The organism is Pyxidicoccus trucidator (genome assembly GCF_010894435.1).
Taxonomy (GTDB): Bacteria; Myxococcota; Myxococcia; order Myxococcales; family Myxococcaceae; genus Myxococcus; species Myxococcus trucidator.
Map to the genome: position 1 here is coordinate 115,344 of NZ_JAAIXZ010000016.1, position 175,654 is coordinate 290,997.

The 175,654-nt window shown below is 69.1% G+C and carries 148 protein-coding genes and 1 other RNA gene (1 of these 149 running past the window's edge); 67 read left to right on the forward strand and 82 right to left on the reverse strand.

Features of this window, described 5'->3' with window-relative positions; translation table 11 throughout:
• Both G4D85_RS35475 and G4D85_RS35480 read left to right on the forward strand, forming a co-directional pair.
• Positions 1–1,096 carry the 3' portion of a right-handed parallel beta-helix repeat-containing protein gene (locus tag G4D85_RS35475; protein WP_240359690.1) on the forward strand. The gene continues 782 nt to the left of window position 1, outside the view, so 1,096 of the gene's 1,878 nt are visible here — the last part of the coding sequence; its start codon lies off the left edge, out of view; its stop codon occupies positions 1,094–1,096.
• 27 nt (positions 1,097–1,123) lie between these two features.
• Positions 1,124–1,276 (forward strand): hypothetical protein, encoded by a 153-nt coding sequence (locus G4D85_RS35480; protein ID WP_164018459.1) that lies wholly within the window; start codon positions 1,124–1,126, stop codon positions 1,274–1,276.
• A gap of 163 nt (positions 1,277–1,439) precedes the next feature.
• Here the strand turns inward: G4D85_RS35480 and G4D85_RS35485 are convergent, their stop codons facing one another.
• Entirely contained in the window at positions 1,440–1,625 is a 186-nt protein-coding gene (locus G4D85_RS35485; protein WP_164018527.1) for a hypothetical protein, read from the reverse strand.
• A gap of 290 nt (positions 1,626–1,915) precedes the next feature.
• The gene (locus G4D85_RS35490; RefSeq protein WP_205525844.1) at positions 1,916–2,062 is read right to left on the reverse strand and encodes a hypothetical protein; all 147 of its coding nucleotides are present in this window, start codon (positions 2,060–2,062) and stop codon (positions 1,916–1,918) included.
• Positions 2,063–2,101: 39 nt separating this feature from the next.
• Between G4D85_RS35490 and G4D85_RS35495 the strand changes: the two genes are divergently transcribed.
• From G4D85_RS35495 to G4D85_RS35505, 3 genes are all read left to right on the forward strand, one after another.
• On the forward strand, positions 2,102–2,845 hold the full coding sequence (locus tag G4D85_RS35495) for a class I SAM-dependent methyltransferase (protein WP_240359691.1): 744 nt from the start codon (positions 2,102–2,104) through the stop codon (positions 2,843–2,845).
• Positions 2,846–3,009: 164 nt separating this feature from the next.
• Positions 3,010–3,360 (forward strand): DUF6152 family protein, encoded by a 351-nt coding sequence (locus tag G4D85_RS35500; RefSeq protein ID WP_164018530.1) that lies wholly within the window; start codon positions 3,010–3,012, stop codon positions 3,358–3,360.
• Complete coding sequence (locus G4D85_RS35505; protein WP_164018531.1) at positions 3,360–3,854, forward strand: DUF6644 family protein; 495 nt, start codon at positions 3,360–3,362, stop codon at positions 3,852–3,854. The genes G4D85_RS35500 and G4D85_RS35505 overlap by 1 nt, the downstream gene beginning before the upstream one ends.
• 18 nt (positions 3,855–3,872) lie before the next feature.
• Here the strand turns inward: G4D85_RS35505 and G4D85_RS35510 are convergent, their stop codons facing one another.
• Together G4D85_RS35510 and G4D85_RS35515 are read right to left on the reverse strand one after the other, a co-directional pair.
• Positions 3,873–4,130, reverse strand: coding sequence for a MoaD/ThiS family protein (locus G4D85_RS35510; RefSeq protein WP_164018532.1), 258 nt, complete (start codon positions 4,128–4,130; stop codon positions 3,873–3,875).
• Between the two features lie 22 nt (positions 4,131–4,152).
• Positions 4,153–5,448, reverse strand: coding sequence for a beta propeller repeat protein (locus G4D85_RS35515; protein WP_205525845.1), 1,296 nt, complete (start codon positions 5,446–5,448; stop codon positions 4,153–4,155).
• Between the two features lie 14 nt (positions 5,449–5,462).
• Between G4D85_RS35515 and G4D85_RS35520 the strand changes: the two genes are divergently transcribed.
• Positions 5,463–5,750 carry a hypothetical protein gene (locus G4D85_RS35520; protein WP_164018533.1) on the forward strand — a complete coding sequence of 96 codons (288 nt, stop codon included), beginning with the start codon at positions 5,463–5,465 and terminating at the stop codon, positions 5,748–5,750.
• A 33-nt stretch (positions 5,751–5,783) separates the two neighbouring features.
• Here the strand turns inward: G4D85_RS35520 and G4D85_RS35525 are convergent, their stop codons facing one another.
• Positions 5,784–6,101 carry a hypothetical protein gene (locus G4D85_RS35525; RefSeq protein WP_164018534.1) on the reverse strand — a complete coding sequence of 106 codons (318 nt, stop codon included), beginning with the start codon at positions 6,099–6,101 and terminating at the stop codon, positions 5,784–5,786.
• 686 nt (positions 6,102–6,787) lie between these two features.
• Here G4D85_RS35525 and G4D85_RS35530 point away from each other — a divergent pair.
• The 5 genes from G4D85_RS35530 to G4D85_RS35550 are packed head-to-tail and all read left to right on the forward strand — an operon-like array spanning position 6,788 to position 11,131.
• A complete protein-coding gene (locus G4D85_RS35530) occupies positions 6,788–6,988 on the forward strand; it encodes a hypothetical protein (RefSeq protein WP_164018535.1) in 201 nt (66 codons plus the stop codon).
• A gap of 45 nt (positions 6,989–7,033) precedes the next feature.
• The gene (locus G4D85_RS35535; RefSeq protein ID WP_164018536.1) at positions 7,034–7,807 is read left to right on the forward strand and encodes a TadE/TadG family type IV pilus assembly protein; all 774 of its coding nucleotides are present in this window, start codon (positions 7,034–7,036) and stop codon (positions 7,805–7,807) included.
• A gap of 38 nt (positions 7,808–7,845) precedes the next feature.
• Entirely contained in the window at positions 7,846–9,426 is a 1,581-nt protein-coding gene (locus tag G4D85_RS35540; RefSeq protein ID WP_164018661.1) for a Tad domain-containing protein, read from the forward strand.
• The gene (locus G4D85_RS35545) at positions 9,420–10,469 is read left to right on the forward strand and encodes a hypothetical protein (RefSeq protein ID WP_164018537.1); all 1,050 of its coding nucleotides are present in this window, start codon (positions 9,420–9,422) and stop codon (positions 10,467–10,469) included. The genes G4D85_RS35540 and G4D85_RS35545 overlap by 7 nt, the downstream gene beginning before the upstream one ends.
• Positions 10,460–11,131, forward strand: a complete 672-nt coding sequence (locus G4D85_RS35550) for a hypothetical protein (RefSeq protein WP_164018538.1) — start codon at positions 10,460–10,462, stop codon at positions 11,129–11,131. The genes G4D85_RS35545 and G4D85_RS35550 overlap by 10 nt, the downstream gene beginning before the upstream one ends.
• A gap of 118 nt (positions 11,132–11,249) precedes the next feature.
• On the opposite strand, the gene G4D85_RS35555 is transcribed toward G4D85_RS35550, so the two are convergent.
• The 4 genes from G4D85_RS35555 to G4D85_RS35570 form a co-directional block, all read right to left on the reverse strand.
• Positions 11,250–12,431 carry a hypothetical protein gene (locus G4D85_RS35555; RefSeq protein ID WP_164018539.1) on the reverse strand — a complete coding sequence of 394 codons (1,182 nt, stop codon included), beginning with the start codon at positions 12,429–12,431 and terminating at the stop codon, positions 11,250–11,252.
• 316 nt (positions 12,432–12,747) lie between these two features.
• Positions 12,748–14,124: a di-heme oxidoreductase family protein gene (locus G4D85_RS35560; protein ID WP_240359692.1), complete on the reverse strand. Its 1,377-nt coding sequence runs from the start codon at positions 14,122–14,124 to the stop codon at positions 12,748–12,750.
• 95 nt (positions 14,125–14,219) lie between these two features.
• Positions 14,220–16,025 carry an RCC1 domain-containing protein gene (locus G4D85_RS35565; protein WP_240359693.1) on the reverse strand — a complete coding sequence of 602 codons (1,806 nt, stop codon included), beginning with the start codon at positions 16,023–16,025 and terminating at the stop codon, positions 14,220–14,222.
• A gap of 115 nt (positions 16,026–16,140) precedes the next feature.
• Positions 16,141–16,914 (reverse strand): haloacid dehalogenase type II, encoded by a 774-nt coding sequence (locus G4D85_RS35570; RefSeq protein WP_164018540.1) that lies wholly within the window; start codon positions 16,912–16,914, stop codon positions 16,141–16,143.
• A gap of 262 nt (positions 16,915–17,176) precedes the next feature.
• On the opposite strand from G4D85_RS35570, the gene G4D85_RS35575 reads away from it, so the two are divergent.
• The 5 genes from G4D85_RS35575 (at position 17,177) to G4D85_RS35595 (ending at position 24,253) form a co-directional block, all read left to right on the forward strand.
• Positions 17,177–18,661, forward strand: coding sequence for an aspartate ammonia-lyase (locus G4D85_RS35575; RefSeq protein ID WP_164018541.1), 1,485 nt, complete (start codon positions 17,177–17,179; stop codon positions 18,659–18,661).
• A complete protein-coding gene (locus G4D85_RS35580) occupies positions 18,661–20,019 on the forward strand; it encodes a DUF2254 family protein (protein WP_164018542.1) in 1,359 nt (452 codons plus the stop codon). Before G4D85_RS35575 ends, G4D85_RS35580 begins: the two co-directional genes overlap by 1 nt.
• Before the next feature lie 101 nt (positions 20,020–20,120).
• Entirely contained in the window at positions 20,121–21,962 is a 1,842-nt protein-coding gene (gene glsA / locus G4D85_RS35585) for a glutaminase A (protein ID WP_164018543.1), read from the forward strand.
• A 56-nt stretch (positions 21,963–22,018) separates the two neighbouring features.
• Positions 22,019–23,578, forward strand: coding sequence for an SLC13 family permease (locus G4D85_RS35590; RefSeq protein ID WP_240359705.1), 1,560 nt, complete (start codon positions 22,019–22,021; stop codon positions 23,576–23,578).
• A 99-nt stretch (positions 23,579–23,677) separates the two neighbouring features.
• Positions 23,678–24,253: a hypothetical protein gene (locus G4D85_RS35595; protein ID WP_164018545.1), complete on the forward strand. Its 576-nt coding sequence runs from the start codon at positions 23,678–23,680 to the stop codon at positions 24,251–24,253.
• A gap of 21 nt (positions 24,254–24,274) precedes the next feature.
• Here the strand turns inward: G4D85_RS35595 and G4D85_RS35600 are convergent, their stop codons facing one another.
• From G4D85_RS35600 to G4D85_RS35620, 5 genes are all read right to left on the reverse strand, one after another.
• On the reverse strand, positions 24,275–25,261 hold the full coding sequence (locus G4D85_RS35600; RefSeq protein ID WP_164018546.1) for a type II asparaginase: 987 nt from the start codon (positions 25,259–25,261) through the stop codon (positions 24,275–24,277).
• Between the two features lie 15 nt (positions 25,262–25,276).
• Positions 25,277–26,869 carry an AbgT family transporter gene (locus G4D85_RS35605; RefSeq protein ID WP_164018547.1) on the reverse strand — a complete coding sequence of 531 codons (1,593 nt, stop codon included), beginning with the start codon at positions 26,867–26,869 and terminating at the stop codon, positions 25,277–25,279.
• A 23-nt stretch (positions 26,870–26,892) separates the two neighbouring features.
• A complete protein-coding gene (locus tag G4D85_RS35610) occupies positions 26,893–27,705 on the reverse strand; it encodes a DUF481 domain-containing protein (RefSeq protein WP_164018548.1) in 813 nt (270 codons plus the stop codon).
• A gap of 160 nt (positions 27,706–27,865) precedes the next feature.
• The gene (locus tag G4D85_RS35615) at positions 27,866–29,506 is read right to left on the reverse strand and encodes an alpha/beta hydrolase (protein ID WP_240359694.1); all 1,641 of its coding nucleotides are present in this window, start codon (positions 29,504–29,506) and stop codon (positions 27,866–27,868) included.
• Entirely contained in the window at positions 29,503–30,105 is a 603-nt protein-coding gene (locus tag G4D85_RS35620) for an HdeD family acid-resistance protein (protein WP_164018550.1), read from the reverse strand. The genes G4D85_RS35615 and G4D85_RS35620 overlap by 4 nt, the downstream gene beginning before the upstream one ends.
• 527 nt (positions 30,106–30,632) lie before the next feature.
• Here G4D85_RS35620 and G4D85_RS35625 point away from each other — a divergent pair.
• From G4D85_RS35625 to G4D85_RS35640, 4 genes are all read left to right on the forward strand, one after another.
• Positions 30,633–34,319 (forward strand): translocation/assembly module TamB domain-containing protein, encoded by a 3,687-nt coding sequence (locus tag G4D85_RS35625; RefSeq protein WP_164018551.1) that lies wholly within the window; start codon positions 30,633–30,635, stop codon positions 34,317–34,319.
• Positions 34,316–34,855, forward strand: a complete 540-nt coding sequence (locus tag G4D85_RS35630) for a DUF1318 domain-containing protein (RefSeq protein WP_164018552.1) — start codon at positions 34,316–34,318, stop codon at positions 34,853–34,855. Before G4D85_RS35625 ends, G4D85_RS35630 begins: the two co-directional genes overlap by 4 nt.
• Positions 34,849–38,316: a TolB-like translocation protein gene (locus G4D85_RS35635; RefSeq protein WP_164018553.1), complete on the forward strand. Its 3,468-nt coding sequence runs from the start codon at positions 34,849–34,851 to the stop codon at positions 38,314–38,316. The genes G4D85_RS35630 and G4D85_RS35635 overlap by 7 nt, the downstream gene beginning before the upstream one ends.
• Before the next feature lie 133 nt (positions 38,317–38,449).
• Positions 38,450–39,220 carry a zinc-dependent metalloprotease gene (locus G4D85_RS35640; RefSeq protein WP_164018554.1) on the forward strand — a complete coding sequence of 257 codons (771 nt, stop codon included), beginning with the start codon at positions 38,450–38,452 and terminating at the stop codon, positions 39,218–39,220.
• An 84-nt stretch (positions 39,221–39,304) separates the two neighbouring features.
• Here G4D85_RS35640 and G4D85_RS35645 read toward each other — a convergent pair whose 3' ends face one another.
• A complete protein-coding gene (locus G4D85_RS35645) occupies positions 39,305–39,634 on the reverse strand; it encodes an ArsR/SmtB family transcription factor (RefSeq protein WP_164018555.1) in 330 nt (109 codons plus the stop codon).
• Positions 39,634–40,260, reverse strand: a complete 627-nt coding sequence (locus G4D85_RS35650) for an SRPBCC family protein (protein WP_164018556.1) — start codon at positions 40,258–40,260, stop codon at positions 39,634–39,636. Before G4D85_RS35650 ends, G4D85_RS35645 begins: the two co-directional genes overlap by 1 nt.
• A gap of 339 nt (positions 40,261–40,599) precedes the next feature.
• Between G4D85_RS35650 and G4D85_RS35655 the strand changes: the two genes are divergently transcribed.
• Entirely contained in the window at positions 40,600–41,172 is a 573-nt protein-coding gene (locus tag G4D85_RS35655; RefSeq protein ID WP_164018557.1) for a carboxypeptidase-like regulatory domain-containing protein, read from the forward strand.
• A gap of 7 nt (positions 41,173–41,179) precedes the next feature.
• On the opposite strand, the gene G4D85_RS35660 is transcribed toward G4D85_RS35655, so the two are convergent.
• Positions 41,180–42,472: an ATP-binding protein gene (locus G4D85_RS35660; protein WP_164018558.1), complete on the reverse strand. Its 1,293-nt coding sequence runs from the start codon at positions 42,470–42,472 to the stop codon at positions 41,180–41,182.
• A gap of 3 nt (positions 42,473–42,475) precedes the next feature.
• Complete coding sequence (locus G4D85_RS35665; protein ID WP_164018559.1) at positions 42,476–43,189, reverse strand: response regulator; 714 nt, start codon at positions 43,187–43,189, stop codon at positions 42,476–42,478.
• A 139-nt stretch (positions 43,190–43,328) separates the two neighbouring features.
• Here G4D85_RS35665 and G4D85_RS35670 point away from each other — a divergent pair, with 139 nt between their 5' ends.
• On the forward strand, positions 43,329–44,450 hold the full coding sequence (locus G4D85_RS35670) for a hypothetical protein (RefSeq protein ID WP_164018560.1): 1,122 nt from the start codon (positions 43,329–43,331) through the stop codon (positions 44,448–44,450).
• A gap of 82 nt (positions 44,451–44,532) precedes the next feature.
• Here G4D85_RS35670 and G4D85_RS35675 read toward each other — a convergent pair whose 3' ends face one another.
• Entirely contained in the window at positions 44,533–45,705 is a 1,173-nt protein-coding gene (locus tag G4D85_RS35675) for an MFS transporter (protein ID WP_275900342.1), read from the reverse strand.
• Between the two features lie 310 nt (positions 45,706–46,015).
• Between G4D85_RS35675 and G4D85_RS35680 the strand changes: the two genes are divergently transcribed.
• Positions 46,016–46,912 carry a LysR family transcriptional regulator gene (locus tag G4D85_RS35680; RefSeq protein WP_205525846.1) on the forward strand — a complete coding sequence of 299 codons (897 nt, stop codon included), beginning with the start codon at positions 46,016–46,018 and terminating at the stop codon, positions 46,910–46,912.
• A 154-nt stretch (positions 46,913–47,066) separates the two neighbouring features.
• On the opposite strand, the gene G4D85_RS35685 is transcribed toward G4D85_RS35680, so the two are convergent.
• A complete protein-coding gene (locus tag G4D85_RS35685; protein WP_205525847.1) occupies positions 47,067–47,432 on the reverse strand; it encodes a hypothetical protein in 366 nt (121 codons plus the stop codon).
• Positions 47,433–47,760: 328 nt separating this feature from the next.
• On the opposite strand from G4D85_RS35685, the gene G4D85_RS35690 reads away from it, so the two are divergent.
• Positions 47,761–47,913 (forward strand): hypothetical protein, encoded by a 153-nt coding sequence (locus G4D85_RS35690; protein ID WP_164018564.1) that lies wholly within the window; start codon positions 47,761–47,763, stop codon positions 47,911–47,913.
• Positions 47,914–48,110: 197 nt separating this feature from the next.
• Here G4D85_RS35690 and G4D85_RS35695 read toward each other — a convergent pair whose 3' ends face one another.
• Entirely contained in the window at positions 48,111–50,006 is a 1,896-nt protein-coding gene (locus tag G4D85_RS35695; protein ID WP_164018565.1) for a Hint domain-containing protein, read from the reverse strand.
• Between the two features lie 345 nt (positions 50,007–50,351).
• Between G4D85_RS35695 and G4D85_RS35700 the strand changes: the two genes are divergently transcribed.
• Entirely contained in the window at positions 50,352–50,720 is a 369-nt protein-coding gene (locus G4D85_RS35700) for a hypothetical protein (RefSeq protein WP_164018566.1), read from the forward strand.
• 111 nt (positions 50,721–50,831) lie between these two features.
• Complete coding sequence (locus G4D85_RS35705) at positions 50,832–52,649, forward strand: DEAD/DEAH box helicase (RefSeq protein WP_205525848.1); 1,818 nt, start codon at positions 50,832–50,834, stop codon at positions 52,647–52,649.
• Between the two features lie 43 nt (positions 52,650–52,692).
• Here G4D85_RS35705 and G4D85_RS35710 read toward each other — a convergent pair whose 3' ends face one another.
• From G4D85_RS35710 to G4D85_RS35725, 4 genes are all read right to left on the reverse strand, one after another.
• Positions 52,693–53,817 carry an ABC transporter permease gene (locus G4D85_RS35710; RefSeq protein WP_164018567.1) on the reverse strand — a complete coding sequence of 375 codons (1,125 nt, stop codon included), beginning with the start codon at positions 53,815–53,817 and terminating at the stop codon, positions 52,693–52,695.
• Between the two features lie 2 nt (positions 53,818–53,819).
• Positions 53,820–56,570 carry a ribosome-associated ATPase/putative transporter RbbA gene (gene rbbA, locus G4D85_RS35715; RefSeq protein WP_275900343.1) on the reverse strand — a complete coding sequence of 917 codons (2,751 nt, stop codon included), beginning with the start codon at positions 56,568–56,570 and terminating at the stop codon, positions 53,820–53,822.
• Positions 56,571–56,647: 77 nt separating this feature from the next.
• A complete protein-coding gene (locus G4D85_RS35720) occupies positions 56,648–57,658 on the reverse strand; it encodes an HlyD family secretion protein (RefSeq protein WP_164018569.1) in 1,011 nt (336 codons plus the stop codon).
• Positions 57,659–57,668: 10 nt separating this feature from the next.
• The gene (locus G4D85_RS35725; RefSeq protein WP_164018570.1) at positions 57,669–59,270 is read right to left on the reverse strand and encodes an efflux transporter outer membrane subunit; all 1,602 of its coding nucleotides are present in this window, start codon (positions 59,268–59,270) and stop codon (positions 57,669–57,671) included.
• 241 nt (positions 59,271–59,511) lie between these two features.
• Here G4D85_RS35725 and ppk2 point away from each other — a divergent pair, with 241 nt between their 5' ends.
• Positions 59,512–60,312, forward strand: coding sequence for a polyphosphate kinase 2 (gene ppk2, locus G4D85_RS35730; RefSeq protein ID WP_164018571.1), 801 nt, complete (start codon positions 59,512–59,514; stop codon positions 60,310–60,312).
• Between the two features lie 31 nt (positions 60,313–60,343).
• Here ppk2 and G4D85_RS49005 read toward each other — a convergent pair whose 3' ends face one another.
• Complete coding sequence (locus G4D85_RS49005) at positions 60,344–61,882, reverse strand: Cof-type HAD-IIB family hydrolase (protein ID WP_240359695.1); 1,539 nt, start codon at positions 61,880–61,882, stop codon at positions 60,344–60,346.
• Between the two features lie 116 nt (positions 61,883–61,998).
• On the opposite strand from G4D85_RS49005, the gene G4D85_RS35740 reads away from it, so the two are divergent.
• The 3 genes from G4D85_RS35740 to G4D85_RS35750 are packed head-to-tail and all read left to right on the forward strand — an operon-like array spanning position 61,999 to position 66,924.
• Positions 61,999–63,156 (forward strand): class I fructose-bisphosphate aldolase, encoded by a 1,158-nt coding sequence (locus G4D85_RS35740; protein ID WP_240359696.1) that lies wholly within the window; start codon positions 61,999–62,001, stop codon positions 63,154–63,156.
• 36 nt (positions 63,157–63,192) lie between these two features.
• Positions 63,193–65,661, forward strand: a complete 2,469-nt coding sequence (locus tag G4D85_RS35745; protein WP_164018572.1) for a phosphoketolase family protein — start codon at positions 63,193–63,195, stop codon at positions 65,659–65,661.
• 15 nt (positions 65,662–65,676) lie between these two features.
• Positions 65,677–66,924 (forward strand): acetate/propionate family kinase, encoded by a 1,248-nt coding sequence (locus G4D85_RS35750; RefSeq protein WP_205525850.1) that lies wholly within the window; start codon positions 65,677–65,679, stop codon positions 66,922–66,924.
• A 47-nt stretch (positions 66,925–66,971) separates the two neighbouring features.
• Here G4D85_RS35750 and G4D85_RS35755 read toward each other — a convergent pair whose 3' ends face one another.
• From G4D85_RS35755 to G4D85_RS35770, 4 genes are all read right to left on the reverse strand, one after another.
• A complete protein-coding gene (locus G4D85_RS35755) occupies positions 66,972–67,304 on the reverse strand; it encodes a hypothetical protein (RefSeq protein ID WP_164018573.1) in 333 nt (110 codons plus the stop codon).
• Positions 67,301–68,065 (reverse strand): DUF2092 domain-containing protein, encoded by a 765-nt coding sequence (locus G4D85_RS35760; RefSeq protein WP_164018574.1) that lies wholly within the window; start codon positions 68,063–68,065, stop codon positions 67,301–67,303. Before G4D85_RS35760 ends, G4D85_RS35755 begins: the two co-directional genes overlap by 4 nt.
• Positions 68,066–68,310: 245 nt before the next feature.
• The gene (locus tag G4D85_RS35765) at positions 68,311–70,290 is read right to left on the reverse strand and encodes a glycoside hydrolase family 15 protein (RefSeq protein WP_164018575.1); all 1,980 of its coding nucleotides are present in this window, start codon (positions 70,288–70,290) and stop codon (positions 68,311–68,313) included.
• A 241-nt stretch (positions 70,291–70,531) separates the two neighbouring features.
• The gene (locus G4D85_RS35770; protein ID WP_164018576.1) at positions 70,532–71,977 is read right to left on the reverse strand and encodes an ROK family protein; all 1,446 of its coding nucleotides are present in this window, start codon (positions 71,975–71,977) and stop codon (positions 70,532–70,534) included.
• A gap of 200 nt (positions 71,978–72,177) precedes the next feature.
• Between G4D85_RS35770 and G4D85_RS35775 the strand changes: the two genes are divergently transcribed.
• From G4D85_RS35775 to G4D85_RS35795, 5 genes are all read left to right on the forward strand, one after another.
• Positions 72,178–72,762 carry a DUF4136 domain-containing protein gene (locus G4D85_RS35775; protein ID WP_164018577.1) on the forward strand — a complete coding sequence of 195 codons (585 nt, stop codon included), beginning with the start codon at positions 72,178–72,180 and terminating at the stop codon, positions 72,760–72,762.
• 218 nt (positions 72,763–72,980) lie between these two features.
• Complete coding sequence (locus tag G4D85_RS35780) at positions 72,981–73,703, forward strand: outer membrane beta-barrel protein (RefSeq protein WP_164018578.1); 723 nt, start codon at positions 72,981–72,983, stop codon at positions 73,701–73,703.
• A 335-nt stretch (positions 73,704–74,038) separates the two neighbouring features.
• Positions 74,039–74,989: a VOC family protein gene (locus G4D85_RS50430; protein WP_164018579.1), complete on the forward strand. Its 951-nt coding sequence runs from the start codon at positions 74,039–74,041 to the stop codon at positions 74,987–74,989.
• Between the two features lie 23 nt (positions 74,990–75,012).
• On the forward strand, positions 75,013–75,198 hold the full coding sequence (locus G4D85_RS35790; RefSeq protein WP_164018580.1) for a hypothetical protein: 186 nt from the start codon (positions 75,013–75,015) through the stop codon (positions 75,196–75,198).
• A gap of 152 nt (positions 75,199–75,350) precedes the next feature.
• Positions 75,351–76,895, forward strand: coding sequence for an aldehyde dehydrogenase family protein (locus G4D85_RS35795; RefSeq protein WP_164018581.1), 1,545 nt, complete (start codon positions 75,351–75,353; stop codon positions 76,893–76,895).
• A gap of 36 nt (positions 76,896–76,931) precedes the next feature.
• Here G4D85_RS35795 and G4D85_RS35800 read toward each other — a convergent pair whose 3' ends face one another.
• On the reverse strand, positions 76,932–78,821 hold the full coding sequence (locus G4D85_RS35800; protein WP_164018582.1) for a pyruvate kinase: 1,890 nt from the start codon (positions 78,819–78,821) through the stop codon (positions 76,932–76,934).
• Between the two features lie 325 nt (positions 78,822–79,146).
• On the opposite strand from G4D85_RS35800, the gene G4D85_RS35805 reads away from it, so the two are divergent.
• The gene (locus G4D85_RS35805; protein WP_164018583.1) at positions 79,147–80,130 is read left to right on the forward strand and encodes a M91 family zinc metallopeptidase; all 984 of its coding nucleotides are present in this window, start codon (positions 79,147–79,149) and stop codon (positions 80,128–80,130) included.
• A gap of 43 nt (positions 80,131–80,173) precedes the next feature.
• Here the strand turns inward: G4D85_RS35805 and G4D85_RS35810 are convergent, their stop codons facing one another.
• Positions 80,174–82,420 (reverse strand): ATP-binding cassette domain-containing protein, encoded by a 2,247-nt coding sequence (locus tag G4D85_RS35810; RefSeq protein ID WP_164018584.1) that lies wholly within the window; start codon positions 82,418–82,420, stop codon positions 80,174–80,176.
• Between the two features lie 116 nt (positions 82,421–82,536).
• Here G4D85_RS35810 and G4D85_RS35815 point away from each other — a divergent pair, with 116 nt between their 5' ends.
• From G4D85_RS35815 to G4D85_RS35830, 4 genes are all read left to right on the forward strand, one after another.
• On the forward strand, positions 82,537–83,313 hold the full coding sequence (locus G4D85_RS35815) for a TetR/AcrR family transcriptional regulator (RefSeq protein ID WP_164018585.1): 777 nt from the start codon (positions 82,537–82,539) through the stop codon (positions 83,311–83,313).
• A 79-nt stretch (positions 83,314–83,392) separates the two neighbouring features.
• Positions 83,393–85,876 (forward strand): GH25 family lysozyme, encoded by a 2,484-nt coding sequence (locus tag G4D85_RS35820; protein WP_164018586.1) that lies wholly within the window; start codon positions 83,393–83,395, stop codon positions 85,874–85,876.
• Positions 85,877–86,284: 408 nt separating this feature from the next.
• Positions 86,285–86,650 carry a hypothetical protein gene (locus tag G4D85_RS35825; RefSeq protein ID WP_164018587.1) on the forward strand — a complete coding sequence of 122 codons (366 nt, stop codon included), beginning with the start codon at positions 86,285–86,287 and terminating at the stop codon, positions 86,648–86,650.
• Positions 86,651–86,764: 114 nt separating this feature from the next.
• Positions 86,765–87,283 (forward strand): galactose-binding domain-containing protein, encoded by a 519-nt coding sequence (locus G4D85_RS35830; RefSeq protein ID WP_240359697.1) that lies wholly within the window; start codon positions 86,765–86,767, stop codon positions 87,281–87,283.
• Between the two features lie 79 nt (positions 87,284–87,362).
• Here the strand turns inward: G4D85_RS35830 and G4D85_RS35835 are convergent, their stop codons facing one another.
• Both G4D85_RS35835 and G4D85_RS35840 read right to left on the reverse strand, forming a co-directional pair.
• Positions 87,363–88,181: an SDR family NAD(P)-dependent oxidoreductase gene (locus G4D85_RS35835; protein ID WP_164018588.1), complete on the reverse strand. Its 819-nt coding sequence runs from the start codon at positions 88,179–88,181 to the stop codon at positions 87,363–87,365.
• 238 nt (positions 88,182–88,419) lie between these two features.
• On the reverse strand, positions 88,420–89,043 hold the full coding sequence (locus G4D85_RS35840) for a TetR/AcrR family transcriptional regulator (RefSeq protein WP_164018589.1): 624 nt from the start codon (positions 89,041–89,043) through the stop codon (positions 88,420–88,422).
• Between the two features lie 472 nt (positions 89,044–89,515).
• Here G4D85_RS35840 and G4D85_RS35845 point away from each other — a divergent pair, with 472 nt between their 5' ends.
• The 3 genes from G4D85_RS35845 (at position 89,516) to G4D85_RS35855 (ending at position 92,953) form a co-directional block, all read left to right on the forward strand.
• Positions 89,516–91,087, forward strand: coding sequence for a CocE/NonD family hydrolase (locus G4D85_RS35845; RefSeq protein WP_164018590.1), 1,572 nt, complete (start codon positions 89,516–89,518; stop codon positions 91,085–91,087).
• A gap of 322 nt (positions 91,088–91,409) precedes the next feature.
• Positions 91,410–91,937 carry a hypothetical protein gene (locus G4D85_RS35850; RefSeq protein WP_164018591.1) on the forward strand — a complete coding sequence of 176 codons (528 nt, stop codon included), beginning with the start codon at positions 91,410–91,412 and terminating at the stop codon, positions 91,935–91,937.
• Complete coding sequence (locus G4D85_RS35855; protein WP_164018592.1) at positions 91,934–92,953, forward strand: hypothetical protein; 1,020 nt, start codon at positions 91,934–91,936, stop codon at positions 92,951–92,953. The genes G4D85_RS35850 and G4D85_RS35855 overlap by 4 nt, the downstream gene beginning before the upstream one ends.
• A gap of 3 nt (positions 92,954–92,956) precedes the next feature.
• On the opposite strand, the gene G4D85_RS35860 is transcribed toward G4D85_RS35855, so the two are convergent.
• From G4D85_RS35860 to G4D85_RS35875, 4 genes are all read right to left on the reverse strand, one after another.
• On the reverse strand, positions 92,957–94,828 hold the full coding sequence (locus tag G4D85_RS35860; RefSeq protein WP_164018593.1) for a D-arabinono-1,4-lactone oxidase: 1,872 nt from the start codon (positions 94,826–94,828) through the stop codon (positions 92,957–92,959).
• 158 nt (positions 94,829–94,986) lie between these two features.
• Positions 94,987–99,156 (reverse strand): protein kinase domain-containing protein, encoded by a 4,170-nt coding sequence (locus tag G4D85_RS35865; protein ID WP_338052926.1) that lies wholly within the window; start codon positions 99,154–99,156, stop codon positions 94,987–94,989.
• Between the two features lie 113 nt (positions 99,157–99,269).
• Positions 99,270–100,904, reverse strand: a complete 1,635-nt coding sequence (locus tag G4D85_RS35870) for a metallophosphoesterase (RefSeq protein ID WP_164018595.1) — start codon at positions 100,902–100,904, stop codon at positions 99,270–99,272.
• A 152-nt stretch (positions 100,905–101,056) separates the two neighbouring features.
• On the reverse strand, positions 101,057–102,643 hold the full coding sequence (locus tag G4D85_RS35875; protein WP_164018596.1) for a hypothetical protein: 1,587 nt from the start codon (positions 102,641–102,643) through the stop codon (positions 101,057–101,059).
• A gap of 280 nt (positions 102,644–102,923) precedes the next feature.
• On the opposite strand from G4D85_RS35875, the gene G4D85_RS35880 reads away from it, so the two are divergent.
• Entirely contained in the window at positions 102,924–103,340 is a 417-nt protein-coding gene (locus G4D85_RS35880) for a hypothetical protein (protein WP_164018597.1), read from the forward strand.
• Positions 103,341–103,634: 294 nt separating this feature from the next.
• Here the strand turns inward: G4D85_RS35880 and G4D85_RS35885 are convergent, their stop codons facing one another.
• Entirely contained in the window at positions 103,635–104,741 is a 1,107-nt protein-coding gene (locus G4D85_RS35885; RefSeq protein WP_164018598.1) for a hypothetical protein, read from the reverse strand.
• Positions 104,742–104,774: 33 nt separating this feature from the next.
• Here G4D85_RS35885 and G4D85_RS35890 point away from each other — a divergent pair, with 33 nt between their 5' ends.
• Entirely contained in the window at positions 104,775–104,948 is a 174-nt protein-coding gene (locus tag G4D85_RS35890) for a hypothetical protein (RefSeq protein WP_164018599.1), read from the forward strand.
• Here the strand turns inward: G4D85_RS35890 and G4D85_RS35895 are convergent.
• Positions 104,900–105,640, reverse strand: coding sequence for a 3-oxoacyl-ACP reductase family protein (locus tag G4D85_RS35895; protein ID WP_164018600.1), 741 nt, complete (start codon positions 105,638–105,640; stop codon positions 104,900–104,902). The two genes, G4D85_RS35890 and G4D85_RS35895, sit on opposite strands and share 49 nt — an antisense overlap.
• Positions 105,641–105,739: 99 nt before the next feature.
• On the opposite strand from G4D85_RS35895, the gene G4D85_RS35900 reads away from it, so the two are divergent.
• Positions 105,740–106,357 (forward strand): TetR/AcrR family transcriptional regulator, encoded by a 618-nt coding sequence (locus G4D85_RS35900; RefSeq protein ID WP_164018601.1) that lies wholly within the window; start codon positions 105,740–105,742, stop codon positions 106,355–106,357.
• Between the two features lie 94 nt (positions 106,358–106,451).
• On the opposite strand, the gene G4D85_RS35905 is transcribed toward G4D85_RS35900, so the two are convergent.
• On the reverse strand, positions 106,452–107,903 hold the full coding sequence (locus G4D85_RS35905; protein ID WP_164018602.1) for a glucose/sorbosone family PQQ-dependent dehydrogenase: 1,452 nt from the start codon (positions 107,901–107,903) through the stop codon (positions 106,452–106,454).
• A gap of 127 nt (positions 107,904–108,030) precedes the next feature.
• Here G4D85_RS35905 and G4D85_RS50895 point away from each other — a divergent pair, with 127 nt between their 5' ends.
• Positions 108,031–108,327, forward strand: coding sequence for a GNAT family N-acetyltransferase (locus G4D85_RS50895; RefSeq protein ID WP_164018603.1), 297 nt, complete (start codon positions 108,031–108,033; stop codon positions 108,325–108,327).
• Here G4D85_RS50895 and G4D85_RS35915 read toward each other — a convergent pair.
• Positions 108,254–108,754: a VOC family protein gene (locus G4D85_RS35915; RefSeq protein WP_240359698.1), complete on the reverse strand. Its 501-nt coding sequence runs from the start codon at positions 108,752–108,754 to the stop codon at positions 108,254–108,256. The two genes, G4D85_RS50895 and G4D85_RS35915, sit on opposite strands and share 74 nt — an antisense overlap.
• 276 nt (positions 108,755–109,030) lie before the next feature.
• Here G4D85_RS35915 and G4D85_RS35920 point away from each other — a divergent pair, with 276 nt between their 5' ends.
• Entirely contained in the window at positions 109,031–110,500 is a 1,470-nt protein-coding gene (locus tag G4D85_RS35920) for a DUF4397 domain-containing protein (RefSeq protein ID WP_164018604.1), read from the forward strand.
• A 144-nt stretch (positions 110,501–110,644) separates the two neighbouring features.
• Here the strand turns inward: G4D85_RS35920 and G4D85_RS35925 are convergent, their stop codons facing one another.
• The 8 genes from G4D85_RS35925 to G4D85_RS35960 form a co-directional block, all read right to left on the reverse strand.
• Positions 110,645–111,190 (reverse strand): antibiotic biosynthesis monooxygenase family protein, encoded by a 546-nt coding sequence (locus G4D85_RS35925; RefSeq protein WP_164018605.1) that lies wholly within the window; start codon positions 111,188–111,190, stop codon positions 110,645–110,647.
• The gene (locus G4D85_RS35930) at positions 111,187–111,594 is read right to left on the reverse strand and encodes a hypothetical protein (RefSeq protein WP_164018606.1); all 408 of its coding nucleotides are present in this window, start codon (positions 111,592–111,594) and stop codon (positions 111,187–111,189) included. The genes G4D85_RS35925 and G4D85_RS35930 overlap by 4 nt, the downstream gene beginning before the upstream one ends.
• A gap of 107 nt (positions 111,595–111,701) precedes the next feature.
• The gene (locus G4D85_RS35935; RefSeq protein ID WP_164018607.1) at positions 111,702–112,433 is read right to left on the reverse strand and encodes a LytR/AlgR family response regulator transcription factor; all 732 of its coding nucleotides are present in this window, start codon (positions 112,431–112,433) and stop codon (positions 111,702–111,704) included.
• Positions 112,430–113,482, reverse strand: coding sequence for a sensor histidine kinase (locus G4D85_RS35940; RefSeq protein WP_164018608.1), 1,053 nt, complete (start codon positions 113,480–113,482; stop codon positions 112,430–112,432). Before G4D85_RS35940 ends, G4D85_RS35935 begins: the two co-directional genes overlap by 4 nt.
• 130 nt (positions 113,483–113,612) lie before the next feature.
• Complete coding sequence (locus G4D85_RS35945; RefSeq protein ID WP_164018609.1) at positions 113,613–114,371, reverse strand: iron ABC transporter ATP-binding protein; 759 nt, start codon at positions 114,369–114,371, stop codon at positions 113,613–113,615.
• Positions 114,368–115,336 carry an iron chelate uptake ABC transporter family permease subunit gene (locus tag G4D85_RS35950; RefSeq protein ID WP_240359699.1) on the reverse strand — a complete coding sequence of 323 codons (969 nt, stop codon included), beginning with the start codon at positions 115,334–115,336 and terminating at the stop codon, positions 114,368–114,370. The genes G4D85_RS35945 and G4D85_RS35950 overlap by 4 nt, the downstream gene beginning before the upstream one ends.
• Positions 115,326–116,288, reverse strand: coding sequence for an ABC transporter permease (locus G4D85_RS35955; RefSeq protein ID WP_164018610.1), 963 nt, complete (start codon positions 116,286–116,288; stop codon positions 115,326–115,328). Before G4D85_RS35955 ends, G4D85_RS35950 begins: the two co-directional genes overlap by 11 nt.
• A 14-nt stretch (positions 116,289–116,302) precedes the next feature.
• Positions 116,303–117,292: a siderophore ABC transporter substrate-binding protein gene (locus G4D85_RS35960; protein ID WP_164018611.1), complete on the reverse strand. Its 990-nt coding sequence runs from the start codon at positions 117,290–117,292 to the stop codon at positions 116,303–116,305.
• 178 nt (positions 117,293–117,470) lie between these two features.
• On the opposite strand from G4D85_RS35960, the gene G4D85_RS35965 reads away from it, so the two are divergent.
• Positions 117,471–119,180 carry a phosphatidylinositol-specific phospholipase C gene (locus tag G4D85_RS35965; protein WP_164018612.1) on the forward strand — a complete coding sequence of 570 codons (1,710 nt, stop codon included), beginning with the start codon at positions 117,471–117,473 and terminating at the stop codon, positions 119,178–119,180.
• A gap of 7 nt (positions 119,181–119,187) precedes the next feature.
• On the opposite strand, the gene G4D85_RS35970 is transcribed toward G4D85_RS35965, so the two are convergent.
• The 3 genes from G4D85_RS35970 to G4D85_RS35980 all read right to left on the reverse strand — a co-directional run bounded on the left by G4D85_RS35970 (position 119,188) and on the right by G4D85_RS35980 (position 122,651).
• Positions 119,188–120,474 (reverse strand): hypothetical protein, encoded by a 1,287-nt coding sequence (locus G4D85_RS35970; protein WP_164018613.1) that lies wholly within the window; start codon positions 120,472–120,474, stop codon positions 119,188–119,190.
• Between the two features lie 138 nt (positions 120,475–120,612).
• Entirely contained in the window at positions 120,613–121,614 is a 1,002-nt protein-coding gene (locus G4D85_RS35975) for a metallophosphoesterase (protein ID WP_420821743.1), read from the reverse strand.
• A 263-nt stretch (positions 121,615–121,877) separates the two neighbouring features.
• A complete protein-coding gene (locus G4D85_RS35980) occupies positions 121,878–122,651 on the reverse strand; it encodes a M57 family metalloprotease (RefSeq protein ID WP_164018614.1) in 774 nt (257 codons plus the stop codon).
• A gap of 483 nt (positions 122,652–123,134) precedes the next feature.
• Here G4D85_RS35980 and G4D85_RS35985 point away from each other — a divergent pair, with 483 nt between their 5' ends.
• A complete protein-coding gene (locus tag G4D85_RS35985; protein WP_164018615.1) occupies positions 123,135–123,404 on the forward strand; it encodes a GlsB/YeaQ/YmgE family stress response membrane protein in 270 nt (89 codons plus the stop codon).
• A 322-nt stretch (positions 123,405–123,726) separates the two neighbouring features.
• Complete coding sequence (locus G4D85_RS35990) at positions 123,727–124,998, forward strand: SBBP repeat-containing protein (RefSeq protein WP_240359700.1); 1,272 nt, start codon at positions 123,727–123,729, stop codon at positions 124,996–124,998.
• A 126-nt stretch (positions 124,999–125,124) separates the two neighbouring features.
• Here the strand turns inward: G4D85_RS35990 and G4D85_RS35995 are convergent, their stop codons facing one another.
• Both G4D85_RS35995 and ssrA read right to left on the reverse strand, forming a co-directional pair.
• Positions 125,125–127,737, reverse strand: coding sequence for an HYR domain-containing protein (locus G4D85_RS35995; protein ID WP_164018616.1), 2,613 nt, complete (start codon positions 127,735–127,737; stop codon positions 125,125–125,127).
• Between the two features lie 143 nt (positions 127,738–127,880).
• Positions 127,881–128,244, reverse strand: a transfer-messenger RNA (tmRNA) gene (ssrA, locus tag G4D85_RS36000).
• Positions 128,245–128,467: 223 nt separating this feature from the next.
• On the opposite strand from ssrA, the gene G4D85_RS36005 reads away from it, so the two are divergent.
• From G4D85_RS36005 to G4D85_RS36015, 3 genes are all read left to right on the forward strand, one after another.
• Positions 128,468–129,826, forward strand: a complete 1,359-nt coding sequence (locus tag G4D85_RS36005) for a M16 family metallopeptidase (protein WP_164018617.1) — start codon at positions 128,468–128,470, stop codon at positions 129,824–129,826.
• Complete coding sequence (locus tag G4D85_RS36010) at positions 129,826–131,451, forward strand: insulinase family protein (protein WP_164018618.1); 1,626 nt, start codon at positions 129,826–129,828, stop codon at positions 131,449–131,451. Before G4D85_RS36005 ends, G4D85_RS36010 begins: the two co-directional genes overlap by 1 nt.
• Positions 131,452–131,538: 87 nt before the next feature.
• On the forward strand, positions 131,539–133,350 hold the full coding sequence (locus tag G4D85_RS36015; protein WP_240359701.1) for an OmpA family protein: 1,812 nt from the start codon (positions 131,539–131,541) through the stop codon (positions 133,348–133,350).
• Positions 133,351–133,383: 33 nt separating this feature from the next.
• Here the strand turns inward: G4D85_RS36015 and G4D85_RS36020 are convergent, their stop codons facing one another.
• Positions 133,384–133,908 (reverse strand): TlpA family protein disulfide reductase, encoded by a 525-nt coding sequence (locus tag G4D85_RS36020; protein ID WP_164018672.1) that lies wholly within the window; start codon positions 133,906–133,908, stop codon positions 133,384–133,386.
• A gap of 47 nt (positions 133,909–133,955) precedes the next feature.
• Positions 133,956–135,032, reverse strand: coding sequence for a CFI-box-CTERM domain-containing protein (locus G4D85_RS36025; RefSeq protein WP_164018620.1), 1,077 nt, complete (start codon positions 135,030–135,032; stop codon positions 133,956–133,958).
• 102 nt (positions 135,033–135,134) lie between these two features.
• Between G4D85_RS36025 and G4D85_RS36030 the strand changes: the two genes are divergently transcribed.
• The 3 genes from G4D85_RS36030 to G4D85_RS36040 all read left to right on the forward strand — a co-directional run bounded on the left by G4D85_RS36030 (position 135,135) and on the right by G4D85_RS36040 (position 137,171).
• A complete protein-coding gene (locus G4D85_RS36030) occupies positions 135,135–135,416 on the forward strand; it encodes a hypothetical protein (RefSeq protein WP_164018621.1) in 282 nt (93 codons plus the stop codon).
• A gap of 80 nt (positions 135,417–135,496) precedes the next feature.
• Positions 135,497–136,753, forward strand: a complete 1,257-nt coding sequence (locus tag G4D85_RS36035) for a S1C family serine protease (protein ID WP_164018622.1) — start codon at positions 135,497–135,499, stop codon at positions 136,751–136,753.
• Positions 136,754–136,904: 151 nt separating this feature from the next.
• Complete coding sequence (locus tag G4D85_RS36040; RefSeq protein ID WP_164018623.1) at positions 136,905–137,171, forward strand: vegetative protein; 267 nt, start codon at positions 136,905–136,907, stop codon at positions 137,169–137,171.
• A 40-nt stretch (positions 137,172–137,211) separates the two neighbouring features.
• Here the strand turns inward: G4D85_RS36040 and G4D85_RS36045 are convergent, their stop codons facing one another.
• Entirely contained in the window at positions 137,212–137,955 is a 744-nt protein-coding gene (locus G4D85_RS36045) for an RNA methyltransferase (RefSeq protein WP_164018624.1), read from the reverse strand.
• Between the two features lie 53 nt (positions 137,956–138,008).
• Between G4D85_RS36045 and G4D85_RS36050 the strand changes: the two genes are divergently transcribed.
• Positions 138,009–138,599, forward strand: coding sequence for a hypothetical protein (locus G4D85_RS36050; RefSeq protein WP_164018625.1), 591 nt, complete (start codon positions 138,009–138,011; stop codon positions 138,597–138,599).
• Positions 138,600–138,672: 73 nt separating this feature from the next.
• Complete coding sequence (locus G4D85_RS36055) at positions 138,673–139,632, forward strand: phosphoribosylaminoimidazolesuccinocarboxamide synthase (protein WP_164018626.1); 960 nt, start codon at positions 138,673–138,675, stop codon at positions 139,630–139,632.
• A gap of 32 nt (positions 139,633–139,664) precedes the next feature.
• Here G4D85_RS36055 and purB read toward each other — a convergent pair whose 3' ends face one another.
• The 15 genes from purB to G4D85_RS36130 form a co-directional block, all read right to left on the reverse strand.
• Positions 139,665–140,978, reverse strand: coding sequence for an adenylosuccinate lyase (purB, locus tag G4D85_RS36060; protein ID WP_164018627.1), 1,314 nt, complete (start codon positions 140,976–140,978; stop codon positions 139,665–139,667).
• Positions 140,979–141,270: 292 nt separating this feature from the next.
• Positions 141,271–143,763, reverse strand: a complete 2,493-nt coding sequence (locus G4D85_RS36065) for a bifunctional serine/threonine-protein kinase/formylglycine-generating enzyme family protein (protein WP_164018673.1) — start codon at positions 143,761–143,763, stop codon at positions 141,271–141,273.
• Positions 143,764–143,871: 108 nt separating this feature from the next.
• Positions 143,872–144,327, reverse strand: coding sequence for a dUTP diphosphatase (gene dut / locus G4D85_RS36070; protein ID WP_164018674.1), 456 nt, complete (start codon positions 144,325–144,327; stop codon positions 143,872–143,874).
• Between the two features lie 123 nt (positions 144,328–144,450).
• Positions 144,451–145,461 carry a M23 family metallopeptidase gene (locus G4D85_RS36075; protein WP_164018628.1) on the reverse strand — a complete coding sequence of 337 codons (1,011 nt, stop codon included), beginning with the start codon at positions 145,459–145,461 and terminating at the stop codon, positions 144,451–144,453.
• Between the two features lie 8 nt (positions 145,462–145,469).
• Positions 145,470–146,267, reverse strand: coding sequence for a hypothetical protein (locus G4D85_RS36080; protein ID WP_164018629.1), 798 nt, complete (start codon positions 146,265–146,267; stop codon positions 145,470–145,472).
• 163 nt (positions 146,268–146,430) lie between these two features.
• Positions 146,431–148,599, reverse strand: coding sequence for a polyribonucleotide nucleotidyltransferase (pnp, locus tag G4D85_RS36085; RefSeq protein ID WP_164018630.1), 2,169 nt, complete (start codon positions 148,597–148,599; stop codon positions 146,431–146,433).
• A gap of 385 nt (positions 148,600–148,984) precedes the next feature.
• Positions 148,985–149,257, reverse strand: coding sequence for a 30S ribosomal protein S15 (gene rpsO, locus G4D85_RS36090; protein ID WP_163995723.1), 273 nt, complete (start codon positions 149,255–149,257; stop codon positions 148,985–148,987).
• Between the two features lie 124 nt (positions 149,258–149,381).
• Positions 149,382–149,705: a hypothetical protein gene (locus G4D85_RS36095; protein WP_164018631.1), complete on the reverse strand. Its 324-nt coding sequence runs from the start codon at positions 149,703–149,705 to the stop codon at positions 149,382–149,384.
• Between the two features lie 23 nt (positions 149,706–149,728).
• Positions 149,729–150,598, reverse strand: coding sequence for a tRNA pseudouridine(55) synthase TruB (gene truB / locus G4D85_RS36100; protein WP_164018632.1), 870 nt, complete (start codon positions 150,596–150,598; stop codon positions 149,729–149,731).
• Positions 150,599–150,630: 32 nt separating this feature from the next.
• On the reverse strand, positions 150,631–150,990 hold the full coding sequence (gene rbfA / locus G4D85_RS36105; protein ID WP_163995726.1) for a 30S ribosome-binding factor RbfA: 360 nt from the start codon (positions 150,988–150,990) through the stop codon (positions 150,631–150,633).
• The gene (locus G4D85_RS36110) at positions 150,987–151,625 is read right to left on the reverse strand and encodes a DUF503 domain-containing protein (RefSeq protein ID WP_164018633.1); all 639 of its coding nucleotides are present in this window, start codon (positions 151,623–151,625) and stop codon (positions 150,987–150,989) included. The genes rbfA and G4D85_RS36110 overlap by 4 nt, the downstream gene beginning before the upstream one ends.
• Positions 151,626–151,738: 113 nt before the next feature.
• Entirely contained in the window at positions 151,739–154,951 is a 3,213-nt protein-coding gene (gene infB / locus G4D85_RS36115) for a translation initiation factor IF-2 (RefSeq protein WP_164018634.1), read from the reverse strand.
• 109 nt (positions 154,952–155,060) lie between these two features.
• Positions 155,061–155,306 (reverse strand): YlxR family protein, encoded by a 246-nt coding sequence (locus G4D85_RS36120; protein WP_240359707.1) that lies wholly within the window; start codon positions 155,304–155,306, stop codon positions 155,061–155,063.
• Positions 155,307–155,389: 83 nt separating this feature from the next.
• Positions 155,390–157,090, reverse strand: a complete 1,701-nt coding sequence (gene nusA / locus G4D85_RS36125) for a transcription termination factor NusA (RefSeq protein WP_164018636.1) — start codon at positions 157,088–157,090, stop codon at positions 155,390–155,392.
• A 62-nt stretch (positions 157,091–157,152) separates the two neighbouring features.
• The gene (locus G4D85_RS36130) at positions 157,153–157,638 is read right to left on the reverse strand and encodes a ribosome maturation factor RimP (protein WP_164018637.1); all 486 of its coding nucleotides are present in this window, start codon (positions 157,636–157,638) and stop codon (positions 157,153–157,155) included.
• Between the two features lie 207 nt (positions 157,639–157,845).
• On the opposite strand from G4D85_RS36130, the gene G4D85_RS36135 reads away from it, so the two are divergent.
• The 6 genes from G4D85_RS36135 to G4D85_RS36160 all read left to right on the forward strand — a co-directional run bounded on the left by G4D85_RS36135 (position 157,846) and on the right by G4D85_RS36160 (position 164,091).
• A complete protein-coding gene (locus G4D85_RS36135; protein ID WP_164018638.1) occupies positions 157,846–158,649 on the forward strand; it encodes a carbon-nitrogen hydrolase family protein in 804 nt (267 codons plus the stop codon).
• A gap of 93 nt (positions 158,650–158,742) precedes the next feature.
• Positions 158,743–159,192, forward strand: coding sequence for a FecR domain-containing protein (locus G4D85_RS36140; protein WP_205525851.1), 450 nt, complete (start codon positions 158,743–158,745; stop codon positions 159,190–159,192).
• Positions 159,189–160,082, forward strand: a complete 894-nt coding sequence (locus G4D85_RS36145; protein WP_164018640.1) for a peptidoglycan-binding protein LysM — start codon at positions 159,189–159,191, stop codon at positions 160,080–160,082. The genes G4D85_RS36140 and G4D85_RS36145 overlap by 4 nt, the downstream gene beginning before the upstream one ends.
• 19 nt (positions 160,083–160,101) lie before the next feature.
• On the forward strand, positions 160,102–161,808 hold the full coding sequence (locus G4D85_RS36150) for an HD domain-containing phosphohydrolase (RefSeq protein ID WP_164018641.1): 1,707 nt from the start codon (positions 160,102–160,104) through the stop codon (positions 161,806–161,808).
• An 85-nt stretch (positions 161,809–161,893) separates the two neighbouring features.
• Positions 161,894–162,232: a DUF971 domain-containing protein gene (locus tag G4D85_RS36155; protein ID WP_164018642.1), complete on the forward strand. Its 339-nt coding sequence runs from the start codon at positions 161,894–161,896 to the stop codon at positions 162,230–162,232.
• Positions 162,233–162,261: 29 nt separating this feature from the next.
• Positions 162,262–164,091: a protein kinase domain-containing protein gene (locus G4D85_RS36160; protein ID WP_164018643.1), complete on the forward strand. Its 1,830-nt coding sequence runs from the start codon at positions 162,262–162,264 to the stop codon at positions 164,089–164,091.
• 21 nt (positions 164,092–164,112) lie between these two features.
• Here G4D85_RS36160 and G4D85_RS36165 read toward each other — a convergent pair whose 3' ends face one another.
• The 5 genes from G4D85_RS36165 to G4D85_RS36185 all read right to left on the reverse strand — a co-directional run bounded on the left by G4D85_RS36165 (position 164,113) and on the right by G4D85_RS36185 (position 167,764).
• Positions 164,113–164,631 (reverse strand): ClpXP protease specificity-enhancing factor SspB, encoded by a 519-nt coding sequence (locus tag G4D85_RS36165; protein WP_164018644.1) that lies wholly within the window; start codon positions 164,629–164,631, stop codon positions 164,113–164,115.
• Positions 164,632–164,664: 33 nt separating this feature from the next.
• Positions 164,665–165,153, reverse strand: coding sequence for an SsrA-binding protein SmpB (gene smpB, locus G4D85_RS36170; RefSeq protein WP_164018645.1), 489 nt, complete (start codon positions 165,151–165,153; stop codon positions 164,665–164,667).
• 16 nt (positions 165,154–165,169) lie between these two features.
• Positions 165,170–166,027 (reverse strand): pantoate--beta-alanine ligase, encoded by an 858-nt coding sequence (gene panC, locus G4D85_RS36175; protein WP_164018646.1) that lies wholly within the window; start codon positions 166,025–166,027, stop codon positions 165,170–165,172.
• Between the two features lie 2 nt (positions 166,028–166,029).
• Positions 166,030–166,956, reverse strand: coding sequence for a 3-methyl-2-oxobutanoate hydroxymethyltransferase (panB, locus tag G4D85_RS36180; RefSeq protein WP_164018647.1), 927 nt, complete (start codon positions 166,954–166,956; stop codon positions 166,030–166,032).
• Between the two features lie 163 nt (positions 166,957–167,119).
• Positions 167,120–167,764, reverse strand: a complete 645-nt coding sequence (locus G4D85_RS36185) for a deoxynucleoside kinase (protein WP_164018648.1) — start codon at positions 167,762–167,764, stop codon at positions 167,120–167,122.
• 227 nt (positions 167,765–167,991) lie between these two features.
• On the opposite strand from G4D85_RS36185, the gene G4D85_RS36190 reads away from it, so the two are divergent.
• Positions 167,992–168,273, forward strand: coding sequence for a hypothetical protein (locus tag G4D85_RS36190; protein ID WP_205525852.1), 282 nt, complete (start codon positions 167,992–167,994; stop codon positions 168,271–168,273).
• 9 nt (positions 168,274–168,282) lie between these two features.
• Here G4D85_RS36190 and rsmA read toward each other — a convergent pair whose 3' ends face one another.
• The 4 genes from rsmA to G4D85_RS36210 all read right to left on the reverse strand — a co-directional run bounded on the left by rsmA (position 168,283) and on the right by G4D85_RS36210 (position 174,888).
• Positions 168,283–169,140, reverse strand: coding sequence for a 16S rRNA (adenine(1518)-N(6)/adenine(1519)-N(6))-dimethyltransferase RsmA (rsmA, locus tag G4D85_RS36195; RefSeq protein WP_164018650.1), 858 nt, complete (start codon positions 169,138–169,140; stop codon positions 168,283–168,285).
• Between the two features lie 15 nt (positions 169,141–169,155).
• On the reverse strand, positions 169,156–170,151 hold the full coding sequence (gene tsaD / locus G4D85_RS36200; protein ID WP_164018651.1) for a tRNA (adenosine(37)-N6)-threonylcarbamoyltransferase complex transferase subunit TsaD: 996 nt from the start codon (positions 170,149–170,151) through the stop codon (positions 169,156–169,158).
• 44 nt (positions 170,152–170,195) lie between these two features.
• Complete coding sequence (locus tag G4D85_RS36205) at positions 170,196–172,928, reverse strand: response regulator (protein WP_164018652.1); 2,733 nt, start codon at positions 172,926–172,928, stop codon at positions 170,196–170,198.
• A gap of 211 nt (positions 172,929–173,139) precedes the next feature.
• Positions 173,140–174,888, reverse strand: a complete 1,749-nt coding sequence (locus G4D85_RS36210) for a DnaJ domain-containing protein (protein ID WP_164018653.1) — start codon at positions 174,886–174,888, stop codon at positions 173,140–173,142.
• A 3-nt stretch (positions 174,889–174,891) separates the two neighbouring features.
• Here G4D85_RS36210 and G4D85_RS50600 point away from each other — a divergent pair, with 3 nt between their 5' ends.
• Positions 174,892–175,527, forward strand: coding sequence for a hypothetical protein (locus G4D85_RS50600; RefSeq protein ID WP_164018654.1), 636 nt, complete (start codon positions 174,892–174,894; stop codon positions 175,525–175,527).
• Positions 175,528–175,654 lie beyond the last annotated feature (127 nt).

The window sequence follows — 175,654 nt, forward strand, 5'->3', positions numbered from 1 at the left end:
CGGGCAGCTCAACATCTTCAACCAGAGCTACGTGCACCTCGAGGGGCTCACGGTCAACGGGCGCATCCGCTTCAATGGCTCGAACCACCTCGCCATCACCCGCTGCACGCTCAACGCCAGCAGCAGCTTCGGGGGCGACGGCATCGTCACGTACCTCCGGGCTGAGAATGCCTATATCGCCGACAACGTGGTGACGGGCCTCACCGCGTGGGCCGAGTCGTCGCTGGGCGTCAACGGCAACAACCAGGGTGAGGGAATCGCGGTCACCGGCCCGGGGCACGTCATCCTGCACAACCGGGTCACCGGCTTCCGCGATGGCATCTCCCTGCTGGAAGACGACGAGGCGAAGGACCAGTTCAGCATCGACATCCTGAACAATGACCTCCGTGAGAATGCAGACGACGGCATCGAGGCGGACTTCTGCTTCCACAACTGCCGCATCCTGCGCAATCGCCTGACCAACAACTTCATCGCGCTGTCATCGCAGCCAGGGCTCGGCGGACCCACCTGGTTCGTGCGCAACGTCGTCTACAACCCGGTCCACCTGGCCTTCAAGCTCTACCGCGGCAGTGCCGGTGACGTGCTCCTTCACAACACGGTGGTGAAGAACGGCGATGCCCTGGGAATCTATGCGGGCCGGCCGGTGCTGCGCCTCTACTCGCGCAACAACCTGTTCCTTGGCGGGCCGGGCGGCAGCTTCAATGGCTACAGCAGCGGCTCCGGGCGCGCGCTGCACCTCCCCGACCTGGTGACCGCCGGCTCCAGCCTCGATTACGATGGCTTTGGTTCCACCACGGGCGAGCTCACTGGCAGTTGGGGCAGTACCCGCTTCACCAACCTCGGTTCGCTGCGCAGTGTCACCAGCGAGAAGAACGCCGTGCAGGTGGACCTCGGCGTCTTCGCGGCGACCATCGCGTACCCGGCCGCGCCGATGACGACGTATGCGGCGCCCGACTTGCGCCTCCGCGCGGGCTCGACCGCGGAGAACGCGGGCCAGGCGCTTCCTGGCATCACGGATGGCTTCAGCGGCGCCGCGCCGGACCTGGGTGCATATGAAGTGGGCGCGGCACTGCCGGTGTACGGCCCACGCCCCTGAGGCTCACGGCGCGGCCCCATCGAACCCGTGGAGGGAGGCACGAGCGCCTGCGAGCCCTTCGGGCGCTACGGAGCGCCGGGGAACACCATCACGCTCCCCGCCCCCACCGCCAACGGCGAGCTCTACATCCCTGACGTGTGGGCCCAGCGCGGCGTCGGCCTGCTCGACGCCGCGCCATGACGGGTCGGATTCCTGGTCCCACCTCGCGCGACTCCTTCGCTCTACAGGAGGTCATGCTGGGGCCAGTGCGCGGAAATGCCTCCGGGCCTGCCTGGTAGTTCGAGTAGTTCGAGCCGCTCGACAGGCGGAGGTAGGTACAGGAGCCGCTGACGTTCCAGCTCACTTAGAAGTAGCCGCGGGCGCTCAGGGCCTGGCTCCAGAGGGACGACACCGTGGCGTCCGGAATGCAGGTGCTGGGCACGGTGGCACCTGCCACCGTGAACCGGGCGTAGAAGCTGCGCACGCCGTCCTCGTACTCGCGGAAGGACGCGTAGGAGGCCGTCGTCGCATCCTCACGGAAGCCGAGCATGTTGCCGTAGCAATAGCCCGAGCCATCCGCGTTCTGGTAGCAGGCAGCGCTCTTCGACTCGAGGCCGGAGGAATGCCTGCCGCGCTGCCGCCAGCAGGCATGACGGGAGCCGGCGGTGGCCGCGCCTGGACCGCTCGGCGCAGCAACGCGACCTCGTAGGACAGCTGCTGCATCCGCAGCTCCTGGGCCTGCTGTCCCTGGCTCACCGCGAGCCAGCTACCCACTCCGCTTCCCAGGGCCAGGATGAGGCCCGGGAGCCATCCACGCAGGGCATTGACAGTCATGGCGCCTCAGAAGTTGGCGTAGTGGCTGCCGTTGTTCAGGTACAGCGAAGGCATGCTTCCATGACAACTGCCGGAGCCGTCCGTGTTCTTGTAGCAATACGCCGACTCCGCCTTGTGCCGTGGCAGTATGGGGTTGAAGGTCCCCGTGGTCACCACGGGCTTGTTGAAAGGGCACTTGATATGGGAATCACGATGTCACCACAGGAGTACGCCACGGCGTTCCGCGTGCTCGCGGCCACCGCCCGGCACCCCGAGAACATCGGACAGGTCTTCGAGGAGCGAATCCTTCCCCGGCTGCCGAAGCAGCCTGCGCTGCTGGACGTGGGCGCGGGGTCGGGCAAGGTGGCCGAGCGGCTTGCTCCGCACTTCGACCTGCTCACCTTGCTCGAACCCAATCGAGAACAGATTGCCGGGTTCAGCCACGGTAAGGCGAAGGTCCTCATTGAGCCCTTCGAGCGCTTCCACGCGCCGGAGCAGTACGAGCTCGTCCTGTGCTCGCACGTCCTGTACCACGTGCCCCTCTCCGACTGGGGAGGGTTCATCGACAGACTGCTCACGTTCGTGCGCCCGGGGGGCTACTGCCTGATCGTCATGGCCGCCGCACGAGGGCCGACCTACCAGCTGTGTCGCGACTTCACGGAGACCCAACTCTTCAGCGAGCAATTGATTGCCACGGTGCAGCAGAAGCGGCTGCCGCACGAGGTGATTCCGACGATGAGCGGGTTCTTCACGAAGACCTTCGAGGAGATGTACACGCTCTGCCGCTTCTTCGTGCTCGAAGGCTGTTACACGGCAGCGCAGCTCGCGGCCATGAGTGAGGACGAGGTGCGCGAGCTTGATGAAAAGCTTCGCGCGCACACCGAGCGCAGCCGGGGCGCTGACGGGATGTATCGCCTGGAGCAGGATGAGGACCTGCTCATCATCCCCAAGCCATAGCTTCGCGCCCGCGGCTCGCTGAGCATCGAACGCCCTGCACCACGCGCGCCCCGAGGGGACGCCGGCTCCTCGCACCGGGCCCGGCATCCGCCCGCCCGCCTGCTCGCCGCGCCAGGAGTCCGCACGCCCCGGACGGCGGTTCACAGGAGAGAGGAGGCACGACGATGAGAACCTCGACCTGGGCCGGCGCGCTCGCGGCGCTGTGCCTGTCCGGTGGCGCGCTGGCGCACCATGGCTGGAGCAGCTACGACAGCTCACGCACCCTGACGCTCACGGGCGTCATCCGCGCATCGGGCTACGAGAACCCGCATGGCTTCGTGGACCTGGATGCAAAGGAGGGCCAGTGGCACGTCGTCCTCGCGCCGCCCTCGCGGATGGAGAGCCGCGGGCTGCCAAAGGCCGCGCTGAAGGAGGGAGCGAAGGTCACCGTGGAGGGCTACCCCCACCGCACCACCCAGGATGAGCTGCGCGCGGAGCGCATCACCGTGGAGGGCAAGACGGTGGAGCTGCGCTGATGTCGACTCCGGGCGACCCCGGGTGGCTCGGCTGGCTGGAGACGACGTGGCTCGCGGAGGCACTGCGCCGCGAACCCCTGCTCTATCCGCTGCTGGAGGTGGTCCACATCCTCGGCTTCGTCGTCCTGGTGGGCTCGGCGGCGATGTTCGACCTGCGCCTGCTGGGCCTCTCCCGCCGGCTGTCCGTGGTGGAGCTCGCGCGGCACCTCCTGCCCTGGGCCCGGCGTGGCCTCGCGGTGGCGGCACCGTCAGGCGTGCTGCTCTTCCTGACGCAGGCGACGCAGCTTGGAAGGAGCCCCGTTTTCGGCCTCAAGCTCACGCTGCTCGCGCTCGCCGGGCTCAACGCCGCGCTGTTCCACCGGAGGGTCTTCCGCTCGGCGCGGGACTGGGACACGGAGGTGACAGCACCTCGCTCCGCGAGGGTGGCCGCCATTCTGTCCCTCCTCTTGTGGACGGGCGTCATCACCTGCGGCCGCCTGCTGGCCTATCTCTGAAGCCGCCTGCCCCCAACTTCACCCGCCGCTGAGGGCCTGGACGAGGTGCACGGCATCCGTCGGGCGCAGCGCGCGCCGCAGGTCGAACACCTGCTCGCCGTTCACGAAGAAGCGCATGTGCGGGCGCATCTGGTCCTGCTCGTTGACGACGCGGAAGCGCAGGCCCGGGTAGCGACGGTCGAGGTCGGCGAGCAGCTCCGAGAGCGTGCCGCCTTCGGCCTCGACCTCGCGCGTCCGCGTGTACGAGAGGAGCGGACTGGGAATCAGTACCTTCATGAATGACGCACCCACCCGTGGCTCAGGCCAGCTCGGTGGCCTCCACCGCGTAGATTTCAGGAAGGTTCCGCGCGAGGCACGCCCACCGCTCGCCTTCATCGCGGCTGCCCCACAGCTCACCGCTCGTGGTGCCGAAGTACAGGCCGACCGGGTCCAGCGTGTCCACGCACATCGCCTGGCGCTTCACCGTCCACCAGGCCTGGCCTTCCGGAAACCCCGAGTCCAGGCGCTGCCAGCGCTTGCCTCCGTTGCGCGTGACGTACACGGAGGGCATGCCGTCCGGGCTGGTGCGCGGCCACACCGTCGTGCCGTCCATGGGGAACACCCACGCCGTGTCCGCGTCGCGCGGGTGCACCACCATCGGAAAGCCGATGTCCCCGACGCGCCGGGGCATGTTCCTCCCGATGCGCGTCCACTCATTCGACGGCCGGTCGAGGCGGTAGATGCCGCAGTGATTCTGCTGGTAGAGCCTGTCGGGGTTGCTCGGACACAGGCGCACGCAGTGCGGGTCGTGGAAGCCCACGTCCGCCGGGTCGAAGCCTTCGACGACCTCGAGGCCGCGCACGAGCGGCGCCCAGGTCCTGCCCGCGTCCGTCGACTCGTGCACGCCGCCACTCGACATGGCCATGTAGAGGTGCGCAGCGTCTCGCGGGTCGACGATGACCGAGTGCAGCTTCGGCCCATCCGGCGTGCCGTCCTGCTCGCCGCCCATCCACGCCCGGTACTGAGGGTGGTCGTTGAGCCCGGAGACAGGCTCCCAGCTGACGCCGCCGTCCTCGGAGCGGAAGAGCCCCTGCGGCGACGTCCCCGCGTACCAGGCGTTGGGCTCGCTCACGTGGCCGGGCGTCAGCCAGAAGGTGTGGTCGACGGCGCGCCCCTTCTCGCCCTCCGGCGCCTTCGCGAAGGCCGGCGGACGCGCCGCCTCCTTCCACGTGCGCCCGAAGTCCGTGGAGCGAAAGACGGTGGGTCCGAGGTGCCCCGTCTTCGCCGCCGCGAGGAGCGTGCGTCCATCGCGCGGGTCGAGCACGAGGTGGCTGATGATGTGGCCGAGGAAGTGCGGCCCATCCACGCGCCAGGTCCGCCGCCGGGCATCGCCATGGTACAGCCAGGCGCCCTTGCGCGTCGCGACGAGCACCAGCACGCGGCCCTGGGCGCCGCGCCGTGGGGCGCGCTCGGGCGCCGCCTTCGGATTCTTCAGACGCGCTGCGGGCTTCCGGGTGACTCCCATGAGGTGCGGCCCTCCGTGAGGGTGGTTCGGGCGGAAGCGCTCGCCACCGCGGCACGCAATGTAGAGGAACGGCACGGCATTCAGAAGCACGAGCGCCTCCAGGGATGGTGGGTCGAAGCTCAAGGCTGGGGTTCAAACGACACACGGCCGGTGCCGAGCGCTCGCGCGTCGGGAGCGTCGAGCTGCGGGTGACGGACCTGGCACTGGGCATCCCATTGAGCGAGCGAATCGCGCAGACGTGTGGCCGGGAGGCGCGGCGCTGCGCGCTCTGGCTCGAGGGACGGTACGGCGAGACGCCGCCGCTCCCCGACAACCTCCCTCAATACGAGGTGCTCAAGGTCGGCGAGCTCGTTGACGAGCAGGTGGAGCTGAAGGCCGAACGCGCGAAGTAACGCGCCGAAGGGCCTCCGTGACGGCCCCGGGCGTCACCACTCCCGCGGCCATTGATACGTCTCGAGCCTCTCTGCGAGCGCGTCGCGCGTTGGCGCCTCGAGGAACACGCGGCCCGTCGGCTTGCCGAGTGCGTAGTACTGCTCCGGCATCCAACAACCACGTTCGGCCATGGCGGCCTTCGCGGCCGCTTCGGCTTCAGCGGGCTCGACAATCAGCTCCCTCACCCGGAAGACGCCGTCCTGCTCGAGGACGGCGACGAACGGGTGCGGCGAGCCAAAGGAGAACGGCAGCGCTCCCGCGCGCAGCAGCGCGAGCACGCGGTTCTTGCCAAGCGGGGCGACGGGGGCCATGCGCCCCTTCATATCACCCGCCGGAGTGGCGCTGACGTGCGGCCCCGGGGGACAGCGCTCTTTCCTGCAACACCCAAGCGCCTGCCCTCCAGGGCAATGCACGAAGGAGTTACCCATGTAAATCCTATCCGCCGCCGCGCCCCCTCCCCTACTCCCCAACCGCTCCGCCTCACGCAACAGGAGGAAGCACTGTCATGTCTTCCCCCAGCCGTCTTCCCTCAGCCGCCCTGCTGGTGGTGACGCTGGCCGTCCTGAGCGGAGGCTGTCTGTCCGAGAGCCTGGGTGAGGGAGTTCTATTCGCCTGTGAGTCGGATGGAAGCTGCGGCCAGCAAGGCCATGTCTGCAATCCCGACAGGCTCTGCCGGCCCCGCGAGAGGGCTCCCCTCGCCTCGCGCTTCAGCCTCCAGAACCCGTCGAGCGACACTCCTCTCATCCCTCCATCGGAGCTCGTCGGCGGGGGGCCACACGCGCCCCAGGGACTGAACCTTGCTCCCAGGGATGCGCGCGCGGAAAACCGCTGCCCGCGGAGGTGCGCGGAGCGGCAGACGGACTGCACCGCGCGCTGCGGAGACGGCACGAAGTGCCGCCAGCACTGCGTCCGTTCCACGGACACCTGCTACGCGCAGTGCCAGCGGACCAACGATGCGCGCGAGACCGCCCGACAGCGCCGCGACGAAAAGAATTGCATGAGCGAGGACGGCAGGCCGCGAAGGTGCAGCGCGGCCGAAGCGAAGCAGTTCCGCGCGTCGATGAAACAGGCGTCGCAACTGTTCTGCCTCGACGAGAACGGCGAGCAGGTCCTCTGCCCGGAGCAACTCGAGAAGTCCAGACGGCTCGTGTCGAAGGACTGCCACGGATTCGGCTGCGCGGGTGATGAGCTGGAATAGGCGAGCACGGCCCGGGCCAATCAACCCCGTCAGGAAAGGGCGAACATGGGGCGCGAATCAGGACAGGCAGCAGTGGAAACGGCGTTGACGCTACCCCTCGTCCTGTTCGTGCTCCTGGGAAGCCTTCAGCTCTTCCTGCTCTCCCAGTCCCGCCTCCTCGCACAGTACGCGGTGTTCCAGGCGACACGCGTCGGCGCCTTGAATCACGGCGCGTGCACGCCGATGACGCATGCCGCACTCCTCTCGGTGCTGCCCGCGGTGCACTCGTTCCTCGGGGACAGGGCGCTCTCAGGCCAGACGCCGGGCGAGCGGCTCGGCGAAGCGTTCGGCCGCTTCCGTCACAATCACTACCTTGGCTACAAGGGCGCGGGCTGGAAGGACGTCGGCACCGAAAGTGAGGCACTCGTGTGGCTCGTGCGGGAGCAGCCGACGCCCACGGTCGCGGACGTGGGCGCGTTCGACCAACCACTGCCGCGCGCGAACCGCCGTGAACCGCTGCGGCTCGAGGTCCGAATGGTCTTCTGGGCGCCGCTGCGCATCCCCTTCGTGGACTGGGTATTCTCCCGAATCGCCGCGGCGCGGCTGGGGCTCGAGAGCTACACGAACCAGAACCCGCTGATGCTCACCCAGCGCGCAAACTGGGACCTCGATACCCGCCAGCCCCTCGAGTCCCGGACCGCGGCCGAGCTGCGCCGCCGTCTCGCGCGCGGTCACTACATGTTCCCCATCGAGGTCTCCTCCACCATGCGAATGATGACGCCCCCGCGCCTTTCCGAGTTTGCCGCCGCCGGGTGCCCGGCGCCGGGGTTCACGCCGTGAGCGCCAGGGTGTGGCCGGTATCGCGCGGGCAGACGCTCGTGCTGTTCGCGCTGACCATGCTGCTGCTCGTGGTGATGGTCTGCATGACGCTGGCAATGGGCTCCAAGGTGAAGGAGCGCATGGAGTTGCAGACGCTGGCGGACGCGTCCGCATACAGCTCCGCGGTGGCGACCGCTCGGGCCTTCAACGCGGTGGCGGTGATGAACCGGGTGCAGGTGGCGCACGCCGTCTCGACGCTTGGGACGCTGAGCCTCATCTCGTGGTCCACGCTGTACTGGAAACATGCGGACAACGCGGCGGCGCTCTTTCGCATGATGGTGTTGCCGTATGAGCTGAACACCATCGTCCAGTGTCTACCGCCACAAAAGGCCGGGCCACTTTGCCTCGTGTGCGCGCGCGGGCGAGATCAGACCTTCGTGCTCGCCGTGCTTTCGACACTGCATGCGAACCAGACGCGCAGCAAGCTCCGGCGCGACACCGAGCTCTTCGCGGCGGAGACACTCCCCCGCTGGAACGCGGCGCAGCGAATTCACGATGCGCAGGTGGAACTGCTGGCGCGCGCCCGGCTGCGCGCGGGGGACGGCCCCGAGGGTTTCGCGCGGCAGTATCTCTCCCGGGCGAAACTCGTCGCGCCTACCGAAATCCGGGTCCAGCGTGCCGGAACGGAGGTCACCGGGCGCGAGCTGTCGGACGCGGTGCTCGACCATGCGTCGTCCCGTCGAGGCGACGAGCCGCACGAGGTAGGGCACATCGTGATGGGCAGCCGTGGGCACCCGTTCCTGCGTAATCGGAGCGAAGGCCCGAGGTGGGACCGGCTGTTCTCGCCGGACAGCCTCTCCTTGCGCTCCCTCGTGCTCGGCGCAGGCGGCCACGTCTTCTACAGCTCCTCTCGAAACGGCAAGGGCTACTACGACAGCACCTTCACGCAGGACCCCTCGGGTCAGCCGCATGCCGCGCGCGCCCATGATGGCCAGGACGGGCGCACGCGAACCGCCTTCGTCCCGTTCGACCGGCGGATCCGCAACTGGGTGGCCTGCGCGTCTCCGCTTCCCGCCTATCCCATCGCAATGGCCATCGGTCTCGTGGGTCGCGACGTCGGCATCCACAGCGCACGGGTCTCGGCGAACCAGCACGAAGGCGTCGGCCACAACGCCCAGCACGCGGTCCAGGCTTTTCCGCCCTTCGTCGACTTCAATGGCGCACAGGTCGCGGATGAGCAGAACCTCCACGGGCAGCCGAAAGTGGTGACCGTGTTGTCGCGCGACGCCGTGCCCGGTCGAGACGTCTGGGAGCTCTCGTTCAACTTCCCCACCTCGCCCGAGGGCAGGCGCATCGACCTGGGGGCCGGGCAGCACCCTGGCGGCGCGCCGCGCCAGGTGGCCGTTGGCTCCGGCATCGTCTACTACCACCGGTTCCAGCATTCGACGGAGCCGCCCAACCTGTTCGCGCCGTACTGGCGGGCCGGACTGGCTCGGTTCTCCATCGACCGGCCGGAGCTGGGACGGCCTGAACGCTTCGCGTTCGACAACAAGACTGCTGCATTCCTGTCGGACACCGGCGCCACCGGTGCGAAAGACGCGCTCGAGAGCCTTCGGTTGAATGGGTACGTCGGATGGTGACGAGAGAGAGACACGGGGTCGCCGCGGGAGGCACGCGCGGGCAGGCGACGGTGGAGCTCATGCTCGGGCTCATGGTGTTCGTCACCGCGCTGGGCTTCGGTCTGCACTTCGCCGAGCTCGCGCATCTTTCGCTCAAGGCCCATGAGGCCGTGGCGGCGGCGGCGTGGGATGCCACCGCGTACCGCGTCGAGCGCCCGGGCGTGGACGGCGTTGACGACTGGGCCTGGTACGATGCGGACAGGTTCGCCGCGCCGCTGGCGGTGGCCGCCACCAACGCTCGCTACGGAGATTGGGACGGCCGCCAGAGCGCGGTGGGCAACAGCGGCCCCACACAGCTCTACACCCGAGCGAACGAGCTCACCACGGCCTGCATCCGCAGCGTGGACCCGCGCAACGGCTTCCGCGTCTCGGCAACCGCGAACGCCCCCGGGTACAGAGAGCCTGGCGCGCTGTCGTGCGTCACGCAGGGCGGTGTGAGCACCATCAACCTTCCGGTGCGATTCCTCCAGGATGCGGACAACGGGTTCTTCTCCGCCGAGCACCTCACGCGGAGTGCCTTCACGTTGTGCGGACTGGGCCGGCCGGTCGCGGGAACCCACTGTCGCGGCGCGCTGAACATCCTCCTCGGGGACCACGGGCTCACGTCGGGAGGGGGCGAGGAGCACGAGTGCGCCGGCCTCAGTGACGACATCCCCGGACAACGCTGTGCGAACCGGGCGTTCTACAGCCTCGCGCACGAGGGGTGGGACCGGTCGATGGGGTGGACTGGCGCGCCCGAGCGGTGGGCGGACCGGGTCACCGGGAGCTCCCCCCAAGGGCGAGTGACCGGCTTCTACCTGAGCTTCCGGGGCGAGGAGTCTGGCACCTTCGGCGAGTCCCACGAGCGCATCTGGCAGACGCAGCCCATGGACTACAACCGCGCGCAGACCCCATCGCAGGGGACGGTGAGCGGGACGTATCGCACTGCGTTCGACGCCTCGAACAAGCTCCGCGCGCGGACGGCGACCCAATTCGTCTATCTCGGGAGGTACACATGCGACTGAGCCAGAGCGTCTTCATTGCCGCCACGCTGGTGACAACACTCGCGATGAGCCCGGCCGTCTCCGCGAATCCCTTCGTGAAGGACGTCCCCGGTGCGGTCTCGAAGCCGACGCTCGCGGAGAAGACTGTCGTCGACGGCGTCACCATCGAGGCCTCGACGCTCGTCTCGAGCAAGGACGTCGCGACGCTGAAAGCCCACTTTCGCGCGAGGTTCGCGCGAAGCGGCCTGTACCTCGCGGAGGAGACGAAAGAGCTGAAGCTGAAGCTCGGCGAGCAGGTGACCGGGCTCGATACGGAGAACCTCATCTCGTACACTGTCCTCCTGCAGCCCTCGGGGAAGAACGCGACGACGGTCATCGTCAGCTCCGCGAACCTGGGCAAGCGAGAGACCCTGGCGGCCCCAGCGTTCGTGCCCATCTACCCGGGCAGCGGCCCCGTCACGAGTACCCAGATGGAATGGATGAAGTCGATGAGCTACGCGACGACGGCAACGCCGGCCGAAGTCCGCGCGTTCTATCGCGAGAAGCTCGCCATGCAGGGGTACGAGCTACGCTCGGACGACGAGTTCGTGAAGGGCGCGGAGCGCATCGCGCTGACGGTGGCGCCGGGTGTGACGGAGCGCACCGTCCTCCTCGTCCAGGATGTAGGCACCTCGGTGCCCTGACGCGACTTCCAGCGCCGACGCGCCCTCCAGGTGGAGCAGCGCCGAACGGGTGCCCGTCTCTCGCGGGACAGGCCTCACCTGCCCGGGCCAGTCGGCGCCCGGGCAGGCTCAGCGCGGGCTACAGCCCGTCGACGTAGCAGAACCCGTAGGTGCGGTCGCTCCCGCCACCAGAGAGCGGGTAGTTGACGTAGCCGAGCTCCTCGCCCGCGCCACACTCCGAGCGGGCGCGTGCATAGCGATGGCACACGCCACGGCCTGTGCGCGCCAGGTCCACGCAGACGCCACGCGCGCCCTCGACGCCGCAGAACTCGGCGAAGCCAATGGCGCACGTCTCACCGATGAGCGCGGGGTCGAAGGCGAAGCCAATGGGCTCCATGACCGCCTGCTCGATGCACAGGCCGTAGACGCCACACACGGTGCCGCTCGGGCAGCCGGGGTTCGCGGCCATGAAGTCACACGTGGCCAGGCACTGCCGCGCGTCGGTGTAGGTGCCACTGCACGCGTAGCCCTGCGCGCAGTCCGTCGACGCGAGCTCGTGCTCGCCTGCCGCCGGAGTGTACGTGCACGCCTCGCCCTGCGTCTTCGCGCCGAGCGACTTCTCCAGCGTCCCGTCGTCGGCCGCGTAGTTGTCGGCGACGCAGGTGTGGTTCGGCAGGTTCGCCGTCAGTGAGCCCTCGCGCGGGTCACATCCGCCGGCACGGACCGTGCTCCACGTCTCGAAGCGGATCCACCGGCACTCGCCGCCCGCCACCGGCGCGGTTCCGGTGTACGGCCCGAAGAGCGGCGCCGCCGCCACGGACTCGCGCAGGACCACGTTCGAGAGCGCGCCAATCGTCTGGTCGGGGGAGACCTTCAGGGCGAGCAGGAGCGCTCCCGACTCGGCGACGAACATCTTCTGCCCCGCCGCACCCGCGTCCTGGTAGCCCCACACGCACTGCTCGCACGAGAAGAGGTTGGTGCCACCAGCAGCCAGGTCATGGAGTCCCGGAGCCGTATTCACATCCAGCCGGATGCGAGCGGTGTCCGCGACCGCGGGGTCTCCGAGGTTCGAGAACTCGCCGCGATACGTCGGCTGCTGGTAGTACATCACGGGCGCCATCTGGATGCCGTTCTGGAGCTCGCCCATCGTGATTTCCGTACACCCGGCGGGCGGCGACAGCCACGAGGCCTGCTGCTCCACGGCTCGCAGCGCCTCCTGCCCCGCCTGAGGCGTCGGCGCTTCCGTTTCCTGACCACAGCCCACCAGCGCCGCCAGCAGGACTCCACCAATCCGCCACCTACCTACAGATGCAACTGTCATGTGATGAGAAGTCACGATGTCGTCTCCCAGAGGTCGATACGTTTGGGTTGGTGCTCCCCAGAAATTCGGGGAAGTCCACAGTTACGCGGACTGAAGTGTCGGTTTCAACGGGCCGGGGTCGGGGCGTGCGGGATATTTTCCGCGTGAGGGTCATCCGCGGCCGCGGCGTGACTTTTTCGTCGGCGAACGTCCCGACCGCGCAGCCTCTACTCCGGACTGGCGCACAGTCCGGGCGGTCCCCGTCAGCGGCCCTCCCCTACCTCGCTGCACGCTCCCGCCACCTCAAAAGCGCTCCCACTCTTGCGACGGCGACGACTCAGAGCGAACCGAGAAAGGCGCTCAGCGCGTCGCGCTCTTGTCTCGACAGCTTCCGCACCGCCTCGCGCGCGGACGCGGCCTCGCCGCCGTGCCAGAGGACGGCCTCCAGTGGCGTGCGTGCTCGGCCGTCATGCAACAGGCGCGAGTGTCCACTCACCGTCTCGGCGCGGCCCAGGCCCCACAGCGGCGGCGTGCGCCACTCGCGTCCAGAGGCGAGGAAGTCCTCGCGCCCGTCGGCCAGCGCCTCGCCCAGGTCATGCAGCAGCAGGTCCGAGTATGGCCAGATGCGCTGACCGGACAGCTCCGGGTAGCCCTCCAGCGTGCCAGTGGTGATGGAGGGCCGGTGGCAGCGCGCGCAGCCCACGCGGTGGAAGACGGCCTTGCCCTGGAGGACCTGGGGTGCGTCCACGCCCTCGCGCGTCGGCACCGCCACCGTGTGCGAGTAGAAGTCGAGCGACTCGAGCTGCCGCTGGCTCACCTCGGGTGTGCCACCGTGAGGTGCCGCGCGGCAAGCCGTCTGCCCCGCCATGCAGTTCTCCTGCGTGAAGAGCGTCGTCGTGAGGCCCAGGTCGCCCAGCAGCGCCGCCGCGTTCTGTTGCTCGAGGTCTGGCTGGTTGGCCTTCCACCCGAAGCGCCCTAGCACCTCGCGGCCCTGCCGGTGGCTCCACACGCGGTTGGGCCGGCCGGAGACACCATCTCCATTGGCGTCCTCCGGGTCTGCCCACTCCAGCAGCGTCTCTTCCCCCATTGCCGCCAGGAGGCCCAGTCCCACCATGGGTTGGGCCACGCGGGCCGACGTGCGCGTATCCGGCGCCAGTGGTCCGTAGGACAACTCCGTCAGCACCAGCGACGGAGACTGGAGCGAGTAGGGCTCTCCATCCTCGAAGGTGCCCGGGACTTCCGTCCACAGCACGCGCACCTGCCCCTCGGCGCTCACGCCACCGCCTCCGCGAGGCTGGAGCTGATCTCCATAGGTAGGCTCGGGTTTCGGTTCGCCAAGCGCGTCCGTGCCGGGCACCGACAGGCGCACCAGCAGCGTGTCCGCCACCTCGCCCTCCTCGGGCGGCCTGCCGCGGCCATTGCCCAGATGGCAGGCGAGGCAGGAGACGGAGTGAAAGAGCGGACCCAGCCCATCCCGCTCCGGCTGGGTGCCGCCCGCGCCCACCCAGTTCGCCTCGAAGACGGACTCGCCCACGAAGAACTCCGCGCGCCGAGCCAGCACGAGGTTGGCCGCCGGCTTCGTGAAGGCGGCGGCACCCGTCACCACCACGCTGGTATCACCGCCGGGCTTCTCCTCACCTTCCTCCACCACGTCGAAGCGCGGCGGAGGCGGAGGCTCTTCCGGAGGGGGCTCCTCGGGAGGCGGCTCCTCCACCGGAGGCTGGGCGGAGGGGCGCGGCGCCCCAGCGCCGTCGCAAGCGACGAGGCCAAGGAGTGTCAGGAGAAGCAAAGAGCCGGCAACGGCCTGTTTCAAGGCAGCGTCACCGGGATGGGGTCGGTATAGGACCAGCGGTCGATGACGGCATCAGGGCCGAGCGAGCCGTCGAGGTTCCAGCCCCACGCGTAGACGGAGCCGTCGGCGCGCACGGCAATGACGTGGGAGGCGCCCATGCCCATGGACGACAGCGGCGCCACCTCCGGCGACGAGGGCGAGGGGTCCAGGCGTCTCTGCTCCGTCAACCCCAGCCCGAGCTGGCCATTGCCGTTCTGCCCCCACGCCATCAGCGAGCCGTCCGCCCGCCGTGCGAAGCTGTAGTTACCGTTGGCGAATACGGCGCGCGCATCCGTCACGTTCTTCACCTTCACTGGCGTCGCGCTCTCACCGCCCACGGAGAGGGTGCCAGTCCCAAGCTGCCCACTGGCGTCCAGCCCCCACGCGGACACCGTCCCGTCCGTGTGCAGGGCGAGGATGTGGTCGCGGCCGTTGGCGATGTCCACCACACCCGTCACGCCCGGCACCTGATTCGGCGCCGTGTGGGCCTCGTCGTCGTCCGTGCCCGTACCCAGGTTGCCGTAGCTGTTGCGGCCCCACACCCAGACGGTGCCGTCGCGCTTCAAGGCCACCGAGTGCATGAAGCCGCCCATCAGCTTCACCACGTCCGTCAGGCCCTGCACCACCACCGGGGCGTCCCGCGACTCGGTGGTGCCGTCGCCCAGCTGGCCGTCATCATTGTTGCCGAAGGCGCGCACCGTGCCGTCCTCCATCAGCACCAACGCGTGCCTGTACCCGGGCGCAATCGCCACCGCGCCGGTGAGGCCTGGCACGCGCGTGGCCACATAGCGCGGAGTGACATCCGGCGTGTGGGGCTCGCCCTCGACCGGCGGCGTGCCCAGGCCAAGCTGGCCGTCCAGGTTCTCACCCCACGTCCACACCGTGCCATCCGACACGAGCGCCATGGAGAAGTTCTGGTTGAAGGCGACGGAGGCCGCCGCCTCCACACCCGGCACCATCCGGGGCTGCGTCTGGTTCGCCGTCACGTCCGCGCCCAGTCCCAGCTGCCCCCGGGTGTTGCGGCCCCATGCGTAGACGCGGCCGTTGCGCAGCGTCCCGCTGTGCAGCGCCCCGGCCGTGGCCAGCCCGCCGAAGTGGAAGGCCGCAGTGGCCTCGCCCGTGTTGCCCCGCGCGTCGCGCGCCTTCACCACCACCTGGTTGGCACCGGGCCGCGGCGACACGTCGAAGGCTACGGTGCCGTCAGTCGTGATGGGCGCCTCCAGCGCCTGTTCGGCCCCGCCGTTGAGCGAGTAGCTCATCCCCACCACGCCCTTGTTGTCCGTGGCGGCGACTTCGACGCGCACGCGGCGCACGGTGATGGCCAGGCCCTCTTCCGGCGACAGCACCTGGACCTCGGGAGGAACCCTTTCCGGCACATAGCGCAGGCTCATGACCCGCGCGCTCGTCCCGCCGCTCCGGTCCTCCGCCCCCAGGCGCACCGTGTTGTCGCCCTCGGAGAGCGTCACCTCCACCGTGAAGGTGCCGGAACTGGCCGGGCCCTGCGTCCACTCGACGGGACGCGCCTCGCCGTCGTTCACCTGCACCGTCAGCCCGGTCAGCACGCCCGGCGCGTTCACCGTGCCGGACAGCCGCACCACGGGCTCCTCGGACATGGCACCCGACTCGGGCGAGAACACCATGACGTGAGGGGCTACGGGCACCCCGGGCGTGGACTCCACGTCCGACCCACAGGCGGCGAGCCACAGGGCCACGAGCGCCAGGAGACAGGCCCGGGACTTCATGAAGGCCCCTGGAGAGATATTGAGATTGATTTGCAGAGTCATAAATTGGCCCGACCTCATATCGCTCGTGCCGAGAGGCGCGCAAGCGACACCGGGCTCAATTCGACGTTTCGCGAGATGTCGAAGCTGAAGGCGTCCGTCCGGAGGCAGGCGCCCCTCACGGGCGCTTGCCGAGGACCTCCGCCAGTTCCCGGATGTCCTTGACCACCAGGTCCGGCTTCGTGGCCAGGGGGTAGAGCGCCTGGCCGGGGCGCGCCACGAAGACGGCCTGGAATCCGGCGGCCTTTGCCCCTGCGACATCCCAGCCGTGGGCCGCCACCAGGACCGCATCCTCCGGTTTGACGCCCAGTTGCTCCGCCGCCCAGCGGTAGGTCCGCAGGTCGGGCTTGTAGACCTTGATGTCCTCGATGCTCAGGTTGCGCGTGAACAGCTCCGTCAGCCCGGCGTTCTTGAGCTGCGTCTGCACGCCGAGATACGAAGAGTTGGTCAGGGAGACCAGCGTGTAGCCCTGGGCCTTGAGCGCCCGCAGTCCCTCGATGACGTCAGGATGGGCGGGCAGCTCGAGCAGCGGTGTGACAATCGAGGCTCTCGCCTGTTCCTGGCTCAGTGCGATGCCGTTGTTCTGGGCCACCATCATGAGGGCGGCCGTGCCGACCGCGCCAAAGTCGTGATAGTTCCCCGTGACTGTCTCGACCAGCGAGTAATGCAACATGGTCGAGAACCACAGCGGCAGCAGCTCCTCCCGTCCGCCCAGGGCCTCCCCCACTGACTGACGCATGGACTCGAGGTCCAGCAGCGTCTCGTTCACATCGAAGAAGATGACTTTCGGCGCTGGGGCGGCCTGCCCCTGCTGAGGCGCGGCACAGGACGACTGCAGGCCCACCCCCAGGCAGGCCAGCAGCAACGTCAGGAGTCGATGAGTCGAGCGCATCCGGCTCTCCTGTTCTGAGACATCAGCAAGGCACAACAGGGCTCTTTCGTGAGTCTTCCCGGAAAACGACGGGATGACAGCAGGGGAAGCGCGGTCCAACAGGCTGTGGTTCGCAGTGTTGGTTCGCTCTCACTTCGCACCCTGCCCGCGCCCCGTGCGCTTCTGAAGCGTCGTCCTGCACCCGGGCCGCATGGCCAGCGCCCCCGGCGGTGCGCACATAGGGCGACCACGGCATGTACCGACCTTCCGGGGAACGACGACGATGGCCGACCCACGCGCGGAGCAGACGTTCCAGAAGAGCATCCACACGCTGACTCCGAACGGCGCGCCCCCACGCACCGAGACCGACAGTCTCGGTTCCAAACAGATTCCAGCCGACGCCTATTGGGGAATCAACGTCAGCCGCGCGCTCGACAACTTCGCCATCAGTGGACGTCCCATCTCGGTGTATCCCGACTTCCTCTTCGGCTACGCCTGCGTGAAGCAAGCCGCGGCGCGCGCGAATGCCGAAATCGGTGCGCTCGATGCGGCCACGGCCGAGCTCATCGACCGTGCCTGCGAGGAAATCAAGGGCGGCAAGCTGCACGACCAGTTCATCGTGGACGTCATGCAGGGAGGCGCTGGCACCTCCACGAACATGAACTTCAACGAGGTCATCGCCAATCGCGGCCTGGAGCTGGCTGGCTACCCCAAGGGCAGCTACGAGCATCTGGACCCGAATGACCACGTGAATCGGAGCCAGAGCACGAACGACACCTATCCGACGGCGCTCAAGATCGGGTTGATGCTGTCCCTCGAGCGGTTGCTCGCGGAACTCGAGCAACTGGAACAGGCGTTTCGCGACAAGGGGCGGGAGTTCGCGGGCATCGTGAAGATTGGCCGTACGCAGCTGCAGGACGCCGTGCCCATGACGCTGCAACAGGAGCTCGAAGGCTTCGCCGTCACGCTGGCCGAGGACCACGCAAGCCTGAAGGGGGTCATCCGGCGCCTGGCGGAGGTCAACCTGGGCGCGACGGCGATTGGAACGGGCATCGCAGCGGACCCCCGCTTCGCGGAGGCCGCCCGCAAGCATCTGGCGGCAATCACCGGACACCCCATCGTCACCGCACCCGACCTGATTGAGGCGACCACCAACGTGGGCGTCTTCATGGAGGTGTCCGGCACACTCAAGCGCAGCGCGATGAAGCTCTCGAAAATCTGCAACGACCTGCGCCTGCTCAGCTCCGGACCCCAGGCAGGGCTCAACGAAATCAACCTCCCGCCGAGACAGGCGGGCTCGAGCATCATGCCGGGCAAGGTGAACCCGGTCATTCCGGAGGTCGTGAACGAGGTGGCGTTCGTGATTGCCGGGGGCGATGTGACTTTGACCATGGCCGCCGAGGCGGGTCAGCTCCAGCTCAACGCCTTCGGGCCAGTCATGGCCCACGTGCTGTTCGAGAACCTCAAGTTCATGACCGCTGCCATGGAGACGCTGCGGGTGAATTGCGTGAGGGGCATCACCGCGAACAAGGAGCGGCTCGCGCAGCAGGTCGACTCCTTCGTCGGCGTCATCACCGCCCTCATTCCACACATCGGCTATGCCGCCGCGACGAAACTCGCGAGGGAGGCCCTCGGCGCGAACGCCAGGATTGCTGACCTGGTGGCGGCCTCCGGTCTCCTGACGCGGGAGCAGCTCTCCGAGCTGCTCTCTCCGGAGCGGCTGACCCGCGGCCAGGCACTGACGCAGAGAGACGACGAGGGGGGGTAGTGAGCGGCCCGGCCATCCGCCGCCTGCGTAAGGCCATCCGTGAGCCCTACTGGCTGCTCCTGCTCGGCATGCTCGTCGTGGGAGTGGTTCTCGGAATCTGGCTCGCCCGCAAACAGACCGACACCGCTCCGGCCTACTTCGGGATGGCCTGGGAGGGTGACCCCGACGACACCCGCTCCATGCTCATGGGCCTGCTCGGACTCCAGGTCACCGTCCTCACCGTCGTCCTGTCCCTGAATGCGCCGGTCATCCAATCCGCGGCGAACCAGTACTCGCCACGGCTGGTCCCCATCTACCTGAAGAGCGCGCCGCTGCGCCGCGCCATCCCGCTCTTCGCCCTCTCCACGGGCTACATCCTCGCGGCCGTACGCGAGCTGGGCGTCATCCCAGACGCGGGAGTGCAGCCTCGGCCCGTGCTCTCGGGCGCCTTCATGCTGACCCTCGGAGCGCTCTTCTTCCTCGTCTTCTGCATGGTTCGCACCTTCCGCTTCATGCGCGTGGAGCGCGTCCTCGGGCTCGTCCAGGACCTGATTGTCTCGGCAACGGAGCGCCGCATCCAGGCTCGCCTGAAGCGGCTCCCGCTCGACCCTGCGGCGCCCCTGGCGCTCCCGGCGGATGCCACGGCGCTCGGCGCTCCAACGTCGGGCTACCTCGCCGAGGTCGACCTCCGGCGCCTCGCGCTGCGCGCCCGGAAGTGGGGCGTGCGGGCACGCATCTGCATCACCGTGGGCGAGTATGTCGACAAGGAGGAGGTCATCGGCTGGGTGGCGGCGGACGGCGGTGGGCCCGTGGATGCCCACGCGATACGAGACCTCTCCGACACCCTGCTCATCACCGCGGCACGCGAGCCCGGCAGCGACCCCGCCCTCGGGCTCCGCATCCTCGTCGATGTCGCCAATCGCGCCCTGTCTTCGTCCGCGAACGACCCCTACACGGCTCGGCAGGCGCTGCAGCAGGTTCGCTCGGTGATGCGCCGGCTGGCGGGCCTCCCGCTCGGGGACTGGAACGTGGTCGACCCGGACGGGAGGGCACGTGTCTCCGTCGCGGCCACGCGGTTGCGCGACTTCCTCTTCCTCGCTGTCGATGGCCCCCTCCACTACGGAATGGGAAACCCCGAGGTGCTCGAAGAGGTGCTCCAGATTGCGCTCACCGTGGGCCTGGCCGCGCGCGACGCGGAAGACCGCGCCGCGGCGCACGCGCTCCTTGCTCGCGTGCTCGCCGAGGCCAACGCCCACGGCGCCCAGGAGCGCGACCGCTTCCATCGCCTGCTCATCGAGGCGGACCGTGTCCAGGCGACGTTCCAGGGGGGGCGCCGCACGACAGTCGAACGAGCGCGGGCCCATTGGCTTCCTGACTGAGTGGACGCCCCGCCCCTGCCCCTCGGTGCGATTGCACGCCTCGCGGTGCGTGGTGAGTGTTGCGTGAAAGGCTGCGGACACCGTGGAAACCGGAGACGCCGATGCGTGAGGGGAAACCCACTCCTGAGGCGGTGCCCATGGAGGAGACGGCCGACCCCATCACGGCGGCCTTGAACGAGCTTCACGCCAGTCTCGCGTCCGACTCGAGCGGCACCCTGGCCAGCTACATTCCCCAGCTGGCGGAGGTGGACCCGGGGCAGTTCGGGCTGGCGCTCGCCACGCTGGACGGGCGCCGCTACCAGGCTGGCGACGCGGCTGTGCCCTTCACCCTCCAGTCCGTGTCCAAGCCGTTCGTCTACGCGCTGGCCCTGGCCGACCTGGGGCTGGAGGAGGTGCTCTCCCGGGTGGGAGCGGAACCCAGCGGCGAGGCCTTCAATGCCATCAGCCTGGAACCGGGCAGCGGCCGTCCGTCCAACCCCATGGTCAACGCCGGAGCCATCCTGACCACCTCCCTGGTCCGGGGCGATGGACCGGCCGCGAGGTTCGAGCGCATCCGGGAGCTGCTCTCGGCGTTCGCCGGCCGGCCTCTCGACATGGACGAGAAGGTGTTTGCCTCCGAGCTCGAAACGGGAGACCGCAATCGCGCGCTGGCCTATCTGATGCGCAACGCGGGCTCCCTGCGGTGCGATGTCGACGAGGCCATCGACGTCTACTTCCGCCAGTGCGCGCTCCTGGCCACCGCTGCGGACGTCGCCGTCATGGCAGCCACCCTGGCCAATGGCGGCATCAACCCCTGCACCAAGGCCACGGTCGTCTCTCAGTCGATTGCGGAGCATGTGCTCGCCGTGATGGCGAGCTGTGGAATGTATGACTACGCCGGAGAGTGGCTGCTGCGCGTGGGCCTGCCCGCGAAGAGCGGCGTCTCCGGCGGGCTGGTGGCCGTGAGTCCGGGGCAGTTCGGCATCGGCCTCTTCAGCCCGCCGCTCGATGCGCGGGGCAACAGCGTGCGAGCCGTCGCCGCGAGCCGCGTGCTCGCCGAGCGCTTCCAGTTGCACCTGATGCACCACCCCGGCCGCTCCGCCCCCGTCATCGCCCACGCCGGAAGCGCGGTGACGACCCGGTCCGGGCGGCTCCGGCGCCGCAAGGAGCGGGACGTGCTCCATGCGCATGGGGGCGACATCGACCTTCGAAGTCTCCAGGGTGACATCGAGTTCGCTGCCGCCGAGGTCATCCTCCAGTCACTGAGCGCGGTGCCCGCGGCCCGCCCCGGGAGCGCCCGCTGGCTGGTGCTCGACGTGCAAGGGATTTCCCGGCTCCATCCCGTCGCGGCGCGGATGCTGGACGCCGCCGTTCTCGAGCTCGGCACCCGCGGCATCGTCGTGGTGGTCGGGGACGGGCACCGTCGCGGCCTCCTCCCTCATGCCACCGTCGAGCTGCCCTCACCCGAGGAGGCGCTCGAATGGTGCGAGGACGCCCTGCTCGACCGTCACGGCGCGCTGCTCGCGCCCGCCGCCGAGCTACCGCTGAGGGACCATGACGTGCTCGCGGCCCTGGATGACGAGGCACGCGCCGTGCTGAGCGCGGCAGTATCGCCCTACACCTACCAACGCGAGGAGAGGGTGCTCGCCTCCGATGACGAGGTCCTGCTCCTCATCCTCTCGGGACGCCTGGCGGCGTACACCCAGGGCGCCACGGCGCGAAGGCTCGGCTCGATGGGCCCGGGCACGGCGGTCACCCGGTTGCAACCCCTGGACGACGGCCGTGCCCAGCCCATGCTCGTCGCGGAGCTGCCCGGCGAGGGCGGGTTGCTGCGCCGGGCGCAGCTGGAGCGACTGGAGCGGGAGCACCCTCGCGTCCTGGCCCGGCTGTGGAGGTTGCTCGCCTCCAGCCGCGAGGTGGGCTGCTGGCCCGTGGCCGCCCCTGCCTGGGGGTCGAGACGTTGAAGGCCACCGAGGGCTTCTGAGCCGTCGCGCACCGCAAGGAGTCGCCCGTGAGCCCCATGATGATCAGCTTCGCCGTCCTCGCCATGGTGGTGGTGCTCTTCGTCTGGAATCGCATCCCCGTGGGCATCGTGGCCATCGGCGCGAGCCTCACGCTCTACGCCACGGGGGTCCTCGAGCTCGAGCAGGTCCTCGCCGGCTTCGGTGAGCCCACCGTCATCTTCATCGCTACGTTGTTCGTGGTCAGCGAGGGCCTCGACGCGGCGGGCGTCACGACGTGGGCGGGGCAGAAGCTGATTGCCCGGGCGGGACAGAGCAGCACGCGGCTGCTCCTGCTCACCATGCTTCCCGTGGCCTTCCTCACGGCGCTCATCAGCGTCAATGGCGCGGTTGCTGCCCTCCTGCCGGTGGCGGTCGTCATGGCCACCCGGCTCGGCCGGCCACCGTCGCAGCTGCTCATGCCCCTCGTGTTCGCGGCGCATGCAGGCTCACTGCTGGCGCTGACCGGGACACCCGTGAATGTCATCGTCTCGGACGCGGCGGCGGACGTCGGGCCGCGCGGCTTCGCCTTCCTCGAGTTCGCCCTCCTCGGAGTTCCCCTCCTGCTCGGGACTCTCGCCATCGTCCTGCTGTTCGGCCATCGCCTGCTCCCGCAGCGGACCGCCCGGGCAGTTCCCGCCGACTTCAGTGAGCACGCCCGGATGCTCGTGCGCCAGTACCAGCTCGACCATGACGTCACCGGCCCGCTGCTCACCCGCGAGCTCGGCGTCGCGGAGATCGTCGTTCCCCCCCGGTCGGGCCTGGTAGGGATGCAGGTCTATCCCGGCATGGTCACCCCCAGCGGAGACCTGGTGGTCCTGGCCGTCCAGCGCAAGGGAACCGACCAGGGCCCCGGGGAAACCGTGCTGGCCGTCGGCGACGCGCTGCTGCTCCAGGGCACATGGGCCGCGCTCGACGAGAACCTCGAAGCCCCCAGCGTGCTGGTCGTCAACCCGCCGGAGCTCGTCCGCCGGCAGGCTGTCCCCATGGGTGCCCGCGCGTGGGAGGCCATCGGCGTGCTCGTCGCCATGGTGGTGCTGCTCGCCTCGGGCGCGGTGCCGGCGGTCGTCGCGGGGTTGCTCGCGGCCTGCGCCATGGTCCTGCTGAAGGTGCTCACCGTCGAGCAGGCCTACCGCAGCATCTCCTGGACGACGGTTGTCCTGGTCGGCGCCATGATTCCGCTCTCGACGGCCATGTTCGAGACTGGCGCCGCGGAGAAGGTAGCCCACGCCCTGGTGAGCGTGGTCGGTCCCGCCGGGCCGTACGCACTGCTCGTCGGGCTCTTCCTGCTCACCGCCTGCCTGGGCCAGCTCATCAGCAACATGGCGACGGCGCTCATCGTCATCCCGGTCGCGGTGCTCGCCGCCGCGGAGACCGGCGTGTCCGCGCGCCCCCTGCTGATGACCGTCACCGTGGCCGCGGCGGCCTCGTTCCTCACCCCGGTCGCCACCCCCGTGAACATGATGGTGATGGGACCCGGGGGCTACCGCTTCGGGGACTACTGGAAGCTCGGGCTGCCCCTGCTGCTGCTGTTCCTGGGGGTATCGACCCTCCTCATCCCCATCCTCTGGCCCTTCTGATCCTCCAAAGACATCACAAGGTGCCCCGAGGGCAGGTTGCTTCCCGGAAGAAGGTGTGGATGTTCCGCGACGCAATCCCGTAAGTATGAGGTGGAGTCCATGCGTACAGTCCCGTCGAAAAGGATGTCACTGCTCACCGAGAGCGAGGCGCAGCTCGTGCTGGCCAGCGCTCCGCGCAACGTGTCCGAGCTGTCGCCGCGAGAGCTGCGCAGCAAGATCCAGCGCACGCGCCGCTTGATGAAGAAATACGAGGACCAGGCGAAGCGGCAGCGGCGGGAGGCGCTTGGCAAGAAGACGCCCACCCGGTCCCGACGCGCCGAGGGCAACTTCAACACCCGCCAGAAGGCCGAGTACTTCGCGCTCACGCTGGAGCGCTTCGAGAAGCAGCTCACCCGGCTCGAACGGAAGACGTCGGCCAGGCCCCGCGCGGTGAGCGGCGCCCGCGCCAAGCAGGGAGCGCGTCGGACGCCGACGCGGACGCGCGTGGCCACGGGTGGACGCAAGCCGGCCCGGCGAACGCGCACCGCGGGGCGCACCGCGAAGGTGTCACGCGCGGCCTCCCGTCAGAAGAAGGGCGGGGCCCTCAAGCAGCAGCGCTTCCCGGCCGTCAAGCGCCAGTCCCATGCGGCCGCCCGGGGCCGGCGGACCCAGGCACGGCGTGACCAGCGGCGCTGAGCGCCCGGGAAGCGGTGGGGGCTAGTAACGGAAGAATGCCTCCTGCACGGCGCCCCGGCCCATTCCCCGGGCCAGACACAGCTGGAGCAGGACGCGGCTCTTCTGCGGGTTGAGCTGGTCGGCGGCCACCAGGCCCAGCGCATCGTCGTCCAGCTCGATGTTCCGGCCCACATCTCCGCTCAGCCCCCGGCTGCTGCGCACGACAACGACGCCCGCCCGCACCGCCTCGGCGAGCGCGCTCGCCGCATCCGTGGACACGTTGCCGTTGCCCATCCCCGCCACCACGAGGCCGCGCGCGCCCAGTGAGACGCTGGCGCGCACCAGGTCGGCGGGCATGTTGGCGTGGGCATAGAGGATGTCGACCCGGGGCAGGCGCTCGAGGCCGTCCACGGAGAACTCGGAAGCGGCCGAGTGCGGGTGCGGGGGCTGGCGGAAGTAGCGGATGCGTCCATAGCTGGCGCTGCCCAGCAGGCCCGGGCCCGGTGAGATGAACGTGTGCACGTCCGTGGTGCTCGCCTTCGTCACGTCGCGCGCGCAGTGGAGGTCGTCGTTCAGGACCACGATGGCCCCGCGGCCCCGCGCCGCGGGGTCCGCGGCGACGGCGACCGCGTTGTAGAGGTTGAGCGGCCCGTCCGCGCTCAGCGCGGTGGCCGGCCGCATGGCGCCCGTGAGGACCACCGGCCGCGGGCTCTTCACCACCAGGTGGAGGAAGTAGCCGGTCTCCTCCACCGTGTCCGTGCCATGCGTGATGACGATGCCATCGGCTTCGTTGGCGCCGAAGAGCGCATCTATCCGGGCAGCCAGCAGCAGCCAGAGGGCGTCGTTCATGTCCTGGCTGCCGACCTGGGCCACCTGCTCGCCCCTGAGCTGCGCCAGCGCACGCAGCCCGGGGACGGCATCGATGAGTCCCTCCACGGCCACCTCACCGGAGCGGTAGCCCGGGTCCACCTCGGACCCGGCCTTCCCCGCGATGGTGCCGCCCGTGGCCAGAAGATGCACTCTCGACATGGCGACCTCCGTGACTCACCCGAGTCCCCAGGGAAGCCCCAGCAGGTGCCAACCCACCAGGAGCACAATCCACACCGCGAAGACCACCACGACGTAGGGCAGCATCAGCGCCACGACCGTCCCCACGCCCGCATCCTTCTGGTACTTCTGGGCGAACGTCACTATCAGCGCGAAGTAGGCGTTCATCGGTGAGATGGCATTGAACGGCCCATCACCCACGCGGTAGGCGGCCAGCACGACTTCGGGGTCGACATTCAGCCGCATCAGCAACGGCACGAAGACCGGCGCGAAGATGGCCCATTTCGGGACGGCGCCCGTCATGATGAGGTCGAGCATGGCGACGACCACGACGAACCCGATGAGCAGTGGGACGGCGCCGAGCCCCGCATTCTCCAGGACATCGCCCACCTTCACGGCCGCGAGCGTCGCCATGTTGGAGTAGGTGAAGAAGGCGATGAACTGGCTGATGATGAACAGCAGGAAGATGAGGCCGCCCAGCCCGGCGACCGCCTTCTCCATGGCCTTGATGACATCGACGCTGCTCTTGATGGTTCGCGCGCCGATGCCGTAGGCGGCTCCCGTCACCAGGAACAGCACGGTGATGGCGACGATGAGGCCGTTCATGAACGGCGAGTCTCCGACGAGGGCGCCCGTCTCCGGATTCCGCAGGGGCGCGCCCGGCGGCAGGGCCAGCAGACCGAAGACCACGAGGACCCCGATGAGCCCCCAGAACGCGAACTTCAGTCCCCGCGACTCATCCTTGGACAGCGCCGCCCCCGTCTCGGCCGGCTTCTCTCCCTTGTATTCGCCCAGCCGGGGTTCAATCACCTTGTCGCTGATGAGCGAGACCACGACGGTCAGCATGACGACCGAGGCGACGGAGAACCAGAAGTTCGCCGTCAGGTCGATGGAGCGCTCCGGGGCGAGGATATGGATGGCGTCGTTGGTGATCTCGGTCAGGATTCCGTCGAGCGGCTTGATGAGGATGTTGACGGTGAAGACCGCCGCGACTCCGGCGAAGGAGGCCGCCAGGCCGGCCAGCGGGTGCCTGCCCACGGTGAGGTAGGCCGCCGCCGCCAGGGGAATCAGGACCAGGTAGCCGGCGTCCGCGGCGATGCTCGACAGGATGCCGACGAACACCAGGATGTACGTCAGGAGCTTGCGAGGCGCGACCGCCACCAGCTTGCGAATCAAGGCGCCCACCAGGCCCGCCGAGTCAGCGACTCCGACGCCCAGCATGGCCACGATGATGACGCCGACCGCAGTGAAGTTCATGAAGTTCTGGACGACGCCCGCGAACATGAAGCGCAGCCCCTCTCCCGTCAGCAGGCTTTGCGCGACGGTGGTCGTTTCTTCCACCGCGTGGGTCTCCGGGTTGATGGTCTCGTAGGTGACGCTGGCTCCCAGCATGTAGAAGACATGGGAGAGCACGATGACGACGCCAATCAGCGCGACGAAGATCACCGCCGGATGAGGGACCTTGTTCCCTACCCTCTCGACGGTGTCCAGCACCCGCGCCATGCCCTTCTTCTTCGGCGGTTTCGCGGGCTCCTTCTTCTTCGTCTCGCCGGGGAGGTGAACATCATCGAAATGAGCGGCCTTACTCATGGGAGTCCCGATCCTTTCCAACCTCAGAGCGACAGCTCGCCCCCCACCGAAAGCGAGGTGTCCGTACGCACCTTGCCCTCCGCGGGCGAGCTGTCGTGTTGCAGTTCGAAGAACGTGGTGAGCGAGAAGCGCTCCGTCATGTGCACGGAGAGCTTCGTGGTGGAGTCCAGGAGCACGCGCGAGTCGCCGATGACGTCCGGAAGCAGCAGGGCGTCCTCCCTGAGCTCCACGCGCTCGTTGACGTCGTAGCGGAACGTCACGCCGAGCGCGGGGGACCACAGGGTCACGTCGGGCAGGTTCTCGCGCGTGGGGACGTACTGGAACCTGCGGTCCCTGGCGTAGCTGCCACCGAGGTAGCCTCGCAGGAACAGCTCGTTTTCCTCCTCCTCGCGCTCGAGGATGGTGACGCCCATCCCCAGCTCGACCTCGGTGCGCAGCTCGAGGCTCGCTGGGTGGTCGGTCTCCGCGCCGAGGAACGTGTAGGCGCTGAGCAGGGGCGTGACGCGATATTCGCCGCGCGCCCACCCGCCGAGCGTCTTGGCCGTGAGCTCCCGCTCCGCGTCCTCGCCTTCAGCGGCGTCTCCGTAGGCACCATCCGCCTCCAGGGTGATGGCCCACTCTGGAGTGTCGTACTCCGCCATGGCGTCGCCCGTCACCGTGAACGCGCGGCTGTTGCCGCTGAAGAAGGAGATGCCGAGCCCGACGTCGCCCGTCCAGGGACCCTCCTCCTCTTCTTCTTCGACAAGCGCCGGCGGGGGTGCCTCCGCCGCCGCTTCGGCGGGAGGCTCCGTAGGAGACTGCGTCATGACCGTGAAGAGCAGGACGAGAGGACTCATGCTTGCCTCATGAGGTGGAGGGCCTGCCGGGCGCAGATCCGATTGAAGCCGGCGATTCCCAGCTTCGGGTTCCGCACAACCTTCGGCACGCCCCGCATGACTTGCAATCACGTGGCGTGAAGTCGAATGCTGGCTGCTACTCGTCAGGAGCATGGCGGCATCACTGAGCAGGCTTCAGCAGGGCACGCAGCCGAGCTGTCTTCTGTTCGGTCCACCCTTCGGGCCGTAGGAGCGCCACCCAGGCATCCACGTGCTCGCCGGTGTACACGTGGCCATAACCGGGAGGAACCGCCAGTCCCAGCGGCAGGTCGGCCGTCACCTGCCAGAACGTCACGAAGGGCAGCCACACCATCTCGCCCAGGACGTCGCTTCCCCGGGGCTCCCGCAGCCAGTCCGGTCGCCGCAGCAGGAGCGAGGGGCTCCACCAGATGATGGGGTCGGAGGGGTGGAGCAGATACAGCACCCGGGAGTCACCCCATGGGGCGGACGCCGGAGGGATGTCCACGCCTGGCCTGCGGCTGAAGCGCACGATGCGGCCACTCCTATAGACGGGCTCCACCTCGGGGCTGCCAGCGTCGCGCTGGTCGGTGAACTCGCGGTACAGGGTGTTGAAGTTGGGGGGCCCCACGAACAGCACCCCGTCCGTGCGGTTGGCCAGGTCGCGCTCGCCGCTGAACGCCGTCTCCCCTCCGTAGGAGCCCAGGCTCTCGCCGAAGACGAGCAGCTTCGGGCGCTGGCCCGCGGGAAGGCTCGACCAGCGCTCATAGACGGCATCGAAGAGCGCGCGGCCGGCTTCACGCGCCCGCTCCTGGTCGACCAGGACGGAGAGCCATGACCACAGGTGCGAGTACTGCGTGGCGACAATCGCGGAGTCACCGGCAGTCAGGTACTCGAAGGCGTTCACGGCCTCCGGCACCACCCAGCCACTGCCCGTGGTGGTCACGACCAGCAGGTGGGCGCGCTCGAAGCCCCCTGCCCGCTCGAGGTCCCGCACCGCGAGCTCGGCCCGGCTCTCCGCGTCCGGTGCGGACGCGTAGCCGGCGTACACGCGGATCGGCTCCTTCGCGGCCACCCCGCTGAAGGCGGTGAGGTCCTCCACCGAAGGGCCTCTTCCCACGAAGTTGCGCCCCTCCCGCCCCAGCGAATCCCAGCTCACCTGGGAGCCGGGGCCGCCGGAGCGCAGCGTGCTGCCGGGCGGGACGACCCCCTCCTCGGTCGTCGTGTCCCTCACGGCCAGGGTGCGGTCCGCCAGCGAGATGAGCCCGTCCCACAGCACGCCGCTGGCCACCAGCGCGGTGAGCACCACCACCGCCAGCCCGCTCGTCGCGAGGGCCGCGCGAGGACCGATGTGCCGCGAGAGCACCGTTTCCAGCCGGCGGTATACCGCCCGCAAGCCCCGTCCCGCGGAGATGAGCAGGAAGAAGACGGCCGCCCCGACGAGGAGCGCGACCAGGTAGCCAGGGCTGTCCGGGTGGGGGACGTCCATGAGCTCCCGGATGTGCCGCTGCCAGCGCCAGCCCATGAGCAACGAGCCCACCAGCACCACGCCTCCCACCCCGAAGAAGGCCTGCCACGCGCGCGGGCGTGGAGTCCTTGGAGGGCGGTGGGCGAACTCGCGCCACAGCCAGGCGCCCAGGACTCCCAGCCCATAACCGATGACCGCGCTGATGCCGCTGACGAACCCCTGGAAGGGCCCGCTGCGCGGCAGCAGGGACGGAGTGAAGGACAGGCACGCGAAGACCAGCGCGGCCCACGCCCCCGGCAGCGTGTAGTGAAGCCACCGGGGTGCGGCACGGCTCACATGCCAGGTGCCATGCGCCGGTGCGGGCCGCGCACCCCGAGTGAGAAGGCGATCCATGCGAACCCCCGGAAGAGGATTTCGATGCTCACGAAGGTGCCAATCAGCCGCATCGCCGATTCGGGGAACTGCCCCCAGACGATGGCGCTCAGCAGCAGCGAGATGGCGCCATTCGCCAGCTCCCAGCCCCAACCCTCCTGGCGGGTGGCCAGCGAGGTGACGATGCGGAAGAGCCCCGAGGCGGCCAGCCAGCCGATGATGAGCAGGGTGATGGACACCGCGCTCTGCACCGGGGCGCGCACCACCAACACGCCCACCACCACCGACAGCACCCCGGAGAGCAGGTGCAGGGTGAAGCCACGCGAGCGCCGACCGCCGAAGGCGTGGACCACCTCGGCAACCCCGCCCACCATGAGCGCCACCCCGAGCGTCATCACCGAGACGAGGCTCGTGGCCACCGAGGCCCTCATCGCGAAGCCGCCCAGCAGGACGAGCACCACCCCCAGCACCAGGAACCACACCCAGTGGCGCCGCAGCTCCTCCGCGGCCTCCATGACGCGGGGGCCGGGCTCCGGACGTGGCTCTGCCTTCACTGGCTCCATGATGGCCTCCCTGGCAACGCGCGGGTGGGACCGCCAGCCGGTATTTCCCGGCAGGCTCCCCGCGGGTCCCGCGTGCGGTACTCGCCCCGTCACCGAGGCTCAAACCGGAGGGTAGGCCCTCGGACCGCACCCGGCAGCGGGCGCTCAACACCCTCGTCAGGAAGAGCGCTCACGATTCAGGAGTCCCACCGCTACATGGCCTCGCGGTGGCCCCTCCCCCCGGGACGATGAAACAGGGCACCAGCGTCAGCATGGCCAACCTCCGCGCCGATACCCAGGGCGGCATGGTGAACCTGTACAACCCGTGAACCGACTCGGCGCTCGGCCCTCTGCCAGCCCATCAGCGGCCCTCCTCGAGTTCGCCTATGCTCCGAACTGCGCCGGAAAGGCGGTGCTCAGCGTCCCGCTCCCGGGCCCGTTTCCGGGGCACAGGCGTTGGCGGGGGCCGAGCCGGCGGGTCCGGCGATTGAGCCCCGATTCCACCGCGTGGTAGGACGATGGAGACCGCCCGCTCCCAACCCAACATCATGGAATCCCCCGGAGCTGGACGACCTCGCAGGCGGTTGGCACGAATCATCGCAGGCGTGCTCCTGCTTTTCGTTGCGACCCTCGCGCTGGTGCTGGTCACGGTGGTGGCCGCGCTGCACGACCTCGGTCGCCCCTGGCTGAAACAGCGCATCGTCTCCAGGGTGGAAGCGGCCACCGGCCTGCAGCTGGACTACCAGACAGCCCAGGTCGCCCTGCTCTCGGGTCTGCGACTGGAGGGGCTGGTGGTACGGACGCCGTCGCCGTTTCAAGGCGTCGCGCCCGAGCTGCTGCGCGTCGGCACGCTGGAGGCGCAATGGTCGCCAGGCGCGCTGCTGAGCGGGACTCCCCGGGTCGAGCGGGTGGCGGTGCGGGATGTGGCCCTTGCCCTGGTGGCCGACGAGGCAGGGCCCACGTCTCTCACGGGATTGATGGGGCCGGAAGCCCCCGAGCCGCTGACCATTGAAGAGCCTCTCGGAGCCTCTCAGCAGCTCGCCGCCCTCCTGGCCTCCGCGCCTCCCTTCGGGACAGTCGAGGTGTCGGGCGTGTCGTTGAGTTACGCCCGCGTTCGGAACGGTGAAGTGCTCGAGCGCTGGTCCTTGCGCGGGCTCGCGGCCGCTGTCGAAGCGAAGCATCAGGATGATGGCTGGAAGGTCTTCGCGAAGATGGGCCAGGCAGGTACGCCGCTTCCCCTGGAGCTGAGCCGTGAAGGCTCGGCCATTCCGTCGGCCCTGGCTCAGTTGGAGCTGGCCCTCTCGGTGGAGGCAGGGGCGTCGGCCGCTCGCGCGCGGGTGGACCTCGATGTCGCGCGGCAGACTTTTGAGCCACGGCTCACGGTCCGCACGCTGCTGCACGGCGCGGCCTCGGCGAAGTTCGATGGCGAGAAGCGACACATCGTCATCGAGCTGGACCGCACCCAGCTGACCGACAGCGCTGAAGTGCAAGCCCAGCTGGTGCTTCCGGACTCGGCGGAGGTTCCGCCCGTCGTGACGCGAGCCCTGGTGGAGCTGGACCTCGGACGGCTGCTGCAATGGGTCCCCGCGGATTGGCGGCCATTCTCCATCGAGCGCGGCAAGGTGCAGCTGGACGCCCAGGAGGTCACGCTCAGCGCCATGCCACAGCTGGGAGCCCAGGGCAGACTCGGGCTGGACGTCGACGTCACGGGCCTCCAGCTCTCTCAAGACGCGCTTCGGGTGGCACTCGGCGGTGGACGCGTCTCCCTGGTGGCGACTCCTGATGCCCAGAAGGGGCTGGCCGCTCGACTCGCCTTCGCGCTCCAGGGGCTCGACGTCGGGGGGCCCATCACGCTGCTGGCTCCGAAGGCCCACGGCGAGCTGAAGGGCGCGCAGCTGCGGACAGACCTCTCATCTCCCATCAAGGTCGCGGGGGAGGTTGCCCTGTCCGGAATGGTGGATGCATTGGACGTCCGTGCCTCCGGGCTCCGGGCGACTGCTGAACGTCTGGGGTTTCAGCTTCAAGCCCCCTTGGGGGGGGAGCCGCCCTTCGCACTGAAAGTGGACGTGCCAGTGGGCGCGCTCCGGGTGGCCACGGCGGATGGACGCGAGGTGCTGAAGGGCCCCGTGCACGTGAAGCTCCACGCGTCGGAGGCGTTCCCCCAGTGGGACGACCCGCGGCTCAGCACGGCCCGCGCCCGGCTGGAGCTCGACGTTGGCACCATGCACGCGTCGCTGGATGCCACCAAGGGGACCGACGAGGTGGCGTACACCCTGGCCGTCCAGACCCCGGACCTCGTGGCCGCTCGACCCTTCATCCCCGATTCAGTCGCCGCACGCCTTCCCTGGAAGCACCTGGCGGTGAACCTGGCCTCCTCGGGCAACCTGGCGGCGCTCTTTTCCCGCTCGCCACGGCTGGAGCACCGAACGGAGCTGCGCCTGCAGCGGCCGGGCTGGGACGACGTGTCGGCCAGCAACGTCGCCCTCGTGATGCGCTCGCAAGGAGATGCCTGGCGGCATCGGGGCGAGCTGGACCTTCGAGTCGAAGGGCTGCGCGCCGGTGAGACCGACGTGGGTCCTCAGCACCAGACCCTGACGCTGGACCTCGATCGCCGCAAGCCGTCGCTCCGGCTGGGGCTCACCAGCCATGCAGGGCTGAAGCTCGCGCTCGATGCGGCACTGGCGTTCGACCGGAAGGCCCGCGCGCTTCGCTGTGATGTGAAGGGCGACCTTGCGCCGGATGGTGCACTGTCACTGCTCCTGGCCAGGGCCCAGGTGCCCGCGGAGCTGGACACCTCGCGGCTCGCGCTGAACGTCGAGCTGCATGGCACGCTGCTCGGAGTGCTCACGGACATCGCCTCCGACGGAACCCCGAGCCTGGCCCCCTCCCCTCTGCGTACCGCCGGCTTCGAGGGAAAGGCGACGGTGGACGCGCGCGGCATCCGCTGGAGACAGGATGCCCAGTCGATAAACCTCCCCGCGCTGAACTGGCAGGTCGAATCGCACGTCGATGGGCCCCGGCGAACCGTCCACAGCAACCTGACGGTGGAAAAGCTCACCGTGGGCATGAGCGAGCGCCGGCTGTCCTTCGCCGGCCTGTCCAGCGACACCACCGCCACCTTCACCGAGAAGTGGGAAGCGGGCGAGAGCGAGCTGAAACAGCTCATGAAGGTCCGCTCCCTCGAGCAGAGGCCGGCGCTGCCCTATCCGGTTCAGGACCTGGAATGGTCGTTCTCCGCCCGCCGCAAGCCCCATGGCGTCATTCACATCCCCGACCTGCGACTGTCCAACGGGGGGACGAGTACCCTGCTGAAAGCCGAAGGCCGGCTCGACCTCAGCGACAACCAGCGCCGCCTGGCGGTCCGGGGAGAGCTGGAGCAGGACCTGTCCAAGCTCGCGCAGCCCGGCCTCATCGAGAGCAGCGGCAGGGTCGCGGTGGACTTCCGGGTGGCTTCGCCCGACCTGGTGGTCTTCCGGACCCTTTCCAACCTCCTCCTCCAGAACGTGAACGTGCGGCTGCCCGGCTCGGGCATCACGGTCCAGGCGCTCGATGGCAACGTGCCGGTGACCGAGAACGTGGAGCTCGTCCAGGGGCAGGTGCGGCTCTTGAGCGACATCGACGTGAACCCGTACTCGATGCTGCGCTACGCCGACCAACACCCCCTGCTCTCGCGGGGTGGCTTCATGTCGGTGGGCAGCATCATCACGCCGCGCATCTCCATCGCGCCCCTGGCCGGAAACCTGTCCATCAACCAGCACGTGGTTTCCATGAGCCAGCTGGAGATGGGCGTCCGCGGTGGGCGTGTCACCGGACAGTGCGTGCTGGACTGGCAGGGAGCGCACTCCACCCTGGAGGCCCACGTGCGGGCGACTGGCGTGCAGTCGTCACGGGGCGAGCCCTTTGACGGAAATGCCGCCGTGGTCATTTCCGGGAAGGAGCGCAGCGTCAACGGCCGCGCGGAGATCCTCCGCATCGGCAACCGCCACCTGCTCGACCTGCTCGACCTGGAGGACCCGCACCACGCCGACCCCGCCACCAACCGCATCCGCTACGCGTTGCGCCTGGGCTATCCGGAGCATGTGCGGGTGAGCTTCAACCACGGCTTTGGCCGCCTGCGCATCACCATGGGCGGCCTGGCCAGGCTGATCAGCATCGACGAAATCCGGGGCATCCCCATGGGCCCCATCATCGACCAGGTCATCCACTCCCTGTACCCTCCGGAGGCCACGCCATGAAACACCGCGGGTTGCTGCTGCTTGCCGCCCTCGCCTCTTCCGGGTGCCTCAGCGCCCCGGAGATTGTCATGGTCGATCGCGCGACAGCGCTCGAAGAACAGGCCTCAGGCTCGTTCAAGGACGTGGAGCTGCGGCTCGCTCGCGCGGGCATGCGCCCGACGCCGGTGCCGTTCACGCCCAACCAACTGGAGGAGATGGGCTCCCCACCCACGCCGTTGGTCGAGAACCTTGGCAAGACCCAGGCGGACCGCGTCGACGAGCTGCTGCGGCGCCACTGCGTGGGCGAGGGGCGGGACGGGCTGCTGGTGGATACCCGGCGCAGCTGCCAGGCCGGGCGCTTGACGGCCGATGACGTGGCCCTCGTGGCACGGGTGAACCGGAGCCGGCTCCAGCTGTGGCAGTGGATGCGGACGGTCCGCCCCAGCGTGTCCGAAGAAGCGCTGCGCCGGAGCTGGCAACAGGTGCACGCGGAGGGTGTGGTCTGCGGAGGCTGGGTCGAGTCCGCTGACGGCACCTGGGGAGAGAAGAAGTGCTGACGCCCCGTGGCCGGTGCTTCATCGCCCTGGCCGTGCTCATCGCGAGCGGCGCCCGGGCGCAGGACGACGAGAACGAGGGAGGACTGCGCACGCTCTCACGGCTCACCGTGGGCGCGGGAGATCACTTCCTGGGCCAGCTGGTGCCAGCCGGGAACACGCTCATCTTCGCGTCCAACCGCAACATCGCGACCGAGATCTACTCTCAGGACCTGGACGAGGGCCGCGAGCGCCGCCTCTTCGACGAAGGCGCCGACGTGACCTGGCCGCGCGTCAGTCCCGACGGCAAGCACCTGCTCTACATCTCGTTCCGAAACCAGGCCAGCGGCCAGCTCTGTGTGCGGGAGCTGCCCGGTGCGGAAGGCCGCCGCTGCCTCGAAGCAGAGACCAGCGCGCTGCAGGCGGAGTGGATTGATGCCTCGCATATCGCGCTGGTGAGCCGGGCGTCCATCCAGGGCGACCTGCACCTGTCCCGGGTCTCGGTGAAGGACGAGTTGAGCGCGAGCCCCCTGCTCGAGCGCAACCTGACCAGTCCCACCATCTCACCCGATGGGCGCTGGCTGGTGTACGTCCCCATTGAACGCTCCGTGCAGCAGGTAGGCCCCGGCTTCGCCGCGCGCGCCTCCGCCCATCTGGAGGCAGTCCGGCTGGATCGCCCCGGCGAGCCCCCCATACCGCTGGCGCTCGACCTTCCCGGGCAGACCGGCCAGCCGGTGTTCGCGCTCGATGGGCGCTCCCTGTACGTGGTGCAGTTCTTCACCGACTCCAATGGAGACGGAGTGATTGACGCCAGCGACAGCGGGGTGCTCTTCCGGGTGCCCTTCGCCGCCGAGCGCGAGGACGCTCCCCAACTGGCCGCCGCCTCCAGTCCAGACCAGCTCACCAGTGTGTCCTGGAGCTGCGAGTACCCGGCGCCCGCAGCCGAGTCACTCATCGCGACCTGTTCGCGAGACCAATCGCTGGATGTGTATCAGCTTCCGCTGGATGGCCAGGTTCCCAGCACCTGGGACGTGCCTCGTCTCAATGAAGAGCTGGGAATGGCCGGCAGGCGCGCGGACCTCCTCCTGCTCTATCGCCAGCGCCTGCTGCGCGAAGCCCGGCCCAAACCCCGCCGGCTGCTGATGATGCGCCTGAGCCAGCTCCACCTGACCTTCGAGGACTTCGGTGCGGCGGAGTTCTACGCCCGCCAGATGCGCTCGGTGGACGACCCCGCCACCGCGGGACTGGCGGAGCCGCTGCGGATCCTCATCGACCACCGGCGCGCCATGAAGGAGCGCGACCGCGGCCGCATGGTGGAGGAGCTGAGCGAGGCCGAACGGCAACGGATGGCCGCGCTGGACCCCGCCGCGGCTCCCAGCCCGCCCTCCGCCGTCTTCCAGCACGTGGTGCGCAGTGAGCTGGCGGAGGCCGCTGGCGACTTCACGCGGGCGCGTCAGGAGCTGGAGGCGGCCCAGGTGACCGACACCACGACGCGTGCGGTGCTGGAAGCCTGGTTCGAGCGAGCGGACGCGCTGTACCGCAAGCTCGACGACCGGGAGGCCCTGGTCGAAGCCGGCCGCCGGCTCTCCATGAACAAGGCCTTCCGTGACGACGACCAGCTCGACTTCGCGCGCGCCGCCGTCCGCGCCCTGTACCGGGGGCGCCCCTACGACGAGGCGGATGCCGCCATGGCCCGGGCGCTCGCCTCGGCGCCTGCCGGCTCGGCCTATGCGTTTGCCCTGGAGCTGGGCCGGCACGTCAACGCGTTGCACGACGAGCGCCCACCCCGCCCCGTCCGGGAGGCGTTGATTGCGTTCTACCATCGGCAGGAGGACCCCCTTCGCCGGCGCGCATTGGTGCAGGACGCCGTCGAGCGCGCGGCGGGCCTCGGCGCCGACGGCGTGCTGGAGGCGTTGGCGACGGTCTACGTCGACGACGCCCCGCCCGGCACCGAGGAGCGCCGCCGGGCAGAGCGGTTGTTTCGCCGCACGATGATGGGCCGCGCCTATCGCCGGTTGGGGAGGCAGCGCCTGGACGAAGCCCGCGCCGACTTCGACCTCGTGACGCAACGGACTGGCAACCTGGAGAGTGCTGTCGAATCCATGAGCCTGCGCCTGCGTGCCGACGTCAGCCCCGAGGTGGTGGAGAAGGAAGTCACCACCACCTCCGCGAGCATGGCCAGGCCGCTCGCACACTTCGTGAAGGCCTACCTCACGGCGCGCCAGCTGCCCAAGCTGGAGGACCGCGCCCATCATGCCCAGGCGGTGGCGTCGGCCGTGAAGGAGCTGCGGGCAGCGTGGAAGGAGCTCAAGAACCAGCGCGCGATGCATGCCCTCTATGGCTCCATCCAGCACGAGGACTTCCTCCGCGGCCACGAGCCCTCCGCCGCCGAGCGCGCCAACCGGCACTACCTGATTGCCCTGGACCTGGTGCGCAACAACGTCCGCTACCGGGCGATGCTCCTGGGCGCGTTGGGGCTGTTGCACACCCAGGTGGGCAACTTCCACATCGCCCTGGGCTACCTCGAGCAACGGGACAAGTTGCCCTACGTGGACAACGCAGCAGGGCTGGCGGTGTCCCTGGCCCGTGCCCGGGCGCTCCTGCACGTCGGCCGCGAGGAGGAGGCCGCGCAGGCGGCGGAGAAGGCCCTGGCCATGGTGGATGCCTCACCGAAGCTGGCCAGGTTCGCCACCCTGGCGGTGGATCGCGCGGCGCTCTACAACCTCGCCGCGGGCCGATTCGAGCGTGCGTTGGCGCTCTACGATCGCGAGCTGCCCATCCTGGAGGCGAGCCCCCAAGACTCGGAGGGGCTGCGCAACCGGCTGGTGGTACGGCTGGCCCGCTGCGCCGCGGAGCTGGGGGCGGGGAAGACGCAGCGAGCAGTGGAGGACCTGGACATCGTGGATCGCGAACTGGCGACTCCGGCGGTGCAGGCCACGCTGACCGGGCGGCACGCCACACCCGAGCACACTCAGCGCTCCTATCGCATCATCGCCGCGGGACTGCGCGCCAATGCGGAGACCCGACTCGGGCACCTGGACGCCGCCGCCCGCGCGCTCGAGCAGCGGCGGGCGCTGTTCCTGGAACAGTTCGACGAGACGGATCGCGATGAGGACATCGGCGCGGTGACGCTGGCGGAGCTGCGGCTGGCCGAGAATGCCGTGGACCGCCACGACACGGCGCAGGCGGCCCGCTGGTTGGGCAAGGCCATCGCCCACGCCGACACCCTGATGGAGCGCACCCACGCACCGGTCTATGCCGGTCAGCTGAATGCGCTCTGGTTCGCGGCGCAGCTGCACGCGGAAGGGAACACGCAGCTGCCTTTCGACGTGCCCAAGCGGCTGGCCCAGGCGCACCGCTCCCTCATCGACCAGCGCAATCCCTCCTGGCGTTCATATCTGGCGTGGTTCGAGGTCTATCTGGCGCTTGGCGCAAACCCGCAAGAAGAGGTCCGGGACGCACTGCTGCTGCCCGCCCAGCCCTGAAAAAATACCCTGTGGCCATTTACAGGTACCACGGGTCTCTCTGTTCTCAGCGGACGCGGCGGGAGTCGTCCGCCCCGACGCTCCCATGCCGGGAGCGTGGGAAGAACCGCATCAGGACCCGAGGGAAAACAACATGTTCAAGAGAGCGGCAGTCCTCGCGGTGAGCTGTGGCGCTGTGCTGTTTGGCTGCGGTAGCGAGCAGTTGCCCGAGAACGAGGAGATCGTCTCCAACCTGATCGAGGCGGGGTTCACGGCCAACGACATCATGGTCGTCGACGACGCCGTGTACGTGGGCCGCGACGCCCATGTGACGCTCGAGGCGTCCCGCGAGATGCTCCAGCCCGGCACGGAGAGCGCGGAGCAGTACAGGACGACCAACCTCGTCAGCACCAGCGTGACGAAGATCTGCATCAATCCCACCTCCCAGTTCAACAGCTACACCCGCCTCAGCCAGGGGCTCGATGCGGCCATCGAGAACTACAACAGCCAGGGGCTCTCCTTCACCATGGTGCGGGGACCGGCCACCGGCTGCAGCGCGAACATCGCCGCGAAGACCACGAGCGGCACCGGCGGCTCCGCTGGCTTCCCCAAGGGCGGCAAGCCCTACGGAACCATCAACATCGGCACCGGGCTGAACACCTACAGCGTTGACGTGAACGAGCACGTCATCACCCACGAGCTGGGCCACACCATCGGCTTCCGCCACTCGGACTACTACGACCGCTCCATCAGCTGCGGCGGCTCGGCCGCCAACGAAGGCGCCTCCAACGTGGGGGCCATCCACATCCCCGGGACGCCGACCACGGCCAATGTGGGCGGGTCGATCATGAACTCCTGCTTCCGGTCGTCCGAGAGCGGCGAGTGGAGCAGCTCTGACCGCACCGCGCTGAACGCCCTCTACTGAGAGCTGGCGCTACGGCCCCCCGAGGGCGGTCCAGGACTCCATGGGAGCCGGACTCTCGCGGGCACCGTTGCTTGGACCGCGAGTTCAGTTGCCCCGCTTCTTCTTGCCCCGCGCGACCTCGGTGGCCAGGGCATCCAGCCGCGCCGTCCAGAATGCGCGGAAACGGTCCAGCCAGGCGTCCACCTCCGCCAGGGGCGCAGCGTCCATGGCGTAGAGCCGCCGGGCCCCGTCTACCCGCACCGTGGCGAAGCCGCTCTCGCGCAGGACCTTCAGGTGCTGCGAGACCGCCGACTGGGTGATGCCGAACTCGCGCTGGACCACGGCCACTATCTCGCCCGAGGCGTGCTCGCCCTCCGCCAGTAGCTCGAGGATGCGGCGGCGAACCGGGTCGCCAAGGACGTCGAAGGCATGCATCAGCCTCCTGTATAGAACGCAGCCGTGCGCTCGGCCATCCCGCGGGCCACTTCCGGGGCCTCGCCGGCCGCCACGTGGGCCGCGGCCCAGGCCTCGGCGCTCGCACGCATGAAGCCCCTGGCCTCCTCAGAGGCCATCCAGTCGGGGTTGGCTTCCGGGGGGACGGAATCGCCGTTTTCGACGTGGCGGCCCAGGCCCAGAAAGCCCAGGTCCCAGCCCACGCCCGCGGCGCCGGGACCGAATTGGGTCCAGTGCGCATCGATGTCGGCGGCGTGCACGATGTGCTCGAGCGTCAGCCTCGTGCCCTCGCCTTCCCGTGCCAGGCGGACGTTCACCCAGCTCATGCCGCCGCCGAACTCCCAGGTCACGTCGAAGGCCGTGGGCGGGTCGCAGCGAGTGATGCTCCCGCCGGCGTTGTCCTTGAGCTGATATCGACCGCCCAGACGGAGCTCGCCCTCGACGGGCAGGAACCAGCGTGGGATGCGCTCGGCGTTGGTGAGGGCATCCCACAGGTCCTCGGCATCGGTGCGGTAGAGACGGCTGGCAACCACCACGCGGGCCGGCTTGCCCTCGTGCGCGCGCTCGACGAACTCGCGCACCTCGGCGCCAATCGCTCTGTGCAGCATGTGCGGACCTCCCTTTTCCGGGGTTATTACAGACTGGCCTTATATTAGCACACACTTAAATGACTGTGAGACCGCTGGCAGGAAGCTGCGAGGAAGGTCACCAGGCCACTGCACGAAGCCATGGCCATATCGGGCACGCCAGATAAGGAGGCCCCCGAGGCCAGGTCATGGCCGTGGGTCTTCCAGGCATGGGCGTGCTCCGGGTCCAGGAGAACGCTCGCGAGGCCGCTGACGTACCGGCCATGATGAAACCGTGATGAAGCGCGGAGCCCTCCATGCAGAACGTGGAGGGCCCGCCCTCGGATGATGGACACCTCCCGACGCACCGAGGTGGCTCTGATGAAACCTGTCGCTCGCGCCGTGCTGTGCGGTCTCCTGTTGCTGGCCGTCCCCACCGTTGCGCTGGCGGAGGCCGGCACCGGGTCGAGTGTCCTCACCGGAACGGTCATCGACAGCGAGAGCCGGCTGCCCGTCGCCGAGGTCGTCGTGGTCGCGACCTCGCCCGCTCTTCCGGATGAGCGGACGGCGGTAACGGATGCGAGGGGGAACTACCTCATTCCCAGACTGCCACCGGGTGGCTACACGCTCCGATTCGAAAGGGAGCTGTATGTGTCTCACGTCCGGGCGGACATCCAGCTGCGCGAGAAGCGCACGCTCCGCGTCACGGCGGAGCTGGTTCTCGAGGCACGCAGGGAAGAGGCCGCCTACTTGGGCCTCCAGCCCATCACCGACGTGGGCGCCACGAGCACAAGTGTCACCGTGGACGAGGAGTTCCTCCGGCGCATTGCCATGGCACGGCCCTCCCTGGAGGAGGATGCGCCATGCACACCCTGTGAGTCGAGCTTCGTCTGCGCCTGGTGTGAGGCAGGCGGCGCGCCGCGCAGGTCCCTCCAGGGTGAGCCGGGATTCTGATGCGTGGTCACACCGGGAAGGACAACGTGAACCGTGCTCCGCCGAGCTCCGAGCCGAGGGCGGCGACGCTCCCGCCGTGCACTTCCGCGATACGGCGGACAATCGCGAGGCCAAGCCCGAAGCCTGGGCTCTCCTCTGTACGCCCGTCGTCGAGGCGGTGGAACGGCTCGAAGATCCGCTCCCGCTCCGCGAGCGGAATTCCCGGCCCATCGTCGTCGACGTGGATGTGAATCGCGCGGCCCTCTCGGGTCAGGCTGATCTGGACCCGTGAACTCGCATACCTCAAGGCGTTCAGTATCAAGTTCGACGTCGCGCGCTCGACGAGCCGGGCTTCGACGCGAACGACGAGCGGCTCCGCGCAGGGCACAGGGGCGACAATTGCCGCCCTTCCAGGCACGATGGTGAGAGTCTCGCAGAGCGCGGCGAGGACCGGGCGCACGTCCACCGCAGCCCCGGCCGGTGCGCGGCGCCCCTTCAACCGCACGTAGGAGAGCAGCTCATCGATGAGCTGCTCGAGTTCCTCGAGACTGCGCTCCACCCGCTCGAACGCGTGTTCGCGCTCGTCGGGCTCGACCGCTTCGCGCGCGAGCGCAAGGCCGAAGTGCAACCGCTGGGTCGGGGCTCGGAGCTCGTGCGACGTGATGTGGAGGAGCTCTTCTCGCATGGCAATCGAGCGCTGGAGCTCTTCGCCCATGTGGTTCAGCGCCGTCGAGAGCGCACCAATGACGTCGCGTGAGCCAACCACGGCCCGCGCGTCGAGCTCCCCCTTCCCGAGCGCCTCGGCCGTTCGCCGCAAGTCCAGGAGCTGCCGGCGGACGGGGCGCAGGAGCGCGAAGACGCCGAGTGAGAGCCCTCCTACGAAGAGGAGGAAGAGCGCGGCGCCGCGCGCGCCGCCAAGCGGGAACATGAGGGGCAAGGGCCCTACCTGAAGGACGTGCCCGGTCCCTTCGATGCGCGCATAGAGTACGGACTCGAACACGGGGCCCGCCCGCACGACCTCCCCGCCATCGAGGCGTCCGAAAGCGGCGTCGCCGAGCAGTGCTTCCGCCCGGGGGATGATTGCGACGGGCACCCCGAAGCGCTTCGACGCCCGCTCGGCGGGACCTCCAAAGTCGTGGTACTGGCTGTAGCGCTCTTCGAACATCTCGGCCATCAACGCGACCGGCACCGCGAAGCTGGCTTCGATGTTCCGCGCGAGCTGCGCGTTGATACGAGGGATGACGAACGCCTGGGCGGTGAGGCCGGCGAGCAGCACACCCGCGAAGATGTGGAGATAGACGCGGAGGAAGAGCCTGTCCACGGGTCAGCTCACTGTGTAGAGGTAACCGACCCCGCGGACCGTCTTGATGGCATCCGCCTCGCCGGAGGCTTCGCGCAGCTTGTGGCGAAGCCGGGAGACCCTGAGGTCGACGGAGCGATCGATGTCGTCCTGCTCCACGCCCCGGAGCCGCTGGTACATGAGCTGCCGGCTCACGACCTGTCCCGCATGGGCCATGAGCAGGAGGAGCACGTCGAGTTCGCCAGAGGTCAGGTCGAGCTCCTTCCCACGCAGCCAGGCTGTCCGCCGTGTGGAGTCGACCGTGAGCTCGCCGACGCGAAGGGGCGTGCCATCCGGCTGGGGGGGCGTGCTCGTGCGGCGCAGGAGCGCGCGCAGCCGAGCAAGGAGCACGCGGGGACGGACCGGCTTCGGCAGGTAGTCGTCGGCGCCGCTCTCCAGACCCACGACCTCGTCCACCTCGGCGCCACGTCCGGTCAGCATGAGGATCGGGCCCGGATAGGCGCCGCGCAGCTCACGGCAGACTGCGAAGCCATCCTTGCCGGGGAGCATCACATCGAGCACCACGAGGTCGGGCCGCGTGGCGAGGATCCGCGTCACCGCGCGTTCGCCGCTGCCTTCGCTCTCGGCGCTGAAACCGTGCAGTCGCAGGTAGTCGGCAATCATTGCCGTGAGTGCCCGGTCGTCGTCCACGATGAAGACGCTCGGTGCCGACGTGGATGTCTGACTCTTCTTCTCCATGGACGCCGGTGCTCCCGGATGGAGCATAGCCGAATCGTTGCGAGCACGTCCGCGCCAGCTCCATTTGTATCGCTTCGTATCCTCCCCAAAGCCTCGTTGTTCCATGTGCCATCGTCCAGCGCACCCACAGGAGGATGCCTTGTCAAAGCAAGCCAGTCGCGAGCGCGTGATGAGCAGCCCGGCGAAGCCCCAGCCCGCCCCGGAGTGCATACCCACCACGGATGCACTCATCTATGGGGAGACGCTCTACCTCAACAAGGTACGTGGCGAAGCGCCTCTGTGGCTCTCGGGTGGGCGCAGCGATCAGCAAGCCCAGGTGTACACGCTCGACGGCGAGGGCGGCATGGAGGAGGAGAGCTATCGTTGGACCGTGATGAAAGAGCGCGACACCGTGGGCAGCGGGCCCGTGAGCTATGGCGACGCGATCTATCTCAAGGTGGGCGGCAAGGAGCAGCGGTGGCTCTCAGGCGGCCGCGGCAACGACCAGAAGCTGGTGTGCACGCGCGACGGCGAGGGAGGCTCGAAGGAGGAGAGCTACCGCTGGACCGTGATGCAGGACCTCGACACCGTGGGCAGCGGCAGCGTCAAGCGAGGGAGTGCCATCTGCCTCAAGGTGGGCGGCAAGGAGCAACGGTGGCTCTCAGGCGGTCGCGACAACGACCAAAAGCTGGTCTTCACGCTCGACGGCAGGGACGGAAAGGCCAGGGACAGCTACTTCTGGACCACGGAACCGGTGAGCTACTCCCGCTCGTTCGCGGTCTTCGCCGAGGACTCCCCCGAGACGAAGAGGATGAAAGTGGGAGGAATGCACACGCGCGTGTTCACCCGCGTGGAGGCGCGCTCGCCGGACAACGCCATCCAGCTCGACCTTGCCACAGGCATCATCACGCTTCCGCCAGGCACGTACCACATCACCGGATTCTCGACGACGGCCTATCTGTATCCGCCCGACGAGGGCGAGACGCTGGATGGGATGATACAGAACAAGAAGCTGGCGAACGGCGGGTACTGCCGGCTGCGGCTCGCCGGAGGTGTTGCGGAGGACATCCCCAACGAGGAGGCCATCGCCGTCGGCAGCATCAGCACCGCCAACACGATACCCAGTCTGATTGAGACCTATTTCACCACGAACGTCGACGCCCAGATCCTCATGGAACACCAGTCCGGCAACACGGAGCAGGTCGCGGACGTCGTGCTGCGAGCCAATCCGAACGAGTCGCCCTGGCATGTCTTCGCGCATATCTGCATCTCCCGCTTGTAGGCCCCTGCCCCGAGGCGCACGGACCCGCGAGACATGATCGGCGGCCGTGGGCCGTGAGGTGCGGAAGTCGCACCGCAGCGGCTCAGCGGGCCGTGCGTGCTCCCGGCAACAGGCGGACCAGCAAGGCCGCCAGCGCCGAGGCAGTCGCCAGCAGCGTCACCGCCACCCATCCCCACCGGGCCAGCACGAGGCTGCCGCTCGCCGCGCCGATGGACATGCCGATGAACATGCCGACGAACAACACCGCGTTGAGCCGGCTGCGCGCTGCGGGGTCGATGCCGAAGACAATCGTCTGATGCGCCACGAGCGTCATCTGGACGCCGAGGTCGAAGCCAATCGCGCTGGCGGCGAGCAGCCACAGCCGTGCGTTCGGTTCGAGCCACGGCGACGCAAACAACGTGGCGAACGAGAGGGCGGTCAGTCCGGCGCCCAGGCGCGTGACCACTTCGGGGCCGAAGCGGTCCGCGATGCGGCCCGCCACCGGCGCGCCCAACGCCCCCGCCGCACCGGCCAGGCCGAAGGCACCGGCGGCCGCGCTGCCCAGGTGAAACGGTGCACCATGCAGCATCACCGCGAGGGTGGACCAGAACGCGCTGAAGCCCACCGAGAGCAGGCCCTGCGCCAGCGCGGCCCGGCGCAGGGCGCCGTGCCTGCTCCAGAGGCGGGTGAGCGAACCGAGGAGGGCGCCATACGAGAGCGTGCTGGTCGGGCGGAAGCGCGGCAGGCCGCGCCAGGCCGCCACGCCAATCAGGGCCACGCTGGCGGAGGCCATCAGGTACATGGCGCGCCAGCCGAAGTGCTCGGCGACCACACCACTGATGACGCGGGAGAGCAGGATGCCGAGCAGCAGGCCGGTCATCACCGTGCCGACCACCTTGCCGCGCTCGCGCTCGGGGGCCAGGGTCGCGGCGGCCGGCACGATGTCCTGCGCCAGGGTCGCCGTCAGGCCGATGGCGAAGCTCACCGCCAGCAGCAGGCCGATGCCCGGAGCGACGCTGCCCAGCAGCAGCACCCCGCTCAGCAGGGCGGCCTTGATGAGGATGATGCGGCGCCGGTCGAAGCGGTCGCCGAGAGGCGTCAGCAGCAGGATGCCCAGCGCGTATCCCAGTTGGGTGAGCGTGGGCACGAAGCCCACCGCCGTGTCCGAGGCCCCGATGGTGGCCCCCATCACCCCCAGCATCGACTGGCTGTAGTAGATCGATGCCACCGACAGCCCAGCGCCCGCGGCCAGCAGCAGGCGCAGACCGCTCGACAAGGGCTCGCTGCCTCCGTGGCTGGCGGTCGCGAGCTGAGACGGACTGGCCGTAGCGGCGGAGACCGCTGCGGGCATGCTGCGGTTGCCGGCGGCTTCATGTACGGCACGAATGAAGGACATGTTGTTCACCCCTGGCGGTGCGAGACGAGAGAAGTGTGCGCCCGAGGGATGGAGGTCGGTAGTAGCGCGCTCCGCACATCGGTTATACGTCCCGCGTATGCCAAACTCCTCGAAGCCGGCTCGGCCGCGCGGTTCCCAGCAGAGGGTCCTCCCACCCGCGGCGCCAGCCACCACCGACCGGCTCGAGCTGATGCAGACCTTCATCCGCATCGTCGACGCCGGGAGCCTGTCCTCCGCCGCAGCGCAAATGGGCACCACGCAGCCGACGGTGAGCCGCCGGCTCCAGGCGCTGGAGCGCTCGCTGGGGCTGCGGCTGCTTCAGCGCTCCACCCATGCGATGAAGCTCACCGAAGACGGCGTACGCTGCTACGAGCGCGCGAAGGAGCTGCTTGCCAACTGGGAGATGTTCGAGGCCGACCTGCGTGGCGCGAGCGACGAACCGGAGGGCACGCTGCGCGTCGTGGTGCCCCATGCGTTCGGGCAGCAGTTGCTGGTGGAGCCGCTGACGGAGTACCTGAATCGCCACACGCGGGTATCGGTCGAATGGCTGCTGCACGACCGGGCGGTGGACTTCATCGCGGACGGTATCGATTGCGCAATCCACGTCGGCGAGGTGCATGACCCCAGCGTGGTGGCGATCCGCGTGGCCGAGGTGCCACGCATCGTCGTGGCCGCGCCGTCGGTGCTGGCGGGCGTACCCGTGCCGACCCATCCCGACGAGCTCGCACGGCTACCCTGGCTGTCGCTGCGCACGTTCTATCGCAACGAGCTATCGCTGACCCACGTGGCCACCGGCGAGGTCCAGCCCATCGTCTTCCAGCCGCGCCTGAGCACGGACAGCCTCTACGCTCTCCGCAGCGCCGCGGTGAAGGGCCTCGGCGTCTGCGTAGGGTCGGCCTGGGTGCTGAACGAGGACATCGTGCGTGGCCGGCTCCTGCACCTGGTGCCGCACTGGCGGGCCGCGCCCTTGCCGATGTACCTGCTCTATCCGTATGCGCGGTTCCACCCGGCGAGGCTGCGCAGGTTCGTGGAGTTGATGAAGGAGACGATTCCGTCGGCCCTGGCCGTGGCAACGCACGCGGGCTGAGCCTCCTACCTGCCCGTGCCAGCAGGACCTGGTGCTCCTCGAGCCGCTGGAGGAGGCGTCCACCTATCACCTGGAGCGCCTCATCCGTTTCGACTGGTGAGGCCCGTGTCGGCCGCGCACGCGGGGCACGGCCGACACGCGACTCAGGGCGTCATCAGCACCCGCACTTCACCCGCCGGAAGTCGGCCAGGACAAGCCACTCGGTGCACGTCTGCCCCAGGGGGTTGGAGCACACGCGGTACTTCTGGGTCGACTGGAAGGTGGCGCCCAGCGGGATGTTCTGACACGGCCCCTCGGTGCAGTCCCGGACGTAGCAGGGGCTGAGGCCGTATTCGGGATCACAGGAGGTGGGACCACAATCCGACGTGGCGGACCAGGCGCTACAGGCGCCATACCCAGCGGCCACACACTGATTGTAATTGTCCTGCTGGCAGGCATCCGCAAGCCCGAGCAGAACCTCGGCCTCCGCCTGCGAGGACGTCAGGGCTTCAGCGCCCTCTTCCGGAAGCCGCTCGTCCACGGGACCACAGCCAGCCAGCAAGGCCAGTACAACCGATCCAACCAACACTCCGAGCTTGCGCATACATGTCACCCCAAGGCTCCCGCCGCCAGGAGCCAGGCCCGCCTGCTCTCGTCAAGAGACAGGTCGTCGTTGTCGTGTCTGGGAAGGCGGCCCGCCCTGAGGGAGCAGGTCCCGGCGCCCAAACTCTCACAACTTTCGTTTGGCTGACAATGGTAATTGTCAGACGCAACTATTGCGCTTGGGCCAAGGGAGTCTGGCTGCAGCAATCCAGTGATATGGAATCAAATGGCGTGACTGTAGACTTGTTCAATGACTCCACACCTCTGTGAATAGGGTGGAGTGGGCCGCGCGGCCGTGCCCGACGGCCCCCTCCCCGAAGGTGCTCCAGTCCCTGGCGAGCCGGGGCGGCTACACGGGGCCGATTGACGGCATCCCCGGCACCAACACGTACGCGGGCCTGGCGAACCTCCTGGACTGACGCCGAAGCCCCCTGACCACGGCCCGGAGCGACACCTCCGGGCCGTGTCGGTCGGGGCAACCGCCAGGCCTCGGACGACTCCCCTGCCCCGCCGAGAGCTGAGCGGGGGCGCCACTGGGGGCTGGCGGCACAGAGCGGGCCCCTGTGCCGCCACCACCGCGGGCGGCTGCGTCATCGCCCCGCGTGAAGCCTGACGCCTACGGCCGGCGCGCCTGGCTGTTCAGGTAGTCGGCATGCCACGCCGCGGGCAGGGCGGCCAGCAGGTCCGCCGGGACGGGCAGGTGCTTCTGCCGCTCCAGGTCCGTCTGCATCCGCGCGTCACCCACCACGAAGCCGTTGGCGATGAGCGTGTGCTCCTTCGCGCCCACGTCCACGAGCTCCGCGTCCGTGCCCAGGGTCAGGTTGTAGACCTGTCCCTTGTAGGGCACGCGCTCCACCGCGGTCAGCGCCGCCTCGCCGTCGCGGGTCAGCAGCACGTCACCCGCTGCGAGCTCACCCGCCGCCACGACGCCGCGGGTGCGGCTCACCATGGGGTGGCGGTTCGTCACGAGCACGCCGCGGCCCTTGCCTGCCTTCAGGCGCACCAGGGGCTGGGACTCGGTGCCCTTCGTCACGGTGGTCACCGTGAGGGCACGGCCGCCCACGTGCGTGAGCACCTGGTCACCTACCTGCACCGACTCCACCGGGACGGACTTCCCATCCGCCCGCAGCACGCGCGTGCCCGCCGCGAGGCAGCTGTTCTTGAAGTCCAGCACCGCCAGCCGGCGGAAGCCCAGGCGCTTCACCGGGCTGAAGCCGCCACCCGCGCGGGGGCACGTCGCATTCACGGTGGTGAAGGCCTGCATCGCCACGTCCTGCTCGTGCCCGAGGCAGTCCGTGCCCAGGTCCATCAGGCCGTTGAAGGGCAGGCTGGAGGCGTCCACGCCCGCGCCCAACGGCAGGCTGCCCGTGAGCACCACCTGGCCCGGCACCGCCGCGACGTTGGCCACCTTGCAGCGGCCGCCCGCGCTCAGGAGGATGATGCTCACCTCGCTCGTCACCGACTGCACGGTGCAGGAGGACGGAAGGCCCGTCACGTAGGTGCCCTGCGCCGGCAGGTACAGCTTGCTGCTGCTGAACGTGCCCGGCGTGGGCCAGTACGCCGCCGTGTCCGGCGTCCACCGGCGCGCGGTGAGCGACGTCGGCGCATTCACCGCCGCCACGCCCGTGTAGCCGCCCGCGAAGGCGACGACGTTGCCGGCGGTGTCCTTCTTCGCCAGCGCGTAGTCGCAGTCCATCGCGCCCGTCGCCGAGCCGCGCTCCAGGCAGGTACGGATGGCGTTGCCCGCGAGGTTGCCACCGATGAGCTCCCTCGGATGGTCGAAGTTCAGGCCTGGGGGCAGCAGCAGCACCGTGGTGTCCGCGGTGGAGTAGAACGTCTCCATGCGGCCGCTGGCCTCGTCATAGGCCATGCCCATCGAGTCGTAGAACAGGACCCGGTCCGGCCCCGCGTCCAACACCACGTCCAGCGGGTCCGTCTCCAGCGTCTTGGCGAGGTAGGCCTCCGTGGCGGTGGTGGCCAGGAGCTGGAACTCCTGACGCTCGGGCGTCGTGGAGTAGGCGTTGAAGTCCACGTACGAATAGTCCGCGCCGCCCGCGCAGGTGATGTAGCCCGAGCCCTGGAAGGTCGTCGCGCTGGTGCCATGGGCGACCTCCTCCAGCGGCAACAGGTGGGCGCACCACTCGGCGGTCGTCTGGGCTGCCTGGACGGTACCGCCGGCCTTCTCCGCGAGCACGCGCTCACGCTGCTGCGCCAGGCTGGAGAACAGCCGGGGCGAGTTGGCCAGGTTGTTGCCGGCCGACTCCAGGCGCTTCAACACGAAGGCGTATTGCTTCGCGTCGCCCAGGTCGAGCGGCATCTGTGTGCCGGCGTGGTGCTGCTTCCATTCGGCGTACAGCTTCGCCATCTGCAGCGAATCCGTGGACCGTTCCTGGCGCACGGCGGCTGGCGGCGTTTCGCGCGCCGGCTCGGCCGTGCAGCCGGCCATCAAGGGAGACGTGAGCGCCATCGCCGACAGGGCGAGGCGCTTCCAGCGGGAGGTGACAGGGAGCATCGCAGGGGACTCCGGAACCGGAAGCCCCGCCCACCATGGGTCATGGCTCCGGTTCACTCACAGTGTATTGCAGCAGTATCCAGGTGTCCCCTGAAATCAGGTTTATGAAAGTCACAACCGTGTGGCTGGGATTGGCGCGCTGGCGCGAGGGATTGAGACCTTTTTCGGTTACGCCCGGGCGGAACCGTGACGCAGAAGGCCACAAACGGAGGGACGGGGGGGCCGGCCTGCTGGTGACGGTGCGCGCTCCGGGCCCTGGAGAACGCTCGACCCGACTGGTGTTAGTCTCGTACTCCCCGTGCGGCCCAGGAATGGGGCCAAGCGGTCACCGAGAGGAGTCCGAGCATGTCTTCGCGTCGCATTCATCATTCATGGGGTGTCGCCCTGTTGCTCACGCTCGCCACGGCCGTGCTGGCCGAGGCGCCCACCGAGGAGCCCGTCTCCCGCGAGGAGTCCACCCCGGAGGCCTCGCTGCTCACGTGCGAGGCAGCCCGCTGTGGCGCGGATTGGATGTGCGAGGACATGTGTCCCACCGCGGAGACCGCGGTCTGCGTCAACTTCTACTGCCAGTACACGTACCCGCCCGGGGGCGGAGGTGGAGGCGGTGGGAACCCTGGCTCGACCTGTACGGGCTACCGGTGCGGCGGCGACTGGAACTGCGTCTGCGAAGGCCTGCAGGGCTACTGCGGACCCAACTCCATGTGCGTCTTCTGAGCGGAGCCGGCCCCCGCGCTCCAACCCGCCCCCTGGCCCGGGCTCCGCGAGGGGAGCCCCGTTTCGGGTATCCTTCCCAGGCACGTCTGCGAAGAGGAGAGGATTGAGGCCTTGGCCACGTTGATTCCAGCCCTCAACCAGTGCCTGGGTCGCATGCAGGCGGGGGAAAAGCGCTTTGCTCGCCGCCTCGAGGAGAAGCTCGAGGACGACTACCTCCTCTGGTACGACGTGCCGGTTGGAGCAACGGGCCATCACCCCGACTTCATCGTCCTCCACCCGCGGCGGGGAATTCTCGTCCTCGAAGTGAAGGACTGGCGACGTGAAGCCATCCAGGCCTTCGACAAGGCCGGTGCCACGCTCCTGACCAGCAACGGGCCCAGGCGCGTGGCCAACCCCTTCGAGCAGGCGCGCGTCTATGCGCAGGACATCGAGACCCTGCTGGCGCGGGACCCGGCGCTCACGCACGTGGGCGGCGGCTTCCAAGGCAAGCTGAGCCTGCCCTGGAGCTACGGCGTCGTCCTCTCCAACATCACCCGCCGCCAGTTCGACGAAGGGAAGCTGGGCGAGGTCCTTCCCGCCCACCGCGTCCTCTGCAAGGACGAGATGACGGAGGAATTTCCTCCCGAGGCCTTCCAGCAGCGGCTCTGGGCCATGTTTCCCTGGCAGCGGGAGCGACCGCTCACCCTGCCCCAAATCGACCGCATCCGCTGGCACATCTTTCCCGAGCTGCGGCTGGGAGGCACGCAACTGGACCTCTTCGCGGAACCGGATGCCGAGGCGACACTGCCAGACCTCCTCCACATCATGGACCTGCAACAGGAGCAGCTCGCGCGCAGCCTGGGCGAGGGGCACCGGGTGATTCACGGCGTCGCGGGCTCGGGCAAGACGATGATTCTGGGATTCCGCTGCCTCCAACTGGCCAGGGTGCTGCGGCGGCCGGTGCTCGTGCTCTGCTTCAACCGGGCCCTGGCCGCCTGGCTCGAGCAGACGATGGCAGCACGTGGGCTCGAGCACCAGGTGAGGGTCCGGAACTTCCATGCCTGGTGCCGGGAGCAGCTGGTGCACTTCCAGGCGGGCCTGCCGCCCGAGGGGCTCGCTCCCGGCGACTACGCCGAACAGCTCGCTCAGCGGGTCATCCGCGCCACGGACCGGGGACTCATTCCGCGTGGACAGTATGGCGCGGTGCTGGTGGACGAAGGACATGACTTCAAGCCGGAGTGGTTGAAGCTGGTGGCGCAGATGGTCAGCCCGGAAACCAACTCCCTCCTGGTGCTGTACGACGACGCCCAGTCCATCTACCGCCGCGAGCGGTTCAGCTTCCGGAGCGTTGGAATCCAGGCCCAGGGGCGCACCACCATCCTGCGGCTCAACTATCGCAACACGGCCGAGATTCTTCGCTTCGCCGCGGCGTTCGCCAAGGACGTCCTCCAGCCAGAAGACGCGGACGAGGACGGTATTCCCCTCGTCCTCCCTCAAACAGCCGGGCGGCAGGGCCCTCCACCTCGGCTGGTGTCCCTTCCGAGTCTGCGGGAGGAGGCCGACTACGTGGCCGGCCACCTCCGTCAACTGCACACGGAGGGTTTCCGCTGGAGCGACATGGCGCTGCTGTACCGGAGCTCCGAGGTGGGCGAGGCCGCAACCCAGCGCCTCGCGCACGCGGGCGTCCCCTTCCAATGGGTGGGAAAGCACACGCGCCAGTCTCCCCTCGATGCCCGGCAAGACTCCGTGAAGGTGCTCACCGTCCACGCCAGCAAGGGACTGGAGTTCCCCGTCGTCGCCATTCCGGGCCTGGGCCGTCCGCACTCCAGGGCGGAGAGCCCCAAGGAGGAAGCCCGGTTGCTCTATGTGGCGATGACGCGAGCCATGGAGCGCCTCGTCGTCACCCAGGCGCAGGCCGCCGCGCCCCACCCCCTCGCCACCGCGAGGTGAACGCGGGACGGGCAGACACGAACCCGGGTTGCGGTGCACGCCGCTACTTGCTCACCGCGATGGACTTCCGGAAGAGCGCCAGGCTGTAGACGAAGAACCCCACGCCCACCGCGCCTACCATCAGGAACTGGCTCCAGACGGCTCCCAGTCCCCCGCCGCGGTAGATGATGATCTGCGAGAAGCTGACGAAGTGCCGGGAAGGCAGGAGGTAGGTGACGTACTGCAGCCACTTCGGCTGGCTCTCGACGGGAGTGCTCCCACCCGAAAGCAGCATCAACACCAGGATGACGAGGATGATCAGCAGCGCGAACTGCGCCATCGAACGTGAAATCGTCCCCAGGAAGATGCCGAGCGCCGTGGCGAAGAACAGGTAGAGCACGACGCCGACGAACCACAGCACCACCGAGCCGGCGAACGGCACCTCCAGCACCATGTCCACGACCAGGAGGAGCGAAGCCCCGGTCGCGACGAGAATCACGAGGCTGTTGGCCCAGACCTTCGCCATCGCGATTTCGAACGAGGTCAGCGGCATCACGAGCAGGTGCTCCAGCGTTCCGTGTTCGCGTTCGCGGATGACCGCGGCGCCCGTCAGGACGACCGTGAGCAGGGTTATCTGATTGATGATGGCCACCACGCTCTTGAACCAGGACGATACCCCGTTGGGGTTGAAGAGCTTGCGAACGACCAGGTTGACGGGTTTCGGCCCCGTCACCTCAGCGCGACTGAGAAAAGACGAGATCCGGTCGTTGATGATGTTCTTGATGTAGCCGGAGCCGATGCCCGCCTGCTGCATGGCGGTCGCGTCGATGTTCACCTGGATGTCCGGATTGCGCCCCGCGCGCAGGTCATGCTCGAAGCGGGGCGGAATCACGACGACGAACATGAACCGGCCTCTGTCCATGTCCGCCTGGACAGCATCGGGGGAGATGACTTCAGGCAGCTTGAAACGGGGTGGATAGAAGGCGTTGAGCAACTCCTTGGACAACGCGGACCCGTCCTCGTCGACGAAGGCAATCGATGCGTTGTTCACCTCGCTCGAGGTCCCCGTGGCCTGGACATAGATTGCCAGGGTGAACGCATAGATGACGAATACAACCATCACCACGTCGCTCAGCAGGCTGCGAAGCTCCTTGAGCCCGAGCCACAGAATGTTCAGCAGCGAGTTCACCCCTATTTCTCCTGCTTTCTCAAGCCGACGACACTGATGGCCAGGAGAATGGGAATACACACGGCCAGGAAGGCGACATCCCGCATGAGGAGACCCGCCCCCAGTCCCTTCGTGAACGCGCCCAGACTGGCGTGCATGTAATAGGAGGCCGGCCAGATGGAACCGACTATCAAGGCGCCGCCCTGCAGCGTGGAGACAGGCTGCAACAAGCCGGAGAACTGGATGGTCGGCACGATGGTCAGGATGGCCGTGACGAAGACGGCGGCGACCTGGCTACCGGTAAATGTCGAGGTCACCATCCCTAGGCCTGTCGTCGCCGCGACGTAGAACAGCGTGCAGAGCGTCAACATCAGGAAGCTGCCCTTGATCGGCACACCGAAGACGGTCAGCGCCAGGGCGGTCAGGATGAAGAAGTTGGCCATGCCGATGGCGATGTACGGCAGCTGCTTTCCGAGCAGGTACTCCAGCTTCCCCGTGGGCGTGACATAGAAGTTGATGATCGACCCCAGCTCCTTCTCGCGCACGATGCTGACCGTCATGAGAATCGCCGGTATCAGCAGCAGCAGCAGCGCCGGGACACTCGGCACGATGGAATAGACACTCTCGAACGTTGGATTGTACAGGAATCGCTCTTCGATATTGGCCGTGTGCTTCTGAGCACCGGCCGTCTGGAAGCCGCTCGCGGGATCCCGCAGCAACCCGTTGTGGACGCCCTGGACATATTGCTCGACGGTGTCCCCACGGAAGGTCATGGCGCCATCCACCAGCGCCAGCACCTCGGGTCCGGAGCCCCGGCGAAAATCCAGACCGAACCGGGGCGGAATCTCCAGCACCACCGAGACATCGTCTGACTGGAGCCGGCGGAGCGCCTCGTCCGCGGATTGGGCCGGCGGAGTCGAGGCGAAATAGCGTTCCACCGCGCCGAATTGTTCGAGATACGCACGACTCTCTGGCGACTGGTCGAGGTCCAGCGTGGCAAAACGGATGTTCTCGACGTCGGTCGTGATGCCGAAGCCGAAGACGAGCATCAGCACCGCCGAGCCGACAAAGGCAAACGTCAGCCGGACCTTGTCGCGGAGGATCTGGATGGTCTCATTGTGGGCGTACGCGAGCAGCCGGCCGAGCCGCAGCCGGAGGCCGGCCCGGTCCGGTCGCGCGGCCTTGGGTGGGGCGACGGGCGCTTTGGCCGCGGGCTCCGGGACGGGAGGGGGGGCCTTGCTCTCGGTGCGCGCCGCTTCGGCAATGGCGTCCTCCATGTAGGCGATGAAGGCGGTCTCCAGGCTGTCGGCGTTCCGTGCCTCGATCAGCTTCTGGGGAGCATCCGCCGCCAACACCTTGCCCGCGTTCATGAGGGAGATCCGGTCGCAGCGCATCCCCTCGTTCATGAAGTGCGTCGTCACGAAGATGGTGACGCCCTGCTTCCGCGACAGGTCGATCAGCAGCTCCCAGAAGCTGTCCCGGGCGACCGGATCGACTCCCGACGTGGGCTCGTCCAGGATGAGGATCTGCGGCCCGTGCAGCACGGCGACGGCCAGCGAGAGCCGCTGGCGCAGCCCCATCGGCAGCGCATCGGCCAACGCATCCAGATGCGCGCCCAGTCCGAATCGCTCTACCAGCTCCTCGATGCGCGCCTTCGCCTGGTCTGGCGGCAGATGGTAGAGCCGGGCATGCAGGACCAGGTTCTGATGGACGCTCAGCTCGCCGTAGAGCGAGAAGGCCTGCGTCATGTAACCCAGGTTCTTGCGTACCTCCATGCTTCCGGCCTCGACGGAGTGGCCGAAGAGCTTCGCAGACCCTTCCGTGGGGGGGAGCAGGCCGGTCAGCATCTTCATCGTCGTGGACTTGCCGCAACCGTTGGAGCCCAGGAAGCCGAAGATTTCACCGCGCTCAATCGACAAGGTGACGTGGTCGACGGCGGTGAAGGTACCGAAGCGGCAGGTCAGCCCCTCGGCCTCGATGGCCAGCTCCGCATTGCCCGGTGCACGTGGCGGGATGATGATTTCCTTATGTCCCTTGCGCTTCTCCTCGGGCAGCAGCGCGATGAAGCACCGGTCCAGGTCCTGCGTCCCCGTGCGCTCCATCAGCTCCGCGGGGGACCCTGTCGCCAGCACGCGCCCCGCGTCCATGGCCACGATCCAATCCCACTGCTGCGCTTCGTCCATGTAGGCCGTGGAGATGATGACGCTCATCCCCGGGCGCCCTACGCGAATATCGTCGATGAGCGTCCAGAACTGCCGCCGGGAGAGCGGATCGACGCCGGTCGTGGGCTCGTCGAGGATGAGCAGATCCGGGTCATGGACCAACGCGCCGCAGAGCCCCACCTTCTGCTTCATTCCCCCCGAGAGCTTGCCGGCGGGACGGGCCGCGAACTTGCCCAGTCCCGTGGCCTCGAGCAGCTCCGGGACGCGCACCTTGCGCTCCGCGGCTGACAGCCCGAAGAGCCGGGCCATGAAGTCGACGTTGTCGTAGACGCTGAGCTCCAGATAGAGGTTCTTGCCCAGCCCCTGCGGCATGTACGCGATTCGCGGGCCCACCGCGCGCCGGTGCCGGACGTCGGCGATGTCCCCGTCCAGGACAGTCACCCGTCCTTCCTGCATCTTCTTGGAGCCGGCGACCAGGGCCATCAGCGTCGACTTGCCGACGCCATCCGGCCCCACGATGCCCACCATGATGCCGCTGGGAATATCCAGCGAGATGCCGTCGAGCGCCACGACGCTGCCGTAGCGGTGGGTCACGCCCTGGATGGAGACCACGGGCCTGTTGGCGGAGCCGCCCGGCGAGTCTGGAGACGCGGATGAGACCATTGGCTGAACCCTCCCGGGTCACCGGGCTAGTTGGAATCGGGTTCAGCCTTGATGACGTTCTGCAATTGGGCAGGCCAGGGGGTGGCGGGGTCCACCTTGACGTAGCCGACCCCGCGAATGCCTGTCTTGATGCGCTCGACATAGCGGCCGGCCAGTTCCCGGGGGACCTGGAGCTTCACCCGGAACACCAGCTTCTCCCGCTCGCTCTTCGTCTCGACCTGCTTGGGGGTGAACTGCGCTTCCGGGGACACGAAGGAGACATACCCGGGGATCGATTGCTCGGGCTCGAAGTCGACGGTGAGGCGCGCTTCGGAGCCAATCTTCAATCTGGCGGCCTCGCTGGCCGGGAGGAATATCTCCATGTAGACGTCTTCCAGGTTCACGAGCGTCAGCGCCGGTCCACCGGGCGCGAGCACCTCGCCGGGCTCGGCGAGGCGATAGAGGACTCTTCCCGTCACGGGAGACTTGAGCGTCGCGTCGGCGATGCGCGTCTGAACCGTCTCAGCATTCGCTCGCGCGACCTCAATCTGCTCCTTGGAGGTCTTCAGCATCGCTTCCGCTTCCGCCAGGGTGGCCCTGGTGGTCGCCAGCTGGCTCGTTCGAACGTCCAGATCCCGCTGCGAGCCGGCGCCCTGCGCTACCAGCTTCCGGGCGCGAGCGACCTCGATGGAGGCAAGCTCGATTTCACTCTTCTGCTTGACGATCGACGCATGGGACACCGCCAGGCGTTCCTCCGCGGCCGCGACGTTCGCATGGGCTTCCGCCAGAGTGGCCTCCAGCGTGTTGGTGTCCAACTGCACCAGCACCTGGCCCGGCTTGACGAGGTCGCCCTCGTTGACAAGGATTCTTTCCACCCGCAGGGGTTCCTTGGCGGCGACATCGACCAGCTTCGCCTCGATTCGGCCGTTACCCGAGACGATTCCCTCTGGCAGCTCGGATTGCTTCCCCTTCCAGTACCGAAAGCCGATGAACGCGGCGACCGCGATGGCGATCAACCCAATGACCCACTTCGTCTTCCCTTTCGGGTTCTTGGGCATGGCAGACCCTCTATTGCTTTCCCGGTGGCGAGCTGTTCTTTGTTTCCTGCGCTCGCGGCTTGGACAACATGTCGCCCCAGTCAGTCCGCTTATCCATCTCGCGTTGCATCGGCTCCGGCACGACGGGCTGGTTCTGACGCACCTCCCAGCCGCCGCCCAGCGCCTTGTACAGGGCGACCAGATTCGTGGCGATGGAGGAGTTCGTCTGGGCAAGGTTGTTCTGCTGCTCCAGGAGCGAGCGTTGCGCTTCCAGCACGCGCTGGAAATCCACGGCGCCTTCCCGGTACTGCACCAGGGAGAGCTCCACCGACCTCTGCGCGGCCTTCACGGCGGCCTGCTCGAACGCCATGGCTTTCTGGGCATTGGCGTAGCCCGTCAGTGCGTCCGCCACCTCCTGGGCCGCCTTGAGCACCGTGTTGCGGTAGTTGACGAGCAGTTGCTGGAACCGCGCGTCTTCGATCCGCACACCATTCTTCAGGCGGCCATAGTTCAGGAAGGGAAAGACAATCCGCGGTCCAAGGGAATAGGCCAGGCTGCCGAGGGAGAAGAGATTGCCGGAGGAGCTGCCGCTGGTGCTCGCCTCGAGTCCGATCGTCCCGAAGATGGAGAAGCTCGGATAGAGCTCCGACTCGGCGATACCGATTCGGGCACACTGCGCGGCGGCATAGAGCTCGGCGCTGCGGACATCCGGGCGCCGCCGCAGAATCTCGGCCGGCATGCCGACAGCCACCGTCGCGGGCGCCATCGGAATCTGCCTGGGGCCCGCCAGCAAGGCCTCCACGTTCCCCGGGGGCTGGCCCAGGAGCGTGCTCAGGGCGTTGCGAGCCTGCTCCAGCCCACCTTCCAGCTGGGGGATGGTGGCCCGGGTGCTCTCCAGCAGGGTTGCGGCCTGCGCCACATCGAGCTCCGAGGTGGCGCCGTTGCTGAAGCGCGACTCGGCGATCCGGAAGCCTTCCTCCTGAATCTTGACGTTCGCCTGGGCCTGTTCGATGAGCACCTCGAACGTCCGGACGACGACATAGGTTCGCGCGACCTCCGCGGTGAGCGAGACGAGGGCGGACTGGTAGTCCGCCACCGACCCGAGCAGGCTGGCGGTTTGCGCCTCCACTCCCCGCCGGTACTTGCCCCAGAAATCCAGTTCCCAGATGGCGTCGAAGCCCAGCTGGTAATCCAGATAGTGGCGGTCGAGGACACCGAAATTGGCCGCATTGGCGCCGTTCTCACTGAGCCCCACCGCGGTTGCGCTGCCGGTGGCCACCTGGACCTGCGGATACTGCTGGCCGGTGACGATGCCCAACTGGGCGCGCGCCTCCACGATCCTCAGACCTGCAATCTGCAGCGGCAGGTTCTGCTGGTATGCGAGCTCGACGAGGCGATCGAGCGCCGGATCACCGAACGACTTCCACCATCGGGTGTCGACCTCGGCCTGCTTCGAGAGTCGCGGGTCGCCCTGGGTGCGCCACTCCTGGGGAACCGCGGCCTCGGGCTTCGTGAAGGTGGGGCCTACCGTGCACCCGGAGAGCGCCGATAGCACGCCGAGCAGCGGCAAGGCGCCGACGAAGGGTGCGAGCCCCGGGTGCATCCCCTGTCTGGTGCTGTCCGTCCCCCGCATTCAAGACACCTCGATGGCAGGGATGATCGACACGTCGCGGAGCGCGGGGAAGTACGAGCTATCCGAATGCCCCGCAGGGCAATCCGCGATGTCCTTTCACCATGGCCTGACACCGACCTGGGGGCGGCCTGATGTCGCCCGCCGCACAGGGTTTGCGTCTCAAGGCTGGCTCCTTCGGCTGTCTGACGCATCCCCCAAGGTGCGCATTGCGCGTGCCGGAGGGCCGCACAACCATGAGGCCATGGCACAAGTCGCTGACACGGAGCCCCTGAAGCGCAAGGACTATGAAAAGGAGCTTCGCAAGCTCCAGGCCCGGCTCTGCCTGCTTCAGGATTGGGTCAAACAGGAGGGAATGCGCGTCATCGTGGTCTTCGAAGGGCGGGACGCCGCGGGCAAGGGTGGCACGATTCGCGCCATCACCGAGCGGGTGAGTCCCCGGGTGTTTCGAGTGGTCGCCCTCCCGGCGCCTTCGAGCCGGGAGAAGACCCAGATGTACCTGCAGCGGTACGTGCCGCATTTTCCCGCGGCCGGCGAAATCGTGATCTTCGACCGCAGTTGGTACAACCGGGCCGGGGTCGAGCCGGTGATGGGCTTCTGTACTCCCGAGGAGCACAAGCGCTTCCTGATAGGCTGTCCCGTCTTCGAGAAGTACATGGTCGACAGCGGAATCATCCTGCTGAAGATCTGGCTCGAGGTCGGCAAGGAGGAGCAGGAGCGGAGGTTCGAAGCGAGGGTTGGCGACCCTCTTCGGCAGTGGAAGCTGAGCCCGATGGACATCAAGTCCTGGACGCGCTGGTACGACTACTCCCAGGCGCGGGACCAGATGCTGGCCGCGACGGACACGCCGCATGCGCCCTGGCACATCCTGCGTTCCGACAACAAAAAGAAGGCGCGGCTCAACTGCATCCGCTTCCTGCTGGAGCAGATTCCCCACAAGCGGGTGAAGCGCGCCAAGGTGAAGCTGCCCCGTCGTTCCATGCGTGGCTCCTACGACGACGACGCCTCGCTCAAGGGGAAGAACTTCATCCCCGACAGGTACTGAGCGTCCGTCCGCACCGGGACGCGGCGCGTTCTCAGTGCGCTGCCTCCAGAGCGAGGTGCGAGGTGCCGTCCTGCTCGAGGAGGGCGGCCGGGTCGGCCACCACGACGTCCGCGCCGTGGCGGCGCAGCTCGGCGGGCCGGCCCAGCCGGTCGACGCCAATGACATAGGCGAAGTGGGCCGCCCGTGCGGCCGCGACGCCGGCAGGCGCGTCCTCGAAGACGACCGCTTCCTCGGAGCCGACCCCGAGGGCCCGGGCCGCCGCGAGGTAGAGTTCGTGGGGCGGCGCGGCGTCGAGCCGCGCGTCGAAGAGGTCCGCGATGCCTGCCGACCGGAGCATCTCGTCGCAATGCCTGCTCGGGGAGACGACCGCGGTCCGAAGGCCGGCCGCGCGCGCCGCCTGGACGTAGCGGACCGCTCCCTCATACGTCTCCACCCGCTCCTGCCGGAGCAGCTCGACCAGGACCGCTGCCTTGCGGTCGTTCAGCGCGCGAACCGTGCTCTCCGGCAGCGCAATGGCGCGGGAGTCGAGAAACGCGCGGAGGTCCTCCAGGGGCGGCTTGCCGTCGAAGTAGCGGCTGTAGTCGCGCACCAGGTCGAAGGGGATGAAGGGCTGCCCCGAGGCTCGCGCACGCTGCACCAGGTAGTAGTCGCACAGCTGCTTCCAGGCCCGGGCATGGAAGCTGGAGGTCTGGGTGAGGACGCCATCAAGACCGAAGAGGCAGGCGCGCGTGCGGGGCGGAAGCCCCAGCCGCGTCCGTGCGCGGGGCGGCTGGCCCAGGATGAAGGCGTCGACCGCGTAGGCGAACCCGTCCTCGTCGTTGGTGCGCGTGACGTGGCGTGCGAACCGTTGGACCTCGGCGCTGGCGTTGCCCATGGCGATGCCAAGGCCGGCGGTGGTCAACATCGGCAGGTCGTTGGACATATCCCCGATGGCCGCGATCTGCTCGAGGGGAATCTCGAGGATGCGAGCGGCCTCACGCACGACCATTCCCTTGTTCGCTTCGGGGTGCGTGACGTCGACATAATAGGGCGTCGAACGTGCCGCCGACGCTTCGGTGCCCAGTCGCATGGCGAGCTCGGCCTCGCAGCGCGCGACCAGCGCGGTGTCCTCGCTCACACCCACGAGCTTGATGGGTGCGTCGAGCACGCGGTGCAGGTCCGCGATGATGACCGGGTCGAACCCGACGTTGTTCCGCTCGCGCGCCACGCGGAACGCCTCGGGGCTTCGGAGGAACCAATCGGCCCCCTGGTATACCCAGACATCCAGGCCGGCCTGGAGCAGGTAGTCGACAGCCGCCCTGGCAACGTCGGGAGGAATCGTCCGCTGCTCCAGCACCGTCGTGAGGTCGGGTTTGACGTACACGCCGCCGTTGAAGGCGGCCAGGGGGTCGGTGAGCTTCAGCGCGGCCACCAGCCCTGCCATCCCGCGCGGCGGTCGCCCGCTCGTGACGGTGAACATGACACCGCTGGCGCGCAGCCGGGCGACGGCCTCGCAGGTTCGCGCGGTGAGGACCTTGTCCTTCGTCACCATGGTCCCGTCCACGTCCGCGATGAGCAACTTGATGGTCATGGCTGTCTCCAGCGCCCGCCCGCTCGCTGCTGCAACCGCGCGCCAGGCGCTGCCAGTTACGGCTGGGTCCAGGGTCAAGATGGCATCGCAATCCAGGTGACACCACCCTGCCCGGAGTGCCAGGGCAGGCCCCTTATCGAGCGCCCCCTGGCTGGTTGTCGGCCCAAGAGGGCGCGCTCAGGTTCTCTTCCGACGAATGGGAGGAACACATGCCGACGAGGCCAGGGCTCGACGAAACCGCGCGAGCAATCGTTGCTGACGGAAAGGGTATCCTGGCGGCGGACGAGACGGTCGCAACGATTACGAAGCGCCTGAAAGCGCGCGCAATCGAGTCGACCGCGGACAGCCGCCGCGCCTACCGCGAGATGCTCTTCAGTGCGCCTGACATCGCCTCGTTCATCGGCGGTGTCATCCTGCAGGACGAGACAATCCGTCAGGACAGCTCGACGGGCACCCCGCTGATTGACCTGCTGGCTGGCCGCGGCATCATCCCTGGCATCAAGGTCGACGCTGGCGTCCATCCCCTGGCCGGCGCGCCGGGAGAGTTCGTCACTGAAGGGCTCGACGGGCTCCGCGCGCGGCTCGAGGAGTACCGCGAGCTCGGTGCGCGCTTCGCCAAGTGGCGCGCGGTCATCATCATCCGCGACGGGCTGCCGACCGAGAGGTGCACCCACGCGAATGCGCACGCGCTCGCGCGTTACGCCGCCCTCTGCCAGGAGCTGGGCCTGGTTCCCATCGTGGAGCCTGAAGTCCTGATGGAGGGAGCGCACGCGCTCGAGCGGTGTGAGGAGGTGACGGGGCGCGTGCTGCAAGCGGTCTTCAACGAGCTCTTTGACGCGAAGGTGTCCCTGGAAGGGATGTTGCTCAAGCCGAACATGATCACCGCGGGCCAGGGGGCCGCCAGGCAGGGCTCGGTGAAGGAGGTGGCGGAGGCGACGTTGCGCACCCTGGTGCGCCATGTGCCGCCCGCGGTTCCCGGGGTCGTCTTCCTGTCCGGCGGACAGGACCATGTCCTGGCCACGAAGCACCTCAACGCCATCAATGAGCTGGACAGCTCGAAGCCCTGGAAGCTGACCTTCTCCTACGGACGCGCGCTGCAGGACGAGGCGCTCGAAGTCTGGCGGGGCCGGCGCGAGAACGTGCCTGCCGCCCAGCAGGTGTTCCATCACCGCGCCTGGTGCGACAGCGCGGCGGCCCTGGGCAGGTACAGCGGCAACATGGAGGGCGAAGCGGGCATGGCCCGGGCAGAGAAGCCACCCTCCATTCACAGTTAACCCGACTCCACACTCAACATTGATGAGAGGAATGTCATGGCACACCCAACAGGGACGGGAGCATCAGAATATGGGTCGCCGTTGTCCGCCAGGGAGCACGGCCAGGAGCCCCCCGCGGCGGCCAGGGAGCCGGCCCGGGGGGGCGGACCGCTCACAGCCAGGGAAGTGGAGTTGATGAACGCCTACTGGCGGGCGTGCAACTACCTCTCGGTGGGGATGATCTACCTCCAGAACAACCCGCTGCTGCAGAGGCCGCTGGTGCCGGAGGACGTGAAGCACCGGCTGCTCGGCCACTGGGGCGCGAGCCCGGCGCTGTCGTTCACCTGGATCCATCTGAACCGGCTCATCGTCGAACAGGACCTCGACGTCATCTTCGTGGCCGGGCCGGGCCACGGCGCCCCGGGCGTGCTCGGGCCGGCGTATCTCGAGGGCACCTACTCGGAGGTCTACCCGGACAAGAGCATGGACGCGGAGGGGATGCAGAAGTTCTTCAAGCAGTTCTCCTTCCCCGGTCACATCGGCAGCCACGTCACCCCGGAGACACCGGGCTCCATCCATGAAGGCGGCGAGCTCGGCTACAGCCTCTCCCACGCGTACGGCATGGCCTTCGACAATCCCGACCTCATCGTCGCCTGCGTCGTGGGTGACGGCGAAGCCGAGACGGGACCGCTCGCGACGGCCTGGCACTCGAACAAGTTCATCAACCCCGTGCGGGACGGCGCCGTGCTGCCCATCCTGAACCTCAACGGGTACAAGATCGCCAACCCCACCATCCTCGCCCGCATCAGTCCGGAAGAGCTCGAAGCCCTGTTCGTCGGCTACGGCTACAAGCCCTACTTCGTCGAGGGCAGCGACCCGGCCGAGATGCACCAGAAGATGGCGGAGACCCTGGAGCGCGCCGTCGAGGAGATCCGGGCCCTGCAAAAGACGGCACGGCAGACGGACACCCCGACGCGTCCGCGCTGGCCCATGATCGTCCTGCGCTCGCCCAAGGGCTGGACCGGCCCGAAGGAGCTGGAGGGGCACAAGCTGGAGGGCTCCTGGCGCTCACACCAGGTCCCCTTCGGCGACGTTCGGAACAACCCGAAGCACCTGAAGGCGCTCGAAGACTGGATGCGCAGCTACCGGCCACAAGAGCTGTTCGACGAGCAGGGAAGGCTGATTCCGGAGCTCAGGTCGCTTGCACCCAAGGGGCCCCGGCGGATGAGCGCGAACCCGCACGCCAACGGCGGCCTGCTCCGCAAGGAGCTCAAGCTGCCCGACTTCCGCGACTATGCGGTCAAGGTCGTCTCGCGCGGCACCAAGCTGCATGAGAACACGAAGCCTCTCGGCGAGTTCCTGCGTGACATCATGCGCGACAACCCGACGAGCTTCCGCGTCTTCGGCCCGGACGAGACAGCCTCGAACCGGCTCCAGGCCATCTACGAGGTGAGCAAGAAGACCTGGATGGCCAGCCTGTTGCCAGAGGACGCCGACGGGGCCGAGCTCGCGCGGGACGGCCGCGTCATGGAGATGCTGTCGGAGCACACGCTGCTCGGCTGGCTCGAGGGGTATCTGCTCACGGGGCGCCACGGCCTCTTCCACACGTATGAGGCGTTTGCCCACGTCATCGACTCCATGTTCAACCAGCACGCCAAGTGGTTGGACATCAGCAAGAACTACGTGAAGTGGCGCGCGCCCGTCGCCTCGGAGAACATCCTGCTCTCCTCGACGGTCTGGCGTCAGGACCACAACGGGTTCTCACATCAGGACCCGGGGTTCATCGACCTGGTGACGAACAAGTCCGGCTCGGTCACGCGCATCTACCTGCCTCCGGACGCCAACACGCTGCTGGTGGTGGCGGACCAGTGCCTGCGCAGCACTGACTGCGTCAACGTCATCGTCTCGGACAAGCAGAAGCACCTTCAGTTCACCAGCATCGACGAGGCCGTCGCCCACTGCGCCAAGGGGTTGGGCATCTGGAAGAGGGCCAGCACGGACGAGGACTCGGAGCCGGATGTCATCATGGCCAGCTGCGGCGACGTCGCGACGCAGGAGGCCCTGGCCGCCGCCTCCATCCTGCGCGCGCGCGCACCGGGCCTGAAGCTGCGCTTCGTCAACGTCGTCGACCTGTTCAAGCTGCAGTCGTCGGCGGAGCATCCACACGGGTCCACCCAGCGCGAGCTCGAGAGCCTGTTCCCGCCGGGAAAGCCGATCATCTTCAGCTTCCACGGCTATGCATCGCTCATCCACAAGCTGGCCTATCGCTTCATCGACCACGAAGACCTGCACGTGCATGGCTACCGGGAGAAAGGCAACATCAACACGCCTTTCGAGCTGGCCATCCTGAACGAGACGTCACGCTTCCACCTGGTCATCGACGTCATCGACCGCGTGCCGGGGCTGCACGCGAAGGCGGGGCACCTGAAGGAAGAGATGAAGAACGCCATCATCGACAACCTGGCCTACGCGCACGAGCACGGCAGGGACCGTCCTGAAATCGCTGACTGGACCTGGCCGGACTGAGAGAGAGGCACACGCATGGAGCAGCCAACGTTCGAAACGGAGGACGTGCCGGACGCGCTGCTCGTGCTCAACGCCGGCTCTTCGAGCCTGAAGTTCTCCGTCTTCCTCCAGGAGGAGCCGCTCCGGCTCCTCCTGCGGGGGGAGTTCGAGGAGCTGTCGACCCATCCGCGGTTCGTCGCACACGCGGATGGAGCCGTCATCGGTGAGCGGGACTGGGCCGCGGGAACGCGGCTCGGGTACGAGGGCGCCACCGACTTCCTTTTCGCCTGGGGCCGAGGGGGTGTACTCGGCGGGCACCGGATCGCCGCCGTCGGCCATCGCGTGGTCCATGGCGGCATGCGCTTCTCCGGGCCCGCCCTTGTCGACGCGGCGGCCCTGGCGGAGCTGGAAGCGCTCATTCCGCTCGCGCCGTTGCACCAGCCCCACTGCGTGGAAGCGATTCGAGCCGTCATGCGGACGGCGCCACTGGTGCCGCAGGTCGCCTGCTTCGATACCGCGTTCCACCGCACCCAGCCGCCCGTGGCCCAGGCCTTCGCCCTACCCCGTCGATTTGCCGAGGAGGGCATCCGCCGCTACGGGTTCCATGGGCTTTCCTACGAGTACATCGCCTCCACGCTGCCTCGCGTGGTGCCCGCGGCCGCCGAAGGGCGCACGGTGGTTGCGCACCTCGGGAACGGCGCGAGCCTGTGCGCCATGTTCCGGGGACGTAGCGTGGCGACGACCATGGGCCTCACCGCCCTGGACGGACTCATGATGGGCACCCGCTGCGGTGCCATTGACCCCGGGGCCCTGCTGTACCTGATGGACCGGCACGGCATGGACGCGCGCGCGCTGGAGCGGCTCCTCTACCAGCAATCAGGCCTGCTGGGCGTCTCCGGCGAATCCAGCGACATGCGCGAGCTGCTCGACAGCTCCAGTGCCGCCGCCGCCGAGGCGCTGGAGCTGTTCGTCTACCGCATCCAGCGGGAGCTTGGCTCGCTCGCGGCGGCGCTGCATGGCCTGGACGCCGTGGTCTTCACGGGCGGCATTGGCGAGCACGCCGCGCCGATTCGCGAGCGGGTCTGTCGCGAGGCGGGCTGGCTCGGGCTGGAGCTGGATGAAGAAGCCAATGCGCGCGGCGGCCCCTGCATCACCAGGCCCGGAAGCCGCGTCTCCGCCTGGGTGATTCCCACGGATGAAGAGGCGATGATTGCCCTCCACACCCGGCGCGTGCTCAGCACGGCAGGCCTGGCGCCCGGTCCGCGGGCGCCAGGCCTCAGGTGAGCGGGACAGGACTCGGGCCCGGGCTCCTCGAGCCGCGGGCCCGGACCTCACATGGACGTCGGGACGTACACGAGGTTGGTGCCCTGGTAGGAAGGCCTGTAATACGTGCCTCCACACTGGTGGTAGGTGACGCCCCCCTGGACGACGTTGACGCAGCCAGCGGGCAGCGTGGACATCACCGCGGCCGTCGTTCCGACCACGGCGGCGGTCCCCACCGCCGCCGCGCCGACAGCGGCTCCCGCATAGACGGTTCGACGCGTGGTGCGGCGGGCCACGCCCGCGACGCTCACGGGCGTCAGCGGCCTGCCAACCACGGCCAGGACTTCGCCCGCGAAGAGCACGGACGCCAAGGTGAGGGCGGAGAGGTGGGCGCGTTTCATTTCGTGTCTCCTTGTGGCCCCGGGCGGGGCACCGCCTCGAGGAAGTCGATGCGTTCGGCGCCGTCGGGCCGGGTGAAGCGGAACACCGAGTCGTTGAAGCGAGGCGAGAAGTCCCACTCCGAGAGCTCGACGACGAACTCGGGCAGGCCCTCGACCTTCTTCGAGACAATCAAGAGCTTGCGTGGCACGGGCACGGGCCCGTCTTCAATCCATAGCTGCCAGTCCGTCTCGTTTCCGCGAAACGCCAGGTGTTGGCAGGGAACGCCGCGGACGAAGCTCGAGCCCAGGTTGCTTCCCGAGACGACGTCCTCCATCAGGATTTTGGCGGGGTTGCTGTAGAGCAGGTCCGCCCCGGGCGCCTCGAGGCCCAGCTTCTCTCGAGCCGCATCGATGGCGTCGTCAAGTTTCGGTGGGGCTTCGGTGGTCGCGTAGTAACGGGTCTTCTTGCCAAACAGGGTGAAGGTGCGCCCGTCGTAATAGAACTCGACGTCCGCCACCTCTCCGCGCCGGTCGCTCCGGAGCTTGTCGGGCCGCTGGAGTCGGACCGTGCTCGAGAAGTCGTACTCGATCTTTTCTCCTGTCTTGAGCACGACCTCCATCGAGCCATCCGTCTGGACGCTGAAGCGCTGCTGGCCGGCGAGGAAGTCGCTCATCTTCTCCACCAGCGCGCGGGCCTTGGGGTCGACGACAGGCTTCTGGGCGCGCTCAGCCTCGGGAGGCGGGGCGGCCGCGGCGACTCCGCCGGCAAGTGTGGCAAGCACCGCAACGGACCCGCCCCACCGCCGCAAGCGTTTGGCGATTGAAAGGCTTCGTCCCCATGGCATTGGTTTCCCCATCTCTGCCTCCGGCCGCATTCCACGGAGCCCCAGGTGGAGGGGCTCCTGATTCGCGGGCTGCCTGAAACCTGAGGTGCGGCCCGTCCAGAATCAACCACCTGGAGGTGACCGCACCCGACGCCTGCTGCCCTCCGCGCGCTCGGGCGCGGGCGGGCAGCAGGCGAGTCTGCTCAGGTCGGAGACGACGGCTCCGATGCCGGGATGGTGGCGCGCTCCTTCGCCTCCCGGGGCGCGGGGCCGGCGATGACCGCGGGGGCGCGGCCCTCGCTCCGGGCCGCGCGGGCGTTCTCGATGTTGACGATGGCCTGGATGAGCCCCGCATGGCTGAAGGCCTGCGGCACGTTGCCCAGGGACTCGTGATTCACGGGGTCTATCTCCTCGGCGAGCAGGCCCAGGTCATTCACGTACTCCAGCACCTGCCCGAGCCGCTCTTCGGCCCGCTCCACGTCGCCACGGACCGCGAAGCACGTGGTCAGCCAGAGCGTGCAGAAGGCGAAGGTCCCCTCCTCGCCAGGCAGCCCGTCCTTGCGGTCGATGTAGCGGTAGACGTGGCCGTCGCGCGTCAGCTCCTTGTCGATGCGCTCCACCGTCGCCGCCACGCGTGGGTCGTCCGGGGGCAGGAAGCCGGAGAGGAGCACCTGGAGGCCCGTGGCATCCAGCGCCTTCTGGCCGAAGGTCTGCACGAAGGCGCCGGTGTCCGGGTCCACACCCTGCGTCTCGATGGCCTGCCGCACCTCGTCCCGCGCGCGCCGCCAGCCATCGAGGTCCGGGTTCAGCTCGGGGAGGGGCTCGAAGAGGGTGATGGCGCGGTCCAGCGCCACCCACGCCATCAGCTTGGAGAACACGAAGTGCTGCCGGCCGCCGCGCGTCTCCCAGATGCCGTCGTCGGGCTCCTTCCACCGGCTCGCCGCCGTGTCCGCGACCTGCCGGATGAAGTCCATCCAGAAGCGGGTGGCGGGGTCCGCCATCAGCTTCTCGTAGTTGATGCCCAGGTTGTGGATGAGGCCGTACATCACCCCGATGAGCTCGCCGTAGGTGTCCATCTGGAGCTGGTCGAACGCGCCGTTGCCGGTGCGCACCGGTCGGCTGCCCCGGTACCCGTCCAGGAACGTCAGGTCCGTCTCCTGGAGGAAGCGCTCGCCGCCGATGCCGTAGAGAATCTGCAGCTCGTCCGTGCGGCCCGCCGTGGTGGTGAGGAGGAAGCGGGCGAACTGGCGCGCCTCCTGCCGGTAGCCGAACATGCCCAGCGCCGCGATGAGCACCGAGGAGTCCCGCAGCCAGCTGAACCGGTAGTCCCAGTTGCGCACGCCGCCCACCTCCTCGGGCAGGGACGTGGTGGCCGCGGCGATGATGGCGCCCGTGTCCGCGTAGGTGAGCCCCTTGAGGACGAGGAGGCTGCGCACCACCAGGTCGCGGTGGGGCCCCTCATACGTGCACCGGCCCGCCCAGGAGCGCCACCAGGACTCCGTGCGCTCCACGCGCGTGCGCAGGTCCGCCGACTCCAGCCGCGCCGGCTTCATCTGGTGCGGGCGCGCCCACTGGAGGGCAATCTCGCGCGTGTCGCCGGCCCGCAGCACCTCGCGGGCGTCGCAGCCGCCCTTCGCGTCGGAGGTGATGCGGCCGAGGTTGCACTGCAGGAGCAGCGAGTCCGCGCCTCCGAACACGACGGCCAGGTCATCCGCGATGGGATGGAGGTAGGGCGTGGTGCGGCCGAAGTCGAAGCGCGGGGAGAAGGTGACGGCCACCTCCACCTCACCCTTCTCGCACCGGACCAGGCGGATGAGGAGGTGCCGGGGCTGGGTGATGGCGAGCTTCCCGGACTCGCGCTCGTCCTCCCAGCACGGAAGGCAGTCCGTGACGGTGATGACGCCCGTGTCGGTGGTGAAGCGCGTCTCCAGGACATTCGTATCCGGCAGGTAGCGCCGGGTGATGGTGGAGGGGGCTACGGGGGCGACGCGGAAGAAGCCTCCCTTCTCGCGGTCCAGCATGCAGGCGAAGACGGGGTTGTTGTCGAAGCGATGGAAGCACATCCATTCCAGCGTCCCATCGCGGGCAACCATGCCCAGCGAGTGGCAGTCGCTGAGGAACGCGTAGTCGGAGATGGGAGGATAGGGAGTCTCAGCGGGGCGTACTCTGGTTTTGGAGTCCATGCGCCACATGCTGTGCATGTGCGTGAAGCGATTGAATAACCCTGGGAGCGATGGCGTGGTCGTGCGCCTGCCCGTGGCAGGCCGTGCTCACCGGCGTAGGACGAGAGCACGGGGCGGCGATGGACGCCCCGCGCGCCGCGCGAGTGGCGGCGCGCCAGCACGTGGACGGCCGGGCCCGGAGCAAGGCGGACCGCGTCTTCCCGTGGCTGCTGGCGCTGCCAGGCCTGAGGCGGGTGGGCGTTCAAGCCGGTGCGGGCGCCTTCGGCCTCGCGGGCAGGCTGGCCGCGGCAATCGCCTGCCCGTGGCGCTTGTCCTTCTCGCTCGGCATCCGCAGGTCCACGCGGGCGGCGAGCTCGGGGAACTCGACGCGCAGCACCTCCCGCGCCGTGTCGAGCATGATTGCGCCGCCCCGTCCGGACGTGACCCGCCCGAGGACGAGCACGTGACGGAAGTCATAGACACTCGCGAGGTGGCCCAGCGCATAGCCCAGATAGGCGCCGAGCGTGAGGTACACGTCCACGGCCCGCTCATCGCCCTTCAGCATCAACTCCTGCAACTGCCTCAGCCGCGCTGGGAGCGGCAGCTCGCCGGGGACGGTGATGCCGGCCGGTCCGAGCAGCCTCCCCACGGCCTGCTGCGAGAGGTACTGCACGCAGCAGCCCTCGTCGCCCGACCACTCGTCGCGCGGGGCACCGGCGCGGTAGTCCATGGGGATGAAGGCAATCTCGTTGAGCCAGGGGGTGACGCACTTCTCACCGGTGACGTAGCCGCCCGCGGTGCTGGTGCCGAGCGCGATTCCCAGCACGCCACCACCGTCGTCGATGGACATGGAGCCGAGCAGCGCGGCGACGTCCCCGTCGTTGACCACGTCGAACGGGACGTCGTTCCAGGCGTGGCGGAGGTCGAGGAAGATGTTCCTCACCCGCTGCTCGAAGAGCTCGGGCGGGATGCCGCGGAACAGCGAGGAGAAGCGGACCTGGTTGTCGACGTAAACGCCCGCGGCGCTGCCGCCGATGGCGTCAACCCGAGGGAGGTGCTGCGCCGCGCGGCGCAGCGAGTCCATGATGCCGTCCCAGTGATACCGGGGGTCCGGCTGGTGGTACGGGTCCCACTCCACCTCCTCGCTCCAGACCACGTGGCCGTCGATGATGGCGGCCACCTTGCGGTCGCTACCTCCCAGGTCGAAGCCGATGCGGCAGCCGTCGAGGTGGCCGCCCAGCGAGGTGCTGCCCGAGCGCGCCGGCGGCAACTCGCGTGCCGCCACCACTTCGATGGGATGACCGTAGACGCTCTCGCCGACGATGCGCGAGTCGAAGCGACCCGTCGGACTCTCTCGGAAGTGCGCGCGAAGTTCCGCGACCAGTGGAGCGGGCGCGTCGAGGTGGATGCGATAGCCGCCGCGCGCCCAGAGTGAGAGCTTGACCAGTCGCTCGAGCATCCTGAAGTTCGCGGTGGCGAGGGCATCGCCCGCCGGGAGCAGGTCCGCCGAGAAGCGTGAAACCGCGCCGTCCTTCTGCTCGAGGGCGAAGCGCACCTGCACCGGATGCCCGGTCTCTCTCGCGCGCTGCTGATAGGCACGCCAGGCGAGCGCGGCCGGGCGAAAGAGCGGATCGAGCACCGGCACGACCTTTGGCGCCAGGAGCGCCGAGTTCCAGTGGGCATCCACAATCGCGGGGGGTGGGAGCATGCCCCAAAGGTGGGGACCGCTGTCCGCCGGTTCAAGCTCGTGCGCGCACTGCCGGCCCTGCGAGCGGAGGCAAGAAGGCTGCTTTCCCTCGGACTTCCGGCAGGGGCCGCCGGGCGGGCGGGACTCGGCACCCTTCCGTGCCGAGCGCATTGTCAGAAGGCCGACGCCGCGCGCCTCGGCGCAAACCCAAGGAGACGCCCATGCGGCTGCCGCTTCGTATCGCTCCGTTCCTGCTGGGCCTGATGCTCGCCGCCTGCGCGGGCATCGAGGTCAACACCCACTACGACCCCAAGGCCGTGCCGCAGCTCGAGAGCTTCCGCACCTACGCCTGGCTGCCGCAGCCGGAGGGCAAGGACCCGCGCGTCTACAACGACATCATCGACTCCTACATCCGGCAGGCAGTGGACCAGGAGCTGCAGGGACGCGGCTACCAGCAGGTGGACGCGAACGCCAATCCGGACTTCCGCATCGGGTGGCAGGGCGCCATCGACTCGAAGGTGGACGTGAACACGGTGAACTCCTACTACGGCTACGGCTGGGACCCGATGTGGAACCCCTACTATGGGGGGGGCTACGGGTACGGGGCGCCGTCCACCTACGTGCACGAGTACGAAGAGGGCACCATCATCCTCGACATGGTGGCCGCGAAGGAGAACAAGCTCGTCTGGCGCGGCACGGCCCAGGCGGAGGTGAACGAGAACCCGTCCGCGTCACACACCCAGAAGCGCATCGGCGAGGCCGTGGACGAGATGCTGGCGCGCTTCCCGCCCAAGGCCGGGGAGTGAGCGCGTCACCGCCCGCCCCTCCCCGGTGGCCGGCGGGCGCGTTGCGCGCCTGACGCCTTCGTGACTGGAGTTCAGCTGCAACGACATGACAACGGGCGCCGGGTCGGAAATGGACTCACGCCCCCCTGCCCGGCCCACCCCGGTGGGACGGTGTGCGGACAGGCGGCCCGTCCCCACGCTCCCGGCACCACGCAGACTGGTGTCACAAGGAGATTGTCATGCGGTTACACACTTTGCTTCCCCTCGCCCTGCTGGCGCTCACGGTGCCTCGGGGCGCGAGTGCCCAGACGACGTCTGGCACGGACGCGGCCATGGTGGGCTTCGAAACGCAGAGCAGTGAGGGTCCCGAGCGGCACTTCATGTTCAACGCGGGCGGCGGCGTCTCCTTCCCCATCTCCGACGCGGGGGACCGCTTCAAGACGGGCGGCGGCTTCCAGCTGGGCGCCGGCTTCCAGTTCAAGAGGAACCTCGGCGTCATGGCCGAGTACTATTTCAGCGGCCATGACATCCAGGCGGACGTGCTCACCGGGACAGGCATCGACGGCAACCACTACATGCAGTACGGCAGCGTCAACGCCGTCTGGAATGTGATGCCCCGCAGCCCCATCGGCTTCTACCTCATCGCCGGGCCAGGCCTGTACTACCGCAGGGTGGAGCTGACAGAGGTTGCGGGCGTCGCGGCCGTCCCGTACTGCGACCCGTGGCTGTACTACTGCACCACGAGCGTGGTGCCAGTGACGGAGATTCTCGGCTCGCGCAGCAGCACGGACTTCGGTCTCAGCGGCGGTGTCGGCGTCACCCTGAAAGTCTATGGAGACCTCCGCCTCTACGTGGAGGGCCGCTACCACTACATCTTCGGCCCGAGCTTCGACCTTCCGGAAGGCGGCTCGCGCAAGGCCGACGGCCAGTACATCCCGGTCAACTTCGGCATCCGCTACTGAAGGTGCGCGAGCGGCGGGAGGCGGACGCCCGGCGGGCGCGGGCGTCCACTTCCAGCTCGTCCGCTGAATCGCGCGGGCTCGGCGGGGGCCATCCCAGACATGTCGGTGCCCGGCTCGCGCGTGTTCAGCAAGACCTTCGGGCGCGTCGTCCTGCCCCTGGAGGCGCAGGGCACTGTCCACCGCGGACATGGCGCTCGTACCGGAGGCTGCGTGACTTGCCTCGCGTGCTCCCTCGCCCCATACCTTGATGACTGTCCGGCCGCATCCCGCCCCCCACCTCGTTAGCCCCGCCGGCTGCCCGCCCCGACGACTCGGGCAGCGGAGGAGGAGCAACGATGGAATCGCCAGGCAAGGCCCGGCTTCGCGGTGGACTGCTGCTGGCGCTGGGACTGTGCACGCTGGGCGGCGTCCTCTCCGCCGTGGCCGGCTGTGTCACTGCCGCCACCCCTGGCCCCCCCGTCGTCGCCACCCACAGGGAAGGTGGCCTCGTGCTCTCCCCGAAGCCGCTCTACGGGAAGTTCGTCTGGCATGACCTCGTCACGGAGAACCCCGCCGCCGTCAAACGCTTCTACACCCAGTTGCTGGGCTGGGAGTTCCAGGACGTGCAGGGCAGCAAGCGCCCCTACTCGCTCATCAAGGCGGAGGGGCGCTTCATCGGCGGCATCGTCCAGCCCACCGGCGTCGGCAAGGGCGGGTACTCGCAGTGGCTCGGCTACCTCTCCGTGCCCGACGTGGACCGCGCGGTGAGCCAGATTCGCGCGGCCGGCGGCAAGGCCCTGGTGGGGCCGGAGGACGTGCAGAACATCGGCCGGGCCGCGGTGGTGGCGGACCCGCAGGGGGCTCCGGTGGGCCTCGTGCGCTCGGAGCCAGGGGACCCGGCCGACATGGGCCTGCCCCAGGCCGGGCAGATTCTGTGGATGGAGTACCTGGCCGATGACGCCGTCGCGGCCGTGGACTTCTACAAAGGGCTGCTCAGCTACGCGGTGGAGGAGCGGAACCAGCGCGGCGGTCTCTATTACGTCCTCAAGGGGGGGGAGCACCCCCGCGCCGGTATCCTGCGCAAGCCCGTGGAGCGCGTGAAGCCCAACTGGCTCACCTACGTCCGGGTGGATGACCCGGCGGCGGTCGCCGCGCGGGCGGAGCAGCTCGGCGGCCGCGTGCTGATGGCGCCCCGGCCCGACGTGCGGGGAGGCTCGCTGGCGCTCATCGCCGACCCGAGCGGGGCGGTGCTCGCCCTGCAGCGCTTCCCGTTCGAGGACACCGGGACTCCGGCGGCCTCCAAGTGATTGCCTTTCGAGGAGAACGCCCCATGTCCCTGCGCAAGTCCCTCCGTCACGCCGCGTGGCTCGTGCTGCTCGGCGGCGCCCTGATGACCTCCGCCTGTGCGAATGCCCAGGTCGGCGTGGGCCTCGGCGTCGCGGTGCCCGCGCCCTGGGGAGGGGTGACCGTGGGCACCTCCACCGGCTGGTATGGTGGCCCGCACTGGTATCCCTGAGCCGTGCCTGGGACAAGCGCATCGCATGAAAGGCGACGCAGGAGGTGACCCGGGAGCGGCGGTTGCCTCGCGCCGCGCTGGCACCCAAGTTGGCGCGATGAGCCAGTGCGGGGGTGGACTGCCGGCCTGGCGTTCTTGCGGGAGGGCGTGCCATGGCGAGTGCGGTGCCTGCTTACGCGGAGTGGTTCAATCTGGAGCGTCGGATTCGCGCGCTCGTCCCCGAGGCCTTCGCCCCTTCGGGCCGGGTGCTCAACCTCGTCGGAGGCGCCTGGGGCCATCCGGGGAAGGGCAAGCCCTACCTGTCTCCGGTGGACGGCACCGTGCTGGGGCACCTGCCCATGGTGGATGCCAACACCGCGAGGACCGCCGCGAGCGCCGCCGCGGTGGAGGCCCGGGCCTGGGCCCATGAAGACCTCGACGTCCGCCGGGAGCGTGTCTCGCAGTGCCTGGCCCTGCTGCGTGAGCAGCGTGAGCTGCTGGCCCTCATCCTGGCCTGGGAGATTGGCAAGCCCGTGCCACAGGCGCGCGTCAGCGTGGACCGCTGTATCAGCGGCGTGGAGTGGTACGTCTCCCAAATCGAGCCGATGCTGAATGGCCGCCGGCCGCTGGGGCTCATCTCCAACATCGCCTCCTGGAACTACCCGCTGTCCGTGCTGGTCCATGCCGTGCTGGTCCAGGTCCTCGCGGGCAACAGCGCCATCGCGAAGACGCCCACGGATGGGGGCCTCTATTCGCTGACGCTCTGCATGGCGTTCGCACGCCGCTGCGGGCTGCCCGTCTCGCTCATCAGCGGCTCCGGCGGGCAGCTCAGCGACGCGCTGGTGCGCAATCCGGAGATCGCCTGCCTGTCCTTCGTGGGTGGCAAGGCGAACGGGCGAGACATCGCCGCCAGCCTCTATGACCGCAACAAGCGCTACATGCTGGAGATGGAGGGGGTGAACGCCTACGGCATCTGGCACTTCAGCGACTGGGAAGGCCTGGCGAAGCAGCTCAAGAAGGGCTTCGAGTACGGCAAGCAGCGCTGCACGGCCTACCCGCGCTTCGTGGTGGAGCGCAGCCTCATGCCGCGCTTCCTGGAGACGTACCTGCCCGTCGTCTCCGCCCTGAAGGTGGGCCATCCTTTGCTGGCCGAGTCGCCCGACGGAGTGCCTCCCACGCTCGACTTCGGACCGCTCATCAACAGCCAGAAGGTGGAGGAGCTGCACGGGTTGATGAGCGAGGCGGAGGCACACGGCGCCGTGCCCCTCTTCGCCGGGCGCCTGGAGCCGGAGCGCTTCCTGCCGGAGCAGGACGTGTCCGCGTACCTGGCCCCGCACGCGCTGCTGCACGTGCCGCGCAACTGCAAGCTCTACCACGGCGAGCCGTTCGGCCCCGTGGACACGCTGGTGGTCGTGGACAGCGAGGAGGAGCTCGTCGCCGAGATGAATGTGTCCAACGGCTCGCTGGTGGCCTCCATCGCCTGCGACGAGCCCGACACCTGCCGCCGCATCGCCAGCGAGCTGCGGGCCTTCAAGGTGGGGCACAACCTGCAGCGCTCGCGCGGGGACCGGGAAGAAGTGTTCGGCGGCATTGGCGGCTCGTGGAAGGGCTGCTTCGTGGGCGGACCGTTGCTGGTCCATGCCGTCACGGAGGGCGCTCCGGACGAGCGGCTGTACGGCAACTTCCACGACTACACGCAGCTTCCGGACGGGCGCTGACGCAGGCTCCGCGCCGCGGCAGCTCCTCGAGGCGTCTCAGGGGCTCGGGAGTCCGCCCATCAAGAGTGAAATCCTCAGGGGGCGGAAGAGATTCCGCTTCTTGAACTGGTGTTGCTCCATCTTCCGCAGAATCGCATCCAGGGTCCGGCAGGCGTCCACCACATGAGCGCCCTTGTTGAGCATGACGCACTCCGCCTGGACCGACATGGAGGCGTCCGTAATCTCCGCGCGGGAAGGAATGCCGGTCCGTGCCAGGGTATCGAGGACCTGCGTGGCCCAGACGACGGGCAGGTGCGCGGCCTCGGCGAACCACATGATTTCCTGCTGGAGCTCCGCCAGGCGCTCGAAGCCGATTTCGACGGCCAGGTCGCCCCGCGCAATCATGAGGCCGACGGGGGTGTGCCGCATGGCCTCCAGCAGCAGCCCGGGAAGCGATTGGAGCGCGCGAGCCGTCTCCAGCTTGACGATGATTCCCGGCATGTGCTGCCCAGCGACCGCGCGAATGGCGGCGAGGGCTTCTCGCAGGTCGCTCGGGGTGCGGATGAATGACACGCCCAGGACATCCGCGAACTCCAGCACCCCCGGGAGCACCTCCAGGTCCTTGCGCGAGACGACGCATGCGCGCAGGTCGCTGTCCGGGAAGTTGACGCCCTTCTCCGCCCGGAGCTTGACGCGCTCCTTGAGCGTTCTCACCACCCGTGCAGTCACATGGCGCGCGTCGACCTCCTCGACCACCGCTTCCAGCTTGCCGTCGTCCAGGAGCACGCGCTGCCCTGGATTGAGCTGCAGCGTGACGCCCGCCATGTCCAGGCCAATCCTGGGCGGGACGTGCCACGCAGTCCCGTCGAGCGGCTCGCGCACCCCGGGCCGACCTTCCACGGCGTCCATCCACAGCTGGAAGCGGTCTCCGACGGACAGCTCGACGTAGCCGGGGCGCTGGGGGATGGCGCTGGGGAAGGCCCGGCCCTGCTCCTCGGCACCCCGCATCCAGACGAGCTCGGTCCGAGGCGTCAGGTAGCACGTCCTGTCGAGCTCGGCGAAGGCCAGGTGGGGCCCCACCTCGGTGATGCGGAAGTGCCGCTCCCGCTGGCGACTGTCCCAGGTCTGCACGGTGTCTCCGACACGCATGCCGTCGAGCCAGGCGTCGGGCACGCGGAGCGGAGGGGGGGCCTCCTCGGGAGTGGGCGAGACGGAGGCACTGGTGCCGAGCAGGGGGATGCGCAGCGCGCCGACCACGCGCCCCAGCGCGTCCTTGCGCGGGCGATACCGGAGGACGGCCGGGCCCGGGGAGACGTGCGTGGTGCGAATCTTCGGCCCCTCCAGGTCCACGAGGACGCGGACCGGGCGCTCCATGCGACGGGCGACCCGGCGCACCACCTCGGCCGTGCGGCGCCACACGCCGGGACTTCCGTGGGCGCTGTTGATGCGCAGGACGTTCATCCCCGCCCCGAGCAGGGCGGCGCACTCTTCCTCCGAGGGCGGCTCCTCGTCCCGAGCCGTCACCATGATGTACACGTGGCGCGACCGCGGCCGGGGGCCCAGGAGCGCTTCCGTGTGCTGGTGCAGGAGCCGCTCGGCCTCGACGCGGCGTAGCCCCCCGGGTGAGGGGACGGGCGGGGGGCCGGCGGGCTCCGGAGCGCCGCGCGCGAGGGAGTCCTCGATGCGCTGGACGAGCTCGTGGAGGCTGGAGAGGACGGAGCCCTCGCTGCGTCCCAGGGAGGAGAGCCCCACCTCGCTCAGCTCCAGTTGGAGCCGGCGCAGCTCGAGCTGCCTCAGTGCCACGTAGGCGAGCAGGTTCTCCGCGCTCGCGCAGTAGCCGGGCTGCACGGCCGCGAGCGCGCCGAGGTTCGCCTCGACGAAGCCAGTGACATGCCGCTGGACCTTGAGCACTTCCGCATGGATGTCTTCGAGCTGCTGGCCTGCCATGGGGCCCTCGCGTCGAGGTTCTCGGCTTAAATTGCAGCCGAGGTGCCGGGAAGGCACCGCCGGGGTGGACCTTGCGCGGCGGCCGTGGCGGCGCGCCTGCGACAAAGCGCGCGCTGGCCCGGCTGGCTCAAGGCGCAGGGGCTGGTAACTCCGGTTACCAGCCGGTAGGCGGAGTTACCAGGCGCCCTGGCCTGGAGCCCTCCCAGAGGCCCGTGGAACCCCCTGAAATCACGGGGGTCCGTGCGCGAGGCCCGACGCGGTTCGGCCGGCACGGGAGATGCTCTGGTGTCGGAACGTCGCCTACCTCAGACCCCAGAGGCTCCCCATGAAGCTCCGCTCGAAGCCGTCCTTCTCCCTTCCCAAGTCCTCCCCCTCCACGCCGTCCGCCTCGCGTCCTCCGAGCCCTGGCGCGTCAGCGAAGCCGGACGCGACCAGCGCCCCGAAGCCCAGCGCCCCGCGGCCGTCGCCCGGCGAGCTCCAGGCGGGAAAGAACCAGCTCAAGCCGACGGACTACGGCGTGACGCACCCGGACCTGCAGGGCATCCGGACGCGCCGTGACAGCGGCCAGTCGGGCGCGGACTTCGCGGACTTCACGTCGGACGTGCGCAACTCCACGCACAAGCTGATGAGCAAGCCCGAGGGCCACCGGCTGATGACGGAGCTCAACGGCCGCACGCAGGCGGTGAACCCCGGCGTGTCGGGCACCCTGAACAAGCCGGTGACGGTGGCTGACATCTCCTCGGGCCGGAACGACGCGCTCATGCCGATGGCACACGCGCCCCGCCACGAGGGCACCTACTCCTCTCTGCGCCCGGCGTACCGCTACGACGGCCAGCCTGGCGCGGGCCGGCCCAGCGACATCAAGTACAACGAGCAGGCCGCGGGGCCGCGCTTCAACAGCCTGGGCCACGAGTCCGTCCACGCCTGGCGCGCGGCCAACGGCCTCCAGGTGAGCCCCCTGGCCGTCAGCAAGCACGACAACGCAGACGTGTTCCAGCGCTTCCCCGAGCACAAGGCCAACATGAAGGACACGCTCGAGACGCGCCTCCGGCTGACGGAGGAGTTCGAGACGGTGGGCCTGCGTCCCACGCCGCACACGCCCGCGGGCTGGGCGCCCAGCGAGAACAAGCTCCGCACGGAGCACGGGCTGCCGCTGCGTCAGGACTACTCGGGCATGCGCCCCAACGGGAACCAGAACGACGCCAACCTCGGCAACTACGACGCGGGCTCGGACAACCGCAACTTCTTCCAGAAGCTGCGCGGCGAGCCCACGCCCCTGGGCCGCATCCTGGACGGCCTGGAGGGGTGAGCAAGGCCCGCGCCTGGCACGTCGCGGGCGGGTTTGTTCCGAGTCATTGCGACCGGGCGGCCATGTGCCTGCCGGTCAGCGAGCCCTTGTGTGAGGCGAGCTGCCCGGGAAGCCCTTCGAAGACCACACGGCCGCCCTCATGGCCGGCGCCGGGTCCCAGGTCGATGACCCAGTCCGCGCGGGAGATGACGTCGAGGTTGTGCTCGATGACGATGACGGTCGACCCGGCATCCACCAGCCTGTCGAACAGACCAATCAGCGTGTCCACGTCGTTCATGTGCAGGCCCGTGGTGGGCTCGTCGAGCACGTAGATGTTGCCCGAGCGGCCCAGCTCGGCGGCGAGCTTCAGGCGCTGGCGCTCGCCGCCCGAGAGCGTCGACAGCGGCTGCCCCAGCGTGAGGTAGCCAAGCCCGACGTCCTCCAGCCCCTGGAGAATCCTGGCGATGGCCGGTTCGGTGAAGAAGGCCACGGCTTCGGTGATGGACATCCGGTAGACGTCGCTGATGGACCTGCCGCGCAGCGTGTGGGCCAGCACCTCGTCGGTGAACCGCTTGCCGTCGCAGGTCTCACAGACGGTCACCATCGGGTCCAGGTGCGCCAGGTCCGTGTAGATGACGCCGAGCCCGCTGCAGTCCGGGCAGGCGCCCTTCGAGTTGGCGGAGAACAGCGCGGCGTCCACCTTGTTCGCCTTGGCGAAGGCCTTGCGGACGTTGTCCAGGATGCCGGTGTACGTGGCGGTGTTGGAGCGGCGCGAGCCACGAGCCAGGTTCTGGTCGATGATGATGGTCTCCGGGTACGCCCTGGGAAGGCAGCCCTGAATCAGCGACGACTTCCCCGAGCCCGCGACGCCCGTCACGACGGTGAGCACCCCACGTGGAATCGAGACGGAGAGGTTCTGGAGGTTGTTGAGGCGGGCGCGCTCGAGCTGGAGCTGCCCCGTGGGCTTGCGTGGCGTGGTCTTGATGGGCTGGTGCTTCTTCATGTGGTTGCCCGTGAGCGTGCCCGAGGTCAGCAAGCCCTCGTACGTGCCCTCGAAGACGACCTGTCCGCCCCCGCTGCCGGCCTTCGGCCCCATGTCGACCACGTGGTCGGCGATGGCAATCATGTCCGGCTTGTGCTCGACGATGAGCACGGTGTTGCCCTTGTCGCGGAGCTGCTGCATCAGGCCCGCGAGCCGGCCGACGTCGTGCGGGTGGAGCCCCACGCTGGGCTCGTCGAAGATGTACGTCACGTCGGTGAGGCTGGAGCCCAGGTGCCGCACCATCTTGACGCGCTGGCTCTCTCCGCCCGACAGGGTCGAGCTCTCGCGGTCGAGGCTGAGGTAGCCCAGCCCAATCGTCACCAGGTTGTCGAGCCGGTGGGCCAGGGCCTCCAGCATCGGTCCCACGGAGGGAGCGGCGAGCTTGCGGACGAACGCGGCGAGGTCCGAGACCTGCATCGCGGAACACTCGGCGATGCTCTTTCCCTGGATGCGGCTGCCAAGCGCGGCCTGGTTGAGCCGCCCGCCCTGGCAGGAAGGACAGGTTGCCCGGGTGAAGATGCGCTCGTATTCGGCGCGGACATGCGGCTGGACGGTCTCCGGGTCCTTGGCGCCCAGCGTCCTGCGCAACTTGGGGACAAGGCCCTCGTAGGTGAGGTTTATCTTGTCGACCTTGATCTTCCGGCCGTCGTCCAGGTGGAGGAGCTTGTCCAGCTCCTCCTTCGAGTACCTGGACAACTTCTTGTCGAGGTCGAAGTAGCCGGACCTCGCGTAGATGGCCCAGTACCAGGTATCGACCGCGTAGTCCTTGGGCAGGATGGCGCCCTCGTTGAGGGACTTGGAGGTGTCGATGACGGCGTCCATGTCCATGGACGCGACCTGGCCAATACCCTCGCACTCCGGGCAGAGGCCGCGCGGGTCGTTGTAGGAGTACAACCCCGGGCTGCCCAGGTGGGGCTCGGCCAGACGCGAGAACACCACGCGGAGCATCTGCGCCGCATCCGTGACGGTGGCGACGGTAGAGCGCGAATTTCCGCCCAGCCGCTGCTGGTCGACGATGATGGCCGCGGAGAGGTTCTCCAGGCTCTCCGCATCCGGCTGGCCGTAGTGCGGCATGAACTGCTGCACGAAGGCCGGATACGTCTCGTTGATGAGCCGCTGGCTCTCCGCGGCGATGGTGCCGAAGACGAGGGACGACTTGCCCGAGCCCGAGACTCCGGTGAAGACGGTGATCTTCCGCTTGGGGATGTCGAGCGAGACGTTCTTGAGGTTGTTCTCGCGCGCCCCGCGAATCTTGATGGAACCGTACATTGCTTCCTTCTCCTCAAAACGCTCGACATCTTTTCAGTCGCGCCGTAACTTCGTACGGCGTACGAGGTTTAGCACAACAACCCCGTACACTGTAAATAGTTATTGCGGGGTACGGATTGAGCGACGAGATTTCCGGACGGGGCGACCCGTTGAAATCACTGCAGTTGCTGTGGGGAAGGACAGAGGCGCCGCGGCGAGGCCCGAAGGCGAAGGCCCATGTCGAGGACCTGGTGTCCGCGGCCATCGCCATTGCCGATGCCGAAGGGCTCGAAGCCGTCAGCACTCGCCGGGTCGCGGACGCTGTCGGAATCTCTCCCATGTCGTTCTACACGCACATCCCCGGCAAGGCGGAGCTGCTCGACCTGATGATGGATGCCGTGTCGGGTGAGCTCCTGAAGGACAGGCCCGTCTTCGAGCCCACCCGATGGCGAGCCAATCTGACCCGGGTGGCGACCGACTATCGCAACTTCTATCTGGCCCACCCATGGGTGATTCAGCTTGCGACGCACAGGCCGGCGCTGGGCCCGAACACTTTTCATTCGGCCGATGTCGCGCTGAGCGCTATCGAAGGCCTGGGGCTCACCGACCTCGAAATGGACCGGGTCATCACGCTGGTCCTCGACTACGTCCACGGCGCGGTGCGCAACGCGGCGCGAGAGAAGATGGTCAGGGATGTGACTGGAATGACAGACGAGGAGTGGTGGTACCGCGTCGCGCCGTTCCTCGAAACGCTCGACTACACGCCCTACCCCGTGCTGGCGCGCGTCGGGAAGACCACGGGCGAGACCTACGGAGCGCACGACCCCGAGGGGGCCTTCGCTTTCGGGCTGGCTCGGGTGCTCGATGGCTTGACTGTGTTCATCGAAGGGAAGACCGCGAAGCCGAGGCGCTAGTTTCCGCATCAATCCGAGCGCAAGCGGGATTCCGAGAAGGTATCGTAACCCTATGATTCCATCCCCCCAGGAGCGCCGCATGAACCGCAGATTCCGTCCAGGGAGCCTGGTCCAGAGGCTCACCGCGAACACCATGATGGTGCTGTTGGGGCTGGTGGTGCTGACCGCCTGCGGCGGCCTGGACACGGAGGGCACCGGGAGCCCTGCCCCTGTTGCCCAGGAAGACCAGGCCCTCGCGCCGGCCAACGTGCAGTCCTTCTACGCGGAGTCACGTTGGGGGACCCGCTTCGGAGTCACCGGCCCCTACTACGGCCCCGCGGGCCACCGGGGGCTCGACATCTACGCGAGCGCCGGCCAGGCGATTCCCGCGCTCCGCTCGGGCATCGTCCGACGCGTCCAGTACTCCTCCATCGTGGGACACACCATCGCGGTGGAGTCCGCGCCTGGTGACTTCTCCGCGTACGACCACGTCATCCGGACGCGCTTCGCGGTGGGCGACTACGTCCAGCAGGGCGACATCATCGCCTACGTGGCGGGCCACGGAGATGACCATGGCTCGGCGTGGACCGGGCCGCACCTCCACATGACCCGAGGCTCCACGGACCGCTGCGCGTTTGGCGAGAATGTCAGCGACCCCGCGCCGCTCATCCGGAACGTGCTCGGCACCAGCAGCGGCGGAGGCACCGGCAGCGGTGGAGGCTCCGGGGGAATCCAGGTCAGCATCGAGGAGGGGAAGCTCCTCCAGCGCGTGGCCCAGCGAGGAGGCTACACGGGCCCGGTGGACGGCGTGCCCGGGGTCAACACGTGGAAGGGCGTCCAGACGGTCCTCGCGGGCAAGGGCTTCTACTCCGGCCCCATCGACGGCCTTCCGGGTGAGAACACCTGGAAGGGAGTCCAGAGGCTCGCCCAGCTCGGCGGGTACACGGGCCCCGTGGATGGCTTCCCGGGGCAGTACACGTATGCGGGCCTCAACACCTGGCTGGCCCAGGACCCCGGGACGCCTCCCCCGTCGGGGATGAGCGGTGTGTATGGAATTGATGTCGGTACGACGCAGCGGGACCTGGACTTCAACGCCATCCGAAGCGCCGGCTACCAGTTCGCGATTGTCAAAGCCGGCGGATCCAATGTCTCACCCCTCTACGTCGCGCCGTACTACACCCGGCAGGTCGCCCGGGCGCGCGCGGCCGGGCTCATCGTGGGGCACTACTGGGTGGCTGGCTCGTACAACCCCGCCGGTGACGCCCAGTACTTCATGGACCACCTGTATGACCATCGACCGGGCGACCTGCTGGTGCTCGACAACGAGGCCATCGACGACGGCATCTTCTGGAACGACTCCATGAGCGCGAGCTTCATGCAAGCGGTCAAGACGCGCCTGGGGAAGGCACCGTTCCTGTACACCTACTCGAGTCTGCTCAGGGCCAACACCTGGCCGCAGACGCAGGCCGTGGGCTCGAAGCTCTGGATTGCCCACTACACGGGCACGCCGGGCAACCCGACCCTCGGGACGGCCTATCCGACGTGGGAGATCCACCAGTACACGTCGTCCGGCAACCAGAACGGGATTCCCCTCGACCTGAATGTCGCGAAGCTGTCCGCGTTCGCCGGACTGGCCCAGCCCCCGTCGGGCGCGACGCCCCCTCCACCGACGGCCATCCCCGGAGGGAGCTCTGGCGGAGGAGGCGGAGGAGACCCCGTCATCACCGTCCAGCAGGGAACCATCCTGCAGAACCTGGCGCGCCGGGGCGGCTATACCGGCCCCATCGACGGCGTCCCGGGAGCCAACACCTGGATTGGAGTCCAGAAGGTCCTGAGCGGGCTGGGGTACTACGACGGCCCCGCCGACGGCGTCCCGGGCATCAACACCTACAAGGGGTTGCAGCTCCTGGCCCAGGACGGTGGCTACACGGGCCCCATTGACGGCATCCCCGGCACCAATACGTACAACGGCATCCAGGCGTACCTGGACGGGTCCTCCGGCCCCGTGCCGCCCGTCACCAATGCCCAGGGGGTGACGCTGCAACGGATTGCCCGTGCGGGCGGGTACACCGGCGCGGTGGACGGCGTCCCCGGCACGAACACCTGGAAGGGCATCCAGCAGGTCCTCGGCGGCTATGGCTACTCGGGGCCCGTGGATGGCGTCATGGGCACGAACTCGTACGCGGCGCTCCAGCGCTTCGCCGCGAAGGGCGGCTACACGGGCCCCATCGACGGAGCCATGGGCACCAACTCCTGGAAGGGCGTGCAGACCGTGCTGCGGGGGTTTGGATACACGGGTCCCATTGATGGCGTCATGGGCACGAACTCGTACGCGGCGCTCCAGCGGGTGGCGCGCCTGGGCGGGTACATGGGCCCCACCGATGGAGCCCTGGGCGTGAATTCGTGGCGGGGCCTCCAGACATTCCTGAGCGGCGCCGGGTACACGGGCCCCATCGACGGAGTCCCCGGAACGAACACCTACAAGGTGCTCCAGTCCCTGGCGAGCCGGGGCGGCTACACGGGGCCGATTGACGGCATCCCCGGCACCAACACGTACGCGGGCCTGGCGAACCTGCTGGACTGACGCCGCGGCCCGGGTGTCCAGCGGTTCGCCGAGGGCAAGCTCCCGGGAGGCTGAGGGAGCATGGCGGGGGACTCCGGAACCGGAAGCCCCGCCCACCATGGGCCTTGGCTCCAGTTCACTCCCAGTGCATTGCAGCAGTATCCATGTGTCCCATGAAATCATGTTTCTGCACGAAACAACTGTGCAACTGAGATTGGAGCGACGGCGCGACAGGGATTGAGACCGCCTCGGCGACAGCCCGGGCGGAACTGTGGCGCGGAAGGCTGCAAACCGCCCAGGACACCGCGTCGCTGCTCTTCGTGAGGCTGTTCACCGAGACCGCCACGGCGCGGCCCGTGTTGGTGTTAGTCTCACACTCCCCGTACGGGCCTGAAATGGGCCTGAGCAATCACCAAGAGGAGTCCCAGCATGTCTTCGCGTCGCATTCATCATTCATGGGGTGTCGCCCTGTTGCTCACGTTCGCCACGGCCGCGATGGCCGAGGCTCCCACCGAGGCAGTCTCCCGCGAGGAGTCCACCCCGGAGGCGTCACTGCTCACGTGTGAGGCCGCTCGCTGTGGGGCGGATTGGATGTGCGAGGACATGTGTCCCACCGCGGAGACCGCGGTCTGCGTCAACTTCTACTGCCAGTACACGTACCCGCCCGGGGGCGGTGGAGGCGGTGGCGGGAACCCAGGCCCGACCTGTACGGGCTACCGGTGCGGCGGCGACTGGAACTGCGTCTGCGACGGCCTGCAGGGCTACTGCGGACCCAACTTCATGTGCGTCTTCTGAGCGGAGCCTGAGGCCGAGCCTCACTGTCCCGCCTCGCACGGAGCTGCCCGCGCCGGGCAGCTCCGGCTGTGCCTTCCTTCTCCGGAGCGCACTGCGGACACGCGGCTCCTCGCCGTGTCGATAGAGGCGCGACCGGAGACCGCGAACCTCATCGTCGACTTCGAAGTGGTGAACGACCTGGGCAGCTCGCTCGACCTGGACTCCAACCCCAACCTTGCCTTCGGCAAGGTGGCCACCGCGAGCGACTCGGAGAACGTGGGCATCAGCGCGCCCGACTCCGCCGTGGACGGCAATGGGGCGTACCACCTGGAGAACTATCGCAGCGCATGGCGCTCGGCGTACCACGCCAGCACCGCGGACACGGTGTGGCTCAACGTCAACCTGGGCAGGACGGAGGCCGTGCGCCGCGTTGTCGTGAAGTGGGGCAGCTACGCGCCCCCGGCTTACACGCTGATGGGCTGGACGCCAGGAATGAGTTCCTGGGTGACACTCGCTACCCGCACGAGCGCGGGCGGTGGCACGCACGTCCACTCCTTCTCGTCGGACCAGACGTACCAGTACTTCGGCCCGAGCATGAGTGGCGCGAACCGGTACGACGTGAAGGAATTGGAAGTGTACCGCTGGGACTACTGACGAAATCGCGGCGAGTCGTGCCTCCTCTGTTCGCCCTGCTACGCCGGACGGCACGGCAGCAGGGCGCCTGGCCGCCGGCTCAGCCTTCCACGGGGCGGGTGAGGCCCAGCGTGTCCGCGTAGCTGTGCAACCCGCGAATGTGATTGCCACCGTCGACGGCGAGGGTGTCACCGGTAATCCATGACGCGAGGTCGCTGCAGAGGAACGACACCACCTTCGCCACGTCCTCGGGTTCGCCGCACGGCTTCCCCAGCGGCGTGTGGGCGAGGAACTCCCGCCCCATGGCTCCCTTCATGAGCCCTGCCCCCTCGGCCAGGGGCGTACGGATGGCTCCCGGAGCCACGACATTCACCCGGATGCCATACCGCCCCAGCTCCGAAGCAGCGACCTTCGAGAAGTTCGCGAGCCCCGCCTTGGAGGCGCAGTAGTGGGCAAGCCCGTCCGTCACGGCCGTCTGGTTCAACGAGGAGATGTTGACGATGGAGCCCGGCTGCTTCGCGGCGACGAGTGCCTTCGCGAGCGCCTGGGTGAACAGGAATGGTCCCTTGAGGTTGATGGCCAGAATCTGGTCGAACTCCTCCGCTGGCAACTCGAGGAGCGGGCGGAGGGTGGCCGACCCGGCGTTGTTCACCAGGATGCCCGGGAGACCGAACTCACGCGTGGCAACCTCGATGGCTCGCGCTACGTCCTCTGAGCGGACCACGTCTCCCGCGAAGGGCACGGCCCGAGCGCGCCCCTCCATCGCCCGGTTGAGCTCCGTGGCGGCCGCCTCGACCTTCTCCGCGGTCCGCCCGAAGAGGAGGACGTTGGCTCCGTCCCGCATGAGGCGGGAGGCGATTCCCAGTCCGATGCCCTGTCCCGCGCCCGTCACGATGGCACTGCTCGAAATCAGCTTCATGGTGGCTCCTGTACGCTGAGTACAAAAGCGACTCTACTCTGGCCACGCGCTTGAAGCTCCTGGGTGCCAGGCATGAGAGCCTGGGCGGCTTCGGCCGGCAGCGCGGGCTCCATCCCTGGCGCGTGCGCTGGTGACGCCAGGCGAGCTCGCGAAGCGCTCATGAGACTCGCCTCTGCCCAGCCCGTGAGCCTTCACGGGTCAGGCCATTACAAGCGTGGGCCGAGACACCCCTGATGCTTCATTTCCGCCGCTTCGAGGAGATTTCAGGGCGCTTGGGAAGGTGGCGCAGCCCCATCCAGACCAGGGAGGTGATGTGCGCGGCAACCTCCTCGACGGGCGGCTTGCGCACGCCCGTCCACCACTGGCCAACGAAGGTGACCATGCCCACCAGGGCGTGCGCATAGATTGGCGCCACCTTGGGGTCGTAGCCCGCGGACTTGAACGAGGTGAGGAAGATGTGACCGACGCGCTCGGCCACATCGTTGAGGAGTGACGACATCCCACCGCGAGCAGAAGTCACGGGTGTGTCGTGAGCAAGAACGGCAAAGCCATCAGGGTGGTCCTTGACGTACATCAGGAATGCGATGGCTCCCTGTTCGACGCGTTGGCGGGCGGTGCCCACCGCGATGGCCTCGGCGATGCGCCTGACCACGTACTCCATCTCGCGATCCACGATGACGGCATAGAGGCCCTCCTTGCCGCCGAAGTGCTCGTAGATGACGGGCTTGGAGACCTTCGCGACTTCGGCGAGCTCCTCGACGGAAGTCCCCTCGTAGCCGCGTCGAGCAAAGACGGAGCGCCCGACGTCGATGAGCTGGGCTCGGCGGGCAGAGGCAGGGAGGCGTTGAGCACGGCTGGTCATCGCAGAACACCCTAGTACACCCGCCCGCCCCCGCGCTGCCCTTCGCCCGTACGTCCCGTGGCTCAGCCCTCATGAACGGCTCCAGGACTCCTTCCGCTACCTACGCAAACGTAGTTGCTGCCCCGTTCGGGCGGCCGATTCGCGGCCGAGGGGCGCCTGGCCCCGAATGAGCCAGGACATCAACGCGAAATATCATGGAATCCCGGTTTGACAATCAATCTACGACTCCGTAACTTTCGGTACCGTAGGTTCGAGATGAGCTGGTGGAGCTCGATGGCATGAAGCAGCCACCGTGACCGGCGCAGCTCGGCGATGAAGGGCGGGGCCGCGACTGCGAAGAGCTGTTGCGGCAAGGCGTCATCTTGGCAGGCCCACTGTGTCCCCAGCGCGTGCTCGGGCTCCTGGCCCGGCAGCTTCGAAGCAATCCATCCGTGCAGTGCCCAGTCCCCCGTCCCACCCATAGGAGGAGTGCATGTCCTGGCTTCGTGCATTCGCCGTATCCGCGGTTCTATTGCTGTGCGCCATCACCACCCCCGCGTCCGCGGCCTCATCCCTGCGTATCGTCGACATCGCCACGCGTGATGGAGTGACGCTCAAGAGCGCCGTCTTCACGCCGGATGCGCCGGGGCGGTACCCGGCCATCATCTTCATCACCAGCTGGGCACTGCCCAACCTGGAGTACTTCGTGCAGGCGCAGAAGTTCGCCGACGCCGGGTACGTGGTGGTCTCCTACACGCCTCGCGGCTTCTACGCGTCGGGGGGCACCATCGACACGGCGGGGCCCAAGGACATCGGCGACCTGACCGAAGTCATCAACTGGACGCTCGCCAATACCCCTTCGGAGCCGACTCGCATCGGTGCGGCGGGCGTCTCCTATGGCGCGGGCCTGGCGCTGATTGGCTCGGCCTTCGATTCGCGCATCCGCTCCGTGGCCGCGATGAGCTGCTGGACGGACCTCCCCTTCTCGCTGTTCGGAAACCAGACGCGCCACCTGCAGAGCGCGGCACTGCTGGCACTCTCAGCGCAGTTGACGGGCCGGCCCTCGCCGGAGCTGCAGCAAGCCCTCTCGAACTTCTTCGCCAATGAGGACGTGGCCAGCGTCGTCGCCTACGCCCAGGTGCGCAGCGCCGCGACGTACCTGGAGCGCATCAACGCGAACCGTCCCGCCATCCTCATGGCCAACGCCTACGGCGACAGCTTCTTCGGGCCGAATCAGCTCACCGACTTCTTCAACCGGCTGTCCGTGCCCAAGCGGCTGGAGCTGCGCCCGGGAGACCACGCCATCCCCGAGCTGACCGGCATCCTCGGCTTGCCCAATGATGCCTGGACGAGCACGCGTCGCTGGTTCGACCAGTACCTGCGTGGCATCAACACGGGCATCGCCTCGGAGAACCCGGTCCAGCTCCAGCTCCGGGGCCAGGGTTCCTATGAGTCGTACCCGTCGTGGGGCACTGTCTCGACCAGCAGCGCACGCTACAACCTGAGCGATGTGCACTGGTGGAGCCGGGAGGGCGAGCTCGCGGCGGGCTCGCAGGCGGGCTGGAACGCAACAATCATCGCGGGCGATGACACCGTCGCCAACGGCGGCCTGGCGCTGCTGACGAACGGCGCGGAGGCCATCACGGGTGAGCCGCCCACGGCGTGGATTCCGGCAGTGGACCGGGACAACGCGGGCGTCTGGCAGTCGGACTGGCTGTCGAGTCCGCAGCGCGTGCGCGGGGCGGCGCGCCTGCGCCTGACCGTCACACCGAGCAACTCCGGCCAGACGACGGTCATCGCCTACCTCTACGACACGGACTGGGGTGGGACGGGAAGCCTCGTCTCGCACGTCGCCGTCACCCTCCGGGATGCCGTGGCTGGCCAGCCCCGGACCGTGGAGGTCGACTTCCCGGCGACGGCCTATGACGTTCCCAGCGGTCATCGCCTCTCGCTCGTCATCGACACCGTCGATCCGCTCTACGCAGACAAGGCGCCGTTCCTCTCCACGGTGAAGTTCTCCTCATCGTCGAGCAGCCCGTCCTATCTGGCCCTGCCCTTGAAGTGAAACGAGGCGCCCTGGAGCGGCACAACGCTCCGACAAGCGGCGGGTGAAGCACCTGGGCGCCGGGCCGCACCAGAAGAAGACCCCGTGGCACCTTGCTGGTGCCACGGGGTTCTTTCTTCTCAGTTGTACCAGGCGACGAAGCGGCTCGATGGACTGCTCCGCCGGAGAGCCCCCGCTCCGGGGCGCCCGAGAGCCATGCAGCCCATCTGTTGCCAGATGGAGTGTTCCCCCCGTCCGGGAGGCAGGTGCGCTCTTCGCTCACGAGGGTGATGCTGCCCCGGTCGCCTGACGCGCTACGCGGCGCGTGGAGCGGAGGTGAAGCATGGGGTTGTCGGCACGCATCGTCGGGCTCCTGTCTCTCTCGGCACTGCTGGTGGGCGCCACGGGGTGCTGTCGCGCGCCCTTCCCTTTCGTCGCCGTTCGCGAGGAGGTGCTGCGCAGCGACACGGTGACCCTGCCCCTGGACCCACAGGGGCGCGAGCACCTGCTCGCCTTCCTCCGCGCGGGCGGAGACCGGGACCTGATGGAGGAGCCACCCCAGCTTCCCGAGGCGGACCAGCACTACGGGCCGCTGCTCGAGCTGCTGTCCTCCCCGGAGAACCTCGACCAGGAGGACATCAACCGGGAGGACATGGGCTCCGGCCCCTATCGCCAGTTCTTCTCCAGCAAGCCTCTCCGGGACGTGATTGACGCAAGGCAGGAGAGGCCTTCCCCGCTCAACCCTCCATACGCCCTGAGCGACGGCCGCTTCTGGTGGCTCTTCGAGCGCGGGCCCGAGGGCAAGCTGTCGCGGCTCACCGTGTTCCCGGCGATGCGCAAGCCCGACGAGCCGCAAGAGGTCCTACGATGAGCCTCCACGACGCAGTGCTGTCCGCGCTCGGCTCGGTGGCCGACGTCCGGCTCGTCGCCTCCCTGCGGGACCCGCGCCTGGGGTTCAACAGCACCACGGACCTCCACCTCTTCATCCCCGACCTGCACCTCGTCAGCAATGAGGTCCGCCCGCGCTACAAGTACGGGACCAACGAGCTAGGAATGCTCACCTCGGCCCTCGCAGCCCTCGGCGAGTTGCGGTCGGTGGAGAAGGCACGCGCGAGGAGGATTGGCGTCTTCCAGATGGGCGACTTCCTCGACATCTGGAGGGAGACTCCCTTCCTGACCCCGGGCTTCGACGCGGCCGCCCGCATCACCGACAGCCACCCGGCCCTGATGTCGGAGTTCGGCTCCGGGCGGCTCGGGGCCCGCTTCCTGCTGGGCAACCACGACTTCGAGCTCTTCCGCCACGAGCGGTTCAACAGGATGAGCAAGCGCCGCTTCTTCCTGGCCCCCGCGAGCGCCAGCGCGGCGGGGCTGGCACTGCACGGAGACATCTTCGACTGGCAGGAGCAGTTTCCCGACGCCTTCCAGAGCCTGGTCGTCTTCTACATCTCCCCTTTGCGGGAGCCGGAGGAGCGCCACCTGGAGGAAATGCTCGCGCTCGTCCATACGGAAAACAGGGAGCTGAATCTCACGGAGGGAATCGCCGGGACCGCGCGGCTCGGGGCTGTCGCGGCGCTCCAACCCCACCAGGTCAACGTCCCCGAGCGGTTCAACCTGACCAGCCACAAGTTTCTCGGCCCGGCGAAGGACCTGTGCCAGCGCCTCAACCGGGACCTCCAGTTCAACATGCACTACGCCGTCATCGGGCACACCCACCATGCGCGCATCGCGGTTGACGAAAGCAGCAATGGCTTCTTCGCGCTCATCGACACGGGCGCATGGATAGAGAGCTGCGAGCTGCCGGATGGCTCGCGGCTCCCCAATGCGCAGCTCACGGCCATCTCCGACAACGAGGTGCGCATCTACCAGCTCATCCGGCGCACCGTCTGAGCCTCAGGCGGCCGCCCTGCGAGGGCCCTGCACTCGAGCCACGGGCTTCGCCCGTTCTACATGCGGGGCATGCCCCGAGGTCTCCTGGTGGGCTCCGCCATTCCTCAAGCGGAAGTACAGGCGGCGGAGGCGGAAGAACAGGCTGAGGAGTGAAATCAAGAAAGGGCACCGTGCCGGCCGCGATTCCAGCTGCGCGGGCGGGGTAGCGGACGACAAGGCATGAGTCGACGCGGGCAGGAGCGCCCGCACGCGAACCCCCAGGCCGAGGTGCTCCTTCCAATACGTGTTCAGGAAGATGCCATCCGGATCCATCTCCCGCCGGACCTCCATGAACTTCCGCCACATGGGGTATTGCAGGCGGAGGTAGTCCGCACCGGCCGGCGAGTCCGCCTTGGGCAGGTGCTTGCCCCAGTGCACGCGGAAGTTGATGTTCTTCTTCCTCATCAGCTCCCAGAACTGCTCGAAGAAACGCTCCCGGTCCGCTTCGAAGCTCCTCCCGTCTTTCGCGCCCGGGCGGAACCAGAACACGTCCAGCCTGACGGAGTGCCGCCCATGGCTGGGGCTCAGCCAGAAGCGACTCTTGTGACCCGGGTAGACTTCAAAGGCGTACGGGCCGGTCCGCGTCATGCCCTCCGCCGCGCTCGTGCCCTTGCCGTCCTGGGGGTGGGGGCAGAAGAACTGGCTCATGAGCCTCATCACCCTGCCGGTATCGGCGATGTCGATGAACAGCTCGGTGAACTCCGTTGGCACATTCTCGTCCGAGATGTTGTCGTCCAGAGGCAGCGCCTTGTACCAGACGTCCCGGAATGGCTTTCCCTGCTGCTTCTTCTTCCTGCGCCCGCCCAGGAAGAGGCCCAGGGCGTCACTCACCAGGTCCCGGGTCTCTGCGTTGTAGGGCAGCGGATCCTCCGTCGCGAGGTAGGTGAAGAACGGGCGGATGACGAGCCTCTGGACGATTCTCGGAACCCCGACGAAGGGCCTGCGCGCGAAGCGCCGGGTACTCAGTCGCTGCAAGGTGCGCGGTCCCGAGACCCGGCACCAGTGCTTGATGCGCCTGCGGAGGGTGGACGCCTGCTTGTAGCTGGCTCCGGAGCGCTTCGCCGCCCAGAGCTCCACCATGTCGACACCCTGTTGCGGCCACCAGAACAGCCGGGTGTATTGGTTCTTCTTGTCCTGGAAGAACCCCTCCAGCCCGGCCTTGCCGTCCCTGAACAGGTTCGCGGGGCACTTCTGGGTGGGCATGGTGGAATGGAGGCCCTGGACGTCGTAACGAGGCCCGCACTCGAGCGTGACGGTGGACACGATGCCCAGCAGTCCCATGGAGACCCCCGCGGCGTAGAACGGATTGTGCTTCTCGTCCTCGGGGTCATCCGGCTTGGGGGCCAGGTCGTGCACCTGGCCGGTCCCATCGATGAGGCGGATGCCGACGACGGCCGCGCCCAGGTCGTGCTGGAGGGTGCCACCCCTCGAACCCGTGGAGAGGAAGCCGGCCACCGTCTGGTGGGTGATTCCTCCAAGGTCCGGCAAGGCCCAGCCGCGCGTGTCGAGCTGCCACACGAGGCTGTTCTCCTTGTTCGACAGAGGGTCCTGCGGATCCACCCCCATGTGGCAGCCCGCCTGGACGGTGACGCGCATCCGCCTGCCCGCTTCGACTTCGTCCCACTCGAGAATCTCGGTGTACCGGTCGAGCTGCACGTTGATGTGGTATCCACCCGCGTCGGAATAGATGCTCCCGGGCACGCCGTGCGCCGAGCCACGCACCCGGAGCTGGGCGCCCTCGACCCGGGCCTTCCTGACGAGCTGGATGAGCTCCTCCTCCGTCTGGGGATGCTCGAATGAGAATCCATTGCCGTGCCGCGTGTCGTCGGGAGGCATGCCTGGCTCCAATTGGGGGAACCTGAGCCCCAAGGGAAGGGACTCAAGCGCCCGAGGCCGCGCACCGGAACCGCGGCACACACCTCAGGGCGGTTTCAGTAAAGACGGAGCCACCCCCGAGTGGATGTGACTGACCTCCCAGGGGCAGCGGAGAGGACCTAGTCGACCGCCTCTTCCTCGGCGTGTGCATCCTGAAGCCTGCCCAGCAGGACCCTGGCAACCCGAAGCTCGGAAGAGTCAAGGCCCGGCGGCAGTGGCTCGAGCAGCTCCAACAGCAACCGTTGCGTCTCCCGGCTCCTCCCCTGCTCCCGCAGCAGATGGCACAGGCTCAGGGTGGCCCGAATCTCGATGCACCGCGCCCCGGACCGCCGGCCAATCCGTATCGCCTCGTGGAATTCCCACAGCGCCCGGGCCGCTTCGCCCTGGCGCAGCAGCAATTCCCCCTGGAGCCGGTGCAGCTCGGGATCCTCCAGGTGCTCTCCCGTCCTCTCTCCCCAGGCCAGTCCCTCCGCCACCGCGTCCAGCCCCTCGGGAATCAGCCCCAGCCGCAGGCGCGCATCCGCCAGCAGGCAGAAGAAATAGGTTCCGCCGGACTCCGCGCCCGCCTGCCGGATGCGCTCGAGGTCTCGCAGCAACAGGCCATAGCCCTCCTCCTGGCGGCCGAGCCGGATGAGTGCCCACCCGCGTAGCGCGGGTGCCCAGCCCTCCCAGGTCGGGAACTGCCCCTGCTCGAAGATGAAGAGGGCCTTGTCGATGGCCTCCAGCAGCCGGTGCACATCGAACCGGACCCAGTGCATCTGGGCGGCCGCCTGGTACGTCAGCAGCAACGTGTAGGGGTGGCCCAGCCGCTCGGCACGCTGGAGAGCCCCGTCGATGAGCCGCAGGCTCCGCTCCCGCTCGCAACGGATGGCGCAGGTGATGGCCTCGTAGGCCTGGGCCATCGCCAGCGGCTCGGACTCGAGCACCCCGAGCGCCTGCGGCATCAGCTCCGCTTCCGAGGCGCCCTGGGCCACGGCCTCGTGGAACAGCGCCTCGGCCTCCACCACCTCTCCTTGCAGCAGCTGGCTCATCCCCCCCATCAACCGGCCCACGACCAGGAGCTGAGGCACCTGGTCCCGCTGGCCCAGGGAGACAATCTGCTCCGAGAGCTTGAGCGCCACCGGGAAGTTCAAGCGCATCATGTTCTTGACGAACAGGCTCCTGCACGCGGCCACGAGGATGGGCGTGTCCCGCACGTCCTGGAAGAGCTCCGGGATGCGCGCGTACAGCTGAGCCACCTCGGGCGCCGCGTAGCTCCGCGCGGAGATGAGGGCCTGACCGAGCAGCACCAGCAGCCGCAGCTCCTCCTCTACCCGCTGGGCCGCCCGGGGCAGGCGCCTGAACAGCGCGAGCGCCTGCTCCAGATGGGCCGCGGACTCGTCGAACGCCGAGCGCCGCAGGGCCAACTCCCCGGCCTGGGCCCAGTACTGGATGGCCGGCTTCGACTCTCCCGCCTGGGTGTAGTGGTGGGCGATGAGCTCGGGCGGAGCGGGGCTGACGCCCTCCCCGGGGTGCTCCAGGAGGAAGGCGACCCGATGGTGGTACTGCCGCCTGCGGGGCTTCTGCAGGGACTCGTAGGCCTCTTCCTGGATGAGGGCATGCCTGAACTCGTAGCAGGGCTCCGTGCCATCCACCTTGTGCAGGAGCAGTCCCTCGTCGACCAGCTCCTCGAGCTCCCGGCATAGGGAGGCGCCATCGCGCTCCACCACGGCCGCCAGCTGCCGCCGCGTGAAGCTGCGGCCAATCACGGCCCCCGTCCAGACCAGCTCCTTCTGCTCCTGGGGGAGCGGATCCAACCGGGCCAGGAGCAGCTCCTGCAGGGTGACGGGCAGGGGGCCAATCCCAGACATCTCGGCGCCGGGCACTGCCCGGGTCAGCACCATGCGGGTCATCTCCTCGACGAAGAGGGGAATGCCCTCCGTCTGCCGCACCAGGAGCTTGAGCGTCTCCCCTGGCAGGCTGGGCCGGTCCTGGGTGAGCCGCCGCACCAGCTCGGCGGTGTCCTCCTCCGAGAGTCGCTCCAGCGCGAGCCGCTGGAAGCCGGGATGCCGCCGACAGGAGAACCGCGGCTCGGGCCGTGTGCTCAACAGCAGGAGCACCCCCGACAGCTCGATGCGCTCCTGCAGCAGCGTGAGCAGCCGCAGGGTGGAAGGGTCGGCCCAGTGCAGGTCCTCCAGGACGAGCAGCAGGGAGCCCGGCTGGCCCCCTCCCGGAAGTCGTGCGGGCAACCGCAACAGGAAGGTGGCCAGGGTCTCCAGGGTGTGCTCCCGCTGCTGGTCGGGAGACATCAGGAGGGGCGGCAGGTCCCCGCGTGGGGGGAGGTCCAGGAGTTGCCCGAGCAGGAGCAGTCCCTCCGGATGCGGCAGCTCCAGGACTTTCGATAGCTCCTCCAGGCGAGCCCACTTCCTCGCGGCTGGCGAGTCCGCCGGGCCCAGCTCGAGCAGGGGTGCCATCCACTCGAGCACCGGATGGAAGGCGCTGCGGCTGAGCTGGGGCCAGCACTGGCTGGAGATGCAGCGCGCCCCTTCATGGACGGCGTGCTGGCACAGCTCCTGGATGAGCCGGGACTTGCCAATGCCTGCTTCGCCGCTGAGCAGGACCACCGCTCCGTGCCCCTGGCGGGCGCGCTCCCACCGGGCGAGGAGCTGGCGCAGCTCATCGACCCTGCCCACCAGCGGGGTGAGGCCCCGGGACAGCGTCCGCCCGAAGCGGGTGGTCTCCGGCCGCTCGTTCAGCAGCCGGTGGATGCCCACCCGCAGCGCGCCCAGCGAGGAGGCGAAGACCTGCTGGCCCAGCGGCTCTGCCACGAAGCTCCCACGCGCCCCCTGCAAGGTGTTGTCGCTGAGGCTGGCGGTGTTGGGCGCCGCCTGTCTGGCCAGCCAGGTCGCCAGGCGGGGCGCCTCGCCCTGGATGGAAGGAGCGTGTCCCTTCCCCCCGGCTGGGTCGAGCGCGTCCAGCACCACCATGTCCGTATGCACGCCCACGTGCACCGCGAGCTCGGTCTGCTCCGCTTGTGGCAGCTCGCTCGCCACCTTCGCCAGCCCGAGTGCGGCACGCAGCGCGCACAGGACGTCATCCTCGCGGGCGAGCGGATAGCCGAAGCAGCCCAGCACCTCGTCTCCCATGCGCAGCGCCACCCACCCCCCGTGCCGCTCGATGACGCGTGAGCAGGCCTGCTGGAAGGCCGCCTGCAGGTCGCCGAGGTCCTCGGAGTCGAAGGACTCGAGGCACGCCGAGAGTCGGCAACACACCAGCGTTACCTGCCGCCGGTGGGGAATGAAGCGCGGGGGCGACGCCCCCGAAGAGGGGAACAGGGTCCACTCCAGCATCCTCAGTTGCTCGCGCATCTCGAGCGCGCTCTGGAAGCGACGGGCCGGATTCTTGGCCAGTGCCCGTGCGAGGAACCAGCTCACCGGGTCAGGCAGGTCCGAGCGACGGCTGCGCACCGGCGGGACGGGCCCGGGCGAGAGGACCCGCTCGCGGAGCACGTGGAGCTTGTCGGCGGCATAGGGCAGCTCCCCCGTGAGCATCTTGTACAGCAGCAGCCCGGCGGCCCAGGTGTCCGTGCGCAGGTCCTGCGGCTCTCCCCGCCATTGCTCGGGAGCCATGAAGGCAGGCGTCCCCCCACTGGCCATTTCGGGCGAGGAGTCGAACCGGGCCAGTCCGAAGTCGAGCAGCTTCACCCGCCCGTCCGGGAGGATGAACACGTTGCTCGGCTTCAGGTCGCGGTGGATGATGTGGTGCGCATGGGCATGCGCCAGCCCGGCCACGACGTCGCCCAGGATTCCCAGGGCCCGCTGCAGCTCCAACGCGCCGTGCTCCAGCAGCGCGCTGAGTGACTGTCCCTCCAGACACTCCATGATGAGGAAGGGAGAGCCCTTCCATTCCGAGACATCGAAAATCCGGACGATGTTCTCGTGGTCGAGCTGGGCAACCAGCCGGGCTTCTTTCTGGAGCAGCCTGTCCATCGACTCCTGCGTCAGCGACTGGCCCGCGGAGAGGAACTTGAGCGCCACGATGCGTTGCAGCACGTGGTCCCGGGCACGGACGACGAGTCCCATGCCCCCCCTGCCAAGCTGCCCGATGATCTCGAACCGCCTGCCATCCTTCCCCCCGAGCCGATCTCCTGGTTGGGGACCTGGCAGGAGCGGAGCGGACCCGATGACCTCAAGCAGGAAGGAATCTCCGAAGTCGGAGTCATCCCGGAACCCCAGGCTGGACTCATCGCGTCGACGCATCGTCGTCCCCTCAGCGGTACGATGATGACCCCAGGCGGGATAGACACTCATTGCCGGTCGAGCAGCGGTCGGGGCCCTCGCTGCGCCTCCTGGGGAGGACCGGCCCCAGTGAGCGAGCGACCCCAGACCTCCTCAGCTCCTCCGAGCGCGTGTCACCCGGGGCGTCAGTGCGGGGAAGACACGTCCGGCCGCGAGTCCGAGGCGGGAAGTGACCGCGTCGGTTCGCGCTGCCCTTGCGTGAGGAGATGCAGCTTCAGCTGGTGCCGGACCCGGCGCTCTCGCTTGAGGAAGAGCTTGTAGAGGTACTCGGAGCCCAGGGCGAGCCGCTCCGTCAGGGGAAGCTCTCGCACTTCGTGCAGCAGGTTCGCCGACAGCTCGGCACGCCGCCGGAGGATGGCGTTGCCACAGGCGGCGGCCGCCGCACGCCAGGGGCCCTCCGGCCGGTCCACCAGGGCGCGCACGTGCGCCATCAGCGGGCCCGCGGCGGCTTCGTCTCCGGCGCGCAACACCATCACCGGCGAGCGGTGGGGCTCTGTCGTCTGGGCGCAGAGCTGGACCAGCGCGGTGTCGAGCGTGTCATCGACGAGCAGCATGGCGCCTCCGGTGGCCGGACGCGCTTCGGGTGTGTCCACGACCCAGCCGCCGGTGTTGTACACGCGCACGCGTGAGCCGAGCTCCGGCAGCTCCACCTCTTGCGCCAGCGGGTGGTGGGTGTGTCCGTAGGTGAAGATTTGCTCGGTGGGGAAGGGATGATTGCGGGCGCTCAGCTCCCGAGCCACCTCCGTCGCGAGCGGCCCTTTCAGGTAGTTGATGACCCCCTCGTCCACCTGTTCCCGGGACGCGAGCGACTGGCGCACGTCGTTCTCCTCAATGAGGTCCAGGGCCCGCAGGAGAAAGGGCAACAGCAGGCGCTGGCGCAGGCGGCGGCCAAACTTCCGGCCTTTCAGCGAGACCAACGCTCCGGCCAGGCGGCTGGCGAGCAGGACCTTTCCCGGGTCCGTCTTGAGCATGTCATAGCTGCGTCGCACCCCCGCGCCCACCCGGCCCTCGCGGCCGAGGCTGGACCAGAGGAAGTCGATCCACGCGGCGTTGTCCGTCTCCAGCTGGGCAATCGTCGGTGCCTCGTCCGTCTCGCAGTAGATGGCCCGGGCCAGGGGCGTCATCAGCAGGTAGACGTCATCGGCGAAGTGGCCGTGGTGGGCGAGCAGCATCCGCTGTTGCCGGATGACGCCCAGGTTCGGGTAGCCCAGCACCACCCGCAAGTCGGGGTGGGCGGGATGGCGGTGACGCAGCATGCGCGTGAGCAGCGCGTTCTCGGTGGGCTGCTGCTCGGGGAGTGCCCCGGGAGCGGGGTGGAGCTCGGCGAAGATGAGGGTCGTCGGGGCCGAGGCTTCGAGCGGCGCATCCGGCGAGACGCGCATCATCCGCTCGGCGACGAGCTCGTCACGCGTCCCCGTCCACAGCTCGTGGTCGTGGTTGCCGGGAATGAAGACGATATTGGGAGAGAAGAGCGCCTCGCCGTCGGCTGGAAAGAGCCGGCTGATGAACTGGTCGAACCCGTCGAGCGCGACGTGGGTGGGCGCGAGTGCGAGCTCGAAGATGTCGCCGACCAGGACGAGGTAGGGCTTGATGCCGGGAGGATTGGCCCGCGCGACATCCCGCAAGCACGCCACCAGGCCGTCCAGCGCATCGTTGGCCATGAGCGGCCGCGTGGCGCCATTGCTGGTGGGGTCGCTCAGCAGACTGTTGCGCTCCCCGAAGTGCAGGTCCGACAGGAAGACGTATTGGACAGCGGCCATGTGTTCCCCCGAAGGGGACGAGATAGCCATCCGCCCGTGCTCCGAACAACCCGACCGGACGGACGATGGCGCAGCGGCCCTGCTCCGGCGTCAGCCTCGGGAGTGTCCTCCAGCAGAACCTGGAGGCGCTCGTCGAAGGGTTTGCACCAGGGCTACTTTCTCCGGAAGATGGAGCGACCCTCGCGGAGGCACGCGATGAGCGCGTCGCGGCGGAGCCCGTTTGCGTCGACGACCTCGTCCACGAGCCACAGCCGCACACGGGCGAGGAGCTCATCGTTCCGGAAGAAGTCCTCGTCGGAGCCCAAGCCGGTCTCGAGGTCGCCGCCGAAGCGGATGTCATGGTCCTCGCCGAGGAAGAGTCGCGCGCGGATGCCGCCGGAGACCATCAAGGACTTGTCATTGCGGAAGCCGTGGATGAGGTCCTCCGCGACGAGGTCCCCGCCGACGAAGAAGGCCCCGTCCGTGACGAGGCTTCCACACCGCAGCCCTCCGGCGATGGCAACCCGGGAGTCCGGGTCACAGTCCCGGACGAGCCCGGTGACTTCGGCATCCCCCAGCACGAGCAGGGTGCCAACGATGCGCAGGTGGCCCTCGACGCGGAGGTCGCCCGGGATGACACGGACCTCGCCGGGCCCCACCTCCAGGTCGCCGGAAACGACCTCCGTGGGAGCTGGGGCTGGAGCCGCTTCGCGCAGCAGCCACGCGGCGGCGTAGAAGCCCCAGGGCTCCACGTTGCGCTTGCGCAGCTCGCGAGCCCACTCCTCGGCGGTGGGCGGGAGTGGCTCCATCCACCTGTCCAGGGCCTCGACCTTGCCGTCCTCGAAGGCCGTGTCCGACCGCAGCCGCTCCGCGACGCGGGCCTTCACGTCCTGCAGCGCCGCCCGGGTGATGCTCATCTCATGCGACCCTCTGGGCGACTCGCCAGCGGGGGGCATCGCGACTCCAGTGAGGGGCCTGATGGGACGGCGGCGTGCGCCCAGGAGGTCCTCGGCCGCGCGCAGTGCGACGCACGTACGGTCATTCGGTGGGTAGAATTCCGTCGCGATGCGATGGAGGTCCTGCCAGGTGAGCTCGGCACCCGTCTCCTCGTCACCGAGCCTGGCCACGGACACAGGAGGCGGGGACGTGTACCCGAGGTAGCCGTGGAGAAGAGGCGAGGCCCACAGCCGTGCGAGCAAGCTGGTGCGCGTGAGCTGCTCGGCGTCGAAGGCCTCGGTCAGCATTGCCTCGAAGACGATGAGCTTCGAGGGAAGCACGAGCGCGAGGTCCGGCTTCGCGTTGAACACCCCCTGGAGCGCGCCGTAGACGGCGCGGTTCTGCACGTCCAGCGCACTCCCCGGGACGGTGCCCTCGGGCCCGACCCCGATGGAGAGGCGGTCTGCCTTCGTCCTCACCTGGGCCGGGTGGGTCTGCTTCGGGTCGCGGAGGACCGACGCCAGCTGTGACCACCGGGTGTGCGGACGTGCCTCGGCAACAAGCCCGACCAGCTCATCCATGCGGCTGGAGACGTCGCTGCCCTTCCACGTCTCGTATGCATCCCGGATGAGGGCGACTTCGGCCAGGACCACGGCACCCGCGGCCTCGCCGGGAACGTCCAGGCCACGCACACGGAGGACGGCCAGCACCCGGGCCATCGCGCTCGCCTGGGGCGCGGTGGCAAGCCTCTCGTGGAGGAGTCGAAAGAGGTGCGAGCAGGCCGCGCGCTCCTCCCGATTGAAGCTGTCGAAGGGAATCTCCATTCTCGCAATATGCCCCACCGCCCGCCGGGTGGGACGGGGTGGAAGCCGCGACCGCCGAGTGCGCCAGCCGCGAATTCATTCCATCCATCCCTCTTCTGCGCACATGTCGCGCGCGCGGCGCGGGAATCACGCCCGAGGTCATATTCACCGTGTCGAGGGGTGGAACGTCTTCTGTGCACGGGGACGGTGAGCGCGGCTCCGGAGGCCGGGTGGTCCGGCCCGGTGCACCCGCGCGCCGTGAAGGCCGTCGCGCCGTCTCCCTCACGTCAGGAGACTTGTCATGCACTCGGTTCACCAGGCTGTTCATCGCGGTTCGTCTCACGGTGTCTGGCTTCGGCGCGCGCTGCTCGCCACGGGACTTGTTGCCCTGGCCGTGGGTGTCAGCGGTTGTCCCTCGGAGCCCACCGCGTCGGGAAGCAAGGCGGCGGAGGCGCCGCCGGCCGACAGGAGCCAGGCGGAGGCGCTGGCGAAGGCCGACAAGTGGCAGGAGGGCGAGGCCTGCGTGGCGAACAACGCTCCGGATTGCCCCGCGCAGCATCGCGGGGTGTGTCGCACGGGGCGAGCCCCTGGGTGCTCCCACGACGCCTGCACCGAGGCGAAGAACCAGGCGCGCACCAACCTGCGCGCGGTCGTTCCCCAGGAGTGCTACAAGTACATCCAGTCCACGGCCCCCTGCCTCAACGGGCCCGGCTGCTGAGCGTCAGCCAGGGCCTGGACCGCGCCCCGACCCCCGAAGACCTTGTGGTGCCAAGGGCTCGGCCGGGCGAAAAGAAAACCCCGTGGCACCTTGCGGCGCCACGGGGCTCTTTGCTGCTGGAGGCGGCGGAAATCGAACCCTCAGGCAAGGTCCACTGGATGGAGGAGTCGCGAAGTGACGCGCGCCTGGCCAACGTCATCCAGGGGGAGACCGGCACCCAGATGGCGGGCTCCTGGGCCTACCTCTGGCCCGAGCAGGTGTGAGCAGGCCGCGGGTGAGGCGGAGGCCGCCCCGCTACTTCCACTCCTTCAGCTCGATACGAATGGTGTGGCCCCCTTTCATGTCGGTCATGCTGACCAGTGGCCAGAACCGGCCCCAGACGGGCGCGTCCTTCAGCCCCCAGGGGTCCTCGGCCAGTGTCAGCTGCTGCGTGAAGTCGACGTCGCCGGCGCTCCGTCCGGCGAGCGAGCGCAGGATGACCCCGACACGCGCATCCCCCACCTGCACGACGCTCCGTTCGGCCGGAGCGGCCTCCCTGGCGTACAGGTTGCGTCCGGGCTCCAGCCGGGCGAGGAGGAAGACCACGTCGAGCAGGGTGCCCTCCCATTGAGACTCGATGAGGGGGTGGTATGTCCCCGTCCCGCTGACGGAATGGCGGACCCGCGCATGGCCCGTGCTCCAGACGTGCGTCTCGACGGACGGCTCCTGCCCCATCCACACGTCATAGACCGCCACCTGGCCGGGCCTCACCGCCACCACCGCGTCACGTGGCCCCGGCGTCCGGACGCCGTGCGCGACGAGCCGCGCCCGGCTGAGCACCCCTGCCCAGTCGCTCCAGGCCTCCTCGAGCCACACCGCGCCGCCGGCGAACGCGATGCGCGCATCTGTCGCGCCCACGCAGCCGCGCGTCAGGTTGGCCCCCTGGTGGTGCTCCACCCGGGCACACTCAAACGTGCCGCCGCCGACCTCGACCTTCGCGGGGCGGACTTCGAAGGGATGCGCGCTGTCGTGCCCGGGCTCCGGGATGCGGTCCGCCGCGGCGTTGCGGCCAGACGGCAGCCTGAGCGCTTCCCCGGGCAGGGGCTCCAGACGCATCACGAACACCAGCGGCCGCTGCAGCGGGCCTGACAACGGCCCCGGTCCGCGCGGACGGGCGCGCACCTCGACGAGACGCTCGGACTCGCGCTCCTCCAGCACGGTGAAGGTCACGAGCATGGGCGCCACGTCATAGCCCTCCAGCTCGTACTCGGCGAAGGTCCCTGGCGGCACCGCCGCGGGCGATGCGCTGGAGGAAGGAAGGGCCGGGGCCGGCGCGTCCGCCGGAGGCCAGGCCTCCGCGAGCCGCTTCTGCCCCATGCAGCCCGTCAGCAGCGCCGCCAGCACCACGGTCCCAGCCGTCATCCGTCGCATCCCGCCAGCGTACCGCGAGCGCAGGTGAAGAAGCTCAACACCGGAATCAAGTCACTCGCCCGGGCGCTCAACACGCAGTCCTACGTGTGGCAGTTCAATCCGAGCCTGAGCACGAGGCCGAGGAAGACCCAGGCCCTGGCGGTGCCCCTTCAAACGGCGAAGCCGCCGTCGACGGCGATGGAGGCGCCGGTGATGTAGCGCCCGCCCTCGCCGGAGAGGTGGGCGACCGTGGCGGCGATGTCCTCGCTCTCCCCGAAGTGGCCCAGGGCGAGGAGGGCCCGCTCCGCGTCCGCCCCCGGGCCGTTGGCCGGATTCATGTCCGTGTCGATGGGGCCGGGGTGGACCACGTTGGCGGTGATGCCCCGGGGCCCGAGCTCTCTCGCCAGCCCCTTGGTGAGGCCCGTCAGCGCCGCCTTGCTCATGGTGTAGAGGGTGACGCCAGGAAAGGGCACCCGGTCGACGAAGCAGGTACCGATGCTGATGATGCGCCCACCCTTGCCCATGTGTCGCGCCGCCGCCTGCGAGGCGAGGAACACCGCTCGCACGTGCACCGCGAGTGTCCGGTCCACCTCCTCCAGCGTCACCTCCTCCAGCGGTCCCGAAGGGAAGATGCCCGCGTTGTTGACGAGGATGTCGAGCCGCCCCAGCTCCGCTACCGTCCCCTCCACCGCCCGGATGACGGCCTCCGGGCTCGCGCTGTCCGCGGCGATGGCGAACCCACGCCGACCGGCCGCCTGGATGTCCCTGACGACAGCGTGGGCCTTGTCCGCGGCGCTCACATAGGTCAGCGCCACGTCGGCGCCCTCCCGTGCGAGCCGCCGGGCGATGGCCGCTCCAATGCCCCGGCTGCCTCCTGTGACGAGTGCCACCCTGCCCGTGAGTCCCGACATGTCAGCCCCTTTGTGTAGCGATTGATACAGAATAGGTAATCGCCTTGCCTGGAGCCGTCAACGGATTTATTTAATGAGCGATACAGAAAGGAGCGGGTGATGACGACACGAGGCCGCCCGCGCCACTTCGACCGGGACGCCGCCTTGCGGCAGGCAATGCAGGTCTTCTGGGAGCGCGGCTATGAGGGCGCGTCGCTCAGTGACCTCACGGAGGCCATGGGCATCAAGGCGCCGAGCCTGTACGCCGCCTTTGGTTGCAAGGAGGCCTTGTTCCGTGAGGCGGTGGAGCTCTACGACTCCGTGGAGGGCGGGGCGACAAACCGGGCCCTCCAGGAGGCTCCCACGGCGCGCGCGGCCGTCGAGGCCATGCTGCGCGACAACGTGAAGGAGTACGTGAGTCCCAGCAAGCCGAGCGGCTGCATGATTGTCCTCGCGGCGGTGGCCGGCACGGCGGAGAACCAGGGCGTGCGGGAGTTCCTCGCGGAGCTGCGAAGGGGCTCCACCACGGCGATTCAGCGCCGGTTGGACCGGGGCCGCGCCGAGGGCGAACTGCCAGCGGGCACCGACACCTCGGCCATGGCCGGCTTCTACGCCACCGTGCTGCAGGGCCTCTCCATCCAGGCCCGTGATGGCGCCTCCCTGGAGACGATGGCGGCCATCGTCGACTGCGCAATGGCCGCCTGGGACGCGCTGGTGAAGCGCCGGACGAAGCGCTGAGGGCGAGGGGCGTCCTCAGCCCTGGTTCGGCACGTAGCCTCCTCACGGATGGCGGACCGCAGTGCGATGACCGCGAGCGCCAGGAGCAGAACGCCTACGGAGCCTTCCCGCTGTTGTTGGCGAACCTGAACACCATGATGGAGCCTGGATTGGCGAGCACGTCGGTGGCACCGCCATTGGCGTCCCGGGTGAATCCGGTGGAATCCGTAGCGATGTAGAAGGTCCGGTTGTCAGGGCCCATGGCGAGGTCGCGGTAGCGGTTCACGGTGTCGAAGAGCTGGTCCGTGTCCCGGACGCCCTGGCCGTCGCCGCTCAGCTTGAAGCGGTACAGCGCGCCGTTCTTGAGCGACGTGACCAACAAGGAGCCACCCCAACCCGGAATCGCCCCGTCCCGTGGATAGTAGTCCACGCTCGACGGCGCAATGGAGGGCCGACAGATGAAGAACAGCTCACCACAGGTCTCGTCCTCGAAATCGTAACCGTTCGGCACGGTGTACAGGGTCATGATCGGCTCGACGAAGGCCTCCGTGTAGGCGCTCTCATCGGCGCGGGGAACGCCCGCCGGGACGCTCGCCGGGTCGGTCAGGTTCGTCCAGGTCAGCTCCTGGCAGTTGGGCGCCGCGGACCAGTTGACGTATGCATACGCCTGATTGTCGCGGTACCCCGCGACGTGCGGCCACCCATGGTTGCCGCCTGCCCGGATGATGTTCAGCTCGTCATCGGCGTTGGCGGCGTGCTCGGCCTGGTAGAGCGTGCCGTCCGGCCCGAACACGAGGCCTTGGGGGTTGCGGTGGCCGTAGGTGTAGATGTGGCTCCGCACTCCGTTGAACATCGGGTTGTCCGCCGGAATCGAGCCGTCCAGCTCCATCCGCAGAATCTTTCCCTTGTAGGCAGACCAGTCTGCGTTCTGGACCTCGCTGTCGGTCGGAAGTCGCTGCGCTTCGATGGGCTTGCAGAAGTTGGCGAACTGGTTCGCGCCTTGCTCACCCAGGGAATAGAAGAGTTTCCCGTCCGGACCAATCTTCAGGCGGCCACCGTTGTGGTCATTGCCAGCTGGGATGCCCGAAATGAGCTCACGCGGCTCGCTCAGCGTTTCAGCGTCGGGTTGGTAGGTGAAGCGCACAACCTTCGCGCGGGGATTGTCCTGTTCATCGCCATCCCCCGGAGTGCCGTCGTAGGTGTAGGCGACGTACACGTAGTCGTTCCCGGAGCCGGCGAGCAGTTCTGGGTGAAGCGCCATCCCGAGCAAGCCCTGGTGCTGCATGTCGGCCAGGACTTCGCCGATGGTGACGGCCACTCGCGTTCTCCCGGATTCAGGGTCTATCCGCGTGACCCTCCGTCCAGCCCGCTCCGTCACCCAGAGCATGTCGTCCGGTCCCCAGGTCACCTCCCACGGACCTTCGAGCCCGCTGACCAACACTCGAGCTGGCAACTCCGGCTCCGATGGCTGCTGGTCATCAGCACTCCCGGTCGGGGGTGGTTTGGCGGGTGCAGCTGGACCGCAAGCGACCAGCGAAACCAGAGCCAAGGTCAGAACCGTTCTCATCGTGGTGACTCCTCTGCGGCGGGAGGATGCAATTCCACTCGAGGCCTGCGCCGCGATTCATCGGGCCTCGCTGAGTCAAGCTGGGGCTCGCCGCGCGTGGCAGCCAGCGTCCTGCTGTCAGCGCTCCATGGCGACCTGCGAACACTCACTCCGCGCGGCGATCCGCCATGGCTTCGACGCCCTGAACCTGAACCGCATCGAGGCCGACCTCGACCCGCGCAACATCGGCTCGGCGCGGGTGCTGGAAAAGCTGGGGTTGCTGCATCGCGCACGGCGAGATGGCCGACACCGTGAACCACGGGCTGCGCAGGCGCTACTGGGACGAGCGCTGAGCAGCCCGGCCGGCCGCATCAGGCCTGCGGCGCCGTCCAGACCAGGTTCCACAGGTGGCCGTCGAGGTCCTCGAAGCCCTGGTCATACATGAAGCCGTGGTCCTCGGGCGGATGCGGAGTACGGCCGCCGGCGGCGACGGCCTTGGCGATCAGACTGTCCACTTCTTCCCGGCTCTCGCAGCTCAGGCAGATGATGACCTCGTTGGCCTCCTTCGCCTGCACGACGGGCTTGTCGATGAGGCTCTTGAAGAACGCTTCGGTCATCAGCATGGCATGAATGCTGCCATCCACGATGACCATGAACGCCGCGCTCTCGTTGCTGAATTGTGGATTGAAGCTGAAGCCGAGAGCGGAAAAGAAGGCCTTGGATTTGTCCAGGTCATGCGTCGCTGTTGCGCCACGCCGGCAGTTCTCGCCCACGGTCGAACCACGCCAGCAGATGCGGGGAGTCGTCCAGCGGCAGGCGCGCCCGCTCGCGGACATCAGCGGCGCCGCCACCGCGTAGGCGGCCAGGGTCACGGCTTCGCCCCCCGTCAGCGGCGGTTGGCCAGGTGCTTGTCCAGCACCGTGGAGGCCTGGTCGGCGGCGCCGGTGCCGACTGCGCGACATTCCGCGGCGGACGCACGAACCCTGGAAACGCTTTTTTCGCCCGTCCGTACGTGAATTCGAAGAGACGGCGCAGCCCCCTCAACCAGCTCCGTGGATTCTTTCCGTCAGGGCGGCACCGGCGCGCTGCACCTCGCTCGTGAGGTGCGGCCTTCAGTCAATCCACTCGTCAATTCATGGGAGAGAAACATGCTGAGGAGCTTCTGGAAGAACCGCGTCCTGGTGGCGGCGCTGGCCGCTTCGATGTCCACGCTGTCCGCGGGTTGCGGTGAAGGCGATGACGACAAGGAGCCGCCCGACACCCGCCCCGCGAAGCTGCGCGTCATCCACGCATCGCCCGACGCTCCGGCGGTGGACATCTACGCCGAGGGCCAGGCGGCGCCGCTGTTCACCAACGTGAAGTACGGCGACACGACGAGCTACGCCACCGTGCCGGCGGGCACGTACAACGTGCAGGTGCGTGCGGCGGGCGCGGCGGCGAGCTCGGCGCCCGTGTACTCCACCGGCCCGCTGACGCTGGGTGCCAATGCCAGCGTGAGCGCGCTGGCCTCGGGCCTGCTCGGCGCCAGCGACAACACTCAGTCCTTCCGCGTGCTGCCGCTTGCAGAGGGCTTCAGCGCTCCGGCGGACGGGCGGGCGCGCGTGCGCATCGTCCATGCGGGCGCGGACGCGCCCACCGTGGCGCTGGACGTGGGCGATGACGGCTCCTCCGAGGTGCCGGCCCTGCAGCGCTTCCAGGACACCGGCGCTACCGGCGTGGACCTGCCCGCGGGCCAGTCCTTCCAGGTGGGCGTGCTCGCGGGAGGCAACAAGGTGACGGCCTTCACCATCCCCGCCCTGCCATCTCGCGGCGAGGTGTTCGTCATCGCCACCGGGCAGCTCTCCGCGAAGCCTGGCGCCACCAACGGCTTCGGCCTGCTCGCGGCGGGGGTGGGCTTCATCCGGCAGAACCCCGTCGTCTACGCGCTGCACGGCTCGCCGGACGCGCCTCCCGTGGACATCTTCGCGGGCAACGCCGAGCTGGTGGACAACCTGACCTTCGGCCAGCTCTCCAAGCCCATCCAGGTGCCGCCGGGCACGTACACCCTGGACGTCTTCGCGCATGCGTCCGGTGCCTCGCGCCCGGCCGGCCACCCCGCCGGTGCCGACAGCACGCCCGCGCTGGAGGCCGGAGGCCGCTACCTCGTGGTGGCCGCCGGCTTCCTGTCGCCCGGCGCGGGGGACCCGGCGACGTCCACCTTCGAGCTGCTCGCCTTCGCCGACGGCTTCGCCCAGGACAAAGACAGCCTGAGGCTGCGCGTGGTGCACGCCTCGCCGGACGCGCCCGAGGTGGACGTGGCGCCGCTGGAGAACGGGCTCGTCCCGATGCATGCGGCCTACAACGATGTGCCCTACCGGCAGGCCTCCGCGCCCGAGGGACTGGCGCTGCCGGCGGTCCAGGCCCAGGTGGGCGTGGCCGCCGCCTCCGCGAGCAACCGCGCACCGGTAGCCCGCTTCGACTTCGACACCGCGCCCTTCATCGGCAAGGGCGTCTTCGCCGTGGCCGCGGGCGCGCTGTCGCCTACGCACGGGGAGGGCGAGGCGTCCTTCCGGCTGGTAGCGGTGGACACCGGCGCCTCGCCCTGGACGGCCACCGCCCTGCACCCCGTGTTTCCGTAGTCCCTGCTCACGGTCCCCAGCGGGCGCCACGGTCCTTTCTCCACCGTGGCGCACCGTCAGCGGTCCTCCTCGGCCCCTCTGCTCCCTCCCCCTCGACAGGGCCCCCATCCCCCGTAGGCGTGTCCGCCGGCATCCGTGGGCGGCTCAGTAGAACGGGCCTGGGTCGGCCCCGAGCTGCCGCGCTGCCTTCGTCCAGGACACCCCGCGCTCGTTGTCCGTCCAGTGCGTGACGATGCTGCCCCCGCGGCTCACCTCGCGCACGGAGGACACCGCGGCCTGGTGCGCGGAGCCCGAGACGAAGGAGTACATGGCCGCCTCGTCCCTCCACACGGAGAGCGTTCGCGCCGTCCCGCAGCGCTCGGACGAGGCCACCTGAAGGGCCACCAGTCCCTGCTGGGCCTGGAGCGACTCGGAGATGGGGCCCATCAGCGCCTGGAAGCGGGCCAGCGCCTCGGGCTCCGGCCTCAGCTTGAGATAGGTGCTGCTCACGATGTAGCTGCCGGGCTCCAGTGTCCCGTCCGCGCGGACCGCGGCTCCGGCCAGTGGAAGCATTTGCAGGTCCTCCTCCAGTCGTTCCCGCGCGCAGTCCGCGAGCGGGTCTTCCTGAACGATGGCAGGAGGAGGGAGCTCTCCCCCGCCACAAGCGGGCAGGACGAGCAGAGTCAGGTAGGAAAGGAGGATGCGCTTCATGGGTTCGACTCCTGATGAGGGTGGGACTCGGGACGGCAGGAAGTGGCGCCAGACACGGCGCCGAAGTGCAGCGGTGCGAAGTCGCGCCCCAGCCTCCGCGAGGAGAAGTGCTCGGAGCGCGCCATCACCCGCACCTGGACTGCATCGGCGGCGGAGGCGGTGGAGCGCAGCGTGGCCACCCAGTGGCCCGCGCCCGTGGCGTCCCGCACGAGGAGGTAGAGATAGCTGCCCGCCGGCAGTCGCTCCTCCACGTGCCCGCACAGCGTGTAGTGCGAGGCCGCGTCGAGCGCGTAGCGGGTGAGCGGGTTGTCCCGGCTCCCCGAAGACAGGGGATGGAAGGAGAGGGCAGTCCCGGCACCCAGCATGCCCACGACTGTCACGGTCAGCAGCAGCTTGCGTTGCATGCTCCCAAGGTAGGGGAGCGTGCCGCTCGCCGGGGCCGGGGCCGACGGGAGGCCTCGTCATGCGGACGGACGGCGGCCTCCAGGAGATGGCGGCGGTGCACGGCCGCTCAGTCCAGCCCGAGTCCCCGCTTCACCTCCGCCAGCAGGCGGCGGCTCACCCGCGCCACCTGCCCGTCCCGCAGCTCCACCTCGTGGATGCCGTCCGCGCCGCGCAGCGCCCGGATGCTGTTCGCGTGCACCAGCTCGCCCCGGTGCACGCGCAGGAAGCCCGCCTCCCGCAGTCGCTCCTCCAGCGTGGACAGCGGCTCCTCCGTCATCTGCTCCGCACCGTCCACCAGGAACACGGTGTACTTGTCCGAGGACCAGAAGCGGGTGATGTCGCGCGCGTCGAAGAAGCGCAGCGTGCCCGCGGTGGAGGTGACGATGCGCGTGGAGGCCCCCGCGGGCCTCACCGTCTCCAGCGCCCGCGAGACGGCCTCCCGCGAGGCCAGCCGGCGCTGCCGCGCGCGCTCCATCGCCGTCGCCAGCCGCTCCGGACGTACTGGCTTGAGCAGGTAGTCCACCGCGTTGACCTCGAACGCCTGCACCGCGTGCTCGTCATGGGCCGTGACGAAGATGACGGGGGGCAGGTCCGCGTGGCGCTGCGCCAGCGTCAGCCCGTCCATGCACGGCATGTGGATGTCCAGCAGCAGCAGGTCCGGCCGGAGCGTGGCCACCTGCCGCAGTGTCTCCTCCGCATCACCGGCCTGGCCCACCACCTCCACCCCGGCCAGCTCCCGCAGCATGCGCTCCAGCCGCCGGCGCGCGGGCTCCTCGTCGTCCACGACGAGCACCCTCATGCGGCGGCCCCGGCCGGGAGTGCGAGTCGCGCCATGCACCCACCTCCCGGGGCGGGCTCCAGGGCGAAGGCGCCCCGCTCCCCGTAGAGCAGGCGCACGCGGGCGTGCAGGTCGCTCAGGCTCGTCTGGCTGCCGCGGTGCTCCGAGGCGCCGGGGCCCGGCCCGTCATCCTGCACGTCCAGCAGGACGCGCTCGTCCTCGAGGCGCACCCGCACGTGCACGCTCACCTGCTGGCGGCTGGCCAGGCCGTGGATGATGGCGTTCTCCACGAGCGGCTGCAGCAGGAGCGGTGGCACCTGCACGTGCGCGGCGCGGGATTCCAGCTCCACCGAGGTCTCGAGCCGCCGGCCGTAGCGCACCTGCTGGATGGCCAGGTAGTCGCGCACGATGTCCACCTCGCGCTGGAGCGGAACGAGGCGCACCTTCGAGCTCTCCAGCGCGTAGCGGAACAGGTCGGCCAGCCGCTCCAGGGTGCGCTCGGCCAGCTCCGGGTCCTCGGAGATGAGGGTGGCGACCAGGTTGAGGCTGTTGAAGAGGAAGTGCGGGTGGATGCGCGCCTGCAGTGCCTCGAGCTGGGCGCGCAGTGCCGCCTGTCGCTCGGCCTGGGCCTGCCGCTCCACGGCGAGCGCGCGGTTGCGCAGCCGCTGGATGGTGAGCGCAGGGAGCACGAAGATGCTCGAGATGATGATGCACGTCACGCTGAAGTCCATCAGCATGGAGGGGTGCTGGCACAGCAGTTCCTTCACCGGATGCACGGCGACGGCCACCACCACGGAGACGCCGGTGATGGTGGCCACGTGCAGCAGCGTCTCCGCGGCGCGGCTCCGGATGTGCCGGACGAGCCGTGGCATCACCGTGAGGTACAGCAGGTGGATGGTGAGCGACAGCGAGGCGAAGGGCACGCAGATGCCCGCCAGTTGGAGCAGCGCCTCCTTCCAGGACATGGAGAGCAGCCCGTCCACCAGCAGCGGCGCCGCCGCCAGGGGAGCGAGGGGGTAGAGCCACACCATCTCTCGCGGCAGCAGCCGCTGCGTATCCCGGCCTTCCATCGGCCACTACCCTAGCCCTGCCCCCTGGCAGCCGCCCAGCCTCCCGACGAAAGGCGGCCCGGCGCCGACGGACGGCGTTGGCGCCGGGGGCCCGCCGCCCCGCATGCCGTGACACGGAGGCGCCGCGGGCTCAGCGGTAGTGCGTGGCAATCCAGTCGCCATCAAGCTGCTGGATGGTGATGTCGAGCTCGTAGACGGCGCGCAGGACATCGGAGCGCATGATTTCCTCCGCGCGACCCTGGAACGCCACCTTCCCGTCGCGCATCGCGACGATGTGGTCGGAGTAGCAGGACGCGAAGTTGATGTCGTGCAGCACCAGGACGACGCTCTTGCCGAGCACGTCGGCGGCGTGCCGGAGCTGCTTCATCATGGACACCGCGTGCTTCAGGTCCAGACCATTGAGCGGCTCATCCAGCAGCACGTAGTCTGTGTCCTGACAGAGCACCATCGCCACGAAGGCGCGCTGACGCTGCCCTCCCGACAGCTCGTCCAGGAACCGCTGCGCGAGCGTGCCAAGCCCCATATGTTCGATGGCCCGCTCCACGTGCTCGCGGTCCTGTACCGTCGGCCGCCCCTTGGAGTGCGGATAGCGGCCGAACGTCACCAGCTCCCGCACCGTCAGCCGCGCGTTGAGGTGGTTGTCCTGGCGCAGGATGGCCAGCCGCCGGGCGAGCACATCCCCGGGCGTGGTGGTGACGTCCAGTCCGTCCACCAGCACGGAGCCCGACGACATGGGCAGCACCCGGCTCATCATCGAGAGCAGCGTCGACTTGCCCGCGCCGTTCGGCCCGATGATGGAGGTGATGCCGCCCACGGGAAGCCGCAGGGTGACGCCATCCACCACGAGCGTGTCGCCATAGCGCTTGCTGACGTTCTTCGCCTCGATCATCTCGTGGCCTTTCTCATGAGCATCGCGAGGAACACCAACCCGCCCAGGAACTCGATGATGACCCGCGGATTGGTGTCCAGGCCGAAGACCCGCTCGAGGACGAGCTGCCCCGCGACCAGGGCGATGGCGGCGATGAGCGCCGCGGCGGGCAGGACGAGCACATGCCTGTACGTCCGTGTCACGGCATAGGCGAGGTTGGCGACCAGGAGCCCGAGGAAGGTCACCGGTCCGACCAGGGCCGTGGACACCGAGACCAGGACCGACACCAGCGCGAGGACCCACGCCACCGTCTTCGCATGGTCCACGCCCAGGTTGATGGCCACCTCCCGGCCCAGCACCAGGACGTCGCAGGCCCGCAGCAGCCGGAACCCCAGCACCGTGGCCCCCAGCGTCAGCGCGCCGGAGAGGAGCAGCAATTCGTGCTCGGGGTCGTTGAAGCTCGCGAAGAACCGGTCCTGCAGGAAGAAGAACTCGTTGGGCTCGATGACGCGCTGGAGGAAGGACGACAGGCTCCTGAACAGCACGCCCAGAATCACGCCCACGAGCAGCAGCAGGTGGACGCTGCCCCGGGCCAGGCCGAACAACCACCCGTTCAGCAGCGCGGAGAAGGCCACCATGAGGATGACCTCCACTCCGAACAGGAACCTCGGGTCCAGCCCCGCCACCGTGGTCGACCCCAGCAGGAAGACCATGCACGTCTGGATGAGCACGTAGAGGTAGTCGTACCCCATGATGGCGGGCGTCAGCACGCGGTTGCCCGTCACCGTCTGGAAGAGCACCGTGGAGACCGCGATGGAGTAGCCGACCAGCACCGCGGTCGCGAGCTTTCGCGCCCGGAACGGCAGGACGAAGTCCCACTGTCCTCCCGCGTCGATGAGCATGAACAGGGCGGCGCAGGCCATGGCCACGCCCCCGAGCACCAGCAGGGTGCGCTCGGGCCTGGCGAGCGCGGCGCTACCCGACACGGGCGTCCCTCCTCAGCAGGAGGTACAGGAAGAGGACGCTGCCGATGACCCCGGCGATGGTCCCTCCCGGAATCTCGTAGGGATGGCGCACCACACGGCCCACGATGTCGCACAGCAGCACGAAGCCGGCACCGCTCACCGCGACCCAGGGAATGGACCGGCGCGCATTGTCGCCCAGGACCCGGGTGACGAGGTTGGGGACAATCAAGCCCAGGAAGGGAATCATCCCCACGGTGACCACAATCATCGCGGTGACCAGGGAGACGATGACGAGCCCGAGCGCGACGATGCGCGGGTAGTTCAGCCCGAGGTTGGTGGTGAAGGTCTCTCCCATGCCGGCCACGGTGAAGCGGTCGGCGGCGGCGTAGGCGCCACAGGTGAGCCCCAGCGTTACCCAGAGCAGCTCGTACCGTCCGCGAAGGACGGTGGAGAAGTCGCCCGTGGTCCACGCGTTGACGGACTGCAGCAGGTCGAACCGGTAGGCGAAGAAGGTCGTCGCCGAGTCGATGATGCCTCCCAGGATGAGCCCCACCACCGGAACGATGAGCGCCGAGCGCATCGGAATGCGCCGCAGGACGAGCAGGAACATCGCCGTTCCCGCCAGGGCGAAGAGCGTGGCGACCAGCATCTTGCCGAGCACGGGAAGGCCCGGGGCCAGGAGGGTGGCGGCCAGCAGGCCGAGGCTCGCGGACTCCGCCGTCCCCGCCGTCGTGGGCTCCACGAAGCGGTTGCGGGCAATCATCTGCATGAGGAGGCCCGCCACCCCCAGGGACGTGCCCGCGAGCATGATGGCGAACAGGCGCGGCACGCGGCTGATGACCAGCACCTGGAGGGCGCGGTCATCCGGGCCGGGTGAAAACAGGGCGGCCCACGACACGTGACTGGCGCCAATCAGGAGACTGATTCCGGCCAGCACGGCGAGGACGGCCGCGGCAACGAGCAGACGCTTCACGGGTACGGAGCCAACTAGCGAGCCTGCGCGTAGGCGGCCGCGACCTGGTCACGCATGTGCTTGACCGACTGGATACCGCCGCCGACCAGGTAGGAGGTCCCTGGGTCCAGGTAGACGACCTGTCCCTTCTGCCAGGCCGAGGTCTGGTGGACCAGCTCGTTGCCCAGCACCTGCCGGGCCCCGCCCTCCTGCTGGCCCATGGCCGCGTCGCGGTCGATGACGAACAGCCAGTCGGGGTTCTTCTCGCGGATGAACTCCGCGCCGATGACCTCTCCGTGTAGCGACGCGCTGAGCCCCTCGGCGGCGACGGGAACACCGAAGTCGTCGTGGATGACGCCGAAGCGCGAGCCCGGGCCATACGCGCTCATGCGCCCTCCGGTGACGAGGACCACCAGGCCCCGTCCCCGGCCGGCAGTCGTCCCCTTGAGCGTGGCAATCGACTTCCGCAGCTCCTCCACCAGGGTGCGCGCCTTCGCCTCCTTGCCGAAGATGCCGGCCAGCAGCTCCGTGTTGGCGACCACCGTGGCGAGGTAGTCCTTCCCGCTCATCGGCAGGTCGACGGTGGGCGCGAGGCGGGAGAGGTTCGCGTACTTCGCGCTGGAGCGGCCCCCGGTGATGATGAGGTCCGGACGCACGGCGTGGATGGCCTCGTAGTCGGGCTCGAACAGGGTCCCCATGCGCGCGTACTTCGCGTCGCGGTACTTCGCGAGGTGGTCGGGGAACTGGTCTCCCGCGACGCCGAGGACGTCCACCTCCAGGGCCTGGAGGATGTCCAACGCCACCAGGTCGAAGACGATGACCCTTCGCGGGTTCAGGGGCACGACGGTGGTGCCCTGGGCGTGAGTGACGGTGCGGCCCTCCACGGCGGCCGGAACGCCGGGCTCGGCCCAGGCCTCGGGGGTGGAGGGGCGCTGGAACTTCACGCCGACCCATACGACGGCCAGCACGACGACGACGCCAAGAATCGCGAAGAGAGGGAGGGAACGCCGGTCAGGTGTGCTCACGATTTCGTCCAGCCAAGGCTCTCGATGCGTCCCTGCGACGGGCAGGGCGCAATTTCGATTCTGCAAATCAAAATCACACCATAGGCGCAACCGCGTGCCTCGTCAAAGGATGTTGTGAGGCGCTCGCCCGGCAACGAGAGTTAGCGCGAACAAGCCGGACTCCGAGTAAAACCCCTCCATGAGCCACCCACCGCGCCACACCGTACGCCCGCGAGACGCGGCGCTGTTCCTCGTCCTGGGCCTGCTCGCCCTGGCCCTGCCCGCCTCCGCCGGCGGGCGTTACTACAACCACTCAGGGAGCATCGAGACGAGCCACCCGGGCTGGATGGGCGCGTTTCCCGACTCGACGAGCCTGGCGTCCGTGTCCCTGCCCGGAACGCACGACACCATGGCGTTCACGAACACGGGCGGAGACCTGACGCAGACCCAATCCCTGAACCTGCGCGCCCAGCTCGACGCGGGCATCCGGGCGCTTGACATCCGCTGCCGTCACATTGGCGATGCCTTCACCATCCACCACGGCGTCGTCTACCTGAACGTCAACTTCACCGATGTCCTGAACACCGCCACCCAGTTCCTGAGCGAGCACCCTCGCGAGACGCTCGTGATGCGCGTGAAGAAGGAGCACACGGAGGAGAACATCACGCGCACGTTCGCCCAGACCTTCGAGTGGTACCGGGAGCAGCCCGCCTTCAAGCCGTACATCTGGAGGGGAAGCCACGTGCCCACCCTGGGAGAGGTGCGCGGGAAGCTCGTCATCCTGGACGACTTCGGGGGTGGGGCCTACGGCATCCCCTGGTCGTCGTTGGACCTCCAGGATGACTGGACCGTGTCCACCCTCTTCGACATCGACGACAAGTGGAACAAGGTCCGCGCCCACCTGGAGAAGACGAACACCGGCTCCCCGTCCAAGCTGTTCGTGAACTTCCTGAGCGGCTCGTCGGCGGGGGCCTTCCCCTACATGGTGGCGGGCGGCGCGGGCTCGGGAATCCGCGGCGTCAATGACTTCGCCATCGACTACCTCGTCGGCGCCAAGGTGCAGCGCGCGGGAATCATGATGATGGACTTCCCTGGCGCGGGGCTCATCGACGCCATCCTGGCCCTCAACTACCGGCTGTTGCCCGCCTCGAGCACCCTGCCCGCCGACCTCGGCACCATCTTCAGGAACATCTCCTACACCCTCGGAGGCGATGCCGCGGCTCGGTGGTACGGAGTCCGTGACTTCATCCACAACGCCGCTCCGGGAAGGAACTGGCATGTGCTGGCGCTGAAGGCGGGCTGGGGCGGCTGGATGCACTACGAAGGAAACTTCCTCCAGTCCGACTCCATGGATGGCTACACCCATCTCGCCTTCACCTCGCGCACGGTGACCAGCACGGTCAGCAAGAGCTACCTGGAGGGATATGTGAATGGGCAGCTGAGCAGCCTGACGGGGAGCTCGGCGGACCGGGCCTCCCAGCTCTTCAACCGGGTGACGGCGCGCTTCCCCTTCCAGAGCTGGTCCGTGGTGGTGAAGCAGGCCCCGGGCGGGCTCGGCAACTGGGCGTACTCGGATTATGGAATGGCCGCCAAGCTCACGCTGGGCGACTACACCTACGCCGTCCAGGGGTACTCCGCGCAGGACGGCGTGTACCTCTACGAGCACGCGAACTTCGAGGGCAACGTGCTGCGCCTCACCTCGGGCGTGGGCCGGCTCGGGACTGTCGGCTTCGACGACATCCTGTCCTCCTTCAGCATCATCGGCCCGTACCTGGCCACCTTCTGCGAGCACCCGGACCAGACCGGCCGGTGCTTCAACGCCTCCCAGGGCATGAGCAACATCGGAAACGTCCCGGGAGGTCCCTGGAACGACGTGGTCTCCTCCGTGGGGCTCAACCGGGTGAACTGATGGGACTTCAGTCGAACTCGGTGCTCGTGCTCCGCACCGCGCGCCAAGGCTTCGCGCGCTTCTCCATCTCGGCGAAAGGCACCCGCGCGAAGTCGCGGCCGCGTCCCACCTCGATGCCAATCCACAGCACCTCGGGCTCCTGGACGTACACCGCCACGTCCGCCCACTCCGTCCGGCGCGTGAGCAGAGGCTCGACGCTGTAGGCGCGCGGGTTCCGGGCCAGATTGACATCGAACAGCAGCACGAAGTCGCCCCAGTGCATCCACAGCGCGCCGTTCTTCCGCAGCCCCAGCGCATGGAGATTGCTGTCGATGGTGTCTGGGTCGTTGGACGCCGGCAGCCGGACCGTCTCCTGCTTCCCGTCCGGCGTGTGGCGGTGGATGACCAGCGCCTCTTCCTGATGGTTGAGCAACTGGAGCACGTCGCCGGAGTTCGTCGAGAAGAGGCGCTCGTCGTACGAGGCGAACTTCGGGAACGGGCGGATGTCCGCCTTCGGCTGTCCCGGCCGCCACCGCAGCACGGCGCGCTCGTTACGCTCGAGGCTCAGCTCGAGGAACACCTGCTCGTCGGTGTTCCCCCAGATCATCCGAGCGTTGCTCACCAGCGTGGCCCTACCGTCGAGCAGGACGGTGTGCTTCACGCCGTGCGCGGTCAGCTCGTAGGCAACGACCGCGCGGACGGGATTGCAGGTGCGGTGCTCACACGGTTGATCGGGCCTCTCCGGTATCAGGTACAGGGCGACGTCCCGGCTCCTGTCCAGCTGCCGCCCCTCTTCGACGCGGTACAGGAGCTCGGGCGCGCCACCGTCGAGCGGAACCCGGTAGGCGATGCTCACCTCGCCGCGCGGCTTCTTGTGCCCTTCCATGTGGACCAGCACGTCTCGTCCATTCTCGAGGAAAGCCAGGGACCCGACCTGGAAATCCCAGAGTTCGTCCGTGGGCGGTTTCGGCTTGGGGAGGGTGACGTGCCGTCGCGGCGTGCCGGTGAAGTAGTGCAGCGAAGCGTCCTTCTCCCACGCGGCGAGCACGTCGCCGGCCTTGTTCGAGGCGACACGGTACAGGCTGTCCTTCGGAATCCGGTGGAGCGAGGTGAACTGCCGCCCGCCCGGCGCAAGCATCCGGAGGTTCGAGCCGCCCACGGTGAGGAATCCGCCGTTGGGCATTGGCAGCATCGTGGTGAGCCCGTGCAGCCGCGACGGCGTGTCCGGCTTCTTGCTACGAGTGTCGATGCCTTCCGCGAAGGCGGCTGGCGCAACGAGCGCGAGGGCGATGAGCGCACTCCAGATTCGCGACACAGCGACACCTCCTGACGATGGGCGAATCGACGGCCGCGCTCGCCTTCTATTCACCCCCGGTAGGACGGCACACCCTCGAATGCGCCTGCCCAGCTCCCAGAACCCGGTACGTGCACTGCCCTCTCCTTAACGTGATTTTCAGCGGGAGATTGCCTCGCGCTGCGTCGGCCGCGGCGCCGCGGCGGGCTGGGGCGTCTGGACGGAGGGGCTCGGCGCGGGAGCCTTGAGAACGAGCAGGGGCACACGGCCCTCGGGATACAGGGCCGTGAGCCGATCTCCCCGGAGCTCCAGCGCCGCCAGATGGTGGCCGTAGCCCGTGCTCAACCCCGTGTCGATGAACACCACCCTCCCTCCGAAGCGCATGCGGACGCGCCCGTCCTGCGTCGTCGTGTGCCCCATCACCATCCGCTTCGCACCCAGCTGGCCCAGCACCTTCGTGAGCCCGGCCTCCCACGTCGCCTCATCCTCCAGCGCGTAGCCGCGGAACCACAGCGGACCGTTCCGGGCCGAGGCGCCCCCGGGAGGCTGGCCCGGTGTCAGGTCCTGCAGCACCCAACGGTTGATTCCTTCCAGCGTCGTCTCCGGCAGGTCCGGTGAAATGCCCCCGTGCAGGAAGAGGGTGTCATTGATGCGCACGACGGCGGCGTGCGTGCGCAGCCAGCGGCCATAGCGCCCGTCGGGCGCATAGGCAGCCTGGTGCCCCTGCGTTCCCCGGGGCGCGCCCGGCGCATCCGGCACGGGACTCTGGTCCGCGAACGAGGCCAGCTCGCCCGGGGTGACGTATCGCAGGTCCCCCTTCATGTTCATCACCTCGTGGTTGCCCAGCAGGGCGTGGACCCGGCCACCTGCCTTGCGCGCCTCGACCTCCAGGCGCATGAGCAGCTCGTAGGCCTCGCGCGTCTGGTCGCCCCGGTCCGGGATGTCTCCCGTCTGCACCAGATGCGCCTTGCCACCCGTCCAGTGGCCCTGCGCATCCACGAGCCCGGCCAGCTTCAACACCTCACGCAATGCCCCCACGTCACCGTGGACATCTCCCACGGCGACGATGCGCTCCACTCCCTGGAAGGCGTACGGCTCCGCGCGGGGCGCGGCAGCCATGAGCAGGGGACACAGCAGGAGGCAGAGCAAGGCAGGACGCACGGGAGGTTCCTCGGCACGGCTTTGACGCTGACGCCGCGGAGCCTAATTCACGTCCCCTTCCGTTCCCACCTCGACACCCGTCGGGCCTTTCCCCGCCAACCCTGGGCCCCTGGGCCGCCCGGCGCAGGGCGGCTCAGCTGTACGTCGTGAACCACTTCTCGTTGTTCACCGCATGTCCACAGGCTGCGACGCCCGGGAATACGGTGCCCGCGAGGAGCGAGCCCCCGAGTCATGAACAGACCCGGGGGCTGTCGCGCCAGCTCTCAGTACAGGTAGTCCAGCGAGGTGATGTCGGAGCTGCTCCACTCGCCAGTCTCGGTCGACCGGAAGCAGGAGTTCATGATGGACCCGCCCAGCGTGCCCGTGCTCGGCGTGCCGGGGATGAGGATGGCGCCAATGCCGGCGTCACCCTCGTTGCTGGCGGAGCCGCCGCAGCTGATGGACCGGTTGTAATAGTCCGAGTGGCGGAAGCCGATGCAGTGACCCAGCTCGTGGGTGATGACGTGCTCGTTCACGTCAACGCTGTACTTGTTCAGCCCGGTGCCGATGTTGATGGTCCCATAGGGCAGGCCACCCGAGGGGAAGCCCGCGGAGCCGCCGGTGCCGCCCGCGGTCTTCGCGGCGATGTTCGCGGTGCAGCCGGTGGCCGGACCGCGCACGAACCGGATGGCGAGGTTCCGCTGGTTGTAGTTCTCGATGGCCAGGTCGAGACCCGCGCTGAGGTTGGCGTACCTGTTGAACTGGGCGGTGGGATTGATGCAGATCGTCGTCACGACGCTGGTGTTGATGAGATTGTTCGTCCGGTACTGCTCCTCGGTCCCCTCGCCGGCCTGGAGCATCTCCCGGGACGCCTCGAGGGTCACGTGAGCGTCGCGCCCCGCGTACACGGCACCATCGACGACCTTGATGTCGTCGGCCTGATACCCGGCCTCGACCAGGTTGGCGATGATCTCCTGGTTCTCCATCTCCGGGTCGGTACCGCAGCCAACCAGCAACGCACCACAGCTCACCGCGAGGACTGCCGCCTTCTTGAGCATTTGGTTCTTCCTCTGATTCGGGGGACACGCCGCCTGAACTTCCCGTCAGCCGCGGACAGCGTGCCCTGGCACTGAGCAATTGCAGGGCCAATCGGGAACCCACGGGAAGTCGCTCGCATCCGGAAGATGCTTGGAGTGCCAACACTCCAGACTCCGAGGTGGTGACGTAAAGGAATGTGACACCCGGAGGCATAAGGGGTTGCCCTGACGGGGTTTTTGCCTCGGGGCGCGGGTATCCCAATGCCGGACAGTGGCGTCTTTGAATAAATCACATGTTTTGGGGCCGAAATCACATGCAAAATACGCATAGTGCGGCCACATGAATCGACGGTGCGTGCTGGACTGCCGCGCTTCTCGATGTCCTCGGGCCGGTCGGGCAGCGGCCCGACCCCTGGCCCCCTCGCCGACGAATCAAGAGAGAAGACATGCGCAGGCAGCGCGCCGTGCCCATGTTCCCTTCAATGAACCTCCTGGAGGGATGACATGTCTTTGGAGACGATTCTGGTGTGGGCGGTCATTGGCCTCATCGCCGGCTGGCTCGCCTCGGCCGTGGTGGGCGGGGGCTACGGCGTCATCGGTGACATCGTGGTGGGCGTGGTGGGGGCCTTCATCGGAGGCTTCATCTTCCGGGCGCTCGGCGCGGGGGCTCCATTTGGAGGGCTCGCCGGAACCATCTTCGTGGCCTTCATCGGAGCCGTGGTGTTGCTGCTGCTCCTCAGACTCATCCGCTCCTCCACGGTCCGAAGAGCCTGACGCACGCCGTCCGCGCTCACCCCTCGAACATACGGGTCGCACTTCGTGCGGCCCTTCGCGCGTTCGGAGGAGCGAATAGGGCGCCGCGCCGACAACGCAATGGCGGCCCGAGCGCACAGCCCTCAACTGCTCGCGCCCCTTCGCTGCCCCCTGACGCAGCAGCGTTATCCAGATAGGTCTCGTTTTACCCACTTCCTCCCGCGCCACCGGCATGCTTTTGCAACAGCTGCCGTGGGACACGCCGTCCCCGCGTGGGCCGTTGTGCGTCGCGCGCGCGACATCCACGGTGCTGCTCTTCCTCTTCCGTGAATGGAGTTGCGTGATGAAGAAGTCCCTGTGGAGCATGTTCGGTCTGGCGGGCATCGTGGCGGCCCTGGGCGCACCGCTTCCCGCCTCGGCGCAGGTCCCCACCCCCGCCTGGGTGCGGCAGCTCGGGTCGAACCTGGACGAGCTGGCCCAGGCGGTGGCCGTCTCGGGCAGCAGCGTGTACGTGGTGGGCCACACCACGGGCCAGCTCGGGCCGGAGCCGCGAGCGGGCGGCCCGGACGTCTTCATCTCGAAGTACGACACCGCCGGCGTGCTGCAGTGGGTGCATCAGCTCGGCACCAGCGAAAGCGACCGCGCCACGGCGGTGGCCACCGACGCGGACGGCAACGTGTACGTGGTCGGCCACACCTTCGGCGGCTTCGACTACTACGTGAATGCGGGCGGCCTCGACTTCTTCGTCACGAAGTACGACGCGCAGGGCAACCGCCTGTGGCTGCGCCAGCGCGGCACCGTCATGGATGACTTCGCCACGGGCGTGGCCGTGGGCGCGGACGACACGCTGTACATCGCTGGCTACACCGGGGGCAGCTACGCGAACGGCGGCAACCCCAACAACTACGACGTGGTGGTGGCCCTGTACGACACGGCTGGCAACCCCTACTGGCTGCAGCAGCTCGGCTCCAGCCAGAGCGACGTGGCGCAGGCAATCGCGGTGACGCCCACCCACGAGGTCTACGTGACGGGCCACACCTTCGGCAGCCTCGACGGCACCACCACCCCGGTGGGCACCGACATCTTCCTGATGCGGCTGGACATCCTCGGCACCCAGCAGTGGGTGCGGCAGGTGGGCGCGTCCGACCTCGACTACGCCACCAGCGTGGCGGTGAGCCCGGACGGCGGCGTGTACCTGGCGGGCTACACCTTCGGCACGCTGGACGGGAATCCCCAGGCCGGCACCTACGACGCGCTGCTTGCGCGCTATGACGACCAGGGCAACCGCCAGTGGAGCCGCCTGCTGGGCGGCACCCAGCCGGACTACGCCCAGGGCGTGGCCGTGGCCGCGGATGGCACCGTGCAGGTGACGGGCTACACCAGCGGCGTGTTCGACGGAAACCCCTCCACCGGGATGAGCGATGCGTTCCTCGCGCGCTACGACGCGCTGGGCACGAAGCTCGGCACGCGCGTGATGGGCACCTCCCTCCCCGACCAGGGCCGCGGCGTGGCCGTGGACGCCAGCGGCAACACGTACTTGACGGGCTTCACGTACGGCGGCCTCGGCGGCAACACCAGCGCGGGCAGCTACGACGCCTTCCTCATCCGGTTCTGAGGTCGCGCCAGAGCACCGGCGCCCGCGCGCCCGCGCCAGGAGGTTGCAGGAAGGCGGGATGACGTAGCCTGCCTGCAGATGGCGCCACGAGCCCGAGCCGCTCGTGGCGCCAGGAGCACCCCGGGCTCAGGCGTCTTGCGCGGTGTCGCCGCTCCGGCTCCGGCTCCGGCGCCTCGCGAGGCCGAGCCACGCCAGCATCAGCACCGCGCTCACACCTCCAGGGCCCGCGGCGCACCCCGACTTCTTGTCCTCGGGGTTCGGCACCTCCACCGAAGGCAACTCGCCCTCCACGGCCTCGATGGTGACCTGGAAGGAGCACGACGCCGTGTTGCCCGCGACATCCGTGGCCTGGACGTCGACCCGATGGGTGCCGACAGCCAGCGCCGCGCCCGGCCAGAGGCTGTAGGTCACCCTCGGTCCGGGCATCAGGTCATCCGAGGCGTGGACATCCGGGAACGCCACCTCCACGGGATTGCCGTCGGGTGACTCGACCCGGAAGTCCGCCGGGCACCCCACCACGGGCGGGGTGACGTCCTCGGGAGGCGGCGGCAGCGGCATCCACCAGGGCTCCGTTCCGGCCTCGGCGTCATGGGCCGCCAGCAGCACGCCCGTCGGAGTGGTCAGGAGCACTTCCGGGGTGCTGCCACGCGGCCCGGGATGGAAGTCCTGCACGCGGTACGTCCCTGCTCCGGGATTCCCATTCGTCGCCCACAGCTCCAGCCCTCCCGCCGCGTCCGCGCCGGCGAACAGGTACTGGCCATGCGCATCGAGCACGGCGGGCCGGGGATAGCGCTGGTACCCGGGAGGCTCGCCTCCGAAGAAGAGGTGCGGCGCCACGCTCCCGAGGGGAACGGTCCCCTCGGGGGTGCCATCCGTGCGCCACAGCCGGGCGCCCTCCGTCCCGGCCGACGCGGGGAAGAAGGCCAGCCCGCCTGTCTGGAAGAACCCCGTGTTCGAGAAGGAGGACCGAGTGACCTGCGGCGCGAACCAGGCCTCCGGCTGGCTCTCCCCGAGCCGCGTCGTGCTCGCGCTGGTGCCCCGGGTGCGCCACAGCGCCCAGTGGTCGCCCTCCAGGACCGAGAAGAGCAGGCTGCCGTTGACGGCGACGAGGCTGTCGACCTGCTCGACGCTCCCCATGCGGCGAGCCTTCGCGCCCGGAAGGGCCTTGAACAGCATGGCCTGGGTCTTGTTGCCTTCCACCAGGAAGTACGCCGCCTCGCCAATCGCGATGACCGGCCGGGCCATCGGCGTGAGCGAGGAGTTCGCGCCCGTCGGGTCCGCCTCCAGTTCGATGCGCACGGTGCCCGCCGGTGTGCCGTCGGTGCTCCAGAGCTCCCGCCCCTTGAGGTAGTACGCCCGGCCTCCGGCGACCGTGAGCCCTCGGGGGAAGAGCGCATCCTGCCCGGGCACCACGTCGGCAATCATCCCGGTGCCCCCGGGCGTGCCATCGGAGGCCCAGAGCTCCACGCCCGTCCCCAGCGCGGAGCCCGGGAACAACAGCCGGTCCCCGAGCACCGCGAACTGGACGGGCAGCGGCATCATGTTCTCGTGCTCCGTCGCGAACGAGGCCAGCCTCACGGTTCCCGCCGGGGTTCCATCGGTGCGCCATAGCGCGCTATGGGCCTGGAACAGGAGGGCCTGCCCCAACCTCAGGACCACGCCATGGCTTCCGCCGCTGATGTTGCCGGGGGCGCTGTCCAGCAGCAGGTGGGTCCCCTCGGGTGTCCCGTCCGTCACCCAGGGCTCCTGTCCGTGCTCCGAGTCATTGTTGTAGAAGACGAAGCGCGTGCCGAGCCCCGCCCCCTGGGGAGGCCATGAGTCCACCGGGGCCGGGCAAACGTCCTCCCGCACCACGCGCGTGCTCTCGACAGTGCCCTCCGTCCGCCACAGCGCGCATGCCGACGTCGGAGTCCTGGCGGTGAAGAGCACTCCGCCGTTGAAAGAGCCCACACCGTTGGGCCAGGAGCCGAGGGGACCCTGGACCCGGGTGAGAGGCCGCGTCCCCTCGGGGGTGCCGTCCGTCCGCCAGAGCTGATGTCCCGTGTCGGGCTGATAGCCGGGCAGCAGGATTTGGTCGCCGAGCGGCACCAGCTCGAAGCTCAGCCAATCCCCCAGGAACGGGGCGCGCTCCTCGTCCCACACTTCACCCAGAGCCACCGTCCCGGCCGACGTGCCGTCCGTGCGCCACAGCCACGCGCCCTCCCGGACCGGCTTGAGCTGGAGGAGCCCGCCCACGAACGGAACCTCCGCGGACGTGGGGTTGGGCTCGGCCTCGCTGAACGCCTTGCGGACCCGGTGCGTGCCCGCGGGCGTCCCGTCCGTCTCCCAGAGCCAGGAGGTGTCCTCGGCCCACGCGGTGAAGGTGAGCCGGTCTCCCTCCACCTTCAGGTTCCTCGGGTCGGCGGAGGGCAGCCCGGGGTGCAGGTCCATCAACGGGTGCGTGCCCTCGGCGGTGCCGTCGGTGACCCACAGCTCCGTCCCCGAGCCGTCGTGGGCCGTGCCCCGGAAGAACACCTTGTCGCCCAGGCGGGTGAGCGACTTCACGCCGAGCCCCGCGCTCACCGAGGGGTTGGCATCCACGAGGCGGAAGGCCACGTCCCGCGCCACCAGCGCGGAGGTCTCCTGCTCGGGAAGAGGAGTGGAGGCTTCAGTTGCGGCGCCGCACGCCAGCACCCATGTGGCCGCCAGCAGGAGCCGCCCCCAGCGGCACCCGCGCTTCGTCACTTCGAGAGAGTTCATCTGCTTCGTTATCCGGAGTTGGCGGAGCCCCCGGCCATGGGTGCAGGGCACCCGGTTGGCTCACGCCGCCATCACCATGCCATCAACGCGCGCCCGAAAGAAAACCCCGTGGCACCTTGCGGCGCCACGGGGCTCTTTGCTGCTTGGAGGCGGCGGGAATCGAACCCGCGTCCGAAAGCCTTCTGTTCTTCGACCCTACGTGCGTAGTCCGCGATTTGCTACGTCCCGGAGACTCCCACGGACAGGATTCTCCGAGCCGGTCCTGGAAAGATCTCGCCACCTCGGGCCCAGGCACCCTTGGCAGCCAGCCTGCATTATGACGGTCTGACCCAACCCCACAGGCCGAGGGCGGGGGGACCGCGCACTAGAAGCTGTTTTTAGGCAGCCAGCGCGAGCTCAACGTTGTCGTTGGCTTTTGTGTTCTTGCCGGGTTGGATTTACGAGCTACCAGACAAGCTCGGCACGCGTCTCGAACTTCAATGCCCCCGTCGAAACCGGGTCGCCCCCGGAGGTTCACTGCCACTGCGACTGCCGCGCGGTCGGCTTCAACCGCGCCTCCTCACATTAACCGCTGACGGGGGTCCGTCAATCCTCCTGACCGTCCCGGGACGCAGGTTCTCGCACGCCGCCGGACACTCCCGTCACAACCTGCACCCCCAACGACCGGGCCGTCGTAGGGTCGCCTCCCCGCCGGGCCGCCCTCAACCGTGCCCGGCCATGAGGACGCCGAATGAGACGACTGCTCCCCCTCCTACTGCTCCTGCTGGCCCCGGCCCTGGCGGCCGAAGCCCAGTCCGGGCCTTCCGCCTCCTTCCCCTACACGCTCAACACCGAGAAGCTGCCCAACGGCCTCACGGTGGTGCGGGTGCCCTACCCGTCCCAGGGCATCATCGCCTACGTCACCGTGGTGCGCGTGGGCTCGCGCAACGAGGTGGAGCCCGGCAAGACGGGCTTCGCCCACTTCTTCGAGCACATGATGTTCAAGGGCACGAAGACCCACCCCGAGGGGGACCGTGAGAAAATCATGGGGACCTTCGGCTACGACGACAACGCCTTCACCACCGACGACGTCACCGTCTACTACTCCTACGGCCCCGCGGCCGGCCTGCCCCAGCTCATCGAAATCGAGGCGGACCGCTTCCGGAACCTCGAGTACGCCGAGCCCGCCTTCCAGACGGAGGCGCTCGCCGTGCTGGGCGAGTACCACAAGAACGCCGCCGCGCCGTACCTCAAGATGGAGGAGGAGCTGAACGCCGCCGCCTTCACGCGCCACACCTACCGCCACACCACCATGGGCTTCTACGAGGACATCAAGGCGATGCCCCAGGCCTATGAGTACAGCCGCACCTTCTTCGAGCGCTGGTACACGCCCGACAACACCATGCTCTTCATCGTCGGCGACTTCGACGATGCGAAGGTGATGGAGCAGGTGCGTCAGCACTACGGCCCGTGGGACCGCAAGGCCACCGCCGTCACCGTCCCCGCCGAGCCGCCCCAGCGCGGCGCGCGCACCGCCCACATCGACTGGCCCCAGCCCACCCAGCCCCGGCAGGTGCTCGCCTGGCGCACCCCGGCCGCGTCCGCCAACACGGCCGACGCCGCGCTGCAGAGCATCCTGGTGGACTACCTCACCGGCCCCACCAGCCCGGCCTACAAGACGCTGGTGCTGGAGAAGCAGCTCGTGGAGTCCATCGGCAGCGACTACAGCGAGCACAGGGACCCGCACCTCTTCAGCCTCACCGCCACCCTCAAGGACGAGCGCCAGCGCGAGCAGGTGCGGCTGGCCCTCCTCAAGGAGGTGAGCAACCTCGCCGCCGGCCGCGTGGACGCCGCGCGGGTGAAGGCCATCCAGGACAACGAGCGCTACGGCATGCTGATGTCGCTGCAGACGCCGCGAGACGTGGGCATCCGCCTCGCCTGGTACGCCGGCGTCCTCGGCACTCCTGATGGGCTCCAGCGCCACCTGCAGAACCTGGCGAAGGTGACGCCCGCGCAGCTCCAGACCTTCACCAAGAAGTACCTCACCGCCAACAGCCTCATCATGCTCAGCCTCACCCCCAAGACGGCCGGCGCCGGAGGGACGAAGTGATGAAGACCCGTGCTCTCGTTTCGCTCGCCGCCCTGCTGGGACTCGCCGGCTGCGCCACCACCCAGACGCCGCCCGTGGACTCCGACGCGCCGCCCCCGGCCGTGCCGTCCTCCGCCGCGCTGGAGCAGCAGCCGCCCGCACCGCCGCAGCCACCCGCGCGCCCGGAGGCCGTGCCCGCCACGCCCCTGCGCCAGCCCAAGCCCATGGAGCTGGTCGTCCAGGCCCGCCCGGACACACCCATCGTCGCCTTCCGGCTCGTCTTCCACGCCGGCTCGGTGGATGACCCGAAGGGCAAGGAGGGCCTCACCGACCTCACCGCCACGCTGATGTCCCAGGGCGGCACGCAGAAGCTCACCTCCGCCCAGCTGCTGGAAGCCCTCTACCCCATGGCCGCGCAGCTGGGGGCGTACACGGACAAGGAGTTCACGACCTTCTCCGGCCGCGTCCACAAGGACTTCCTCCCGCGCTTCCTGGAGCTCCTCACCGACGTCGTCCTCAACCCGCGCCTGGACGCCGCCGAGCTGGAGCGCCTGCGCGCCAACGCCATCAGCGACGTGGAGAACGGCCTGCGCAGCGCCAACGACGAGGCGCTGGGCAAGGTGGCGCTGGACGCGCTACTCTACCAGGGCCACCCCTACGCGCACTACGTCGGCGGCACCGTGCAGGGGCTGAAGGCCATTACCCTGGACGACGTGAAGGCCCATGCCCGCCGAGTCTTCACGCAGGACCGGCTCGTCATCGGCCTGGCCGGCCCGGTGGACGACGCGCTGAAGCAGGCCCTCACCTCGCGCCTGTCCGCGCTGCCTGCCCAGGGCGCCCCTCGCGTGGAGTTGCCGCCGGTGCCCACCACCGCCGGCCGCGCCGTCATCATCCAGAAGTCCACCCTCTCCACCGCCGTCAGCATGGGCTACGTCACGCCGGTGCGCCGCGGGCACCCGGACTTCTTCCCGCTGGCGCTGGCCTTCTCGCACCTGGGCGAGCACCGCCAGTTCCTGGGCGTGCTCTTCAACGAGCTGCGGGAGAAGCGCGGCCTCAACTACGGCAACTACGCCTACGCCGAGAACTTCATCGAGGACCCGGGCTCCACGTACAACCGCACCAACATCGCCCGCACCCAGCAGCTCCACACCGTGTGGATCCGCCCCGTGGTGCCGGCCAACGGTGTGTTCGCCACGCGCGGCGCGGTCTACTTCCTGGACCAGCTGGTGAAGGAGGGCATCCCCCAGGAACGCTTCGAGCTGATGCGCGGCTACCTCCAGGGATACTCGCGCCTGTGGGAGCAGACGGACCAGCGGCGCCTGGGCTACGCCATCGACTCGCTCTTCTACGGGACGCCGAACTTCCTGGAGCAGTACCGCGAGGCGCTCAAGACGATGACGCCCCAGTCCGTCCACGAGGCGCTGCGCCGCCACGTCCACCCGGAGGCCCTCAACTTCGCCTTCGTCACCCAGGACGCGGAAGGGCTCGCCCAGGCGCTGCGCTCCGGCCAGCCCTCGCCCATCACCTACGCCTCACCCAAGGAGGACGCGCTGCTGAAGCAGGATGAGAGCATCTCCACCTTCAAGCTCCCCGTGCGCCCCGACGCCATCCAGGTCGTCCCCGTGCAGACGGTGATGGAGAAATAACACCAGACTGTATCAATACCGGAGGGTGGGTCATTTCCTTTCACCCTCCGGTATCGGGTGCTAAGAGCCAGAGCCATGCGAGGCATCATGCGCGGTTCAGCCCCCCGACTCGCGGCCCTGGGTTTGTTGCTGGCAACGGTAGCGGCCCGCGCGGAACACGACCCATTCTCCCGTGGCTTCGACGCCGTCCCGTTGAAGCCCACCGCGGCGCAGCACAGCGGCATCGCGCTGGAAGGCGCAGCCTCTGGAGAGCCCGTCGGCAGCTTCCGGGGCGCGCTCCTCTTCGACTTCAACTGGCGCATCCTCTCGCTGAAGCTGGGCGACGAGAAGGTGGGGGACCTGCTGCCCTACCGGCTCGACGCGCACCTGCTCTTCGCGTACCAGGTGCACGAGCGGCTGGAGCTGGCGGTGGACCTGCCCGTCACGCTGCTGCAGGGCGACAACTTCAACCTGCTGAGCGACGCGCTGGACGCCCCGGACTTCCCCGGCGCGGCGGGCGTCAGCAGCACCACGCTGGGTGACATCCGCCTGCTGCCGCGCGTCCACCTGCTGGACCGCGAGAAGTTCCCCGTGGGCGTGTCCCTCGTCGCCGAGGTGCGGCTGCCCACTGGCAGCGCGTCCAGCTTCACAGGCGAGCGCGGCGTGCTCTGGGCCCCGCGCGTGGCGGTGGAGCAGCGCTTCACCTTCCTGCCCATTCCATTGCGCGTGCTGGGCAACGTGGGCGTCCGCCTGCGGCCGCATGCGCAGTACCTCAACCTGCTCGTGGACGACGAGCTGACGCTGGGCGCCGGCGCTATCGCGGAGCTGCCCAACCTGGGCCGCTTCACGGACGTGGAGGGCCTGGCGGAGATGCACCTGGCCACGCCGCTGGTGCGGCCCTTCAACTTCGACCAGGCGGACTCACTCAAGTCGCCGTGGGAGGTGCTGGTGGGCGCCCGCGCGAAGGTGTGGGGCAACTGGGGCCTGGAGCTGAACGTGGGCCGCGGCATCAACCTGTCCAGCGGCTACGGGCGCGAGGCGCTGCGGGTGATGTTCGCGCTGCGCTACGACGAGACGTTCCTCGACTCGGACGGCGACGGCGTGCCCGACATCCGGGACCGCTGCCCCACGGAGGCCGAGGACAAGGACGGCTTCCAGGACAACGACGGCTGCATGGACCCGGACAACGACGGGGACGGCATCGTCGACGGCGAAGACGGCTGCGTCATGGAGAAGGGCACCAAGGAGCGCAAGGGCTGCCCGGAGCGCGACACCGACGGCGACGGCATCATGGACGAGTTCGACAAGTGCCCGGACAAGCCCGGCCCGAAGGACTACGACGGCTGCCCGGACACCGACGGCGACGAGGTCCCCGACATCGAGGACGACTGCCCCGAGCAGTTCGGACCGCCGGAGAACAACGGCTGCCCGTTCGACTCGCCGCCCTACGTCTTCGTGGAGTCGGACCGCATCCGCATCAAGGGCAACGTGCTCTTCGAGACGGGCTCCGCCGTCATCCAGAAGCGCTCCTATCCGCTGCTGGACGAGGTCGCCACGGTGCTGCGGAAGAACCCCACGCTGGGGCCGGTGCGCATCGAAGGCCACACCGACAACCGCGGCTCGCGGGCCCTCAACATGGGCCTGTCCGACAAGCGCGCTCGCTCCGTGCTGGAGTACCTCGTGAGCAAGAGCATCGACCGCAAGCGCCTCAGCTCCGAGGGCTTCGGCTTCGACCGGCCCATCTCCACGAATGACACCGCGCTGGGACGCGCGAAGAACCGCCGCGTCGACTTCCGCCTCATCCGCTCCGAGGTGGAGACCGCGCCGAAGGAGACCGTCGTCCCCGCCGGGCAGCAGCCGCCCCCGGGGAAGGCCCCCGCCGGGGCGGCTCCGACTCCGGAGAAGAGCAACAAGCCGTAGCGATGGGGTACGGGGCGGCCTCGCGCCCCGCGGCTACTGCTGCTTCAGCGCCCGCTCAATCCGGCGGCGCAGGGCGTCCTCGGACAGGGCGCCGCGCTGCGCGTCCATCACCTTGCCGTCGCGGTCCAGGAAGTAGAGCGTGGGCAGCGCCGTCACCTGGAAGGCCCGGGCCACGTCGTCGCTCGCGTACACCACGTAGGGCTGGAGGTCCGGCAGGTGGCGCTTCACGAAGGCGTCCACCAGTCGGGACGCGCGGGGGCCGTCATCACGGCTGGCCGCCACGAAGACCAGCCCCTGGGGCTCGTACTCCTTGGCCAGCTTCACCAGCGCCGGCATCTCCTCGCGGCACGGCGGGCACCACGTGGCCCAGAAGTCCAGCATCACCACCTGGCCCTTGAGCTCCTCCAGCTTGAGCGTCCCGCCCCCGTGGCGCTGCAGCTCCATGGACGGCGCGGTCGTCCCGTCCGGCACCAGCCGCGCGCGCTGCGCCTCCATCACCCCGAGGTACACCACGCCCGCCAGCCCCAGGGCCGCCAGCAGCCCCAGCAGGACCTTCATCGTCCGGGCCTTCGGGGGCGGAGGGGGCGCGCCAATCGGTTCCTGCGTCACTCGAGTCCACTCCTCGTCAGGCGGCCATGCACCCGCCGCAGCACCCACCGCACCCCGCTCCGGGCCACCGGGCGCCGAGACACCCAGCCCGCCACTCCGGGGCCCCAGCGGTAGTAGCCCCGGATGAATCCCCGGCCGAGCGCGCTCTTCCGCAGCACGTCGTCACGGTACGCACGGAAGGCGACCAGCTCCGGCGCGCCCTCGCCAAAGGCCACCGTCGCCACGAAGCACGAGGACGCCGGGCTCACCCACATGAGCCGCTGGTTGGTGAGGTTCACCACCGCCTTCAGCTCTCGCGCCTCCGTGTAGAGGAAGGCCAGCAAGTCACGCCGGGCGGCGGGGAACTCCTGGCCGCTCGCCTCCTCGAACTCGATGCGCGTGGTGCCCGCGGGGCCCACCTCGTCCACCGTGAAGAAGTAGCGCTTGGAGCTGCGGCGGACCTCCACCTCCAGCGCGCGCAGCTCGCCGAAGTAGCCCAGGAAGGGCGTCTGGCACACCGGGCAGACGAAGCGGTTGTAGGGGTGGCTCGTGAGGAAGGTGAAGTCGTTCACCCGCTTGCAGCCGGTGTTGGGGCACACCAGCTTCACCGTCGCGTTGGGCGCGGGCCGCGGGTCATAGCGCGAGCCCCGCGTCTGCTTGTCGAACACCGGCGGCGGACGCGAGGGCGCCGTCACCAGGTGCCGCGTGGGGTGCGCCGCCCGCTCCAGTTCCTGCGCGCGCCGCCAGGCCGTCTCGGCCGCCTCCAGCCGGCCGTCCGCCGTGTGGCACAGCGCCTCGCCATGGGCCAGCAGCGCCGCCACCAGCTTCTCCAGCGCTGGCGCCGAGGCGGGATTCCGTCCGGCGGCCAGGGCCTCCGCCAGCACCTTCTCCAGCTCTGGCAGCAGCGCCTGCGCCGCCTTGCGCGAGGGGTCCTCGGCGCGGCGGTACACGGGCGGCTCGGGCAGGCGCGCGAACAACGCGGACGCCGCCGCCCGGACGCGCTCCACCGCCGCGTCTCCACGTCCCACATCCAGCTGCGCCGCCCGCTCACGGGCTGATTGGAAGAGCTCTTCGGGTTGCAAGCCCGCGGACATTAAAGGCCCCACCCCGCCCTGTCAGCGACTTGCACCCACCCGCGGTCGGAAACTGGCCACCCGCCCGGCGCCAGTGTATGAAGAGGTAGGAGGCTGTGAGAAATGGGAGCTCTGAAGTTCATCGTCTGGACGGCCTGCGCGGTGGGACTCGGCATCTTCCTGGCCACGGGAGAGGTGGACGGGCGTACGCCGATGGAGCACATGGAGCGGGCCTGGAAGCGCACCGTGAAGCCGTCCGCTGTCGATCGCGTGAAGGACGGGCTGGAGGACGCCTACGAGGATGCGAAGGACGCTGTCTCCCGGACGACGGATGCACCGCCCCGCGAGCGCATCAGCGCCGAGGACCGTGCAGCGGTGAACCGCATCATCGCTCAGAAGAAGTAACCCGTACGACAGGCCCGCTTCCGCTGGAAATCCCCACTCCTTAGCTTGCGCCAAGGCGGTGTTGGGGCGGAGGCGGGGCCATGGGCAGGGCCGGTGTCAGGGGCGTCGTATTCTTTGCCGCGCTGGTGTGCGCGCTGGTGCTGCCAGCGCAGGCCACCGGGCGCGGACGTGAGCGGCTGTGGCTCGAAGCCAGGAACCGCACGCTGAACCAGCAGCGCGCCACGCTGAGTGACGTGGCGCGGAGGGCGATGCCGGCCGTGGTGTCCATCACCACGAAGCAGCTCACCGCGGAGACGGCCGTCTCCGGCGAGGAGCCGCAGAAGGGCATCGGCTCCGGCTTCATCATCCACCCGGACGGCTACATCCTCACCAGCGCGCACGTGGTGGAGGGCGCGTCCGAAGTCACCATCTCCGTGCTGCACCCGCGCGGCGGCGTGGAGGAGTACGTGGCGCGCGTGGTGGGCGAGGACGACCGCACCGACTGCGCCCTGCTGAAGATTGATGTCCCACGCCGACTGCCGGTGCTGAAGCTGGCCTCCGCGTCGCATGTGCGCTCGGCGGACTGGATTGTCGTCATCGGCAATCCGTTCGGCCTGGCCCACTCGGTGACGGTGGGTGTGGTCAGCTACATGGGCCGCACGGACGTGACGCCCAACGGGCGCGATGGCGACTTCGACTACATCCAGATGGATGCGTCCATCAACCCGGGCAACTCGGGTGGGCCCGTGCTCGATTTGCACGGCGACGTGGTGGCGGTGGCCAACGCCGTCAACGTGGCGGGCCAGGGCATCGGCTTCGCCATCCCCATCGACATCGCCAAGACGGTGATTCCGCACCTCAAGGCCCACGGCCGCGTGCGCCGCGGGTGGATGGGCATCAGCGTGCAGGACTTCTCGCCCGAGGTGGCGGACGCCTACAACCTGCCGCGAGGCCGGGGCGTGGTGGTGACGGACGTGGCGGCGGGCGGGCCGGGCGAGCGTGCGGGCCTGCAGGCCGGGGACGTCATCGTCGGCCTGGACACGCGGCGCGTGCAGCGCGCCCACACCCTGCGCTGGCAGGTGGCCGCCCGGGGCGTGGGGCGGAACGTGCGCCTCAAGGTGCACCGCATCGGCCGGCCGATGAAGGTGACGGTGCGGCTGGAGGAGATGCCGGCCGAGGAGGCTCCGGCCCCTACCCTGGCCGCCAGCAGCCCGAGCCGCCAGCCCACCCGGGGGCAGTCGGTGTTGGAGGACCTGCTGTCGCCAGTCCCCCGCTCCAAGAGCTACCTGGCGCCCCCTCCCTCCCAGGAAGCGGACGACCTGGACCCGGGTTCAGAGGAAGGCGCACCCGGGCATTGACGGCGGGAAGGGGCCCCTTGGGCTCCCGGCATTCTCCGGCCTCCTTGCGTTCGGGTGATATGGGCGCTAGACAGTGCGCCTTTTTCGTACCCGGCGGCGGGTCCACCTCGGTGTGGCGCCGCGATTCCGCATCGTTGCAGGAGAGTTCCAGATGGCCGAGGCCCAGACGACGAAGCTCACCCATTGGCCGCGTACCGCCAAGGGCAATGGCAAGAAGGCGTGCACCGTGGAGGGCTGCAAGCGCCCCTACCGCGCCAAGAGCTTTTGCTTCTTCCACTTCAAGAAGTGGCGGCAGGGCGACCTGCCCCACTCCCGTTACCGCACCTGCTCCAAGGCCGACTGCCGCGTGAAGACGATGAAGGCGGGCCTGTGCGAGAAGCACTACGGTGAGACGTACAAGAAGGAGGCGGCGGCCTAAGGCCGTCGTCCCTCGCGGCGCCGGGGCATCCCCCTCTTCTTCAGGTGGAGGTGCCCCGCGCCACCGCGCGTCCCAGGTGCTTGAAGGCCGTGAGCCATAGCTCCGCCTCGCGCTGGGTGAGCCGCGCACGCATCAACGTCAACTCCAGCTCGTTCAGCACGTGCTCTGGCGCCTGCGGGTTGAGGAACTCCGCCTTGAGCATCACCTCGCGCATCCGCGTCGAGAGCGCGTTGAGCGTGCCCAGGCGCGCGCCTTCCTGGAGGGCCTCAGGCACCGGGGCCGCGGCCGACGTCTCCATTCCCTGCCGGTGGCAGAGGTAGAGCAGCACCGCCGCCGACTGCGCCAGGTTCATGGAGGGCTGCACGTCGGACGTGGGAATCACGAGCACGTCGGTGCAGCGCGCCAGCTCCTCGTCGGACATGCCCCGCTGCTCGCCGCCGAAGACGAGCGCCACCCGCCCGCGCTCGCTCTCCTCCGCCAGCTTGCGCACCGCCTCTTCCGGCGTCAGCGCCACCCGGCCCTTGAGCTGGGTGCGAGAGGTGGTGCCAACCGCGTACACGCAGTCCTTGAGGGCCTCGGGCAGATCGCGTGCCACGGCCATCCGGTCCAGCACGGCGTCACCCTTCACGGCCAGCCGCTCGGCGCCCCGGAAGGAGTAGGTGGCCGGGTCCGACAGAATCAGCCGTGAAAACCCGAAGTTGGCCATGACGCGCGCCACCGCTCCCATGTTGTCCGGTGAGCGCGTCTGGTGCAGGACAACGGTGAGATACTCCCCTGGACGCATGACTCCGAGTTTAGCTGGTTGATCCGGGAGGAGATCGGTATATTCCCGCTCGTATGCGTCGCTGGCTCCCTGGGCTGCTCCTCTCTCTCGTCACCGTCCTCACCGCTTGTGGCGAGGCCGGCAAGCCCGTGCTTGCCACGATGAGCGCGCGACAGGCCCTGACCAACCCGCCCGAGTTCCTCGAGTTCGAGTCTCCGGCGACGCGGCTGGAGCTGTTCCGCGAGGTGGCCCGGCAATCTGTCGTCGAGGCCGGCCAGGCCGCGCAGGCGCTGGTGCTGTTCCCCATGAGTCAGCAGGGGGAGCTGCTCGCGGCGCCGGGCTTCGACGCGAAGATGGACCTCTTCCAGTCGTGGGACGCGGGCGGCGGCATCCAGTTGGTGTTCGATGCGCGCGCCGGTGAGCGTTGGCCGGAGGACCGTCGCGAGGGCCTGCAGGGCCTGTCCGAGCGCGAGGCCGCGGAGCTGGTGGCTCGCACGCTGATTGCCCACTGGGGCATCCGTCCGGAGGGCACGGTGCAGGTGGACCGGGCCTCGGGCGCTCCCTACGCCGTCGCGTACGTGGACGGAATCCTGCGCATCAATCCGGCTTTCTTGTATCTGGCGGCGGCCTACGGTCCCGCTTCCCTGCCGGCCACGCTCCAGTAGAGTCGCGCGCCTCCCACGGAAGGCCCACCTTTCCCTCGCCACTTCCAGCGAGGAGGTGGACCGCGAGGCGCTTGTGGATACCTCCGCACTTCACGCTCAGCTTCCCCTCACGCTCAAGCAGACGGACCTGCCGTCGCTCGGCCAGCACTACCGCGGCAAGGTCCGCGAGACGTACCGGCAGGGTGACAAGCTCATCCTGGTGACGACGGACCGGCTCTCCGCGTTCGACCACATCCTCACCACCATTCCCTTCAAGGGCGAGGTGCTCAACCGGCTGTCCGCCTTCTGGTTCGAGCGCACGAAGCACATCTGCCCCAACCACGTGCTGGACGTGCCGGACGCGAACGTCACCGTGGCCCGCGCCTGTCAGCCCTTCGCGATTGAGGTGGTGGTCCGCGGCTACCTCACCGGCAGCCTGTGGCGCGACTACCAGAAGGGCACGCACACGGCCTACGGCCTGCCCTTCCCCGAAGGCCTGCGCAAGGACGAGGCCTTCCCCGAGCCCATCATCACCCCGTCCACCAAGGCGGAGTACGGCCAGCACGACGAGCCCATCTCCGAGAAGGAGTTGCTCGCGCGCGGGCTCGCCACGCCGAAGGACTGGGCGCGCGTCACCGAGGCCGCGAAGGGGCTCTTCCTGGAGGGCCAGAAGTGGGCACGCACGCGCGGCCTCATCCTCGTCGATACCAAGTACGAGTTCGGCAAGGTGGGCGACACGCTGTACGTCATCGACGAGATGCACACCCCGGACTCCAGCCGCTACTGGGTGGCGGACGAGTACGAGGCGCGCTTCGCCAAGGGCGAGGACCAGCGCATGCTGGACAAGGAGAACATCCGCCAGTGGCTCATCCGCGAGCGGAACTTCTCCGGCCAGGGCACCCCACCCGTCATCCCCGACAGCATCCGCGAGGACCTGGCCACCAAGTACCTGGCCGCCTACGAGCGGATTACCGGCGCGCCGCTGGCGCTGGAGCCCGGTGACGTGCACGCGCGCATCGAGCGCAACCTGCGCGCGAAGGGCTACCTGAAGTAACCCTCCGCGCGGCCGAGCCCTGCCGTCCGGGCCTACTCGCTCCGGCCGAACACGCGGCGGAACACGTCGTCCATGTGCCGCGTGTGGTAGCCCGGGGAGAAGCAGTCGGAAATCTCCTCGGGCGTCATCATCTTCGCCAGGTCCGCGTCCGCGAGCAGGGCCTTGCGGAAGTCGAGCCCCTCCTCGTACAGCTTCATCGCGTTGCGCTGGACGATGACGTACGCGGCCTGCCGGTCCATGCCCTTGCGCGCCAGCTCCAGCAGCAGCCGCTGCGAGTTCACCACGCCGCCGAGCAGGTCCAGGTTCTTCTTCATCTGCTCCGGGTAGACGCGCAGGTCCTCCATCAGCCGCGCGAAGCGGACGAGCATGAAGTCCATGAGGATGGTGGCGTCCGGGCCGATGACGCGCTCCACGGAGGAGTGGGAGATGTCCCGCTCGTGCCACAGCGCCACGTCCTCCATCGCGCTCACCGCGTAGCCACGCAGCAGGCGCGCCAGGCCGGTGAGGTTCTCGGACAGAATCGGGTTGCGCTTGTGCGGCATCGCGCTGGAGCCCTTCTGCCCCGCGGTGAAGGGCTCCTCCGCCTCGCGCACCTCCGTGCGCTGGAGGTGGCGAATCTCCACGGCGAACTTCTCGATGCTCGAGCCCAGCAGCGCCAGCGCGGTGAAGAACTCCGCGTGCCGGTCGCGCTGCACCACCTGGCTGGAGGCCGGCGCGGGCTTCAGGCCCAGCTTGCGGCACACGTGCTCCTCCACCGCCGGAGGCAGGTGCGCGAAGGTGCCCACCGCGCCGGAAATCTTGCCCACGGCGATGGTGTCGCGCGCGTGCTCCAGGCGCGTGCGGCCCCGGCGCAGCTCGTCGAACCAGATGGCCAGCTTGTGGCCGAAGGTAATCGGCTCGGCGTGGATGCCGTGGCTGCGGCCCATCTGGAGCGTGTGCTTGTGCTCGAAGGCGCGCTTCTCCACCGCGGCCGTCACCCGCTCCATGTCCTTCAGGATGAGGTCCAACGCGTCGCGCAGCGTGAGCGCCAGGGACGTGTCGAGCACGTCCGAGGACGTCATGCCCAGGTGCAGCCAGCGCGCGCTGGGCCCTATCCGCTCCTCCATGAAGGTGAGGAAGGCGATGACGTCATGCTTGGTGGTCCGCTCGATTTCCTCAATCTTCGCGGCATCGGCCGCGGTGAAGTCACCGGCGCGCTGGAGGCAGTCGGCCAGCGCCTCGCGGGGGGCGAGCCCTGCTTCCACCATTCCCTCCAGCGCGGCGAGCTCCACGTCGCGCCAGCGGCGGTAGCGGGCCTCGTCGGACCAGAGGGAGGACATCTCCTGTCGGCTGTATCGCGGAATCACGGGTAGACCTTCACGGCAAAGTCCGCCGCGCCGCGAACCGGAGCCACTCCGGCACGGCGTCGGTGGACGGACCTGACTTCCTGGCGGCGGTGACGCCCAGGGTCACCGCCCGCCCTTCCGGGTGCACCACCGCCAGTGCTCCCGGCCCACCCTTCTTGTCAATCAATGATGATGCCGCTGGCGCGCCGCGCGGCCCACGAAACGCGGGCCGTCGGGCTCGAAGCGAGCGCTGGTGAACGGATGGGGCCTCGGGCTCCGACCGCCGCAGGCGGGAGCGCGAGCGCCCGCCGGCTCACTGCCGGACGTCCGCGCAGCAGCGGAAGCCCACCGCCGGCAGGCGGTCCGAGGGGTTCCCATTCTTCCGGGCCGAGCAGCGCGACGCGTAGTCCGGCCGGTTGAACGCGCCGCCCTTCTGCGTGAAGTCCGCCGCGTCGAAGCGCGTGGACGTCCACTCCGCCACGTTGCCGGAGAGGTCCACCACACCGTAGCCGGACCGGCAGCGGGTGAACTGCCCGGAGGCCGCCAGCGTCCGGTCGTCTCCCGCCGCCGTCTCGGTGTTGCAGGCGTCGGCGTCGTACGGGTTGCCGTAGGGGAAGCGCGCGTTGCCCGGGCCCTTGCAGGCCTTCTCCCACTCTGGCTCCGAGCACAGCCGCTTCCCGGCGTCCTTGCACAGCGCGAGCGCCTCCTCCCAGGTCACCTCCACCTTCGGCGGCGCGTCAGCCTGGTTGGGGTACTCGTGCTCATCCACGCAGAACGAGGGCACCTGGACGCTGGTGAGCGGACGCTCATCGACCAGGGTCATGTCGTCGTCCGGTCCCGTCCCCATCTTGAAGGCGCCGCCGCTCACCAGCCGCATCCCCACGGGGCAGCCGCCCCCGGAGGCGGCCACCGCGGGCGCTCCGTCATTGGACGGAGCAGTCCCGGGGACCAGGGGCGACACCTTCGCCTGAGGGTGGCGCAGGCGCATCAGCACGTAGCCCCCGCCCAGGCCCAGGGCCAGCCCTCCGATGATGAGGAACACCAGCCACAGCATCGAGCGCGGCTTCGCCTTCGCGGCGCGGACGGCCTGCTGCGTGGGCAGGGCGGCGATGCGCGGGGCCGAGCGGGCCGCGGAGGTCGTCGGCGAGTCCAGCCGGCGCGCCCCCGAGCGGGCCCCTGACATCGCGGGAGACGAGTCCAGCGTGCGGGGAGCGGTGCGGGCACCGGAGACCGCCGGGGCGGAGTCCAGCGTGCGTGGAGCGGTGCGGGCGCCAGAGACGGCCGGGGAGGACTCCAGCGTCGGCATGCTGGAGCGTGCGCCCGAGACGCTCGGCGCGCCCTCCAGCGTCTGGGCATTGGAGCGGGCATCCTCCATGCGCGCCGAGGCGGCACGAGGCTGGGCGGCGACCGCGGGCGCCGAGGGACGCGGCGGCCCCCCCAGCGAAGGCACCGGGCCTGACGGACGCGGCGGCGAGCCCAGGGAGGGCACGGGCCCCGACGGACGGGGCGCCGGGGCGGCAGCGGCGGGCGCCTTCGCCGCGGGCGGCGCGATGAACGGCAGGGCCTGCTCCGTCAGGCGCTGCGAGGGATGGCCCGCCGCAATCGACGGATGGGCACCGCCCATGATGGCGGCCAGCGTCGCCGCGTCGAGCGGCTGCGTGGCGTCCGGCGGGGGCGGCTCCTCCTCGTGGGACGTGTAGGGCCTGGGCGCGGCGACTCCGGGCGAGGCCACTCCCGGCGGAGGCGGCTCGTTATTCACTGCCGGGAGCATGCCGGTGGGCACGGGCGGCGGCGGCGGGGGCCTGGGCGGGACCTTCGCCCCACCGGCCTGCGACGCGCCCGCGGCGGAGAGCGGTGCCCGCTGGCGCGTGACGACGGCCGCCGGAGAGCGTGAGAGGACGCCGGCGAACTCCGCGTGCAGCTCCCCCGCCGTCTTGGGCCGGGCCAGCGGATTGGGGTTGAGCGCGCGCCGGTAGAGCGCCTCGAAGGAGGTGGGCAGGTCCGGGTGGTGCATCGTCAGCCCGGGGATGACGCCCTCTTCCGGGAGCAGTCCGGTGACGAGCTCGCCCATGATGACGCCGAGCGAGTACACGTCCATGCGCGTGTCCAGTTCGCCGCCAGCGACATACTCCGGGGCGATGTAGACGTCCGCGCGGTGGCCCTTCTGGGCCTGGGTGAAGGGCAGGTGCGGCACGGCGAGCCCCAGCCCGTAGTCCGTCACCTTCAGCAGGTCCGGCAGGACGATGACGTTCTCCGGCTTGAGGTCGGAGTGCGGCCCGAAGCGGTGCGCGGCGTCCAGCGCGGCGGCCATCTGCGCCAGCAGCGGCTCCACGTCCTTCAGCGAGAAGAGCTGCCCGCGAGAGACGCGCTGCTCCAGCATCCGCCGCAGCGTCATCCCCTCCAGCAGCTGCATGGTGAAGAAGGGCCGGTCCCCGTCCTGGCCCTCTTCGTACACGCGGAGCAGGTTGGGGTGGTTGAGCTTCTTGCCCACCCGAAGGGACAACGAGAACTGGGTGCGCTCCTCCGGCTGCTGCACCAGGCGCTGGTGCACGACCTTGAGGGCCAGCTCGACGTCAATCTCCTGGTCCTGGGCACGGAAGACGAAGCCCATGGGCCCGGAGCCCACCACTTCCTGGATGGCGTAGCGGCCGGCGACGACGTCCCCCGGCTTGTAGGGAGCGCCCTCCAGTCCCCGTCTGCGCGCGGCACCCGCCGCCTGGCGCGACGCCGCGTCGTACTTCAGCCCGCAGGTGGGACAGGTGTCTGTCGTCGGTGGGACGTGGCTGCCGCAGCGGTGGCAAAGCAAAGCAGTCAAACTCCAGGGGCCAGTCGGGGGTGGCCACCACGGGGGGCGGCTAACCTCATATTCTGCCCGTTCCCCTGACAGCAAGGAACGACGAGCAGGGTCCCCGGGCTAGCGGCCGGTAGAACCGAACCCGTTCGACCCCCGCGACGTGGAATCGAGCACCTCCACCTCTTGCAATTCCACTGCGGTAACGGGCGCTACGACCAGCTGCGCCACGCGGTCGCCGCGACGCAGCGTGAAGGGTTCCCGCGAGAAGTTGACGAGGAGGACCTGCACCTCGCCCCGGTAGTCCGCGTCCACCGTACCGGGTGCGTTGAGCAGCGTGACGCCGTGCCGGAGCGCGAGCCCCGAGCGGGGACGCACCTGGCCTTCGTACCCGGGCGGTAGGGTGAGCGCGAGGCCCGTGGGCACCGCCATCCGTTCCAGCGGCCCCAGCACGCGCTCACCGTCGATGTCCGCGCGCAGGTCCAGGCCGGCGGCCAGCTCCGTCTCATAGCGGGGCAGCGGCAGCGGGTCCGGATGGGCGCGCACGCGACGCACCCTCACAATCAGCGGAGAGGCCATGTAGCCCTTCATGCCACACCGCCCCACTGACGCCAGTTTTCCGGCCGGGGGGCCACGGCTCCGGTTCCGGTTCCAGTTCCGGTCGTGATTCTGGAGCTAAGCGGCGCGAGGACCGCCCGCGGCTCAGGGACTGACGTCCCTCGCGACAGTCCGGAGGGCGGTGCGGAACTTCAGCGGGTCCATGGGCCGCGAGGCGAGCTCCAGCTGGTAGTGCAGGTGCGGCCCGGTGGAGCGGCCCGTGTTGCCCGAGCGCGCGACAAGCTGCCCCCGCGTCACCCGCTGTCCCACCGTCACCACCAGCTCCGAGTTGTGGCAGTACGCCGTCGTCACTCCTCGGCCGTGGTCCAGCACGAGGACGCGGCCATTCACGGCGTCCTCGCTCGCGCGCCGCACCACGCCCTCATCCACCGCCACCACCGCCGTGCCGGTGGGCACGCCCAAGTCGACGCCCGTGTGCATCTTCCGCGTGCCCAACACCGGGTGGATGCGCTCACCGAAGGGGCTCGTCACGCGCGCGCCCTCATGGACGGGCCAGGCGAGGCCGAACGCGGTGGCCAGCGCCAGCGCCTGTGCAGCGCCCACGGACGCGCCCTCGAAGCCCGGGGGCAGCTGCCCCGCCAGTCGCTCCAGCGTGGGCGCGCCACCCTCCGCGGTCACCCGCTCCAGCGCGTAGCGCGCGGGCACCCGGCCGACGAACAGCGCCGTCAGCCGCGCCTCTTCCCCAGGGAAGTCCGCCGCCAGCGCCGTGTGCAGCCTCCGCGCGACGACGGGGCCCTCCGCCGAGTCCAGCAGGGCCGTGGAGGACACGCCCACCTCCGCCGCCAGCGCCAGCACCGGGCCGCGTGCGGAGACGTCCAGGCCCTTCAGCGCCAGGTGCGTGCCCCAGGCCAGCGCCTCCGCGTCCGTGAGCGGGCGCGCCAGCGGAGCCTCGGGGGCCCGCAGCGGCTCGGACAGCGACGTGCCACTCATGCCGTCGTAGTACGCGAGCACCGGGCGCGCGGTGCTCCGCGTCCCGGTGGCCCACGCCACGCCCCTGCGCACCAGCGCCCCCGCGGGCGTGTGGTGATACGCCGCCCACAGGCACAGGACGGCCATGCAGAAGTCCAACAATCCTCGTGCGCGGCTCGGGAACATGGGGCCTCTCAGCGCAGGAAGGACAGCACCGGAGACGCATCCACCACGGCGGCCACCGCCAGTGGCACCACCACCGCGCACCCCACCAGCCCGCGCCGCAAGGCCCCCTTCCCGCCTTCCGCCTCACAGGCCGCGTCCGCGTGCTGGAGGTTGCGCAGCACCGCGCGCCACCCCAGCGAGGCCAGCACGCCCACCAGCGTGGCCACGGCCAGCCCGCGAGCCATTCCGTCCGCCACGCCGTCCCCCATCAGCTCGCGCCAGGACAGGTACACGGTGCCCTGGACGAGCCGCGCCACCGCGCACGCGCCCGCGAGCGCCACCGCCGCGGTGGCCAGGGGCCTCAGCCACCGCATGGGCGTGGGCCGCCGCAGACAGCGCGTCCACAGCGCCCGCCATGAGGGCTTCGCGGCCTCCGTGCCCAGCGCCGCCTTCCACGCCTCCGCGGGCTTCGGCGCGCTCGACTCCCGGTAGCCCAGCGCGGGCAGCGCCAGCACCAGGTCCGCGGACAGCTCCCACGCCAGCGCCAGCAGGCGGGCCAGCCGGGTGCGCAGCTCCAGCGACAGCCACTCCACCATGGGCGCGGTGACGTCGTACCGGCCGACGAGCGAGTCGAAGGTCGCGTCCGCCCGGTCCACCACCGCGAGCAGCCGGTCATCCAGCGTGTCCGCCGCGGAGTGGACGCCCACCGCCACCAGCGCCAGCAGCCCCAGCGGCATGAAGGCCCACCGGAAGCCGCCAAGGAAGCGGGATACGTCGGCGACAAAGCTCGAGGATGGCGGCGAGGCGGCGGGCGGGCGGGGCGGCACGGGGCCTCCGGGACGGGGCTCGCACCTCCAACGCACGGCCCTCCCCCCCGGGTTTAAGCCATCGCCGCCGGAAACGAAAACGCCCCCTCCCGCGCGGTGGCGGAAGGAGGCGTTCAGGGCTCGAGCCCTCACGGGCCCGAGCCAGCCTGCGTCAGGGCCCGGACTAGGCCTTGGCGTCCGGCTGCGTGGCCTCGGGGGCCGGCTGCGCGGGCAGGCTTTCGCCGGCCGGCTGCTGGGCCGCGGCACGCTCCGCCATCGCCTCCTTGCGGGACAGGCGGATCTTGCCCGTCTTGTCGATGCTGACCACCTTCACCAGCACCTCGTCGCCCTCCTTCAGCACGTCGGACACGCTCTTGACGCGCTTGTCGGACAGCTCGGAGATGTGGATGAGGCCGTCGGTGCCCGGGAACAGCTCCACGAAGGCGCCGAACTCGGCGATCTTCCGCACCGTGCCCGTGTAGACCTTGCCAATCTCCGCCTCGCGCGTGAGCGCCTGAATCATGGCGATGGCGGCCTTCACCGCGTCGCCGTTGGCGCTGGCGATGTCCACGCGGCCCGAGTCCTCGATGTTAATCGCGGCACCCGTGCGGGCGATGATGTCCTTGATGACCTTGCCGCCCGGCCCGATGACGTTCTTGATGAACTCGGGACGAATCTGGATGGTGGTGATGCGCGGCGCGTACTGGCTGATCTCCTTGCGGGGAGTGGCCAGCGACTTGAGCATCTCATCCAGGATGTGGATGCGGCCCTGACGCGCCTGCTCCAGCGCGCGGCTCATGATCTCCGTGGTGAGACCGGTGATCTTGATGTCCATCTGGATGGAGGTGATGCCCTTCGTGGTGCCGCACACCTTGAAGTCCATGTCGCCCAGGTGGTCCTCGTCACCGAGGATGTCCGAGAGGATGGCGATCTTCTCGCCCTCCTTCACCAGGCCCATGGCGATGCCGGCCACCGGGGACTTGATGGGGACGCCCGCGTCCATCAGCGCCAGCGTGCCGCCGCAGACGGAGGCCATGGACGAGGAGCCGTTGGACTCGAGGATGTCCGAGACGAGGCGCAGCGTGTACGGGAAGGACTCGCTCTTGGGCACCATGTTGCGCAGCGCCCGCTCCGCCAGCGCGCCGTGGCCGACTTCACGACGGCCCGGGCCGCGCAGCGGCTTCGTCTCATTCACGCTGAACGGCGGGAAGTTGTAGTGCAGCATGAAGCGCTTGAAGGCCATGCCGCCCAGCATCTCCAGGCGCTGCTCGTCGTCGCTGGTGCCCAGGGTGGCCACCACCAGCGCCTGCGTCTCGCCGCGGGTGAAGAGCGCGCTGCCGTGGGTGCGCGGGAGCACTCCCACCTCGCACGTAATCGCGCGGACCACGTCGTGCCCACGGGCGCCGATGCGGCCGCCGTTGACGGTCATCTCGCGCATGTGCTCGTACTTCAGGTCCTCGACCACCGCCTTGGCGTGCTTCTCCACCAGCGGGGTGTAGCCGTCGCCGAGCTGCTCCTTGAGCTTCGCGAGCGTCTCCTTCTTCGCCTTGGACAGGGCGTCGTAGCGGGCACCCTTCTCCTTGATGCCATAGCCGGCCTTGATGGCGTCCATGGCCAGCTCACGCACCTTGGCGCGCAGGCCCTCGTCCACCGAGGCGGGCTTGTCGAAGGAGCGAACCTGCTTCTTCAGCTCGCGGCGCAGCTCGTCCTGCAGGTCCAGCGCGGGCTGCGCCGTCTTGAAGCCGAACTCGAGCGCGGCCACCATGTCCGCCTCGGACACCTCTTCCGCGCCGCCCTCGACCATGACGATGGCCTCGCGGCTGACGGCCATGACCAGGTCCAGGTCGCTCTGCTCACGCTGCTTCGCGGTGGGGTTGGCGACGAGCTGACCGCCGATGCGGCCCACGCGGATGCCGGCGAGGGGGCCGTTGAACGGGATGTCCGACACCCACAGCGCCGCGGAGGCGCCGGTGATGCCGTGGATGTCACCCTCGTTGTCCGGGTCCGAGGAGATGACGCTGGCGATGACCTGCGTCTCGTACGCGTAGCCTTCCGGGAACAGGGGACGCAGGGAGCGGTCCACCAGACGGCTGGCCAGCGTCTCCTTCTCCGTCAGCCGGCCCTCGCGCTTGAAGTAGCTGCCGGGGATGCGGCCCGCCGAGTACAGCTTCTCCTGGTACTCCACCGTGAGCGGGAGGAAGTCGATGTCCTTCTTCTCGCGGGCGCTCACCGCCGTCACGAGCAGCATGGTGTCGCCGTAGCGCACCACGACGGAGCCGTCGGCCTGCTTCGCCATGCGGCCCACTTCAATGCTCAGCTCGCTCTCACCAATCTTGACGCTCTTCTTCAACATGTCCGTGCCTCTGGGTACTTCAGGGGCGAGGACCCCACCGCACGCACCCGGCCCGCAAATGGAGCCAGGAACCCCGGGAGGGCCCTCGGGGTGTATGAGCGGTCGCCAGGGCCTGGGACAGGCGCACGACAGGCAACCGCCAGCCTGTACTGCGGAGGGCGCTTGCGGAGCGCCGGAGGGATGTCTCGGAACTTTTGATCCCTGATCGCACCGGCTGACCCTGTGTCAGCCGGTCCGAACGGAAACCAAAACCTCCGACGGCACCACTCCCTTGCCCGCCTCCACCCACCGCGCTTCTCTTCTTCTACGACGTCACTTCCTACCGCCTACGGCTCAAACGCGCGGGGCGCTGGTTGTGCCAGCGCCCCGGTTGCTGCTCAGCGGACTACTTGCGGATGCCGAGACCCTCGATGAGCTTCTTGTACCGGGTCACATCCTTGGACTTGAGGTAGTCCAGCAGCCGGCGCCGCTGACCGACCAGCTTCAGCAGACCGCGCCGAGAGTGGTGGTCCTTCTTGTGGGTCTTGAAGTGCTCGGTGAGCATGTTGATGCGCTCGGACAGCAGCGCCACCTGCACCTCGGGAGAGCCCGTGTCCGTCTCGTGCGTACGGAACTTCGCCACCAGCTCCGTCTTGCGCTCGGTATGCAATGCCGACATGTGTCGCTTCCTTCGCCCACTCCGGTGTGAGGACGGCTCGAGGCACCACGGTCCGCGGAGGGGTACAGACCGGGTCTCGTCCTTCTAGAGAACGGGGGGCTTATAAGCGCCGCCCCCCGCAGGGTCAACCTTCGACGCCTGCCTGTCGGGGCCCTGGAGCCTTCGACAGTGCGAAGAAATACAGCTTCAGGCCGGTGGATAGTCCCCCGCCCCCGCGGGCCAGCTCCTCGCCCGCCCGCTCGCCCATGGCGATGTGGAGGTAGAGCCCCGAGCCTCCCCGCTCGCCCTTCAGGTACTGCCGGACCCGGGGGTAGAGCTTGAAGAGGGACTCCAGCACGTCCCCCACCCCGGCGTTGGCGGGCATGCCCAGGCTCAGCTCGCGCCGGCCCTCGAAGGCGCCGCGCAGCGCGGGCGCCACCACCACGGAGACTTCGACGGCATGGGCCACGGAGGACAGGAGGCCCCCTCGCCCTAGACGAGCACGCGCAGGTAGCGCAGCCGGCCGGACACCACTTCCGCCACGGCCAGCAGTGCGCCGTCCGGGCCCATGACACGCACCTTTCCAGCGCTGCCCGCGGGCACCTCCACCGGCACGCCGTGGGACACGCGCTGGGCCTCGGCCGCGCCCACCCGCACCTCGGGCATCTCCACCAGCGCGTCGGCCATGGACAGCAGCCGGGGCGCCAGCGCGCCGTCCCGCGCCAGGGCCGGAAGGTCCGCCAGCGGCAGCGCCTGGGCCAGGGTGAAGGGGCCGCTGTGCGTGCGCCGCAGCGCCTCCAGGTGGGCGCCGCAGCCCAGCGCCCGGCCCAGGTCGAAGGCCAGCGTGCGGACGAAGAAGCCCTTGGAGCAGCGCACGGAGAGCTGCAGCCGGTCCGCCGAGTAGTCGCGCAGCACCAGCTCGTACACGGTGACGTGGCGGGCGGCCCGCTCCACCTCTTCGCCGGCGCGCGCCAGCTCGTAGAGCCGCTTCCCGGCCACCTTCACCGCCGAGTACATGGGCGGCACCTGGTCGAAGGAGCCCCGGAAGCGCGCCAGCGCGGACTCCAGCAGGGCGGGCGTCAGCGGAGGCACCTGCGCCTGCGCCGTCACCTGCCCCTGCGCGTCCTGGGTGTCCGTCTCCGCGCCCAGGCGCACCGTGGCGTCGTACGCCTTGTCTCCCTCGGTGATGAAGCCGGCCACCTTGGTGGCCTCACCCAGGCACAGCGGCAGCACGCCGGTGGCCATCGGGTCCAGCGTCCCCGTGTGGCCCACCTTCTTCAGCTTCAGCAGCGAACGCACCTGTCGCACCACGTCAAAAGACGTGGGGCCCGAGGGCTTGTCGATGACCAGGACGCCGTCCATGTCACGCCAATATTGTGGGCCCGGGGCTGGAACTACCAGCCTTCCTTGCTCCGGACCTCGCGGAGGAGACGGTCAATCTTGTCCCCCTCGCCGACAGACTCGTCGAAGGAGAAGAAGATTTCGGGCGACACGCGCAGGTTGACGGTGGACGTCACCTCGCGGCGCACGAAGCCCTTGGCGGCCTCCAGCCCCTTCTGCGTGTCGGCCCGCTCCTGCTCGGTGCCAATCATCGAATAGAAGACCTTGGCCACGCGCAGGTCCGGGGAGACCTTCACCCCCGTAATCGTGATGTAGCCGATGCGCGGGTCCCTCAGCATGCCTCGGGCGAGCAGGTCGCCGATGGCCGCCTGGATTTCCTGCCCCACCCGCTCCGGTCGGGAATGCGTCGTCATTTCTTCTCCCAGTCTCGCGGATTGCGCAGGGTGCGGGCCCGGGCCCGCGCCTCGTCCAGTGTCATCCGTCCACCGCCCGACGGAGACGGGCGGCCCGTACCCGGGCCTCCCTCGTTGTCGCCTTCATGCCGACGCTCCCAGTCCCCCAACCCCTCCGCCTCCGCCAGCGACGCCTTCTCGCCCCGCAGGAACCGGGCAATGGCGGCCTCTGACTGAGCCGCCGCGGCCTCGGGCGAAATCTCCTCGTCCCAGGAGTCCTCGTCGCCGTCCTCTTCGTCGGCCGAACGCAGGCCCGGAGCCAGCCCCCGGCCAGGCGAGCGCGTCCCGCCTTCAGAGAACAGCTGGTCCCCGAAGCCGAGGATTTCCGTCTCCCGCGCCATGAGCGGGGCGACGTACATCTCCTCGACGAAGTGGATGATCTTCTCCAATTGCTCGTCCACGTGGCGGCGGTCGTTCCCTACCACGGCGAGAGCGACCGCGGCCTTCTGCCAGAGATCCTGGTCATCGACCTCGGCCACGGCCACGTTGAACCGTGCCTTGACCCGGTCCGTCACCCGGCGGAGCACCTGTCGCTTGGACTTCAGCGAGCCGCTGTCCGGAATCTGGAGGGTCAGGCGTGCGACACCAACAAACATAGAAGTCCCCCAGCCGCCAGCGGCCGCGCCTGTGGGAGGCCGGCCGCCGGGGCATCAGCTCCCTGGGAAGATGGGGTCTTCCCAGGGGTTCAGTGAGGGCACTGGACTGTCGACTACGTGAGGCTCTGACGAGTCTCTTCGATCTCGTACGCCTCGATGATGTCACCGGGCTTGAGGTCGTTGAAGTTCTCGATGCCGATACCGCACTCGAAGCCCTGCGCGACCTCCTTGACGTCATCCTTGAAGCGACGCAACGAGGCCATCTTCCCGGAGAACAGCTGCTTGTTCTCGCGCATGAGCCGAACGAAGGCGCCGCGCTTGATGACGCCGTCCAGCACCGCAGCGCCGGCGATGGTGCCCAGGCGGGGCACGTTGAAGGTGTTGCGCACCTCCGCACGGCCCAGCTTGCGCTCGGTGCGGATGGGCTCCAGCAGCCCCTCCATGTCCAAGCGGACCCCGTCGATGAGTTCGTAGATGATGGAGTAGCTGTGCAGCGTCACGTCCTGCGCCTTGGCCGCGGCCTCGGCACCGGACTCGGGGTTGACGTTGAAGCCCAGCACGACGCCCTTGGAGGCCGCCGCCCGCATCACGTCGCCCTCGGTGATGGCGCCCACGCCGGAGTGGATGATCTCCACCTTGACCTTGTGCGTGGACAGCTTCTGCACCGCCTGCTTCACGGCCTCGGCCGAGCCCTGCACGTCCGCCTTGATGACGACGCGCAGCTCCTTGGGACCGCCGCCCGCCTTCGTCTTGGCGAACAGCTGCTCCAGGGACTCGCGGCTGACCTTGCTGAGCTCGGTCTGCCGCTCCTTCATGTTGCGGTGCTCGGCGATCTGCTTGGCCGCCTTCTCGTCCGCCACCACGTTGATGGCGTCACCCGCGCTCGGCACGCCGGACAGGCCGACGACCTCGGCGCAGTAGCCGGGCTTCACTTCCTTCACCTGCTCGCCGCGGCTGTTCGTCATCGCGCGGACCCGGCCGTAGTGCGGGCCGGTGACGATGGCGTCGCCCAGCTTCAGCGTGCCTTCCTGCACCAGCACCGTGGCCACCGGGCCACGGCCGCGGTCCAGCTTTGCCTCGATGATGGCGCCCACGCTCGGACGGCTCGGGTTGGACGTGAGCTCGAGCACCTCGGCCTGCAGGGCCAGGTTCTCCAGCAGCAGCTCCAGGTTCTCCTTCGTCTTCGCGGAGACCGGCACCATGATGGTGTCGCCGCCCCACTCCTCGGGGACGAGCTCGTGGGTGGCCAGGTCCTTCTTCACGCGGTCCAGGTTGGCGCCCGGCACGTCCATCTTGTTGATGGCGACGACGATGGGCACCTCGGCCGCCTTGGCGTGCTTGATGGCCTCCACTGTCTGGGGCATCACGCCGTCGTCCGCGGCGACCACGAGCACCACGATGTCCGTCACGTCGGCGCCACGGGCGCGCATGGACGTGAAGGCCTCGTGACCCGGGGTGTCGAGGAAGGTGACGTCACCGCGCGCCGTGGTGATGCTGTACGCGCCGATGTGCTGGGTGATGCCGCCCGCCTCGCCCGACGCCACGTTGGCCTTGCGGATGGCGTCCAGGAGGCTCGTCTTGCCGTGGTCGACGTGGCCCATGATGGTGACCACCGGCGGACGGGGACGCTCGTCCTCGGGACGGGCCTCCACCTCGGGCAGGAAGTCCTCCACCTCGAAGCCGACGCGGTCGATCTTCCAGCCGTAGTCGGTGGCGATCATCTCCGCGGTGTCCGCGTCCACCAGCTGGTTGGCCGTGGCCATCTTCCCCAGGCCCATCAGCTTCTTGATGATGTCCGCGCTGCGCACACCCATGCGCTGGCCCAGGTCGGACACGGAGATGCCCTCCTGCAGCTTGATGACCTTCTTCTCCTCGGCCATCTGGGTGATCTGCGTCTTGGCGCCCTTCTTCGTGGGCTTCTTCTTCTTGCCACGGATGGGGATGGTGACGCGGCCCCAGACCATGTCCGTCAGTTCCTGCTTGGACACGCTGGTCGTCTCGCCACTGGTGCGCTTGCGCTGGCCACGCTCCTTGTTCTTGGAGACGTCCACCAGCTCGCGGCCACGACCGAGGTGGTCGGGGACGACCTTGTACTCACGCCGCTCGGGGATGCCGTTGCGGCCCGGCGCCATGGGGTACTGCTTGGCCTGGCCGGCCGTGGGCGTCACGCGGCGCACCTGGATGAGCGGGCGCGAGATGACGACGGCCTGCGTCGCCGTGGGACGCGCCGGGCCACCCGTGGGGGTTACCTGGGCGTGGGGAACACCGCCCACCATGATGGTGGGCCCCTGCGGTGCGGCGCTGGCAGAGGCCTGGGCACCCACTCCCGGAGCGCCGGTGGGGCGCACGGGAGCCTGACCCGGACGCGAGCCCGGCCCCTGATAGGTCTGCCCCTGGTAGCTGGGACGACCGCCCGGGCCACCCGGACGACCGCCAGGACCGCCAGGACCACCCGGACGACCACCCGGACCGCCCGGTCCACCCGGACGACCACCCGGACCGCCCGGTCCACCCGGACGACCACCAGGACCACCCGGACGCCCACCAGGACCACCCGGTCCACCGGGGCCCCGCTGGACGTAGCCCGGACCCCGGGACACGACAGTCGCGGACGTAGAAGTGCTCGAAGGCGTCCGGACAGTCGGCGGGACTGGTGAGCGTTGAGGGGGTTGGGGCAAGGTGGTTCGCTCCTGGGCAGGGGAAGAAGGCGGCTGCGCGGCAGCGGGAGGCTGCACGGCGGCACGAGGTGCCTCGACCGGTGCCCTGGGGGCCTCGGCGACGGGCGTGGACGGGGCCGTGACGGGAGCCGCGGCCTGGGGGGCCTCGGCGACCGGCGCGGTCTGCTGCGGTGTGGCGGTGACGGCGGGGGCCTCCGGAACCTCCGGGGCGGCCTCCACATGCTTCGGCTCCGTGGCCCGGGGCGCCTCGACTGGGGCCTGGGGAGCCTCGACGACGGGAGCGGACGGCGGCTCCTCGGCGGCGTAGGTCGCGGCGCCCTGAGACTCCGGGGACGCCTCGTAGGACTGAGAGTAGTCGCCCTGCTGGGCGTCGCTTCCCAGGTCGGCGGACGTACCGCCGGCGGGCGCGCCCACCTTGCGGCGGACGACGAACCCCTTCGCCGTCACGGGCGGCGCGGCCTGCTTCGGCTTGCGCTTGTCCAGGATCTTCTGGACGGCGGCGGTCGCCTGGTCGTCATCGAGAGAGGACGAGTGGCTCTTGACGTCGTAACCGAGCGCAGAAAGCTCGTTTACGACCTCCTTGTTGTCGAGCTCAATGCCGTGGCCCTTGAGCTCCTTGGCGATTTCATGGACGCGCTTCTTCGACATATTGCCCTTGTTGGCCTTCTGCTCCGCCGGCTACCGGGGCGCAGCACCCTAGTCCAAACCCGAAAATGTGTGCGAGTGGTCCTTAACACCCACTCCCCCCCTGCACCCCTTAGCTCCCCGTCCCCGGCTTCCATGCCTGCCCGAGCTGCGACGGGTCAACCTGCCCCGCCTTGCCGCGAAAGGCTCTACCAAACGCCTTCCGCTTCAGCGCCGCCGTCAGACAACCGGCACCGCACAGGTAGGCGCCCCGTCCTGGCAGCCGCCTGGCCCTGTCCACCTCGATGGCGCCCCCGGGCCCTACCACGAATCGGGTGAGCTCCGCTTGCGGCCGCTTGGACCCGCATCCGACGCACATCCGGACCGGACCTGACTCCGCGCTCTGCTCTCCCGCCACCTGCCGGCCGGTCGGGCGCCCCACGTCCCATTCCCTCCCTTAGCTTACGGCGACTTGGTGGCTTCCGCGCCACCTTCCAGGGTCGTCGCCATCACACCACGCTCGGCGTTCAGCTCCGCGCGCAGCTTTGCCTCCTCCACGAGGTAGTTCTCCGCCGCGCTCTTCAGCTGGCGGGCCTTCTTGATGCCCACACCCGGCACGTCGCCCAGCTTCGCCAGGTCCTTCTCGTTGGCGATCTCCTCCACCGTCTTGTAGCCGGCGAGGATGAGCTGCTCGATGGTCTTCTCTCCGACACCGCGCACGCGGGCCATGCGCTCGGACTGGTTGAGCTCGTCCGGGTGGCGCCGTGCCTCCGCCAGCCGGGCCTGCTCCCTCTCATAATCCATGCGCGACAGCTCCGCCTGATCCTCGACCATGCGCTTGCGCGCGGCCTCCTGCATGGCGGGGATGCGGGCGGGGTCGATGCCGGGCATCTGCGCCAGCATCTCCGGATTCGCATCGGCGATGTCCCGGGCCTGCCGGAAGCCGTGGGCGTAGAGCGTCTCCACCAGCATCTCGTTGATGCCCGGCAGCGAGCCCAGCGAGCGGCTGGCGAACTCGCGCAGCTCGCGCACCCGGCTCTCGCTGTTGATGTCCAGCTTCCAGCCGGTGAGCTGGGCGGCCAGGCGGACGTTCTGCCCGCGGCGGCCGATGGCGAGGCTGAGCTGGTCGTCCGGGACGATGAGCTCCATGGCGTGGTTGGCCTCGTCGATGATGACGCGGCTGACCTCGGCCGGCGCCAGCGCCGAGCACACGAAGCGGGCCGGATCCTCGTCGAAGGGGACGATGTCGATCTTCTCCCCGCGCAGCTCCTGCACCACCGCCTGCACGCGGCTGCCCTTCATGCCCACGCACGCGCCCACCGGGTCCACGTCCGAGTCCCGGCTGGACACGGCAATCTTCGCGCGGCCACCCGGCTCGCGCGCCGCCGCCTCGATGACGACGATGCCCTCGGCGATTTCCGGCACCTCCATCTCGAACAGCTTGGTCAGCAGGTTGACGGAGGCGCGGCTGAGGACGATCTGCGGGCCCTTGGACTCGCGCAGCACGTCCAGCACGTAGGCCTGGACGCGGTCGCCCGGGCGGTAGGTCTCACGCGGCACCTGCTCGCGCACCGGCAGCACGGCCTCGGCGCGGCCCAGGTCCACGATGATGTTGCCGCGCTCGAACCGGCGGGCAATGCCGGTGACGATTTCGTTCTTGCGGTCCCGGTACTCGTTGAAGACGTTCTCGCGCTCGGCGTCCCGCGTGCGCTGCAGGATGACCTGCTTGGCCGTCTGCGCGGCGATGCGGCCGAAGCCGCGGCGGAAGGTCTTCAGGCGGAGGATGTCGCCGTACTGGTCGTCCTGCGCCTTGGCCTCGGCGGCGTCCTCGTCCCGGTAGAAGATCTGGAAGACCAGCTCGTCCCCGGACTCCACTTCCATGCCCTTGCGGTGGGCCTCGGCGGTGGTGATCTGGTTGACGGCCTGTACGGGGTCGACAATCTCATCCATGACGGTAATGGCCTGGAACAGCTCCACCACGCCCTTGTCGGCGTCGTACTTGGCCTCGAGCTCGCGGTCCTGGCCAAAGTGCTTCTTGGCCGCGGTCTTCATCGCGTCTTCGAGGGTGGCAATGAGCACAGCCCGGTCGATGCCCTTGTCCTTGGCGACCTGGTCGAGGACGAGGTTGAGGTTGACGGTCGGGTTGGCTTGCTGCGTGGCCATGGTCTTCTCCTAAAAGGGTCCACGGGCGTCCCTGCTCGGAGGGGCGCCCTGTATGTCGACGTCTAGAACTCGAACTCCAGGTTCGCCTTGGCGATGTCCTTGAAGAGGATGTGGAAGGTTCCGGCACCGTCCACCTCCACCGAGATGCTGTCGCCCGCCACCTCGGTCAGCGTGCCGGTGAAGTTCTTGCGCGGGGGGTCTCCCAACGGCCCGAACGTCTTCACCTTCACCTTCTGTCCCTTCACCCGCTCGAAGTGCGCCGGCTTCTTCAGCGGCCGGTTCACCCCGGGGCTGGAGACCTCCAGGCTGTACTCGTGGGGGACCAGGTCCTCCACGTCGAGCGCGGGGTCCACCGCGCGCGACACCTGGGTGCAGTCTTCCAGCCCGACCCGCCCGCCCGGCTTGTCGATGAACAACCTGAGGATCCAGCCCTCGCGCTCCCGGAGGAATTCCAGGTCCACGAGCTCCAGTCCTTCACCGGCGACAATGGGGTCCAGCAGGGACATGGCCCGCTCTTCCACTGTCTGCTTGAGGTTCTTCTCCGACATATCCGGGAAACAGGTCTCCAAAAACGCGAAAAGCGGGCACGCGGCCCACTTTTCGAGGTCCATCATCGAAAAATGTGGGGCGTCCGTAGCACACGCCCCGTCGGGGTGTAAAGGAAGGACGCACCCTCCTGCTCCGGGTGAAACCTGCCCGACAGGGCAAGGAATTCCCAGGGGTTCCACGACCCGGACCGGCGTTATAACGGGCCCATGCACCTCATCGCCGCCGCGCAGATGGTGTCCACCGCGGACAAGGGCCACAACCTGGACGTCGCCACCCGCCTCGTGCGGCAGGCGGCCGGCCTGGGGGCCCGTCTGGTGGGCCTCCCGGAGAACTTCTCGTGGATGGGCCCGGAGCCCGAGCGCTCCGCCGCCGCCGAGGGACTGGACGGGCCCACCCTGGCCCACATGGCCCAGCTCGCCCGGGAGCTCAAGGTGACGCTGCTGGCCGGCAGCGTGCTGGAGACGGGAGCGCCGGGGGGCCGGCTCTACAACACCAGCGTCCTCTTCGGCCCGGGCGGAGAGCGGCTGGCCGTCTACCGGAAGATGCACCTCTTCGACGTGGAGGTGGGAGATGGTGCCACCTACCAGGAGTCCGCCGCGGTGGCGCCGGGGACGGAGGTGGTGGCCGCGGAGACGGAGGTGGGACGGCTGGGCCTGTCCGTCTGCTACGACTTGCGCTTCCCGGAGCTGTACCGACGTCTCTCCAGGGAGGGCGCCACCCTGCTCGCGGTGCCGGCCGCCTTCACTCTGATGACGGGCAAGGACCACTGGGAGGTGCTCCTGCGGGCACGGGCCATTGAAAACCAGGCCTACGTGCTGGCGCCCGCACAAGGTGGGAGGCACTCCGCCAACCGCCTCACCTATGGGCACGCCATGGTGGTGGACCCCTGGGGGCTGGTGACGGCGCGGGCGTCCGAGGGCGAGGGGCTGGCGCTGGCGCAGGTGGACCCGGAGCTCCAGGCGCGCATCCGGCGCAACCTGCCCTGCCTGCAGCACCGGCGGTTGGACTAGCGTGTGGGTGGCCGGGCCCGTTACGCACGAGTCAATCCCCAGTACACTGCGGTTCCCGGAACCCCCTACGTGAACGGACGACGCTGGCCACCCATGCTGCTCGCGCTCGCGCTCTCGGCCTTGCCGCTCGGCTGCACCGCCGATGAGCATCCGCCCGCGCCCGCGCCCTCCTCGCGCCCCGCGCCAGTACCGCGCGCGCACCTGAGAAGCCTGAAGGGGGACGTGAAAATCAAGCGCGCCACCGCCGACGACTGGAGCACCGCGAGCGAGGGGCTCCCCCTCTTCGAGAACGACAAGGTGCGCACCGAGGTGGGCGCGGGCGCCGACCTCGTCTTCGCCGCCGATGGCGGCACGGTGCACCTGGGCGGCGACTCCCTCATCGGCATCGCCGAGACGCGGCTCCGGCCGGGCCAGCCGCGCACGGACCTGACGGTGCTGCGCGGCCGCATCGACGCGGAGCTGGAGAAGCCCGCCACCCAGTCCCTCTCCGTCACCACCCCGGCGGCCACCATCCAGGCCGGAAGGGAGATTGTCTTCCAATGAAGACGTCGCTGCTCATCCTGCTGGCGGGGCTGGGGGTCACCGCGCAGGACACGGCGGTGGTGGGCCCCCGCGAGACACTGCGACAGGTGGCGGAGCGCACCGTGGGCGACCCGGGCGCCGCGGGGGAAATCCAGGCCCTCAACGGGCTGACGTCGGACACGGTGGCCGAGGGCACGCGGCTGAAGGTGCCCGGACAGGAACGTGTGCTGGCACAGAAGGCCCTGGAGACGGCGCGCACCCTCGTCGGGGACGCGGGCGTGTCACCAGAGGCCGCGGCGCGGCTCAAGGATGCGGAGGCGCACTTCCGCGCCGCCCGCTACGCCCAGGCCTCCGAGGCGGCCAACGCGGCCGGCAAGCACGTGTCCGCCGCCCCCGCGCCGAGCACTTCCGCATTCAGCGTGGAGGTGGGCCCGGACGGAGGCACCACCACCGTCACCGTGACGAAGGGCCCACCGGTGCGGGTGGAAGCCGAGGGCGTCACCCGGCCCGTTGCCGCGGGCGCGGCCGTGCGCGTGGACAAGGGCAGCCCGCCTCCCGAGCCACCCGCCCCCCTGGTGGCGCCGAGGCCCGCGTTGCCGGAGGATGGGGAGCGCTTGAAGCGACGCCCGGACGCGGCGGGACGGCTGGGCCCGGTGAAGCTGAGCTGGGCGGCAGTGCCCGGAGCGGAGCGTTACGAGGTGGAAGTGTCGCGCGACATTGATGGCCCCTCCGTCTTCGCCCAGTCTGTCTCCGCCCTGGAGCTGAAGCTGCCGGTGCTGCCGGCCGGACACTACCGGTGGACGGTGCGCGCTGTGGGCCCGGCGGGCCGCTCCGAGCCCGGGCCCACCCGTCGCTTCGAGCTGGTGTCGGAGCGACTCAAGCTCGAAGTGCAGAAGGGACAGTGGCAGTAGCCACCGGAGGAGCAGCACCGTGCGCCTTTTCAAAGCCATCCTCCTGTTGATGCTGGTGGTGGGCCTCGTCCCCACGCTGATGGTGGGCTGGCTCTCCGTGTCCCAGACGCGCGAGCTGCTGGTGCGCGACGCGCAGGAGCTCGCGCAGGAGCGGGTGAAGCAGCTCCAGCTCAAGACGGAGGCCTTCCTCGGCGAGCCCACCGACACGGTGGTGGGGCTGGCCCGCGTGCCCGGCTTCTTCACGCTGCCGCTGGTGGCGCAGCAGACGCACCTGGCCTCCGCCCTCACGCAGCGGCGCGAGGTGCTGGCCCTCACCGTGTTCGGCCCGGACCGCAAGCGGCTGCCGGGGCTGCAGGCCTTCTCCCGGCACGACGTGTCCCCTTCCGCGCTGGCCGGGCACGAGGAGCGCGCCCGGCAGCTGCTGGAGGGCCTGGAGGGCCTGCGCTACTCGGACGCGGTGACGGGGCCTGACGGGGGCGAGCCGGTGGTGACGCTGGCCTTCCCCGTGGGTGAGCCCGTGAAGGGCTACGTCGCGGCGGACCTGTCTCTGGAAGGGCTGCGGCGGATGCTGGAGCAGGAGCGCGTGGGCAGCACCGGCTTCGTGTACCTCGCGGACCGGCACGGGCACCTCGTCGCGGGAGGCGGAGGCCTGGCCGGCCTGGGCGAGGACGTGTCGCGGCGCAGCCCGGTGGCGCACCTGCTGCGGCAGCTGGAGCGCAACCCGGAGACGGAGACCTTCCACGTGGGCAACTTCGGCGAGGGCCGCAGCGCGGTGGTGGCCGCGTACACGGTGCTGCCGGAGGCCGGCTGGGCCATCGTCTCCGAGCAGCCGGTGGAGCATGCCTACCGGCAGGTGGAGACCATGGAGCGCCGCGTCCTGCTGGGGCTGGGCGGCGCCATCCTCGTCGCGCTGGTGCTGGCGGCGCTCTTCTCGCGCAACCTCACGCGGCCCCTCAAGGGCTTCACCACCGGCGCGCTGGAGCTGGCGCGCGGCAAGTTCGGCGTGGAGGTGGACGTCCCGCAGAAGAACGAGCTGGGCGAGCTGGCCCAGACGTTCAACTACATGAGCAAGCAGCTGCTCGCGTACGACATGGAGAACCGCGGCCTCTACGAGAGCCTGGAGAAGGGCTACCTGGAGACCATCGTCGCGCTGGCCAACTCCATCGACTCGAAGGACGCGTACACGCGCGGCCACAGCCAGCGCGTGGGGGACGTGGCGGTGGAGATTGGCCGCGAGCTGAGCCTCACCGAGCGCGAGCTGCGGCAGCTCCAGTACGGCGGCATCCTCCATGACATCGGGAAGATTGGAATCGTCGAGTCCATCCTCTGCAAGCAGTCGCGGCTGACGGACCAGGAGATGGCCATCATGCGCGAGCACCCGGCCATCGGCGACGCCATCATCGGCCCGGTGAGCTTCCTGGGCGCGGTGCGCGCGTGCGTGCGCCACCACCACGAGCGCTGGGACGGCACCGGCTACCCGGACCGGCTCAAGGGCGAGGACATTCCCCTGCTGGCCCGCATCGTCGCGTGCGCGGACACCTTCGACGCCTGCACCTCCACGCGCCCGTACCAGAAGGCCATGCCGCTGGAGAAGGCGATGGAGATTCTCGACAACCTCAGCGGCGCCCAGTTGGACCCGAAGGTGGTGCTGGCGCTGCGGCAGGTGCTGGCGAAGCAGGGCGTGCGGCTGGAGGGCCACCGGCTGCCGGTGAAGCTCGCCTCCTGACGCGGGCGGGCGCGAGCCCCGCGCCACCGGGCCGGAAGGATGGTAGGGAGGGGCCCGTGCTGTTGAGACTTCGGAAGGTGGAACGTTGAGTTTCTGGGACCGCATCAAGCCCGCCCCCAAGCCCGTCAGCGGCACGGACGTCCGCGTGGCCCCCGACGGCTCGCGGCTGGAGCTGGGCTGGGACGACGGCGCACGGACGGCCGTTTCCGCGCGCGAGCTGCGCCAGCAGTGCCCCTGCGCCGGCTGCGTGGATGAGTGGACGAACAAGCGCACCCTGGACCCGGCGAAGGTGCCCGAGGACCTGCGCATCAAGGAAGTCCAACCCGTGGGCAACTACGCGCTGGCCTTCGTCTTCAGCGACGGCCACACCACTGGCATCTACCCCTGGAAGCTGCTGCGCGAGGTCTCCCAGCCCCTCACCTGAGCTGGGGCGCTCGCGCCTGGAGGACGTCGGTGCACGAACGCTATCGGCTCGTACGGCCCCTGGCCACCGGCGGCATGGCGGAGCTGTTCCTCGGCGTGGCGCGCACCGAGGGCTTCGAGCGCACGGTGGCCATCAAGCGGGTGCTGCCGCAGCTGGCGCAGGAGCCGGACATCGCGCGCATGTTCCTGGCCGAGGCGCGGCTGTCCATGCAGCTGCAGCACCAGAACATCGCCACCGTGTACGACGTGGGCCACGGCCCCGGCGGGCTCTTCCTGGTGATGGAGCTGGTGGACGGGTGGGACCTGGGCGTGCTGCTGCGCACCGCCGCGCGGCAGGGCCAGCGCTTCCCGCCGCACCTGGCGGCCTTCGTCGTCGTGCAGACGCTGGCCGGCCTCTCGCACGCGTACCGGAAGATGCACGACGGGCGCCCTGTCATGGTGGCCCATCGCGACGTGTCGCCCTCCAACGTCCTCGTGTCGCGCGAGGGCGAGGTGAAGGTGACGGACTTCGGCATCGCCCGGCTGGAGGGCGCCTCCTTCACGGAGCCCGGCGTCTTCAGGGGCAAGGAAGCCTACAGCGCGCCAGAGGTGCTCCAGGGCGCTCCCGCCAACGCGCTGAGCGACCAGTTCTCCCTGGGCATCGTCTTCCACGAGCTGCTCACGGGCCGCCATCCCTTCCATGACGTGAAGGAGCCCATGGCGGTGGCGTACGCCATCCTGTCCCGCGAGGTGCCCCCGCTGCCTCCGGACGTGCCCGCGCCGCTGGCCGAGGCCGTCCTCCGGATGATGGCCCGGGCTCCCGAGCGGCGCTTCCCGACGCCGGAGCTGCTGGGCGAGTCGCTCGCGCGGTGGCTGGCCCGGGCCGGCGAGCCCGCCACGTCGCACGCGCTCTCCGACTTCATGCGGCAGCTGCGGCTGGCCCCCACCCTCCGCGAGCTGGGTGAGGCGGGCGACGAGCCGCAGGCCGGGCTGGCTCAGGCCACGCGACCGTCGAGCCCGGGCACCTTCTCGCTGGAGGAGGACGCGCCGCCCGAGACCCAACCGGGTGGACTCGCGCTCAGCGCCAGCGGACGGCTCGTGCACCGCTGCGCCCGCTGTGGCACGCCCCTGCATGGCGCGCATGCGCCGTGTGACGCCTGCGCCGAGGAGCTGTCTCCGCCCTCGCCCACCTTCACGCCGGTGCCCCCCGCGTCCGCGCTGGGGGGACGCTCCGGGCCCCTGGATTCCGGAGCAGGTGCCCCGGGCCCGGCGGCGTCCGCATCAGCGGGCCGCTCCGCGCCCGGAGCCCCGGCCCATGCGCCGTCTGCGGGCCGCCCCGCCCCCTCCACACCGGGAAACCGCGCGCGGCAGGGAGCTCCGGAGCTGGCGCCCTCCCCCACCCAGTCGCTCGCGGACGCGAGCGTCCCCGAGCAGGGACACCGGCCGATGCGGAGCGTGCTCGAGCTGCCCGCCGAGTCCCTGGAGCTGGCCGAGCGCACGGCACGCCCGGAGAGCGACTGGCAGGAAGACCCGGGAGCCTCCAGGAGACGCTGGAAGCGTGCAGGGGTGGCGCTGGGCATGGTGGCCGTGCTGGCCGCGGCTGGAGCGTGGCTCTACTCGCAGCGCGCCGCGCTGCCGGGACACCTCACGAAGCTGGGCGTGCCCGTGCCTTCACCGGCGCTCAGCATCATCACCAATCCGCCCGGGGCCACGGTGCTGGTGGAGGGCAAGCAGGTGGGAACCACGCCGCTGGCGATGGACAACGCCTACCCCAGCGACAAGCCCCTCACCGTGCAGGTGCGGCTGCGGGGCTACCGCACCTGGAAGGGCACCTTCCGCGGCGGCGAGCCCGTCGAGTTCAAGGTGGTGCTGGACCGCTGAGCGCGGGGCCAGCACCGGGCCCTACTTCACCAGGCGCAGGTGGCCCCGGCGCGGTGGCGGCGGGTCGTCCTGGGGCCCCTCGGGAGGGACTTCGGGCGGCTTCGGTTCCTCGGCCCGCTCACGCTCGGAGGGCACCTCGCGCAGGAAGGTACGCGGGCGCTCGGCGGCCACGGGCACCGGCATGGGCTGCTGCGGACGCGCCGTCGCGGGCTGCTGAAGCAGCTCGGGCGGCATGTCGTCCGGGTACATCCAGAACTCCTTCGTCACGTGGCTGGCGATGGCGAACAGCGCCGACCAGGGCACCGCCACCGTGAAGCGCGAGCCCGAGAAGCTGAGCGTGCAGCGCACGCCCCACTCGCCCACCGTGAGGTCCGGCGGGTCGAAGCGGTAGGAGAGGTTGAGGCGCAGGTGTGCCTCCCCCCTGATTGAGGCGGGGACGAGCACGCCAGGGCGGCGCGCGTCCAGGTGGATCATCACCATCCCCTGGTCGAGCGCGGCCAGCAGCCGCTCCTTCTTGTCGAGACCCTTCTTGTCGTCCATCGGTGTACGGCGAGAGAAATTCGGGCGCCCCTCTCAACGTCGGCGCAACGCCCGGTCCATCTCCCGCTTCGTCTCCCGCTCCTTGATGTCCTGGCGCCGGTCTTCGTGATTCTTTCCGCGGCAGAGCCCCAGCTCTACCTTGGCCCGCCCATTCTTGAAATACAGCACAAGCGGGATGATGGAATAACCCCGCTCCCGCACCTTCGCCGCCCAGCGGTCAATCTCGGCCCGGTGCAGCAGCAGCTTTCGGCCCCGGGTGGGCAGGTGGTCGAAGACGCTGGCCGCCTTGTAGGAGCCGATGTTGGCGTTGAGCAGGAACAGCTCGCTTCCCTTGGGGAGCGCGTAGGCGTCCGACAGGTTGGCGATACCCTCCCTCAACGACTTCACCTCGCTGCCGGTCAGCGCCAGCCCGGCCTCCAGCTTCTCGTCCACCGTGTAGTCGAAGCGCGCACGCCGGTTCTCGGTGATGACCTTCACCCTGGCCTCGCCGCCAGGTGCCTTCGACTTGCCACTGGATGTCATACGCGTCCCGCGTCTCCTAACCGGCCAGCGGCATGTTGTCGATGAGGCGCGTGGTGCCACTGAAGGCCGCGACGAGCAGGCGGGCAGCCTGCCCGGGCGCCACCGTGGCCAGGGGCCGCAGCTGCTCGGCGTCCACCAGTTCCACGTAATCCTCGCGCAGGCCAGCCGCCTCCAGTTCGCGCCGGGCGGCGCCCACCAGCGCGCCCGCCTCCCGGGTACCCTCGCGCAGGAGCGCCTGGGCGGCCTTCAGCCCCCGGGAGAGGGACAGGGCCCTCCGCCGCTCGTCCGGGGACAGGTAGGCATTGCGGCTGCTCAGGGCCAGCCCGTCCGCCTCGCGCACCGTCGGCATGCCGACGATGTCCGCGCCCAGGTGCAGGTCCCGGTTCAGCGCCCGGATGACCTGGAGCTGCTGGTAGTCCTTCTCCCCGAAGAGGGCCACTTCCGGCCGGAAGAGGCACAGCAACTGGGTGACAATCGTGGCCACGCCACGGAAGTGGCCCGGGCGCCGCTCGCCGCACAGGCCCTGGCTGACCTCCGTGACGTCCACGTAGGTCTGATACCCCGGCGGGTACATCGCCTTGGGGTCCTCGGGGGCGAAGACGACGTCCACGCCCGCGCTGGCGCACTTCGCGACGTCCCCCGAGAGGTCTCTGGGGTAGCGGGACAGGTCCTCCTTCGGCCCGAACTGGGTGGGGTTGACGAAGATGGACGCGGCCACCACGTCGGCACGGGAGCGCCCCTCGCGCATCAGCGAGAGGTGCCCCTCGTGCAAGAACCCCATGGTGGGCACCAGCGCGAGCCGGCGCCCTTCACGGCGCAGCCCCGCCACCCACGTCTTCACTTCCTCCACGGTGCGCAGGACTGCGGTGGCCATGGCTAGACTGGCACTCCGTAGACGGGGCCAATCTTCTCACCGCCCTCGGCGGTGGTGGTGGCGGTGGCGCCGGGCGACTCCACCCGAGGAGTCGGGCTGCCGGCCACCAGGCGGATGTTCTTGCTGGACTTGAAGGAGTGGTCCTCGTCCGGGAACGCGCCCTGGCGGACCTCGGAGAAGAAGGCGCCGGCGGCCTCGGTAATCGAGCCGTGCAGGTTGGCGTAGCGCTTGACGAACTTCGGCTTGAAGTCCGGGTTCATCCCCAGCAGGTCGTAGCAGACCAGCACCTGGCCATCGCAGTCGATGCCGGCGCCGATGCCGATGGTGGGGATGGACAGGCTCTGCGTCACCGTGCGCGCCAATTCCAGGGGCACGCCCTCCAACACCAGCGCGTAGGCCCCGGCCTGCTCCAGCGCCAGCGCGTCATCGAGAATCTTGCGGGCCTGCTCCTCGTCGCGGCCCTGGACGACATAGCCGCCCATCTTGTGGACGGACTGGGGCGTCAGCCCCAGGTGGCCCATGACGGGGATGCTGGCGCGGGTAATCGCGCGCACCGTCTCGGCGAACTCGGCGCCACCCTCCAGCTTGACGCTGCCCACGCCTCCCTCGGACACCAGGCGGCCGGCGTTGCGCACCGCCTCCTGGGGGGACACCTGGTAGCTCATGAAGGGAAGGTCGCCCACCACGTGGGCCCGGCGCGCACCGCGCGTCACGGCGGCGGAGTGGTAGACCATCTGGTCCATCGTCACCGGGAGCGTCGAGTCATGCCCCTGGACGACCATGCCCAGCGAATCACCTACCAACAGCACGTCCGCGCCCGCCTGGTCGAGGATGTGGGCAAACGTGGCGTCGTAGGCGGTAACCATGCAGATCTTCTGGCCGATCTGCTTGAAGCGCTTCAGCGTATGGATGGTGACCTTGTCCTTCACGGTTCACCTCCTTGGGTCGACGGGTTGAACGGCCGTTTCGGACCCTTTCGCCCCTCGCCGTCCCTTGCGGAATCGCCGGAAGCCCTGGGTCCTACCGCACTCTAACGCCCTCCGGGCGGCCGTGGGGGCCTGGAGGGCGAGCGTCCCGCCGGGAGCCTGGATTTCAGGCCCGTCGGGAAGCCTTCGGAAGGTAGTGCTGGGTGCCCGGCTTCGCCTTCCGGATGGTGGCCAGCAGGTCCTCCCGGTCCGCCTCGTTGTTGACGAAGTCGATGTCCGAGGTGTCGACCACCAGCAGCGGCGTCTCCGTGTAGTGGAAGAAGAAGCTGTTGTAGGAGTGGACGAGCCCCTCCAGGTACCCGGAGTCGAACTTGCGCTCGAACTCGCGGCCCCGCTTCTTGATGCGTTGCAGCAGCACGTCCAGGCGGGCCTGGAGGTAGACGACGAGGTCCGGCTTGGCCACGCGGGGCCCGAGCGCCTCGAAGACGCGCTCGTAGAGGGCGAGCTCGTGGGCGTCCAGGTTGAGGTGCGCGAAGATGCGGTCCTTGGCGAACAGGTAGTCGCTGACCGTCATGGAGCTGAAGAGGTCCTGCTGGAACAGGTCCTGCTGCTGCCGGAAGCGCGACAGGAGGAAGAAGATCTGCGTCTGGAACGCGAACTTCTGCCGGTCCGTGTAGAAGCTGGAGAGGAAGGGGTTTTCCTCCACCACTTCCAGGATGCGCCGGCCCGCCAGGCGCTCCGCCAGGATGTTGGAGAGACTCGTCTTGCCCACGCCAATGGGCCCCTCGACCACGATGTACCGGTAGTCCATCCGCCGAGGCCTCCCGACCGCGGAATGCGCCACTCACGGCCGCGCGCCCAGCTCGCGCGAGGGCACGGCCACGCATCCGGGCGGATAACACAACACGGACGCCTGAAGCCGGCAATTTTCCACGGCCGCACGCCGCGTCCGGGAGGCCTTCGCTCCCTTGACGCTCTGGAAGGCATCCCCTACGGTCCGCGCGACTTCATGGCGTGTGCGCGGGACGGTCTCCGGACATGAGTGGCGGCAGGCAGCGGGCGAAGACGGTGGTGTTGCTGGAGGAGGCCCGTCAGAGCACCGCCCCCAAGGCCACACCCGCACCCCCGGTGGAGCCGGATCCGCTCTACGGCGTGGTGCTGCTGAAGACGGCCCTGGAGCTGAAGCGACGCCAGGACGGCACGGTGGAGGAAATCCTCCGGAGCGTGCTGGCGCGCATGCGCATCCCCGAGGCCGAGTTCTTCGCGTACCTGGAGCAGCAGGGCGGCCTGCTCCAGGCGCTCGGCCTTCGCCAGCGCTAGGCCCCTTCCCTACTCCTCCAGCTTCAGAGCGGGGACGGGCGCCACCACCGGGCCGAGCGCGCGCTCAATCGCGGCGAACTCCTCGGGCGCGAGCGTCTCCGCGCGGCGCTGGGGGTCCACACCCGCGGCCTGCATCGCGGCGACGAGCACCTCCGGCGAGCCCAGCGTGGGGTCCGACTTGATGGAGTTGAGCAGCGTCTTGCGCCGGTGGGCGAAGGACGCCTTCACCACGCGGGTGAAGCGGGCCTCGTCGATGATGGGCGCGCGCGGGGCCTTGCGACGCGTGAGGCGCAGCACGGCGGAGTCCACCTTCGGCGGCGGGTGGAAGCGCCAGGACTCCAGCGTGAGGATGTTCTCCGCGTCGAAGTGCAGGCCGAGCAGCACGGTGAGCAGGCCGTAGTCCCGGTTGCCGGGCTCCGCGGCGAGCCGCTCCACCACTTCCTTCTGGAGCGTGAAGACGGCGCGCGAGACGCGGGAGCGCTGCTCCAGCACGCGGAAGAGAATCTGGCTGGACAGGTGGTACGGGAGGTTGCCCACCACGGCCACGTCGGGCGCACCGGCCACCTCGGCGAAGTCCACCGTGGCGGCGTTGCCGGCCACCACGTGCACGCCGGGGATGGCCTCCTTCTCCAGCACCGTCAGCATGTCGCGGTCCCGCTCCACGGCGGTGACACGGGCGCCGGTGGCGGCGAGGAAGCGCGTGAGGTGGCCCAGGCCGGGGCCCAATTCCACCACCGGCTCGCCCTCGCGCAGGTTCACCGCGTCGGCGATGGCCTCCAGGGCCTCCTCGTCACCGAGGAAGTTCTGCCCCCAGCTGTGCTTGGGGCGCAGGCCATGACGTCTGAGGATTTCTCGCGGCGATTCCACCCGGTCTCCTTCTCTCTACATGCGCCAGGCGGGGTCCGCCGCCAGGCGGAAGTCTCCGCGCAGGCCGCGGCGGTACGCCTCATACCCCGCCACCGCGATCATCGCCCCATTGTCCGTGCACAACCGCACCGGCGGCAGGAACATGTTCAGCCCCCGGTCCTCCGCCCGCGCCTTGCACAGCGCGCGCAGCCGTGAGTTGGCCGCCACGCCTCCACACAGCACCAGGTTCTTGTGGCCCAGCCGGCGGGCGGCGGCCACCAGCTTCTTCGACAGCACGTCCGCCACCGCCTCCTGGAAGGACGCGCACAAGTCCGACAGCGCCTGCCCCTCGGGCACGCCGTGCTTCTGCACGTGGTGCAGCACCGCCGTCTTCAGGCCGGAGAAGGAGACGTCGAAGTTGTCGCCGGGCAGCGCGCGCGGGAAGCGGATGGCCTCCGGGTTTCCCTTCTGCGCGAGTTGGTCGATGGGCAGCCCGCCCGGGTACGGCAGCCCGAGGATGCGCGCCGTCTTGTCGTACGCCTCGCCGGCCGCGTCGTCGCGGGTGCTGCCCACCAGCTTGTAGCTGCCATAGGCCTGCACGTCGTAGAGGCTGGTGTGGCCGCCGGAGACGACGAGCCCGAGGAACGGCGGCTCGGGGGCATCCTCGATGAGCCGGATGGCCAGCAGATGGCCCTCCAGGTGGTTGGCGCCGACGAAGGGCTTGCCGGTGGCGAGGCTCAGCCCCTTGGCCACCTGCAACCCCACCAGCAGGGCGCCGATGAGGCCCGGCCCGGAGGTGACGGCGATGAGGTCCACGTCGTCGAGCGTCTTCTCCGCGCGGGTGAGGGCCTCGTGGATGACGGGCATCACCTGGACGATGTGGTTGCGGCTGGCCAATTCCGGCACCACTCCGCCCCAGCGCCGGTGGATGTCCACCTGGGTGGACACGACGTCGGACAGCACGCGGCGACCGTCGGCGACGACGGCGGCGGCGGTCTCATCACAGGAGGTTTCCAGTCCGAGGACGAGCAAGGCGGCTCACTTCTCCGAAGCAGTGGGAGTGGCCGCCAGCCCGCTCAGTTGCCCAGTCCCTTGAGCAGCGAGCGGACCTCGTTGGCGGAGGCTCCCGTCGGTTCCAGGAACAAGTACCTCTTGTAGGCCTCGGCCGCCTGGGAATTCCGCCCGGTGGACTGGTACGCCATGCCGAGCGACAGCCAGGCACGCGCATTCCGGTCCTCCTCCTTGACGACTTCCTGGAGGAGCTTGGCGGCCTCGCGGTGGGCGGACTGCGCGATGGAGCCGTTCACCAGCGAGATGCCCAGGCCGGCCTTCGCCTCCATGGAGGCCGGCTTGAGCGCCAGCGCCTTGCGGTAGCTGATGGCGGCGGACATGTGCCGGCCACCGACGATGGCCGCCTTCGCCGCCTTCACCAGGCTGGCGTACTCGACCTCCGGGTCCACCGGCGGCGTGTTGACGTCCGCAGTCACGGGGCCCGCGTCGGCGGCCTCGACCTTCGGTGCCTCCACGGTGGCCGTCCCCGCGTCCGGCGTGGCGGCGGGAGTCGGCGCGGTGGCGGTGGCCGTGCCCGCGTCGGCGGCCGTCGGCGTGGCCGTCTCGGGCGGCGTGGGCGGAACCTGCGGCGGGTCCTTCTCCGGCACCTGCACCGTGTTGTTCGGGGTCGGCTGCTCCACCGGGGGCTTCGGGGCCGGGTCCTGCTTCTTGCCGGAGCCTCCGCCCACGACGACGACCGCGGCGACCGCGCCGATGAGCAGCAGGCCCGCGGCCACGTACAGGCCGGTGCGCTTGGGGCGGACGGCCTCGGCCTGCGCCGCGTCGCTGGACACGGCCTTCGCCTCGGAGGACGTCGCGGCCTTCGTCTCCACGGCGGGCGACGGCGACTTCGGCTCGGCGGGCTTCTCCGTGACGGCGACCGGCGCCGACGGCGCGCCCGTGTAGCCGGGCAGCGGCGCGCTCGGCGTCGGCGGCTCCTCGGAGATGTCGGGCGCCAGCGGCGTGGCGGCGACGGGAACCCCGTGGCCAGGGTACGGCGGCAGCGCGAGCTGCTGCGGCGGAGGGGACTCCTCCACCTCGAGGATGGGCTCGGAGTCCGCGGACTCATGAGAGCCGGAGCCCCTGCCACTCACCAACGTCACCTCGGACGACGGCGGAGCAGGCGCCGGCGGGGGCACGGGCGGGAACGGGTTGGGGCCCACAGCGGCGCCACCGAAGATGGGGGCGCGCGGCGCCGCGGGCGGCTCGACGGAGGCGGCGGCCTGGGCGAAGGCAGGGGACGAGGAACCGGACGCCCTGGCGTTCCCGCTGCCACGCGGCCCGGAAGACCAGAGCGAGCCCGGGCCCCACGTGGACGCCGAGCCGATGCCCTCGGTGTCCACGCGGCTCCAGTCCAGCAGCAGGCTGCGGTGCGCGTGCTCCACGGCGCGGTGGGCTGGGGGCGGCTCCACGAGGAAGGCCGAGCCCTCCTCGGCGGGAGGCAGCGGCGGCGCCGCCACCGGCTCCTCGGCGGCACCGTTGCGTCGGGGCCTCGCGGGGAAGACGACGACGTTCGCCGGCTGGGCCGGCCCCGTCGCGGCAGCAGCCGCCGAGGCCTCGTCCTCCACGCCCGCGGGCGGCGCGAGCACGCTCGGCGGCATGGCGCGGGGCGCGGGTGGGACGTCCACGGGCGCGACGGGCGGCGGCTCGGGCGCCACGGCCACGGGGACCGGAGCCGGCTCGGGCGCCACGGCCACGGGGGCCGGCGGCGGCTCGGGCGCGGCGGGGGCGGGCTCCACGGGCGCGCTCGGCGGCGGGGCCGCGTTGAGCCACTGCTCGATGCCGGGCTTGCTGCTCTGCACCGGCTCCAGCGGGGCGTTGCCCAGCTCGCGGATGAGGCCCTCGAAGTACAGCTTGCTGATGATGCCCAGCGCGGCCAGGTCCTCGAAGTCCGAGTCCTCCACCACGCGGCTCAGGGTGCGCTTGCCGTCGAACAGGCGCAGCAGCCCGTTCACCTCGTCCGGAATCTCCGAGAGACGGTCGGCGAGTTGGTGGTAGTCAATCTCGAACACCGTCTCCAGCGGAGGCAGCTGCTCGAGCATGCGCCCCCACTCGTCCAGGCGGCGCATGCCCTCCATCAGCAGGCCCTGGGTGGAGATCTCGATGCGCTCCGGACGGTCCAGCGCGCTGAACTGCACCTCGAACTGACCCTCGAAGGTGTTCAGCATGCGGTAGAAGGCGTTCTCGCCCTTGAGCCGCCCCAGCTCCGCGTCAACGACCCGGCCGTCCTTGAAGTAGACGGTGCCGGTGCGCTCGCCCTGGATGTTGATGAGGCCCGTCTTGCGGCCAATCTCGAACGTCTGGACCAGGTCCACCACGCCCATGTCGGCGAGGCTGCCGGCGAAGCCGCCCTTCGTCGTCTCCCGCTTCTCGATCCTCTCCTTCTCCGCCTTCTGGAGGATCATCTTCACGCGGGTGACGATCTCTTTGATGTAGATCGGCTTCGTCAGGTAGTCGTCGCCACCCAGCTCAAGGCCGCGCACCTTGAACTCGACCGACTTCTGGTTCGTCAGGAAGACGTAGGGGATGAACTTGAAGCGCTCATCGGACTTGAGCGCCTTGCAGAGCTCGAAGCCGTCCATCTCCGGCATCTTCGTATCGGCCAGCACGAGGTCCGGGGGGCTGATCTGGACCTTCTCCAGCGCATCCTTGCCGTGGATGGCCGTCGTCACGGAGAAGCCAGCCTTCTTCAGGCTGACCTCCATCACGCGGAGGCTCTTTGCGTCACCATCGACCAGGAGCAGGTGCTGCTTGGCCACGATACTTGCCTTTCGTCACTGCGGACTTCTACAGAGAGCCTGACGCGGGAGCATCCTGCCCGCTTTCCAGGCGTGTCAATGGCTTGGGGCGGAGGGGCACTCGGCTGGCCCCCTGCTGGACAGGCGGCACGCGCGCGATTCCGGGAGGGCCGGGAGGACCGCCGCGAGGCACCCGCACCCCGCGTGAGAGCGCGGGAGGCCGGTGGCCGCGTCAGCGGAAGAAGCCACCTTTCTTGGGTGGGTTCTTCTTGCGCATGTCGATGAGGCGCAGCTCCTGGTTGGCCTCCAGGTGCTTGGAGTTGGCGCGCACCGCCTCTTTGAAGTGGCGCTCGGCGCGGTCCATGTCGCCCTCGACGCGGGCGATGACGCCGAGCTGGTAGTGGGCGCGGTCGCAGTTGGGGTCGGCGCGCACCGCGTCCGCCATCATCTGCTTGGCCTTGGCCATCTCCGCCTTGCGCGCCGGGTCCATGTAGATGGCCCAGGCGCGGGCGGCCAGGTACGTGGGCTTGGGGTCCATCGAGTGGGCGCGCTCGTAGTGGTCCGAGGCGGTGGTGAAGTCCCGCTTGCGGAAGAAGACCTCGCCCATCTTGTAGAGGTCATCCGGGCTGCTGTCGGGACGCCCCGCGGCGCGGGCACCGGGAGAGGCCGCGGCCATGGAAGCAGCCGTCTGCGCGCTCACCTTCGGCGCGGCCTGCTGGGCCTGGAGGGTCTGCTGGTACGCCTTGCGCCGGGCGTCGTCGTAGAGGACCTCGTAGGCCTCACGGATGGCCTCGAAGACGGCGGTCATCTTCGGCGCCAGGTGGGGAATCGTCGGCGGCAGCCGGTCCGGGTGGAAGACCTTGGCGAGGCTGAGGAAGGCCGTCTTCACCTGGTCGCGGGGAGCCTCCTGGGAGACGCCGAGCACGTAGAAGTGGTCCCGCTTCGCCTGGATGTCGGCGTAGCGCTGCTCGATCTGCTGGGCGAGCCGCGCCTCGTCAGGCTTGGGAGCCTCAACAGAGGCAGCCGGTGTGGGGGCAGCGGCGGAGGGCTCGCCCGTAGGTGTCGCACCCACCACGGCGGGAGCGCGGGCGCCGAGTACGCCCATGTTCTCCATCGCACGGCGCAGCAGGCGCTGGCGCCGGAGCTTCGCTGCCTCGTCTGGATTGGAGGGGTCTGCCGCCACGTCGTCCTCGTCAAAGTCCCAGTCGTCCAGGTCTCCGGACGGCTCGGCCCACGCAGTCTGTCCAGTTGGGCTGGTGTTGTCACCGGGGAAGGCCCCCGGATCCAGGGATGCCTCGGGTTCGATGGTCGCTTCAACAATGGCCTCGACAGGGGGCTCGTTGAAATCGACGTTCGCCTGATTGACATCCGAGCGGACGAGCGATTCCAGGTGGGAGTCCACCTGCAGGAGGGCCGCCTCGAAGGAGGCCGTCAGGTTGGCGGCGCCCTCGTCCTTGTCGAAGGCGACGATGCGCCACAGGTCTTCCTCGCTCGCCTTCGGCGCCGAGGGCCCCAGCCGGAGCGGAGGCGGAGCGGAGACCGGAGCCGGGCGGGTGGCCCACAGGCTGTCGTCCTCCTCGCTGGAATCCTCCACTTCGGGAGGTGTGGCAGCAGCGCCCACGGGAGTGAGGACGGGAGGCGCGCCCCGGGGCGGAGCGCCCCGGGCGGTGGGCTGGGCGGTGGCCGGGGTCAGGACCGGAGGCCCCGAGGCCGTGGCCGGAGCGGAGGGCACGGGCAGCGGATCACCGGCGGGGACGGCATCATCCCAGGAGGCCTCGGGCTCGACCTCCAACAGGGGCAGGTCCTCGGCCTCAGCCGCGGCCGGAGTGGAGCTGGAGTGGGAGGGGTCCCGGGCGTGCCACTGCTCCTCCTGGACGGGGACGAGGTCCTTGGTCCGGGTGGGCGGAGTGGCGCGCGGGGGCTCATCGGCGAGCCAGGGCTCCAGCGGCTGCGTCCGCGAGCGGCGGAGGGCCTCCTCCATATCGTGGAGGAGCGCGGCCTGGGCTCGCTGGCGAGCGACGCGCAGGGCGTCCGGACTCTCGGGCGGGGATGGAAGGTCGAGAGAGGAGGCTGCCTGCGGGAGGGCCTCCCCCCGCGAGTCGGAGCCGGGAGCCTGCTGCGGCTCGGGGTCGGCGGAGATGATGTCACCGACATCGAGGGTGAGGGGCTCCGCTTCCTCCGCCGCGGGCACGGCGCTGACCGGTGCCGCGGACACCTGGGACTGGCGAGCCTCTTCGGCAAGCCGGGCCTCCTCCGCCAGGCGGGCCTCTTCGGCGAGCCGGGCCTGCTCCGCGAGCTTGGCCTCCTTTGCGCGACGCACCGCTTCGGTGCGGCGACGCTCCACCTCAAGACGTACTTCCTCGGCCTGGCGCGCCGCTTCGGCGAGACGTGCCTCTTCCGCGAGGCGAGCCTCTTCGATCCGACGTGCTTCTTCGGCGAGGCGGGCCTCTTCGGCGAGCCGCGCCTCTTCCGTAAGCCGCGCCTCTTCCGTAAGCCGCGCCTCTTCCGCAAGGCGAGCCTCTTCCGCAAGGCGGGCCTCTTCGGCGAGGCGGGCCTCTTCAGCCAGCCGGGCATCTTCGACCCGACGCGCTTCTTCGGCGAGGCGGGCCTCTTCAGCTAGGCGGGCATCTTCTACCCGACGCTCTTCTTCGGCGAGGCGGGCCTCTTCAGCTAGGCGGGCATCTTCTACCCGACGCTCTTCTTCGGCGAGGCGGGCCTCTTCGGCGAGGCGGGCCTCTTCGGCGAGG

What these genes read in the sequence shown, in the direction of transcription:
- G4D85_RS35495 (WP_240359691.1), top strand. Translation starts at nt 2,102, where the DNA reads ATGTCACCACAGGAGTACGCCACGGCGTTCCGCGTGCTCGCGGCCACC.
- G4D85_RS36045 (WP_164018624.1), bottom strand. Translation starts at nt 137,955, where the DNA reads ATGCGTCCAGGGGAGTATCTCACCGTTGTCCTGCACCAGACGCGCTCA.
- G4D85_RS36015 (WP_240359701.1), top strand. Translation starts at nt 131,539, where the DNA reads ATGCGCGGTTCAGCCCCCCGACTCGCGGCCCTGGGTTTGTTGCTGGCA.
- G4D85_RS35850 (WP_164018591.1), top strand. Translation starts at nt 91,410, where the DNA reads ATGGGGTTGTCGGCACGCATCGTCGGGCTCCTGTCTCTCTCGGCACTG.
- G4D85_RS35945 (WP_164018609.1), bottom strand. Translation starts at nt 114,371, where the DNA reads ATGATCGAGGCGAAGAACGTCAGCAAGCGCTATGGCGACACGCTCGTG.
- G4D85_RS50895 (WP_164018603.1), top strand. Translation starts at nt 108,031, where the DNA reads ATGGCGACCTGCGAACACTCACTCCGCGCGGCGATCCGCCATGGCTTC.
- G4D85_RS35610 (WP_164018548.1), bottom strand. Translation starts at nt 27,705, where the DNA reads ATGAGTCCTCTCGTCCTGCTCTTCACGGTCATGACGCAGTCTCCTACG.
- G4D85_RS36140 (WP_205525851.1), top strand. Translation starts at nt 158,743, where the DNA reads ATGCTGCTCGCGCTCGCGCTCTCGGCCTTGCCGCTCGGCTGCACCGCC.
- G4D85_RS49005 (WP_240359695.1), bottom strand. Translation starts at nt 61,882, where the DNA reads ATGACCATCAAGTTGCTCATCGCGGACGTGGACGGGACCATGGTGACG.
- G4D85_RS35895 (WP_164018600.1), bottom strand. Translation starts at nt 105,640, where the DNA reads ATGTCGGGACTCACGGGCAGGGTGGCACTCGTCACAGGAGGCAGCCGG.
- G4D85_RS35510 (WP_164018532.1), bottom strand. Translation starts at nt 4,130, where the DNA reads ATGAAGGTACTGATTCCCAGTCCGCTCCTCTCGTACACGCGGACGCGC.
- G4D85_RS36035 (WP_164018622.1), top strand. Translation starts at nt 135,497, where the DNA reads ATGGGCAGGGCCGGTGTCAGGGGCGTCGTATTCTTTGCCGCGCTGGTG.
- G4D85_RS35990 (WP_240359700.1), top strand. Translation starts at nt 123,727, where the DNA reads ATGAAGAAGTCCCTGTGGAGCATGTTCGGTCTGGCGGGCATCGTGGCG.
- G4D85_RS35930 (WP_164018606.1), bottom strand. Translation starts at nt 111,594, where the DNA reads ATGCAACGCAAGCTGCTGCTGACCGTGACAGTCGTGGGCATGCTGGGT.
- G4D85_RS35565 (WP_240359693.1), bottom strand. Translation starts at nt 16,025, where the DNA reads ATGACTCTGCAAATCAATCTCAATATCTCTCCAGGGGCCTTCATGAAG.
- G4D85_RS36135 (WP_164018638.1), top strand. Translation starts at nt 157,846, where the DNA reads ATGCACCTCATCGCCGCCGCGCAGATGGTGTCCACCGCGGACAAGGGC.
- G4D85_RS36025 (WP_164018620.1), bottom strand. Translation starts at nt 135,032, where the DNA reads ATGTCCGCGGGCTTGCAACCCGAAGAGCTCTTCCAATCAGCCCGTGAG.
- G4D85_RS36210 (WP_164018653.1), bottom strand. Translation starts at nt 174,888, where the DNA reads ATGGAGGAGGCCCTCCGCCGCTCGCGGACGCAGCCGCTGGAGCCCTGG.
- G4D85_RS35835 (WP_164018588.1), bottom strand. Translation starts at nt 88,181, where the DNA reads ATGAAGCTGATTTCGAGCAGTGCCATCGTGACGGGCGCGGGACAGGGC.
- G4D85_RS35805 (WP_164018583.1), top strand. Translation starts at nt 79,147, where the DNA reads ATGAAGCTCCGCTCGAAGCCGTCCTTCTCCCTTCCCAAGTCCTCCCCC.
- G4D85_RS35525 (WP_164018534.1), bottom strand. Translation starts at nt 6,101, where the DNA reads ATGGCCCCCGTCGCCCCGCTTGGCAAGAACCGCGTGCTCGCGCTGCTG.
- G4D85_RS35680 (WP_205525846.1), top strand. Translation starts at nt 46,016, where the DNA reads ATGCAGACCTTCATCCGCATCGTCGACGCCGGGAGCCTGTCCTCCGCC.
- nusA (WP_164018636.1), bottom strand. Translation starts at nt 157,090, where the DNA reads ATGGCCACGCAGCAAGCCAACCCGACCGTCAACCTCAACCTCGTCCTC.
- rpsO (WP_163995723.1), bottom strand. Translation starts at nt 149,257, where the DNA reads ATGTCGGCATTGCATACCGAGCGCAAGACGGAGCTGGTGGCGAAGTTC.
- ppk2 (WP_164018571.1), top strand. Translation starts at nt 59,512, where the DNA reads ATGGCACAAGTCGCTGACACGGAGCCCCTGAAGCGCAAGGACTATGAA.
- G4D85_RS35780 (WP_164018578.1), top strand. Translation starts at nt 72,981, where the DNA reads ATGCGGTTACACACTTTGCTTCCCCTCGCCCTGCTGGCGCTCACGGTG.
- G4D85_RS36185 (WP_164018648.1), bottom strand. Translation starts at nt 167,764, where the DNA reads ATGGACTACCGGTACATCGTGGTCGAGGGGCCCATTGGCGTGGGCAAG.
- G4D85_RS35745 (WP_164018572.1), top strand. Translation starts at nt 63,193, where the DNA reads ATGGCACACCCAACAGGGACGGGAGCATCAGAATATGGGTCGCCGTTG.
- G4D85_RS35980 (WP_164018614.1), bottom strand. Translation starts at nt 122,651, where the DNA reads ATGCTCAAGAAGGCGGCAGTCCTCGCGGTGAGCTGTGGTGCGTTGCTG.
- G4D85_RS36030 (WP_164018621.1), top strand. Translation starts at nt 135,135, where the DNA reads ATGGGAGCTCTGAAGTTCATCGTCTGGACGGCCTGCGCGGTGGGACTC.
- G4D85_RS35555 (WP_164018539.1), bottom strand. Translation starts at nt 12,431, where the DNA reads ATGACAGTTGCATCTGTAGGTAGGTGGCGGATTGGTGGAGTCCTGCTG.
- G4D85_RS35530 (WP_164018535.1), top strand. Translation starts at nt 6,788, where the DNA reads ATGAGCGAGGACGGCAGGCCGCGAAGGTGCAGCGCGGCCGAAGCGAAG.
- pnp (WP_164018630.1), bottom strand. Translation starts at nt 148,599, where the DNA reads ATGTTGAAGAAGAGCGTCAAGATTGGTGAGAGCGAGCTGAGCATTGAA.
- G4D85_RS35865 (WP_338052926.1), bottom strand. Translation starts at nt 99,156, where the DNA reads ATGAGTGTCTATCCCGCCTGGGGTCATCATCGTACCGCTGAGGGGACG.
- G4D85_RS36110 (WP_164018633.1), bottom strand. Translation starts at nt 151,625, where the DNA reads ATGTTTGTTGGTGTCGCACGCCTGACCCTCCAGATTCCGGACAGCGGC.
- G4D85_RS35880 (WP_164018597.1), top strand. Translation starts at nt 102,924, where the DNA reads ATGCACTCGGTTCACCAGGCTGTTCATCGCGGTTCGTCTCACGGTGTC.
- G4D85_RS35725 (WP_164018570.1), bottom strand. Translation starts at nt 59,270, where the DNA reads ATGCGGGGGACGGACAGCACCAGACAGGGGATGCACCCGGGGCTCGCA.
- G4D85_RS35965 (WP_164018612.1), top strand. Translation starts at nt 117,471, where the DNA reads ATGAGCCACCCACCGCGCCACACCGTACGCCCGCGAGACGCGGCGCTG.
- G4D85_RS50430 (WP_164018579.1), top strand. Translation starts at nt 74,039, where the DNA reads ATGGAATCGCCAGGCAAGGCCCGGCTTCGCGGTGGACTGCTGCTGGCG.
- G4D85_RS35605 (WP_164018547.1), bottom strand. Translation starts at nt 26,869, where the DNA reads ATGAGTAAGGCCGCTCATTTCGATGATGTTCACCTCCCCGGCGAGACG.
- G4D85_RS35845 (WP_164018590.1), top strand. Translation starts at nt 89,516, where the DNA reads ATGTCCTGGCTTCGTGCATTCGCCGTATCCGCGGTTCTATTGCTGTGC.
- G4D85_RS36020 (WP_164018672.1), bottom strand. Translation starts at nt 133,908, where the DNA reads ATGAAGGTCCTGCTGGGGCTGCTGGCGGCCCTGGGGCTGGCGGGCGTG.
- G4D85_RS35505 (WP_164018531.1), top strand. Translation starts at nt 3,360, where the DNA reads ATGTCGACTCCGGGCGACCCCGGGTGGCTCGGCTGGCTGGAGACGACG.
- G4D85_RS35870 (WP_164018595.1), bottom strand. Translation starts at nt 100,904, where the DNA reads ATGGCCGCTGTCCAATACGTCTTCCTGTCGGACCTGCACTTCGGGGAG.
- G4D85_RS35775 (WP_164018577.1), top strand. Translation starts at nt 72,178, where the DNA reads ATGCGGCTGCCGCTTCGTATCGCTCCGTTCCTGCTGGGCCTGATGCTC.
- G4D85_RS35905 (WP_164018602.1), bottom strand. Translation starts at nt 107,903, where the DNA reads ATGAGAACGGTTCTGACCTTGGCTCTGGTTTCGCTGGTCGCTTGCGGT.
- G4D85_RS36010 (WP_164018618.1), top strand. Translation starts at nt 129,826, where the DNA reads ATGAAGACCCGTGCTCTCGTTTCGCTCGCCGCCCTGCTGGGACTCGCC.
- G4D85_RS35625 (WP_164018551.1), top strand. Translation starts at nt 30,633, where the DNA reads ATGGAATCCCCCGGAGCTGGACGACCTCGCAGGCGGTTGGCACGAATC.
- smpB (WP_164018645.1), bottom strand. Translation starts at nt 165,153, where the DNA reads ATGACATCCAGTGGCAAGTCGAAGGCACCTGGCGGCGAGGCCAGGGTG.
- G4D85_RS35935 (WP_164018607.1), bottom strand. Translation starts at nt 112,433, where the DNA reads ATGAGGGTGCTCGTCGTGGACGACGAGGAGCCCGCGCGCCGGCGGCTG.
- G4D85_RS35750 (WP_205525850.1), top strand. Translation starts at nt 65,677, where the DNA reads ATGGAGCAGCCAACGTTCGAAACGGAGGACGTGCCGGACGCGCTGCTC.
- G4D85_RS35860 (WP_164018593.1), bottom strand. Translation starts at nt 94,828, where the DNA reads ATGCCTCCCGACGACACGCGGCACGGCAATGGATTCTCATTCGAGCAT.
- G4D85_RS36130 (WP_164018637.1), bottom strand. Translation starts at nt 157,638, where the DNA reads ATGTCGGAGAAGAACCTCAAGCAGACAGTGGAAGAGCGGGCCATGTCC.
- infB (WP_164018634.1), bottom strand. Translation starts at nt 154,951, where the DNA reads ATGTCGAAGAAGCGCGTCCATGAAATCGCCAAGGAGCTCAAGGGCCAC.
- G4D85_RS35500 (WP_164018530.1), top strand. Translation starts at nt 3,010, where the DNA reads ATGAGAACCTCGACCTGGGCCGGCGCGCTCGCGGCGCTGTGCCTGTCC.
- G4D85_RS35645 (WP_164018555.1), bottom strand. Translation starts at nt 39,634, where the DNA reads ATGCATGCCTTCGACGTCCTTGGCGACCCGGTTCGCCGCCGCATCCTC.
- G4D85_RS35940 (WP_164018608.1), bottom strand. Translation starts at nt 113,482, where the DNA reads ATGGAAGGCCGGGATACGCAGCGGCTGCTGCCGCGAGAGATGGTGTGG.
- G4D85_RS35810 (WP_164018584.1), bottom strand. Translation starts at nt 82,420, where the DNA reads ATGTACGGTTCCATCAAGATTCGCGGGGCGCGCGAGAACAACCTCAAG.
- G4D85_RS36190 (WP_205525852.1), top strand. Translation starts at nt 167,992, where the DNA reads ATGAGTGGCGGCAGGCAGCGGGCGAAGACGGTGGTGTTGCTGGAGGAG.
- G4D85_RS35665 (WP_164018559.1), bottom strand. Translation starts at nt 43,189, where the DNA reads ATGGAGAAGAAGAGTCAGACATCCACGTCGGCACCGAGCGTCTTCATC.
- G4D85_RS35590 (WP_240359705.1), top strand. Translation starts at nt 22,019, where the DNA reads ATGATGATCAGCTTCGCCGTCCTCGCCATGGTGGTGGTGCTCTTCGTC.
- G4D85_RS35825 (WP_164018587.1), top strand. Translation starts at nt 86,285, where the DNA reads ATGTCTTCGCGTCGCATTCATCATTCATGGGGTGTCGCCCTGTTGCTC.
- G4D85_RS35535 (WP_164018536.1), top strand. Translation starts at nt 7,034, where the DNA reads ATGGGGCGCGAATCAGGACAGGCAGCAGTGGAAACGGCGTTGACGCTA.
- panC (WP_164018646.1), bottom strand. Translation starts at nt 166,027, where the DNA reads ATGGCCACCGCAGTCCTGCGCACCGTGGAGGAAGTGAAGACGTGGGTG.
- G4D85_RS35570 (WP_164018540.1), bottom strand. Translation starts at nt 16,914, where the DNA reads ATGCGCTCGACTCATCGACTCCTGACGTTGCTGCTGGCCTGCCTGGGG.
- G4D85_RS36165 (WP_164018644.1), bottom strand. Translation starts at nt 164,631, where the DNA reads ATGGACGACAAGAAGGGTCTCGACAAGAAGGAGCGGCTGCTGGCCGCG.
- G4D85_RS35770 (WP_164018576.1), bottom strand. Translation starts at nt 71,977, where the DNA reads ATGCTCCCACCCCCCGCGATTGTGGATGCCCACTGGAACTCGGCGCTC.
- G4D85_RS35600 (WP_164018546.1), bottom strand. Translation starts at nt 25,261, where the DNA reads ATGTCGAGAGTGCATCTTCTGGCCACGGGCGGCACCATCGCGGGGAAG.
- G4D85_RS35790 (WP_164018580.1), top strand. Translation starts at nt 75,013, where the DNA reads ATGTCCCTGCGCAAGTCCCTCCGTCACGCCGCGTGGCTCGTGCTGCTC.
- G4D85_RS35575 (WP_164018541.1), top strand. Translation starts at nt 17,177, where the DNA reads ATGGCCGACCCACGCGCGGAGCAGACGTTCCAGAAGAGCATCCACACG.
- G4D85_RS35640 (WP_164018554.1), top strand. Translation starts at nt 38,450, where the DNA reads ATGTTCAAGAGAGCGGCAGTCCTCGCGGTGAGCTGTGGCGCTGTGCTG.
- G4D85_RS35655 (WP_164018557.1), top strand. Translation starts at nt 40,600, where the DNA reads ATGAAACCTGTCGCTCGCGCCGTGCTGTGCGGTCTCCTGTTGCTGGCC.
- G4D85_RS35900 (WP_164018601.1), top strand. Translation starts at nt 105,740, where the DNA reads ATGACGACACGAGGCCGCCCGCGCCACTTCGACCGGGACGCCGCCTTG.
- G4D85_RS35545 (WP_164018537.1), top strand. Translation starts at nt 9,420, where the DNA reads ATGGTGACGAGAGAGAGACACGGGGTCGCCGCGGGAGGCACGCGCGGG.
- G4D85_RS35820 (WP_164018586.1), top strand. Translation starts at nt 83,393, where the DNA reads ATGAACCGCAGATTCCGTCCAGGGAGCCTGGTCCAGAGGCTCACCGCG.
- G4D85_RS35795 (WP_164018581.1), top strand. Translation starts at nt 75,351, where the DNA reads ATGGCGAGTGCGGTGCCTGCTTACGCGGAGTGGTTCAATCTGGAGCGT.
- G4D85_RS35485 (WP_164018527.1), bottom strand. Translation starts at nt 1,625, where the DNA reads ATGCTCGGCTTCCGTGAGGATGCGACGACGGCCTCCTACGCGTCCTTC.
- glsA (WP_164018543.1), top strand. Translation starts at nt 20,121, where the DNA reads ATGCGTGAGGGGAAACCCACTCCTGAGGCGGTGCCCATGGAGGAGACG.
- G4D85_RS35620 (WP_164018550.1), bottom strand. Translation starts at nt 30,105, where the DNA reads ATGGAGCCAGTGAAGGCAGAGCCACGTCCGGAGCCCGGCCCCCGCGTC.
- G4D85_RS36040 (WP_164018623.1), top strand. Translation starts at nt 136,905, where the DNA reads ATGGCCGAGGCCCAGACGACGAAGCTCACCCATTGGCCGCGTACCGCC.
- G4D85_RS35755 (WP_164018573.1), bottom strand. Translation starts at nt 67,304, where the DNA reads ATGAAACGCGCCCACCTCTCCGCCCTCACCTTGGCGTCCGTGCTCTTC.
- G4D85_RS35720 (WP_164018569.1), bottom strand. Translation starts at nt 57,658, where the DNA reads ATGCCCAAGAACCCGAAAGGGAAGACGAAGTGGGTCATTGGGTTGATC.
- G4D85_RS35695 (WP_164018565.1), bottom strand. Translation starts at nt 50,006, where the DNA reads ATGCTCCCTGTCACCTCCCGCTGGAAGCGCCTCGCCCTGTCGGCGATG.
- G4D85_RS35875 (WP_164018596.1), bottom strand. Translation starts at nt 102,643, where the DNA reads ATGGAGATTCCCTTCGACAGCTTCAATCGGGAGGAGCGCGCGGCCTGC.
- G4D85_RS36005 (WP_164018617.1), top strand. Translation starts at nt 128,468, where the DNA reads ATGAGACGACTGCTCCCCCTCCTACTGCTCCTGCTGGCCCCGGCCCTG.
- G4D85_RS35840 (WP_164018589.1), bottom strand. Translation starts at nt 89,043, where the DNA reads ATGACCAGCCGTGCTCAACGCCTCCCTGCCTCTGCCCGCCGAGCCCAG.
- G4D85_RS36050 (WP_164018625.1), top strand. Translation starts at nt 138,009, where the DNA reads ATGCGTCGCTGGCTCCCTGGGCTGCTCCTCTCTCTCGTCACCGTCCTC.
- G4D85_RS35595 (WP_164018545.1), top strand. Translation starts at nt 23,678, where the DNA reads ATGCGTACAGTCCCGTCGAAAAGGATGTCACTGCTCACCGAGAGCGAG.
- G4D85_RS35920 (WP_164018604.1), top strand. Translation starts at nt 109,031, where the DNA reads ATGCTGAGGAGCTTCTGGAAGAACCGCGTCCTGGTGGCGGCGCTGGCC.
- G4D85_RS35700 (WP_164018566.1), top strand. Translation starts at nt 50,352, where the DNA reads ATGTCTTCGCGTCGCATTCATCATTCATGGGGTGTCGCCCTGTTGCTC.
- dut (WP_164018674.1), bottom strand. Translation starts at nt 144,327, where the DNA reads ATGGCCTCTCCGCTGATTGTGAGGGTGCGTCGCGTGCGCGCCCATCCG.
- G4D85_RS35650 (WP_164018556.1), bottom strand. Translation starts at nt 40,260, where the DNA reads ATGCTGCACAGAGCGATTGGCGCCGAGGTGCGCGAGTTCGTCGAGCGC.
- G4D85_RS36145 (WP_164018640.1), top strand. Translation starts at nt 159,189, where the DNA reads ATGAAGACGTCGCTGCTCATCCTGCTGGCGGGGCTGGGGGTCACCGCG.
- G4D85_RS35855 (WP_164018592.1), top strand. Translation starts at nt 91,934, where the DNA reads ATGAGCCTCCACGACGCAGTGCTGTCCGCGCTCGGCTCGGTGGCCGAC.
- G4D85_RS36120 (WP_240359707.1), bottom strand. Translation starts at nt 155,306, where the DNA reads ATGTGCGTCGGATGCGGGTCCAAGCGGCCGCAAGCGGAGCTCACCCGA.
- G4D85_RS35550 (WP_164018538.1), top strand. Translation starts at nt 10,460, where the DNA reads ATGCGACTGAGCCAGAGCGTCTTCATTGCCGCCACGCTGGTGACAACA.
- rbfA (WP_163995726.1), bottom strand. Translation starts at nt 150,990, where the DNA reads ATGACGACGCATTCCCGACCGGAGCGGGTGGGGCAGGAAATCCAGGCG.
- G4D85_RS35520 (WP_164018533.1), top strand. Translation starts at nt 5,463, where the DNA reads ATGGTGGGTCGAAGCTCAAGGCTGGGGTTCAAACGACACACGGCCGGT.
- G4D85_RS35765 (WP_164018575.1), bottom strand. Translation starts at nt 70,290, where the DNA reads ATGGACTCCAAAACCAGAGTACGCCCCGCTGAGACTCCCTATCCTCCC.
- G4D85_RS35885 (WP_164018598.1), bottom strand. Translation starts at nt 104,741, where the DNA reads ATGACGGCTGGGACCGTGGTGCTGGCGGCGCTGCTGACGGGCTGCATG.
- G4D85_RS35995 (WP_164018616.1), bottom strand. Translation starts at nt 127,737, where the DNA reads ATGAACTCTCTCGAAGTGACGAAGCGCGGGTGCCGCTGGGGGCGGCTC.
- truB (WP_164018632.1), bottom strand. Translation starts at nt 150,598, where the DNA reads ATGGACGGCGTCCTGGTCATCGACAAGCCCTCGGGCCCCACGTCTTTT.
- G4D85_RS35800 (WP_164018582.1), bottom strand. Translation starts at nt 78,821, where the DNA reads ATGGCAGGCCAGCAGCTCGAAGACATCCATGCGGAAGTGCTCAAGGTC.
- G4D85_RS35985 (WP_164018615.1), top strand. Translation starts at nt 123,135, where the DNA reads ATGTCTTTGGAGACGATTCTGGTGTGGGCGGTCATTGGCCTCATCGCC.
- G4D85_RS36075 (WP_164018628.1), bottom strand. Translation starts at nt 145,461, where the DNA reads ATGTTCCCGAGCCGCGCACGAGGATTGTTGGACTTCTGCATGGCCGTC.
- G4D85_RS35630 (WP_164018552.1), top strand. Translation starts at nt 34,316, where the DNA reads ATGAAACACCGCGGGTTGCTGCTGCTTGCCGCCCTCGCCTCTTCCGGG.
- G4D85_RS35925 (WP_164018605.1), bottom strand. Translation starts at nt 111,190, where the DNA reads ATGAAGCGCATCCTCCTTTCCTACCTGACTCTGCTCGTCCTGCCCGCT.